208 protein-coding genes, 1 other RNA gene and 1 pseudogene (2 of these 210 only partly in view) are annotated in these 230,686 nt (G+C 51.3%); 128 read left to right on the top strand and 82 right to left on the bottom strand.

Translation table 11 applies throughout. From position 1 onward, the window contains the following. The 6 genes from QWY82_RS08735 to QWY82_RS08760 form a co-directional block, all read right to left on the bottom strand. On the bottom strand, window positions 1–724 hold the beginning of the coding sequence (locus QWY82_RS08735) for a TonB-dependent receptor (protein ID WP_290261430.1). 2,342 nt of this gene lie to the left of the window's left edge; 724 of the gene's 3,066 nt are visible here — the first part of the coding sequence; it begins with the start codon at window positions 722–724; the stop codon falls past the left edge of the window. Between the two features lie 601 nt (window positions 725–1,325). Next, complete coding sequence (locus QWY82_RS08740) at window positions 1,326–3,092, bottom strand: peptide MFS transporter (RefSeq protein WP_290261432.1); 1,767 nt, start codon at window positions 3,090–3,092, stop codon at window positions 1,326–1,328. A 366-nt stretch (window positions 3,093–3,458) separates the two neighbouring features. Further along, a complete protein-coding gene (locus QWY82_RS08745; RefSeq protein ID WP_290261434.1) occupies window positions 3,459–6,101 on the bottom strand; it encodes a TonB-dependent receptor plug domain-containing protein in 2,643 nt (880 codons plus the stop codon). Window positions 6,102–6,243: 142 nt separating this feature from the next. Beyond that, entirely contained in the window at window positions 6,244–9,204 is a 2,961-nt protein-coding gene (locus QWY82_RS08750; protein ID WP_290261436.1) for a TonB-dependent receptor domain-containing protein, read from the bottom strand. Window positions 9,205–9,349: 145 nt separating this feature from the next. Then, the gene (locus tag QWY82_RS08755; protein ID WP_290261438.1) at window positions 9,350–10,345 is read right to left on the bottom strand and encodes a FecR family protein; all 996 of its coding nucleotides are present in this window, start codon (window positions 10,343–10,345) and stop codon (window positions 9,350–9,352) included. 461 nt (window positions 10,346–10,806) lie between these two features. Beyond that, window positions 10,807–11,352: an RNA polymerase sigma factor gene (locus QWY82_RS08760; protein ID WP_290261441.1), complete on the bottom strand. Its 546-nt coding sequence runs from the start codon at window positions 11,350–11,352 to the stop codon at window positions 10,807–10,809. A gap of 195 nt (window positions 11,353–11,547) precedes the next feature. Between QWY82_RS08760 and QWY82_RS08765 the strand changes: the two genes are divergently transcribed. Next, window positions 11,548–12,348, top strand: a complete 801-nt coding sequence (locus QWY82_RS08765; protein ID WP_290261443.1) for a hypothetical protein — start codon at window positions 11,548–11,550, stop codon at window positions 12,346–12,348. On the opposite strand, the gene QWY82_RS08770 is transcribed toward QWY82_RS08765, so the two are convergent. Next, window positions 12,337–13,149 carry an HDOD domain-containing protein gene (locus QWY82_RS08770; protein WP_290261444.1) on the bottom strand — a complete coding sequence of 271 codons (813 nt, stop codon included), beginning with the start codon at window positions 13,147–13,149 and terminating at the stop codon, window positions 12,337–12,339. The two genes, QWY82_RS08765 and QWY82_RS08770, sit on opposite strands and share 12 nt — an antisense overlap. A 127-nt stretch (window positions 13,150–13,276) precedes the next feature. Between QWY82_RS08770 and QWY82_RS08775 the strand changes: the two genes are divergently transcribed. The 3 genes from QWY82_RS08775 to QWY82_RS08785 all read left to right on the top strand — a co-directional run bounded on the left by QWY82_RS08775 (window position 13,277) and on the right by QWY82_RS08785 (window position 17,975). Next, window positions 13,277–14,935, top strand: coding sequence for a diguanylate cyclase (locus QWY82_RS08775; RefSeq protein ID WP_290261446.1), 1,659 nt, complete (start codon window positions 13,277–13,279; stop codon window positions 14,933–14,935). A 337-nt stretch (window positions 14,936–15,272) separates the two neighbouring features. Then, window positions 15,273–16,619, top strand: coding sequence for an ATP-dependent RNA helicase RhlB (gene rhlB, locus QWY82_RS08780; protein ID WP_435431472.1), 1,347 nt, complete (start codon window positions 15,273–15,275; stop codon window positions 16,617–16,619). An 84-nt stretch (window positions 16,620–16,703) separates the two neighbouring features. Further along, entirely contained in the window at window positions 16,704–17,975 is a 1,272-nt protein-coding gene (locus QWY82_RS08785; RefSeq protein ID WP_290261449.1) for a diguanylate cyclase, read from the top strand. On the opposite strand, the gene cysZ is transcribed toward QWY82_RS08785, so the two are convergent. The 5 genes from cysZ to gatC are packed head-to-tail and all read right to left on the bottom strand — an operon-like array spanning window position 17,972 to window position 22,363. Continuing rightward, window positions 17,972–18,745: a sulfate transporter CysZ gene (gene cysZ / locus QWY82_RS08790; RefSeq protein ID WP_290261451.1), complete on the bottom strand. Its 774-nt coding sequence runs from the start codon at window positions 18,743–18,745 to the stop codon at window positions 17,972–17,974. The genes QWY82_RS08785 and cysZ overlap by 4 nt on opposite strands. Window positions 18,746–18,766: 21 nt before the next feature. Then, the gene (locus QWY82_RS08795; protein ID WP_290261453.1) at window positions 18,767–19,063 is read right to left on the bottom strand and encodes a PA4642 family protein; all 297 of its coding nucleotides are present in this window, start codon (window positions 19,061–19,063) and stop codon (window positions 18,767–18,769) included. A 58-nt stretch (window positions 19,064–19,121) separates the two neighbouring features. Continuing rightward, window positions 19,122–20,573 carry an Asp-tRNA(Asn)/Glu-tRNA(Gln) amidotransferase subunit GatB gene (gene gatB / locus QWY82_RS08800; RefSeq protein ID WP_290261455.1) on the bottom strand — a complete coding sequence of 484 codons (1,452 nt, stop codon included), beginning with the start codon at window positions 20,571–20,573 and terminating at the stop codon, window positions 19,122–19,124. Between the two features lie 25 nt (window positions 20,574–20,598). Continuing rightward, window positions 20,599–22,053 carry an Asp-tRNA(Asn)/Glu-tRNA(Gln) amidotransferase subunit GatA gene (gene gatA / locus QWY82_RS08805; RefSeq protein ID WP_290261457.1) on the bottom strand — a complete coding sequence of 485 codons (1,455 nt, stop codon included), beginning with the start codon at window positions 22,051–22,053 and terminating at the stop codon, window positions 20,599–20,601. Window positions 22,054–22,075: 22 nt separating this feature from the next. Beyond that, window positions 22,076–22,363, bottom strand: coding sequence for an Asp-tRNA(Asn)/Glu-tRNA(Gln) amidotransferase subunit GatC (gatC, locus tag QWY82_RS08810; protein WP_290261458.1), 288 nt, complete (start codon window positions 22,361–22,363; stop codon window positions 22,076–22,078). Window positions 22,364–22,698: 335 nt separating this feature from the next. On the opposite strand from gatC, the gene QWY82_RS08815 reads away from it, so the two are divergent. The 6 genes from QWY82_RS08815 to QWY82_RS08840 all read left to right on the top strand — a co-directional run bounded on the left by QWY82_RS08815 (window position 22,699) and on the right by QWY82_RS08840 (window position 31,527). Beyond that, the gene (locus QWY82_RS08815; protein ID WP_290261460.1) at window positions 22,699–23,733 is read left to right on the top strand and encodes a rod shape-determining protein; all 1,035 of its coding nucleotides are present in this window, start codon (window positions 22,699–22,701) and stop codon (window positions 23,731–23,733) included. Between the two features lie 23 nt (window positions 23,734–23,756). Then, the gene (mreC, locus tag QWY82_RS08820) at window positions 23,757–24,605 is read left to right on the top strand and encodes a rod shape-determining protein MreC (protein ID WP_380736339.1); all 849 of its coding nucleotides are present in this window, start codon (window positions 23,757–23,759) and stop codon (window positions 24,603–24,605) included. Beyond that, a complete protein-coding gene (gene mreD / locus QWY82_RS08825; RefSeq protein WP_290261462.1) occupies window positions 24,583–25,068 on the top strand; it encodes a rod shape-determining protein MreD in 486 nt (161 codons plus the stop codon). Before mreC ends, mreD begins: the two co-directional genes overlap by 23 nt. Window positions 25,069–25,166: 98 nt before the next feature. After that, window positions 25,167–25,778 carry a Maf family protein gene (locus QWY82_RS08830; protein ID WP_290261464.1) on the top strand — a complete coding sequence of 204 codons (612 nt, stop codon included), beginning with the start codon at window positions 25,167–25,169 and terminating at the stop codon, window positions 25,776–25,778. A gap of 3 nt (window positions 25,779–25,781) precedes the next feature. Further along, a complete protein-coding gene (rng, locus tag QWY82_RS08835) occupies window positions 25,782–27,260 on the top strand; it encodes a ribonuclease G (protein WP_290261466.1) in 1,479 nt (492 codons plus the stop codon). A 10-nt stretch (window positions 27,261–27,270) separates the two neighbouring features. Further along, window positions 27,271–31,527 carry a YhdP family phospholipid transporter gene (locus tag QWY82_RS08840; protein WP_290261468.1) on the top strand — a complete coding sequence of 1,419 codons (4,257 nt, stop codon included), beginning with the start codon at window positions 27,271–27,273 and terminating at the stop codon, window positions 31,525–31,527. A 340-nt stretch (window positions 31,528–31,867) separates the two neighbouring features. Here the strand turns inward: QWY82_RS08840 and QWY82_RS08845 are convergent, their stop codons facing one another. Continuing rightward, window positions 31,868–32,437 carry a peroxiredoxin family protein gene (locus tag QWY82_RS08845; RefSeq protein WP_290261470.1) on the bottom strand — a complete coding sequence of 190 codons (570 nt, stop codon included), beginning with the start codon at window positions 32,435–32,437 and terminating at the stop codon, window positions 31,868–31,870. A 237-nt stretch (window positions 32,438–32,674) separates the two neighbouring features. On the opposite strand from QWY82_RS08845, the gene msrB reads away from it, so the two are divergent. Then, window positions 32,675–33,178 (top strand): peptide-methionine (R)-S-oxide reductase MsrB, encoded by a 504-nt coding sequence (msrB, locus tag QWY82_RS08850; RefSeq protein WP_290263502.1) that lies wholly within the window; start codon window positions 32,675–32,677, stop codon window positions 33,176–33,178. On the opposite strand, the gene QWY82_RS08855 is transcribed toward msrB, so the two are convergent. The 12 genes from QWY82_RS08855 to QWY82_RS08910 all read right to left on the bottom strand — a co-directional run bounded on the left by QWY82_RS08855 (window position 33,179) and on the right by QWY82_RS08910 (window position 41,512). Beyond that, the gene (locus QWY82_RS08855) at window positions 33,179–33,790 is read right to left on the bottom strand and encodes a trimeric intracellular cation channel family protein (RefSeq protein WP_290261471.1); all 612 of its coding nucleotides are present in this window, start codon (window positions 33,788–33,790) and stop codon (window positions 33,179–33,181) included. Further along, window positions 33,783–34,316, bottom strand: coding sequence for a ribosome biogenesis factor YjgA (gene yjgA / locus QWY82_RS08860; protein ID WP_290261473.1), 534 nt, complete (start codon window positions 34,314–34,316; stop codon window positions 33,783–33,785). Before yjgA ends, QWY82_RS08855 begins: the two co-directional genes overlap by 8 nt. Before the next feature lie 95 nt (window positions 34,317–34,411). Further along, window positions 34,412–34,681: an HPr family phosphocarrier protein gene (locus QWY82_RS08865; RefSeq protein ID WP_290261474.1), complete on the bottom strand. Its 270-nt coding sequence runs from the start codon at window positions 34,679–34,681 to the stop codon at window positions 34,412–34,414. 7 nt (window positions 34,682–34,688) lie between these two features. Continuing rightward, a complete protein-coding gene (rapZ, locus tag QWY82_RS08870; RefSeq protein WP_290261476.1) occupies window positions 34,689–35,588 on the bottom strand; it encodes an RNase adapter RapZ in 900 nt (299 codons plus the stop codon). A gap of 15 nt (window positions 35,589–35,603) precedes the next feature. Beyond that, window positions 35,604–36,065, bottom strand: a complete 462-nt coding sequence (ptsN, locus tag QWY82_RS08875) for a PTS IIA-like nitrogen regulatory protein PtsN (RefSeq protein WP_290261479.1) — start codon at window positions 36,063–36,065, stop codon at window positions 35,604–35,606. Window positions 36,066–36,069: 4 nt separating this feature from the next. Continuing rightward, window positions 36,070–36,360, bottom strand: a complete 291-nt coding sequence (gene hpf, locus QWY82_RS08880; protein WP_290261481.1) for a ribosome hibernation-promoting factor, HPF/YfiA family — start codon at window positions 36,358–36,360, stop codon at window positions 36,070–36,072. 110 nt (window positions 36,361–36,470) lie between these two features. Continuing rightward, window positions 36,471–38,015 carry an RNA polymerase factor sigma-54 gene (locus QWY82_RS08885; protein WP_290261483.1) on the bottom strand — a complete coding sequence of 515 codons (1,545 nt, stop codon included), beginning with the start codon at window positions 38,013–38,015 and terminating at the stop codon, window positions 36,471–36,473. Window positions 38,016–38,152: 137 nt separating this feature from the next. Then, window positions 38,153–38,878 (bottom strand): LPS export ABC transporter ATP-binding protein, encoded by a 726-nt coding sequence (lptB, locus tag QWY82_RS08890; protein WP_290261485.1) that lies wholly within the window; start codon window positions 38,876–38,878, stop codon window positions 38,153–38,155. Window position 38,879: 1 nt separating this feature from the next. Continuing rightward, window positions 38,880–39,413 (bottom strand): lipopolysaccharide transport periplasmic protein LptA, encoded by a 534-nt coding sequence (gene lptA / locus QWY82_RS08895; protein WP_290261487.1) that lies wholly within the window; start codon window positions 39,411–39,413, stop codon window positions 38,880–38,882. Further along, entirely contained in the window at window positions 39,400–39,984 is a 585-nt protein-coding gene (lptC, locus tag QWY82_RS08900) for an LPS export ABC transporter periplasmic protein LptC (RefSeq protein ID WP_290261489.1), read from the bottom strand. Before lptC ends, lptA begins: the two co-directional genes overlap by 14 nt. 4 nt (window positions 39,985–39,988) lie before the next feature. Continuing rightward, on the bottom strand, window positions 39,989–40,519 hold the full coding sequence (locus tag QWY82_RS08905; RefSeq protein ID WP_290261491.1) for a KdsC family phosphatase: 531 nt from the start codon (window positions 40,517–40,519) through the stop codon (window positions 39,989–39,991). Between the two features lie 18 nt (window positions 40,520–40,537). Beyond that, the gene (locus QWY82_RS08910; RefSeq protein WP_290261493.1) at window positions 40,538–41,512 is read right to left on the bottom strand and encodes a KpsF/GutQ family sugar-phosphate isomerase; all 975 of its coding nucleotides are present in this window, start codon (window positions 41,510–41,512) and stop codon (window positions 40,538–40,540) included. A 178-nt stretch (window positions 41,513–41,690) separates the two neighbouring features. Between QWY82_RS08910 and QWY82_RS08915 the strand changes: the two genes are divergently transcribed. From QWY82_RS08915 to hisD, 5 genes are all read left to right on the top strand, one after another. Beyond that, complete coding sequence (locus QWY82_RS08915; protein WP_290261495.1) at window positions 41,691–42,314, top strand: MlaC/ttg2D family ABC transporter substrate-binding protein; 624 nt, start codon at window positions 41,691–41,693, stop codon at window positions 42,312–42,314. 126 nt (window positions 42,315–42,440) lie between these two features. Beyond that, the gene (locus QWY82_RS08920; protein ID WP_290261497.1) at window positions 42,441–42,671 is read left to right on the top strand and encodes a BolA family protein; all 231 of its coding nucleotides are present in this window, start codon (window positions 42,441–42,443) and stop codon (window positions 42,669–42,671) included. A 75-nt stretch (window positions 42,672–42,746) separates the two neighbouring features. Continuing rightward, a complete protein-coding gene (gene murA, locus QWY82_RS08925) occupies window positions 42,747–44,009 on the top strand; it encodes a UDP-N-acetylglucosamine 1-carboxyvinyltransferase (RefSeq protein ID WP_290261499.1) in 1,263 nt (420 codons plus the stop codon). Beyond that, the gene (hisG, locus tag QWY82_RS08930; protein WP_290261503.1) at window positions 44,009–44,638 is read left to right on the top strand and encodes an ATP phosphoribosyltransferase; all 630 of its coding nucleotides are present in this window, start codon (window positions 44,009–44,011) and stop codon (window positions 44,636–44,638) included. The genes murA and hisG overlap by 1 nt, the downstream gene beginning before the upstream one ends. A 19-nt stretch (window positions 44,639–44,657) precedes the next feature. After that, window positions 44,658–45,956: a histidinol dehydrogenase gene (hisD, locus tag QWY82_RS08935; RefSeq protein WP_290261505.1), complete on the top strand. Its 1,299-nt coding sequence runs from the start codon at window positions 44,658–44,660 to the stop codon at window positions 45,954–45,956. Window positions 45,957–45,971: 15 nt separating this feature from the next. Here hisD and QWY82_RS08940 read toward each other — a convergent pair whose 3' ends face one another. Together QWY82_RS08940 and QWY82_RS08945 are read right to left on the bottom strand one after the other, a co-directional pair. Next, window positions 45,972–47,105, bottom strand: a complete 1,134-nt coding sequence (locus tag QWY82_RS08940; RefSeq protein ID WP_290261506.1) for a trypsin-like peptidase domain-containing protein — start codon at window positions 47,103–47,105, stop codon at window positions 45,972–45,974. A 229-nt stretch (window positions 47,106–47,334) separates the two neighbouring features. Next, window positions 47,335–47,814 carry a Z-ring associated ZapG family protein gene (locus QWY82_RS08945; RefSeq protein WP_290261508.1) on the bottom strand — a complete coding sequence of 160 codons (480 nt, stop codon included), beginning with the start codon at window positions 47,812–47,814 and terminating at the stop codon, window positions 47,335–47,337. 202 nt (window positions 47,815–48,016) lie between these two features. On the opposite strand from QWY82_RS08945, the gene QWY82_RS08950 reads away from it, so the two are divergent. The 9 genes from QWY82_RS08950 to QWY82_RS08990 all read left to right on the top strand — a co-directional run bounded on the left by QWY82_RS08950 (window position 48,017) and on the right by QWY82_RS08990 (window position 55,816). After that, window positions 48,017–48,691, top strand: a complete 675-nt coding sequence (locus tag QWY82_RS08950) for an alpha/beta hydrolase (RefSeq protein WP_290261510.1) — start codon at window positions 48,017–48,019, stop codon at window positions 48,689–48,691. Continuing rightward, window positions 48,691–49,803 carry a cell division protein ZapE gene (zapE, locus tag QWY82_RS08955; protein WP_290261513.1) on the top strand — a complete coding sequence of 371 codons (1,113 nt, stop codon included), beginning with the start codon at window positions 48,691–48,693 and terminating at the stop codon, window positions 49,801–49,803. Before QWY82_RS08950 ends, zapE begins: the two co-directional genes overlap by 1 nt. 142 nt (window positions 49,804–49,945) lie before the next feature. After that, window positions 49,946–50,374 carry a 50S ribosomal protein L13 gene (gene rplM / locus QWY82_RS08960; RefSeq protein ID WP_290261515.1) on the top strand — a complete coding sequence of 143 codons (429 nt, stop codon included), beginning with the start codon at window positions 49,946–49,948 and terminating at the stop codon, window positions 50,372–50,374. A gap of 11 nt (window positions 50,375–50,385) precedes the next feature. Further along, window positions 50,386–50,778, top strand: a complete 393-nt coding sequence (gene rpsI / locus QWY82_RS08965; RefSeq protein WP_290261517.1) for a 30S ribosomal protein S9 — start codon at window positions 50,386–50,388, stop codon at window positions 50,776–50,778. A gap of 228 nt (window positions 50,779–51,006) precedes the next feature. Next, the gene (petA, locus tag QWY82_RS08970; RefSeq protein WP_290261520.1) at window positions 51,007–51,603 is read left to right on the top strand and encodes a ubiquinol-cytochrome c reductase iron-sulfur subunit; all 597 of its coding nucleotides are present in this window, start codon (window positions 51,007–51,009) and stop codon (window positions 51,601–51,603) included. Between the two features lie 3 nt (window positions 51,604–51,606). Beyond that, window positions 51,607–53,661, top strand: coding sequence for a ubiquinol-cytochrome c reductase (locus tag QWY82_RS08975; protein ID WP_290261523.1), 2,055 nt, complete (start codon window positions 51,607–51,609; stop codon window positions 53,659–53,661). Between the two features lie 83 nt (window positions 53,662–53,744). Further along, window positions 53,745–54,386 carry a glutathione S-transferase N-terminal domain-containing protein gene (locus QWY82_RS08980; protein WP_290261526.1) on the top strand — a complete coding sequence of 214 codons (642 nt, stop codon included), beginning with the start codon at window positions 53,745–53,747 and terminating at the stop codon, window positions 54,384–54,386. A 79-nt stretch (window positions 54,387–54,465) separates the two neighbouring features. Further along, entirely contained in the window at window positions 54,466–54,897 is a 432-nt protein-coding gene (locus tag QWY82_RS08985) for a ClpXP protease specificity-enhancing factor (protein WP_290261529.1), read from the top strand. A 91-nt stretch (window positions 54,898–54,988) separates the two neighbouring features. Then, a complete protein-coding gene (locus QWY82_RS08990) occupies window positions 54,989–55,816 on the top strand; it encodes a CvfB family protein (protein ID WP_290261532.1) in 828 nt (275 codons plus the stop codon). 152 nt (window positions 55,817–55,968) lie between these two features. Here the strand turns inward: QWY82_RS08990 and cysK are convergent, their stop codons facing one another. After that, a complete protein-coding gene (gene cysK / locus QWY82_RS08995; protein WP_290261534.1) occupies window positions 55,969–56,937 on the bottom strand; it encodes a cysteine synthase A in 969 nt (322 codons plus the stop codon). A gap of 224 nt (window positions 56,938–57,161) precedes the next feature. Here cysK and QWY82_RS09000 point away from each other — a divergent pair, with 224 nt between their 5' ends. After that, entirely contained in the window at window positions 57,162–57,779 is a 618-nt protein-coding gene (locus tag QWY82_RS09000; RefSeq protein WP_290261536.1) for a Yip1 family protein, read from the top strand. A 165-nt stretch (window positions 57,780–57,944) separates the two neighbouring features. Here the strand turns inward: QWY82_RS09000 and ilvC are convergent, their stop codons facing one another. The 3 genes from ilvC to QWY82_RS09015 are packed head-to-tail and all read right to left on the bottom strand — an operon-like array spanning window position 57,945 to window position 61,249. Beyond that, complete coding sequence (gene ilvC / locus QWY82_RS09005) at window positions 57,945–58,967, bottom strand: ketol-acid reductoisomerase (protein ID WP_290261538.1); 1,023 nt, start codon at window positions 58,965–58,967, stop codon at window positions 57,945–57,947. Between the two features lie 57 nt (window positions 58,968–59,024). Then, complete coding sequence (gene ilvN, locus QWY82_RS09010; protein WP_290261540.1) at window positions 59,025–59,516, bottom strand: acetolactate synthase small subunit; 492 nt, start codon at window positions 59,514–59,516, stop codon at window positions 59,025–59,027. Further along, window positions 59,516–61,249: an acetolactate synthase 3 large subunit gene (locus tag QWY82_RS09015; RefSeq protein WP_290261542.1), complete on the bottom strand. Its 1,734-nt coding sequence runs from the start codon at window positions 61,247–61,249 to the stop codon at window positions 59,516–59,518. The genes ilvN and QWY82_RS09015 overlap by 1 nt, the downstream gene beginning before the upstream one ends. A 416-nt stretch (window positions 61,250–61,665) precedes the next feature. Here QWY82_RS09015 and QWY82_RS09020 point away from each other — a divergent pair, with 416 nt between their 5' ends. Further along, window positions 61,666–62,121, top strand: a complete 456-nt coding sequence (locus QWY82_RS09020; protein ID WP_290261544.1) for a DUF4124 domain-containing protein — start codon at window positions 61,666–61,668, stop codon at window positions 62,119–62,121. A gap of 322 nt (window positions 62,122–62,443) precedes the next feature. Here QWY82_RS09020 and clpB read toward each other — a convergent pair whose 3' ends face one another. From clpB to rluD, 3 genes are all read right to left on the bottom strand, one after another. After that, a complete protein-coding gene (gene clpB, locus QWY82_RS09025) occupies window positions 62,444–65,032 on the bottom strand; it encodes an ATP-dependent chaperone ClpB (RefSeq protein ID WP_290261546.1) in 2,589 nt (862 codons plus the stop codon). Window positions 65,033–65,146: 114 nt separating this feature from the next. Further along, complete coding sequence (gene pgeF, locus QWY82_RS09030) at window positions 65,147–65,905, bottom strand: peptidoglycan editing factor PgeF (protein ID WP_290261548.1); 759 nt, start codon at window positions 65,903–65,905, stop codon at window positions 65,147–65,149. Beyond that, entirely contained in the window at window positions 65,895–66,866 is a 972-nt protein-coding gene (gene rluD, locus QWY82_RS09035; protein ID WP_290261549.1) for a 23S rRNA pseudouridine(1911/1915/1917) synthase RluD, read from the bottom strand. The genes pgeF and rluD overlap by 11 nt, the downstream gene beginning before the upstream one ends. A gap of 192 nt (window positions 66,867–67,058) precedes the next feature. On the opposite strand from rluD, the gene QWY82_RS09040 reads away from it, so the two are divergent. After that, window positions 67,059–67,967 (top strand): outer membrane protein assembly factor BamD, encoded by a 909-nt coding sequence (locus tag QWY82_RS09040; protein ID WP_290261550.1) that lies wholly within the window; start codon window positions 67,059–67,061, stop codon window positions 67,965–67,967. Window positions 67,968–68,035: 68 nt separating this feature from the next. On the opposite strand, the gene QWY82_RS09045 is transcribed toward QWY82_RS09040, so the two are convergent. Together QWY82_RS09045 and QWY82_RS09050 are read right to left on the bottom strand one after the other, a co-directional pair. Continuing rightward, a complete protein-coding gene (locus tag QWY82_RS09045; RefSeq protein ID WP_290261552.1) occupies window positions 68,036–69,991 on the bottom strand; it encodes a M48 family metallopeptidase in 1,956 nt (651 codons plus the stop codon). A 152-nt stretch (window positions 69,992–70,143) separates the two neighbouring features. After that, a complete protein-coding gene (locus tag QWY82_RS09050) occupies window positions 70,144–70,740 on the bottom strand; it encodes a LemA family protein (RefSeq protein WP_290261554.1) in 597 nt (198 codons plus the stop codon). 253 nt (window positions 70,741–70,993) lie between these two features. Between QWY82_RS09050 and QWY82_RS09055 the strand changes: the two genes are divergently transcribed. Continuing rightward, complete coding sequence (locus tag QWY82_RS09055; protein ID WP_290261555.1) at window positions 70,994–72,187, top strand: acetyl-CoA C-acyltransferase; 1,194 nt, start codon at window positions 70,994–70,996, stop codon at window positions 72,185–72,187. 97 nt (window positions 72,188–72,284) lie between these two features. Here QWY82_RS09055 and QWY82_RS09060 read toward each other — a convergent pair whose 3' ends face one another. The 4 genes from QWY82_RS09060 to QWY82_RS09075 are packed head-to-tail and all read right to left on the bottom strand — an operon-like array spanning window position 72,285 to window position 75,725. Then, entirely contained in the window at window positions 72,285–72,860 is a 576-nt protein-coding gene (locus tag QWY82_RS09060) for a BON domain-containing protein (protein ID WP_290261556.1), read from the bottom strand. Further along, window positions 72,860–73,447 carry an SIS domain-containing protein gene (locus tag QWY82_RS09065; protein WP_380736268.1) on the bottom strand — a complete coding sequence of 196 codons (588 nt, stop codon included), beginning with the start codon at window positions 73,445–73,447 and terminating at the stop codon, window positions 72,860–72,862. Before QWY82_RS09065 ends, QWY82_RS09060 begins: the two co-directional genes overlap by 1 nt. A 47-nt stretch (window positions 73,448–73,494) precedes the next feature. Next, window positions 73,495–73,836: a YraN family protein gene (locus QWY82_RS09070; RefSeq protein ID WP_290261559.1), complete on the bottom strand. Its 342-nt coding sequence runs from the start codon at window positions 73,834–73,836 to the stop codon at window positions 73,495–73,497. Next, entirely contained in the window at window positions 73,833–75,725 is a 1,893-nt protein-coding gene (locus tag QWY82_RS09075) for a penicillin-binding protein activator (RefSeq protein WP_290261560.1), read from the bottom strand. The genes QWY82_RS09070 and QWY82_RS09075 overlap by 4 nt, the downstream gene beginning before the upstream one ends. Before the next feature lie 50 nt (window positions 75,726–75,775). Between QWY82_RS09075 and rsmI the strand changes: the two genes are divergently transcribed. Next, window positions 75,776–76,612, top strand: a complete 837-nt coding sequence (rsmI, locus tag QWY82_RS09080; RefSeq protein WP_290261561.1) for a 16S rRNA (cytidine(1402)-2'-O)-methyltransferase — start codon at window positions 75,776–75,778, stop codon at window positions 76,610–76,612. 117 nt (window positions 76,613–76,729) lie between these two features. Beyond that, a complete protein-coding gene (locus tag QWY82_RS09085) occupies window positions 76,730–77,617 on the top strand; it encodes an LOG family protein (RefSeq protein WP_290261562.1) in 888 nt (295 codons plus the stop codon). 53 nt (window positions 77,618–77,670) lie between these two features. Here QWY82_RS09085 and QWY82_RS09090 read toward each other — a convergent pair whose 3' ends face one another. Then, on the bottom strand, window positions 77,671–80,055 hold the full coding sequence (locus QWY82_RS09090) for a TonB-dependent receptor (protein WP_290261564.1): 2,385 nt from the start codon (window positions 80,053–80,055) through the stop codon (window positions 77,671–77,673). A gap of 194 nt (window positions 80,056–80,249) precedes the next feature. Here QWY82_RS09090 and rnpB point away from each other — a divergent pair. The 21 genes from rnpB (at window position 80,250) to QWY82_RS09195 (ending at window position 105,462) form a co-directional block, all read left to right on the top strand. Then, window positions 80,250–80,592, top strand: an RNA gene (gene rnpB, locus QWY82_RS09095) — RNase P RNA component class A. Window positions 80,593–80,919: 327 nt separating this feature from the next. Then, the gene (gene mraZ / locus QWY82_RS09100) at window positions 80,920–81,363 is read left to right on the top strand and encodes a division/cell wall cluster transcriptional repressor MraZ (protein ID WP_290261566.1); all 444 of its coding nucleotides are present in this window, start codon (window positions 80,920–80,922) and stop codon (window positions 81,361–81,363) included. Window positions 81,364–81,372: 9 nt separating this feature from the next. Further along, complete coding sequence (gene rsmH, locus QWY82_RS09105; RefSeq protein ID WP_290261568.1) at window positions 81,373–82,293, top strand: 16S rRNA (cytosine(1402)-N(4))-methyltransferase RsmH; 921 nt, start codon at window positions 81,373–81,375, stop codon at window positions 82,291–82,293. 89 nt (window positions 82,294–82,382) lie between these two features. Next, window positions 82,383–82,685 (top strand): cell division protein FtsL, encoded by a 303-nt coding sequence (gene ftsL / locus QWY82_RS09110; protein ID WP_290261569.1) that lies wholly within the window; start codon window positions 82,383–82,385, stop codon window positions 82,683–82,685. Next, window positions 82,682–84,397, top strand: coding sequence for a peptidoglycan D,D-transpeptidase FtsI family protein (locus QWY82_RS09115; protein WP_290261571.1), 1,716 nt, complete (start codon window positions 82,682–82,684; stop codon window positions 84,395–84,397). Before ftsL ends, QWY82_RS09115 begins: the two co-directional genes overlap by 4 nt. After that, a complete protein-coding gene (locus tag QWY82_RS09120; RefSeq protein WP_290261572.1) occupies window positions 84,397–85,896 on the top strand; it encodes a UDP-N-acetylmuramoyl-L-alanyl-D-glutamate--2,6-diaminopimelate ligase in 1,500 nt (499 codons plus the stop codon). The genes QWY82_RS09115 and QWY82_RS09120 overlap by 1 nt, the downstream gene beginning before the upstream one ends. Further along, entirely contained in the window at window positions 85,893–87,293 is a 1,401-nt protein-coding gene (locus tag QWY82_RS09125) for a UDP-N-acetylmuramoyl-tripeptide--D-alanyl-D-alanine ligase (RefSeq protein ID WP_290261573.1), read from the top strand. Before QWY82_RS09120 ends, QWY82_RS09125 begins: the two co-directional genes overlap by 4 nt. Then, complete coding sequence (gene mraY, locus QWY82_RS09130) at window positions 87,293–88,375, top strand: phospho-N-acetylmuramoyl-pentapeptide-transferase (RefSeq protein WP_290261574.1); 1,083 nt, start codon at window positions 87,293–87,295, stop codon at window positions 88,373–88,375. Before QWY82_RS09125 ends, mraY begins: the two co-directional genes overlap by 1 nt. A 28-nt stretch (window positions 88,376–88,403) precedes the next feature. Beyond that, window positions 88,404–89,753 (top strand): UDP-N-acetylmuramoyl-L-alanine--D-glutamate ligase, encoded by a 1,350-nt coding sequence (gene murD, locus QWY82_RS09135; protein WP_290261576.1) that lies wholly within the window; start codon window positions 88,404–88,406, stop codon window positions 89,751–89,753. Further along, window positions 89,750–91,024 (top strand): putative lipid II flippase FtsW, encoded by a 1,275-nt coding sequence (gene ftsW, locus QWY82_RS09140; protein ID WP_290261577.1) that lies wholly within the window; start codon window positions 89,750–89,752, stop codon window positions 91,022–91,024. Before murD ends, ftsW begins: the two co-directional genes overlap by 4 nt. Continuing rightward, window positions 91,017–92,090, top strand: coding sequence for an undecaprenyldiphospho-muramoylpentapeptide beta-N-acetylglucosaminyltransferase (murG, locus tag QWY82_RS09145; RefSeq protein WP_290261578.1), 1,074 nt, complete (start codon window positions 91,017–91,019; stop codon window positions 92,088–92,090). The genes ftsW and murG overlap by 8 nt, the downstream gene beginning before the upstream one ends. 25 nt (window positions 92,091–92,115) lie before the next feature. Further along, window positions 92,116–93,507, top strand: coding sequence for a UDP-N-acetylmuramate--L-alanine ligase (gene murC, locus QWY82_RS09150; RefSeq protein ID WP_380736342.1), 1,392 nt, complete (start codon window positions 92,116–92,118; stop codon window positions 93,505–93,507). A 9-nt stretch (window positions 93,508–93,516) separates the two neighbouring features. Next, the gene (locus tag QWY82_RS09155; protein WP_290261582.1) at window positions 93,517–94,467 is read left to right on the top strand and encodes a D-alanine--D-alanine ligase; all 951 of its coding nucleotides are present in this window, start codon (window positions 93,517–93,519) and stop codon (window positions 94,465–94,467) included. Beyond that, window positions 94,464–95,216 (top strand): cell division protein FtsQ/DivIB, encoded by a 753-nt coding sequence (locus QWY82_RS09160; RefSeq protein WP_290261583.1) that lies wholly within the window; start codon window positions 94,464–94,466, stop codon window positions 95,214–95,216. Before QWY82_RS09155 ends, QWY82_RS09160 begins: the two co-directional genes overlap by 4 nt. Before the next feature lie 76 nt (window positions 95,217–95,292). Beyond that, on the top strand, window positions 95,293–96,525 hold the full coding sequence (gene ftsA / locus QWY82_RS09165) for a cell division protein FtsA (RefSeq protein ID WP_290261584.1): 1,233 nt from the start codon (window positions 95,293–95,295) through the stop codon (window positions 96,523–96,525). Window positions 96,526–96,592: 67 nt separating this feature from the next. Then, complete coding sequence (gene ftsZ, locus QWY82_RS09170) at window positions 96,593–97,762, top strand: cell division protein FtsZ (RefSeq protein ID WP_290261585.1); 1,170 nt, start codon at window positions 96,593–96,595, stop codon at window positions 97,760–97,762. Window positions 97,763–98,163: 401 nt separating this feature from the next. After that, the gene (gene lpxC, locus QWY82_RS09175) at window positions 98,164–99,075 is read left to right on the top strand and encodes a UDP-3-O-acyl-N-acetylglucosamine deacetylase (protein ID WP_290261586.1); all 912 of its coding nucleotides are present in this window, start codon (window positions 98,164–98,166) and stop codon (window positions 99,073–99,075) included. A 309-nt stretch (window positions 99,076–99,384) separates the two neighbouring features. Beyond that, complete coding sequence (locus tag QWY82_RS09180) at window positions 99,385–100,317, top strand: M23 family metallopeptidase (protein WP_290261587.1); 933 nt, start codon at window positions 99,385–99,387, stop codon at window positions 100,315–100,317. 100 nt (window positions 100,318–100,417) lie between these two features. Beyond that, the gene (gene secA / locus QWY82_RS09185) at window positions 100,418–103,114 is read left to right on the top strand and encodes a preprotein translocase subunit SecA (protein ID WP_290261588.1); all 2,697 of its coding nucleotides are present in this window, start codon (window positions 100,418–100,420) and stop codon (window positions 103,112–103,114) included. A gap of 159 nt (window positions 103,115–103,273) precedes the next feature. Further along, a complete protein-coding gene (argJ, locus tag QWY82_RS09190; protein ID WP_290261589.1) occupies window positions 103,274–104,494 on the top strand; it encodes a bifunctional glutamate N-acetyltransferase/amino-acid acetyltransferase ArgJ in 1,221 nt (406 codons plus the stop codon). 8 nt (window positions 104,495–104,502) lie between these two features. Beyond that, window positions 104,503–105,462, top strand: a complete 960-nt coding sequence (locus QWY82_RS09195) for a Nudix family hydrolase (protein ID WP_290261591.1) — start codon at window positions 104,503–104,505, stop codon at window positions 105,460–105,462. A gap of 4 nt (window positions 105,463–105,466) precedes the next feature. Here the strand turns inward: QWY82_RS09195 and yacG are convergent, their stop codons facing one another. Genes yacG through pilB form a run of 5 tightly spaced genes read right to left on the bottom strand, consistent with a single transcriptional unit; the run spans window position 105,467 to window position 110,162 of the window. After that, on the bottom strand, window positions 105,467–105,700 hold the full coding sequence (gene yacG, locus QWY82_RS09200) for a DNA gyrase inhibitor YacG (RefSeq protein WP_290261592.1): 234 nt from the start codon (window positions 105,698–105,700) through the stop codon (window positions 105,467–105,469). Beyond that, window positions 105,693–106,307, bottom strand: a complete 615-nt coding sequence (gene coaE, locus QWY82_RS09205; protein WP_290261593.1) for a dephospho-CoA kinase — start codon at window positions 106,305–106,307, stop codon at window positions 105,693–105,695. The genes yacG and coaE overlap by 8 nt, the downstream gene beginning before the upstream one ends. Window positions 106,308–106,312: 5 nt before the next feature. Then, entirely contained in the window at window positions 106,313–107,197 is an 885-nt protein-coding gene (locus tag QWY82_RS09210) for a prepilin peptidase (protein WP_290261594.1), read from the bottom strand. 2 nt (window positions 107,198–107,199) lie between these two features. After that, a complete protein-coding gene (locus QWY82_RS09215; protein ID WP_290261595.1) occupies window positions 107,200–108,426 on the bottom strand; it encodes a type II secretion system F family protein in 1,227 nt (408 codons plus the stop codon). Between the two features lie 5 nt (window positions 108,427–108,431). Then, entirely contained in the window at window positions 108,432–110,162 is a 1,731-nt protein-coding gene (gene pilB / locus QWY82_RS09220) for a type IV-A pilus assembly ATPase PilB (protein WP_290261596.1), read from the bottom strand. Window positions 110,163–110,498: 336 nt separating this feature from the next. Between pilB and QWY82_RS09225 the strand changes: the two genes are divergently transcribed. The 7 genes and pseudogenes from QWY82_RS09225 to QWY82_RS09250 all read left to right on the top strand — a co-directional run bounded on the left by QWY82_RS09225 (window position 110,499) and on the right by QWY82_RS09250 (window position 114,734). Next, window positions 110,499–111,002 carry a pilin gene (locus QWY82_RS09225; RefSeq protein ID WP_290261597.1) on the top strand — a complete coding sequence of 168 codons (504 nt, stop codon included), beginning with the start codon at window positions 110,499–110,501 and terminating at the stop codon, window positions 111,000–111,002. Between the two features lie 565 nt (window positions 111,003–111,567). Further along, the gene (locus tag QWY82_RS09230) at window positions 111,568–111,705 is read left to right on the top strand and encodes a hypothetical protein (protein WP_290261598.1); all 138 of its coding nucleotides are present in this window, start codon (window positions 111,568–111,570) and stop codon (window positions 111,703–111,705) included. Then, window positions 111,650–111,922 carry a transposase gene (locus QWY82_RS19930; protein ID WP_353958684.1) on the top strand — a complete coding sequence of 91 codons (273 nt, stop codon included), beginning with the start codon at window positions 111,650–111,652 and terminating at the stop codon, window positions 111,920–111,922. Before QWY82_RS09230 ends, QWY82_RS19930 begins: the two co-directional genes overlap by 56 nt. Before the next feature lie 33 nt (window positions 111,923–111,955). After that, window positions 111,956–112,210: a hypothetical protein gene (locus QWY82_RS09235; RefSeq protein WP_290261599.1), complete on the top strand. Its 255-nt coding sequence runs from the start codon at window positions 111,956–111,958 to the stop codon at window positions 112,208–112,210. 80 nt (window positions 112,211–112,290) lie between these two features. Continuing rightward, window positions 112,291–113,127: pseudogene (locus QWY82_RS09240) on the top strand (transposase). A 583-nt stretch (window positions 113,128–113,710) separates the two neighbouring features. Continuing rightward, complete coding sequence (locus QWY82_RS09245) at window positions 113,711–114,391, top strand: reverse transcriptase domain-containing protein (RefSeq protein ID WP_290261600.1); 681 nt, start codon at window positions 113,711–113,713, stop codon at window positions 114,389–114,391. Window positions 114,392–114,566: 175 nt separating this feature from the next. Then, window positions 114,567–114,734: a hypothetical protein gene (locus QWY82_RS09250; RefSeq protein WP_290261601.1), complete on the top strand. Its 168-nt coding sequence runs from the start codon at window positions 114,567–114,569 to the stop codon at window positions 114,732–114,734. On the opposite strand, the gene nadC is transcribed toward QWY82_RS09250, so the two are convergent. Next, the gene (gene nadC / locus QWY82_RS09255; protein WP_290261602.1) at window positions 114,731–115,594 is read right to left on the bottom strand and encodes a carboxylating nicotinate-nucleotide diphosphorylase; all 864 of its coding nucleotides are present in this window, start codon (window positions 115,592–115,594) and stop codon (window positions 114,731–114,733) included. The two genes, QWY82_RS09250 and nadC, sit on opposite strands and share 4 nt — an antisense overlap. A gap of 412 nt (window positions 115,595–116,006) precedes the next feature. Further along, entirely contained in the window at window positions 116,007–116,486 is a 480-nt protein-coding gene (locus QWY82_RS09260; protein WP_290261604.1) for a retropepsin-like aspartic protease family protein, read from the bottom strand. Window positions 116,487–116,755: 269 nt separating this feature from the next. Here QWY82_RS09260 and QWY82_RS09265 point away from each other — a divergent pair, with 269 nt between their 5' ends. The 3 genes from QWY82_RS09265 to QWY82_RS09275 are packed head-to-tail and all read left to right on the top strand — an operon-like array spanning window position 116,756 to window position 120,579. Further along, window positions 116,756–119,095, top strand: coding sequence for a DUF1631 domain-containing protein (locus QWY82_RS09265; RefSeq protein ID WP_290261605.1), 2,340 nt, complete (start codon window positions 116,756–116,758; stop codon window positions 119,093–119,095). 51 nt (window positions 119,096–119,146) lie between these two features. Then, window positions 119,147–119,713 (top strand): 1,6-anhydro-N-acetylmuramyl-L-alanine amidase AmpD, encoded by a 567-nt coding sequence (ampD, locus tag QWY82_RS09270; RefSeq protein ID WP_290261606.1) that lies wholly within the window; start codon window positions 119,147–119,149, stop codon window positions 119,711–119,713. A 2-nt stretch (window positions 119,714–119,715) separates the two neighbouring features. Beyond that, window positions 119,716–120,579, top strand: a complete 864-nt coding sequence (locus QWY82_RS09275; protein WP_290261607.1) for a hypothetical protein — start codon at window positions 119,716–119,718, stop codon at window positions 120,577–120,579. On the opposite strand, the gene QWY82_RS09280 is transcribed toward QWY82_RS09275, so the two are convergent. Further along, window positions 120,554–121,660, bottom strand: coding sequence for a hypothetical protein (locus tag QWY82_RS09280; protein ID WP_290261608.1), 1,107 nt, complete (start codon window positions 121,658–121,660; stop codon window positions 120,554–120,556). The two genes, QWY82_RS09275 and QWY82_RS09280, sit on opposite strands and share 26 nt — an antisense overlap. Window positions 121,661–121,789: 129 nt before the next feature. Here QWY82_RS09280 and QWY82_RS09285 point away from each other — a divergent pair, with 129 nt between their 5' ends. Beyond that, window positions 121,790–122,272 carry a YajQ family cyclic di-GMP-binding protein gene (locus QWY82_RS09285; protein WP_290261609.1) on the top strand — a complete coding sequence of 161 codons (483 nt, stop codon included), beginning with the start codon at window positions 121,790–121,792 and terminating at the stop codon, window positions 122,270–122,272. A 45-nt stretch (window positions 122,273–122,317) separates the two neighbouring features. Here QWY82_RS09285 and QWY82_RS09290 read toward each other — a convergent pair whose 3' ends face one another. Both QWY82_RS09290 and QWY82_RS09295 read right to left on the bottom strand, forming a co-directional pair. Continuing rightward, a complete protein-coding gene (locus QWY82_RS09290) occupies window positions 122,318–123,307 on the bottom strand; it encodes an ABC transporter permease (RefSeq protein ID WP_290261611.1) in 990 nt (329 codons plus the stop codon). Between the two features lie 12 nt (window positions 123,308–123,319). Next, on the bottom strand, window positions 123,320–124,201 hold the full coding sequence (locus QWY82_RS09295) for an ABC transporter ATP-binding protein (RefSeq protein WP_290261613.1): 882 nt from the start codon (window positions 124,199–124,201) through the stop codon (window positions 123,320–123,322). A gap of 105 nt (window positions 124,202–124,306) precedes the next feature. Between QWY82_RS09295 and QWY82_RS09300 the strand changes: the two genes are divergently transcribed. Next, complete coding sequence (locus tag QWY82_RS09300; RefSeq protein ID WP_290261614.1) at window positions 124,307–125,569, top strand: AmpG family muropeptide MFS transporter; 1,263 nt, start codon at window positions 124,307–124,309, stop codon at window positions 125,567–125,569. Here QWY82_RS09300 and QWY82_RS09305 read toward each other — a convergent pair. Then, window positions 125,544–125,855: an MGMT family protein gene (locus tag QWY82_RS09305; protein ID WP_290261615.1), complete on the bottom strand. Its 312-nt coding sequence runs from the start codon at window positions 125,853–125,855 to the stop codon at window positions 125,544–125,546. The two genes, QWY82_RS09300 and QWY82_RS09305, sit on opposite strands and share 26 nt — an antisense overlap. A 67-nt stretch (window positions 125,856–125,922) precedes the next feature. Here QWY82_RS09305 and QWY82_RS09310 point away from each other — a divergent pair, with 67 nt between their 5' ends. The 4 genes from QWY82_RS09310 to groL all read left to right on the top strand — a co-directional run bounded on the left by QWY82_RS09310 (window position 125,923) and on the right by groL (window position 129,713). Then, on the top strand, window positions 125,923–126,942 hold the full coding sequence (locus tag QWY82_RS09310) for a DUF481 domain-containing protein (RefSeq protein WP_290261616.1): 1,020 nt from the start codon (window positions 125,923–125,925) through the stop codon (window positions 126,940–126,942). Window positions 126,943–127,110: 168 nt separating this feature from the next. Then, window positions 127,111–127,554, top strand: a complete 444-nt coding sequence (locus QWY82_RS09315) for an FxsA family protein (protein ID WP_290261617.1) — start codon at window positions 127,111–127,113, stop codon at window positions 127,552–127,554. 178 nt (window positions 127,555–127,732) lie between these two features. Further along, window positions 127,733–128,026, top strand: a complete 294-nt coding sequence (locus QWY82_RS09320) for a co-chaperone GroES (RefSeq protein ID WP_290261618.1) — start codon at window positions 127,733–127,735, stop codon at window positions 128,024–128,026. 49 nt (window positions 128,027–128,075) lie between these two features. Next, on the top strand, window positions 128,076–129,713 hold the full coding sequence (gene groL, locus QWY82_RS09325; RefSeq protein ID WP_290261620.1) for a chaperonin GroEL: 1,638 nt from the start codon (window positions 128,076–128,078) through the stop codon (window positions 129,711–129,713). A gap of 88 nt (window positions 129,714–129,801) precedes the next feature. Here groL and QWY82_RS09330 read toward each other — a convergent pair whose 3' ends face one another. Next, on the bottom strand, window positions 129,802–130,479 hold the full coding sequence (locus QWY82_RS09330; protein ID WP_290261621.1) for an NUDIX hydrolase: 678 nt from the start codon (window positions 130,477–130,479) through the stop codon (window positions 129,802–129,804). A gap of 135 nt (window positions 130,480–130,614) precedes the next feature. On the opposite strand from QWY82_RS09330, the gene QWY82_RS09335 reads away from it, so the two are divergent. The 3 genes from QWY82_RS09335 to QWY82_RS09345 all read left to right on the top strand — a co-directional run bounded on the left by QWY82_RS09335 (window position 130,615) and on the right by QWY82_RS09345 (window position 134,682). Next, on the top strand, window positions 130,615–131,436 hold the full coding sequence (locus QWY82_RS09335) for a hypothetical protein (protein WP_290261623.1): 822 nt from the start codon (window positions 130,615–130,617) through the stop codon (window positions 131,434–131,436). A 62-nt stretch (window positions 131,437–131,498) separates the two neighbouring features. Beyond that, on the top strand, window positions 131,499–133,142 hold the full coding sequence (locus QWY82_RS09340; RefSeq protein WP_290261624.1) for a succinylglutamate desuccinylase/aspartoacylase domain-containing protein: 1,644 nt from the start codon (window positions 131,499–131,501) through the stop codon (window positions 133,140–133,142). Then, window positions 133,135–134,682 (top strand): alkaline phosphatase family protein, encoded by a 1,548-nt coding sequence (locus QWY82_RS09345; protein WP_290261625.1) that lies wholly within the window; start codon window positions 133,135–133,137, stop codon window positions 134,680–134,682. Before QWY82_RS09340 ends, QWY82_RS09345 begins: the two co-directional genes overlap by 8 nt. A 25-nt stretch (window positions 134,683–134,707) precedes the next feature. Here QWY82_RS09345 and QWY82_RS09350 read toward each other — a convergent pair whose 3' ends face one another. Next, the gene (locus QWY82_RS09350; protein ID WP_290261626.1) at window positions 134,708–135,433 is read right to left on the bottom strand and encodes a GGDEF domain-containing protein; all 726 of its coding nucleotides are present in this window, start codon (window positions 135,431–135,433) and stop codon (window positions 134,708–134,710) included. Between the two features lie 163 nt (window positions 135,434–135,596). Here QWY82_RS09350 and QWY82_RS09355 point away from each other — a divergent pair, with 163 nt between their 5' ends. Beyond that, a complete protein-coding gene (locus QWY82_RS09355; protein ID WP_290261628.1) occupies window positions 135,597–136,208 on the top strand; it encodes a hypothetical protein in 612 nt (203 codons plus the stop codon). Window positions 136,209–136,233: 25 nt separating this feature from the next. On the opposite strand, the gene QWY82_RS09360 is transcribed toward QWY82_RS09355, so the two are convergent. Beyond that, complete coding sequence (locus QWY82_RS09360) at window positions 136,234–137,037, bottom strand: pirin family protein (RefSeq protein WP_290261630.1); 804 nt, start codon at window positions 137,035–137,037, stop codon at window positions 136,234–136,236. A 35-nt stretch (window positions 137,038–137,072) separates the two neighbouring features. Next, entirely contained in the window at window positions 137,073–137,645 is a 573-nt protein-coding gene (locus QWY82_RS09365; RefSeq protein WP_290261632.1) for an FMN-dependent NADH-azoreductase, read from the bottom strand. Window positions 137,646–137,760: 115 nt separating this feature from the next. Between QWY82_RS09365 and QWY82_RS09370 the strand changes: the two genes are divergently transcribed. From QWY82_RS09370 to QWY82_RS09385, 4 genes are all read left to right on the top strand, one after another. After that, the gene (locus QWY82_RS09370; protein ID WP_290261633.1) at window positions 137,761–138,666 is read left to right on the top strand and encodes a LysR substrate-binding domain-containing protein; all 906 of its coding nucleotides are present in this window, start codon (window positions 137,761–137,763) and stop codon (window positions 138,664–138,666) included. Window positions 138,667–139,196: 530 nt separating this feature from the next. Further along, a complete protein-coding gene (locus QWY82_RS09375; protein WP_290261635.1) occupies window positions 139,197–139,922 on the top strand; it encodes a putative porin in 726 nt (241 codons plus the stop codon). A gap of 141 nt (window positions 139,923–140,063) precedes the next feature. Next, window positions 140,064–141,260, top strand: coding sequence for an alkane 1-monooxygenase (locus tag QWY82_RS09380; RefSeq protein WP_290261636.1), 1,197 nt, complete (start codon window positions 140,064–140,066; stop codon window positions 141,258–141,260). 24 nt (window positions 141,261–141,284) lie between these two features. Beyond that, a complete protein-coding gene (locus QWY82_RS09385) occupies window positions 141,285–141,782 on the top strand; it encodes a DUF4124 domain-containing protein (RefSeq protein WP_290261637.1) in 498 nt (165 codons plus the stop codon). A 72-nt stretch (window positions 141,783–141,854) separates the two neighbouring features. On the opposite strand, the gene QWY82_RS09390 is transcribed toward QWY82_RS09385, so the two are convergent. Next, window positions 141,855–142,694 carry a choice-of-anchor L family PEP-CTERM protein gene (locus QWY82_RS09390; protein ID WP_290261638.1) on the bottom strand — a complete coding sequence of 280 codons (840 nt, stop codon included), beginning with the start codon at window positions 142,692–142,694 and terminating at the stop codon, window positions 141,855–141,857. Between the two features lie 233 nt (window positions 142,695–142,927). Here QWY82_RS09390 and QWY82_RS09395 point away from each other — a divergent pair, with 233 nt between their 5' ends. Continuing rightward, window positions 142,928–143,341 carry a group II truncated hemoglobin gene (locus QWY82_RS09395; protein ID WP_290261640.1) on the top strand — a complete coding sequence of 138 codons (414 nt, stop codon included), beginning with the start codon at window positions 142,928–142,930 and terminating at the stop codon, window positions 143,339–143,341. A gap of 49 nt (window positions 143,342–143,390) precedes the next feature. On the opposite strand, the gene QWY82_RS09400 is transcribed toward QWY82_RS09395, so the two are convergent. From QWY82_RS09400 to QWY82_RS09410, 3 genes are read right to left on the bottom strand one after another with little or no spacing between them, the layout of a single operon-like run. Further along, on the bottom strand, window positions 143,391–144,665 hold the full coding sequence (locus QWY82_RS09400; RefSeq protein WP_290261642.1) for a DSD1 family PLP-dependent enzyme: 1,275 nt from the start codon (window positions 144,663–144,665) through the stop codon (window positions 143,391–143,393). Between the two features lie 28 nt (window positions 144,666–144,693). After that, window positions 144,694–146,049 carry a D-arabinono-1,4-lactone oxidase gene (locus QWY82_RS09405; RefSeq protein ID WP_290261644.1) on the bottom strand — a complete coding sequence of 452 codons (1,356 nt, stop codon included), beginning with the start codon at window positions 146,047–146,049 and terminating at the stop codon, window positions 144,694–144,696. Further along, window positions 146,046–146,429 carry a c-type cytochrome gene (locus QWY82_RS09410; RefSeq protein WP_290261646.1) on the bottom strand — a complete coding sequence of 128 codons (384 nt, stop codon included), beginning with the start codon at window positions 146,427–146,429 and terminating at the stop codon, window positions 146,046–146,048. Before QWY82_RS09410 ends, QWY82_RS09405 begins: the two co-directional genes overlap by 4 nt. Window positions 146,430–146,997: 568 nt before the next feature. On the opposite strand from QWY82_RS09410, the gene QWY82_RS09415 reads away from it, so the two are divergent. Next, window positions 146,998–147,693, top strand: coding sequence for a hypothetical protein (locus QWY82_RS09415; protein WP_290261649.1), 696 nt, complete (start codon window positions 146,998–147,000; stop codon window positions 147,691–147,693). Here QWY82_RS09415 and QWY82_RS09420 read toward each other — a convergent pair. The 9 genes from QWY82_RS09420 to QWY82_RS09460 form a co-directional block, all read right to left on the bottom strand. After that, window positions 147,690–148,328 (bottom strand): TetR/AcrR family transcriptional regulator, encoded by a 639-nt coding sequence (locus QWY82_RS09420; RefSeq protein WP_290261650.1) that lies wholly within the window; start codon window positions 148,326–148,328, stop codon window positions 147,690–147,692. The two genes, QWY82_RS09415 and QWY82_RS09420, sit on opposite strands and share 4 nt — an antisense overlap. Beyond that, window positions 148,318–149,226 carry an MOSC domain-containing protein gene (locus tag QWY82_RS09425; RefSeq protein ID WP_290261651.1) on the bottom strand — a complete coding sequence of 303 codons (909 nt, stop codon included), beginning with the start codon at window positions 149,224–149,226 and terminating at the stop codon, window positions 148,318–148,320. The genes QWY82_RS09420 and QWY82_RS09425 overlap by 11 nt, the downstream gene beginning before the upstream one ends. 43 nt (window positions 149,227–149,269) lie before the next feature. Then, window positions 149,270–149,578 carry a DUF1244 domain-containing protein gene (locus QWY82_RS09430; RefSeq protein ID WP_290261652.1) on the bottom strand — a complete coding sequence of 103 codons (309 nt, stop codon included), beginning with the start codon at window positions 149,576–149,578 and terminating at the stop codon, window positions 149,270–149,272. Further along, entirely contained in the window at window positions 149,575–150,795 is a 1,221-nt protein-coding gene (locus QWY82_RS09435) for a molybdopterin molybdotransferase MoeA (RefSeq protein WP_290261653.1), read from the bottom strand. Before QWY82_RS09435 ends, QWY82_RS09430 begins: the two co-directional genes overlap by 4 nt. Next, window positions 150,792–151,307, bottom strand: a complete 516-nt coding sequence (gene moaB, locus QWY82_RS09440) for a molybdenum cofactor biosynthesis protein B (RefSeq protein ID WP_290261654.1) — start codon at window positions 151,305–151,307, stop codon at window positions 150,792–150,794. Before moaB ends, QWY82_RS09435 begins: the two co-directional genes overlap by 4 nt. Further along, a complete protein-coding gene (mobB, locus tag QWY82_RS09445; protein ID WP_290261655.1) occupies window positions 151,304–151,819 on the bottom strand; it encodes a molybdopterin-guanine dinucleotide biosynthesis protein B in 516 nt (171 codons plus the stop codon). The genes moaB and mobB overlap by 4 nt, the downstream gene beginning before the upstream one ends. A 55-nt stretch (window positions 151,820–151,874) precedes the next feature. Then, the gene (locus QWY82_RS09450) at window positions 151,875–153,290 is read right to left on the bottom strand and encodes a cytochrome c3 family protein (RefSeq protein ID WP_290261656.1); all 1,416 of its coding nucleotides are present in this window, start codon (window positions 153,288–153,290) and stop codon (window positions 151,875–151,877) included. A gap of 134 nt (window positions 153,291–153,424) precedes the next feature. After that, entirely contained in the window at window positions 153,425–154,285 is an 861-nt protein-coding gene (locus tag QWY82_RS09455; protein ID WP_290261657.1) for a hypothetical protein, read from the bottom strand. Then, entirely contained in the window at window positions 154,282–156,561 is a 2,280-nt protein-coding gene (locus tag QWY82_RS09460) for an NAD(P)-binding domain-containing protein (protein WP_290261658.1), read from the bottom strand. The genes QWY82_RS09455 and QWY82_RS09460 overlap by 4 nt, the downstream gene beginning before the upstream one ends. Window positions 156,562–156,742: 181 nt before the next feature. On the opposite strand from QWY82_RS09460, the gene dnaX reads away from it, so the two are divergent. From dnaX to QWY82_RS09495, 7 genes are all read left to right on the top strand, one after another. Beyond that, complete coding sequence (dnaX, locus tag QWY82_RS09465) at window positions 156,743–158,938, top strand: DNA polymerase III subunit gamma/tau (protein ID WP_290261659.1); 2,196 nt, start codon at window positions 156,743–156,745, stop codon at window positions 158,936–158,938. A 51-nt stretch (window positions 158,939–158,989) separates the two neighbouring features. Further along, complete coding sequence (locus QWY82_RS09470) at window positions 158,990–159,313, top strand: YbaB/EbfC family nucleoid-associated protein (RefSeq protein ID WP_290261660.1); 324 nt, start codon at window positions 158,990–158,992, stop codon at window positions 159,311–159,313. Window positions 159,314–159,399: 86 nt separating this feature from the next. Then, window positions 159,400–159,993, top strand: a complete 594-nt coding sequence (gene recR, locus QWY82_RS09475) for a recombination mediator RecR (RefSeq protein WP_290261661.1) — start codon at window positions 159,400–159,402, stop codon at window positions 159,991–159,993. After that, window positions 159,993–161,150, top strand: a complete 1,158-nt coding sequence (gene rnd / locus QWY82_RS09480) for a ribonuclease D (protein ID WP_290261662.1) — start codon at window positions 159,993–159,995, stop codon at window positions 161,148–161,150. Before recR ends, rnd begins: the two co-directional genes overlap by 1 nt. Beyond that, on the top strand, window positions 161,147–161,443 hold the full coding sequence (locus QWY82_RS09485) for a YcgL domain-containing protein (protein WP_290261663.1): 297 nt from the start codon (window positions 161,147–161,149) through the stop codon (window positions 161,441–161,443). The genes rnd and QWY82_RS09485 overlap by 4 nt, the downstream gene beginning before the upstream one ends. A 3-nt stretch (window positions 161,444–161,446) precedes the next feature. Further along, a complete protein-coding gene (locus QWY82_RS09490; RefSeq protein ID WP_290261664.1) occupies window positions 161,447–161,896 on the top strand; it encodes a YcgN family cysteine cluster protein in 450 nt (149 codons plus the stop codon). Between the two features lie 23 nt (window positions 161,897–161,919). Further along, a complete protein-coding gene (locus QWY82_RS09495) occupies window positions 161,920–162,321 on the top strand; it encodes a hypothetical protein (RefSeq protein WP_290261666.1) in 402 nt (133 codons plus the stop codon). Between the two features lie 143 nt (window positions 162,322–162,464). On the opposite strand, the gene QWY82_RS09500 is transcribed toward QWY82_RS09495, so the two are convergent. Then, window positions 162,465–163,232: a polysaccharide deacetylase family protein gene (locus QWY82_RS09500; RefSeq protein ID WP_290261667.1), complete on the bottom strand. Its 768-nt coding sequence runs from the start codon at window positions 163,230–163,232 to the stop codon at window positions 162,465–162,467. 155 nt (window positions 163,233–163,387) lie between these two features. Between QWY82_RS09500 and QWY82_RS09505 the strand changes: the two genes are divergently transcribed. After that, window positions 163,388–164,413, top strand: coding sequence for a sodium-dependent bicarbonate transport family permease (locus tag QWY82_RS09505; RefSeq protein WP_290261668.1), 1,026 nt, complete (start codon window positions 163,388–163,390; stop codon window positions 164,411–164,413). Here the strand turns inward: QWY82_RS09505 and mobA are convergent. After that, window positions 164,400–165,032 carry a molybdenum cofactor guanylyltransferase MobA gene (gene mobA, locus QWY82_RS09510; protein ID WP_290261669.1) on the bottom strand — a complete coding sequence of 211 codons (633 nt, stop codon included), beginning with the start codon at window positions 165,030–165,032 and terminating at the stop codon, window positions 164,400–164,402. The two genes, QWY82_RS09505 and mobA, sit on opposite strands and share 14 nt — an antisense overlap. A 113-nt stretch (window positions 165,033–165,145) precedes the next feature. Between mobA and pdxH the strand changes: the two genes are divergently transcribed. Together pdxH and QWY82_RS09520 are read left to right on the top strand one after the other, a co-directional pair. Then, on the top strand, window positions 165,146–165,781 hold the full coding sequence (gene pdxH / locus QWY82_RS09515) for a pyridoxamine 5'-phosphate oxidase (RefSeq protein WP_290261670.1): 636 nt from the start codon (window positions 165,146–165,148) through the stop codon (window positions 165,779–165,781). 114 nt (window positions 165,782–165,895) lie between these two features. Further along, on the top strand, window positions 165,896–166,828 hold the full coding sequence (locus tag QWY82_RS09520; RefSeq protein WP_290261671.1) for a M14 family metallopeptidase: 933 nt from the start codon (window positions 165,896–165,898) through the stop codon (window positions 166,826–166,828). Here the strand turns inward: QWY82_RS09520 and QWY82_RS09525 are convergent. Then, window positions 166,812–168,077, bottom strand: a complete 1,266-nt coding sequence (locus QWY82_RS09525) for an RNA polymerase sigma factor (RefSeq protein ID WP_290261672.1) — start codon at window positions 168,075–168,077, stop codon at window positions 166,812–166,814. The genes QWY82_RS09520 and QWY82_RS09525 overlap by 17 nt on opposite strands. A 428-nt stretch (window positions 168,078–168,505) precedes the next feature. On the opposite strand from QWY82_RS09525, the gene QWY82_RS09530 reads away from it, so the two are divergent. The 5 genes from QWY82_RS09530 (at window position 168,506) to QWY82_RS09550 (ending at window position 173,732) form a co-directional block, all read left to right on the top strand. Continuing rightward, on the top strand, window positions 168,506–170,515 hold the full coding sequence (locus QWY82_RS09530) for an amidohydrolase family protein (protein ID WP_290261673.1): 2,010 nt from the start codon (window positions 168,506–168,508) through the stop codon (window positions 170,513–170,515). A 104-nt stretch (window positions 170,516–170,619) separates the two neighbouring features. Next, complete coding sequence (locus QWY82_RS09535) at window positions 170,620–171,621, top strand: NAD(P)H-quinone oxidoreductase (RefSeq protein ID WP_435431469.1); 1,002 nt, start codon at window positions 170,620–170,622, stop codon at window positions 171,619–171,621. Window positions 171,622–171,638: 17 nt separating this feature from the next. Beyond that, the gene (locus tag QWY82_RS09540; RefSeq protein WP_290261674.1) at window positions 171,639–172,127 is read left to right on the top strand and encodes a TIGR00645 family protein; all 489 of its coding nucleotides are present in this window, start codon (window positions 171,639–171,641) and stop codon (window positions 172,125–172,127) included. Beyond that, the gene (locus QWY82_RS09545; RefSeq protein ID WP_290261675.1) at window positions 172,127–172,501 is read left to right on the top strand and encodes a VOC family protein; all 375 of its coding nucleotides are present in this window, start codon (window positions 172,127–172,129) and stop codon (window positions 172,499–172,501) included. Before QWY82_RS09540 ends, QWY82_RS09545 begins: the two co-directional genes overlap by 1 nt. Window positions 172,502–172,538: 37 nt before the next feature. Then, entirely contained in the window at window positions 172,539–173,732 is a 1,194-nt protein-coding gene (locus tag QWY82_RS09550) for a CaiB/BaiF CoA transferase family protein (protein ID WP_290261676.1), read from the top strand. A 92-nt stretch (window positions 173,733–173,824) separates the two neighbouring features. Here the strand turns inward: QWY82_RS09550 and QWY82_RS09555 are convergent, their stop codons facing one another. Next, window positions 173,825–175,999 (bottom strand): M3 family metallopeptidase, encoded by a 2,175-nt coding sequence (locus tag QWY82_RS09555; protein WP_290261677.1) that lies wholly within the window; start codon window positions 175,997–175,999, stop codon window positions 173,825–173,827. 190 nt (window positions 176,000–176,189) lie between these two features. After that, window positions 176,190–177,275 (bottom strand): dipeptidase, encoded by a 1,086-nt coding sequence (locus QWY82_RS09560; RefSeq protein ID WP_290261678.1) that lies wholly within the window; start codon window positions 177,273–177,275, stop codon window positions 176,190–176,192. A 323-nt stretch (window positions 177,276–177,598) separates the two neighbouring features. Between QWY82_RS09560 and QWY82_RS09565 the strand changes: the two genes are divergently transcribed. From QWY82_RS09565 to QWY82_RS09580, 4 genes are read left to right on the top strand one after another with little or no spacing between them, the layout of a single operon-like run. Continuing rightward, complete coding sequence (locus QWY82_RS09565; protein WP_290261679.1) at window positions 177,599–178,141, top strand: GbsR/MarR family transcriptional regulator; 543 nt, start codon at window positions 177,599–177,601, stop codon at window positions 178,139–178,141. A gap of 25 nt (window positions 178,142–178,166) precedes the next feature. Beyond that, complete coding sequence (locus QWY82_RS09570; RefSeq protein ID WP_290261681.1) at window positions 178,167–179,543, top strand: cytochrome ubiquinol oxidase subunit I; 1,377 nt, start codon at window positions 178,167–178,169, stop codon at window positions 179,541–179,543. Beyond that, window positions 179,540–180,541 carry a cytochrome d ubiquinol oxidase subunit II gene (locus tag QWY82_RS09575; RefSeq protein WP_290261683.1) on the top strand — a complete coding sequence of 334 codons (1,002 nt, stop codon included), beginning with the start codon at window positions 179,540–179,542 and terminating at the stop codon, window positions 180,539–180,541. Before QWY82_RS09570 ends, QWY82_RS09575 begins: the two co-directional genes overlap by 4 nt. A 30-nt stretch (window positions 180,542–180,571) precedes the next feature. Continuing rightward, on the top strand, window positions 180,572–181,378 hold the full coding sequence (locus tag QWY82_RS09580) for a DUF2071 domain-containing protein (RefSeq protein WP_290261684.1): 807 nt from the start codon (window positions 180,572–180,574) through the stop codon (window positions 181,376–181,378). A gap of 459 nt (window positions 181,379–181,837) precedes the next feature. Here the strand turns inward: QWY82_RS09580 and ilvB are convergent, their stop codons facing one another. Further along, window positions 181,838–183,706: a biosynthetic-type acetolactate synthase large subunit gene (gene ilvB / locus QWY82_RS09585; protein WP_290261685.1), complete on the bottom strand. Its 1,869-nt coding sequence runs from the start codon at window positions 183,704–183,706 to the stop codon at window positions 181,838–181,840. 281 nt (window positions 183,707–183,987) lie between these two features. Between ilvB and QWY82_RS09590 the strand changes: the two genes are divergently transcribed. The 9 genes from QWY82_RS09590 (at window position 183,988) to QWY82_RS09630 (ending at window position 192,010) form a co-directional block, all read left to right on the top strand. Then, window positions 183,988–184,659 carry a YEATS-associated helix-containing protein gene (locus QWY82_RS09590; protein WP_290261687.1) on the top strand — a complete coding sequence of 224 codons (672 nt, stop codon included), beginning with the start codon at window positions 183,988–183,990 and terminating at the stop codon, window positions 184,657–184,659. 39 nt (window positions 184,660–184,698) lie between these two features. Then, window positions 184,699–186,732 carry a VWA domain-containing protein gene (locus QWY82_RS09595; RefSeq protein WP_290261688.1) on the top strand — a complete coding sequence of 678 codons (2,034 nt, stop codon included), beginning with the start codon at window positions 184,699–184,701 and terminating at the stop codon, window positions 186,730–186,732. Between the two features lie 165 nt (window positions 186,733–186,897). After that, window positions 186,898–187,413, top strand: a complete 516-nt coding sequence (locus tag QWY82_RS09600) for a protein tyrosine phosphatase family protein (protein WP_290261689.1) — start codon at window positions 186,898–186,900, stop codon at window positions 187,411–187,413. A gap of 3 nt (window positions 187,414–187,416) precedes the next feature. Next, window positions 187,417–187,722: an ArsR/SmtB family transcription factor gene (locus tag QWY82_RS09605; protein ID WP_290261690.1), complete on the top strand. Its 306-nt coding sequence runs from the start codon at window positions 187,417–187,419 to the stop codon at window positions 187,720–187,722. 30 nt (window positions 187,723–187,752) lie between these two features. Then, window positions 187,753–188,274, top strand: coding sequence for a rhodanese-like domain-containing protein (locus tag QWY82_RS09610; protein ID WP_290261691.1), 522 nt, complete (start codon window positions 187,753–187,755; stop codon window positions 188,272–188,274). Beyond that, the gene (locus QWY82_RS09615) at window positions 188,253–189,107 is read left to right on the top strand and encodes a sulfite exporter TauE/SafE family protein (RefSeq protein WP_290261692.1); all 855 of its coding nucleotides are present in this window, start codon (window positions 188,253–188,255) and stop codon (window positions 189,105–189,107) included. Before QWY82_RS09610 ends, QWY82_RS09615 begins: the two co-directional genes overlap by 22 nt. A 91-nt stretch (window positions 189,108–189,198) precedes the next feature. Continuing rightward, window positions 189,199–189,888 carry an MBL fold metallo-hydrolase gene (locus QWY82_RS09620; protein ID WP_290261693.1) on the top strand — a complete coding sequence of 230 codons (690 nt, stop codon included), beginning with the start codon at window positions 189,199–189,201 and terminating at the stop codon, window positions 189,886–189,888. A gap of 101 nt (window positions 189,889–189,989) precedes the next feature. Beyond that, the gene (locus QWY82_RS09625; protein ID WP_290261694.1) at window positions 189,990–190,835 is read left to right on the top strand and encodes an AAA family ATPase; all 846 of its coding nucleotides are present in this window, start codon (window positions 189,990–189,992) and stop codon (window positions 190,833–190,835) included. Continuing rightward, a complete protein-coding gene (locus tag QWY82_RS09630; protein WP_290261695.1) occupies window positions 190,835–192,010 on the top strand; it encodes a vWA domain-containing protein in 1,176 nt (391 codons plus the stop codon). Before QWY82_RS09625 ends, QWY82_RS09630 begins: the two co-directional genes overlap by 1 nt. Window positions 192,011–192,186: 176 nt before the next feature. On the opposite strand, the gene moeA is transcribed toward QWY82_RS09630, so the two are convergent. Both moeA and narL read right to left on the bottom strand, forming a co-directional pair. Then, entirely contained in the window at window positions 192,187–193,422 is a 1,236-nt protein-coding gene (gene moeA / locus QWY82_RS09635; protein ID WP_290261696.1) for a molybdopterin molybdotransferase MoeA, read from the bottom strand. A 140-nt stretch (window positions 193,423–193,562) separates the two neighbouring features. Further along, complete coding sequence (gene narL / locus QWY82_RS09640) at window positions 193,563–194,207, bottom strand: two-component system response regulator NarL (protein ID WP_290261697.1); 645 nt, start codon at window positions 194,205–194,207, stop codon at window positions 193,563–193,565. 333 nt (window positions 194,208–194,540) lie between these two features. Between narL and QWY82_RS09645 the strand changes: the two genes are divergently transcribed. Then, the gene (locus QWY82_RS09645; protein WP_290261698.1) at window positions 194,541–196,205 is read left to right on the top strand and encodes an MFS transporter; all 1,665 of its coding nucleotides are present in this window, start codon (window positions 194,541–194,543) and stop codon (window positions 196,203–196,205) included. 101 nt (window positions 196,206–196,306) lie between these two features. Continuing rightward, window positions 196,307–197,743, top strand: a complete 1,437-nt coding sequence (locus tag QWY82_RS09650) for a sensor domain-containing diguanylate cyclase (RefSeq protein WP_290261699.1) — start codon at window positions 196,307–196,309, stop codon at window positions 197,741–197,743. Between the two features lie 15 nt (window positions 197,744–197,758). On the opposite strand, the gene QWY82_RS09655 is transcribed toward QWY82_RS09650, so the two are convergent. After that, on the bottom strand, window positions 197,759–199,600 hold the full coding sequence (locus QWY82_RS09655) for a histidine kinase (protein ID WP_290261700.1): 1,842 nt from the start codon (window positions 199,598–199,600) through the stop codon (window positions 197,759–197,761). 258 nt (window positions 199,601–199,858) lie between these two features. Between QWY82_RS09655 and QWY82_RS09660 the strand changes: the two genes are divergently transcribed. The 15 genes from QWY82_RS09660 to QWY82_RS09730 all read left to right on the top strand — a co-directional run bounded on the left by QWY82_RS09660 (window position 199,859) and on the right by QWY82_RS09730 (window position 216,903). Continuing rightward, window positions 199,859–203,617 (top strand): nitrate reductase subunit alpha, encoded by a 3,759-nt coding sequence (locus tag QWY82_RS09660; protein WP_290261701.1) that lies wholly within the window; start codon window positions 199,859–199,861, stop codon window positions 203,615–203,617. A 4-nt stretch (window positions 203,618–203,621) separates the two neighbouring features. After that, complete coding sequence (gene narH / locus QWY82_RS09665; RefSeq protein ID WP_290261702.1) at window positions 203,622–205,163, top strand: nitrate reductase subunit beta; 1,542 nt, start codon at window positions 203,622–203,624, stop codon at window positions 205,161–205,163. After that, window positions 205,163–205,906 carry a nitrate reductase molybdenum cofactor assembly chaperone gene (gene narJ / locus QWY82_RS09670; RefSeq protein WP_290261703.1) on the top strand — a complete coding sequence of 248 codons (744 nt, stop codon included), beginning with the start codon at window positions 205,163–205,165 and terminating at the stop codon, window positions 205,904–205,906. Before narH ends, narJ begins: the two co-directional genes overlap by 1 nt. Continuing rightward, window positions 205,906–206,580, top strand: coding sequence for a respiratory nitrate reductase subunit gamma (gene narI / locus QWY82_RS09675; protein ID WP_290261704.1), 675 nt, complete (start codon window positions 205,906–205,908; stop codon window positions 206,578–206,580). The genes narJ and narI overlap by 1 nt, the downstream gene beginning before the upstream one ends. 1,213 nt (window positions 206,581–207,793) lie before the next feature. Beyond that, a complete protein-coding gene (locus QWY82_RS09680) occupies window positions 207,794–208,267 on the top strand; it encodes a hypothetical protein (protein ID WP_290261705.1) in 474 nt (157 codons plus the stop codon). Then, window positions 208,251–208,694, top strand: a complete 444-nt coding sequence (locus QWY82_RS09685; protein WP_290261706.1) for a hypothetical protein — start codon at window positions 208,251–208,253, stop codon at window positions 208,692–208,694. Before QWY82_RS09680 ends, QWY82_RS09685 begins: the two co-directional genes overlap by 17 nt. 95 nt (window positions 208,695–208,789) lie before the next feature. Continuing rightward, complete coding sequence (locus QWY82_RS09690) at window positions 208,790–209,476, top strand: FRG domain-containing protein (protein ID WP_290261707.1); 687 nt, start codon at window positions 208,790–208,792, stop codon at window positions 209,474–209,476. A 90-nt stretch (window positions 209,477–209,566) separates the two neighbouring features. Continuing rightward, window positions 209,567–210,049, top strand: coding sequence for a YegJ family protein (locus QWY82_RS09695; protein WP_290261708.1), 483 nt, complete (start codon window positions 209,567–209,569; stop codon window positions 210,047–210,049). 76 nt (window positions 210,050–210,125) lie between these two features. Then, entirely contained in the window at window positions 210,126–211,151 is a 1,026-nt protein-coding gene (locus QWY82_RS09700) for a hypothetical protein (RefSeq protein WP_290261709.1), read from the top strand. 110 nt (window positions 211,152–211,261) lie between these two features. Continuing rightward, complete coding sequence (locus QWY82_RS09705) at window positions 211,262–212,467, top strand: lysozyme inhibitor LprI family protein (protein ID WP_290261710.1); 1,206 nt, start codon at window positions 211,262–211,264, stop codon at window positions 212,465–212,467. 67 nt (window positions 212,468–212,534) lie between these two features. Then, complete coding sequence (locus QWY82_RS09710) at window positions 212,535–212,924, top strand: ankyrin repeat domain-containing protein (protein ID WP_290261711.1); 390 nt, start codon at window positions 212,535–212,537, stop codon at window positions 212,922–212,924. Window positions 212,925–213,000: 76 nt separating this feature from the next. Beyond that, window positions 213,001–213,501, top strand: coding sequence for a hypothetical protein (locus QWY82_RS09715; RefSeq protein WP_290261712.1), 501 nt, complete (start codon window positions 213,001–213,003; stop codon window positions 213,499–213,501). 411 nt (window positions 213,502–213,912) lie between these two features. Continuing rightward, the gene (locus QWY82_RS09720) at window positions 213,913–214,674 is read left to right on the top strand and encodes a peptidylprolyl isomerase (RefSeq protein WP_290261713.1); all 762 of its coding nucleotides are present in this window, start codon (window positions 213,913–213,915) and stop codon (window positions 214,672–214,674) included. A gap of 267 nt (window positions 214,675–214,941) precedes the next feature. Beyond that, window positions 214,942–215,589 (top strand): carbonate dehydratase, encoded by a 648-nt coding sequence (gene can, locus QWY82_RS09725; RefSeq protein WP_290261714.1) that lies wholly within the window; start codon window positions 214,942–214,944, stop codon window positions 215,587–215,589. 180 nt (window positions 215,590–215,769) lie between these two features. Then, window positions 215,770–216,903 (top strand): c-type cytochrome, encoded by a 1,134-nt coding sequence (locus QWY82_RS09730; RefSeq protein ID WP_290261716.1) that lies wholly within the window; start codon window positions 215,770–215,772, stop codon window positions 216,901–216,903. A 20-nt stretch (window positions 216,904–216,923) separates the two neighbouring features. Here QWY82_RS09730 and moaA read toward each other — a convergent pair whose 3' ends face one another. The 4 genes from moaA to QWY82_RS09750 form a co-directional block, all read right to left on the bottom strand. Next, on the bottom strand, window positions 216,924–217,904 hold the full coding sequence (gene moaA, locus QWY82_RS09735; RefSeq protein ID WP_290261718.1) for a GTP 3',8-cyclase MoaA: 981 nt from the start codon (window positions 217,902–217,904) through the stop codon (window positions 216,924–216,926). A gap of 148 nt (window positions 217,905–218,052) precedes the next feature. Then, window positions 218,053–218,445: a hypothetical protein gene (locus QWY82_RS09740; protein WP_290261720.1), complete on the bottom strand. Its 393-nt coding sequence runs from the start codon at window positions 218,443–218,445 to the stop codon at window positions 218,053–218,055. A 189-nt stretch (window positions 218,446–218,634) separates the two neighbouring features. Further along, on the bottom strand, window positions 218,635–220,644 hold the full coding sequence (locus QWY82_RS09745; RefSeq protein WP_290261722.1) for a DmsC/YnfH family molybdoenzyme membrane anchor subunit: 2,010 nt from the start codon (window positions 220,642–220,644) through the stop codon (window positions 218,635–218,637). A 57-nt stretch (window positions 220,645–220,701) separates the two neighbouring features. Further along, entirely contained in the window at window positions 220,702–222,951 is a 2,250-nt protein-coding gene (locus tag QWY82_RS09750) for a molybdopterin oxidoreductase family protein (RefSeq protein ID WP_290261724.1), read from the bottom strand. 549 nt (window positions 222,952–223,500) lie between these two features. Between QWY82_RS09750 and cobA the strand changes: the two genes are divergently transcribed. The 5 genes from cobA to QWY82_RS09775 all read left to right on the top strand — a co-directional run. Next, the gene (gene cobA / locus QWY82_RS09755; RefSeq protein ID WP_290261727.1) at window positions 223,501–224,421 is read left to right on the top strand and encodes a uroporphyrinogen-III C-methyltransferase; all 921 of its coding nucleotides are present in this window, start codon (window positions 223,501–223,503) and stop codon (window positions 224,419–224,421) included. 14 nt (window positions 224,422–224,435) lie between these two features. After that, window positions 224,436–226,979: a nitrite reductase large subunit NirB gene (gene nirB, locus QWY82_RS09760; protein ID WP_290261730.1), complete on the top strand. Its 2,544-nt coding sequence runs from the start codon at window positions 224,436–224,438 to the stop codon at window positions 226,977–226,979. 88 nt (window positions 226,980–227,067) lie between these two features. After that, window positions 227,068–227,394, top strand: a complete 327-nt coding sequence (gene nirD / locus QWY82_RS09765) for a nitrite reductase small subunit NirD (RefSeq protein ID WP_290261733.1) — start codon at window positions 227,068–227,070, stop codon at window positions 227,392–227,394. Between the two features lie 918 nt (window positions 227,395–228,312). Further along, on the top strand, window positions 228,313–229,782 hold the full coding sequence (locus QWY82_RS09770; protein WP_290261735.1) for a NarK family nitrate/nitrite MFS transporter: 1,470 nt from the start codon (window positions 228,313–228,315) through the stop codon (window positions 229,780–229,782). A 209-nt stretch (window positions 229,783–229,991) separates the two neighbouring features. Next, window positions 229,992–230,686: the start of a bifunctional protein-serine/threonine kinase/phosphatase gene (locus QWY82_RS09775; protein ID WP_290261738.1), read on the top strand. 1,078 nt of this gene lie beyond the right edge of the window; the window shows 695 of its 1,773 coding nt (coding positions 1–695); its start codon is at window positions 229,992–229,994; its stop codon lies beyond the right edge, outside the window.

Below are 230,686 nucleotides of genomic sequence, written 5' to 3' on the forward strand. Positions count from 1 at the left end.
CAATGGAGCGGCCATATTCAGCTTGGTAGCCACCGGTTTTAACTTCAATCTGATCATAAAACTCAAATGGAATGGTGGAGCCGCCGGTAAAGTTGCGGAAGTTGGTGACGTTTAGACCATTAATGTAATAGGCGTTTTCACCAACGGAGCCGCCAGAGAATGAGGCAAGGCTTCCATTTGAGCGACTGTTAAAGGCAGTGTCGCCTTCCTGTGTACCCGGGGCAAACAGGGCGACGTCGGTCAAGGATCGCGCCACAGGGTACTTGGACTGGAGTTCGCCCACGTCCACAGAAATACCTGATGTGGTGCTATTGAAGTCGTACTCGGCCTGCTTTGCGCCAACAACGTACACTTCTTCGATATCCCCGCTAAGCGGTTTCAGAGTAAAGGTGTATTTGCCTCCTGCTCCGATAGTTAGGTTGAGCTCCACATCCTCAACTCCATTGTAACCATCCGCAGACACTCTGGCCTTGTAGCTACCAATGGGAAGTTGCTGCATACGGAAACTGCCATCTGCGTCAACAGTTGCGGACCGCTTGATTCCCTTATCGGAGGTGATTTCGATAATTGCACCTGGAATCATATTGCCCGCACTGTCCCTAACCTGGCCGGCAATAGTGCTGGTGGTGTAGTCCTCTGCAAATGCGCTTGAGGTGACCAGTGATCCGGCGGCTGCAGAAGATATCGCAAGCGCCAAAAGACTTCGTTTTACTATCTTTTTCATATTGATCCTTACTTAATTATTAGTGTTATTGGCAAGACGTGAGCTCAATAGAGCTTTTTTTGAGACGAGCGGGCTTGAAAGTTCCTCAGAAGAAGATCTAGTTTAATGAATAGGGTGCCAATCATTTGAAGCGCTCTAGGCATTTCGAGTGCTTGTCTGGGTGTTTAGTGGCAAAATTTGTGCTGGCTATGCGGTATTCGCATCTGGTGTTTGATGGTCGTTCCAAGGTGATGATCCTCTTGAGCCCAGTGGTGGCGCTTTTCGATAGGCGCAATAAGTCATTTGCCCCCATTCCTTGTTGATGTGACCTAGAAAGGATTATTCCGTTGCAGCTCGAAATTTGACTAGAGAGCAGAAAAAAATCAGTAGTGCTGTTAGTAGGAGCAGTTGACAGGACAAACAGTTACAGGTGGCAAGGCCTATGGTGGCTTCCTGTAAACTGTGATTTCGGTGCGCTTGCTAATTGCATCTGAACGAGTTTTCGTTGTTGCTTTAGTCTTCCCTGACGCTGTTTGCGTTTTTTCCTGTCCTACCGAACAATAAAAAGCCCAGCAAATTTGCTGGGCTTTTTATTGTTCGATTGTGAACATCGTCTGTTAGCTTAACGAACCCCGTGCATTCCCTTCTTCAAGATAGGGGAAATAACGATCATGAAAATACCGACGCCAATACCAATCCACATTAAAAATTCGTACAGACTGGTGTAGGTAACAAGCAAGCTCGCCGCGTCAGCCGTTTCAGCGCCCGAGGTATCGATTGCTGCCATCTTGCCAATGCGGGTAGCGACAGTTTCCGAAAGTGCCGTGGCCAAAAACCAAGTGCCCATGGAGACGCCAACCACCTTGTTGATGGACAGTTTAGTGACTGCTGATAGCCCTACTGGTGATAAGCAAAGCTCGCCCGTGGTGTGCAGTAAATACGCTAATACCAGCCAAATGATGGCCACCTTGCCAGCATCATCGGCAAATTGCGCACCGATCACTAACGCGCCGAAACCGAGTCCGGCTTGCAGAATGCCTAAGCCAAACTTAACGGGGGTCGAAGGCTCCCAGCCGCGCTTGGCAAGCCAAATCCATAAGGCAGCAAATGGAATGGCAAGTAACATGATGAAACCGGCGTTTAGTGAACCAAACATGGATGCGCGAACTTCTGTGCCGCCAACCTCGCGGTCAAGTACACGATCCGCATAGAGGGTCATACTGCCGGCAGATTGTTCAAATAGCGACCAGAACACGATGGTGGATACAATCATCACCATGAGAACCACAGTGCGACCGTATTCAGCGCTATTGTGAGACTTGAAGCCATAGGTGATAAACGCAACCAGCGCTAACAGCATTAAGCCTAACCAAGTGTCATCACCTAAAAACGCCCACATGAGACCTAACACCATGGTTGCGATTGCGACGCCGATGGCGAGCCAGTCTTGGCCCTTTTCCGGCTGGTGCAGCATGGAGTAGAGAATGATGCCAACAATCGCAACGATCAGCAGGCTATTTTGCGCTACGTGCACAACCGGTTCGTGCTGAACCAAAAGCCAAACCACCGACAAAGATAAAATACCGCCTAGGTAGATTGCCCACTCCTTGTTGATGGGGCCTAGGAAGGTCTCTTTGAGCCGCGCCGGTTCAGCCGGTTCAGCATGGCCTTGTAGGGTGTGTTGGAACTTCAGGAAGGTAATCAGGCCCAGTAGCATGCCGATACCGGCAGCACCAAAGCCATAGCTCCAGCCGTAGGTTTCACCTAACCAGCCACACAAGAGAGTGGCGATGAATGAACCGATGTTGATGCCCATGTAAAAGATGGTGAAGCCCGAATCTCGACGTGGGTCATCCTGCGCATAGAGCTTGCCAACAATGGTAGAAATGTTGGGCTTCAAGAAGCCAACGCCGACGGTGATTAACGCCAGTGCAAAGAAGAACACCTTTAGCGCCACAACATCCTGAATGATGACGTCTTCTGCTAGCAGGGTGCCTGCAGCAATGACGGTGCCATCGTTAAGGGTGATGGATTCGGCCAGAGTTGTGCCCGCGGCGTAAGACAGCGCTTGAAAGCCTTCATAGGCCATAGTGGCGTGACCGGCGGTCAGCAGCAAAGCGCCGAAAACTACGGCCTTGCGCATACCTAGGTAGCGGTCGGCAATCAGCCCCCCGATGAGGGGTAGTGCATATACGAGGCCTGCGTAGGCGCCGAGCACGTCGTAGCCAGCCATGTCGGTAAACAGGTGGTATTTTGTCAAATACAATAGCAATAAGTACTTCATGCCGTAAAAAGAGAAGCGCTCCCACAGCTCGGTGGCAAAGCAAACGTAAAGGCCTTTCGGGTGCCCCAGGAATTCCCCAGGTGCTGAAACAGTGGCAGTAGTCATGCCAAATCCTCATTATGGTTATTTCACATCGTTATAAGGACGAGTGTGGCACTTAAGGCCTCAATGGTCGTTGGTTACGAATTACCCCAATTTAAGTTGGGGTCCGAGAGGTTCAAAATTTGAAGTGCCAATAACGTCGAGCTGGAGCTCTAGACCCGCTCCATATGTTGTGGTTTTTTTGAGTTTTCCAACTGTCTGTTTCGTTATTTGGCCCGCTAGGAAGCGGTTAATATAAAGTCAATATCACAGCCATGCTGTGTACATTGGTTATTCAGAGGCAATTCTTTAAATTGAAAATACACTTCAGCGTGGGCTAGGCACAAAAAAGCCCTAGCAAATGCCAGGGCTTTTTTACTCATGGTTTAATTAAAAGCGGTGACGGATGTTGCCGCTGTAAACACGACCGGAGATAGAGTACAAGCCCGTGCTCACGCTCTCGGTGTTAGTGTTCCAACCAGTGGCTGTTTCAATCGATGGATCTTCGTCTGTCAGGTTTTGAATGCCGAACGAGAACTCAGTACCGAAGGGCGCCGTGTACAAAAAGTTGAGGTCGTGGCTATCCCACTGCTCGAACTTACCGCCGTAATCAGATTCAGTTTCGTCAATCCAAGTGTAATTATAGACCACAGTAACCATGTCTAAACTATAGCGGACTCCGAAATTAAATCTGTTTTCTGGGAAGCCTTGAGTTCCTGCACGCTCAATCACACCAATGATTGGTAGCTCTTCGTCATACTTCTGTATGTTTGACAGGACAGCGTCAAAATCGAAGCTACCAATGCCAGTCTCTAGGCCGTAGTTGATCTTGAAATCTAGTCCCTGTACTTCGCGAGATGCGAGGTTTCCGTAAACGTTCACAATGCCACAGAAAGGTAGCGGTTGAGTGTTACCCTCGCAGCGCGTGATGTTGCCTGGAATGCCGTTTACCGTTGGGGTCCTGTTAACATACATACCTGGAGCCAATTGACCTTGGCGCTCGAGCTCCAATACATCATTGGTATCCAGTGTTTGCACTACGTCATCAATGGTGATGTTCCACAGATCAACGCTCATGCTCAAGCTGTCCAGAGGTTCGATTACAAAGCCAATATTGTAAGACTCGGTGGTCTCTGGTTGTAACTCAGGGTTGCCGCCGGTGTGTTGCTCCAGTTGTGAATTGGGGCAGGCGTTGTCAGCAATACCCTGTGCTCGGCAGCGGAGCAAGTCTGGGGCTTGTGGGAAGTCTTGAGCTAGTTCGGAATACATGGCAGTAAGGTTAGGTGCTTTAAAGCCCTCGCCCCATGAAGCGCGGATAGTCAGCCAGTCAGTGGGCTGGTAGCGTCCGGAAAGCATGGGTGAGAACTCGCTGCCTACATCGTCGTAATCATCGAAGCGAGCGGCAACGTTGATTGCTAAGTTGTCGAGAACAGGTAGTTCTACTTCGCCGAAGACGGCTTGGCGAGAGCGGCTACCGGATGAACTGTTACCAGCACTCCCTAAAACGTTACCTGCTTCGCGGTACGAGTCGTAGATATCTTGATAAGATTCGCGACCGTATTCCCAGCCGGCTGCCCAACCAATTGCGCCACCAGCTAATTGGACGCTGTCCATTGAGCCGTCAAGCGTGATTCCATACCCTTCGAATTGGGTGTTAATGTCTCGGCTCAGCGTTGCACTTGAGGCTGCGATCGCACCTGCATTATCTTCGTCGAAGGGGTTGAGGAAGTTGTATTCTCCAGAGGTAACTAAGTCCTCAATAACGCTGGTTAGAATGTAGTTGTAGCCAATTTCTGCCGCTTCAAAGCGGTAGTCGCGAGCGTAAACTTCATAATTGACTTCATCGTTAAACAGGTTACCGCTTAGGCCAATGGTGGTGTCCAATTCATTAGATGCACCTGAATCATCGCGAGTGCCATGTCCCACAAAGCGGTGATAAAGAATGAAGTCCTCGCCAAAGGTGTTTAGCGGTGCTGTCTCGTCTACTACGAAACCACCGATTGCGGGGGCAAAAACACCTAAGTCTTCTTTATTCATGTAGCGGTTTTCAAAGAAGATCTTATGGTCGTCATTGATGTTGTACTCGCCCGCTAAGAAGGTAGAGCGACGCTCGTAGCCACGAGTAATGGCTTTGAAGTCAGCGTAGGCGTAGCCACAGCCTGTACCTGGTACGCCAAAGGGGTCTGCAACGGGTGTTAGGCCTGAGTAATCACAAGTACCTACGGGCCCTAGAGCGCGTGAAAAGTCCATGGAGAACGCTGAGTTACCGCCCCCATTGATACCTTGTAAATCAGTACTGCCATCTACCGGCAATACTCCGGCAGGGGAATTGATCTTAACCTTGGAGAAGTCTCGGTCACGATCATAGATTGTGCCTTTCTTAGCGTATTCAGCCGAGAAAACGATACTGCCCTTGTCTGATGCAGTACCTGCTGTAAAGCTAAAGTTTTCTCCTTTGGCGTCATCGCGATCTGGTTGTGAGCCGCCGACACTGATTTCAACGCCTTCCCAGTTCTTTTTCATAATGACGTTTACAACGCCGCCGATAGCGTCTGCACCGTAAACTGCTGAGGCGCTGTCGGTCAGGATTTCAACGCGTTCAATAGCTGCCATCGGAATGGTGCTAATGTCTACCGCTGACGTGCCTGTCCAAGGGTTGCCCGGTACGCGACGACCGTTCACCAATACCGCAGTGCGGTCAGGGCCAAGACCTTTAAGGTCAACCAATGCTACTGAGCCGAAGCTGGAGCCGGATTGGTCGCGGTACGAGCCCAACGTGTTATATGTGCTATGACGCAAATATTCACCAACGGTATCGTAGCCGCTTAGTTGCATGTCTTCTAAGCTAACAGTAGTTACGGGGCGCGGAGTGTCAGATATCGCGGAGGCAATACGTGAACCCGTTACCATGACTTCCTCAATTGCGTTTATATCATCTTGAGCGAAGGTTGGAGTTGCAGACAGCATGGCTGCACCAGCAGCACCGAGTGCCGCCAGCTTGATTGCTGTAGCTAGTTTTGTGCGTTTAACCATTATGGCTTCCTCATTTATGTATTCTTATTGGAGGGTTGGGTTTAGTGGAGCAAACACCAACCTCAGCCCATTAGACGAAGCGGGATTGGGGTGCCTCAAATATTTTTTTAGATAAAACGAGATGTTTTAGCGACGGGATAGTCTAGAACTTCAGGCTAACCCGCCCGTACCAAAACCGACCTTTTAGGTCGTGGGTGCGGGAGTCCATGCTGTCGTTGAAGGCAGATGCTGCAAAGGGGGCGGCTTTATCGAGTAGATTGTCTGCCCCTAGGGTCAACTTTAACCCTTTTTTTACCGGTAACAGATAATTGAGCTGAACGTCGTGGGTAATCCAGCTGTTTATAGTGCGCTGTACGCCGGTTTTAGGCACTTCCTCGTCGAGTGGGCTGACGTAGTTAATGGTGTAGTGCAGATCTAGGCCGTCCTGTTGCCAGTGAATGCCGGTATTGGCTTTGAGTTTTGGTAGCGCGCCATTACCTTCGGATGCCTCGTCGGAAAAGCTGCCGGCCAGCTCTTCGGCGGCCGCGCTAGGGGCTAATTGATCCTTAAATGAATGTAGGTGAGAGGCATTAAGTGAGATTGAGGCTAACCCGGCATCGATAAGATGTTGGTATTTTAGGGTTAAGTCCGCGCCGTTAATCTCCCTGCGCCCAATGTTAATAAATGAGGCATCGATTTTTTCGATATCGCCCACAGCGTTGCGGGCTACCTTGTCTTGAAAAAGGCCTGTTTCGGCATTTTGGTCGACAATGTATTGCGCGGATGCGTCTACCACATCATTTTGCTCTATCCAGAAAAAATCTAACGCCGCGTAGAGCCCGGGTAGTTCAGCAGGAGTCCAGACAAGGCCTAAGGTGCTGTTGTTGGAGCTTTCTGGCTCCAGGTTGGTCGAGCCTGAAAATTCCGTTAAAAACTGATTTCGCGTGGGGTCGCTCTGTTGGCTGCAGCCGGGCAGCACGCCCACATTGTCTGTATTGGCACAGGGGTCATCTAGGAACGCTTGGGTGGTTTGGCCGCCTTTGTGCAGCTCATTCAGGCTTGGCGCTCGGAAACCTTTTGAGAAGGTTGTTCTGAGTAACAGATGAGCTGTCGGTTGATACCTTAATCCAGCCTTGGGTGTAACGGCGGTGCCGAAATCGCTGTAGTGTGAGATTCGGCTGGCAATCTCCAAATCCAAGTGATGTGCCCAGCCGGTGTTTTGTGCCAGCGGTATTTGAAGCTCGGCAAACATCTCCGAGATATTGCGCGAACCCTCGGTGGCGGTGTTTTCGCCGCCGCCAATATAAAAGTCGTCGCTCGCCAGCGTGTTGGGCTTTCTGCTGGTGGACTCCTGCCTGACCTCGAAGCCGCCTGCGGCCAACACTTCACCGCTGGCCAGCTCCGCCAATTGTGAGTCGATGCTGAAGGATAGCCCGATGAGTTGGCTGTTGCCACGCACCTTGTTGTCGATGCGAATGCTATCGGCCATGTCCTGGGTAAGGCTGCCGGCAGGGCCGAAAATGTTGAGCGGGACGCAAGCGGGGGTGGCGTTGCATATCGCTGAGTCTCCTAAGGCTTGTTGGGTTTTCAAGCCGCTTATTAGGTTGGTGCTATCGAGCTGGGCGTTGGTTCTGCTCCAGAACTGATTTAACTGCCAGCGCACGACGCCGTCATCGCCTTCTAAGCCAAAATTGAGACGATAGGCTTGCGCTTTATTGACCTGCTCCCTCGGCCCCAGCTCAACCAGCCGTTTTCGCACATCTTCTAGCGTTTGCCCGAAGGGGTTGAACATGTTGTTTTGGTCAACGTAGATAGGCTCTGCTTCAAACCCGGTAAAGAGTGGCGTAGGTGCTAAGGTGATGCTGGCTTCGGTGCCGGTATAGGAGGCATCAATAAAAACGCTGGTTGTATGGTTCAGTTCCAGTCTAGCGGTGGAAAACAGGCTGGCACGGGAGGATGGAGAGATTGAGCTGGTGAATTCAGGGTAATCAAACAGGTCTGTGGCTGAGGCCGCTTCGAAATCTGCACTCGAGCTGCCATCCTGACCTTTTATCAGTGTTAGTACTTGGTCATTGACGGTGATTCGCGCATCTGGTGTTGCGCTAGAACGTAAATCTGCTCCGCCCTTGGCTAGGTTGTTGGCGCTACGAGATATTTCCCTGTCGCGGCTCATGACGCCTTGCTGATTGAAGTAGGAGGCGGCAACCATCAGTGAGGCTGATTCAGATTGGCTGCCCCAGAGCAGGCTGGTTGTGGCCGTTTCTAGGTCGGATCGCGACGTTTCGCCGTAGAACTGCTCAACTTGAAAGCCCTCAAAGCTGTTTCTTAGGATGATATTGACGACCCCAGCAATGGCGTCTGAGCCATAGACCGCAGATGCGCCATCTTTGAGGATTTCGATCCGCTCAACGGCTGCCGGCGGAATAGAGTTTAAATCGATGGCATCCCCCGCAAGGCCTGAATAAGCGGTTCGCTGGCCGTTTAGCAGTACGAGGGTATTGTTGGCCGGCAGGCCGCGCAGCGTTACGGTTGCCGTGCCATCGCCGCCGTTACTGACGGCCGTAGAAGTGGAGTTTCCCGCCACTGTGGGTATGAATTTTAAAAACTCGCCCAATGATTGGGCGCCGCTCGCGGCAAGCTCGGGTTGGGATATGACATCTATGGGCGATGCCCCAGTTACATAACTTCGCCTAATCCGAGAGCCAGTAATGGGCTTGCCTTCAACGGCTACCTCTTCTAAATACAGATTCAAGTAGTATTCGTCGGGCTGCTCCGCCTCGGCAGCGGCCAGCGTGATAGCGATAACTTGACTGTTAATGATTTTGTAGCTTAAGCCAGAGTTAGCGAGCAGTAGGTTGAGCGTCTCTAAGGTTGAAAGCGTTGTTGCTTGTGGCGCGATGCTTGGCGTCAGCTTGCCTTTTAGCAGGCTGCTGGGGAAAACGATGCTGACATCACCCTCACGGCCCAGTTTAATCAGGCTGTCTGAGAGCGGAATTGGGGCGGTTTGGTGGTTATCGTTAGATAAGACAACTTGGCTATCGAGCGCTGCAAACGCTGAGCTCGACACCAAGGTGGCTGTTGCTAACCATGCCCGGGCCGCATTGCGGGGTTTTAGTTTGTGCATCTCTCTCGCATTTTTGGCTGCCACCTCTCTTAGCTGGAGGTTGGTCAGTCCTAAAAAGGTGCTTATTTTGGCTGAATTGGCCGAAATAGACAAAACCCACTCGAGGTGTGCCTCAAATGGATTCGTTTACTAGAGAGGTTATATATTATTCGCTACGAGCATACAAGCGAGCGCTGTCGCCGCTGGTGTCCTGCTGTAGGTCAAATGTGGTGATAAGAGCGGTCAGTGTGGACTCTGGCGTTTGCAAACTAAAGGTGCCAGAGACCCTCAGCTTAGCAAGTGATGGATCAGAGCTGTCCACGGGCTGCTTGAGATAGCGATTAAGTTCGCTCAGTGCCGCCGTCAGTGGTTGATTTTCGAGCACTAACAGCTTGTTTCTCCAGGCTAGCGCCTGATGAGCATTGGTCGCTTGAACGCTAGACAGCCCCTGCAGGTCAATTGAAAGCCCTTCATCGGCTTTGACCAATAATGATTCGGGTTTTATCTGCGGTTGGGTTTCTCTTTCTTTAACGCTGACTATACCTTCGATGACGGTGACTTTGATATTTGAGGCATCGCGATTAACGCCAAAGGCAGTGCCCACGGCTGTAACAGTGCCTTCGCCAACGTCAACAACAAAGGGTCTAGCTCGGTTCGAGGCGACTTTGAAAAAGGCTTCGCCGCCGTCTAATATCAGCCTGCGCTCAGAATCTGAATACTGAACGTGGATTTGCGAGTTGGTGTTTAGATTGATAGTCGAGCCATCGGGCAGGTTAATACTTTTTTGCTCGCCGACCTCGGTTGCGTAGTAAAGCGTATCGACATCGGCACTGGGTGCCGTTTTGAGTAGGCCAAGGCCGACGAATGCGGCAAGCACTATGGAGGCCAGAGCTGCAGACTGCCAGTTGAAAAACCATGTGCTAAAAGAGTGGCTTGACTGCTGGCTTGGCAGAAGCAGGGCTTGTGCTTGGCGTGAGTATTTTAGTGCGCTGGCGGTTTGCCAGTCGCTTAAGGCATTGTCAAACGCGAGCTCGTGGTTTGCATCGCGATTTAACCAGCTTGAAAATGCAGCTTTGTCGGCGTGAGTGGCAGCATCAGAGCGTAAGCGGGCTATCCAGCCGCTAGCTTCGAGTGATAATTGGTTTTGCTCTGCTGCGTTCACTTCTATTCCTGCGATGCATGTGCATCATTAACAACTGGGTTTTAGTTAAAGCTGGCGATATTGGAGTTTGCTCCCTTATGGCCTTCTACTTTCTTGCGCAAGCCTATCGAGTTGTGAGTAGGCTGGCTGGTCTTGGACACTGCCATAACCAAATAATTCATCGTCATCTTAACGCCGGCTATGACTAGTTTTACTCTAGTTATAGCAACCGTATTTTCGCTATCTTAGCGCGGTCTTTATAGCCTTCTCGTCGCTAAAAAGTTTTAATTCGTCGATTTTCACAGTGTTTGTAGCTATTTATTGCTGTCAAACGCTTGTTTTATCTCAAATATGTCCCGTGCAGGGCGCGCGATATTAGCACAGGGATAATTGAATTGGCACCCTTGTTGTGCCCTTTCAGTCATTTAGACGAACAGGGATTCAATGTGCGCAAGAAAAGATGTGGAAAAAGTGATCTAGCGCTAAATTTCGCTCGCGCCGACCCTTTCTAGTGCTTTTCTGCACGCTTTTAGTGCTTGCAGGATGTATTTTTCGACACTTGATACTGAAATTGCCATTTCTTGCGCAATTTCCGCATAGGAGAGGCCTTTTAGGCGGTGTAGCAGGAACGCTTGGCGGCACTTCAGGGGTAGCTTGCCGATAGCCTTTTCCATTTCGTTGAGTTGCTGTTTCGCGGCGAGTAATCGCTCTGGCGTGCAGTAATCCGGCATGGCGCCTGGAATTTCGTAGTCGGCTAGTTGCCTTGTAACCTCGCCTTGAAGGTAATTGCTGTGTAGCTTTTCTCGTCTGATTTGGTCGATCGCGAGATTGGATGCGGTTTGGTAAAGGTAGGCTTTCGGGTTTTCCAACTCGCCCGCTTCGGCCAGCTTTTGTATGCGGATGAAGGCGTTTTGTGCGATATCTTCAGCATCTTGCGCACTCTTCATCTTTCGAGTCAGGTAGCGCACCAATCCCGTAGCATGGCTGTCAAACAGTTGTTCGAGCATTGATTTTTTAGGTAATGCCATGTACCAAAGGTGTCTTTAGGTTGGATATTTTGTCGTTATGGGCGCTTTTCCCTAACTAGGGCGTATCGAGCGAGTGGCGTTTTATATCACAGGCGGAGTTTATAGGACAGCGCTTGCACTTCGCAACAGCAGGTTGCGACTCAGGCTTGCTGTCTCGGGTATGATGCACGGCTTTGGGACAAGGGATATCGAGTCATGATTAACGCGGTAATGCACCTACTATCGTGGGGTCTGGTCATTGTGTTGGTTTGGGGGCATCTCGGTGCTGCGCCGGCGCAGCAGAAGAGCGAGTTTCGCGGTGTGGCCGAGCTGGGGCAGGGCACCTACTTGGTGGCATCTGGGGCGGCCAATCAATTCGGTCTGCTGAAATACGATGACGCGGGCTTGGGTTTTCGCGCCATAAGAATTGACGATTGGGAAGGGTATTTGGCTGGGCAGCTGATCGGCCTTTGCGCGGTCAAAGGTTATGACGGCGAGGTTGTGGCCGCCATCGCTCAGCCAGATGGCCAGTCCGCACTCGTGCATATTCAAGTGCGAAATTGGTCGAAAACTCCAAGATCTGCCATCTTGGGGCGGGCCTTGTTACCACAATCACTGGCTTTAACGGCATTCAGTTGTGGCGAGGCATCACAAACGACCATGGCAGTATCGCTGTTTAGCCATGAGCAAAATCTTTCCGCCGATTACGTCTTCGAGGGCTATAAGCTCGCGAATCTAAAGCCTATCGATAGCTATCCGACGCTGCTTGAGCGCGATCTATCAGGCGCCTATGAGGATGCGCGCGGCCGGTGGTTGGCGGTTGCCGACGCGGGTGGGCCGGGCACGGTTATTTGGTCATTACCCTTTGACGCAGAGGCCTATCCGGCATTCCGTTTGGACGGGTTTAACGTGACCGGTATTGCCGTCGGCCCCAAGGGCTACGATATTAGCGTTGTTACCTCTGAGCCGGGCTTGGGCAGTGTTTGGCGCCCCTTGGGCGCAGCATTAGCCCAGTAGCGCGTCTAGGCCTGAGTCAAGGGTTTTGGTTTCGGCCAACTTATCCTTCATTTGCTCGACATTGATACCAATGGATTCTGCCAGCTGGTCTGGGAATTCTGCCTGCATCTGCTCGGGGTGTTTACTGGCGTTCATAGAGAGAATAAATATCGCCAGATAGACGAGCTTGGCGTAGGGCGCAGATTGACCTGGCGACAATTGAAAGCGCACAGCGTCAACGATGTCACTTGGGAAGCGCCAGTTTTGCGCCAGTTCTGCACCGGCATCGGTGAAGTCGAAGCCGAGTTGAAGGTCTTGTGTTTGTTTTCGGTCCAGCCCTTGGCTTACTGCGCCGTCAATTTCCGCGGCTTTATCGGGTGCTAGGGTGTGGATGAGTAGGCCGCCAATGTTGTGCATCATGCCGCAGGTAAAGGCGACTTCTGGGTCTAGCTTAGTAAATTTTGCCAGCCATTTACACAGTGCCGCACAGGTAAAGCTGTTGCGCCAGAATTGTTTGATATCGAAGCTTTCTGGCGTTTTAAACGCCGAGGTTAGACCCGACGCTAACACCAGTGTTCTCAGGGCGTTAAAACCCAAAATTACCACTGCGTCATTTACCGAGCCTATTTTACGATTGCCGCCATAGCGGGCAGAATTGGCCATGCGCAACACCTTGGCGGTGAGCACTTGGTCGGAGGCGATTTTTTTTGCAATGGCATCGGTGTTGACGTTATTGTCGCCAAAGCTTTCGATCAATTCTTGTACAATTTTCGGGATGTTGGGTAGTTGCTGAGCGTTGTTCATCATTGCTTTCAGTGGCATGGCGCGACCTCTATTTTCAATTTGTCGGCTCAAAGCATAGTGCAGAAACGGCCGACTGCTACCCTAGGCTAGCCAGCGTCTTACTAAGGTCTACACTGACCAGTGAGCCATCAAATTAGGGGTAGGTGTGCAGCGATTTACTTTTCAGCGGGGCTACTTGCTGCGCACGAGAGCCATGTGGTTGGGTTGCGTGGCCTTTATTTTTTTGTTGGTGGCGCAGTTGGGGGTTAGGTATTACGTCAATCTTCCCGTGATGTTGCAGTTAATTGAGGCGGCCGACAACAAGGATAGGTTAAGGGTGGATAACGCTTTGGCTCAGCGGCTGGCACTTTATCAGAGCCGCGTGGCGGATAATGCCTTGTGGAACGACGCCTTCGAATTTGTGACCCAGCCAAATGATGCATTTATCGAGAGTAATTTCGATCAGCGTACCTTGGTCGATAATGAATTAGATGGTGTTATATTTCTCGATACGCAGGGTAATGTGATTTGGCATTATGGTTTGCATATTCATTACGACGGGCATGGCGACGCACCATTATTGCAGCCGCCGGTTTCTAATGCGCAGCTGTTAGAGGCTTTTTATATTGAGCCGCAAAAACCAGTGCTGGGTAAATTTGAAACGCGCCAAGGTTATATTAAGGCGCGCGCAGGCGCCTTAATTTATTCAGCGTCTCCCATATTCCCAACCAATCTTGGTGGCGGTGCGTTAAATAGCCGCGGCACATTGGTCATGTGGGCCTGGCTGGACGATGAATATTTCGAGTCGCTGGCCGAACAGACTAAGTTAGATTTAACGGCTCAGTTTTTAGAGCGAGGCGGGGCAGCGTTAGAGAGTTCCTCGCGCCATCTTTTGTCCCAGCCCGAAAATGTTCGCAATACCGATAATCAACTAGCTTGGCTGTTAAAGGATATTGACGGCGAGCCTTTGTTTTTATTGAGTATTCAGTTTGAGGCGTTGGGGCCAGAGTATCGCTTGTTTTCCCAATCGATACTAATCGGCGTGATTGCAGCTTTGTTGCTGTTGGTGGGTTTGGCACTTGCAGTAAAGTTTTGGTTGGTGAGGCCTTTGACGGCTATGGGCCAGCAGATGGATGACATCACGGAGTCTGGCAGCTACGAAAACCGCCTAGCGATAAAAAGTTACGGTGAGTTGGAGCGATTGGCTGGTCAATTTAACTTGCTGCTTGACGAAGTTTGCCGGCAGCAGGATCTAGCGAGAAAAAAGCACGCTAAGTTACACTTGGCCTCCATATCTGATGGCTTAACGGGGTTGGCTAATCGGCGCTATCTCGATCAGTTTATGGATGAGTCTTGGGAAAAGGCTAAAGCTCAGCGCAGCACTTATAGCCTTATTCTGATCGATATCGACTTTTTCAAAAAATATAATGATAGCTATGGCCACGCCGCCGGCGATCGCGTCTTGAGTCAAGTGGGGCAGTTGCTGCAATCTTTTCAGCCCAACCTAGAGGCGCTTACGGCGCGTTATGGTGGTGAAGAGTTTTCGATGGTTTTAGTGGGCGCGAGTTGTGAGGCGGTTGAGGCCTTGTGTCAGTGTCTCTGCGCTGCGGTGCGCGAGCAGAAAATTACTCATGCGGGGTCATCGTTTGGCTACTTGACCATCAGCGTTGGCGCCGTGTCTATTTTCGCCGGCGAGCCGCTACCGGAATATTTATCTGGGCCAAACCCATTGCGGACCATTTTTAAAGCGGCCGATTCGGCGCTTTATCAGGTCAAAAATCAGGGCCGAAATAACTATAAAATGGGTGTAATTGACGAATCTTAGCTTAATTTAGTGCTTTGGTTGGTCAAAATACACGCAGTTAAGCCTGCCGTGTTATACTCCCGCGCCTTAATCCGGTGAGTATTCCACATTGATCGTCAAATTTATAAAAAACTTAGTGGGCGGCAAGCAGTCAGCGCCCAAGCCCAGTGAAGGCAGGCAAGAACCCAAGCAACATCGCAGTTCAGACACCAAAAAGGCGAGTCGAGCGCCTCGACCTGAGAAATCTGATACTCAGGGCGGTACGGATTCCCGCACGCGCCACAGCGCTAGCCGCCAAGGTAATCGCGGCCGAGGCGCAAAGCGCGAAGGCGCCACGGCAAAAGATGCCACTCAAGCCATCAAGGCCCCGGACAACTGGGATATCTCTGAATTTAAGGTAGCTAAGGTTGCCGATAAGACGCGCTTCCATGACTTAGATTTACCGCTACCGCTTATGCACGCCATTGCCGATCTCGGTTTTGAGTACGCATCGCCCATTCAGGCGCAGTCTTTACCCTACGCACTCAACGGCGACGACTTAGTTGGCAAGGCGCAAACCGGCACCGGTAAAACCGCCGCTTTTTTGATTGCCATCATCGACGAGTTGATGAATAACCCGATTAAAGGCGAGCGCTTCGCCGGTGAGGCGCGCGCGCTTATTATCGCCCCTACCCGTGAATTGGTTATTCAAATTGCCGACGATGCCAAGTTGCTGACCAAGTACACCGATTTAACCGTGCACACCCTCGTGGGCGGTATGGACTATGGCAAGCAGCAGCAGCGCCTACACGGCGAGCTGGTCGACATTCTGGTGGCTACACCGGGCCGGCTCATCGACTTCACTGGCAATCGCGATTGCTATTTAGACCATGTTGAAATTCTGGTGCTCGATGAAGCTGATCGCATGTTAGACATGGGTTTCATTCCACAGGTGCGCAGAATCATTCGCCAGACACCGCAGAAATCCCAGCGTCAAACCTTGCTGTTTTCGGCCACCTTTACCGATGATGTATTGAGCTTGGCTGAGCAGTGGACCGTCGACCCTGTACGCATTGAGATTGAGCCTGAATCTGTGGCGACAGATACCGTCGAGCAGTTTGTCTATCTTGCTAGCACCGAGGAGAAGTACACACTGCTGTACAATTTGTTGAATCAAGATAACGTCGAGAGTTTGATTGTATTTGCCAATCGGCGCGACGAGTGTCGACGCCTGCACGAGCAATTGCTTGCCCACGGTTTTAAAGCCGGTTTGTTATCGGGTGAAGTGGCACAAAATAAGCGCGTAAAAACACTGGATGATTTTAAATCCGGCAAATTGAAAGTGTTAGTAGCAACCGATGTGGCCGGGCGCGGTATTCATATTAGCGGCATCAGTCATGTGGTTAATTTTACCCTGCCTGAAGAGCCGGAAGATTATGTGCATCGCATTGGTCGCACAGGCCGAGCCGGTAGCCATGGCACGTCAGTAAGTTTTGCCTGTGAAGATGACGCCTTCCGCTTGATGCCTATCGGCGATTTGTTGGGCGCGCCGTTGAAATGTGAACAGCCGCCTGAAGTCTTGCTCGCACCTACGCCAGCCTTGCTGCCACCGGCCAAGCGCTCTCGAGGGCCTAGACCGTCTAGCGGCAGCCGCTCCGGCGGCTCGTCCCGAAGTGGTGGCCACCGATCGGGTGGTCAGCGCTCAGGCGGCCATAGATCACGCTAATTAACTAACCCGGCAAGCGCCGGGTTTTTTATTTCCGGTCTAGACTAATAGACATCTCAGCGAAAATGTTTAGGACGGCACGGCATGAAACGAATATTAGTGGTGGAAGACAGTCAGCTGGTCACTAAAGTCGTACGCCATGTTGTGAAGTTGGATGACGGCCTCGAGGCGGTGTACGCGTCTAGTTTGGCTGAGGCAAAAGAGCAGTTAGCACGCAATAGCGGGCAGTTATTCGCGGCTTTGGCAGATTTAAACTTGCCCGATGCGCCAGATGGCGAAGTGGTCGATCTTATCTTGGCGGAAGGCATACCTACCATCGTGCTCACCGGCAGTTACGACGAAGAGCGGCGCGAGAAAATACTGGCCAAAGGCATCGTTGATTATGTGGTTAAAGAGGGCCGTTACTCCTATGAATATGCGATCGGTGTGGTGCACCGGCTTGCGCACAATCAAGCCACCACGGTGCTGGTTGTTGATGATTCGGAGACCTCTCGACGCTATATATCCGAGCTGTTAAAGCGTCAGCAGTTTATTGTTTTAACCGCCTGTAATGGCGTTGAGGCGATCAAGTTATTACTGGCACATGAAGAGATTAAGCTGGTGATAACCGACTTTAATATGCCCATTATGGATGGCATTGAGCTGGTTAAAAATATTCGTTACAAATATGAAAAAAGTGACTTGGTGATTATCGGTTTATCTGGCCGCGGGGAAAAATCGCTGTCGGCGCAGTTCATTAAAAATGGTGCCAATGACTTCCTACACAAGCCGTTTAACTATGAGGAATTTACCTGTCGGGTCAGGCACAACGTGGAATCTTTGGAGCTGATCCAGCAAATTCGAGCGGCGGCTTCTAAAGACTATTTAACCGGGGCGTGGAATCGGCGTTACTTTTTCGAGCAGGCCGAGCCCCTTCACCAGGAGGCCTTGCAGAATCAAGCCCAACTTGCCGCTGTGCTCATCGATTTAGATCACTTTAAAAAAATTAATGACACCTACGGCCATGAAGCGGGTGATCGAGTGCTGGTCGAAGTGGCAAACCTGTTAAATGCTAAGCTCAAGCGCTTTCTCGTTGCCAGAGCCGGTGGCGCAGAGTTTTTTGTATTGTTGCCGGGGTTGGACAATGATCAAGCGCAATCTCTTATCTCACAATTGCGTCAAATGCTTGCCTCGCGGCCAGTGGTATTAGCCGACGGCACTGAACTTTATCTTGGCTTTAGTGCCGGTGTTACCAACCAGTTGTGTAGCTCCATGGATGAGCAGCTCGCCGTTGCCGATAAGTTTCTTTTCCGGGCCAAGGATGCCGGTCGAAACTTAGTGGTTGGCGACGACGATGAAGACGAAGATGAGGTTTAAGGCTTCAGCAACCTAGAGGGGTCTAATGGTTTGCCTTGAATATCCTTTAACCAAAACACCGTCGCACCGGCAACGGCGATGGGCATGACGAAAATATTCAATACTGGCACCATATTGCCGAGCATCACGAGGCCGCCAAAGCTATAGCTGCCGAGTGTTTGGCTGCCGAGTTGTTGGCGCAGGGATTTAAACGGCGTTTTATGGTTGTCGGATGCATAGTCTACATATTGAATAGACATGCACCAAGCACCCCACAGTACGCCAATGACCGGCGCCAGTAAGTTCACAAGGGGAATGAAGGCTAGCGCGAACATGAGCAGTAGCACCAAGAAACCGCGGGAGATGAAATACCACAATTTCAGCAATTCCCGTAGCAGCGTTCTCGGAATCATCTGCTGCAGCGGTTCGGCTGGGGGCGCAATGCCCGTTAATTTCTCTTCTATTTTTTCCGCGAGTATGCCGTTAAAGGGTGCGGCGATTAGGTTGGTGATAATGCTAAAGCTATAGCCGTAGACAAATATCACCAGAAAGGCCGCGAATAGCCACAGAATACTGCCTAAAAAACTAAGCCAGCCAGGAAGATAGCTCATCATGCCATCCATCAGCAGGCCGAATTCGCTTAATAGCCAAGCGGTTACCACAAAGAATAAAACCACGTTAATGATCATCGGCACTAAAATAAACAGCCGCAATTCTGGGTGCAGAATGAGCTTTAAGCCGAGCGAGAGCGAGGCTGGGCCTGAGGTTGGGTTGCCATTCAGTGCGAACATTTAAATCCCTTGTGGTAGTGCTTAGTGTGCGCCGGCGTCGGCCAGTATGGCTGCATACTCATCGCCTTGGCGATGTTGTTTGGCCAAGGTTAGCAGTGTGTGTCCGTCGGCGTTTGTGGCGTTGATATCCCTACCGGCTTCGAGGAAAAAACGCACAAAGGTTGCGAAATTTTCCGCTACCATGCCGCGGTAGGCTTTTTCTAGGCAGTGAAAATCGGCATCAATGCCGGCTGGTGGAGTGACATCTAAAAAGGTTTTTACTTGTTCATCGCTAAATACTTCGCCGAGAACTTTTTGTTTATCTTTCTTGAGTGACATATGGGTAAACCTGTTGCGATGCAGCCAGGGGCTGCACCAAGTCAATGGTAATGTAAATTTAAAGGAGTTCGTTCAGCTTCTTCAACAGAATGTCATTGATGGCTTGCGGGTTTGCCTGCCCCTTCGACGCTTTCATGATTTGGCCCACGAAGAAACCGAGCATTTTAGGTCGCTTGTCGGCGTCAGCTGCGCGATAGTTTTCTACCTGTTTCGGGCTAGCCGCGATGATCTCGTCGGCCATGGCTTCGAGGGCACCCGTATCGGATACCTGCTTGAGACCACGCGCTTCGATAATCGTATCGGCGTCGCCTTCGCCGGCCCAGAGACCATCGAACACGTCTTTGGCTTGCTTGCTGGAGATGGTGCCATCTTTAATGCGCGCAATCATGCCGCCTAATTGCTCGGCGCTTACAGGGCTGGCAGATAGACTTAAATCGTCGGTGTTTAAACGCGCCGCCAATTCGCCCATGATCCAGTTGGCCGATAGCTTCGCTTCGCCAGATGCCAGTACCGCTTTTTCGAAGAACTGGGCTGTTGTTAAATCGTCAGCCAATTGTGCTGCATCGTAATCGGATAGTTGGTAGCTCTCGATAAAGCGTGCACGACGGGCGTTTGGCAGTTCGGGCAGGCTGGCGCGCACCGCCTCGATGTACGCGTCGTCGAGGATAACGGGCAGTAGATCGGGGCAGGGGAAATAGCGGTAGTCGTTTGCCTCTTCCTTCGAGCGCATAGACCGGGCTTCTTTGCGTTCGCCGTTATACAGCCGGGTTTCTTGCCGTACGGTGCCGCCGTCTTCGATCAAATCGATTTGGCGCTCAACTTCTAATTTGATGGCCTCTTCCATGAAGCGGAAGGAGTTCAAGTTTTTCGTTTCGGTGCGGGTGCCGAGTTTTTCTTCGCCCATGGGGCGCACGGAAATGTTGACATCGAAACGCATGGAGCCCTGCGACATTTCGCCATCGCAAATGCCGAGCGACGTTACAATCGAGTGTAATTTTTTCGCAAACGCCACCGCCTCTTCGGCGTTGCGCATATCGGGTTCGGAGACAATTTCAATCAGCGGTGTGCCGGCGCGGTTCAAATCGATACCGCTCATGCCGTGGTAGTCTTCGTGCAGGGATTTACCCGCATCTTCCTCTAGGTGGGCATGGTGGATGCGCACCTGCTTTGTGCGTCCGCCGCTCAATTCGATCTCAACGATACCGGCGCCGACGATGGGGGCTTCCAGCTGTGTCGTTTGATAGCCCTTGGGCAGATCGGGGTAAAAATAATTTTTGCGCTCAAAAAAGGAGCGCTTGCCGATATCGGCATTGATTGCCAAGCCAAACATGGTGGCGTAGCGGTAGGCTTGCTCGTTGACCACGGGCAGTGTGCCCGGCATGGCGAGGTCGATGGCGCAGGCTTGTGTGTTGGGTTCAGCGCCAAAAGCCGTGCTGGCGCCGGAAAATATTTTGGTTGCTGTGGCCAGTTGCACGTGCACTTCTAGGCCGATTACCGTTTCCCATTGCATAGGGATGACTCCTTAATTATGTGGCCTATTCGATGCCTTGCGGCGCCAGTTGGTGGAAGTTGGTTGCCTGTTGGAATTTGTGCGCGGCGTTGAGCATGCGCGCCTCTTCAAAGTAATTGCCAATCAGTTGTAGGCCAACGGGCTTGCTGTCCACCAAACCACAGGGGATAGACATGCCCGGTAGGCCGGCTAGGTTGGTGGCGATGGTGTAGATATCTTCCAAGTACATGGCTATCGGGTCCGCACCCTTGGCGCCAAAGGCGAAGGCCGGTGACGGCGAGGTTGGCCCAACCACGAGATCTACTTCCTTAAAGGCCTCGACAAAATCTTGTTTGATCAAGCGGCGCACTTTTTGTGCCTTGCGGTAATAGGCATCGTAATAGCCGGCCGATAGGCAATAGGTGCCGATCAAAATGCGGCGCTGAACTTCTTCGCCGAAGGCTTCGCCGCGCGAGCGCTTGTACAGGTCGGATAAATCCGTTGGGTTTTCGCAGCGGTAACCGTAGCGAACGCCGTCAAAACGCGACAAGTTGGCCGAGCACTCGGCCGGTGCGATCACATAGTAAGCCGGTACCGCCAAGGCAGAGTGGGGCAAGCTAATCTCTTTAACCTTGGCGCCCATGGCTTGGTATTGTTTGATGGCGGCCTCGACGGCTTGTTGCGTACCGGCGTCTAAGCCTTCACCGAAATATTCCTTTGGTACGCCGAGGGTTAAGCCCTCGAGTGAGTCATTTAGATTGGCGCGGTAATCGGGTACGTCGCGGTCGATGTTGGTGGAGTCTTTGGCGTCGAAAGATGCCATGGCATTCATCATCAGCGCGGCGTCTTCGGCGGTGCGGGTCAATGGACCAGCTTGATCGAGGCTCGATGCGAAGGCAATCATGCCCCAGCGCGATACCCGGCCATAGGTGGGTTTTAAGCCGGTTAAACCACACAGTGCCGCCGGCTGACGGATTGAGCCGCCGGTATCGGTTGCTGTTGCCGCGGGTGCCAGGCGCGCCGCCACAGCCGCGGCTGAGCCACCGGACGAGCCACCGGGTACACAGTTAACATTCCAGGGGTTTTTTACCGGGCCGTAGAAGCTGGTTTCATTCGATGAGCCCATGGCGAATTCATCCATGTTGGTTTTGCCCAACATAACGGCGCCGGCCGCTTGATAATTTTCCACCACGGTGGCGTCGTAGGGGGCGATGAAGTTATCGAGCATTTTCGAGCCGCAGCTGGTGCGAATACCCTTGGTGCAAAAAATATCTTTGTGGGCAATGGGCACCCCGCATAGCGGGTTGGTATCGCCTTGGCCAAGTCTCGCATCGGCGGCTTTTGCCTGCGCCATAGCCACCTCTTCGGTGACGGTAATGAAGCTGTTGTAGTTGCCGTCTAGGCGTTTTATTCGCTCGAGAAAATGGCGTGTGAGCTCTTCGCTAGACCAAGCTTTTGATTGCAGGCCCGCACTCAGTTCGGCGATGGTTTTGTTGTGCATGTTGTTGTCCTTAATACGACGATCAGTCGATCACCTTGGGTACTAGGTAGAGGCCATCTTCTGTGGCGGGGGCTATTGCTTGGAAGGCGTCGCGCTGGTTGGGTTCGGTCACCAAGTCGGCGCGCAGGCGCTGAATGGCATCCATGGGGTGTGCCATGGGCGCAACATTGTCTGTGTCGGCTGCTTGTAATTGGTCCACTAGCGCCAGCACATTGGCTAAGCGGTTGGTGACTTCGTCGATTGTCGCTTCGCTGATTTCTAGCCGTGCGAGTTCGCCCAACTTTTCAATATCAGATCGATCCACTGCCATGGTAATTCTCCGTCGTCAGGATCTTGGTGTCGTACTTGAGCGCGCAAATTTTAAGCATTTGACCCTCTGGGTTCGGTCAAAGTTTGTCTAAGGGCACTGGTTTGTGAAAAAGGGCGCTAAACTTACCATATTTGCGCCTTGCTCAAAATCCCTACCGTTGTTAGAGTGCGTGGATTATGGACGAAGTGGCCATTAACCTGCGCGATTCCTGTCACACGGCGCCTGAAGTGTAATTTATAAGGTGAAAGCCCTATAAAAAGCGTCACGGTGGTTCACGCCAAGGCCCGACTCCTCAATAACAATTCAGTTTATCAGCAGTAAGGTGCGCCCCACCCATGTTTAAACGCCTGCGCGGTATGTTTTCTAACGACCTGTCCATCGACTTGGGCACGGCAAATACACTTATTTATGTACGTGAACGCGGTATCGTCCTCGATGAGCCGTCAGTGGTTGCTATTCGCCAGCACAACGGTTCCAAGATTGTGGAAGCTGTGGGCGTTGAGGCGAAGCGCATGTTGGGTCGAACCCCCGGTAACATCACCGCTATTCGACCGCTGAAAGACGGCGTGATTGCCGATTTCCAAGTCACCGAAAAAATGCTCCAGCACTTTATTCGCAAAGTGCATGAAAATAGCTGGTTTCAGCCATCGCCCAGAGTGCTGATTTGCGTCCCTTGTTTATCCACCGAAGTTGAGAAGCGGGCGATTCGCGAATCCGCTATCGGTGCTGGTGCGCGCGAAGTGCGCTTAATTGAAGAGCCCATGGCGGCCGCTATCGGTGCCGGATTGCGGGTTGAAGAAGCCACCGGTTCTATGGTGGTGGATATCGGCGGTGGCACCACGGAGATTGCCATTATCTCTTTGAATGGTGTGGTCTACTCAGATTCCGTGCGCATCGGCGGCGATCGTTTCGACGAAGCCATTGTTAACTATGTGCGCCGCAACTACGGTTCGGTGATCGGCGATGCCACGGCCGAGCGCATTAAACAAGAAATTGGTTGCGCCTTCCCCGGTAGCGAGGTGCGTGAAATTGATGTGCGCGGTCGCAACTTGGCTGAGGGTGTGCCGCGTAGCTTCACCCTAAACTCCGATGAAATTCTCGAGGCCTTACAAGAACCTTTGGCTGGCATAGTGCAAGCGGTAAAAAGTGCGCTTGAGCAGTCGCCGCCAGAATTGGCCTCAGACATCGCCGAGAGCGGTATTGTATTAACCGGCGGCGGCGCCTTGTTGCGCGATATCGACCGTTTACTGTCGGAAGAAACCGGCCTGCCGGTTATTGTTGCCGACGATCCATTGACCTGCGTCGCCCGCGGCGGTGGCAAGGCCATGGACTTAATGGATAAGCGAAATATCGATCTGTTGTCCTCTTAAACCTGTAAACAGGAGGCTTGACGATCAAACCGCTGTTTACCAAAGGGCCCTCCCCGGCATCGCGCGCCAGTGTGCTTATAGCGGCGATGTTGGCGTTGATTTTAATCAACCGCTATACCCCGTGGCTCGATCCCGCGCGCGAGCAGCTGGGCGTCATCGCCGCGCCATTCTATTGGCTGTCTAATGTACCTTCGCGGCTGGGCGAGTGGCTGGATGACAGCATGAACTCGCGCGAAGAACTCGAGCAACAAAATGCCGCGTTAAAAGGCGAAGTCTTGGTGCTCAAGCGCAAGACCCAACAGATGGCCTCTCTGGCCGCTGAAAACGTGCGCTTGCGCCAGCTATTAAATTCGGCAGATCTGATCGAAGACCGGGTGTTAGTAGCCGAGCTTATCGGTGTTTCACCCAATCCCCAATCCCATGTCGTCGTGGTCAATAAGGGCAGTGACGATGGCGTCTATGTCGGCCAGCCCTTGCTCGATGCCAATGGCTTAATGGGGCAGGTTATCGATATTACCGCCCTAACCAGTCGTGTCATGCTCATTACCGACCCCACCCACGCATTACCTGTACAAGTGAACCGCAACGGCGTGCGAGCCATTGCCGAGGGCGTGGGCGATTTGTATTCGCTAAAGTTACGCCATCTATCGAGCACGGTGGATATTCGAGCCGGTGATTTACTCGTCTCTTCCGGTTTGGGGCAGCGCTTCCCCGTTGGCTATCCGGTGGCCGAGGTAGTGTCTGTGACCATGGAGCCAGGCAAGCCTTTTGCCGATGTGATTGCCGTGCCCAAGGCACAGCTCAATCGCAGTCGCCATGTACTGTTGGTATTTGATAGCGAGACGAATCGTGCAGGCACCCAAGCCCAATAATCTGTGGGTCTTACCGCTAATGCTGGCCCTTGGCCTGCTATTGGCGGTTTGGCCCATGGGCAGTTGGAGCATCTATCGGCCCGCTTGGATCGTCTTGCTGTGCACCTATTGGGTGCTCGCTTTGCCTTATCGTGTTGGTCTTGTGTCGCTTTGTTTGGTCGGCTTACTGCAAGATATCGTCGAGGGTGGCATGCTGGGTTTTCATGCCCTATCGCTGGTGCTTATTGGCTATGTCTGTCTCCTGTCTTATCAGCGCCTACGCAACTACGCGCCTTGGCAGCAGGCCGGCTGGGTGTTTGTCTTGGTGGGCATGCAGCAGGTTATTGGCAATTGGGTCAACTCGCTGTCCGGACATGAATACACTGGCTTAGATTTCCTCTTGCCCGCGCTGACCAGCGCTTTGTGTTGGCCCGGCATTCATCGCTCGCAGCAGTGGTTGCGCCGGCGTTACAAGGTCACTTAGTTGGCAGTGTTAATCACGGATATGCCGCTGCAAAGGACTACTGAGCCTAGGTTAGGGATATAATGTGAGGATTCTGTTTTGATGGCCAAGGAAGATGTATGGTTAAGTCACCGCTGGTTTTAGCCTCTCAATCTCCTCGGCGCAAGGAAATCTTGCTGCAACTGGGCGTGAACTTTAAACAGATAGCCGTCGATGTTGAAGAAATTCCCCTCCCCCATGAATCGCCTGCCGCCTATGTGTGTCGCTTAGCCGAAGCAAAAGCGCGCGCCGGTTATGCCTGTCAAAACACGGCGGGTGCTGTGGTGCTGGGCGCTGACACAGTGGTGGTGTGCGACGAACAAATTTTAGAGAAGCCCGAATCCGAGGCGCACGCCAAATCCATGTGGCGGCGCCTATCCGGGCGCAGCCACGAGGTGTTAACCAGTGTTTGTATGTTCAACGGTCAAGTGGCGGAACTCGAGTTATCGGTAACCCAAGTTCAATTTACCCTGCTCACTGACCACATGATCGATAACTACTGGCTCACCGGGGAAGGACTTGATAAAGCGGGCGGATACGCAATTCAGGGTATGGGAGCTGCTTTTGTAAAAGCGATATCGGGCAGTTACTCTGGGGTGGTGGGCTTGCCGATCGAGAAGCTGATCCCACTGTTTGATCAGTTTGACATAGCCTATTGGTGTCAACCCGTAAAAAATCGAGCCTTGGATTAAGCCATGAGTGAAGAGCTGTTAATCAATGTGGCCCCCACTGAAACCCGCGTTGCGCTAGTGGAGAATGGTGTCCTACAGGAAGTCTATATCGAGCGCCCGCAGCGCAGGGGTTTGGTTGGCAATATTTACAAAGGCAAAGTTGTGCGCGTGCTGCCTGGTATGCAGGCGGCGTTTATCAATATTGGCCTCGAGCGCGCAGGTTTTATTCATGCGGCCGATATAGCACCCTTGGATGAAAACGGGATGGAGGCGCGGCAGGTCGAAGTGCCTGACATTCGAAGCCTCGTACACGAGGGCCAAACCTTAGTCGTGCAAGTGACCAAGGACGCTATAGGTACTAAGGGCGCGCGCTTAACCACGCACCTTTCGCTGTCCTCGCGCTACCTGGTTTACATGCCTAAAACTGAACACATTGGTATTTCCACTCGCATCGAAGAAGAGTCAGAACGGGAGCGGTTAAAGCTGTTGGTGGAGCGCGCCATCGCAGAAAATAACGGTGTCGGACGGGGTGGTTTTATTGTTCGAACCGTTGCCGAGCTTGCCACAGAAGCTGAAATTATGGCCGATGTGCCATTTCTTTATCGGCTGTGGGATAACTTGAGCGGTGCCATTTCCGCCGCCGCGGTACCCACGGTCTTGCATGAAGACCTGCCGCTATTTCTGCGCACGCTGCGCGATCTGGTGAAGCCCAATTTAGAGAAAATTCGGGTTGATTCGCGTGAAGTTTATGCCCGCATGAATGAATTTGCCCATCAGTACTCGCCGGAAATAGCGAGTTTGCTGGAGCATTACCCGGGCGAGCGTCCACTGTTTGATCTATACGGTGTCGAAGACGAAATTGAGCGCGCACTTGAAACTAAAGTGCCCTTGAAGTCAGGTGGCTATCTGTTGATCGAACAAACAGAAGCGATGACCACGGTGGATGTCAATACCGGCGCTTTCGTTGGCCATCGCAATTTAGAAGAAACGATATTTAAAACCAATCTTGAAGCAGCAACGATGATTGCTCGTCAGCTGCGCCTAAGAAATTTAGGTGGCATCATTATTCTTGATTTCATTGATATGCAAGATAAGGAACATCAGCGCCAAGTGTTGAGAACCCTTGAGAAGATGATGGAGCGCGATAACGCCAAGACAAGTATCACCGGCGTATCAGAGCTTGGTTTAGTGGAGATGACGCGCAAGCGCACGCGCGAATCTTTGGGGCAGGTTATGTGCGCACCCTGCCCAGTTTGCCAGGGTCGCGGTCAATTGAAGTCTGTGGAAACCGTGTGTTTTGAATTGTTTCGAGAAATTCTACGGGAAGCCCGTTCTTACGAAAACGAGAGTTTTTTGGTGCTTGGTGCGCAGGTTGTTATCGATCGGTTACTCGACGAAGAATCTGCCAACGTGGCTGATTTAGAGGAGTTTATTGGGCGGCCAGTAAAGTTTCAGGTGGAAACCCTTTATAGCCAAGAACAATACGACATCATCTTGGTTTGATTAACTTTTTATGAAAAAGCTTGGCTCCTTCCTCGCTATCACCATAGGCCACTTCTGGCGGCTCATCGCATTGTTGCTAATTCTATGCGCGTTGCTTGTGCAGCTGGGCCGAATGGCGACACCGATGGTCGCCGATTATCGCGAGCCCTTGATCGATTATCTGACCGATAAATTGGGAATGGCTGTAGCTATTCAATCGCTCGACGCGCGCTGGGAAAGTTTGCTGCCTGTGCTCGCCTTGGAAGGCTTGGTCATATCTACGCCCAATGGAAAAGTGGTATTGGAAGTAGAAAGTGCGCTGGCCGAGGTAGATTTAATTGATTCGGTGATAGACCGACAGCTACGTTTCTCTGATGTTGAATTTTTAGGTGTACGCAGTAACTTTGTCGAAAATGCGACAGGTGCTTTTAGTTTGGAAGGCCTTAGTACGAATACCAGTGCCGCGAAAGATTCTGCCGTTACTCCCTACACGCTTGATAACCTACGGGATGTTTTCCTAATTGGAAAACAAGTAAATTTAATTGATTTAAAAACCCGTATTCGCCTAGATAGCGGTCACGAACTTGAGGTGACAGTAAATCGCATATTGTTGGAACACGGCAATAATCGTCATCGCTTAAGTGCCACTATTCAATTGGAAGACAAGCCCGAAGCGATTTCATTAACGATGGAGGGCAGCGGTGACCCCTTCGATATTTCTGAATTCGGCTCCAAAGCCTACCTCCGGGTCGACAATTTTCCCACTGAAAAATTACTGGCCCTGGTGGCGCGGCGCTATTGGCAAAGCTTACCCGAAGGGCGGTGGCGCAGAGAAGGGCAGGCGAGTATTGAAGCCTGGTTGACATTGGCGCCAGATAAAGGTCTGAACTGGTTGGGGCGTGTCAGCTTGAGCGGGTTGCCCTTTGAGTTAAAGGGGCATCAGGTTCCCTTTCGTTCCATCGATGCAGAAATTGTTGGCGATGCTGACTTTGATGGAAATTGGTTGTTGCAGTTACAGAACATCAATATGCAATGGGGTGATACCGAGCACCCGCCGTTTACTATGCAAATTCAATCGAGCACCAACAAGCTGATGAGCATCAACGCCGATCGGTTGGTGTTGCAGCATTGGCACAAGTGGTTAAGTGATAGTCAGCTATTGGCGCCGGCTTTAGTTGACGTGTTCGACGAGTTAGCGCCAGCCGGCAGCCTTGAAAATGTACATCTGTCTTGGCCGCAACAGAACCCCTCAGATTTTTTATTGCAAACTAATTTGACTAAGGTATCGGCCCAAGCATGGCGCGGCGCACCTACCGTAACCGGTGTGGATGGCTATTTGGAAACCACGAAAAGCAGTGGCTTTGTCGATTTGGATAGTCGCCAGGGTTTCAGCATGCACTACACCACTGTGTATGAAAATGCGATGGCTTACGACAGCGCCAATGGCCAAGTAGCCTGGTGGCTTAGGCCCGAAGAGCAGACTCTTTATGTCAATAGTGGGCCTATTCGGTTGGCCGGTGACGACGGAAACGCAACCGGGTTCTTATATATCAATGCACCGATACAGCGTGAAGATCACACGCTGGAGCTGCTACTGCAAATAGGCATAGAGAATTCTGCGGCACAATACCACAAAAAATATGTACCCTTTGTGGTCTCGGAAAATTTGCGCCAGTGGCTGGATGTAGCGGTTCAAGAGGGCGATGTGCGTCAAGGCGGGTTTATTTTCCACGGCTTTATTGCCGGTGCCTTGGCGCGTATGCCGAGCGTACAACTTTGGCTGGATATTGAAAATGCAGCTCTCGATTATTCATCGCCATGGCCAGCGGTATCTGAGGTCAGTGCTGAATTGGTTTTAGATACTTCGCATCTGCTTGTGAATGCTAGCTCTGGGCGAATTTATGATTCTATTTTGCAGCAAGCCAAGGTTGAATTGATTACTCAGGAAAGCGGATCGTCGAACTTGCTGATTGATGGTCGGCTTGCGGGTCCTTTAGCGGATGGGCAGAAATTGTTGGCCGAGAGCCCTTTGGCCGATATCACCAACCACACCTTTGCCAATTGGCAAATGGCTGGCGATTTTGCAGCGAATCTAGCGCTTAATGTGCCCATGACTAAGAACAGTGATGAATTGGATTTCGATGTTCAGGTCGAAATCGGAAAGGGTGAGTTAGCACTGCCTTTTATTAATTTGTCTGCCAAAGATTTAACCGGTGGGATAAGGATATCGAGACAAAACGCCATCGCGATTAACTCGTTAAAGGGCACTTTGTGGAACCAACCGCTAAGTGTGCGCTCTGCCTTGAATGACAGTAAAAACTTTTTGGAAATTAGCTTGGCTGCTCGGGCGGATATTGCCGATCTCGTAACTTGGGCTGGCTTTTCGTCGGTGAAGCAAGTCTCTGGAATCTCGAACTATGCTGTCGCTATTGACGTTCCTTGGGGCGCGCAGCAAAACCTAAACACCCCGGTAAATATTGGCGTCAGCAGTGATCTTATCGGCCTTGCCGTAAATTTACCGACGCCTTTGAATAAAGCATCGGATCAAAAATTGCCGTTTGCATTAGATATTCCGCTCACACAAGAAAGTGTACGGGTGACTGCTCGCGCTGGTAACGTCGCTGATTCGATTCTGCTGTGGTCTAAGGTTGATCAGCGTTTTGCTTTTGATCGCGGCGCTGTACAGCTATTTGGTAAGGCGCGTTTACCCGAGCAACCCATGCTTCGGTTAGGCGCTGGTTTTGAGCGTTTTGATCTTAACGCTTGGCTAAGTGCTTTCGATGGTCAATGGAGCGGCATACGCAAACCGATTGAGGCCTCGTATAGTATCGACGATGGCAACGAAACTGCTGTAGATGAGCGTGCATCGGAGGTGGAGAACGAAGCATATTTGCCGCTTTATATCGTGCTTAATGCAGAGCAATTGGTCTTAGCTGGCGAGCACGAGATAGGGGAAACCCATTTAGAGGGAATAAAGAGCGCGGATCGCTGGGCGTTCAGTCTTCAGAATGAACGCTTGGCGGGCACCTTGGATTTGCCGCTTGCAGCGGACAGCTCGCTCGACCTTTCGTTAAAAGTTTTACGTTTACCGCTATGGGCGGCTCAGGAAGCACCGGTACAGGAAGGTGCTCCCGTTGTAGCGGTTGAATTATCGAGTGTTGATAAAGAAGCGTTAGCGCTAGAGCAGGCCGAGTTAGTGTGGCAGCGGGTAAAGTCGCTACCGAAGATTCATGCGGCAATTGCGAGCTTGTATGTTAAAGAAAAAAATATTGGTCAGTTAACTTTTGACTCTTACATCCAGCAGGATACTTGGCATATCGATAATATTACCGGTGCTCTATTTGGCTTGTCTGTTGCTGGCTGGCCGACCAATGAGGCTAGTGGCGCAAGTGAGGCAATTGGAACAACCGGCACAATAGGGACAGCAATGACAAGCGGTGCGAGTTTGTCGTGGAATCATGGCAATAACGAATCGGTATTTACCGGGCAGGTAAAGGCGGGTGACCTCGGTGCGGTGATGGAAGCCTTTGATACGAAAAAATTAATAGAAAGTAATCGCGCCACCTTCAACGCCAATCTTGCTTGGCGCGGTGATCCTTATGGGGTCAAGCTGGAAAGTTTGCGTGGTGACATTGATTTTCAAGTTAAAGACGGCCGCTTTATGCGCGCAGATGCCTCCGCCAGTAATGCGTTAATGCGGCTCATGGGAATATTTAACTTCGATACCTGGATTCGTCGTTTACAATTGGATTTTTCCGATGTTTACGCCAGCGGCATGGCCTACGACGAGGTCAAAGGGGCGTTGGAATTTGATCGAGGGCTGGTGCAATTTAATACACCTGTGTCGGTAAAAACGCCGTCGAGCAAAATGCAGATGGAAGGGCAGGTGAATTTGGTCGATAACACCATCGATACCAAGCTTACGGTTAACTTGCCCGTGTTAGATAACCTCACTTTTATTGCGGCGGTCTCAGCCGGTTTACCCGTGGCTGCGGGGGTATTTGTTGCCAGCCGGTTATTTGAAAAGCAATTCGATAAAATGACCAGTGTTAACTATCGGGTGGTTGGTGCGTTGGATAACCCAAGCATGCAGTTTAAACAAGTTGCAGACAACCCGAAGAAAGCCGGCAGCGCTCAAACAGAGTCCCCGCAAGAACCTGCTGTTGGTGACCCAACCACCGCTTTGGATTCATCTACAAGTTCGGAACAGTCAAGTTCAAGTCAACGATCCACTAACCAAGAAAACTTTGGTCATAGTGAAGAAGATAAACCTATCCTCGATAACTAGGGAACCTCTGAATAACTCTGGTACCGCTCTGCGTGACCTGTAGCGGTCAGCCGCAAGGCGAGTTTCGCAGCTAATGGCCCTAGCGCTTAGCAAGAAGCTCAACGCAACGGATGGGCGCTAAAGGCCTCGCCCTACGGGGCTTCCAGCAAATTCCGTGTGCGTTGTTGCGACTGCTCGACAGACCCCGGTATGCCTTCGAAGCCGCGCCTAGCCCACGAAATTTGCTGGAAGCCAGAGCTGCACCAGAGTTATTCAGAGGTTCCCTAGTGCGAGCTTAGATGCACAAGTGCTGCAGTTGCGCTACCGCAGTCGATTCCTCGGGTTGGGTTAATTTAACTGGCTAGGCGAATTTAGGTGTATGGCTTGAGGTCCTGCTCGCTGTGTCAATAAATGCCTGTACTTGTGCCAGTGGGATATGGTCGCTGGTGTCTCGGCCGTACCAGGCCTGTTGAATTGCCCCGTCTTCGTCAATGAGAAAATCTGCTGGCACCAACTTAACATGTGGGTTGTTACTGGGTTTAGCGCCGAGCATAAAACCCCTAATGATCCTAGGTAGTTTCAATACCAAGGCTTTGAGTAGAGCTGTGCCCGATTGCTCGACACCATAATGATTGTATAGCGCCAATTTGGGGTCGGCGAGCATAGTGAATGGCCGAGGGTGATTAGCAACAAAGCGGCGCACTTGCGCTGGGGTGTCGCTAAACACGGCAATTACTTCGAGGTTTTGATCTTGCCAGTGCTGATAATTTTGACTCAGCTCATACACCCGTAAGTGGCAGAAGGGGCAGGCTGCATCGCGGAAAAATGACAGCATAACGCGCTTGCCCCTGAAACTTTTCAAGCTGAAGGGTTTGCCGTAAATATCCTTGGTTGCGAAATTTAACCCTTGGTGCGGTGTGATTAGTCGCATGGCGTCAGCTCATGGTTATAGGATTTTAGTCGGTTACGAGCGAAATGGGATTTTGGATGACAAAAGCATTAAAAAACGAATTAGCGGCGATGCAACATAGGAAACTTGCGGCAATGCTCTGAGTTGGCTGGCTTCCCCTAGAGCTTAGAAAAGCGCGGGTGTAACAAATACATCTAGGCCGAGTCTAACCGATAACTAGACTCATTTGCCGTATATAGAGGTATCGCTGTGACAAAGATGATTGGTTGTATCTTGCTGCTGGTTTCGCTCTTCGCCTGTGCGGACAAGGCCCAAGTAGATAATGAAAAAATAGAACAAGCTAAAAAAATGATCGCTGATCAGCGAAATCTTGAATCGATCTCCAGAGATGTATGGGCCGAGTTATTAACGGCGCAACAATTTGATGTGATGTGGAATGGCGCCACCGAGAGAGCTTTTACAGGCGCTTTGTTAGAGACAAAAGGTGAGGGTACTTTTGTGACAGCCGGGTGTAAATTACCGGTATTTCGGTCTGAGCATAAGTATGAATCGGGCAGCGGCTGGCCCAGCTTTTGGGAGATGTTTAATGCCGACAATATCGTCCTTAAAAAAGATTACAGCTGGGGTATGCGCCGGGTAGAGGTATTATCCAAATGTGGTGAGCATCTTGGCCATGTGTTCGAAGATGGGCCAGAGCCCACTGGCTTACGCTATTGCATCAATTCGGCGGCGTTAGAATTTATTCCCGATCAACAGCAATAGTTAGTCTTGGTATTTTGGTAGCCTAAGGTCCCAAATAATCGCAGCACCGCGCAGACTGAAGGCGCCGATAAAGCCTAGGCAGATGCTTAATGACGAGTCTAGCTGCAGATGATTTGCGATGAGAAACACGAGCGAACCCGTCACGCTCGCCGAGACGTAAATTTCAGGTTCCAAAATAACCGGCATTTGGTCGAGCATAACGTCGCGAATCACACCGCCGAAGGAGGCGGTTATCATGGCCATGGCGATAGCGACTAGCCAGGAGTCGTTCCACGCGAGTGACGTGTGAGTTGCCATCACGCTAAACAGGGCCATACCGGCGGCGTCCATCCACACCAGCGCGCGGTGTTTTGACGCTATATAGTGGGCAATAAAGTAGGTGAGCGCCGAGGCGATCACGCACACATAAAGATAAATCGGTTCGGCTAACCAAAACACTTGAGGTTTATTGAGTATTAGATCTCTTATGGTGCCGCCACCAATGCCGGTGACTACACCCAGAAGGATAAAGCTCATGATATCTTGCTGTTTCTCTGCCGCCGCTAGGGCGCCAGAGATAGCAAAAACTGCGCAGCCTAAAATGCCGGTAAAAAAGATGATTTCACTAAACAAGGCTGCTAGACACGATGGTGTCGCGTATCGCACGAAAGACTTTGCGTGCAGCAGCAGGCGGCTTGCTGCGCTCGAGTTCGGACTTTGCCGTGCGCACTAGTTGCCTTAGTTGCTGTCGGTCAGCTTGAGGGTAGTCCAACATAAACTCGTTGATAGCGTCGTCGCCATCGGCAATAAACCGATCGCGCCAACGCTCGGCTAGGTGTTGTTGCAAAACGTGTTGTTCTGAAACTTGCATTAAGCCTTGGTAAGCTGCTGCGATGGCTTCGTGATCGGCTTCGCGCATCAGTCGCCCAATAAACTGCATGTGCCGGCGTTTTGCGCTGTTGGTTTTGATGCGACCCATTTCTACGATAGCCAGTTGCAACGTTTCCGGCAGCGGAATCTTGCTCAGCTGATCCTTATTGAGATCACATAGCTTAGCCCCAAGCTGCTGTAGCGCTGTGGCCTCGTTTTTGATTTGGGTTCGACTTTTTGGGAGTTCTTCGCCGTCGAGCAGGTCGTCAGCTGGGTCGTGATTTGCCATGATAATATCCAAAATTCTTGCTCGGCCCTTCCATCAGGTGCGGGCGGTTGCGTCTCGGCCCGCATGGTACCCAACTCGGGGTTAAAGCGACAGCGTTACTCGCCTTCGCCGAAGTAGTCGTTGATCAGAGCGGTGATGGCGTCCATGGCTTCCTGCTCATCGTCGCCGTCGGTTCTTAGGTTGAGCTGTGTGCCTTTGGCCGCGGCTAGCAGCATGAGCGACATAACACTTTTGCCGTCTACCATTCTCTCGCCGATGCCCGCTTGAATTTTGCAGCCAAAACGTGCGCACAAGGTCGCCATTTTTGCCGCCGCACGGGCGTGCAGGCCTAGCTTGTTGATAATCTCTATTTGGGTTTCAATCACGCTACGCCTAGCCCTTTGTGCCGGTTAATTCTCGATGCCTAAGTTGTAGTTTAGAGTTTTTTCCCGCCAGTGCTTTATAAAGTTCTTCGGCCATATAAACCGATCGGTGTTGGCCACCAGTGCAGCCAATAGCGATGGTCATGTAGCTGCGGTTGCTTTGTTCAAATTTTGGCAGCCAGCGCGTTAAGTGCGCCAGAATATCGCTGCGCATTAGGCGCGTGTCTTCTTGTTCTTCTAAAAAATCCGCCACCGGCTGATCTTGCCCCGTTAGGGCCCTCAAGTGGGGTTTCCAGTAAGGATTGGGTAGGCAGCGCACGTCAAATACGAAATCGGCGTCTACCGGCACCCCGCGCTTAAAGCCAAAGGACACCAGTTGCACGGACATACTGGTATCGGCGTTCAAGCTGACGCGGTTTTTGACCAGGTCGCGCAGTTGATGCAGGGTGAGGGTGGTTGTGTCGATGACTAGATCGGCTAAATCGACGATGGGTTGCAGTAGCTCGCGCTCTTTTACCGTCGCCTCTTTTAGGCTGACCCCTTCTTTACTAAGTGGGTGCTTGCGCCGCGTTTCGCTAAAGCGCTGAATCAGTACCGGTGATCGGGCATCTAAAAACATGACCTCGATCCGTATACCCTTGGCATTGGCGTCGGCCACCAATTGTGGAAACTTGGGCAGTTCCTGCCAAGCATTGCGAGCATCGACGCTGATCGCAAATAGAGAATTGGGTGTTGGATCTGATACTAATTGATGTACCAGCTCGGGTAGTAAGCGCAAAGGCAGATTATCGACACAGTTAAATCCTAAATCTTCGAGCACGTGCAGGGCGGTACTCTTGCCTGCTCCGGAGCGGCCACTGACGATAATTAAGCGCGGTGATTGTTTGACCGTACTTTTATCCGTATTCATGTTGACAGAATCCCTTTATTGCGTGGCAAGGTATGCGCTTACCCTACTATAGAGTAGATCGCTTGTCTCAGCCGTTCTCAGTGCCGCGCGGAATTCTTCCTGTTGAAATAATTCGGCCAGTTTTGCCAATGTTTGTAAGTGCTCGCTACTGGCTTCTTCCGGCACCATAAGGGTAAATATGACGTCGACCGGCGCACCGTCGATGGCATCGAAGTCGATCGGGCTGGAGAGCACAACCAAAGCGCCAATAGTGCTTTCACAGCTGGCGACTCGACAGTGTGGGATAGCAATTCCATGACCTAAGCCCGTGCTACCCAGTTTTTCACGCGCGATTAAGCTGCGAAATAGTGTATCGGCATCTAGGCTGGGTATATCAGTGGCGATGATGTTGGCGATCGTCTCAAGCACGCGCTTTTTACTGACGCCCTCTACACCGTGTTGTACACGGCGAGGGGCTAGAAGGGTTTCAAACTGCATAGGGTTATCGATGGCTTCGGAGTTTTTCTTTGTGTTTAATTAGTTGGCGATCTAGCTTATCAGAGAGCAGGTCTATGGCTGCATAGAGATCCTGAGACTCTGAATCAGCGAAAAATTCAGCGCCACTGACGTGTACTGTCGCTTCCGCCTTTTGCTGTAGTTTATCAACACTTAGTATGGTGTTGATACTGGTTATTCGGTCGTGGTGTCGCTCGAGCTTTTCCAGCTTTGCATGGACGTAATCTTTTATGGCGTCGGTCAGGTCTAGGTGGTGTCCGCTGATATTTATTTGCATTCGGCTGCTCCTTTGTGTCGCTGCTTTTGCTGTCAACTGCCCTTTTTTGGTGCAAACCCCAAAGCTGGGCGCCTAAAACTAGGGTGTAGCGGTGTTGCTTGATCTAGCGTTTAGATCAATCTCTTGCGTTCATTGGATGCTGCAATGCCCAATGACTCTCGGTATTTAGCGATAGTTCTGCGCGCTACCTGAATGCCTTGCTCTTCAAGCAGGGTGGTGATTTTACTGTCGCTTAAGGGTTTTTTCGGATTCTCAGCCGCCACCAGCTTCTTAATAATGGCGCGAATCGCGGTGGATGAGCACTCTCCACCCGCATCCGTGCTGACGTGGCTGGAGAAAAAGTATTTCAGCTCGAAGATGCCCCGCGGGGTGTGCATATACTTTTGTGTGGTAACGCGGGAGATGGTGGACTCGTGCATGCCAACTTCTTCTGCAATGTCGTGCAGTACCATAGGGCGCATGGCCTCGGGGCCGGATTCAAAAAAGCCCATTTGCTTTTCGACGATGCAACTGGCGACCTTGAGCAGGGTTTCGTTGCGGCTTTGCAGGCTCTTGAGGAACCAGCGCGCCTCTTGCAAATGGTCGCGCATGAAGTTGTTATCTGGGCTGGTATCTGCCCGTTTGACGAGCGAGGCGTAACCAGCGTTAATGCGTATTTTAGGCGCTATGTCTGGGTTAAGTTCCACTAACCAGCGATCCTGCTTCTTACTGACAAAGACATCTGGAACAACATATTCAGTATCGGCCTGTGCGATTTGTTCGCCGGGGCGCGGGTTTAGGGTTTGAATTAACCCGATTACCTCTGCCAGCTCAGCTTCTTTAAGTTTACAGCGCCGCATCAGTTGCTTGTAATCGCGATTGCCTAACAGCGCTAAATGATCCTTAACAATAAGCTTAGCAGCATCTAGGAAAGGTGTAGTAGTTGGCAGTGTTCGCAGTTGGATAAGTAGGCACTCGGCCAAGTCTTGGCCGGCGACACCGACCGGGTCAAACTGTTGAATGCGATGGAGAACCGCTAACACTTCGTCCAGTTCAACCGGGTCTTCGAGCATTTCCTGTTCTTGATTGAGGCCCTCGGCTATGTCGCCGATGGGGTTGCCCAGCATGCCGCTCGGTTCGATATCGTCGATGATCGATAGGGCGATGACTCTGTCCCTGTCGCTCATGGGGGTTAAATTGAGCTGCCACAGCAGGTGTTCCTGCAGGCTTTCGCCGGTGCTATCGCCGCGCTCGTAATCGCGGTCTTCGTCGCTGCCTGAACCGCTGCTGGCTGGGCCGGAGGTGTAGATGTCGTCCCAGTTGGTGTCGACCGGCAGGTCGTCGGGTATGTCGTTGTTCCAGTCACTATCCATCTCATTGGACTGGTTGTTATCGGGTGAAGTTTCCGGCGTGTTTAATTCTTGTAGGTTGGTTTCGGTAGATTCTTTGGCACTGTTAAATTCTGGGTCGCTAGGTTCGCTGACATCGCTACTGGCCTCTGTGTCCTGTGCCCCGTCTTCGCCCTCTGATATTTCGAGCATGGGGTTGGATTCTAGCGCCTCCTGAATTTCCGCTTGCAAATCCAAGGTGGACAACTGCAGCAGCCGGATGGCCTGCTGCAACTGCGGCGTCATGGTCAGTTGTTGACCTAGCTTGAGCTGTAGTGATGGCTTCATGGTTTGATGACTAACATCCTTTAAGGTAGTGCCTCGCAACTTCGCCGAGGTATGGTCTTAGTGTAGTCATCCGTCAGGGCTCAGGCAATATTGACAAGCAAGCTCCATGCCTTTATGAGCCGTAGGGTAAATTAAAATTAGAGAGTGAATTGATCACCTAAATAAACCTCGCGGACTCGCTGGTTGGCTAGCACAGTATTGGCGTCGCCTTCTGCGATGATATGCCCCTCGCTGACGATATAGGCTTTCTCGCAGATACTGAGAGTTTCGCGCACATTGTGATCGGTAATAAGCACGCCTATACCGCGTTCTTTGAGGTGTTTGATGATGTTTTTAATGTCGCCCACGGAAATTGGGTCTACCCCAGCAAAGGGCTCGTCCAGCAAAATAAACTGCGGCTCAGTGGCCAATGCCCGTGCAATTTCTACGCGTCGTCGCTCGCCGCCAGAAAGTGCCATGCCTAGGCTGTCTCGAATATGGGTGATGTGAAATTCTTCGAGCAATGCTTCCATGCGTGCGAGGCGTTGCTTGCGGTTGAGCTCCTTGCGCGTCTCCAGTATGGCGAGAATATTGTTGGCCACGGTGAGCTTGCGAAATACGGACGCTTCTTGGGGTAGATAGCCGATACCGGCGCGCGCGCGGCCGTGGATGGGCATGCCCGTCAGGTTTTTATCGTCGATTAATACGCGCCCGGCGTCATTTTCCACCAGGCCCGCAATCATGTAAAAACAGGTGGTTTTGCCTGCCCCATTGGGGCCGAGTAGGCCGACGATTTGACCGCTGTTGACCTCCATGGACACATCGATAACGACACGCCGACCCTTGTAACTTTTGGCCAAATTTAATGCACTTAATTTAGCCATGCTATTCCTTCGCGTCGCTGTTTTTTTTCTGGGGTTGAAGAATCATTTTTACCCGGGAATTATTACTGTCTCGGCTGCCGGCTTCCACCAGCGCGAGATGAATGTCGTAGTTAATAATATCGCCCGTCACGATGGAGCCGTCTTGTTCAACTTGCGCGTTTTCAGTGATGGTTAATTTATCTTCTACAACCTCGTACTTGAGCGTGTTGCCGCGCGCAATAATCACTTCTTTGTCGAGTGCCGGCTTTTGTTGAAAGTGCGCGGGCGCGCCGGTGGCAACAATGCGGTTAACTTTTTTCTCGGCGCTGTGGATGACAATTTTATCGGCAACAATATGAATGCTACCTTGATCCATTTGCACGTTGCCGGTGTAAACAGTGATGCCTTTATTTTGATCCTGCGTTGCTTTGTCGGCTTCGATCTGAATCGGTTGGTCGCGATCCTCGGGTAGGCCGTAACTTAAAACGCTGGTCAGCGCCAAGGCTAGGATGGTTGTATTTTTAACAGCACCTTTAACGGTATTAATAAGGGGCATGGGTTCCTCTTACCTTGTGTTTAAGCGTGAGTGTTTGGGCCTTCATGTCAGCGGTTAAACCCACTGCAGTGGTTGTGCCCGTCGGTGTAATGATTTTTACCGGCTGGTCGGTATCGGCTATTTGACGCTTAGTAAAATAGATCATTCGATCGGTAAAGAGTTCCGTTATGCCTTTGACTGGATCTTCCTGCCATAAATGCACGTTGCCAATCAGTTCAACTTGCTGGCCTTTTTCTGTCGCGCGCCCCTGATCGGCTGTGATGTGCCAAGGGCGGGTGTTGTGCGTGAAAATTTGGGCTTCTATGGTTTCTATTAGGGTGTAGTCTTGATCGCTCGCCTTGCCTTTGGGTTGGAAGTGATCGGCGCGCGCACCGGTGATGTGTTGGCTTAAGCTTCCGCTCACATCGTATTGTTTGCTAATAAAGTTGGTAATAAAAAAAGCCGGTGCCATTTGTTGGTCTTTAGCGCTGCCTTTATCGAACAGTCGGCTGGACGGGTTGTCGACACTAAACAGATAAACAACAACCATAATGGCGATAATTATTGGCAGTAATTTCTTTAGTATTGCCATGCTTTTAGTCTTTACCTAAATAGACATTGAGCAGGTCTTGGTGTGTACCTTGAGATTTCATTAGGTAGTCGCAAGCCTCGCGCACCGCGCCTTCGCCACCGTTGCGGCTACTTTGCCAGTGGGCTTGGGCTACCACATCCGGGTGGGCGTTTGCTGTTGTCATGGCGAGGCCCACTTTAACCATGCAGGTTAGGTCGGGGTGATCGTCGCCCATAAAAGCGATTTGTTCTAGCGCGATAGAGTGGCTGGCGAGTATTTCTTGTAGCGCGGTAAATTTATCTTCGCGCCCTTGAATTAAAATAGTAATGCCCAGATCTTTAGCTCGGCGCTCCACCAGTGCGCTGGTGCGGCCGGTGATGATGCCCACTTTAACCCCGGTTTTTTGCAGCAGTTTTATGCCGTGGCCATCTTGCGTGTTGAACGCTTTCATCTCGTTGCCGCTGTTATCGAAATACAGCTTGCCGTCGGTTAAAACGCCGTCCACATCGAGCAGCAGTAGGCGAATGGATTGGGCAATTTTTAAAACTTGTGTCATGGAGTTAACTCTTAAAAACTAAACGATTCCGGCACGCAATATGTCGTGCATGTGCAGCAAACCCACGGGATGATTGTTGTCATCCTCCACCACCAGGGCGGTAATCTTTCTTTGCTCCATGACGTTTAGCGCTTCGGCTGCTAAGAGCGATGCCTTGATAGCCTTGGGCTTTTTGTTCATGACTTGTGCCATGGTGGCGGTGGCAAGGTTAATACCCTGATCGACATTGCGGCGCAGGTCACCGTCGGTGAAAACGCCTATTAATTGATCGTTGCTGTCGACGATGGTAGTCATACCAAAACCGGTCCGAGTCATCTCCACCAACGCTGACGAGAGTAGGCTGTCGGGCGACACTTTTGGCAATTCGGTGCCGCTGTGCATCAGATCGCTGGCGCGAATAAGTAGGCGTCGACCCAAGGCACCGCCTGGGTGAGAGAAGGCGAACTCTTCTTTAGTAAACCCACGCGCCTCCAATAGCGCCACCGCGAGGGCATCGCCCATGACCAGGGTAACCGTGGTTGATGAGGTGGGGGCAAGATCGAGCGGACAGGCCTCTTCTTTAATACTGATATCTAAATTTACGTCGGCCGCTTGTGCGAGTGGCGAATTAGGGTTGCCGGTCATGCTAATGATGTTGATTTGCATGCGCTTAAATAGCGGTATCAGCGTTAACACTTCGGCCGAGCTGCCCGAGTTGGAGATGGCGATCACCACATCATTTTTTGTGACCATGCCTAAGTCGCCATGGCTGGCTTCGCCCGGGTGCACGAAGAAGGCGGGGGTGCCAGTGCTGGCAAAGGTGGCTGCCATCTTGCCACCTATGTGGCCGGATTTACCCATGCCGGTGACGATGACGCGCCCTTGACAGGCCAAGATGATTTCACAGGCTTTAACAAACTGTTGGTCGATGCGTGCTTGTAACGCGCTCACCGCTTGCGACTCTATAGCTACGGTTCGCTTTCCCGCCTCGATAAAGGCTGTTGTCTGACTCATGTGTCGGCTCGTCACAGATGGTGGGTAGTTTAGATTGGGTAATGGTATAGTGCTAACCGCGTAATGTCAGCAATGCCGTGTTAGCTGATGTGGGGATTGAGCCTGCAGGCTTTCACCGTTTAGTTGCTGATGTTTGTGGGCGAGCGAGAGAAACAAGTACTGATTTTGAGGAAGATGTATGTGGGGTTGGATTAAAAAGTTAGCGTTTGTGGGCAGTTTATTGGCTACGCAAGTGGGTTTTGCTGCATCTACTGTTGGCCCCCACGAGGTGGTCGTGAAAGTGGTCGATGATTTGCGGGTTGCCGTGCGCAAGCACAGCGATGCAACAGACCCAGAAGGGCTGGCCCTGATGCAGGAAATGCGCAGTATTTTAGAGCCAGTGGTCGACTTTGGTTTTATCGCAAAAGTCGTCATGGGCGATACTGCAAAATCAGCCACTAAAGATCAGGTTGGCCGATTTGAAGCGGTTTTTCGTGAAAGCTTGGTGTCTACCTATGCGAAAGGCATGAAGGGCTATGTAGAAGCGGAGATGAATATTCCCCCGCTTGGCCCAGAAGCGCAGGGGCAAAATCGCGTTGCTGTGCGTCAGGAGGTGACTACTACATCCGGTATTCAAGTCATTGATTACACCATGGCGAAAAACAGAAGCTCGGGCGAGTGGAAGTTGATCAACGTGGTTCTGAATGGTATTAACTTGGGTAAAACCTTTCGAAGCCAATTCGCCCAGGCTATTAAGCAGCACAACGGTGACGTTGATAAAGTTATCGAGCTTTGGGCTCAGGCGCCACAGGCTAAGTCTTAGGCGCGTTAGCCGTGCAATAGCCGGCGCAAACCAGTAAACTTGGCACCCCCTTTATTGGGGGTGTTTTTGTTTTTGGGCCTTTGATTTCGAGGTTCATGGTCGAAAAGTGAACAATTGAGGTGGTAAATGCAACCGAGTGAAATAAAAGCGCTGCTAGAGGCGAATATTGCGGGTAGCCAAGTCGAGGTGAGTTCGGACGGCAGTCACGTCACCGTTAAGGTTGTGAGTGCCGTTTTTGAAGGGCTGCGCCCAGTTCAAAAGCAGCAGTTAGTGTATAAAGTGTTGGCCGATCAAATTGCCAGCGGCGCTATTCACGCTGTGCACATGCAAACCTTGACGCCAGCAGAAGCGGGTTAGTACCCGTTATGCCCTGAGCCTTTGCCCTAGGCTGAGTCAATGTTTTCTTCGTTAGTTCCAATATAGAGATGTGTCATGGACAAATTGTTAATCAAAGGTGGCGCTCGCCTCAATGGCGAAATTCGTATTTCTGGCGCCAAGAACTCCGGCCTACCCATTCTTGCCGCGACTTTGCTGGCAAAGGGGCCTATGCATGTTTGCAATTTGCCGCACCTCAATGACATTACCACTATGTTGGCGTTACTGCGCTGCATGGGCGTCGACATTACGATCGACGAAAAAATGTGTGTGGAAACCAATACCGAGGGCATGACCGACTTTACCGCGCCCTATGAATTAGTGCGCACTATGCGCGCCTCGATTCTGGTGCTTGGGCCCATGTTGTCGCGCTTCGGCGAGGCCAATGTGTCCTTCCCTGGCGGCTGCGCTATCGGGAGTCGTCCGGTGGATATCCACCTGCGCGGCCTTGAGGCCATGGGTGCAACCATCGAGGTGGATGAAGGCTATATTCGCGCCCGCTGCGACGGTCGCTTGAAAGGCGCTCATTTCTTTATGGATACCGTCACCGTCGGCGGTACCGAAAACCTCGTCATGGCTGCAGCGCTGGCCGAGGGCCGCACGGTGCTGGAGAACTCGGCGCGCGAACCGGAAATTGTTGACCTGTGTCAGTGTTTGGTGGCCATGGGGGCTAAAATTTCTGGCATAGGCACGGCTACCTTGGTTATCGATGGTGTCGAAGAGTTGCACGGCTGTACTTACAAGGTAATGCCTGACCGTATCGAGACCGGCACCTATCTCGTGGCAGCAGCAGCCACGGGCGGAAAAGTAAAATTAAAAGATACTCGCGCCGATATTTTAGAGGCGGTTATTTTAAAGTTAGAGGAAGCTGGCGCAGAAATCACCTGCGGTGAGGATTGGATTGAGCTCGATATGAAGGGGCGTCGACCAAAAGCGGTAAATCTAAAAACCGCACCCTATCCCGCTTTCCCCACGGATATGCAGGCGCAGTTTACCGCCATGAACGCCATTGCTGAAGGCGTGGGTATGGTAACCGAGACCATTTTCGAAAACCGTTTGATTCAGGTGCACGAATTAAACCGGATGGGTGCCCATATTACCCTGGAGGGCAATATGGCAGTGATCAACGGTGTTGCACAGTTAAAGGCGGCGCCGGTGATGGCGTCTGATTTGCGCGCCTCGGCAAGCCTGGTTATCGCAGGCCTGGTGGCCCAGGGCGATACCTTGGTCGATCGCATTTATCACATCGATCGCGGTTATGAATGTATTGAAGAAAAATTAATGTCTTTAGGCGCGGATATTAGAAGGGTGCCCGGTTAATGAATAAATTAACGATAGCGCTAACCAAAGGGCGCATTCTCGAAGAGACCTTGCCCCTGTTGGCGGCCGCGGGTATCGAGCCCGAGGAAGATATCAGTAAATCTCGGAAGCTGATTTTCGGCACCAATCAAGCCGATATCAGTTTGGTGGTATTGCGCGGATCGGATGTGCCCACCTATGTGCAGTTTGGCGCTGCGGACATGGGCGTGTCGGGCAAAGATACCTTGCTGGAGAACGGCGCCGATGGTCTTTACGAGTTGCTGGATTTAAAAATTGCTAAGTGCAGTTTAATGACCGCGGCGATCAAAGGTGCGAAGGCTCCTGCAGGTCGTTTAAAAGTGGCAACCAAATACGTCAATGTGGCAAAGCGCTATTACGCTGCGCAGGGCCGGCAGGCGGATATCATCAAGTTATATGGTGGCATGGAGTTGGCGCCGCTGATGAATTTGGCAGATGAAATTGTCGACATCGTCGACACCGGCAACACTTTGAAGGCAAATGGTTTAGAGTCGCGCGATCACATTGCCGATATCAGTTCGCGTTTGATCGTGAACAAAGCCTCAATGAAGATGAAGCATGCGCGCATTCAGCGCATTATTGATGATATCGCTGCGGCGATCGTGGGTTAATTTTTAAAAGTTTATAAACATGATTTCCGAACTCTCCAGTCGCGATGCCAACTTTGATCAGCAGCTTGCGCAGTTACTCGCCTTTGAAACCGATACCGGTGAGCAGGTAGAGCAAACGGTAAAACAGATTTTGCAAGCGGTGCGCGCCGACGGCGATGCGGCGGTGCTGCGTTTTACAGCGCAGTTTGATCAACTCTCTGTGTCGGCGATGGCCGAGCTAGAAGTGAGTGCAGACCGATTGTTGGCGGCCTTTGACGGGCTGCACGCGGATAAGCGCGATGCACTCTTGTTGGCCGCCGAGCGGGTGCGGGTTTATCACCAGCGCCAGCTGCAGGCGAGCTGGCAGTATCAAGAAAGCAATGGCACGATTCTAGGTCAACAAATTACCGCTATGGAGCGGGTGGGTATTTATGTACCTGGCGGCAAGGCCGTGTATCCCTCGTCGGTGTTAATGAATGCGATTCCCGCCAAAGTGGCGGGTGTCGATGAAATTATCATGGTGGTGCCGGCGCCCAAGGGCGAAATAAATCCTCTCGTGCTAGCCGCGGCGCACATTGCCGGTGTCGATCGGGTATTTACCATTGGCGGTGCCCAGGCAGTGGCCGCCTTAGCCTACGGCACGGCGACCATCCCCAAGGTGGATAAAATCGTCGGCCCGGGCAATATTTTTGTGGCCACTGCTAAGCGCGCGGTATTTGGTGCCGTTGCCATCGATATGATCGCGGGCCCGTCCGAAATTCTGGTGATTTGCGATGGTCATACAGACCCGGATTGGATTGCCATGGACCTGTTTAGTCAGGCCGAGCACGACGAGCTGGCGCAGGCCATTTTAATTTCCCCCGACGCCGCTTTTCTGCAAGCTGTAAAGGCATCCATTGCGCGCTTATTGCCGACTTTGGATCGCCAAGCGATTGCTGCAAAGTCGCTGCACGGGCGCGGGGCGTTAATTCTGGTTGAGTCCCTAGAGCAGGCGATGGCCTTATCTAACCGAATTGCGCCAGAGCACTTGGAGTTGTCGGTTGATGAGCCAGAGCGTTGGCTGCCGAGTATTCGTCATGCTGGGGCGATATTTATGGGGCGTTACACGGCTGAGGCCTTAGGTGATTACTGCGCCGGTCCGAATCATGTTTTGCCAACCTCGGGTACGGCCCGATTTTCCTCGCCCTTGGGGGTGTACGATTTTCAAAAGCGCTCGAGCTTGATCTATTGCTCGCCCCAGGGCGCTAGCGAGCTGGGTAAGTGTGCCAGCGTGTTAGCGCGCGGCGAGTCCTTAGAGGCGCACGCGCGCTCGGCTGAATATCGAATCCTCGATAAGTAACGCTGGTAGAGGCGGTTAGCGACTCGGTTGCGCCGCCATCACAAGCTTCACCTCGGTTTTCTGCAGGCCGCGCTGTATGCCCAAGGTGATGCTGTCGCCGGGGCGGCTTTGTTCAATAAATTGCACCCCTTTACGGCCGTCGCCCAGCGCTATGCCATTCAGGTCGGTAATGATATCGCCAGGTCTTATCCCTACCTTGTAGGCGGGACTTTCTTTATACACCGCGGTAACTATGACGCCGAGGTTGATATCCAAGCCGAGGTTTCTGGCCAGTTGCGGCGTCATTTTTTGCGCTTCAACCCCAATCCAGCCGCGTATAACGTTGCCGTGTTCGGCGATGTCTTTCAGTGTTCGCAGCGCCATGTCGATGGGCACGGCGAAGCTAATACCCACGGAAAAGCCGGTTTTATCGAGAATCGCCGTGTTGATACCGATTAAATTTCCGCGCGCGTCAATTAATGCGCCACCGGAGTTGCCGGGGTTGATGGCGGCGTCGGTTTGGAGGTAGTTCTCGAAGGTGTTGATGCCTAAGCCGTAACGGCCAACAGCGCTAATAATGCCCTGTGTTACTGTTTGGCCAACGCCAAAAGGGTTGCCGATGGCCAGTACCACATCGCCCACTCGCGCCTTGCTAGGGTCGCCAATGGGAATGGCTTGGAGATTGTCTAGGTTAATTTTTAACACTGCCAGATCCGTATCTGGGTCTGTGCCAATAACGCGTGCCTGTGCCTCTCGGCCGTCGGTTAGCAGCGCCACTATTTGATCGGCGCCATTGATAACGTGGTGGTTGGTTAAGATGTAGCCCTCAGGATTCATGATAACGCCCGAACCCAGCGACGACTGCAGGCGCTCTTGCTGGGGGATGTTGGAATTGTTGTAGAAGTGGCGAAATAGCGGGTCGTTTACCAGCGGGTTGGTTTGGTTTGCCACTCGGCGCTGGGTAAAAATATTGACCACAGCGGGCGCCGTCTTTTTAACCGCATCGGCATAAGACACTGGCCCAGTACCAGGCAAATTATTCGTGACATTGGCGAGTGCTGGGCTTAGCAGGGGAGTGATCTGTTTTGAGAAAACCAGAAAAAAGAGGGCGATAAGTAGGCCGCAAGCAACTGGCCATGCCAAGTAATCGAATATTTTTTTCAAAGTCATGCCTGCATTTGCGGTTAAAGCGCTTCATTATAGAGTATTGCGTTAGTGAAAGGTTGTGCGCCGCAGTCAATAAAAGCCGTTTGGTTTTCGGTTTGCTGTGTGTATGCCGCTTACCTGTGCGCCATATACCTGCCGCGATTGGTGTGAGTTGTGGTACGGGTTTATTTTTCGCGGCTGCGAATGCCTACGCGGGTGTGTATAAAAAAGGGCACCTTAGTGCCCTCTCTGGTCATGCTCTGCTGTTTAATATCAGCTCTTCGTCTTCGGCGCTTGCGTCATCGTTTAAGCCAAATTCTTCGCTCAATATGCCATGTTTGCCAGGTTTTTTGGGCGCCCAGTCGGTAGGTGCTTTGTAATTGCCGTCAGCATCCAGATTGGCACTTTGCTCGAGTAATTTACCATCGGCTGCTTGCGCTATTTGTCGACTAATGTCGGCATTACCTAGCTTTAAGGCTGAAGATGCCAGATGTTCGTGCACGTCTCGGTAAGAGCGAGTCAGGTTGTTGATTAGTTGTGACGTGTCGACAAAGTGCTGCGTCACCTCGTGTTGGTAGTCTCGCAGCTTGGCTTCCGATTCTAAAAGCTGAGCTTCGAGCTCGCGATTAATTTTTTCTTGTGGGCGCAGTGCGAACATGAGAAACGCGCCCACCACGCCGCCACAGATTAAACAGGTCAAAACGGTCAGGATTAAAGTGCTAAGCGAAAACAAAGGGGCTCTCCTTCTGGGTGCCAAATTTACAACTTACGGCTTAAAGCGCGCGGTCCTCCATGCCATAATGCGCGCCGAATTGCTCTATCGAGCAATTCACGCCTACATTATATGCTGTTATTGATCTGAATGGATCACAATCTTAGAGCAAAATGTTCGTATATCGACAGTCACTTTAGAAATTTGCAGAAGGCTGACGCCCTTGTTTAACCTAAAAGAAACTACATTATTGATCGAAGGACCCGCGGGAGATGTCGAGCTACTCACCCAGAGGGGCGACGATGAAGGTGCTCTGCGCGGCGCCAATTATTTTGCCGTGATTGCGCACCCTCACCCAGTGCATGGCGGCAGTATGAGCAATAAGGTGGTGTCGACCTTGGCGCGGGCCTATCGGCAATTGGGCATAGATTCGGTGCGTTTTAATTTCAGGGGCGTTGGCCAAAGTCAGGGCGCCTTTGATCAGGGGCGTGGAGAGCTAGACGATCTGTTGGCGGTCTGTGGCTGGGCGCAAAAGCAGCTGCCGGCATCAACACTTTTGCTGGCCGGCTTTTCCTTTGGTTCTGCCATCGCCGCGGCGGCAAGTTTTGCGGTTCCAGCTGCGCACCTGATCTTGGTGGCGCCGCCAGTAGAGCGTTACGCCTATGATAAGAGTGGGGCTTTTTCTCAGCCCGTAGCTGTTGCCATTGGCGAGCAAGACGAGTTGGTTGATGTGGCGGGTATGAGGCGCTGGTTTGATGGCTTGAGTGGCGCAAAGCAGCTACTCGTTATCCCTGAAACGGGCCACTTTTTTCACGGCCGGCTTACCGAGTTGAAAGACTGGTTGGTACAGCAGCTAGCGGGGATTGGCCATGGTGCGTCTGCTGGTGGAGAGGCCTGATGATTAGAGACCTGACACCGCTACAGCGCTATGCCCACGATATCACTCACCTGGGCTTTAAACCCGACGCCGCGCAACAGCAGGCGATTGTGCTGTTGCAAGATTTATATGATCGCTTGGCAGCCCCAAAGCCCGCAGACTCTGTCTGGATGCGATTGACCCACTGGTTTGCTAAGCCGGATAAAACGCCAGAAAAGGGTTTGTATTTTTGGGGTGGCGTAGGGCGTGGCAAAACCTATTTGATGGATGTTTTTTACGACTCCTTGCCCTTCGATAATAAAATGCGGGTGCACTTCCACCGGTTTATGCGTCGAGTTCATCAGGAGTTAACGGCGTTGGAAGGGCAGGCGAATCCGCTTGATAAAGTGGCCGATCGGCTGGCTAGCGAAACCCGCATCGTCTGTTTCGATGAGTTCTTCGTCAGCGATATCACCGATGCCATGATTCTGGGCACCTTGCTCGAGGCGTTGTTTGCTCGCGGTGTGGCCTTGGTGGCGACCTCGAATATCGTTCCCGATGGCCTTTATAAAAACGGTTTACAGCGGGCCCGATTCCTGCCCGCCATTGCGTTGCTGAATCAGCACACGCTGGTGGTTAACGTCGATGGTGGGGTGGATTATCGCCTGCGGGCGTTGGAGCAGGCGGCGCTTTATCACTCGCCGCTTGGCGCGCCCGCAGAAGCCGCCATGCGCGAAAACTTTGAGGCCTTGGTGCCGGATATTGAGGAAATCGAGGCCGATGTGGCACTGGAGGTGGAGGGGCGTATCATACACGCGCGCTTCGAGGCTGAAGATGTGGCTTGGTTTGATTTTGATACCCTTTGCGACGGCCCTCGCTCGCAGAACGACTACATAGAGCTTGCGCGTATTTACCATGCGGTGCTGGTGACCAATGTGCCGGTTTTGGGTGGGCAGAAGGACGATCAAGCGCGGCGCTTCGTGAATATGGTGGATGAATTTTACGATCGTAGCGTAAAATTGGTGATATCGGCCGCCGTGCCGTTAACCGAGCTCTATGCCGGTGGTCGCTTGAGCTTCGAGTTCGAGCGCACCAGTAGCCGGTTGCTGGAGATGCAAAGCCGCGAATATCTAGCGCGGCCGCATAAGCCTTAACGGCATTGGCGCTATCCCTATGCCGTTAGGGTGGGCGTTATGATTCGCGATAAAAGCCAATCAAAGCGCTTGAATTACCGCGCGCTACTCTGTAGTATGCGCGCTCTTTTTGTGGGAAGACCCTCGTTCAAGGCTATATAACATGAAGACATACAGTGCTAAACCCGAAACAGTCCAGCGCGACTGGTTCATTGTCGATGCTGATGGCAAGACTCTAGGCCGCATGGCTACCGAGATCGCTAGTCGTTTGCGTGGCAAGCACAAGCCTGAGTACACCCCGCATGTGGACACTGGCGACTACATCGTTGTAGTCAACGCAGATAAAGTGCGTGTTACTGGAAACAAGACGACGGACAAGATGTATCACCGTCACACCGAGTTTCCTGGTGGTTTGAAGACAATGAGCTTTGAAAAGCTTCTTGCTCATGCCCCCGAGCGCATTATTCAGAGTGCTGTTAAGGGTATGTTACCCAAAGGCCCTCTGGGACGCGCCATGTTCCGCAAGCTGAAAGTGTACGCTGGTAGTGCTCACCCGCACACTGCACAGCAACCTAAAGAACTGAATATCTAAGGAAGCTGAAAATGGCAGATACTCAATATTACGGTACCGGTCGCCGCAAGACCTCAACTGCTCGCGTTTTCATTAAGGCTGGCAGTGGCAACATCACCATCAATGAGCGTACTTTGGACGCTTACTTTGGTCGTGAAGTGGCTCGTATGATTGTTCGTCAACCACTTGAGCTGACTGACAATGTTGCAAAGTTCGACGTCACCGTTACCGTAAAAGGTGGTGGTAGCTTCGGTCAAGCGGGTGCAATCCGTCACGGTTTAACCCGTGCGTTGATGGCCTATGACGAAGCCTTGCGTCCAAGCTTGCGTGAAGCGGGTTATGTAACTCGCGATTCGCGTGAAGTTGAACGTAAGAAAGTGGGCTTGCGTAAAGCACGTAAGAAGCCACAGTTCTCCAAGCGTTAATTCGCAGCCTTTTACAGGCGGACTCGAAAGGCGTGCCCTCAAAGGCGCGCCTTTTTTGTTTCAAAAGCACCCATTTTGTCCAAATCGAGGCATGAACTGTGGTTATCCTTGTCAGTTGTGGTCATTTTCATTAAGATTGTGCGACTTTTTGGGGTGCAGAAATTCTCGCTATTTCTTTTTATTTCAGTCATTTACTGGCTCTTGTAGCTGTGATGGGAGAGAAACGTCATGACCAATGACGGTGTAAACGAGGGGCGTCGTCGTTTTCTGACAGCAGCTACCTCCGTAGTAGGCGCTGTGGGCGCTGTAGGTGTAGCGGTACCGTTTGTAGGATCTTGGAACCCAAGTGCTAAAGCCAAAGCGGCCGGTGCACCTGTGCGGGCCAATGTCTCTAAATTAGAACCCGGCCAAATGATCGTGGTTGAGTGGCGCGGTAAGCCTGTGTATATCGTTCGCCGCACAGAGGAAACTCTGAGCTCGCTGGGTGCCATGGCTGATAGCCTGCGCGATCCCGACTCCGCAGAAGAAAAGCAGCAGCCGGCTTACGCAAAAAATGAATATCGCTCCATCAAGCCTGAATACCTCGTATTGCTAGGTCTGTGTACCCACCTGGGTTGTGCGCCTATGTATCGCCCAGACGTTGGCGCCCAAGATTTGGGCGGTAGCGAGTGGTTGGGTGGCTTCTTCTGTCCCTGTCACGGTTCTAAATTCGATTTGGCTGGTCGCGTATTCAAAGGCGTGCCTGCACCAATCAACTTGGAAGTTCCCCCTCACAGTTATGAGTCCGACGCCGTTATTTTGGTCGGCGTAGATCAGGAGGCATAAGGCATGACGAATTGGCTCACAGGTCTATTGGGTTGGGTTGACGCACGTCTACCGGTAACTCGCGCGTGGGATACCCACATGGCGAAGTACTATGCCCCTAAGAACTTCAACTTTTGGTATTTCTTCGGTGTTCTGTCGATTCTGGTTTTAGTTAACCAGTTGTTGACCGGCATTTGGTTGACCATGAGTTACACCCCTACCGCTGAAGGTGCATTCGCGTCGGTCGAGTACATCATGCGCGACGTGGACTTTGGTTGGATTATTCGCTACATGCACTCCACGGGTGCATCGGCGTTTTTCTTGGTGGTTTATCTGCACATGTTCCGCGGTCTTATGTACGGTTCGTACAAGGCACCCCGCGAGCTGGTGTGGATTTTCGGTATGACCATTTATGTTGCGCTAATGGCCGAAGCGTTCATGGGCTATGTGTTGCCTTGGGGCCAGATGTCCTATTGGGGTGCACAGGTTATTGTATCGCTGTTCGGTGCTATCCCCGTGGTTGGCGACGACTTGGTGCAGTGGATTCGCGGCGATTATTTGATCTCTGGTATCACCCTGAACCGCTTCTTCGCATTACACGTTGTGGCTCTGCCTATCGTGTTGCTGGCGCTGGTGGTGTTGCATATTTTGGCGTTGCACGAAGTGGGTTCTAACAACCCCGATGGCGTTGAGATTAAAAAGACCAAAGACGAAAACGGTATTCCACTGGATGGCGTGGCTTTCCACCCCTTCTATACCGTGCACGATTTGGTTGGTGTAACCGTCTTCTTGTTTGCCTTCTGTTTTGTGATTTTCTTCATGCCTGAAATGGGCGGCTTCTTTTTGGAGTACGCTAACTTTGAAGAAGCCAATAACCTGAAGACCCCGCCGCACATTGCGCCGGTCTGGTATTTCACGCCTTTCTACGCAATTTTACGCGCAGTGACCTTCGATATCGGCCCCTTGAGCTCTAAGTTTCTAGGCCTGATTGCCATGGGTGCTGCCATTGCGATTTTGTTTGTCTTGCCTTGGCTCGACAAGAGCCCCGTCAAGTCCATGCGTTACAAGGGCAACTTTAGCCGTGTTGCGCTAATGGTGTTTGCGGCATCTTTCGTTATCCTGGGTTACCTCGGCGTTAAGGCGCCAACCGAAGGTCGTACTATTCTGGCACAAGTTTGCACGGTGATTTACTTTGCCTACTTTATTGGCATGCCGTTCTGGACCAAGCGCGAGAAGTGCCTGCCTGAGCCGACGCGCACACAAGCCAAAGGCCTTGGCGCGGGTATGGTTTGGGGTGGCTTGCTGTTGTTCGTTGCGCTAACGGTTATTCCGATCAAAGCTGTCGGTGCTGAAACGGCCTATGCCTGTGGTGCCATTGAGTGCGATGTGATGGTGCCCGATCTCGAAAATAAAGAGTCGCTGCAGCGCGGTGCCATGTTGTTCACCAACTATTGCATGGGCTGTCACGCGGCAAGTTTTTCGCGCTTTGGTCGGGTTGCCGATGATCTAGGTATTCCACACGACGTGATGATGGATAACATGGTATTTGGCGATCGTCGTATTGGCGAACTGATGACTATTCCCATGGAGCCCGCCAAATCGAAAGCGTGGTTTGGTGCTACACCGCCAGACCTAACCTTGGTGGCGCGGGCGCGCAACCCAGAGTGGCTTTATACCTATTTGCGTAATTTCTACAAAGATGACACCCGTCCTACCGGTGTCAACAACCGCGTATTCGATAAAGTCGCTATGCCCCATGCCATGCTCGAGCTGCAAGGTTTGGCCGAATGTGCGCCTGGCCCGCATTTTGAAAATGGCCGCCCAGTGCGCGACCCTGTGACCGGTGCGGTGATTGCCGATGATCCGTGCGGAAGTTTAAAGGTAGGCGAGAACAAGGGCAGCATGAATGCTGAGGAGTTTGATCAGGCAATTTATGATCTGGTTAACTTTTTAGAGTATATTGCCGAGCCCTATGCGCTTGATCGCGAGCGCATTGGTATCTATGTATTGTTGTTTTTGTTAGTGCTGTTTGTTTTCACTTACTTGCTAAACCGTGAGTATTGGAAAGACATTCACTGATTGAATTGCATGTTCGGGCGGCCTGTGGCAACGCAGTGCCGCCTTTGTTTATTATTGATTAGACTAAAATTGAGGTGAAACCAATGGGTGCTGTCGCGAAGCGATCATCTATGACCTATTTTTCCGATGCTCGTGACCATTACAGTCACCGAGTGCGTATTGTGCTCGCGGAAAAGGGAGTAACCGTAGACGTAGAAGATATAGATCCAGAGGCAAAGCCCGCTGAATTGGCGGATTTGAACCCCTACAACTCGTTGCCCACCCTGGTGGATCGCGATCTTGCTCTGTATGAAACGAAAGTGATGATGGAGTATTTGGACGAGCGCTTCCCGCACCCGCCACTATTACCGGTTTATCCTGTTGCCCGGGCTCAAAGCCGCTTGTGGATGTACCGCATCGAGCGCGACTGGTGCCCTTTGATCGATACTATCTTAGAAAATAAAAACAAAGATGCGGTCACTAAAGCGCGCAAAGAGTTGCGTGAAAGCTTTACCGCTATCGCGCCAATATTTTCTGAAATGCCGTTTTTCATGAGTGAAGAATTCACCTTGGTCGACTGCTGTTTGGCACCGATTTTTTGGCGTTTAGATTCGTTAGAAATTAACATTCCGCAGACTAAGGCGACTAAACCTTTGTTTGACTATATGGATCGTTTATTTGTGCGCGAATCTTTCCGTGAAAGCTTAACCGAGCTTGAAAAGGAAATGCGTCCGTTCAAGAAGTGAGTCAGCCGGGTTAGATAGTTAGCATATCTAACCCGTTAATGTAGTATGTATCATTCAACCCGATAGGAGCTGCTGCCCCATGGCTATGACATCAAGCCGCCCTTACATGATTCGGGCCTTGTATGAGTGGATAGTGGATAATAACTGCACGCCGTATATTTTAGTTGATGCCCACGCCTCCGATGTGGAAGTGCCGCAACAGCACGTCAATAAAGAGGGGCAGATCGTATTAAATATCGCGCCCTCGGCTGTTATGGGGCTTAGTTTAGAAAACCAAGCCATTACATTTAACGCGCGCTTCGGCGGTATCCCCACAGATATCTATGTTCCGAGTCGCGCTGTGCTGGGGATTTATGCCCGCGAAAATGGCCAGGGCATGGTCTTTGAGCCGGAGCTAGAGCCCGAGCCGACGCCGCCTGAGCCCAGTAAGAAGCCTCAAGTGGTTAAACCCAAAGCGGCGAAACCGCCGACGCCGATTGCCGCCAGGCCCAGCCTAAGGGTGGTAAAATAATCCGGTAAAAAGGGGGCTTTAGCCCCTTTTTTTATGCTGTGGTTTTGTAAGGTGTAGCAAGGCTGTACCGATAATTTATTCGAGAGTAGATATGATTCAACTAGGTCAGTTTCACACCTTGCCGGTGCAGCGACTATCCGATTTTGGCGCCTTTTTGGGCGCAGGTGATTTAGGTGAAGTGCTGCTCCCTAGGCGCTACGTGACCGAGGGGCTAAAGGTTGGCGATTTCGTCCGCGTTTTTTTGCACATGGACTCGGAAGATCGCCCCGTGGCTACCACCGAAACACCTAAGGCTGTGGTGGGGCAGTTTGCCTGCTTAAAGGTCAATTCAATTACTAAGTTTGGCGCCTTTTTGGATTGGGGTTTGGGTAAGGATCTTCTCGTCCCCTTTGGCGAGCAGCAGCGGCCGATGGAGGAGGGCAAGTCTTATTTGGTGTATATCTACCTTAACCCGCACGACGGGCGATTAACGGCCAGTTCTAAAGTTGACAAGTTCCTCGATAAGAAACAGCCTTACTTCAAGGCTGGCCAGCCGGTGGATTTGATCATTGCCAACAGTACCGACCTCGGCTTTAAAGCGATTGTTAACCATAGCCATTGGGGGGTTTTGTTTAGCGACGAGGTGTTTCAGCGGCTCAGTTTTGGTCAGCCCATTAAAGGCTTCATTAAGCGGGTTAGGCCCGACGGTAAAATAGACTTGAGCTTGCGCAGCAGTCAGGAGCAGGGCGACAGTCACGCTCAGGTGATACTAAAATATCTAGACAGTAATAACGGCTTTGCTCCGCTGCACGATAAGTCCTCGCCGGAGCAAATAAAGCGCGCATTCGCGATGAGTAAAGCGTCTTTTAAGCGCACGATTGGCCATCTTTATAAGCAGGGCATCATCGATTTGGAAGACGGAGGTATTCGTCGAAAGTAGGGCACTCTTTGGGTGAAGCTACAAGCCGCAAGCCGCAAGCCGCAAGCTACAAGCTACAAGCTACAAGCCGGGCGCTGGTTCAGCATTTCGGTCCCCCACACCCCTACTTATAAAAACAGGGCGGCTTCGAGTGATTGAAGCCGCCTAAGTACCTATTGCTTCGTTTCTGCCTCGGTGAACATACCGGCAAATAATGCGCTCGATAAATAGCGCTCGCCTGAGTCGGGCAGTATTACCACAATGGTTTTGCCCGCATTTTCTGGCTGTTCAGCCACTTTGATAGCCGCGGCTACGGCGGCGCCCGAGGAAATGCCCGCGAGTATACCCTCTTCCTTCATTAGTCTGTGTGCCATCGCGATGGCGTCTTCGTTACTCACGAGTGCTGTGGCGTCCACCAAGCTTAAGTCTAAGTTGTCCGGGATAAAGCCAGCGCCAATACCTTGGATTTTGTGTGGCGCTGGGGCGAGGGTTTGACCGGCTCTGGCTTGGCTAATCACTGGCGAACTGGTCGGCTCTACGGCGATAGATTGGATAGCCTTACCTTGGGTGTGTTTGATGTAGCGCGAGATGCCACTAATGGTTCCGCCGGTACCGACGCCAGCGACCAAAATGTCGATGTCTCCGTCAGTATCCTGCCAAATCTCCGGCCCAGTGGTGGCTTCATGAATGGCGGGGTTAGCGGGGTTGGAAAACTGCTGTGGTGCGAAGTGGGCTACCGTGTCGGCGGCAACAATCTCCGCAGCCTTCTCTATCGCGCCTTTCATGCCTTTTTCACCTGGTGTCAGTACCAGCTCCGCACCCAAGGCTTTAATGAGCTGGCGCCGCTCTAAGCTCATGGTGTTGGGCATAGTCAGAATAAGTTTGTAGCCTCTCGCGGCGCAGACGTAGGCGAGGGCGATGCCGGTGTTGCCGCTGGTGGGTTCTACCACGGTCATGCCTGGTTTCAGTAGGCCCTGTTTTTCGGCCTCCCAAATCATGTTGGCGCCGATGCGGCACTTTACCGAGGCGGCAGGGTTGCGCGATTCTACTTTGGCCAAGATGTTATGGGGGCTCAGGTTATTGAGTTTAACTAGGGGGGTTTTGCCGATAGTTTGGGAGTTGTCTTGGTAAATATTCGACATTTTGACTGTCCTTGTATAGCGTGGATGGGGCTGCGTATTCAGTTGGTGGCTAATTTCTATATATCATCACAGCATTATAACGACTATTTACATAGCGAATTCTTATTGGTTTATCAACCTAGCCTCAATAATACTGAGGCTGCACACGGTTGCTGCCGTCGATAAATTCTCGGCTTAACTAAGCGCTCGGACGTGCAACCAAAATAATTATAGAAGGAGGCTTTATGGCCCTGTTGGAGCACACTTTAGGTATTTTGCTTCATCCCGATCAAGAGTGGAAAGCAATTCGAAACGAACGTCACTCATTTGCTCAGGTATTTTTTAGCCATGTGCCCATTTTGGCACTCATCCCGCCAGTGGCGGCATTTATCGGCGTCACCCAAGTAGGTTGGACCATTGGCGATGGCGATGTGGTGAAACTCACCGTTGAGTCCGCTTTGTCGCTGTGCATTATGACCTATATTGCCTTGATGGTAGGCGTTTATGTACTGGGCGAATTTATTAATTGGATGGCGAAAACTTACGGCGTGACAGATTCTGCCGAGAAGCGCCACTACGAAGGTACTGCCTTGGCCGTTTACATCACAACCCCGGTATTTCTGGCCGGTATAGCGGGTATCTACCCCGAGTTGTGGTTGAATGCGGTGGCGACTATCTTAGCCGGCTGTTATGCCGTTTATCTTGTCTATGAAGGCATCCCCATTCTGATGAATATCGATAAAGAGCGCGCATTTATGTACGCCACGTCGGTCGTGACTGTTGGGTTAGTGATGCTGGTGATTGTGCGCGTTGGCACAGTGATTGTTTGGGGCATGGGCATTGGTCCCGTTTACGTAGATTGACCTAACTTTTTAAATGTTTCAGACAAAAAATGCCCCGCAATTGCGGGGCATTTTTTTAAGCTTGCTTACAGCTTACAGCTTACAGCTTACAGCTTACAGCTTACAGCTTACAGCTTACAGCTTAAGGCGCGTTCGCTGTGCTTTTCCTGTTTACTGTCCACTGCTTTAATTATTCTCAGAACGGTCGATGATCTTGTTGGCTTTGATCCAAGGCATCATCGCGCGCAGTTTGCTACCTACTTGCTCGATACCATGCTCGCTAGAAATACGACGCTTGGCTTTCATCACTGGATAACCGGCTTGGCATTCCAGAATGAAGTCGCGAACAAAGCGACCTTCTTGAATGTCGGTCAGTACGCGCTTCATTTCAGCTTTAGTTTCTGCGGTAATGATGCGTGGGCCAGTCGCGTAATCGCCATATTCAGCTGTGTTGGAGATAGAGTAACGCATGTCGGCAATGCCGCCTTGGTACATCAGATCTACAATCAGTTTTAATTCGTGCAAACATTCGAAGTAAGCCATTTCTGGCGCGTAGCCCGCTTCAACTAAGGTTTCGAAACCGGCTTCAACCAGTGCTGATGCGCCACCACAAAGCACAGCCTGCTCACCGAACAAATCGGTTTCAGTTTCTTCGCGGAAGTTAGTTTCGATAATACCTGAGCGGCCGCCGCCATTGGCTGAGGCGTAAGACAGCGCTGTGTCTTTCGCCTTGCCGGTTGCATCTTGGTAAATCGCGATCAGGGTCGGAACACCGCCGCCTTCCATGTAAGTAGAGCGCACTGTGTGGCCAGGGCCCTTAGGCGCGATCATGATGACGTCGACATCGGCCGGCGGCTGAATCAACTGAAAGTGGATGTTCAAGCCGTGGGCGAATGCCAATGCCGAGCCAGACTTCAAATGCGGCGCGATATCCTTTGCGTAGATCGCGGCTTGGTGCTCGTCTGGGCACAGAATCATGGTGACGTCGGCATCTTTTACCGCGTCGGCAATTTCAGCAACCTTGAGACCGGCTTTTTCAGCTTTTTTCCAGTTCGCCGAGCCTTTACGCAGAGCCACTACTACGTTGGCAACGCCTGAATCTTTTAAGTTTTGTGCGTGCGCGTGACCTTGTGAGCCGTAACCCACGATGGCAACGTTTTTACCTTTGATGATAGAAAGGTCGCAATCTTTGTCGTAGTAAACTTGCATGATTAAATCCTATGTTTTCTGTTGCAATAAATGGGTTCGAATAGGTAATGCTTGAGCCTAGAGGCTCAGTATTTTTTCGCCGCGCGCGATACCGGAAACGCCAGTGCGTACTACTTCCAGAATCGAACTATCACCGACTGACTGCACAAATGCGTCTAGTTTGTCAGAGGTGCCGGCTACTTGAATGATGTAAACGCTGGGTGTTACATCGACTATTTGGCCTCGGAAAATGTCGACGCAGCGCTTAATTTCTTCGCGTTGACCGCCCACGGCCTTGACTTTGATGAGCATGAGCTCGCGCTCAATATGTGCACCTTCAGTCAGATCCACCAGTTTCACCACATCAATCAGCTTGTTGAGGTGTTTGGTGATTTGTTCAATTTTATGATCGTCGCCCAGCGTGGTTAGAGTTAACCGGCTGAGGGTGACATCCTCCGTGGGGGCGACAGTCAAGCTTTCGATATTGTAGCCACGCTGGGAGAAAAGGCCTACCACGCGCGACAGGGCGCCCGGTGCGTTTTCCATCAGTACAGAAATAATACGTCTCATTATGTGCGCTCCGTTTTGCTGAGCCACATATCGCGCATGGTGCCCGGCGCAATTTGCATAGGGTAAACATGCTCAGTTGGGTCCACATAAATGTCCATAAATACCACTCGATCGGTCATGGCAAAACAGGCTTTCATCTGTGCTTCAAGGTCTTCTTTTTTGTCCACTCTGATACCGACATGGCCGTAGGCCTCGGCAAGTTTTACGAAGTCGGGCAGCGAGTCCTCGTACAGAGATTCGGAGTAGCGACCGCTGTACTGCATGTCTTGCCATTGTTTCACCATGCCCAAGGCTTGGTTATTTAAACAAATGATTTTTACCGGCAGTTTGTATTGGGTGCAGGCCGACAGTTCTTGGATGCACATTTGAATCGAACCTTCACCGGTAACACAGGCGACCACCGCATCGCGATGGGCCATTTGCACGCCCATGGCTGCCGGTAAACCAAAGCCCATGGTGCCTAAGCCGCCGGAGTTGATCCAGCGCCGGGGCTTATCGAAACCGTAATACTGAGCCGCGAACATTTGATGTTGGCCAACGTCCGAGGTGACATAGGCGTCGCCTTTTGTAATCTTGTGCAGCATCTTAATCACGTCCTGCGGCATGATCATGTTGCTGTCGGTGTTGTAGCGCGACTGGGTATAAATACCGTGACGGGCGCGCCAGTCTTCAATTTGTTGCCACCAATCGCCGAGCATTTTGGCGTCTGGCCGCTCTTTAATTTCGGTTAAAAGCCCGAGCATATCTTTCATGACGCTGGCCACCGAGCCCACAATCGGAATATCTGCCGACACCGTTTTAGAGATAGACGCCGGGTCGATATCGATATGAATGATCTTCGCCTGTGGACAAAACTTGTTGGGCGTATTGGTAACCCGATCGTCAAAGCGCGCGCCCACGGCCAATATCACATCGGCGTGGTGCATAGCGGTATTGGCTTCAAAGGTGCCGTGCATGCCGAGCATGCCAAGCCACTGTTTGTCTGAAGCTGGAAAACCGCCGAGGCCCATTAAGGTATTGGTGACGGGAAAATTTAACTGCTTGGCAAATTTTGTCACCAGCTCCGAGGCGTTACCCTGAACGACGCCACCGCCAGCGTAAATAACGGGTCGGCGCGCGGTCATCAGTAGTTGCACCGCTTTGCGAATTTGACCGCTGTGGCCCTTTTCGATTGGCGTATAAGAGCGCAGCTTGATCTTTTTCGGATAGCTGTACTCGTACTTGTCGTGCGGGTTGGTAATGTCTTTTGGCAAGTCGACAACCACCGGACCCGGGCGACCAGTCGAGGCAATGTAATAAGCCTTTTTTATGATCTCTGGAATATCGGCGGTATTTTTCACCAAAAAGCTGTGTTTAACGATGGGCCGCGATACACCCACCATGTCGGTTTCTTGGAAGGCGTCTTCGCCAATTTTATCGGACGGCACTTGACCTGAGATCACCACCATCGGGATTGAGTCCATATAGGCCGTGGCAATGCCAGTAATGGCATTGGTGGCACCAGGGCCTGAGGTCACCAACACGGTACCGACTTTGCCGGTAGAGCGCGCGTAGGCGTCGGCGGCGTGGGTAGCCGCTTGTTCGTGACGAACCAGTATGTGTTGGACTTTTTGCTGCCGGAAAATTGCGTCGTATATATGCAACGCAGAGCCGCCAGGATAGCCGAAAATATGTTCTACGCCTTCATCTTGCAAAGCGCGAATGAGCATGTCGCCGCCGGAAAGCAGTTCCACCTTTATGTCCCCTTAAAGAATATGCATTAATCTACGCTAAATGCGCCTAAGGACACCTACCCATGCAGGTGCGCCCGATCTCAATGCTGAGTTAGCTTCGGATTAACCCGTTCCCTGCGCTTTTAACGCTCCGAGAACCGGACAAGATGGCGTCGGTGGACGCATCTTTGCAACTCTGGATGGTAAGGCGGGTGGTTGACCTGCCTGGGGTAGAAATGAACCGGGTTTACCGGTTGGTCTATAGCCATCTAGCGAATCGGTAATTCTGGCAATTTGGCAAGTAAAGTCAAGTACTTAGGTTAAAAAGTGGCAAACCTTCTGCAAGTTGGTCTATATGTGAGGTGCTTGGTAGGTTTTATTGCTACCAAGTAGTATAGTCTTATGCTGAACCACTAATCTGGAGTATGGATTTCGCCATGCGTAACTTGTTTCTGGCCACTATCGTCTTGGTTGGCGCTGTTTTTTCCGCACAATCTGATGCAAAAGAGTTTTATCGCTGGGTTGATGACGAGGGTGTGACCCATTACACCGTCACGGCGCCGAAGGATCGCCCCTCCACTTTGATTCGCACGCAAATAGGGGCTGGCAGCAAATCTAGCTCAGATGCAATTCCGGCAAGTCGAGTTTTACCTGGCGACGAGACGGGTTCTACGCCCAAACCTCAAACCGCCGCAGCTGATAGACCCGCTGAGACAATGACAGCGTTAGACCCCCAACGCTGCAGCGTTGCGAGGGCTAATGTTGAAACTCTAAATAACCACGCGCGCATTAAAGTCACCGGTGCCGATGGCAGTATTCGCTATCTTACCGACGATGAATTGAATGAGAAGCGCGCTGAAGCCGAAGCGGCTATTCGCGAAAGTTGCGAGTAGCCCAGTCGACAAAGCAATAAAAAAGGCGCCGCGGCGCCTTTTTTATTGCTAGGGAACCTCTGAATAACTCTGGTACCGCTCTGCGTAGCCTGTAGCGGTCAGCCGAAAGGCGAGTTTCGCAGCTAATGGCCGTAGCCCTTAGCAAGAAGCTCAACGCAGCGGATGGTCGCTAAAGGCCGCGCCCTACGGGGCTTCCAGCAAATTCCGTGTGCGTTGTTGCGACTTCTCGACAGACCCCGGTATGCCTTCGAAGCCGCGCCTAGCCCACGAAATTTGCTGGAAGCCAGAGCGGCACCAGAGTTATTCAGAGGTTCCCTAGAGTTTACGCCGTGGTAAATACAATTCGGTCCATCTCCAAGCCCGCCTGTATCTTGTCGCCCGGCACAAATCGCCCCTCCAGAATCGCCTGAGCCAATGGGTTCTCAACGATGTGCTGGATGGCTCTCTTGAGCGGCCTTGCGCCGTACACTGGGTCGTAGCCGGCCTCCAATAGCTTGTCCATCACGGCCTGCGAAAGCTCCAGACTAAGCTCTCTTTCACTTAACCGGCGGCTGAGCAGTTTCAATTGCAATTCGGCAATTCCCCTGATTTGTTCACGCCCTAAGGGGTGGAATACGACGGGCTCGTCAATGCGATTGACAAACTCGGGGCGAAAATGTTGCCCGACAACCTCCATCACCGAGCGCTTAATCTCGTCGTAATTAGCTTCGCCAGCATCATTAGCACTGAGCTGCTGAATGCGGTCTGAACCTAAGTTTGAGGTCATGACAATCACGGTGTTGCGAAAATCTACGGTTCTGCCTTGGCCGTCGGTTAAGCGTCCATCGTCTAGCACTTGTAACAAAATGTTAAACACGTCGGGATGGGCTTTTTCTATTTCATCGAGTAAAAGCACCGAATAGGGTTTACGCCGTACGGCTTCGGTTAAGTAGCCGCCTTCTTCGTAGCCCACATAGCCCGGAGGTGCACCGATGAGTCTGGCGACCGAGTGTTTTTCCATAAACTCAGACATGTCGATGCGCACCATGGCGTCGGCAGTATCAAATAAAAATTCCGCCAAGGCTTTACACAATTCAGTTTTGCCAACACCAGTTGGTCCGAGAAACAAAAACGAGCCGTTTGGTCTATGAGGGTCTGATAAACCGGCGCGCGAGCGGCGTACCGCATTGGCGACGGCAATGACGGCCTCGCTTTGGCCGATAACTTTTTTGTGCAGGGCCGGCTCCATTTGCAACAGTTTTTCTCTTTCGCCTTCCAGCATTTTCGACACGGGGATACCGGTCCATTTGGAAACCACTTCGGCAATTTCCTCTTCAGTGACCTTATTGCGCAGTAGATTCATCTCCATCATTTCCGCTTGACCGGCCATGTCGAGTTGTTTTTCCAGCTCGGGGATAATGCCGTACTGCAGCTCAGACATGCGTGCAAGGTCGCCGGCGCGGCGCGCCGATTCCATGTCTTGCCGCGCCTGCTCTAGGCTACTTTTAATATCCTGTGAGCCACTTAATGCGGCTTTTTCTGCGCGCCAAATTTCTTCCAGATCAGAAAACTCACGCTCGACTTTATCTATCTCGCCATCGAGCATCGAGAGCTGCTTCTTCGCACCTTCGGTTTCATCTTTTTTGACCGCTTCGCGCTCAATTTTTAGCTGTATCAAGCGGCGCTCTAGCTTGTCCATCACCTCCGGCTTGGAGTCTATTTCCATGCGAATACGGCTCGCCGCTTCGTCGATCAAATCGATGGCTTTATCGGGCAATTGCCGATCGGTGATATAGCGTTGCGAAAGCTTTGCCGCGGCAATAATGGCCGAGTCGGTAATGTCGACGCCGTGGTGCACCTCGTAGCGCTCTTTCAGGCCGCGCAAGATAGCGATGGTGTCTTCTTCGCTCGGCTCGTCGACCAAAACTTTTTGGAAGCGGCGCTCGAGGGCCGCATCTTTTTCGATGTATTGACGGTATTCGTCTAGTGTGGTGGCGCCCACGCAGTGCAATTCGCCCCGCGCTAGCGCTGGCTTTAACATATTGCCGGCATCGAGTGCGCCGTCGGCTTTGCCGGCGCCAACCATGGTGTGCAGTTCGTCGATAAAAAGAATAATTCTGCCTTCTTGTTTCGACAGTTCTTTGAGCAAATTCTTCAGTCGCTCTTCAAAGTCGCCGCGAAATTTTGCGCCCGCCAGCAGCGACCCTAGGTCGAGTGACAGCAGTCGTTTATTTTTCAGACCTTCCGGCACTTCGCCGTTGATAATGCGTTGGGCTAAGCCCTCGACAATGGCGGTTTTACCTACGCCTGGTTCGCCGATAAGCACGGGGTTGTTTTTGGTGCGGCGCTGTAACACTTGAATAGTGCGGCGAATTTCGTCGTCGCGGCCAATCACCGGGTCGAGCTTGCCGGCCTCGGCGCGAGCGGTTAAATCGATGGTGTATTTTTCCAGTGCTTGGCGGTTTTCTTCCGCATCTTGGGTTTCAACTTTTTCGCCGCCGCGCACACTTTCTACGGCTGATTTTAACCGCTGCACGTTGCCGAACTGCGCCAACATTTTGGCCAGGTCGCTATTGCCTTCCTCCATGGCGGCCAACAACAGCGTTTCGCTGGAGATAAATTTATCGCCAGATTTTTGTGCGTGTTTGTCGGCAAGGTTGAGCAGGCGACCGAGCTCCGGCGACATGTGCACATCGCCGTTGGGGTTTTGGATGCGGGCCAGTTGATCGAGTTTCTTGGCCAGCCCGTTGCGCAACCCAGTCACGTCAAACCCCGCTTGTGCCAGTAAAGGGCGCACGGTACCGGCTTGTTGGTCGAGTAGGGCGAGCAACAAATGGCTGGGCTCTAGCTGCGGGTGATCGCGGCCAACGGCCAGCGACTGAGCATCGGACAACGCCATTTGCAATTGGTTAGTTAAACGATCAATTCGCATCTCAACACCTCTGTTTGTTTTGCTGCACAGGCAGCTGCGTTATTACAGAAGTAAGGGTAGCAGGGGGAAAATTCAAGCAGAGGAGCGCAAAACCCTGTGCCTGCTTGATGTAAATCAATCGAGCCAGATGAGGCTGGCCATGCGCCCGGTTTGGCCATCGCGGCGGTAGGAGTAAAAGCGATTCGCGTCATCGAAGGTGCAATAGTCTCCGCCGTAGATTTGCTTAACACCGGATTGTGCCAACGCCAGCCGAGCCAGCGCATAGAGATCGGCGTGGAATTTTAACGGCTTCATGCTGGGCTGAAAGGCGCTGGCGATGGCATCTGCGGCGTCGCTATCGCCGGCCAATTCGAAAAACGCCTCGAGCACCTCAACGCCCACTTCAAAATGGGTCTTGCCAATGGCGGGGCCTAGGTAAGCGATGATGTGGTGAGGTTTACAGTTGAAATGCTTGATGGTTTCGGCAATAACGCCCTTGGCTAGGCCGCGCCAACCCGCGTGCACGGCGGCGACTTGGGTGCCAGCTTGGTCGCACAGAAGCAGGGGTAAGCAGTCGGCTGTCATGACACTGCAGGCGAGTTTCGTTTGCGCGGTGATGCAGGCATCGGCGGTGCGGGTGAGCCCATCGGCTTGGGCGCTGACCACATGGGTGCCGTGCACTTGCTCAAGCCATTGAATGTGATCGACACCTAGCTGGCGCTGCAGGGCATTGCGATTTTTGGCGACCAAGGCTGGGTCATCATCAACGTGCAGAGCCAAGTTGCCGGCCGCGTAAGCGCCTTGGCTCGCTCCCGTATTACGGCAGCTGATGGCGGCCTTTACATTTGCTGGCGCCGGCCATGGCGGGGTAATCAGTGTGAGCTTAGCGTGCAAGGCTATCTTCCTCGGCCATTAGCGCCAGCAGGGCTTTAAAGTCCTCTGGGCGTTCGCATTGCCAGTGCATGGCCTCGCCGCTGACTGGGTGGTTCAGGCCAAGTTGTGCCGCATGCAAGGCTTGGCGCGGGAAGGCAGCGAGGGCCTCCCTTAAGGTTAAGCTCAAGCCGGCGGCTAATTGGCGGCCACCGGCATAGGTTTGGTCGCCCACAAGCGGATGCTTCATCCACGCCATGTGCACCCGTATCTGGTGCGTGCGCCCGGTGGCGAGTTGGCAGCGCACGAGGGTGTAGTGCTTGTAGCGGCGCTGAATGGTGTAGTGGGTAATGGCTTCTTTGCCACCGTGTTCAACCACCGCCATTTTGGTGCGCTGGGTGGGGTGGCGACCCATGGGTTGATCGATTGTGCCGCCGCCAATGATGCGACCAAGCGCAAGTGCATCGTACTCGCGCTTGACGGTTCGGGCCTGCAGCTGGGCCACTAAATCATTCTGCGCGATCAGGGTTTTCGCCACCACCATGAGCCCGGTGGTGTCTTTATCTAGCCGGTGCACGATACCAGCACGGGGAATCAATTGTAGATCAGGGCAGTGATGCAGCAGTGCGTTTAGCAGTGTGCCATCGTGGTTGCCCGCGCCTGGGTGCACCACAAGGCCCGCAGGTTTGTTTAGCACGAGAATGTGTTCGTCTTCAAAAACCACATCTAAATCAATATCTTGGGCAACCCAATCACCAGCCGCTTCGAGCACGACATTGAGCGACAGGCGCTCGCCGCCATAACACTTGTCCTTGCTTCGGCAGGGCTTGCCGTCGAGCGTTAGTACGCCGTCTTTAATCCAGGTTTGCAGTCTGGCTCTTGAGTAGTCGGGAAACAGGCTGCTGGCCATGGCATCAATGCGCATACCGCCGGCGTTATTGGGTACTTTGGCGTCTAATTGGATTTGTTGGCTATCCGAGGGCATGGGGGTTTGGTATCTTCAACGGCTGTGTTTAAATGGCCGTCTAGTTTACGCGCTGTGGCCCAAGAACCCTAGTGCCTTATGGGTTTCGGCGGGATGACAACAGGGTTAAATACCGGTTTTTGTGTTGTTGTAGGCTTGGCCTTTCCGTCAGCCGTTCGTTTACGTCAATTTATTGTATTCAAGAGTAGTTACATGACCCTTCGCCAAATCCCCTTTATTGCATTGATCGCCGCATTGTTGCTGGTGGCAGGTTGTTCCAGTACTGATGACGAGCCAAAAGTAAGCACGGAGAAGGAGTTTTACGATGCGGCTCAGCGCCTGCTTAATAGCAGCCAATGGGAGCCAGCTATTAGAAATCTACAGCTGCTGGAAGAGAACTTCCCCTTCGGCGCCTACGCTGAGCAGGCGCAGCTGGAGTTAATTTACGGTTATTACAAAAGTAATCAGCCCGAGGCGGCGATTGCAGCAGCGGATCGCTTCATCCGTTTGCACCCACAGCACCGCAACGTCGATTATGCCTATTACATGAAGGGCTTAACCTCCTATACGCAAAATCAGGGCATATTTGAGCGTTTCATTCCGTCGGATTTAACCGATCGCGATCCAGGTGCTGCGCGCGAATCCTTCGCCCATTTCGCCCAGTTGATCGCGCGTTACCCCGATAGCCAGTATGCCGGCGATGCGCGCAAGCGAATGATCCATCTACGCAATATTTTGGCGCGTTACGAAATTCACGTGGCAAATTATTATTTCAAGCGTGGCGCCTACCTTGCCGCCGCTAACCGTGGTCGCTATGTGGTGGAAAACTTCCAGCTGACGCCAGCTGTGCCCGATGCTTTGGCGGTCATGGCGCAAGGCTACCATTTGTTAGAAATGAACGAGCTGGCCGATAGTGCCGTTGAAATTTTGAAGGCGAACTTTCCCGATTACCCTAACTTTGACAGCGACGGAAATTTCAATTTCCAATACAGTATCGATATCAATGATCGCAGCTGGCTGAATCTAATGAGCTTTGGTATGTTCGATAAGCAGGAATTGCGAGGCTTTGATACCCGCGCAATTTACAATCCTGCTGTTGCTACCTTTGATGCTGATCAGTAGTTCAGGTGATAATCAGCCCATAAAAAACCCGCTTTTGCGGGTTTTTTTATGGGTGAGATAAGTCTGTTCTAGTGCAGCAACGGCATAGGGCAATCTAGCCCATCGGCGATGACTCTTAGTAGCTCGTACTCTGCGATATCAATGACGCCATCTGTTTGTATTGACAGCATCAGCGCCTTGAGTAGCCGAGGTTTTTGCAGTGGTTTTAGTCGATTGAGTGTGGACAGTGATTTATCTAGCGTAGAAAAAGCTGCTTGTGCACCTAATTCGCGGGCCTCCATGTTGAGCGATGTTAGCGCATTGTTGTATGCCTTTTGCTGCGAGCTAGTCGAACTCTGCTGCGCCACAAGCGTTAAAATCTGGTCAATCTCTACATCACAGTCGGCGATATCGAGTGGCTTTCCTTGGGATTTTTTTCGCGTAAATAAGTAGTTTTGTAGAATGCGAAAAACACACCACTCGGCCAAGCTTAAATGGTTGTCGGCTTTAATTAATCCGATAATAACACCTCTAAATTGCGTTAGCTGTGGTTCAGAAAGTGCTTTTAACGAAGGCAGGCAAAGATCTATAACTGGTAGCCTTTGAGCGATGGGCAATGCCGCCACGGCGCCTAGGTAATGTTTGTAGAGGTTGAAAATGGGCTTGGGGGCGTGAATGCCGATGTAGGATTCTTGCTCGAGTTTTGCGGCCTCGGTAAACAGTAAACCATAAATAATCGCCATGGCACTAGCGGGGTTGTGGCAGGCCTCTCGAATGTTCGCATCAATGCTATCGAGAAGCTGACCGGCTGCGGCTATTGAGGTCTCGCTGGGGCTGCCTATTTCAGCGCTAATGTTTTGAGCAGATAAATGCTGGCCTTGGCTAGTTGATGCATGGGCAGGGTTTTGCTGTGTTTCTGATCTTGTTGTAGATGTTGAAGCTGTAGCGGCGAAGCCTGAAAAATTTGCACTTTGCTCAGTGTTTTGACTTGCTTGGGTGTTGCTGTTTAATTCTAGGTCGGCAGACTTTTGCGATAAAAAAGCACCTTTCCATCGGGGATCGATACGACGAATTCTGTCATCGAGCGGTGGGTGGGTGGAATACCAACCACTGGCCCAGTTGCGCAGCCCATTGGCAAAATAAAAATGGCTATATTCACTGGCGTTTTCCGCCTCAATACTCGATGACGCAGGGTAGCCACCGATACGCTGTAGCGCTTCGCTAATGCCCAATGGGTTTCGAGTGAATTGAACGGCAGACGCATCGGCCAAGTATTCCCGCTGCCGGCTAACCGCCGACTTAATCAAGTTGCCACAAAAAGTACCGGCAAAGCCGATGATTATCAGGCCCAAACCAAATAGCGCAATGCCGCCGCCGTTTTTGCGCGAGTGTCGACCCGAGCGCAGCAGCATGTGGCCGATTAGGCCTATTAATAAAATGCCGTGAAGAATACCAACTAAGCGCAAATTTAATCGCATGTCGCCGTGTAATATATGGCTATATTCATGCGCAATAACACCTTGTAATTGTTCTCTGTTTAATTGCTCAAGGCAGCCGCGCGTGACGCCGATGACCGCATCCTTTGGCTGATAGCCGGCGGCGAAGGCATTAATGCCGGTTTCGTCCAGCAGGTACACGGGCGGAACGGGTACACCGGCGGCAATGGCCATTTCCTCGACGATATTGAGCAGGCGTTTTTCCTTAAGATCGCAGTCCGCTGTGTTGAGCAACCGCCCGTTTAAGGATTCCGCCACCACCGCACCGCCTTGGCGCAGCTGGCTGATGCGGTAAAGGCTGCCGAGTAAGACAACCGCGAGAACGACGAAGGCAACACTGAGCAATAAATGCCAGTCCAGCAGGCTAAAGAAATTCTGCCAAAAGTTTTGTTGCGCGGTGCTGGGTAGTGCTGCGCCTTGGGAGTAGTGCAGCAGCAGGGCGACGAAGAGGGTGGTGATAATGATAAGCGCAAGTACGGCGAGAGCCAGAAGCAGTATGAGTTTTTTCGTTTGGCTCTTGGCCTGGTCTTGATGTTCAAAAAAATTCATTGCATGGGTTTCCCGATGGCGTGCGCCTGAGTGTTTTACCGCCAATATCCGAAGGCTAGAGGGCTATTCACCGGCTAGGGTTTGTTGTTATCTGTTGCTGCAATGCTGGGTGATAAGTTGCGAGACGCCGGTTGGGCGTCTCGCGACGTTCCTTAAAAGGCGATTTTTGGCGCTTCCTGAATAGCGGCGCTGTCGGCAAACTCGAGTAAAGTCGCATCTTTGCTGTGGCCAAATAAACTCGCGAAAAATACGGGCGGGAAGCTTTGTTTGTAACTGTTGTAAGCGGTAACCGCGTCGTTGAAGGCTTGGCGAGCGAAAGACACTTTATTCTCGGTTGAGGTTAACTCTTCCGAGAGCTGCATCATGTTTTGATTGGCTTTCAGGTCTGGGTAGGCTTCAACAACCACATTCAGCTTGCCAAGTGCTTGACTGAGCATGCCCTCTGCCTGATTTAACTTGGCTACACTGGCGGCGTCGCCAACTTGCCCCGCCATTTCCTTCAGCCCAGATAGCGCTTGATTACGGGCGGCAATCACGGCCTCTAGGGTTTCGCGCTCGTGCTTGATGTAGCCCTTAGCCGTTTCCACCAAGTTAGGGATCAGGTCATAGCGGCGTTTTAGTTGTACCTCTATTTGCGCAAATGCATTTTCAAATCGATTCTTTAGGGCAACCAATTGGTTAAAAATACCCACGACATAGAAAATAAATAGCGCAAGAATAACCAGTGTAACAATGGCAGATGTGCCCATAGTGAGTCCTCCATGATTGGAAGGCCATGTTAGCACGGCTGTTGCTTCTTGCTAAAGTGGCTGCGCTTAGTTGTGGTTTGGGCCCGATCAAGCGTCAGTTTGGCTTGAATAGGTGGGTTTATCGATTGAGGCCTAGGCTCTGGTATAATCCGACAGTTGGAAATTTTTAGAGGCGATAACAATTGCCCAGTTTGTGCGGATTGAAGGCCATTAGGCGCGCTCGGAATGAGCACACAACCGTGAGGAATGAGAGATGAATGATGTAAATGTAAGCGACCCGATTGTGATTGTGGGGATTGCTCGAACGCCAATGGGTGGCATGCAAGGAGCCCTAAGCAGTGTGAGCGCTCCGGAATTAGGTGCTAGCGCCATTAAAGGCGCCTTAGTCGATGCTGGCGTGGCTGCTGCGGATGTGGATGAAGTATTGATGGGCTGTGTCTTGCCCGCCGGCCTAGGGCAGGCGCCCGCGCGGCAGGCCGCGTTGAAGGCCGGCTTGCCGATTGGCGTACCTTGTACCACGGTGAATAAGGTCTGCGGTTCGGGCATGAAAACCGTCATGATGGCCGCCGATGCGTTGCGTGCGGGAAACATTGAGGTCGCTGTTGCTGGCGGTATGGAAAGCATGTCCAATGCGCCTTATCTGTTGGCTAAGGCGCGTGCCGGCTATCGTTTAGGCCATGGTGAATTGCTAGACCATATGTTCCTAGACGGTTTACAAGATGCCTATGAAGGCGGCCTGATGGGCAATTTTGCCGAAGTCTGTGCCAGCAAGTACAGCTTTAGCCGCGAGCAGCAAGATGCCTATGCCATAGAGTCGTTGGCGCGAGCCAATCGGGCCATTGCCGAAGGTCGTTTTGAGCGAGAGATTGTCCCGGTGGCCTTTTCGACGCGCAAGGGCGAAGAAACCGTCTCGGTGGATGAACAGCCCGGCAATGCACGGCCTGAAAAAATTCCGCAACTGAAGCCAGCGTTTAAAAAAGACGGCACGGTGACGGCCGCCAATGCCAGTTCAATTTCCGATGGTGCAGCCGCGCTGGTGTTAATGCGCGCGTCCACCGCGACGCAAAAAGGTTTGCAGCCGTTGGCGGTGATAAAGGGTTATAGCCAGTTTGCCCACGAGCCGGAGTGGTTTACCACCGCGCCCGTTACCGCCATGAAAAAGCTGCTCGATCAAGTTCAGTGGTCGGCGCAAGATGTGGATCTTTTTGAAATTAACGAGGCCTTCGCCGTGGTTGCCATGGCGGCGATGAGCGAACTTAATTTGTCGCACGAAAAGGTTAACATTAATGGCGGCGCCTGCGCTTTGGGGCACCCATTGGGAACGTCGGGCGCTCGGATCATCGTGACTTTATTGGCGGCACTTGAGCAGCAAGGTAAGCACAAAGGTGTGGCGAGCTTGTGTATCGGCGGTGGCGAGGCAACGGCGATTGCGATTGAGCGCTTGTAAATTGCTTTGTTACATTGACTAAATTTCGTCATTTGTAAGTGAAAAAAGGGCAGCCAATTGGCTGCCCTTTTTAATTTACGCGCTTTAATCGCAGTTTTTAATCGATGTATTCAACCACTTTCACAACTTTCTGTACGCCACCTGTAGTCCTAGCAATCTCTGCGGCGCGGTTCGCCTCTTTGCGGGTTAACAGGCCCATCAGGTAAACCACACCCGACTCGGTGACAATCTTGACCCGGCCGCTGTCGAGATTCATATCCGCCATCATTTTGGTTTTTACTTTTGAGGTTAACCAAGTGTCGCTCGTAGACGTTAATACGGACGAGTTACCTTGAATGGCGAGTTCGTTGTGAACTTCGCGTACTCGGTTTACTTTTCGCGTTTCTTCGCCGGCCAGTGCTTTCATGTCTGTTGCTTGAACTTGGCCAGTTAATAGCACTATGCCGTTGAAACTCGTAACAGAGATGTTGGCATTTTCGAGCAAGGGCGATGCCTTGCGTAAATTGACAAGGGTCGCAATTTCGATTTTTTCATCGTCAAGAGCCGCGCCAAGGCTGCGCTGCTTAGGGTCCTGTGCTATCGGTGTTTCAGATGCGGCGCCGACAATGTGGCTGCAGCCAGAGATGAACAATACGGAAGTCATTAACGTGGTGAGCAGTAGGGCGAAACGCATTAGGCGTAACCTCCAAAAAGTTGACGGTCAATTAGATCACACAGACAGAAAATGCTGAGTAAATGTACCTCATGTACCCGGGCAATAGATTCTGACGGCACCCGCAGTTCGATATCGTGGGCGTCTAAAACGGCGGCAATATCGGCGCTATTTTGCCCACTCAATACGATGATTTGCATGTTTTTATCGCGCGCAGCACTGATGGCTTGCACCAGAATACTGCTGTTACCGCTGCTGGCAAATACTACCAATATGTCACCGGCGTTGCCTAGCGCGCGGATTTGTTTTGCGTAAATTTCATTGTAATTGTGTTCGTTGGCTATCGCGCTGTTTACTGTGGCGTCAACGCCAATACTTATGGCCGGCAAGCTGGGCCGCTCTTGTTCGAACCGATTTACCAAAGATGCCGTGAGTAGTTGCGCATTGCTCGTACCTATGCCATTGCCACACACTAACAGCTTGCGCTCTTGCAGCAAGGCGTTGACGATGAGTTGGCTGGCGTCGGCAATCAATGGTGCAAATTGCTCGCCGGCGTTCATGGTTGCTTCAATGCTTTCGTGAAACAGTTGTATTACGCGCTGTTCCATAATGATTGGGGACCTATATTACACAGTTAGTTAGGTTTCGCACCTTCTTATTCGAAGGCCGCCTGTATCCATTCAGGCGTTTCTGATAAGCCGTTGTAGGCGATGACGTCGAAGCGGCAGGCCATTTGCGCGAGCTTTGGGTGTTCTTGTAAAAAGTGTTGCGCCGCTAATTTAAGCTTTTTTTGTTTTGCCAAGGTCACCGATTCTAAGGGGCTGGCAAACAGCCTATTGCTGCGCAGCCGAACCTCGACAAAAACTGTGCAGCGCTGGTGCTGCATAATCAAATCCAGCTCGCCGCCTTTACAGCGAAAATTTTTCCCGATCGGCCTTAAGCCTTGCGCGATGAGAAACTGTTCCGCCAATTGCTCAGCTTCGGCGCCAGTATTCATTCGTTTATCGTGTCGCTCGGGTTGATACTGACAAGTACGGGCATTGGCTTCGCAATGCCGCTTTTGATCTGTGCCCACATCTGCTCTCGCTCGATCTGACCGTTGCCGAGCAGCTGTAAATTACCCGTGGCGCCGAACAGCCGCGCGCTGGGTATTTCTTGCAGTTGCCTTAGCCTTGGGTAGAGATGAAAGGCGTCTACACCCATGGCGTATAAGCGATTAAAGGCCGGATCTTTGGAAAATCTTTCAATGGCTTTTTTCTCCTCACTTTGCGAGTCGAATACCCATGGCAAGGTGCTAAAGCGAATGCCATTGAGATCGCTATCGAGTTTCGCGTCGGCCTCCCCTGTGTAGATGTGGCTGGTGGCAAAAACCGGGATGTTGCTGGCTTGGTGGAATTTTAACGTTGGCTTTACTTGCCGAGCTTGGTTGGGCAGCGCGGTTAAGAAAATCATGTCGACGTCTTGGCGGCGCCTTGGTTCAAACTCCATGGAGCGGCCAAGAATATTTCTGATATTGTTGGCGCGGCTTTGGCTCTTATCAATCAGTAGCCCGCGCTGAATAACTTTCGAGTAGTCGGCTTTGCCGGTGAATTTTGTGTAATCCACGACCGTGCCGCCCAAACTATTCCACTCGCTGATAAACGCCACGGCGCTGCGGTCGGCCCAGCTTGCGTCTACCGCAATCACCATGGCCAGCCGGTGCCCTTCTAACCAAGCGCGACGAGCCGCTTGCCGCGCTTCGTCCTCCGCCGATAAACCAAATTGGATTAATTGCCGCGGCGGCATGAGCTGCCCAGGCTGCTCGACGCGGTTGAGCGCCAAGGTGGCCACTGGCAATTCGGGTAGAAGTGCCAGCTCAGCCACTTTATCCTTGTCGAGCGGGCCAATAATCATCTGGGCACCGGCATCAACTGCGCGTTGGTAATGGCTGGAAATATCGCCAACGTTGGTGTCGTACAGGGTGATGGTCGCGCTTGGGCTACCGGCTTGCAGGGATTGATAGTAGGCGGCGAAAAAGCCGTCGCGAATAGCACGGCCAGCACGGCCGAGTTTACCGCTAACGGGCAAGAGTAGCGCGATGTTTGACGGTTTCTCGGCAATGAGCTTTTGCAGTAACTGGAGGTCGTTTGGCAATCGGCTTGCGGCTGGGTGGCCGGGCCAGCGCATCATCCAGTCGTCGACGCCGCTTAATTGCGACTCTAATTGATGTTGATTGTGCTTGCTCAGCGCGGCCAGTTCGTACCAGCCTTTGGGTTCGAGTTCCCGGGTTTCCATCGCAAAGGCATGCAAATTTTGCCAGGGTTGCTCCATCAGGGTTTGCCATAGGGCTTCTTGGTTAGCCGCCTTGAGTTCTGGATCTAGGCTGGCGTGGTCGAGGGCAAGATATTCGGTCACGGCGAGTTCGGTTTCGCCCAGTTTTTGCAGCAGCTTGGCGCGCCGGCTGCGAATGTCCACGTAGACCTCTTTGGGCATCAACTCCCATTGCGCTACGAGCTTAGGGTTCATCAGCACTAAGCGAGCAATAAAATTGGCGTCTTGCTCGAGGGTGATGTCGCTATAGATTTGGGTATAGCTCCACAGGTCTGCGGGCGCGAGTGTATCGGCATCGATGGAACCAAGCAGGTTCCTTGCCCAGTCTTTGTCGCCTAGGTCGTAAAGGTAGGTTGCCGATTTGATCAATAACCGCTCTTTTTCTGGCGATTGCGCGGTTCGGGCTGCCAGCAATAGGGTTTGCACGGCTTCTTGCGTTACTTGTACCGTCGGTTCGGCGCTGTCTACGTCGGCTTTCTTAACCGGCGCCGAGCAGGCCGCCAATAGTAACACGGCGGCGATGCTCGCCAGTGTTAGGCCGTTAACACGCGGGTTCTGAGGGTTGCTTTGTATCATGGTATGATCCGGTCTCTTACCTTTACCTTTCATTGCACAAGCGTCGATTCATGACTGAACCTACTTTATATGTTGTTGCAACGCCTATCGGCAATTTGGGCGATATGGTACCGCGAGCGGTGGAAACTCTTCAAACGGTCCAGTTAATTGCTGCTGAGGATACACGTCACAGCGCTAAGCTGCTGGAACATTTTCACATCAAAACACCTTTGCTGGCCTACCACGATCACAGCGACAGCAAGCGCACCCAGTATTTGATCGAGAAATTACGCGCGGGTGAGAGTATTGCCTTGATATCTGATGCCGGCACCCCGCTGGTGTCTGACCCAGGCTATCAGTTGGTTGCCGCCGCGCAAGCCGCTGGTGTGCGGGTTGTGCCAATTCCCGGTGCCTGTGCCTTGATTGCGGCGCTGGCGGCCTCTGGTTTGGCGTCGGATAGATTCAGTTTCGAGGGCTTCTTACCGGCCAAGCAGGTAGCTCGGCAAAAGCGCTTGGCTGAGCTGGTGGGCAATACCGGCACCACGATTTTCTATGAGGCGCCGCACCGCATCCTTGAATCTTTGCAAGATGTCGTTGCCGTTTTTGGCGCCGAAAGGCCGGTGGTGGTGGCGCGCGAGTTAACCAAAACCTTCGAGACGTTTTTAACCGGCAGCGCGGCGGACGTGCTGGCACAGGTGGCAGCCGATTCAAATCAACAGCGCGGCGAAATTGTCTTATTAGTACAGGGCGCACCTAAGCCGGACGCCGCCGCGCTAGATTCGGAGGCCACTCGGATCATGGCACTGTTGGCCGCTGAATTGCCGCCCAAAAAAGCCAGCGCGCTCGCCGAGAACATTACCGGTGTGAAAAAAAAGCAACTGTACCAGTGGTATGTGGATCAAAAGTAAGTAATTACGCATAAATTTTTATGTACAGAAAGCGTTGTTTAATTAAAATTTAAGTGGATGTTTTAGGGCGCATATCAGCGCAGTAAATATATCCGTCGCGCCTAAAAAGGATGTTGTATGGCAAAATCGACGAGAAGTAAAAATCGGCTTTTTTATTCCGCTGCCGATGAAGTAGAACACGCAAAATACCCCGATGACGTCTTGTGCGGCAACCCTCAGTTGTGCTCCTCGGCCTATCGTTTGGCCTATACCGATCAAGATTTCATGTTGAGCGAAGAGCTTCGGCCGGTGCGTTTGATGTTGGAGCTTAGCAAACCCGAGGCGGTGTTACAGGCCTTGGGTGTTAATCAAACGGTGGTGATTTTCGGTAGCGCTCGAACGCCCGATCTCGAGACAGCGCAGAATCTTGTCGAACAGCTAACCGAGCAAGGTTGCCGCGATCAACAATTGCTTGCAAAGGCGCAAGTGAATTTACGCAATGCCCGTTTTTATGAGCAGGCCAGAGAGTTAGCAAGCTTGATAGCGCGCGAGTCACCAGCCAGTGCCAGCGGTGAGTTGCATGTTATTACCGGCGGTGGGCCAGGGGTGATGGAAGGCGCTAACAGGGGAGCATCTGAAGCTCAGGCTAAGTCGGTTGGTTTAAATATTGTATTGCCGCACGAGCAGTACCCGAACCCCTATATTTCACCGGAGCTGTGCTTCCGGTTTCACTACTTTGCCATGCGCAAAATGCATTTTTTGATGCGCGCCAAAGCGCTGGTGGTATTTCCCGGCGGTTTCGGTACCTTGGATGAGTTATTCGAGGCGCTAACTTTGGTGCAAACCGACAAAATTAAGCCGCTGCCTATTTTAATCTTTGGTCGAGAATTTTGGTCGCGGTTACTTAATTTTGAGGTGTTGGTGCAGGAGGGCATGATAAGCCCTGACGATGTTAACTTATTTCAGTTTGTTGATACGCCGGAGCAGGCCTGGCAGATTATTCAAGCCAGTTTGGCTCAGTTGTAGCCACGCATAAAAAACGGGAAGCTAGGCTTCCCGTTTTTTATGCGAGCGTGGTGTTAAAAACGCATGGTACCTTGAAGGGCGATGCTGCGGGGTCTTTCGTAGAAGCTGTAATAGGCGGTGCCGGTGCCACCGGTTAATGTGGTAGAAACGGGCAATTGATTACCGAAGGTAGCGATAGATTCATCGGTTAAGTTTTTGCCCACCAGTGCGACATCCCACATACCATCCTGAGAGCCAACCGCTAAGCGTAGGTTTAACTTGGCGTAGGCATCTTGTTTAAGGTTTGGGTCAAGGGTGGGTGAGGTGTAGTAAGCATCGCTAAAATTTACATCGCCGGTTATGCGCCACTCTAAATTATCACCCATGGGCTGACTGTAATCAGCTGACACGGTGCCCTGAAACTCGGGAGCGAACTCGCGTGACTCTCCTTTTAAGTCACACAGGCCTGGGTTGGTTGCGCTGTTTGAGGTTTGCCCAAAATAGCATTGGCTGTTGGGGAACTCGTCGTAGACAAAATCTAAATATCCAATGGAACCGCTAAGTGTTAGCCCCGTAGCGACCAGCCAGCGGCCATCGAGTTCTACACCTTGGGTAGTCGCCTCGCCGGCGTTGGTGACGTTGAAACCGAGAACACCATCGAACTGACTGGTTTGCATGTCGGTAATTTGGGTACGAAATGCGGCAATGTTAAGTTCTGCAGCGCCATCGGCGAGGGTCATTTTGCTGCCAATTTCAAAGCTCTTGGCTTGTTCTTCTTCGTATTCAAATACGCCAACCAAGTCTTCTGCCCCTCGGGTTGCGTTTACAACTGCAGGGTCTGGGTGAGCGTTTGAGCGAACATCGAAGCCTCCGGATTTAAAGCCTTCTGTGTATGTTGCGTAAAGCATTATGTCGTCTGTGATATCCCACTGTAATGTAATTAACGGTGTGAATTTACCTTCGGAGCGGTTATCGGCGATTGGTTGATATGGCTCTATTTTAAATAAGCCGTACAAAATATTGTAATAGTTTGGTGGTAGTGGAGTTCCTGTAGGCTGTTCCATGCCTCCAGCCACGTGATATTGGCGGCGTGTTGCATCTTTATCTTCGGTTGTGTAGCGACCGCCAGCGGTCAGCCGCCAGTCATCAGAAATATTCCACGTCACTTGGGCGAAAGCAGCCCAAAGTTCGGAGTCTTGTGTGAAGTCCCTTTGTGATGATGTGTTCGCTAAAAGTGGAGCGATCGCTTGCAATGAAGGTGGACTGCTTGGGCCAGCTAACGCAATGGGCAGAAGGCTGTTGCTTGGAATCCGAATGGCGTCGTCAAATGTCATTTCACTACTTTGATAAAAAAGGCCTCCAATATAATCTACAGTTTCACCGCCTGGTGAGGCTATACGGATTTCTTGGCTAAATTGTTTGAAATCCTCTCTGCTGTCTGCAGTGAAAATGGTTGCACCCGTAAAATCGCAATCGCAGTCTTCTTCGTAATCGTAAGCGTTGTAGCCTGATATAGCGGTTAAAGTATGCTCTCCAAGAGCATAGTCGATTGTTAACGTGGCATTTTCCGTGTTGTTATTGGAGTAGTCACCGTTAGACTGTCTTTTAAAGTCCTGCTCAGTGTCTAGGGCGTATTGACCGCCTATTAGAACTGAAAGAATTGCAGCGTAGGGTGTGCCGCCTGGTAGCTCGGTAGCGTTTATAGGCTCTAAGTTTCGCCCTTTGGTATCAAAAGAACCGGTCTCGAGCTTCAGGTTAACGGTTAGATCCTCTGAGGCATCCCATTTCAATTGACCGCGAATAACCTGCTCTTTATCGCCTGATTCATCACGGTCGAGCGTGGTGTTTTCGTAGTAACCATCCATGTCGCGCCCCATAAGGGATAAGCGGCCGGATAGCGTGTCGGTTAACGGCCCTGAGAGCACAACCCGCAAGTCCTTTTCACCGTGGCTAGGCTCATAGAGAGCAGTAACCTGACCTTCAAACTCTTCGGTGGGTTTGGCCGTTACCATGCTGATGGCGCCACCGATGGAGTTTTTACCGAATAAAATACTTTGCGGGCCGCGCAAGACTTCTACCCGTTCGAGATCCATAAAGGGTGCGCGCGCCAGCTGTGCGCGTCCGTAATAGACGCCATCCACATACTGGCCCACGGATTGTTCGAAACCTTGGTTAATACCCGAGCTGATACCGCGGATGGCAATAATAGTGCCGATACCTGTTTGGTTCATGGTCAGGTTGGGTACGTAGGCGGTCATGCCTTCGAGGTTGGTGATGCCAGCCTCCTCCATTTTTGCGCCCGAGACGGCGTTGACTGAAATCGGGACATCCTGCAGGCGCTCGACCCGCTTTTGTGCGGTAACGACGACTTCCTCGAGGACAAGGTCTTGTGCCGTCGCGGCGCTCGCAATGACCGCGCTAATAGCTAGGGGTAGAAAATTTTTGAGTGGTTTGATCATGCTGCTCTCCGGCGTTTTTTATATTATTTGAATGGTGTTTCAAGCATGTGCAGTTGGAGTATGCCGCTGGCGTTTGGGTTTGCCTATAGCATTGCGTCCAATTTACCCATTAAAAGATAGACTAAACCGGCGAAGTTGGTACATAGGCTGAAATTAGCAGTTGAATTGAGGTGCCAGCTTGATTATTGTGAGCGCGAGCCAGCTAGACAGTCGCTCCCGCAAGGGGGAGGAAAGTCCGGGCTCCACAGGGTAGAGTGCCAGGTAACGCCTGGGAGGCGCGAGCCTACGGAAAGTGCAACAGAAAATAAACCGCCTAAGCGCGCAAGCGCCGGTAAGGTTGAAATGGTGCGGTAAGAGCGCACCGCGCAGCTGGTAACAGTCTGTGGCTAGGTAAACCCCACTCGGAGCAAGATCAAATAGGCCTTCTATAGTGCGACCCGTGCTGAAGGCGGGTAGATTGCTTGAGGCAGATGGTGACATCTGTCCCAGATGAATGACTGTCCACGACAGAACCCGGCTTACCGGCTGGCTCAACGCTTTATTTGAGTGCTTGCGTCCTCAGGGCGCAAGCAGCTCATACTCTTTAGTTATATTCCTCATGTTTCTTAATACGAAAGGGTTGCACACTTAAAGTGATACATTAAGTGTTGCTGCTATCTCTCTGATTTTTAAAAGTTAAACCCTCCTGCAGTCTGTTGTTTGGTTGCATCTTCGTAACCTTTCCCTGCATTTTTCGCGACTTTACGGCCTAGTTCACGTCACTTTGCTTGACTTTAAAGTGCGCGGATTTATAGTGTGTGAATGTGGGAAAAAGTGGATAAAAGTGGAATTTAGTGGTTTGAAACGACTCTTAGGTGGGAAATAGTGTTTCTCGGCAGCCATACCATCAGCATGGACGCGAAAGGGCGTCTGGCGATTCCAGCGCGTATTCGCGAAACGCTGGTAGAAGTGTGTGGCGGTCGATTGGTGGTTACTGCTCACACCGAAGAGCGCTGTTTGTTGGTTTATCCCGAACCTCAGTGGTTAGAAATTCTGCCCAAAATTGAAGCTTTGCCCAGCTTTAACAAGATTGCGCGTCGCACACAGCGACTGTTGATCGGTTATGCCACGCCACTCGATGTCGACGCCAATGGCCGGGTGTTGCTGCCACCCACCCTGCGCGAGTATGCGCAGCTCGACAAGAAATTGATGTTGGTTGGGCAGGGTAAAAAATTAGAGCTTTGGAGCGAAGAAGGTTGGCAAAACTGGTTGGACGCCGATGCCGATGGCGGCGAGATGCCAGACGAAATGCAATCTTTATCCCTATAGCGAATGAATATGAAAAAGACCGCACATTACACCGTCTTGTTAAATGAAGCGGTAGAGGCGCTTGTTGGGCCTCTCGATGGTCTTTATATGGACGGCACCTTTGGCCGCGGTGGTCACAGCCGTCTGATATTGGAGCGCTTGGCGCCAACCGGCAAATTGATTGGGGTTGATAAAGACCCTCAGGCTATCGCTGAAGGCGAGGCCTTGGCGCAAATCGATACTCGATTTTCGATTAAGCACGGCAGCTTTGCTGATTTGTTGACCTGGGTGGAGCCAGCCAGCGTCGATGGTGTTCTGCTCGATCTGGGCGTGTCGTCTCCTCAGTTGGATCAAGCAGAGCGCGGTTTTAGTTTTATGCAGGATGGCCCGCTGGATATGCGCATGGATACGACGCGAGGCTTGAGTGCTGCAGATTGGATTGCCAGCGCGGATGCAGAAGAAATTGCGTTCGTGCTGAAAGAATTCGGCGAGGAGCGTTTTGCCAAGCGCATTGCCAACGCGATAGTGCGCGAGCAGGCGCTTGAGCCCATTGTAACCACTGGGCGTTTGTCAAAAATTGTTACCGAGGCCAACCCTGCGTGGGAAAAGCATAAGCACCCCGCAACGCGAGCCTTTCAAGGTATTCGAATTTTCATTAACAGCGAGCTGAAAGATTTAGAACAGGTTTTGACCGCTGCCCTTACGGCATTAAAGGTTGGCGGCCATTTGGTAGTGATTAGTTTTCATTCGCTAGAGGATCGACTGGTTAAGCGTTTCATTCGCGATCAGGAGCGTGGGCAGCAGTTGCCCAAAGGTTTGCCGGTTATGGATAGCCAGCTAAACAAAACAATGAAGAGCCTAGGCAAAGCCGTGAAAGCGGGCGCTGCCGAATTGGCCGAAAATCAGCGCTCACGAAGCGCTGTAATGCGTTGTGCGAAAAAATTAGCCTAGTTGTTGATTCGATTTATCGATTTAACAGCGCAGCAAAATAACAGACACGACAATAATTATTTGCTAACACAAAAAAACAGGGAAATTGGGTGCAAAATCCGATTGCAGTGAAAGACCAACCTAAGGCAGCCTTGGTACTCATAACAGTACTATTGTGGCTGCTTGTGGCTGCCTCTGCGCTATTGGTTGTGCGTTCAACACACGATGCCCGCATCGCTTTTTTTCAGCTTGAGTCTTTGCGTAGAGAGGCCGGTGAATTAGAAGTTCAGCGTGGTCAATACCTGCTTGAGCAGAGTACCTGGGCCGCCTACAGTCGGGTTGAAAAACTTGCGGTTGAAAAATTGCAGATGCGCCTACCCGATGCGGCATCGACCATCATGGTGCAACCATGAGTCGGGTTCAAAAACCATTTCAGCTGGCGCGCTGGCGCTTTGTTTTCGCTGTGGCCTTTCTGCTTGTGCTGGTGGTTGCCATCACCTGGCATTTGGCGCGCGTGCAGGTGTTGCCAGGCGAAGAAAAAGGTTTTGAATTTTTGCAGGGCCAAGGCGAAGCTCGCACCCTGCGGGAAGAGCGTATTGCCGCCTACCGGGGCGTTATTACCGATCGCAATGGCGAGCCTTTAGCCGTGAGTACGCCGGTCAAATCACTATGGGTAAATCCAAAATTATTACCAGCAGAAGATGTAGGGCGTCTGGCTGGTGCTTTGGGTGTGAGTAAAGCGAGTTTACAAAAGCGTTTAGCGGAAAATGCTAAACGCGAGTTTATGTATCTGAAGCGCCATCTGCCGCCTCAGGATGCCGATATCGTTTTGGCGCTGGGTATTGCCGGGGTGAGTTCTGAGCAAGAGTACCGCCGTTATTATCCAGCCGCTGAGGTTACCTCGCACATTGTTGGTTTTACCAATGTGGATGAACGGGGCCAAGAGGGCGTGGAGATGGCCTTCGATACTTGGTTGAGTGGTCAACAGGGTGTTAAGCAGGTGCTGCGAGATTTACGTGGCCGCAACATTAAAGAGGTCGGTTTGGTTCGCGCGGCAGAAGCGGGGAAAGATATTGCTTTGAGCATTGATTTGCGTTTGCAATATTTAGCCTATCGCGAACTTAAGGCTGCGGTTCAAGCGCATCAGGCCCGCGCCGGTTCGATCGTTGTGATCGATGTGCAAACCGGTGAAATTTTAGCGATGGCAAACCAACCCAGCTACAACCCAAATGACCGATCAAATCTAAAGCCCGCGGCCATGCGCAATCGCGCCATGACCGATCAGTTCGAGCCGGGATCGACGGTAAAGCCGTTAACCATCATGGCGGCACTTGAGGCTGGCAAGGTTCATCCCCACACCCCTATCGAGACATCGCCAGGCTACATTCGCGTGGGCAAGAAAACGTTACTCGACCCGGTAAATTACGGTTTGATTGATGTGACTAAGATCATTACAAAATCTTCCCAGGTGGGCTTAACCAAAGTCGCGCTAACGATGGAGCCAAAGCAGATACGCGATATGTATGTGCGCTTGGGCTTTGGTCAGGTTTCCAATACCGGTTTCCCTGGTGAAAGTGCTGGCCAGCTGCCCAATCACCAGCGCTGGCAGCCCATTGTGCAGGCCAACTACGCATTCGGATATGGCCTCACCGTGACTGCTCTGCAGCTGGCGCAAGCCTACGCAATTGTGGCTGGGGCGGGAATAAAGCACCCGGTGTCGCTATTAAAAAATGATACGCCACAGCAAGGCGAGCACATCGTTGACCACCGTTATACGGATCAGCTGATTAATATGTTGAAAACCGTAGTCGAGCCAGGCGGTACCGCTACACGGGCAAAGTTGGATAACTATACCGTTGCCGGCAAAACCGGTACTGCGCATAAAGTTGGCCCAAATGGTTATGAAGCTAGCCGCTATCGCTCGCTGTTTGCAGGCTTGGCGCCAGCTGATAATCCGCGCTTGGCAATTGTCGTCGTGGTCGATGAGCCGGGTGCCGGTAAGTATTTTGGCGGCGACGTAGCCGCGCCGGTATTTGCCCGAGTCACTGAAGGTGCGCTGCGTGCATTGCAGGTGCCGCCGGAGCCGGCGGTTACCCAACTGGTCAGTCGAGGAGGGCATCGTTGATGGGCGCTTTCTTACAGACCTTGCCATTGAAGTTATTGCTGCCTGAAATTCAGTTACCTGACGCCGTGGCCGAGCTGGTTATTTCGTCAATTACCTTAGATAGCCGAATGGCGACTGCAGGCAGTTTATTTTTCGCCGTTCAAGGTAGCCAAGCTAACGGCCAAGCCTTTATGGCGCAGGCATTTACTGCCGGCGCTCTGGTGGCTTTAACAGATGCTGAGGCAGGGGTTGTAACCTGTGAATTTGATCACGGCTGGATTATTGCCATTCCCAACCTAGCAGCAAACATAAGTGAGATTGCCGCGCGCTTTTACGGTTTACCGGGCCAAGAGTTAAAAGTTATCGGTGTCACGGGTACTAACGGCAAGACTACCTGCACGCAATTGTTGGGGCGCCTTTACCACGCGTTGGGCGAGCGTGTAGCGGTATTGGGCACGCTGGGTTATGGCGCTATAGGTAGTTCGCTAACGGATACTGGTATGACGACGCCAGATGCCGTGCAAACACAGAGAATTTTGCGCGACTTGCGTCAGCGCCATGTACGCCATTTGGCCATGGAGGTTTCTTCGCACGCGTTAGTGCAGCACCGTGTGACTGCTGTGCCGATGCAAACAGCCGTGTTTACTAACCTCACTCGCGATCACCTCGATTTTCATGGCGATATGGAAAGTTATGGCAATGCCAAGTTGAACCTATTCCGTCAGCTCGGCATCGTGCGCGGCGTGATCAACCTAGATGACCCTTTTGCCGTCACCATTCAAAACCAAATTACCAATATTCCGTTGATTACTTACGGCATTAAAAGCAGTGGTGCGGATGTGGTCGCGACTGAAGTGAATTACCACGATGCGGGTATTCAAGCGCTGATCAGTACACCTTGGGGCAAAGGTGAACTGCGTTCGCATTTGCTGGGTGAATTTAATCTTAGTAATTTACTGGCCGTTGTGGCCACCGCCTGTAGTGAAGGCTTCACGTTGGTCGAAGTGCTTGCCGCGGTGGCCACACTTGAACCTGTTCCCGGGCGCATGCAGCGCATTGATGTTAAAGCCGATGTGCAAGTTATCGTTGACTATGCTCATACCCCCGATGCATTGCGCGCGGTATTGAGTGCCGCTCGATTGCACTGCAAGGGCCGCTTGTGGTCGGTGTTTGGTTGCGGTGGTGATCGCGATTCGGGCAAACGAGCAGAGATGGCAAAAATATCGGCCGCTCTCGCCGATTGCAGTGTGGTTACTAGCGACAACCCGCGCACGGAAGATCCACAAGCAATTATTGAAAATATCCTAACCGGATTCAACCCGGGCGACACCTATTCGGCCAACCCAGATCGCAAGAGCGCTATTGGCCAAGTTATCGCTGAAGCGAAAACAAGTGACTTAATTGTGCTTGCCGGTAAAGGGCATGAAGATTATCAGATCATTGGTACAACTAAATATCCCTTTAGCGATATTGCCATAGCAAGAGCCGCGCTAGTGCAGCGAATGGGAGGTGGCACATGATTCGGCCGCTATCTCTTGGCGAACTAGAAAGAAAATTCGGCGGCGTTATTCTGGGTAATGCCAATGCTCAATTTAACAGTGTGTCTACCGACAGCCGTACCGTTGGTGCTGGCGAGCTATTTGTTGCCCTGATTGGCGATAAGTTTGATGGCCACGATTATGTGAGTGTTGTGCAGCAAAGTAATCCTGCAGCATGTGTTGTATCGAAGGCGTGGGCTGACATAAATAAGTCTGAATTAGGTTCGGGTAACTATTGGTGTGTGGACGACACGACCCTTGCATTGGGCCACATAGCTGTTCTTGCGCGCGAAGCCTTCGCGGGGCCTTTAATCGCGATCACGGGTAGTTGCGGCAAGACAACCGTTAAAGAAATGTTGCTATCTATAGCGAGTGCAGCTTTCGGAGAAAGCGCCGTACTGGCCACGCAGGGTAACTTCAACAACCATATCGGCGTGCCCAAAACGTTGTTTCGATTATTGCCCCAGCATCAATTTGCAATTATCGAAATGGGCGCCAGCGGGCCGGATGAAATAGCCTACCTTACACGCCTCGCCTCTCCATCTGTGGCCGTGGTGAATAACGTTATGCCTGCCCACGTCGAGGGCTTTGGCAGCGTTGAAGGAGTGGCACAAACGAAATCTGCGATCTATCAAGGCTTGGGTCAAGACGGCGTAGCCATTATTAATCTCGATGACAGCTTTGCCGGTATGTTTGTCGCACAAAATCAGTCGAGGCGTAGGGTTTCGGTTGCGATCAATCAGCTAGGTGCGGATTTACGTGCGGATAATATAACGCTACTGCCAGAGCAGTCAGTGTTCGACCTTTATGTTGATGGTAAACCTTTTCATGTCGCCTTGCCGGTGGCCGGCTTGCACAACGTGCGCAACGCCCTCGTTGCCGCTGCCTGTGCATTCGCGGCTGGAATAAGTGTTGAGCACCTATTGCAAGGGTTGAGCACATTTTCTGCGGTTAAAGGCCGTATGAATATCTCCAAGCCCTCGAGTGCGGTCACGTTAATTGATGATACCTATAACGCTAATCCCGGCTCGGTGAAGGCGGCTATTGATGCCTTGGTGCCGTTCGAAGGCGCGCGTTGGCTAGTTCTCGGTGACATGGGAGAGTTAGGTCGCGACGAGATACTGCATCATCAAGAGGTGGGTGAATATGCCAAAGCTGCGCAACTGAGTGGCTTGGTTTCCGTCGGTAAGCTGAGCCAATATGCCGCCGAAAGATTTGATTCAAATAATGCATTTGATTCGCAGCAAGAGGTTGTAACCTTTTTAAAGGATTTGATCGATAGCCAAGCAGGCCACATAACTATTTTAATTAAAGGGTCGAGAAGTGCGCGGATGGAATTGATCGTGCAGGCCATCACTGCCCTAGTGAGGACAAACTAATGTTGCTTTGGTTAGCGGATTATTTACAGCAGTACATGAATGCCTTTGGGGTTTTTCAATATCTTTCGGTTCGAGCCATTTTAGGTGTGTTAACCGCCCTTGGAATCTCGCTTTTGGTGGGGCCGTGGATGATTCGACGGCTAAATTATCTGCAGATTGGGCAGTCGGTCAGAAGCGATGGGCCGCAATCGCATTTAAGCAAATCCGGTACGCCCACCATGGGTGGCACTTTGATTTTGGCCGCCATTTTTACCAGCGCCTTGTTATGGTCAGATTTAAATAACCGATTTGTTTGGGTAGTGCTTGCCGTGACCTTTATTTTTGGCGCTGTTGGTTGGGTTGACGATTACCGTAAAGTTGTAGAGTCAAATTCAAAAGGCTTGCCAGCGAAGTGGAAATACTTCTGGCAATCAGTAGGTGGTATTGGCGCAGCAGTATTTTTGTATGTCACGGCTGTTGCGCCGGCAGAAACACAGTTGTTTATTCCGTTTTTTAAAGATGTCGCCATCTCTATGGGGCCGCTGTTCATTGTATTGACGTATTTTGTCATCGTAGGCTCGAGTAATGCTGTCAATTTGACCGATGGATTAGATGGCCTAGCGATTATGCCCTCGGTGATGGTGGGCGGCGCCTTAGGTATTATCGCCTACCTTGTTGGTCACGTTGAGTTCGCAAATTATCTGCACATCGGCTATGTGCCAGGTGCTGGTGAGCTTGTGGTGTTTTGCGGTGCGCTCGCCGGTGCAGGTCTAGGCTTTTTGTGGTTCAACACCTACCCAGCGCAAGTGTTTATGGGTGATGTTGGGGCTCTCGCTTTAGGTGCAGCCCTCGGTGTTATCGCCGTCATCATTCGCCATGAAATCGTATTTTTTATCATGGGCGGTGTATTCGTGATGGAGACCGTTTCGGTAATTTTGCAGGTGGGTTCCTTTAAATTGACCGGTCGTCGTATTTTCAGGATGGCACCCTTGCATCACCATTTTGAATTGAAGGGCTGGCCCGAACCGAGAGTCATCGTAAGGTTCTGGATTATAACGGTTATGTTGGTCTTGATTGGCCTGGCCACACTCAAGTTACGTTGATCCATAGCGGAAAATACAGGAAAAATTTGTGTCTGAATTAATCGCAAAAAGCACGATCACAGCAGTTGTTGGCCTAGGTGTCACCGGCTTATCTGTGGCTCGCTATTTGGCGCGAAAAAATTCAGCCTTTGCTATGTTCGATTCGCGTTTGGCGCCGGCTCAACTAAACGCCTTTCAGCGCGAATTTCCCAACGTTGAAGTGTTTTTAGGCGAGTTAAGCGCCGAAAAGCTTTGCCAGTTTGATGAGATTATACTCAGCCCAGGCTTATCGCTGAAGCTGCCTGCAATACAGGCAGCTAAAACTGCTGGCGTGAGTGTTATTGGCGATATCGCTTTGTTTGTGCGAGAGGCAAACGCGCCCATTGTCGGTATTACTGGCTCCAACGCAAAAAGTACTGTCACCACGTTGGTAGGCGAAATGGCGATAGAAGCCGGACTTAAGGTGGGTGTAGGTGGCAACCTAGGTACCGCGGCACTCGATCTATTGGCAGATGACGCTGAATTATATGTGTTGGAACTTTCTAGCTTTCAGCTGGAAACAACGCCCAAGTTGTCGGCGCGGGTCGCGTGTATATTGAATATGAGCGATGACCATCAAGATCGCTATGAAAATTTTTCCGCTTACCATGCGGCAAAACAGCGCGTTTATTATGGTGCTGCCGCCGTGGTGGTTAATCGCGCTGACGCGTTAACCCAGCCACCTATGTCCGCTGGTTTACAGCTAACAAGTTTTGGGCTCAATAAGCCAGACTTCAACCAATTTGGCCTAATTGAACAGGCCGATCAAATTTACTTGGCCTTTCAGTTTGAGCCGTTGATGCCCGTTAGTGAATTGAAAATTCAGGGTAAACACAATGTTGCCAATGCCTTAGCGGCGCTCGCCATTGGGCGCGCGGCGGGCTTACCGATGGCCAGTATGCTGGCAGCATTAAAGAAATTTAAAGGCCTTCCCCATCGCTGTGAGTGGGTCGCGGATGTGCGCGGTGTAAGTTACATCAATGACACCAAGGGCACGAATGTGGGTGCAACTTTGGCTGCAATTGAAGGCTTCGCCGGTGCGCAACATAAATTAGTGTTAATCGCCGGCGGCGATGGTAAGGGTGCTGATTTTTCACCTTTGAAACCCGCAATCAACCGTTTCGCGCGCGCCCTCGTTGTGATTGGTCGCGATGCCAAAGCCATTGCCGCACTCGCCGAAAATGATGTGCAGGTCGCTTTCGCCTCCGATATGTGTGATGCAGTCGCGCAGGCTCATCAGTTGGCGCGCTCCGGCGATAAAGTTCTATTGTCGCCTGCGTGTGCATCGTTGGATATGTTCAAGAATTATATTGATCGTGGCGAGCAATTCATTGCAGCGGTAAGAGGGCTCTCGGCATGAGTAGCTCCTTTGTTTTCAAGCCTTTGTTAAGCGCCGGCTTACAGCCCGATCTCTTTGCGCAATTGCGGCCAGATGTTTCGCGCTTATTAGCCACGCGCATGGTTTTTATATGGGCCGCGTTGTTGACCTTTGGTTTGATCATGGTTGCCTCTTCCAGTATCGCGTTTGCCGATTCAACCTTGGGCGATCCTTGGTATTTTACCCGTCGGCACCTGATTTTTTTAGCCATGGGGCTCACTGTCAGCGCGGCTGTTGCCATGGTGCCACTCGTGGTATGGCAAAAATATGCATGGGTTTTGTTGATGCTGGCCTTGGTATTACTTCTGGTTGTGTTGATACCGGGCATTGGGCGTAGAGTAAATGGCAGCCAGCGTTGGTTGGCCATTGGCTCTTTAACGTTGCAGGCATCTGAAGCGGTAAAATTTTGTGCCATCATCTTTTTTGCCAGTTATTTTACTAAGCGCGCAGTGAGCTTGAGTCGATATAACAAAGGCTTATTGCGGGCATTGGCGATTTTAGGCGTGCTCGTACTTTTACTGCTTGCCGAGCCAGATTTTGGCAGTTCCGTTGTTATCGTAGTCACGATAATGGCCATGCTATTTTTTGTTGGCGCGCGGCTTTGGGTCATGCTCAGTTTGATGTTAGTGGGCGGCGGGTTGTTTACCTCGGTAGCGCTGATGTCGCCCTATCGGCTGCAGCGCTTGGTGACCTACCTAGACCCTTGGGCTGACCAGTTTAATGCGGGTTATCAACTTACTCAGTCGCTCATTGCTTTTGGTAATGGCCAATGGCTTGGGCAGGGCTTGGGCAATAGTATCCAGAAAATGTTATATCTTCCTGAAGCCCACACAGACTTCGTGTTTGCTGTTATTGCCGAAGAGTTCGGTTTAATCGGTGGGCTTGTTGTCATTGCGCTATTCGGTGCGCTTATTTTTGAAATTTTACGCCGTTGTCGCAGCCGTATGTCACACGATGATTGCTTCCCCGCTTTGCTAGCGTTTGGCGTTGCAATTCTATTTGCCATGCAGGCTTTCATTAATATTGGCGTTGCGTCTGGGTTTTTACCTACAAAAGGTTTGACCTTACCCTTTATTAGTTACGGCGGTAGCAGCCTATTACTCTGCTGTGCGCTCATGGGGCTAATGCTAAGGATTGACTGGGAATCTGAAGTCCAGGTTGTGCGCGAAGCCAAGAAAGTCGTAAAAAAACGCGCAACCAAGGCTGTGGCAAAACCACGCAAAACACAGGTGGAGGGCACAGTTGATGACTAACCCTCGCGTGTTGATCATGGCCGGCGGCACCGGCGGGCATGTGTTTCCCGCGCTTGCGGTGGCAAGTGCACTTAAAGCGGGTAGCTGCGATGTGCAGTGGCTGGGAACTCAGCGTGGCATTGAGGCGCAGTTGGTACCGGCTGCCGGCATTTTACTCCATGTTATAAAAGTGGAAGGTTTGCGAGGCAAGGGTATCCGCAGTTTGTTGCTGGCGCCGGCAAAACTTCTTGTGTCGTTAGTTCAAGCGGCAAAAGTGCTGCGTCGCACTAAACCCAAGCTTGTGCTTGGGTTTGGCGGTTTCGCATCCGGGCCTGGTGGGTTAGTGGCTTGGCTTTTTGGTATTCCGCTTATTATCCACGAGCAAAATGCGAGGCTTGGTACAACCAATAAATTGCTGTCCAAAGTTGCACAGCGTCGCTTGCAAGCTTTTGAGTCAGGCATGAAAACTGCAGAAACTGTGGGAAACCCAGTGCGCCAGGAGATTTGCTCTCTGGCCGCGCCTGATGTGCGCTTCAATAGTCGCCAAGGCCCGCTAAAATTACTTGTGCTCGGCGGCAGTTTGGGTGCGCAGTTTATCAATGACCTGTTGCCGAAAACCGTGGCATTAATGCCCGCGGGTGCGGTCGAAGTTTATCATCAATCTGGCGCTAAACATTTTGATGTTTGCGCAAATGCCTATGCCTCGGCCGGGTTGAAACACGTGCGCTTGGTGGCTTTCATTGATGATATGGCAGACGCCTATGGTTGGGCTGATATGGTTATTTGCCGGTCTGGTGCTTTAACAGTATCAGAGATTTCTGTTGCTGGGTTGCCGGCGCTTTTCATTCCCTTCCCGTTTGCAATTGACGATCATCAAACGGCTAATGCTAATTGGTTGGTGAACCACAAGGCGGCGCTAGTAAAGCAACAGAGTGAATTGAACCCACAGGTATTGGCTGATGTGTTAACGCACCAGTTGGCCGATCGAAAAGTATTACTAGAGATGGCACTTAACGCTCGGGCACAGGCAAAGGCCGACGCTGCACAGGCTGTAGCTAAAATTTGTCAGGAGGTATTGCGTGATTAAGCCAAAAATTTATCAAATTCCAGAGATGCGTCGGATTCGTAGAATTCATTTTATCGGTGTTGGTGGCGCCGGTATGAGTGGAATTGCTGAAGTTCTATTGAATATGGGCTATGAAATTTCGGGTTCGGATATACGTGCATCCACTACGACTAAGCATCTGGAAGGCAAGGGCATAAAGGTCTTTATTGGTCATTCTGCCAGTAATGTTGAGGGTGTTGATGTTGTTGTCAACTCCACTGCCGTGAAAGCCGACAACCCAGAATTGCAGGCGGCGAAGCAGAATCGAATTCCGGTGGTTCGTCGAGCCGAAATGTTGGGTGAATTGATGCGCTACCGGCACGGTATCGCCATAGCAGGTACCCACGGAAAAACCACCACCACAAGTTTGATGGCATCGGTGTTGGCGGCGGATGGCTTAGATCCAACATTTGTTATTGGCGGTCTGTTAAATAGCGCGGGTAGTAACGCAAAGTTGGGCGAGAGCCGTTACTTTGTGGCCGAGGCTGATGAAAGTGATGCGACGTTTTTACATTTGCAGCCCATGGTCTCGGTGGTTACAAACATCGATGCGGATCATATGGACACCTATGGCGGTGATTTTTCCGTACTCAAGAAAACGTTTGTCGAGTTTCTACACAATCTGCCGTTTTATGGTGTTGCGGTTGTGTGCGGTGATGACCCAGTGGTGTGTGAATTGTTGCCGCAAATCTCACGCGCTGTTATCACCTACGGTCTGGGCGAGCAATGCGATGTGCGCGCCATAAATATTCGTCAAGAAAAAATGACTACGTCATTCGATGTTGTTCGCGCGGGCCAGGCTGTCAACCTTCCGGTGACAGTTAACATGCCAGGTGAGCACAATGTGTTAAATGCATTGGCAGTTATCGCAGTAGCCACCGATGAAGGCGTGAGCGATGGCGCCATACAGGAAGGTCTAGCTGGCTTTCAAGGTGTGGGTCGACGTTTTCAAGTGATCGGCGATGTGCCCGTGGGCGAAGGCGGTAGTGCAATGTTGGTGGATGATTACGGTCACCATCCACGGGAAGTCGCAGCAACGATCAAGGCGGTGCGAAGTGGTTGGCCGGATCGTCGCTTGGTAATGATTTATCAACCGCACCGTTACAGTAGAACGCGAGATCTTTATGAAGATTTCGTCGATGTGTTGAGTGGTGTGGATTCGTTAATTTTACTGGATGTTTATTCTGCTGGTGAAGACCCTATTGCTGGCGCGGATGGCCGAAGCTTGAGTAGAAGCATTCGCACTCGCGGTGTTGTCGACCCTGTATTTGTAGACCAGATCGACGGCGTTGCCGAGGCGCTAAAGCATATTATTAAGCCTAATGACATTGTAATTACCCAAGGTGCGGGAAATGTGGGTCAATTGTCGGCAGAGCTCTCTGTGCTGAAATGGTCTTGAGGTAATTTGATGAAGCACAACGAAGGTTTTACATTTGACGCAGCGACCTTAGCACAGTTAGGTAAGGTGGGTGTTCTCCTTGGCGGTAGTTCAGCAGAGCGCGCTGTTAGTTTGAAGTCGGGTAATGCGATTTTAACGGGCTTGAAGGCTCTAGGCGTGAATGTAGTTGCGATTGATACGCAAGACAATGCGGTAGAGAAGATTCAAAAATCCGGTATTGATCGAGCTTTTATCGCGTTGCACGGACCGGGTGGCGAAGACGGACGGATGCAAGCACTACTGGAATTTCTGGGTGTTCCCTATACAGGCAGCGGCGTTCAAGCATCAGCAATCGCTATGGATAAGTGGCGCACGAAACAAATTTGGCGCGGTGAGAATTTACCGACGCCTGAATATGTGGTGCTAACACCGGAGGCAGATCTTGCTCAGGTTTTGCACTCTTTAGGCGGGAGAGTCATGGTTAAACCGAGCCATGAAGGCTCGAGTATCGGTATGTCTAAGGTGCAAAACCTAGCCGAATTTGAAGTGGCGGTAAAAAAGGCACGAGCTTTGGATTCCAGTGTATTGGTTGAGCGCCTTATCGAAGGTGCTGAATATACGGTCGCCATTTTGGTCGACGAAGTGCTGCCGCCTATTCGCTTGGAGGCAGCAAATACTTTTTATGATTACGATGCAAAGTACATATCTAATGAGACGCGATACATCTGCCCGTGTGAACTGCCACCGGAAAAGGAGTCCGAGCTTAAAGCCTTGGCGCTAGCAGGTTTTAAAGCTGTCGGCTGTAAAGGTTGGGGGCGGGTTGATGTGATGGCAGACCGTGACGGCCAATTTTTTATGCTTGAGGTAAATACTGTACCGGGCATGACGGATCACAGTTTAGTGCCCATGGCGGCCAAACAAGCGGGTTTAAACTTTGATGCTTTGGTGGGCACGATTTTGCAGGATTCATTGGTTAAATGAAGGCTGAAGTGAAGCGGGCAATGCGGGAAAAATCGTCTGAGGCTAAGCCCGGCTTGGTTCGCAAAGTTTTATTAGCGTCAGCGTTACTCGCGGCGCTTGTTTGGTTGACGCCGCAGATTACCGAGCGTGCGCTCGCCATTTGGGATAGACCGGTGAACGGTGTTGCTATCGAAGGGCAATTTAGGCTCGTTGATAAAGATCATATTGCGATGCTACTTGAAAACAATATCGATACGGGTTTTTGGCAGTTAGATATTCAAGGCCTTCAAAGTGCGTTAGAGCGGGACCCTTGGATTGATTATGTGCTGATTCGTAGACGTTGGCCGGATCGGCTTATTGTTGAAGTTGTTGAGCAAACGCCCATTGCACGTTGGGCTGACAGGGGCTTTGTAAACAATAGAGCTGAATTAATCTTGGCGACGAACGTGGAGCGGCTAGCAAGCTTGCCAAGGTTGGACGCTGAAGACCGATCGCTGGGGAAATTAATGCAAAGCTATCAAACAATTGCAGCGCTAATGAGTGTAAGGAATTTGAATATAGCGCGTATTGAATTGGATAAAAGAGGGAGCTGGAAAGTTCAGTTGCAAGATGGTGTAAAAATTGCGTTCGGCCGCCACCAATTACAGGAAAGAATGCGTTTGTTTGGGAAGGTTTACGATGACCAGCTGGCCGGTCGGTGGGCTGAAGTGAGTAGTGTCGATGTACGTTACAACAACGGTGCGGCAGTGAGTTGGCGCAAGTCAACTTAACAGATGTTCAGGAAGAATGAATTACAACGGGCTGAAAGATGAATATTAAAGCTAATCATAAGACGGGGTTAACACAATGCCACCTGTAAATGAGAGTCGCATGATTGTTGGCCTAGATATAGGCACCTCTAAAGTCGTGGCAATTGTAGGCTCGGTGTCGAATGACGGCGAACTGGAAATTGTTGGCATTGGCTCGCATAAGTCTATCGGCCTGAAAAAAGGTGTGGTTGTTAATATTGAATCGACGGTTCACTCCATTCAGCGCGCTATAGAAGAGGCTGAGTTGATGGCGGGTTGCCAAATCGACTCTGTGTACGCAGGTATTGCGGGTAGCCATATTAGTAGTCTGAATTCGCACGGTATTGTTGCGATTAAAGATCGTGAAGTTTTTACCCAGGATGTTGATCGCGTTATTGATGCGGCTCAGGCCGTTGCGATTCCAGCGGATCAAAAGATTCTGCATATATTGCCGCAGGAATATTTGATCGATAACCAAGAGGGCGTACGTGAACCGCTTGGTATGTCAGGTGTGCGCCTGGAAGCAAAAGTCCACCTTGTAACTTGCGCGGTAAATGCCGCCCAGAATATCGAGAAATGCATCAAGCGCTGTGGTCTGGAAGTGGATGACATCATTCTCGAGCAGCTTGCTTCGAGTTACGCCGTACTAACGGATGATGAAAAAAGTTTAGGCGTTTGCCTGGTTGATGTTGGTGGTGGCACAACGGACATTGCAATTTTTACCGATGGCTCTATTCGTCACACTAAGTCAATTCCGATTGCCGGTGATCAGGTAACGAATGACATTGCTATGGCTTTGCGTACGCCAACTGCTCACGCGGAAGAAATTAAAATTAAGTATGCCTGTGCCTTGGCAAAGTTAACCGGTGCAGACGAGACAATTAAAGTACCGAGTGTTGGGGATCGAGAGCCCAGGGAGTTGTCGCGTCAAGCTTTAGCCGAAGTTGTTGAGCCACGTTACGATGAATTGTTCACCTTGGTGCAGGCAGAGTTGCGCCGTAGCGGTTACGAAGATTTGGTAGCCGCCGGTATTGTGTTGACTGGCGGAACCTCAAAAATGGAAGGCGTGGTTGAGCTGGCGGAAGAAATTTTTCATATGCCTGTGCGCTTAGGTGCGCCACAAAATGTTCGTGGCTTAAGTGACATAGTTAACAACCCCATTTATTCCACGGGGGTTGGGTTGTTGTTTTATGGCATGAAGCAGCTCGATGGTAGACCTAGCAGCACATCTCGGGACAACAAAAATAGTTGGTGGTCGCGCGCTAAGGCGTGGCTTGCAGAAAATTTTTAAGCAGTGATGAGTATTTATCGTTCACTTTTAATTGATTTGGAAATCGCTAAAACAGAGGGGATATACCATGTTTGAACTAGTAGATAGCGTGCCGCAGAATGCGGTGATTAAAGTTGTTGGTGTCGGTGGTGGTGGCGGCAACGCCGTTAAACACATGATTGCTAGCGACATTGAGGGCGTTGAATTTGTCTGCGCTAATACAGATGCACAGGCATTGAAAGATATCGATGCACGCACTGTGTTGCAGCTCGGCAATTCGATGACTAAAGGTTTGGGGGCAGGTGCCAATCCGGAGGTTGGGCGTCAAGCTGCCATGGAAGATCGCGAGCGAATCGCGGAAATTCTTGAAGGTGCCGATATGGTGTTTGTTACCGCCGGTATGGGTGGCGGTACGGGTACCGGTGGTGCGCCGGTCGTGGCTGAAGTCGCTCGCGAAATGGGCATTCTGACAGTAGCCGTTGTAACCAAGCCCTTCCCGTTTGAAGGTAAAAAGCGCATGGCTATTGCCGATGCGGGTATTCGCGAGCTGGCTGAGAGAGTCGACTCGTTAATTACTATTCCCAATGAGAAATTGCTGTCTGTGTTGGGCACAAAAACCACACTGCTCGATGCATTTAAAGCTGCCAACAACGTATTGTTAGGTGCGGTGCAAGGCATTGCGGATTTGATTATTCGGCCAGGCATGATCAACGTCGACTTTGCCGACGTGCGTACGGTGATGTCTGAAATGGGCATGGCTATGATGGGCACAGGTGTCGCGCGTGGTGAAAACCGTGCACGCGAGGCCGCAGAGGCAGCCATTCGCAGTCCTTTACTAGAAGACGTGGATCTACAAGGTGCGCGCGGTATTTTGGTTAATATCACCGCCGGTATCGATTTGTCTTTAGGTGAGTTCACCGAAGTGGGTGACACTATTGGCGAGTTCGCGTCGCCTGACGCAACCGTGGTAGTGGGCACGGTGATCGATCCAGAAATGAAGGATGAGTTGCGCGTCACCGTTGTAGCGACGGGTCTGGGTCCAATGATTAAACCGGAAGCGGTAAAGCCAAAGGCGTCGGTGGTGGTCGATAATACACCTAGACAAAAGTTCGGCAATCAACCGGAAGACTTCGATACCCCGACTTATCAGCGCCGTAAGCAGGCGGCATCGGGCGGTGGCAATACCGCGCTTGCCGCGCAGGAAAAAGATATGGAATTGTTCGATATACCAGCATTCTTACGTCGCCAAGCCGACTAAATTTGGTGCGCGTTGATAGTGACTAAATTATTAGGCTTGGAACTTAAGTGTTGGTTTCATGGTCTGAAATTTGATACTATTCGGCGCTTCCGACTCCTTTTTAGGTTGTTTGGCCAAGTTTTTGGCTGAATTAGACAGCCTGGAAGGTATAACCGGACCAAAAATTTAGTGATTTGTGGCACACCACTTGGTTTTTTGCTGAGTTGGTGGCCGCGGTTGCGCATATAGGCTGGAGTATCGAGGCCAGGGCTTAGGCCAGATTTGGCTCTCCTCCCCCTCTGTTTAAAGGAGAGCCTCGCTAACCTAGGCGGTATCCGCTAGGTTTAGTTTGTTCTTTTGGCATTGATTTTGGCAGATCTGCGTTAATCGCAGGCCACGACACATTGAAGATACGGTGACATATGATTAAGCAACGAACGCTGAAAAACCCCATTCGCGCCACCGGCGTGGGTTTGCATACAGGCGAAAAAGTTTACTTGTCGTTAAAGCCTGCACCGGTCGATACGGGCATTATTTTTCGTCGCACCGACCTCAACCCGATGGTCGAGATTGAGGCGAAGGCGGCGAATGTTGGCGATACCACGCTGTCGACCTCGTTGATTAAAGGCGATGTTCGCGTATCCACGGTTGAGCACTTATTGAGTGCCATGGCCGGTTTGGGTATTGATAATGCGATTGTCGAAGTCTCGGCACCTGAAGTGCCCATCATGGATGGCAGCGCTGGTCCCTTTGTGTTTCTCATTCAGTCGGCGGGTATCGAAGAGCAAAATGCGGCTAAAAAGTTTATCCGTATTAAGCGCCCTGTGGTGGTAAAAGATGGCGATAAGGAGGCTTCATTCCTGCCATTTGAAGGTTTTAAAGTGACCTTTAGCATCGATTTCGATCACCCGGTTTTCAATGGTCGGACACTGAATGCGAGCCTAGATTTTTCCAGCACGTCTTTTGTTAAAGAAGTAAGCCGTGCGCGTACTTTCGGCTTTATGCATGAAATTGAATACCTGCGCTCGAAGGGTTTAGCCAAAGGCGGCAGTGTTGATAACGCTATCGTTGTTGATGATTATCGCGTGGTAAACGAAGACGGCTTGCGCTACGAAGACGAATTCGTGAAGCATAAAGTGCTCGATGCGATTGGCGATCTTTACCTGCTCGGGAATAGTTTGATTGGTGAGTTTAAGGCTCACAAATCCGGCCATGCACTTAATAATAAATCATTGCGCCAGCTCATCGCACAAGAAGATGCGTGGGAAGTGGTGACATTTGAAGATGAAAAAACAGCACCAATTTCCTATATCAAGCCGATATTAGCCATGTAAATGGTTAATGTGTTTTGTGCATTGTCGTTGGTAATTCATTGATATCTATGCCATATTTTGTTCAAACTTGAACAAGGTATGGCTTTTCGCGTGTATTTTGGTACTTTACGCGTATAAATTGCCTAAGTTGTGATGCCTTTGGTGGAAGTCGAGCTAGCTCGCTTCTATGATGCGCTCGGTTTTTGGTTGGGTAAGGCGAGTCGAAACAGGCTCTCTAATGTGCTTAACTTAGAACCTAGGTAGCTTTAGTCATTAAGATTCGCGAGGCCTAAGGGCTTAAATATTCAATAACTTACACAAGTAGGTCTGATGAAAGTCATTCTTGTCAGTCAGCGCCATGGCAGTACGCGAAGTTTCACCCTCGGTGGGTGGACGCGCGCTGTGCTGTCGGCGTGTCTGATAGGCTTGCCTGCTGGTGTTGGTGTGGTCGCGGGGCTTGAGTGGGCTCGCGGTGATGGCGCTGATTTATTCACTGCCGATTCTGCCAAGAGCTGGAGCCAAGGGCTTGCTGCACAAAAAGACCAGCTTGAACAAACCCGCCAGCATGCACAACAACAACTCGCGGCTATTACACTGCGCATGGCGGAGCTCCAGGCGCGGCTAGTGCGGCTAGATGCATTGGGCGAGCGCCTTACGACCATCGCCAAGCTGGATCAAGGTGAGTTTGATTTTAGTCAGCCTCCCGCTTTAGGTGGCCCGGAAAGCGCGTCTCTTGGAGATGCTTACGCGGCGCCAGAGTTTATCGATGTTATCGATCAGCTAACAGCGCAGATCGAAAGCCGCGAACAGCAACTCGAAATCCTTCAAGATCTGCTCGCCAAGCGCAAGATTCAAAACGATGTATTCCTCGCCGGCCGGCCCGTTACCAAAGGCTGGATGTCGTCACGTTATGGCCGTAGAACGGACCCGTTTACCGGCCGCGTGGCATGGCATTCAGGCGTCGATTTCGCCGGTAAACTTGGCTCCGATGTTATTTCAGTAGCGGCCGGTGTTGTGACTTGGGCAACTAAGCGCCAAGGCTACGGCGATTTGGTAGAAATTAACCATGGCAATGGCTTTTCCACGCGTTATGCCCACAATTCAGAGTTGAAAGTCCAGGTTGGGGATATCGTCAAGAAAGGTCAAGTGATCGCTCTCATGGGAACCAGTGGCCGCTCCACCGGCCCTCATGTTCATTTTGAAGTTTATAAGCACGGCCGCCCGGTCGATCCTGCTGTTTATATTCACCGCGCAGCGCGCTGACCCGCTGTAGCTCTTGCGTTCAAGAGCTCCTTTCTATTTACTTGACACCCTTTCACCGCCTTGAAGGCGGCACAACCTGTATGTGACATTCGGAATTATCATGATAGGCAAGATGCTAAAGGCCATTTTCGGCACAAAAAACGACCGTGAACTCAAGCGCATGGGAAAAACTGTTAAATTAATTAACGGTTTTGAAGAAGGCCTTCAGGCGTTGAGCGACGAGCAGCTCGCCGCTAAGACCGCAGAATTTAGGCAGCGGTTTTCTGAAGGCGCAACATTGACGGATCTGTTACCGGAAGCCTTCGCTGTGTGCCGTGAGGCGTCTCGACGTGTGATGTCCATGCGCCACTTCGACGTGCAGTTAATTGGCGGTATGACATTGCAAGAAGGGCGTATCGCTGAGATGCGTACCGGTGAGGGTAAAACCTTGATGTCCACCCTAGCGGCCTATTTGAACGCTATTCCAGGCACCGGTGTGCACATCGTAACCGTGAACGATTATTTGGCTGCGCGGGATGCTGCTTGGATGGCACCGCTTTATAATTTTTTGGGTTTGAGTGTTGGTGTTATTCGCTCGATGCAAGACCCAGAGGAAAAGCGCGCGGCCTATCAAGCCGATATTACCTACGGCACTAATAACGAATTTGGGTTTGATTACCTGCGCGACAATATGGCACTGCGCAAAGAGGACCGGTTCCAGCGCGAGCTCAATTTTGCCGTGGTCGATGAAGTGGACTCCATTTTAATCGATGAGGCGCGTACGCCACTCATTATTTCCGGTGCCGCCGAAGATAGCTCGGAGCTTTACCGAGTTATTAATGGTTTGATTCCAAAGTTACAGAAGCCAACAGAAGAAGTGCCAGGCCATTACATTCTGGACGAGAAAGCGCGTCAGGTTGAACTCTCTGAAGAAGGCCATCAGGTTATCGAGGATCTGTTGATTGAAGCAGGCTTGCTACAGGGCGAAGAGAGTTTATACGCGGCCACAAATTTAAGTTTATTGCACCATGTGCATGCGGCTTTAAAAGCCCACACGCTGTTTCAGAAAAATGTTGATTACATTGTTCAGGACGGCCAAGTGATGCTCATTGACGAGCATACGGGGCGCTCCATGCCCGGTCGCCGTTTGTCTGAAGGTTTACACCAGGCGCTTGAAGCTAAAGAAGCGGTTAATATTCAGAACGAAAGCCAAACGCTGGCCTCAATTACTTTCCAGAATTACTTCAGGCTCTATAACGGTCTGTCGGGTATGACGGGTACTGCCGATACCGAAGCGTTTGAATTTAGGCAAATCTACGGCTTGGACGTCGTGGTTATTCCCACCAATAAGCCGATCCAGCGCCAAGATCTTAACGACCTCATTTTCCTCACTGTCGATGAAAAGTACGATGCAATTGTTGAAGATGTTAAGTCGTGTATAGAAAAGAAAGTGCCTGTTTTAGTGGGTACTGCATCCATTGAAACCTCTGAGATGATGTCGGCGCGGCTAAAGAAAGCCGGTATCAAGCATCAAGTGCTGAACGCTAAGTTCCATGAAAAAGAAGCTGAAATTATTTCCCAGGCGGGTCGCCCTAGCGCGGTAACTATCGCAACGAATATGGCCGGCCGCGGTACCGATATTGTCTTGGGCGGAAATTTTGAGGCTGAATTGGCAGCGCTGGATAATCCAACTGAAGAGCAAAAAGCGGCGCTAAAAGCTGACTGGCAACAGCGTCATGACCTCGTTATCGAGGCGGGTGGTTTGCACATCATCGGTACAGAGCGGCATGAATCCCGCCGTATCGATAATCAGCTTCGCGGTCGTGCTGGGCGTCAGGGTGACCCGGGTATGTCTCGTTTTTATCTGTCCCTTGAAGACAGTTTGATGCGTATCTTCGCCTCTGATCGCGTGCGCAACTTTATGAAAGCCCTAGGCATGGAGAAAGGCGAGGCCATCGAGCATCGGATGGTTACCAATGCCATTGAAAAGGCCCAGCGTAAAGTTGAAGGACGTAACTTTGATATTCGTAAGCAACTGCTTGAGTACGATGATATCGCCAATGATCAGCGTCAAATTGTCTACCATCAGCGCAATGATTTATTAGTCGCTGAGCATATTACGAGCACGATAAGTGCAATTCGTGAAGATGTGGTGAATGATATTATCTCGGCTGGTATTCCTCCGCAAAGCATGGAAGAGCAATGGGATGTACCCGGTTTAGAAAGTAGCTTGGAGGCAGAGTTAGGCCTTAAATTGCCAATTCAATCTTGGCTTGACGAAGATAAGAGTGTGACTGAGGCCACGGTGCGCGAGCGCGTATTGGCCGCGGCGCAACAAGCTTATGATGATAAATCTGAGCGCATTGGCACAGTTATAAAAGACATTGAACGCCAAGTGATGCTGCAAGTGCTCGACATGCAATGGAAGGAACACTTGGCGAGCATGGATCATTTGCGCCAAGGTATTGGCTTGCGCGCTTATGCGCAGAAAAATCCCAAGCAAGAATACAAGCGCGAAGCGTTTGAATTATTTCAGCGCATGCTAGATTCCATTAAATTCGAGGTCATCAAGATTTTGGCGCGGGTCGAACCCATCAGCCAAGAGCAAATGGCTGAAATGGAGCGCAAGCGGGCAGAGGCGCTAGCGCGTCAGAAAATGCAGTTGCAGCATGCTGAGATGTCCGCACTTGGTGAGCCAGAGGCGGCGGATGAAACTGCACAACCATTCGTGCGCACGGGCCAAAAAGTAGGACGCAATGATGTTTGTCCTTGCGGTTCTGGCAAGAAATTTAAGCAATGCCATGGCAAGCTGTCGTAAAAAGTTTTTTAGGGTTGATGAGGCTGCCGTAGGCAGCCTTTTTTGTGTGCCTTCCCGCCAAGTTAAGGTCAGTATTGTTAGGGTCTTGCTTCGAATATAATCAATAATTGCGTTAAACTGTTTAACTCACGCCAAACTTCGTAAAAAGGGAGCTCCATCATGGCCGTAGGTGAATTTCCGTTTCCAAATATGCATGCCATACCCGGTTTTAAATTGGGTATCGCGAGTGCTGGTATCAAGCGCCCAGGCCGAAAGGATGTAGTCGTAATGGAGGCTGTTGAAGGTTCTGAAGTGGTGGGTGTGTTTACCACGAACGCATTTTGCGCCGCGCCGGTGACCGTATGTAAGGAGCGTTTAGCGCAGGGCCAGCCTCGGGTTTTTATTACCAATACCGGTAACGCGAATGCCTGCACCGGTGAGTCGGGCTTAACGAATGCTAAAGCCGTGTGCGCAGAAGTTGCACGCATCATGTCGGTAAAAGAAAGCGACGTGTTGCCCTTTTCCACCGGTGTCATCGGTGAGCCGCTACCGGTCGCGAAAATCATGCCGGTACTGGCGGATGCGATCGCGAATTTAAATGAATCGAATTGGCTTGATGCAGGCATTGGCATTATGACAACCGATACCCGCCCTAAAGGCGCGACAGAAAGTTTTGTTCATCAGGGCGAAACCATTTATGTGTCTGGTATCGCCAAGGGTTCCGGCATGATTAAGCCGAATATGGCGACTATGTTGGGGTATGTTGCGACTAATGCGAAAGTGCAGCGCAGCGTGCTGCAGGGCCTGTTAATGGATGCGACGAATAAGTCCTTCAACAGAATCACGGTAGATGGTGATACATCAACAAATGATTCGGGTCTTTTAATTGCGACGGGTAAAACCAACTTACCGGAAATTACCGAGGCTCAGGGCGAGTATTTCGAAAAGCTAAGCGCTGCTGTTATTTCTGTGCACGAGCAATTGGCGAAGGCCATTGTGACTGACGGCGAGGGTGCCACTAAGTTTGTAACGGTTAATGTCACCGGCGGTGCTGATGCTGAGGAGCCATTGAAGGTTGCCTATGCTGTTGCCCACTCGCCATTAATTAAAACCGCGCTATTTGCCAGTGACCCAAATTGGGGGCGTATCGTTGCCGCCATTGGCTATGCCGGGATAAAAGATCTAGACGCAAGTCAGGTTCGTGTGCACTTAGGTGGCGTTTTAATCGTCGAAGAGGGCGGACGCGCCGCTTCTTATACGGAAGAGCAGGGGCAGGCCGTGATGAAGCAACCGTCAATAACGATCGATATTGATTTGGCGAGAGGCGAATTTGCTGATCGTGTTTGGACCACGGATCTATCTCATGATTATGTAACCATTAACGCCGATTACAGAAGTTAGATCTAACAATGGCAAAACGCGTACATGTTGTTGCTGCGGTAATTCGCGGTCGAGACCAGCGAGTTCTGATTGCCAAGCGCCCGGATCATGTGCACATGGGGGGGCTTTGGGAATTTCCTGGCGGCAAGGTTGAGCAAGGAGAAGCGCCCCTAGAGGCGCTCAAACGCGAGTTAAAAGAAGAGGTTGGCTTGGCTGTTGTGTCGGCTCAGCCGCTGATACAAATTACCCATGATTATCCCGATAAACAAGTTTACCTCGATGTTTGGGAGGTGATTGAGTTTACCGGGGTTGCTCGGGGTGTGGAGGGGCAGCAGATTGAATGGGTTCATGCTGCGGATTTGGCGGCCTATGAGTTTCCGGCAGCTAATCAGCCCATTGTCACGTCAACCTTATTACCCTCTACATGCTTGATTACCGGTCATGCTAATGCTGCAGATGTCTATTTGTCGGCCATCGAGGCGGCCTTAGATCGAGGCCATCGGCTCTTTATTTTACGCCCTTCTTGCCCTGATATAGATTTGGTTACAGTTATTAGTGCTTTAAAAAACATGGCGCATTTTGACGCGGCGCAATGGCAGTGGCACATTGATTGGGGTACTGCTGCGCCTGCCAATTTTATAACATTGGTTAGCGAGCATAAAAATTTCGGCGTGCATTTCTCTGCCCGTAAATTAGAGCACAATCTTGAACCCTTTCAAGATTCTCTTCTTAGCGCCTCGTGCCATGATCAATCGGAGCTAGCTGCCGCTCAGCAGCAGGGCATGGATTTCGTACTATTATCGCCCGTGTCGGCAACGAAGCATTACAGCAATGCCGAGTTGTTGGGCTGGGTTGGTTTTTCCGCTCTGGTAAAGCGCATTAACATACCGGTGTTTGCTTTGGGGGGGGTAACCTTAGATGATGTCCATAATGCCCGTCTTGCTGGCGGCCAAGGCGTTGCCTGTGTCCGCGCCTGGTGGCCGTCTTAGCTACTTAGTGTTTAATCGTTTGTTCTGCGATGTCTAATTCGCCAGACATGAGATCATCGATGCTTGGGTCGACAGGAATTTTGTGTGATTCTGATGCCCAATCACCTAGGTCGATTAACTTGCAACGCTTCGAGCAAAATGGCCGTTCAGGAAAGGCGTCGCTCCACTCGACATTTTTTTTGCAAATGGGGCAGCAGAGCTGTATGGGTCTTGAACTTGCGGGTTGGTCATTAGTCATTTTGTCTTGCCTTGGCTTGAACGATTGCGGCGAGTTGATGGTGAATATTTAGAACTTGTTCCTTTAGATCTCCGGCGCTGCCATTATTGTTGATGATGAAATCTGCTTGATTGAGTCGATGTTCCCTAGGCATTTGGCTATTAACAATCGCCGTAATTTCGTCTCTAGTAACGCCGTCGCGCAAGCTAGCTCTGTCAATTTGAGTCTGCTTATCTACATCAACGACGATAATTTTCTGCACTAAGTTGGCTTGATTGGTTTCTAGCAGCAAAGGTGATTCAAGTATTTGATAGGGCTTTAGGCGCTGCGATAGATGTGCTGTTATCTTGTCGCGAATAAGTGGGTGCAGTAAGTTCTCCAGCCATCTTTTTTCTTCCGGTGCGTTAAATATAATGGATCTAAGCTGTGCCCGATTTAGCGACTGATCTGGAAGTAGAATGTCGGGGCCGAAGTGCTGGCTGATTTGCTTCAAGGCGTCCGAGCCTATGCAGACTACATCTCTCGCGACTTTGTCGGCATCAAGGACATCGATACCGAGCTCCCTAAAAGCTGCGGCCGCAGCTGATTTTCCACTGCCGATGCCACCTGTTAAGCCAAATACACACATGAGCCTTAGCTATTAATGCCAGAAATACGCAGGTAATAACTTGTAATAGCCTCGCCCCACATCATGGCGATCCAGCCGGCAATGGCGAGATAAGGGCCGAAGGGAATGGGGGTTTGGTTATCTTGATTGCGAAACATGATGAGGCTGATGCCAATAACTGCACCAACCAGTGATGAAAGTAATATAACCAGCGGCAGTGATTGCCAGCCTAGCCAGGCGCCGATAGCGGCCAGTAGCTTAAAATCGCCATAGCCCATGCCATCCTTACCTGTCACAGCTTTGAATAGCCAAAATACCGCCCATAAGACGCCATAGCCCGCAACAGCGCCCCAAAACGCACTGTGGAAATCGGTTATTAGGCCAAAGCTATTGATGATTAACCCTGCCCACATAAGTGGCAGAGTGATATCGTCCGGCAATAGCATCGTATCGACATCGATCATTGTTAGGGCGATTAATGCCCAAGTAAAAAATAGCAGCGCTATAGTCTGCAAGCTTGCGCCAAAATTCCAAGCCAAAGCAAAGCAAAGTAGTCCAGACGCGAGCTCTACTATGGGATATCTAATGGATATAGACACTTTGCAAGCGTGGCACTTGCCGCCCAGTGCTAGGTAACTGAGAACGGGTATGTTGTGGTAAGCCTTGATGGGTGTGTTGCACTTTGGGCAGTGCGAGTTGGGGACGGCGAGATTAAACTCATCTCTATCCTTCTCCGCTTGCTCAATTTCAAGCAAGCTACAACATTCGTCTTTCCAGCCCCTTTGAAGAACTTTTGGCAGTCTATAAATAACCACATTTAAAAAACTGCCAACGGTTAAACCAAAAAGCGTGAGCGCAGTTAAATAAAACCACGGTTCCTGAATGGTTTGTTGAAATTCAGTTTCTACCATGGTTAAACAACCGCACCAAGCTGGAATATCGGCATGTACATGGCGATCATTAATCCGCCCACTAATACACCAAGAACAGACATGATCATAGGTTCTAGTAGTGCGGTTAAGTTATCGACCATGTTATCTACGGCATCCTCATAAAACTCTGCTACTTTATCCAACATGCTGTCCAGCGCACCAGATTCTTCACCAATGGCCGTCATTTGAACGAGCATTGAGGGGAACATTTTTGACGCGCGTATGGAAATGTTGAGTTGAATGCCTGTGGAGACTTCCTCCCTAATTCTAAGTACCGCATCTCTGTAAAGCATATTGCCGCAGGCGCCGGAGACAGAGGTAAGAGCATCAATCAGCGGCACACCCGCTGAGAAAGTGGTTGACAAGGTGCGAGCAAAACGCGCGACAACCGAGTTGTACAAAATTGGCCCCACAACCGGAAGTTTTAATGCGAGTTTATCCACTTGAAAGGCAAAAGTGCTGGACCTGGCTACCATCTCTTTAAACAAAAATACTGCGGCTACTATTCCAGCGAATATTATAAACCACCACTCTTGCGTGAATTCCGATAGTCCCAATACAAACAAGGTGAAAGCGGGGAGGTTCGCGCCAAAAGAGCTAAAGGTTTCGGCAAACTGCGGTACTACTTTAACCAATAAAATCCCTGTCACCACAATCGCGACCACAACAACCGAGATGGGGTAGGTCATGGCCTTTTTGATTTTAGCTTTAATTTTCTCGGTTTTTTCTTTGTAGGTGGCAATACGGTCAAGCATGGTTTCTAGCGCACCCGACTGTTCTCCAGCGTCCACTAAGTTACAAAACAGCTCATCGAAATATTTTGGGTGTTTAGTGAGCGCAACAGCAAAGCCGTTACCAGCCGCAACATCTTCGCGAATGGCTAAAACAAGCTCCCTGAGCCTAGGGTTCTCAAGTCCATCTGCCACTATCTCAAAGCTTTGTACTAGCGGTACTCCAGCTTTCATCATGGTCGCCATTTGGCGACTGAATATGGCGATATCTTGCGGGCCGATAGCCTTACCACCTCCACCGAATAAAGGCTTGGGCTTTTTTCTTACCGTACTGGCTCTAATGCCCTGCTTCATTAACTGGGCTTTTACGATTGCGGCGCTACTGCCGTCAATTTCCCCAGACATTTTATTGCCTTTTTTATCTACGCCTTTGTAGATAAATATCGTGGGTTTGGCGATTGCTTTTGCCGTGGCCATAGTCATTAATCCTTGGTGATGCGGTTCGCTTCTTCTAGGCTGGTCATGCCCCAAGCTGCTTTGCGAAGTGCTGAAATTCGGAGGTTGTTAAAGCCGGCTTCCTTCGCAGCTTTGGCGATATCGATGGCGTTACCGCCTTCCATTATAAGGCTTGATATCGTTGGCGTGATGCGAACTACTTCATATACGCCAACGCGACCTTTATAGCCTTTGTTGCATTGGTCGCAGCCAACGGGGTGGAACAGTTGGAATTCGGCGCGGGGAATGCCAATATCATCGAAGCCTTCTTCGGTCAAAATATCATCGGGAATATCAGTTGCAGGCTTCTTACAGTGAGTACAGAGCCTGCGGGCTAAACGTTGGGCGATGATAACGCTTACCGTAGTGGCCACGTTAAATGCCGGCACGCCCATGTTGAGTAAGCGGGTTAACGTCTCTGGGGCGCTATTGGTGTGAAGTGTAGAAAGTACAAGGTGACCGGTTTGTGCGGCCTTAATGCCAATTTCCGCCGTTTCAAGGTCACGAATTTCACCCACCATCACCACATCAGGGTCCTGGCGGAGGAAAGATCTGAGCGCCATTGCAAATGTGAGGCCCACTCTGGCGTTCATCTGAACCTGATTGATACCCTCTAAGTTGATCTCTACTGGATCCTCTGCGGTACTTATATTAACTTCAGGCGTATTGAGAATATTTAAACCAGTATAGAGTGATACGGTCTTACCCGAGCCGGTAGGTCCTGTAACTAGGATCATGCCTTGCGGTTGGGCGAGGGCATCCATAAAGATCTTTTTCTGGCTATCCTCATAGCCAAGTGCGTCAATGCCTAGCTTGGCTGAAGATGGATCTAATATCCGCAATACTACTTTTTCGCCGAAGAGTGTGGGCAGAGTATTCACACGGAAGTCGATGGCGCGAGTTTTAGAGATTTTCATCTTAATCCGGCCGTCTTGCGGTACCCGGCGCTCAGAAATGTCCATTTGTGACATCACCTTCAAGCGAGCGGCGAGTCTGGACGCCAAGTTAACAGGTGGCCTTGCTTTTTCTTCCAGAATGCCATCGGTACGGAAGCGAACTCGGTATGCCTTTTCATAGGGTTCAAAGTGAATATCGGAAGCGCCACCTTTAATTGCGTCGAGTAGTACTTTGTTGACGAACTTGACGATAGGGGCTTCGTCGGCTTCTTTGCCAGCATTGTCGTCGCCCTGCTTTTCGTCATCGACCGCTTGAATGTCTAAATCTTCTAGGCCTTCATCATCTAGCCCACCCAGCGAATCGCCAATAGATTCTTCTTGTGCTGTCAGAAACTTTTCAATGGCTTTGGTCAGCTTGTCGCCATGCACCAATATAACTTCTGAACTGCAGCCTGACTGGAACTTAATTTCATCCAGCGCATGCAGATTGGTAGGGTCGGCCATGGCCACAAACAGCCGATTGCCGCGCTTGTATAGCGGGAGTGCTTGGTGTTTGTGGATGAGCTTTCTATCGACAGTATCTGTCGGAATAGCGTCTGTATTTAAACTGCTTAGATCAAATAAGGGTGTGCCGAATTCCTCAGAAGCGGCATTGGCGATCGCATCAGCATTGACAGTACCGCTAGAGACAAGGAACTGAACAAACGGCTTCTTTTCTTTGGCTGCTTGGCCAATAGCGTTTTTCGCGGCGCTTTCATCTAAAAGCCCATCTTTCACTAGGCGCCTAGCTAGGCCGCTTAGTTGAGGTGTAGGTGCATTCATATCAAGTTTTCGCTGACTAAGTTAGCTAAATAAATACTTAACTCTGGCTTATAACCCACTGTAAAACAAGCTTATTTACGCTAGAAAATGCTAATGCCCACTATATATGTGGAACCGAGAGAAAGTTTAGCGGTAAATAGAGCGTTGCGAGTGACAATAATTGTCACATTCTACTGTATTGGGTATTTGGTTTTCCATTTTGGGCAACTCATGGGATTATTGAAGGCGACGTAAACCCAAGTTATAGTGAGCTCGGCAGTTTAGTTTGAAGTTGGCAAGGTTATTGCTTTTACCTAGATACCTAATTCCCTAATACACTGTCTGTGGAGACACCCTATGAAAAACGTACAAAAAGGTTTTACCTTGATTGAATTGATGATCGTTGTTGCGATCATCGGTATTTTGGCGGCGGTTGCGCTACCGGCTTACCAAGATTACACGATTCGCGCCAAGGTGTCCGAAGGTGCGATTGCTGCCAGCTCAATCAAGATCGGCGTAGCCGACTTGTTCGCCAATCGAGGCCTCGCAGGCGTAGCTGCCTACGCAACTGAAATTGCTGCTGATCAAGCCAATTTGCAAACCGATAAAATTGAAGCCGTAGCAGTTAACGCCGCTACGGGCGCAATCACGATTACCTACCTCACTACCGCTGCAGGTCAAAGGGAGGGTATTCCACAACTGGCAGCGCTGAATACGCTGGTTTATCTTCCTACTATTGGCGGTAATGCTATTACCGACGCTAACTCGACGGGTAGCATTGTATGGCGATGCAACCCAAACCAGTCGGGAACAACGATTCTGCCTAAATACCTACCAGCGGAATGTCGTAACGAAGCATAAAGCAAGTTAGTTAGTTTAATAGTAAAAAAACCACGTTCATCAAACGTGGTTTTTTTTGTGCTCAACGTAGGCGCATCCCTATGGATGAAAGTCCCGCCGCGAGCTGGCTAGCCAGATCAACAAAGACAGTCACAAGATACCCAAAATATTTTAGTAAATGTTAAGCGGCGGTAATTAGAGTTCATAGCATCTCTACATCGTCATTGAATGCTTGTTCGCACATCTTGATCTGTCAACACTTTACAGGGCGCTCAATTGCGCAACTTTCTGCATCGCTTCATTATATGCGGTTGAATAATATTGAGTAGGGTGAAGTTGTTACCGGAGCAGTTGGTGCTGGCCACACCTGAATGTCAGGTGGTGTTGTGGTTTGGGCCGAAACTGGTAGCGGCAAAGATGCCGAACGATATTGAGCAAAAGAACGCTATTACTATGGAGGTCTTATTTTCGGGCATTGATTTGCCTCAAAGGCCGGCGTTCAGGCTGTAGAAAATTAGCCTGAACTCGCACCATCACTAGCGTAATCCTGCAAAATCATCCCATTAACCGCTGATGGGTTGTGTGGATGTCAAATTACCTCGACGATAATTTAAATCAAGCGGTACTCCTCGATATCAATTACCTTGATGTTCTCGGAGAGAATACTTTTGAGTATTGCCTCTACACCCTGCTTACCCATACGCTCAATTTCGAAGAATTTTAGCGCCGTTATAAAGAATAAGAAAGTTGGCCGCAAGGCTTATCCGCCAGCATTGCTATTGCGCGTCATTTTCTATGCCTATTATTGCGGCATAACCTTCAGCCGATCCATTGAGCGAAGCTGTAAAACAGGCTTGAAGTTTATGGCGCTGGCAGCAGGCACCACACACCACACCACACTTTATGACGTTAGCGGATTTTGTAAGTACCAATTGCGATAAGATGAAATCACTCTTTCATAAGTTTCTCATGATTTGCTGCAAAGCGGCTTGGTAGGCAAGAAGCACATTGCAATTGATGGATTCAAGCTGCCTTCCGATGCATCCAAACAATGGAGCGGTACACATGCACAGCAGCAAAAGAAATCCAATAAGCTTAGATTAGCTGCTCAAAAGATTGTTGACCATCATCTTCTAAATGACGGTAAGGGTGGTAGTGGCGACAATGCCAAAGAACGACAGACCGTGGAAACACTATTAAAGAACGCAGAAAAATTGATGCCTTCTTAGCGGATAATGATAATCATTTAGGTAGTGGTAAACGAAAGCAGGAAGTGCAACGCAATATCACCGACAACGAATCCTGCAAAATGACCACATCAAAAGGCACGATACAAGGGGTTAACTGCCAAGCTGCGACCGATGAGCTGAATCAGATTATTGTTGCTTCTGAAGTTTATGGTGTTGGCCAAGATCAGTCTCTTCTGCAGCCAATGATAGAGAATCTTCGAGAAAGCTTGGGCGCGAATGTGTTTTCTAGTGGCGCGTTACTTACTGCGGACACGGGATACTCCAGCGAAGAGAATATGAAGTATATTTATGCGGAGAATATTGATGTCATTATTCCTGATACGCTTTTTAGCCAGCGAGACCCACGTATAGCAGGCTCTGAAACTGTTGCCAAACATAAGAAATATCGGCGGCGTACACGTCACGACCAACGAAAAAGCACCGTAAAAATCCCGACGTCAGAGTTTAGTTTTAATAAAGCTTCGTTGAACTGCGTATGCCCTGGTGGTTACGAGATGATGTACCACGGTGATCACTTCGAGATTAACAACAAGCGGTATCATCGCTTCAAGTCAATGCTGAAAAACTGTCGAGGGTGCCCGCTACAAAGTGAATGCATGAAGCGTCCCTTAATAGAGCACGGTCGACAGGTGTCTTTTGCTGTCGAGGGCGAAAGCAACAAAAACTACCTGGATCTAATGAACCAAAAGGTGGATCGCGACCGCGGGCGAAGGGATTTCGCACGACGCATGTGAGCGATTGAGCCCGTATTTGGAAACATCACCAGCAACAAAGGAATCAGTAAGCTGACGCTACGTGGCAAAGCCAAACTATCGTGTCAGTGGACGATATGCTGCGTCATGCATAACATCGAGAAGTTGTGGCGGTACGGGGATGTGGCAGCGTACGCCAAGTAGGCGAAGAAAGAGCGTATAAGCCCATATTTGGATGGTTATTAGGCAAATGGCGGATAAAGTCGACTGACATTAAAATATGACGCTGATAATATCGAATTTTAATTAATCAGGAAAAACTAAGCTGTTACGAATTTGGTTCGTGTTAAAGCCAATTTTTCTACAGCCTAGTTAGTGCGACAAGAAAGCTTGTCACAACTTGCAAGGTGAAAGTCCTTGTCGGGTAAGGTTTAGCCGGCCACCCGTATCGAGTGTTGCGCCTTTGGCGGAGTTGCATATTATTTGCAGCGAACAAAATAGGTGAAGCGTACACAGAGAATTGTATAGGCCATAGGGGCTGCCGTGTCCCTGAAGTGTTAGTATCGCTCCGAAAATAGCGAGTTCTAGTTGACGAGGCTTGTAACGTCGGAATGCTGGACCACGTCGAAGTTCATGCGAAGCAACCGATTATTTTTGGCAAGGTTGTAACGAACTAGCGGAGTTATTAAACCGTGGCATGTATAAAGAGTTGTGGTAGGAACTTGTGAGATCCAAAGCCGTTCCCAAGGGAGTGGGTAGGGTAGCTAAGCAGAAAGCAAGGTCAACGATGGCACTTTGGAAGCGGAGCGCCGCCCGGTCGATCAGCCCTGTACTGGCGAATATCTACCTTCACTATGCGTTGGACTTGTGGTTTGAGAGGAAGGTGAAGCCAAAGTTAAAAGGCCGTGCAATGCTCATACGTTATGCCGACGACTTTGTTGTGGCGTTTCAATACCGTGATGAAGCAATGGCGTTCTACCGTGAGCTACCTGCGCGATTGGAGAAATTCAATCTAACGGTAGCGCCTGAGAAAACGGCAATAAGGCGCTTCAGTCGTTTTCACCCAGGCCAAAACAGGTGTTTTGAATTCTTGGGATTCCAGTTCTATTGGTATGTCGATTTTAGTAGGGAACCTCGCTTAAGAAGACGCACCTCAACCAAGAAACATAAAGCGACTTTGAAAGAAATGACTACGTGGACCAAGGTTAATCGCCACGATCGCTTAAACCATTTTATGTGTCAATTGAAACGTAAAATAGATGGTTTCAGGAACTACTTTGCTCTACCGGATAACAGCTTGAGTGTAGGTCGTATTTATGACCATATACTTCATAGTTTGTTTAAATGGTTGAACCGTAGAAGTCAGCGTAGAAGTTTTAACTGGCATGGGTTGAAAGAGGTTTTAAAGTACTACCGGGTAGAACCGATGACTGTCAGGAAGCGACATATTACGGTTGACTGGTATTGAGGGGCTGTGTCTTTACGCGGGCAATGATATCAGTGAAGATCGGTGGTGCGGAATTCCGATGCGGTAATTCCGCAGGTGCGGATCTGTATGGGGGCGTCTGGGTAACTGGGCGTTCTACCATGACTTTGTACCCATTCAAACCATGCAGGCCGCCATAGGGTCTGTGCAAAAGCCTTTGTCTAAGCTTCGGGCCATGCACCCCGAGGCCAAAGTCGCGGCAGCGCTTACCCAGTGTGAGGGCGCCGATGCTTGGTTGCCGATGATGGCAAGCGTAGCGCCTAAGGTGGTGTTGCTAAAAAATAGTGCCTACTGCGCCATCGTCGATCTAGACCCTTGGCCTTAATACTGTCTTAGGCGCATCGATAGATCGATCGCCTGACAATGTTTGGTCAGCGCGCCGATTGAAATGTAATCGACGCCTGGCTGGCTTTTACTTTTCAAGTTATCTTGTTTAATATTGCCAGACACTTCAATTTTGGCCGCGATTGCGGCGGTTTTACTGTGCTGGATGGCAGCCCGCGTATCTGCATCGCTGAACTCATCGAGCATAATAATATCCGCACCCGCTTTCAGTGCGAGTTCAAACTCCGCTAAATTCTCAACCTCGACTTCAACGGGTTTTCCCGGCGCAATTTCATGGGCTGCTTTAATAGCCGCTTCAATGCCGCCGCAAGCCATAATATGGTTTTCTTTGATCAAAAAAGCGTCGTATAAACCGATGCGGTGGTTGTAGCAGCCGCCGCAGGTAACGGCGTATTTTTGGGCGCTTCTTAAGCCGGGGATGGTTTTTCGGGTATCTAAAAGCTTAACGCCGGTGCCTTCAACAAGGTCGGCATACTCGCGGCATTTGGTGGCCACGCCGGAGAGCAGCTGCAGGAAATTAAGGGCGGTGCGCTCGCCGGTCATGAGCGAGCGGGCGTTGCCTTCTAGTTCAAACAGCACGTCGTTTGCCAATGCCTTGGCGCCATCTTTCGTATGCCAAGTGACTTTCACCTTGGGATCTAGCTGTTGGAATACTTCGTCTACCCATTCGGTGCCGGCGATGATGCAGTTTTCGCGCGTGATGACGCGGGCGGTGGAATGCTGCTCGGCGGGAATGAGTTGGGCGGTGATGTCGCCGCTACCAATGTCTTCTGCCAGCGCTTGGCGCACGGCGATCACGCGATCGGCGGCAATGATTTCGGCAAGTTGTTCTGGAGTCATGTGTCTACATCGGAAGAGTGGTGGGCGGTATTGTAACAGCCAAGCTTGGATTCAAAACAGCATTTCTAAAAAGTTGGCAGTTGACAGCTTACCGTTGACAGGAAAAGCGTGGGGCGGAAGGCTGAAGCTACAAGCTACAAGCTACAAGCTACAAGCTACAAGCTACAAGCTACAAGGCGGGTGGTCTGGTCCGACGCCCCGTAAAGTAAGCCTTCATTCTAAAGAGGTTTTGCCCGCGCGTTGCGCCGCTTTTGACCTTCGCTTTCCTGTGAACTGTCAACTTCCTGCCCCAATTGCGCAGCTTCTTGGCTACATTCAGCCCTATAGCTTGTGGCCTGAGGCTTATAGCTTGAGACCTTCCTTTAAATGTCAGCTGTAAACTTTTTTGGATTAAAGCTTGTCTGGCCCCAATTTAATGATGCTGTATGAGTGTAAGTTGATCACCCAGCTGGCGAATCTCCAGCTGCTTTAGGGCACTCATGCCGAGAAGTATTTCATCGTCCTTCATGCCAGGGTTGATACTGCCTTTCAGGTTGTGAAGTGTTATGGCGCCTAGGTCGAGGCGGTTTATCTGGGTTGAATACACGGTCACCTTGCCATTGGCGGTGGTCGAGGTCATGGCCTGCCCGCGCGCTAAGCCGAGCTTTTGGGCTAAGTGGGCCGGTACCGATACATGAGTTGCGCCCGTATCCAGCAGGAAAGTGACCGGTTGATTGTTGATCTGGCCGTTGGCGAGGTAGTGGTGTTGCCGATTGGCCGTCAAGGTGACCTCGGTTGTACTGCCCAGCCTCTGGCTGTTGGGGCTTTGGTTGGGGTTAACTTGGTTGTCTTCCCAGCGGCCAAAAATAAGTGTTAACAGCCCTAGCGCACAGATCCATACAAGCGTTAGCATGCTTCTGCCCATTTTGTCTGTACTTGCGTGCGGTTTTGTTTCCATGGCCTTTTATTTACCTAGCTATACCTAAATAGGGCGAAAAAACGATTATGCCCAAATAAAGCGATCTTAAAATCATAAGTACTTATAACATGGTGTGATGTAATTCTCGATCTCAGCAGTTGCTTCTGGGTATGTGCGGGGGCTCGTTTATACTAGTAGGCGTTGGAACATCCATCGCGCTGTTTCAGTTATTCAGATAAACCGACCACAGGTGGAGTTCTACCATGTCGACAGGAAGCACAGGGGCCAAAGTAGTGCCTTTGAAGCCAGATGCGAAAATCGAAAGCCGGCGCATAGATCGCGCGCTGCTGGCTCGGTTGCCTGTGCCTGTGCAAGCTGTTCAACAAAAGGGTAAGCAGATACTCGCCGGTCTACTCCGCACCTTATTTGATAAAGCCGATGACTCCTTATTCGAATTGGCCGATAGGGCGGTGAATAACCAAGATCAAAACCTCTATTTCGAGTCTATGCGGGAAGTGCGCCTGAAGCGCCGAAACGTCGAAACCCAGTTTGCGGACCAAATCGACAGTGCCTTTGCGGTATTGGCCGGTGGAGAGCCGAAGGCCGAGAGTGGCGATGCATTGGACGAAGAATTTTCCATGGACAATTTGTCTCTGGTTCAGAATGATGAGCTGGAGGAGCTAGTCGCCACGGATTCCATGATTACCAAGGCCAACGAGCGCTTTGCGGAATCTATTCAACACCTCGCTTTACGCTTGGACAGCTTGGTACCCAACAAGGTCTATCAAAAGAACAATCCCCTAGGGCCAGATGTGCTGTGTGCCGGTTTCGTCGCGGCCAGTGGTTGTATGTCCTTGGATATCAAGGCGCGCCTGGTGCTCTTTAAGCTGTTTGATCGGCTGGTGGTGACCCAGCTGGGTAATTTATACGACGAAGCCAATAAAACCTTGGTGGAGCATAATATTCTGCCATCCTTGAAAGGGCAGCTGCGGCAGGATCGCAGAGCGGCAGTAGCCCAGCGAGCGCCAAGCCAACAAGGCGGTCAATCCGGTTATACCAATACCGGTGGCCAAGCGGGTGTTAATTCAAGCGTCGATAACGAAGTCTTGTCGACTTTGCAGCAGCTCTTGGCTGAGCAGCGTGGCGGTGTGGATGGTGATCAATTAACGCCTGAGTTTTCTGGCTCGCCCACCATTGGCACCACAGATGTCATGCGCTTGTTGTCGCAGCTTCAGCAGCGCGATTTGCCCAGTGGGCAGCGCAATATCAAGTCCGTACTCGATCACGTGCTGCGCGCGCGCGATGACGGCAAGAAGCTCGGTCAGCTCGATGACGACGTGATTAACCTCGTGAACATGATGTTCGAGTTTATTCTCGACGATCGTAACTTAGCCTCGCCAATGAAGGCCTTGCTAGGCCGTTTACAAATTCCTTTACTGAAAGTTGCCATTGCCGATAAGTCTTTCTTCGGCAAAGGCGGCCACCCGGCGCGGCGCTTGTTAAACGAGTTGGCCACGGCGGCGCTCGGCTGGCAGGGTGATGGCGGAGAGAAAGATGCATTGTTCAAGAAAATATCGAGCATTGTGCAAACCCTGATTACGGACTTTGACAGCGACGTCTCTATTTTCTCGGATATGTTGGCAGACTTTGTCTCTTTTACTGAAAAAGAAAAACGTCGGGCGTCGATTTTAGAGCAGCGCACGCTCGATGCCGAAGACGGCAAGGCTAAGTCTGAACAGGCGCGTGCCTTGGTTAACCAGAGCGTCAATGCGCTCATTGGTGGTCGTAATTTACCTGAGCCGGTGCTCAAGTTATTGCACGAGGCGTGGGGCAATGTGTTGTTTCTGACCTGCCTAAAGCACGATACCCAAAGCGATGAATGGAAGGATGTGCTGCAAACGGCGGCCGATCTTGTCTGGAGTGTAAGTGCCACCCTCGATAAAGAAAGCCGCGCCAAGATGTTACAACTGGTACCTGATTTGTTGAAGCGTTTGCGTGCCGGCTTGGAGAGTGTTTCCTACAACCCGTTCGAGATGACTCAGCTGTTTAAGCAGTTACAAAACGTCCATCTCGCGCGCTTGAAGGCGCCTTTGACGCCGGTAAAAGCGCCTGCTCCTGCACAACCCCAATCGGTAGCAGCACAACCTTTAACGACAGAAAAACGTGACACTACAGCGCACAAAGCTGCGGTTGAGGTCAAAGCGGCTGCAGAGGTTAAAGAGGTTGCCGTTGACCAGACACCACAGGCGATGGTTGAATCGGTGATTGCCGCTTTACCGGCCGCTGAGCCTGAAGTTCAAGCAAAGCTCGAGCAAGATCCGAATGATCCATTGCTCATGCAGGTGGCGAGAATGTCGCCGGGTAGTTGGTTTGAATACAACGATGGCTCCCAGCAATACCGCTGCCGTTTGGCCGCGATTATTAAGGCCACTGGGAAGTATATTTTCGTCAACCGCGCGGGCATGAAAGTGGCGGAAAAAACGGCGCCCGAGTTTGCCCAAGCGTTGCGCGATGGTCAATTGCAGTCGCTCGATGATGGCATGTTGTTTGATCGTGCCTTAGAAGCAGTTATCGGCAATCTGCGATCAACCCGCGGTCGTTAAGCCCCGCATTTTTCTTATATACTGGCCTCCGCTCATTGACGAGGCTAGTTCGTGTCTGTTGAAAACTCCCCACCTCATGACCAAGATCAGTGGCTCGATGCTGCTCGCCGTCTGGCATCGCCTAACTTTAATGATCGACCGCAAGGCGTAGAGCCCAGCTTATTAGTGATCCACAATATCAGCTTGCCACCTGATAATTTCGGCGGCACGGATGTTGAGGCGTTATTTCTAAATAAGCTCGATTGGGCGGCACATCCCTACTATCGTGAAATAGAAGGCCTGCAGGTCTCAGCGCATTTCTATATCAAGCGCTCGGGTCAGTTATTGCAGTTTGTGCCGTTAAATCGCCGTGCTTGGCATGCTGGGCAATCGGTATTTGAAGGGGTTGCCAATTGCAACGACTATTCTATTGGTGTTGAGCTGGAAGGCTCTGACCATGTACCTTTCACCGATGTTCAATACGACCAGCTTGGGCAATTGACCCAGGCCATTCGAGCGCTCTACCCGAACATCACGCGGGCGAGAATAACCGGGCATTCCGCTATATCACCCGGGCGCAAAACCGACCCAGGGCCACATTTTGACTGGCCGCGTTACCTATCGCTGATTGGAGAATAATAATGGGATTTGTCAGCTTACTTGTGGTTTTAGCCTTGGTTCAATGGTGGGGCTCCGGTGGGCCTTTGCATCGGGACGCGTGGTATTTGGGTTTAATCGATCGGGTACACCGGCAAATATCCGGCGTTGCCTCGCGGCTATTTGTGTTGGTTGGCTTACCTGTCTTGCTACTTCTCGCGCTGTGTTTAGCCTTACTGTACGGCTTGTCTGCTAAGTGGATCATTGTCATTAATGTGCCGGTTTTGCTGTTTGCACTTGGGCGTGGGCGGCTGGATCTACTGGTGCAAAACTACCGCTCGGCTTGGTTAGATCAAGCCAATGCTGATGCCTGTGAAGCGGTCAATGCGCTGCGCTTGGATGGCGAGCTCTCCTGCCAGACCGACGGCGAGTGGCAAGGGGTGCACGCCGAAGCCTTTCAAGCCATTAGTTACCGGGGCTTTGAGCGCATGTTTGTGGTGTTATTTTGGTTTGCTATTTTAGGTGCTCCCGGCGCGCTACTGTATCGGCTAAGTGCTATATATGCGCGCCAACCTGACCCAGATACTGCTCTGTCACAGCGTTTGCTTTGGATTTTGGAGTGGCCCGCGGCCCGGGTTTACTATTTGTCGGTGGCGATGGTGGGTAATTTTGTTGCTTGCGCCGAGCGTTGGCGAGTGCTCGGCTTGTGCATGGCCAGTCCTACGCCCATGGTCATCGAGGCGTTTAATCGTGGCGCACTGGGTTTAGATGGCGCCTTGGTGCGCGAGATATCGCCAGGCGACACCGAGGCCTTGCGTGAAATTGATAATCTGGTCGGGCTTATGTCCCGCGCGCTGATTCTGTGGGTTTGCGCCGCGGCGCTTATTGCCTTGCTACTAGGCGGATAGCGGGTAGGTCTAGGGTCAGATCGTCTTCTACTGAATAATCCAGTTCTAAATCAATATCATCCGGGCTGGTGTGGAAACTGTGCTCGTCTAAGTCATTTTCCTTGGCGTTGCTATCCTGCAATGCAGTCCAGGCACCAGCGGGAGCTTCATCCTTGGTGATTGGAGCAGGGCTGATGACCCCGGTAAGACTGTTCCGGATTTCAGGTTGTGTTTGGTAGGCGGCAGAGGGGGCGCTGAGCTTGCTGGCGCTGGTGATAATGTATTGGCTGGCCTCGCGGCTCGCCAATCGCGCTAAGCCTATTAACTCTTCTGCGGAGCAATCAAACAGTTCGCTCAATGCCGTGTGTTTCTCATCGAAAATAGCTAGGTATTGGCACAGTGCGCAGCTGAGCCCGGCTAAATATTGCTTGCGTCTATTGGAGCGGTGGTGGGTTAGGTGCGTCCATTGGGTTTGGTGCTCGCTCAACACAAATTCGGCAACGCCCCGCTCGGTGAGTGCTTCACTTGGGTTAATTGCGCTCTCAATCTGCCCTAATCTGCGTTGACCTTGCGCAGGCAGCAGCGGCTGAGACTGCACTCGGCTAGATTGCTCAAGTAAATGTAAGTAAGCCCTAACACGATTGGATTGGCGCGGTGTAACTTGGTGCCACAGGGCTTCTGTATCTAGCCAGCTGGGTGCAAGGTTCGGTTGGGCGAAGGCTTGATGGCTACTCCAAGGGTATATATCGGCCTTGCTGCATAGACCGAGACTACAGGGCAGCAGATGTATCTGTGCGAGCCGTTGCGGTAGCTGCTTGCGCTCTATCTGCTTGAAGGTCCAATGTCGGCTTAGCGGGTGCTCTGGGTTGCCCGTTAGTGCGTCCAGCAGGGCTTGAGAAAGCGCGCGCCCCTGTTCGGCATCGGCAAGGGCAATAAGGTGAACTTCCTGCTCGAGCAGGCAAAAAGCGCCAATGGCTGTGTGGCTTTGCGATAAGCCGGCCAGCACATCAAGCGTGGCTCGGTAGTCTTCCGGGCCGCTAAACAGTACGTCTTGACTGGGGTTACGTAGGCGTAAATAGGTAAAGCAAACATGATTGTGCATAGCGATTTCCCGACTCATCCCTTAAAAATAGTTGAGTTTGAGCCTTTGGCAAGGCAGGCCCCGATGGTGGCTGACTATTCGGTGCGGTAGATCTGCTATTATCGCGCCATTGTTTAGGAGAGATTGATTATGCCCACCTTTGATATTGTTTCTGAAGTCGATAAGCAAGTGCTGACCAACTGTGTGGATCAGTCTACACGAATTATCACCACGCGCTTTGACTTCAAGGGTGTCGATGCCAGTTTTGAACGCAAGGATTATGTGGTGACGCTGATTGCCGAGGTGGAGTTTCAGGTGCGCCAGATGCTCGATATCTTTCAAGGCGCCTTGCACAAGGCGGGTATTGATATCGCCTGTTTGGAGGTGGCTGAACCGGTTATGAGCGGTAAGCTGACGCGCATGGCGGTGACCGTGCGCACCGGCTTAGATGCCGACTTGTGTCGCAAAATTGTCAAGATGATTAAGGATAAAAAGCTGAAAGTGCAGTCGCAAGTGCAGGGCGATCAGGTGCGCGTGACCGGCAAAAAGCGCGACGACCTACAAGAGGTTATCGCCATGTTGCGGGCGTCAGATATTGAGATGCCGCTGCAGTTTGATAACTTCCGCGATTAACTGTTCAATGCTTTTAACCGCGTCAGCGATTAAGCGGCGCCTTGGCTATTTCTCCTGCCAGCGAAATAGCCAAGCGCTTAGCCCGATCAGGAGCGTCGTAATCAGCACCAACGCCGCTAAGTGATCGCTGACTTGGCCTAGGCTGGCGCCGTCTACCATCACCGCGCGCGCGGCTTTTACCATGTGGGTTAGAGGGCTGAGGTTGGCGATAGCGTTGAGCCAGGCCGGTGCGCCGTCGAGCGAGAACCAAACTTCCGACACCATTAGCATGGGGAAACTTACAAAGTTGAGCAAGCCGTTGGCGAACTCTTCGCTGGCACTTCGCGCCGCCACCAATAGGCCGAGCGATAGCACGCTCAAGTTGCCCAGGATGGCGATAAGCAGTAAATCCCAGTAGCTGCCTAGCATGAGAAAATCTAGGAATAAGTCACAGCTTAGATACACGATGCTGGACACCATCAGCATGATAATCATGCGCGATGCGATTTGTGCGCCGATAAACTCTACCGGGTGAACCGGTGTGGCTTGTAAGCGTTTTAGCACGCCGTTTTTTCGGTACCGCACTATCACATAGCCGATGCCCCACAAGCCCGAAAACATTAAATTCATACCCAGAATGCCGGGGACCACCCAGTCCACATAGCGCACGGCCTGGCCGCTTATTTCTTGCCGTTGCCAGTTACCTTTTTGTGCAATTAGGGCCTCCAACACGCGACCTTTTTCACTACTCGGGTTTAACCAATATTGCTGGGTTGTTTGGTCAACTAACAGATCCAATTGATGATGGGCGATGCGCTGCTGGCCATAGTCGAGCTCGGTCACTGGCACGAAGCGGGTAAAGGCGGGGTCGAATAAGGTGACGGCAGTTTCGCTGTCGAGCACGCCCACTTTGAACAACTTTTGGCCACCATTGTTAAAGGCCAGTGCCACCAAGCCAATGATCAGTGGCGGCATGACAAAAGACCAAATCAGCGAGCTCTTGTCCCGGTAGTACTCTTTGTTGCGCGCCATAAATAAGGCGAAAAGGCGTTTCATAGCATCATTCCATTAATCGCGCAGCGTGTGACCGGTGAGCTTTAAAAATAAATCGTCTAATGTCGGCGTGCGAATTTGTAAGCTGGTGAGCGCAACATTGTGGGCGAGTAATTGGTTTAGGGTGGTTTCCACCTGATTGGCGGCAATTTGCCATTGATCCCGATGGCGTTCGGCACCGAGCGTTTTGGCTTGCTGCTCTGACAGGGCTGCTACTTCGAGGCATACAAACACCTGATGAAAATGCTCGGCTAACAAGGCCTCGGGGCTGCCTTGGGCGATGATGTTGCCCCGGTCCATAATCACCAGCTGATCACACAGGTACTGCGCCTCATCCATATAGTGGGTGGTAAGCACAATGGTTTTGCCTTGGGCTTTAATGCGCTCCACCAGATCCCAGAAATTTCGCCGCGATTGCGGGTCCAGACCGGTGGTTGGTTCATCTAAGAATACGATGGCGGGGTCATTAATCAGCGCTAACGCCAGCAACAACCGCTGGCGTTGGCCGCCGGAGAGTTTGGCTGCGTCGCGATTAAGGTATTCGCCCAATTGGCATTGCTGCACTAGGTCTGCTATGGCCGTGTGCTGCGGGTAAAGCCCAGCGAACAGGGCCAGTACTTCGGCAACAGTCAAGTGATCCATCAGCGCGGTGGATTGAAATTGAATACCCACCTCGTTTTTAAAGCGCTGATCTTGCTTAGTACCTTTATATAAAATTTCGCCCTCTGAAATGGGGGTGATGCCCTCTATCATCTCAATGGTGGTGGTTTTGCCGGCGCCATTGGGGCCGAGTAAACCGAAGCAATGGCCTTGCTGAATAGAAAACGTGATGCCATTAACAGCGGCGGCTTCGCCATAGCGCTTGGTTAAGTTTTTTACGTCGAGTAGATTGCTCACAACATTAAGTCTTCGATTAGGCTTGGGCTTTTGAGGCTCAGCAGTATAACAACTGGCGGCCAGCGCGGGGATTCTGTTACCGTGCCGGTTGGAAATGGGGGTTATATGGATTGGGCATTTTACCGCAGGTCAATTTTTAACCGGCGTATGTTGGTGTGTGTGGCCACGGGCTTTGCCTCGGGCATGCCGCTGTATGTATTGATCCAGCTTGTGCCAGCATGGCTGCGCACAGAAGGCGTGGGTCTCGCCGAAATCGGCTTATTTGCGTTAATCGGTTTCCCCTATACGTGGAAGTTTCTCTGGGCGCCGTTGCTCGATCGCTACAGCTTGCCGCTCTTGGGGCGCCGGCGCGGCTGGATGCTGGCCACGCAATTGAGCTTACTCGCCTCTATCGCCGCTTTAGGTTTTATCGACCCCAAAAGCTCGCTCATGCTAGTGGCCACACTCAGTGCGCTGGTGGCTTTTTTTAGTGCCACCCAAGACATCGTGCTGGACGCTTTTCGGCGCGAAATATTGCCCGATGCCGAGCTGGGTATTGGCTTGTCGATTAATGTGCAGGCTTACCGTTTGTCGAGCTTAATTCCGGGTTCATTAGCCTTGATTCTCGCGGATCACCTCGCTTGGTCGTGGGTGTTTAGCATCGTTGCCGGATTTATGTTGGTCGCGATTGCGGCAACGTTTTGGTTTGTTGAGCCCAAACAGCTCGAGTTGCGGCAGCGTACGTTTTTCAGTTCGGTGGTGGCGCCGTTCAAAGAGTTTATCGGGCGCAAGGGCTTGTTGGGGGCGGCTTTGCTGTTGCTCTTTATGTTGCTCTATAAATTAGGTGACAACATGGCCACGGCACTTTCATCGCCATTTTATATAGACCTCGGTTACAGCTTGAGTGACATAGGCTTAGTGGCTAAGAATGCGGCGCTTTGGCCGGCGATTGTGGGTGGGCTTTTGGGCGGTTTGTTAATGTTGCGCTGGGGCATAAACCGCGCCCTGTGGATATTTGGCGTGGTGCAATTAACCACTATCTTGGGCTTTGCTTGGCTCGCGCTGCAGGAGCCAAATAATACTTATCTAGCCTTGGTTATCGCCGCCGAGTATTTAGGCGTTGGTTTGGGAACGGCGGCTTTCACGGCCTTTCAAGCGCGGGAAACCAGCCCGCTATTCGCCGCCACCCAGTTGGCGCTGTTTACCGCGTTGGCGTCAATTCCACGCACTTTCGTTAACGCCAGTACGGGCTGGTTAGTGGAAGTATTGGGCTGGTATCCGTTCTTCATGTTGTGCGCGCTGGTGGCCATTCCCGGCATGCTGTTGTTATTTTTAGTGGCGCCCTGGGGCGCTAGTGCTGAGCTTAGGGGCACCACAAATAGCGCTTGATCGGGACTTTGCCTTGCTCGAAAACCACGCCTTCGGCTTCGAGTAAGCGCCGTTGACGTTTATAGCTGGCTGAGTCGAGGGCGAAGGCTAGCCGCCCAGTGGAGGTGGTCACCCTAAACCAGGGTAGTTTGCCGCCTTGGGGTAAGTCTTTCAGAATTTTCCCTACCATACGCGACCGTTTAGGAAAGCCGGCCATAGCCGCCAGTCGTCCATAGCTGGTTACCTTGCCCGCCGGAATGCCATACAGCAGCTGATAAATGTGGGTTTGAAATTCTTTATCTGTCATTTTTGGACTAAATTCGTTTAAAATTCGCGAAATTGTTTAACTCGCGCGAAAGTGTAATGGAGATGTCATGAAATGGTTTCTGAGCTTGCTGGTGCTCATACTGGCGCAGTCGGCATTTGCTGGCAAATTAGAATTTAAGAACGGCGATATATTGGCCGGTGAAATCAAGAGTATGGATGCCGATAATCTGGTTTGGCTATCCGAATCCTTGGGCGAAATTACCGTGCCAAAATCCGCCATCGATAACTTGGAAAGCAGTGAGTTGGTCAAGATCGATGGCCACGAGGAACCCTGTGCACTCGTGGGTATGGATGGCCCCAAGGTGTTATTTAGCTGCTCCGGTGGTACCACGGGCGACACGCCGCTGTTAACCATCAACAAGGTTGAGCCCTATGAAGATTATTTGATGGGGTCCTCCACTTACACCGGTAAAATCAGTGTGACTGGCTTTCAAGATCGCGGTAACAAGATTGAAGATACTTGGGTATTGGATGCTTACAACGTCTATCGACGGGGCGATTATCGCCATGGTGGCATACTGCAGTTCGACTCCAAGGAAAAAGATCCAGACCCCAAGCAGGAGCGCGGTTTGGCGGAGTATCAATTTGACTGGTTTTTTGCAGAGCGCTGGTTCTGGACCAACACCTTGGCCTATAGCTTTGATGACGCTAAAGCTATTGAATCGAAAACCCGCGCCGGTACCGGTTTGGGTTATCAGTTTTGGGAAAATGACATCACCGCCTTGAGTTTGCGTTTGGGAGCGTCCTGGGTAGATGAGTATTTTGTAACGCCGGAAGTGCCCGAGCCGGATTTTGAGAGCCAAGATAAGCGCGCCGCTTGGACCGCGGGCCTGAATTACCGCTACAAGTTTGATTTTGGCGGGGAATTTTTCCACATTAGCAACTACTCGGTCTCTAACGAAAACAACGACAATTGGCAGTTCGATGCCGATACCGGCTTTTTGATGCCTATCTTTGGTGGCATCTTCGGCGAGATAAAGCATGAGTACGATTACGATAATCAGCCTCAGCAAGACACCAAAAGCTTAGATACGCGCATTACCGTCGGTGTGGGTTACCAGTGGTAGTCATAGGCCGGTAGGAAAGCCCAGCCTCGGCTGGGTTTTTTTATGGCTGAAGCCCAGCATTCGGCACCCGTGGCGCTTTTTGTATCTTTAAAAGGGTTGGATTCAGCGCACGATGGGTTGAATTTGGTTAAATCGTAACCATCTAGGGAATTAGGAAAGGAGCTATCTATGCCGTTGTTACTGTTGTTCATTGTCTTACCCATGGCCGAATTGTGGCTATTGATCAAGGTCGGTAGTGCCATTGGGCCACTGACGACGGTATTGATGGTGATATTGACCGCACTCTTGGGCGTGACTTTATTGCGCATACAGGGTTTTAGCGCACTCCTGCGCGCCCAGCAAAAAATGGCAGCGGGGGAGTTGCCGGCCGAAGAGTTAGTACAGGGCGTATTCCTAGCCGCCGGTGGTCTACTGCTGTTGGTGCCCGGTTTCATCACCGATGCCGTAGGTTTCCTGTGTTTGACACCCGGTATTCGGTCAATGCTGGTGGGTGGTTTGCTCAAGCGTAGTCGGGGCAGGGTATTTATGGCCGGTGGTTTCGCCGCCAACGATGCCACGCGCAAGGCGCCTAGGCCCGATGTTATCGAAGGTGAATACCGCCGCGAGCCATAATTATTTTGTTGTGGGTGTTGAAATCCTCCATCGCCCCCCCCATTTAGACTTCACGAAATTTGAAACCCCTTTTTGTTTCGAGCGCTTGAAAAATGCCAATTCGGCTTTATTTCAAGGTTCGGACCGAAAGGTCAGTCTTAATCAGTGTTAAACAAACGCTAGTACTGGAGAGAAATCCATGAAAATTCGTCCATTAAATGACCGCATTGTGGTTCGCCGCAAAGAAGAAGAAGCCAAATCAGCGGGTGGCATCGTGCTGGCCGGCTCTGCAAAAGAAAAACCTAACCAAGGTGAAGTGGTTGCAGTAGGCGCTGGTCGCGTATTGGATAACGGCGATGTTCGCGCCTGCACCGTGAAGGTTGGCGATAAAGTTGTGTTCGGCCGTTACGCCGACAGCAACACGCTAAAGATCGACGGCGAAGAGCTGATCATCATGAGCGAAAGTGAAATTTACGGCGTGTTGGAAGACTAATCATTAGATTCAACACCCCCCCACGTAAACTGAATTTGAGGAATTAAACATGGCTGCAAAAGACGTAAAATTTGGCAATGACGCTCGCCAGAAAATGCTGAAAGGCGTGAACATTTTAGCCGACGCGGTAAAAATCACTCTGGGTCCAAAAGGCCGCAACGTTGTACTCGAGAAATCTTTTGGCGCACCAACCGTAACCAAAGACGGTGTATCGGTGGCAAAAGATATCAGTCTAGAAGACAAGTTTGAAAACATGGGTGCACAAATGGTGAAGGAAGTGGCTTCTAAAGCTTCTGACGACGCCGGTGATGGCACCACCACCGCAACCGTATTGGCACAATCCATCGTTAACGAAGGTTTGAAAGCTGTTGCCGCTGGCATGAATCCAATGGATTTAAAACGCGGTATCGACAAAGCTGTTATCGCAGCGGTTGCACACATTAAATCTATCGCGCAGCCTTGCACAGACAACAAAGCTATCGCTCAGGTTGGTACTATTTCTGCCAACTCCGATGAATCTATCGGTGGCATCATTGCCGAAGCCATGGATAAAGTTGGTAAAGAAGGCGTTATCACCGTTGAGGAAGGCAATAGCTTAGAGAACGAATTGGATATCGTTGAAGGTATGCAGTTCGACCGCGGTTATTTGTCACCTTACTTCATTAACAACCAAGACAATATGATTGCTGAACACGACAGCCCCTATCTTTTGTTGGTTGATAAGAAGGTATCTAACATTCGCGAATTATTGCCCGTGTTGGAAGCCGTCGCTAAATCTGGCAAGCCACTGATCATTGTTGCCGAAGACGTTGAAGGCGAAGCTTTGGCGACTTTAGTTGTCAACAACATGCGCGGCATCGTGAAAGTTGCCGCGTGTAAGGCGCCAGGTTTCGGCGATCGCCGTAAAGCCATGCTGCAAGATATTGCGGTGTTGACCGGTGCGACTGTTATTTCTGAAGAAATCGGTTTGGACCTAGAAAGCACCACACTCGAGCATTTAGGTAGCGCCAAGCGCGTAACCTTGAGCAAAGAAAATACCATCATCGTTGATGGTGCTGGTAATGCTGCCGACATTCAGGCGCGCGTTGCACAAATTCGGGTTCAAATCGAAGACACCTCTTCTGATTACGATCGTGAGAAACTGCAAGAGCGCGTGGCTAAACTAGCCGGCGGTGTTGCGGTGATCAAAGTTGGCGCGGCCACCGAAGTTGAAATGAAAGAGAAAAAGGCGCGCGTTGAAGATGCCTTGCACGCAACCCGTGCAGCAGTTGAAGAAGGCGTTGTGCCTGGCGGTGGTACTGCATTGATTCGCGCTGTTGCTGCCATCAAAGATTTGGTTGGCGACAACGAAGATCAAACTGCGGGTATTAATCTTGCCCGTCGTGCGATGGAATCGCCACTGCGTCAAATCGTGACCAACGCTGGTGAAGAAGCGTCAGTTGTGGCCGACAAGGTGAAAAATGGCACTGGTAACTTCGGTTACAACGCCGGTAACAGCACCTACGGCGACATGCTGGAAATGGGTATTCTCGATCCAGCCAAGGTAACCCGTACTGCGCTGCAGGCAGCGGCTTCTATCGCTGGCTTGATGCTCACCACTGAAGCTATGGTTGCTGATTTACCTGAAGAAAAAGGCCCAGCAATGCCTGATATGGGCGGCATGGGTGGCATGGGCGGCATGATGTAACTGCGCGCCTACGCGCCATAAAAAAACCGCCGAAAGGCGGTTTTTTTATGGCGATCTTTTTAATTTAAGACGCGATAGCCGTTGTAACTTACACCACGAAGACGAAACCTTGCTCCATTAAGCTCTCGTAAACTGCCGGATCGAAGCGGTACAAGGTGGCGGCGCGATGGGCCACGCCTTGTTGTTTTTCATTGCAGGAAACCAACAGATTCATCTTGGTCATCTTGCGACGGAAATTGGGTTTGTCGAGGCTAACATCTAATATGCCCTCGTATAATTCCTGCAGTTGCAGCAGGGTAAACTTTTCTGGCAGCAGGTTAAAGCCAATGGGTTCGTGGCGAATCTTGTGGCGTAGAAAGGCGAGGCCAAAATCGAGAATTTCGCGGTGGTCAAATATCAGGCGGGGAACATCTTTGATATCAAACCAAGCGACGGCCTCGGCGCTCTCGCCCGGTGCTATAGCGCAGCTATCAGGTCTAACCAGTGCGTAGTAGGCGATAGTTAATACCCGTTCGCGGGCGCGATCTACCTTGCCAAAGGCTCTAAATTGCTCTAGATAGAGGTCGCGCGCACCGGTTAAGTGGTAGAGCGCGGCAGCGGCGGCTGCATCTATGTCTTGGTTTATGCCAATGCGGCCACCGGGGAGACCCCACGAGCCCTTACTTTCCCCAACGGCATGTTTCACCAGCAATATCTGAAGTTTGTTCCCGTCTAAACCAAAGATGACGTTATCAATGGTGACTTCTTTTAATACGGCAGTTTGCACGACTTGCCATTCTCCTCGGATACGGGCTTTTTAGCCTCTGAATTATTTGAACTCACGCCGGCCTAGATTAACCGGTTATGTGGCAAATTGGGAGCTAAGGCATGAACTTCTATTTTTCACGTCTGTCCAACTGCCATGAATTTAGGCCGGGATGAGACTTTAGAAAAGCTAGATGCTGACCTTGGCGATAGGCTGGCGGCTTTGAGCTTTGCCGATGATTTAGGCGGTGTGCAGCTGCTGACGGCGGCTGAGTGCGCCCATGTGGCCGCGCTGGATGTCTCTGCATTCACCTCTTCATTTCCCCGGCGGGAATGCATTGAGCCTAGGCGAGTTAGCTTGGAGCGACTGTTATTACATGGGCTTGGTGGCCTTATTGTGTTTTTGTTACTGCTCCTGCCCTTGAGCCGCCCCGTGCCAGAGCCTATCGGTGTATTAAAGCTGAACTTACAAGCCACTGAGGCCCGGCCGGAGAGTCTGAGAGAAGCGAGCCCTGAGGTAAAAATGGGAGCTGAGGCAATAATAGCTAGAGCAGAGAGTGTCGCGGCGCCAGCGGTAGCAGACGTTGTTGCAGACAAGCGTCAGCCCGATAGTCAGCCCAGTGTGAGACCCTTGATGTCGATATCTCAGTCGAAAGCCGAGGCATTGCAGGCCTGGTCCGAAACCTATGGTGATCGAGAGGCTTCTCAGTCGGGTCGGCATCAGGGCTCAGGCACTGTATTTGATTCCGCGCTAAATACACGCCTTAGCGATATTGCACCGGGGCGGCTAGTGTCTGGCGCTGCGGCGAATACGCTAGCCGATGTTAATGGCGTTCAAGAGGTGGTGTTAGGCGACCAGTGTTTTCACGTATCTAAGCTCGACGATCAAGCCATGCGGGGAATGGGTGTGTGGACTCGCGGGCATTGCACGGCGCCGGACGCCTATCAGGAAAAAATTAAAATTGGTGTGCTGCCATAGTTTGCAGTTTTCACTGCGGGCTATCACAATGTCACCTGATAAATTAGCAGCCCCCTGGATATATGGCCATTCATCGTTTCCGCTTTGTCGCAGTTACCTGCCTCGTTGTTTTTAGCCTTGCGGTTTGGAGCCAAACGTCCGACTTGCCTTCCGAAGAGGCTGCGGCACCGCGGCTCGATCAGGCTGAACCAGCGGCAGCGCAGAGTGAGAGGCTGCTAGAATCTGAGCAGCCTTTAGAGGCCAAAGCACCCGATTCTAACATTGCCATCGAGCCGAGTGAGGCGGCCACGCCGCCGCGTGACGATCGAGTGGTGCCGGCCGAGCCCGGGCCAAAGCCGGAGTTAGAGCCAAAACCTACGCCTGAACCAGAGCCAGAACCAGAACCAGAACCAGAACATCAGGCTGTTGAGTCTGCGGCGCCATCGGCAAGTGCCGGCGAAAGCCCAATGGCGGCCAATATCGATCTCAATGAAGTGATTGCACCAGCACCCGGACAGGCCGTTTTCCCCGAAGACCTGGCGGCGCAGCCAAGTGCGGAAAACCGCTCAGCCGAGCCGTTGCCTGCGGTAGAGACGGCACTGTTGAGCACAGAGAATGTGGGCCAAAAGCCTAACAGTGTGCGTCGACTTTTGGGTGTTGATGTACCGCCGGCGACCACCACTCGGCTCGATTGGACGCCGTCAAAGTCTTTTGCTGGCATGGCGGTCGACACGCCGGTGTTAGTGGCTAATGGCGCTCACGATGGCCCCACCTTATGTTTAACCGCTGCTATTCACGGCGACGAGTTAAACGGTATCGAAATGGTGCGGCGCGTCCTTTACGACATCGATCCGAAGAAGTTGCACGGAATGGTCGTTGGCGTTCCGATCGTTAACTTGTTGGGCTTTTCCCGCAATTCCCGCTACCTACCCGATCGTCGCGATTTGAATCGCTATTTCCCGGGCAATGATCGCGGCAGTGTTGCCTCGCGCCTTGCGTACGCATTTTTTACCGACGTGATTAAACACTGCAACGCCTTGGTTGATTTGCACACAGGCTCCTTTTACCGCACTAATATCACCCAGTTGCGCGCCGACATGAGCAAACCTGCCGTGGCTGAGTTTGCCGATTTATTTGGCGATATTCCCGTGCTTAATACCAGTGGCAACGGCAGTTCCTTGCGCGCTGCCGCGGTGCGGGCGGGTATTCCCGCCGTTACCTTGGAAGCTGGCGAGCCCATGCGCATGCAAGTTGAAGTGGTGGAAGAGGGTGTTAAAGCCATTAACACTCTGCTGGAAAAAAACGGCATGTACCCAAGCTTTAGTTTGTGGGCAAAGCCCTCGCCGGCATTTTATCGCTCGGCATGGGTGCGGGCCAATTCATCGGGCATATTATTCAGCACCGTAAAATTGGGCGGCAAAGTTAAAAAAGGCGATGTATTGGGGCAGGTGATTAACCCCATCAGCAACGAGAAACGCGACATTATTTCACCACACGAAGGGCGCGTATTGGGCATGGCGCTGGATCAATTTGTGTTGCCAGGTTTCGCGGCCTACCACATTGGTATTTTGCAACCTAGGCGCCAGAAGAAGGTGGTGATGGAAGCGGCCGACATGAACGGCGAAGATGACGATGAAGACGGTATGCTCGATCGAGAATTAAGGCCCGCCACACTAGAAGCACCTAAGCCGATGACGCCAGAGGAAGAAGGATTTGACGATGAATAAATTGAGCCGATGTGCTTTGCTATGCTTGGCGTTTCCATTGTCTGCAATGGCATTAGCTGAAACCCCTGAATCTTGGTACGCCGAGGGCGAAGCGGCAATAGCTAAAGCACTTGCGCTTAAACCAAACCAGGCGAAAGCAAAGAATATTATTTTATTTGTCGGCGATGGCATGGGCATCTCCACTATCACGGCCACGCGCATTTACGACGGTCAAAGCCGTGGCGGAAAGGGTGAGGAGAACACCCTTGCTTGGGATAAGTTGCCTTATACAGCACTGTCGAAAACCTATAATACCAACCTCCAAACGCCAGATTCAGCCGGCACCATGAGTGCAATGATGACTGGTATTAAAACCGGCCACGGTTTGATTTCCGTCAACCAAAAGGTAGCGTTGGGTCACTGCGCCAGCAGTAGAGGCAATCAAACCGAAACCTTTTTAGAGCAAGCTGAGCAGCGCGATATGGCCACGGGTATTGTGACTACCGCGCGCATTACCCACGCAACACCCGCCGCTACTTATGCCCACGCAGCCGACCGCGATTGGGAAAATGATGCAGACTTGACCCATGAAGCGCGGGAAAATGGTTGCAAAGATATCGCGCAACAGCTGGTTGAATTTTCCGTCGGTGATGGCATAGAGGTGGTGTTGGGGGGCGGCCGAAGAAATTTCTTGCCGACCAGTGCGCAAGACCCGGAACATGCAGAGTCAAAGGGAAAGCGCACCGATGGGCGCAACTTGATTGACGAATGGCAGGCAAAGACCAAAGGTGAATTTGTTTGGAATGGCGAGCAGCTATCTGCATTGGAAAAGACTAAAAGCCAGGCAAACCTTCTAGGTTTGTTTAGTCCGTCGCACATGGCTTACGATCTCGATCGCGCGCAAGAACAATATTCAGAACCTTCGCTTGCGGACATGACCCGGGTGGCCATTAATCGCTTAAAGTCCCATAAAAACGGCTTCTTTTTAATGGTTGAAGGTGGCCGTATTGATCACGCCCATCACGCCAGCAATGCCGCGCGGGCGCTGGGCGATGGCAAGGCCTTGAGCGATGCCGTGGCACAGGCCTTGGCACTGGTAGATTTACAGGATACTTTGGTTATTGTCACCGCCGACCACAGCCATGTGTTTACCATGGGTGGCTATCCCGCACGTGGCAATCCCATTCTTGGCTTGGTGCACAGTCCCGACCAGAAAGGTGTACGCACCACAGAGCCAACACTGGCCGCCGATGGTAAACCTTATACCACCTTGGGTTATATTAATGGCCCAGGCTACGCCGAGCAGGCGAGTTTAGCTGCACGCGAAGTTGCAAAGCCTAACCCCGGGCGACATTTACATCAAAAAGTCGATACCCAGCAGAAAGGTTTTTTTCAGGAGTCGTTAGTGCCCTTGTCTTCGGAAACCCATGGAGGTGAAGACGTGGCGATATTTGCGGGTGGCCCTTGGGCGCATTTATTTCACGGCACCCACGAGCAACATTATATTTACCATGTGATGCGTTATGCGGCGGGTTTTGATTCGCCGGCGAGTAAAAAATAACCGTCTGTTTAGCGAAAGCAGGTGGTTATTTTTTAGGTGTTTTCTTGGCTTCTTTGTTTGCCTTTTTTTCGGTTTCTTGCTGAGCGTCGCTCGCTAGGCTAAATGCAGCAGCCAAGGCGTCTTTTTCATCCTGATTGATTTGCGCCAGGGCGTCGAAGTTTGTGGTGCCGTGCACCACTTTGTTGCGTCCAGTTTGTTTAGCTTTGTAGAGCAGGGCATCGGTACTCGCGATAAAGTCATCGGCGCTTGCCGTGCTGTCGGCCCGGTAGGTATCTAATCCGATACTCGCGGTTAGGTTGAGTGTGCCGTCCTTCAGTTGCACGGGCGAGGTTTGAATGCGCATGCGAATTCGCTCTGCCACATAGCGGCCAGTGAACAAATCCGTGCCGGGCAAAATAACCACAAACTCTTCGCCGCCATAGCGGCAGGCAATGTCTAAACGTCGTAGATTATCAATTAATAATTTTGCGACATGTTTGAGCGCGAGATTACCCACTTCGTGGCCATGTTTATCATTTACTGATTTAAAAAAATCTAAATCGACAAACATTAAACTCGTTGGGTTGTGCGAGCGTTGCGTACGCTCCATTTCTTGCTTTAGCGCGTCGCGGAAGTGACGTTGGTTAAACAGCTCAGTAAGGCCGTCGGTGCGCGCCAGCTCTCTCAGTTCAATGAGCTCGGCGATGATTGGGCACTGAGCCTCGCCTACAGGGCAGCTGGGGGTGGTGCAATTAATGGTGCCGTCGCTCATGCGCTTGCTACTAAGTCCAGAATCAGTTGGCCTAAGTGTAGGCCGAATGAGACCTTAGTGGAAATAATAGCGTGTGAAGGGACGCACTTTTGTCCGATATCTTTTTCTGGGGCTTGAGGTCAGAATACCGCCTTTGGGTTACTAATTTGTTAAGGATGAAATAATGAAAACCTATTTTTTTGCGTTGCTGGTATTGATTAGTCAAATAAGCTTTGCCGATTCGAAGCTGACTAAAGCAGATCTAGAGGCCTATGTGGGCGCGATGACGGGCTTTGATCAGTTGTCTGAGAAGTACCCAGAGGAGGTGGAAGCCATTGAGGCCGAGAGTAAGACCTTTCAAATTACCGATGGTGGTGTTTCTTGGGCCAAAGCTATGCGTAGCGCGCCCGCATCCATGATGGGTGAAATTAACGCCGTGCTGTCTGCCAATGGCTACAGTGATATCGAGCAGTTTACCGCCAAGGCTTCGCGCATCATGACGGCAATGGTCGCCGTGCAAATGGATGATATGGAAGTTGAAATGCGGGCTGCGGCTAAAGAGATGGAAGGCTATGTTGCCCAAATGCGCCAACAGGGCTTGAGCGAAGAAATGATCGCTCAAATTCAGGGTGGTATGGCTGAAGCTAAAGGAGCCATGGCTGAAGCAGAGAAAGCACAAAAAATCGCTTCAGCTGAAGATAAGGCGCTAATTAAAGCAAACTCTGCTTGGTTGGAAGCGCAAATGGAGAGTTTTTCGGAGTCTGATGAAGGCAGTGATATGTACGACGCGGAATAAATCGTTAGCGTCTCAGGGGGCGGCCCTAGCCTAGCCGCCCATGTTGGTAATCTTCGAAGGCTTCATATAACTCCTCTCGGCTGTTCATCACAAAGGGCCCGTGCCGAGCGATAGGCTCATTCAGTGGCTCAGCTGCAAATATCATGGCGTTGCCTTGGCCGCCCAACACCAAAGTTTGTTCCTCCGTTAGCAAGGCTAGATGTTGTGCATCAATGCGTTTGTCGCCGACGGTTACATAGCCCTCGTATACGTACACCAAGGCTCTTTTTGGCAGCACTAGGCTAATATCGCCACGCACCTGCGCGTCTAATAGCTGCGGTTTCGAGACGATATCGATAATTGGCCCGGTGATGCCCTGCTGTTGACCGGCCATCACTCGCACCGTTGAATTACCGAGCTTAAGGCTGGGGATTTCGCTGGCGCGAATATCTTGATAGCGCGGTGCCATCATTTTATGTTGCGCTGGCAGGTTTACCCACAGTTGAAAGCCCCACAGGCGGCCCTGCTCTTGTTCCGGCATTTCCGAGTGAATGATGCCGCTACCCGCTGTCATCCACTGCACGCCACCAGGCTCAATTACGCCCTCGTTACCGCGGCTATCCTTGTGGCGCATGCTGCCGGTTAGCATGATGGTTACGGTTTCAAAGCCACGGTGCGGGTGGCTCGGAAAGCCGGCAAGATAATCTTTGGCCTCATCCGAGCGAATCTCGTCCAGCATCAGAAAGGGGTTGGCATCTGGCAGCAAATGGGTTCCCAGCGATCTAAATAGATTGACGCCGGCGCCATCGCTGGTGGGTTGGGCGGCAATCACCTTAATGACTTTTTTCACGATTCATCCTACCTCTAGGCGTTTGAGTTGCTAGCTCAGGCTGCGCTTAATTGGGCTTGCGCGGTCGCTAGAGCCTCAGGTCTTTTTTCGCTGGAAGCTAAAGTCTCGGCATAGACAAATGAAACATCATTCAGGCCGATGAAAGCAAGGAACTGTTTGACAAAGGGCACTTGGCTGTCGTGTGCGGTATTGGCATAGGCGCCACCACGGGTGGCAATCACCGTTACGGGTTTGTTTTCTAACAGGCCTTGCGGGCCATTGGCTGTGTATTGAAAGGTGCGGCCGGCGCGTGCTAAGTGATCCATCCAAGCTTTTACCTGCGACGGCACGCCAAAGTTGTACATAGGTAGCCCAATGACTATCTCATCAGCCGCTTCAATTTCGCCAATCAGCTGGTCAGACAGCGCTTGTATAGGCGCTTGTTGGTTATCGGGGCTTGCCGCGTTAATGGCACCAAAGCGCTCGGCATCTAGATGGGGTATGGGTGAACTAACGAGATTGCGCTCGGTGACTTGGCTCGGCTTGTGGTTTGCCAGCCAGTGATCAATCAACTGGTTTGAACTGGAATTCTCGCCCAAGATGCTGGTTCTGATGATGAGTGCGTGCATAATAGTATCTCGATTCAGGTTTTTTGAATGTTGAACTACTGTAATCACTGAGCTTGTTAATTTAAAACGGTATATTTTGAGTTTAATCATCAAATTTTTTGAATGAAGGTGGAAGATGCTGACATTAGAGGCGTTGTTAGTGCTCGATGCTATAGACCGGAAGGGCAGTTTTGCGGCTGCGGCCCTTGAGCTGCATAAGGTGCCCTCGGCGTTGTCCTATACCGTTAAACAATTGGAGTCTTACTTATCTTTATCGTTGTTTGATCGCTCGGGGCAAAAGGCCGTGCTCACCGACGAGGGCCGCATGGTGTTAAAGCAGGGGCGCGAGCTGCTTCAGGGCGCGGAGCTGTTAACGAACAAAGCCCGTCAAGTGGCGACAGGCTGGGAGCCGAGTCTTCGCATCGCGGTGGACTCTATTCTACCGATGGCGCCGCTTTGGCCTTTGGTCAGTACCTTGTCACAGCTAAATCCCTCCATGGAAATAGAGGTGCGGGAGGAGGCACTTACCGGTTGTTGGGAGGCCTTGGCCGACCGGCGCGTCGATTTGCTGGTGGGTGTTTCAGATACCGAGCTCGCAGGTTTGAAAATTGCCAAAAGATCCTTGGGTGACTTGGCATTTCAATTGGTTTGCGGCGCCGATCATCCGCTCGCAACGCAATATGCCGATGGCGTATTGGAGGCAGATTTGAAGTGTTACGCGCAAATAGTCTTGCGCGACAGTGCGCGGCATTTGGCACCGCGCTCGGTGGGCTTGTATCAAGTAAGGCGGCAAATTCTGGTGGATCATTATTACGCCAAAGAACAGGCCATCCTAGCCGGCCTCGGCTTTGGCTTTTTACCGAAACAGCGTATTAATCACTTTCTTGAGGATGGGCGCTTGGTTGCTTTGTCGGCCATCAAGCCCGAGTTTACCTCACCATTGTTTATAGCGTGGCGCGCAAATCACACCGGCAAGGGTGTTAGTTGGTTGGTTGAGCATTTGATGAGTGAGCGCGCTTATCAGGATTATTTGGTTGGTTAGCAAGTAGGACATGTTCATACGTACTTTGTTGATTTTGATCGTAAATGCGACGAATAAGATATAAAAAATCACCTTCTTATTGAACGTGTTTAATGCATTGCTGTCCTAGAAAAACGACGTGATCATCGTTAGATATTAGGCCTCACAATAGATTCGACCTCTTCGGCGTATACTTAGGCATGAGTTTGGTGCCAGCACTAACGACACGACGTGAATACGTATATGTAGTCTCAACACCCGCCCTTCGGGATCGGCCCACAATGACACGTTGTGGGCGTTGCTATCCCTGCAAAGCATGCATTGCCTATTAGCGATATCAACCCTGCGGGTACCGTTGCAAGTACGGGCACAAAACTCTCCTGCGACATAATTGTGGGACAGTAGTGTGTTCAATGTGTACTTTGGTTCTGATTTGTTGCTGAAAAAATTGATTTTTATGCCATAAAACTAAAGCATCTTCTCTTCTAATAAAAACTCGATTACCATCCCGCCCGTCCAACAATGGCGATTTATTTAAAAGGAGTTTTTCAATGCGTATTCTTCGCAAGTTACTGCCGCTGGTGTGTGTTGCTGTCTTACCGACAATGGCGATGGCTCAAGATTATCAGTGGGAGGTTTCGGGTTCCTATGAAGCTGATGATGATGCTGATCTAGATGTGTTCAGCGCTATAGGTACCTATCATTGGCAGAAAGTCTCCACCCAGGGGCATCCGTTGGCCGAAGCCGCCTTTTTGGAGAATGTGGGTGGCTTGTCGCTGAATTATGAGCTTAGTGATTCAGGCGATAGTGATAAAGATGCGTGGCAAGTGTCGGCAGATTATTACTTTGACAGTGGCCTATATTTAGCGGGTCGCTATAACACTCCTGATGAGGGCGACGATACTTTTGGCGCCTCAATTGGCTTTAAGCCGGTCAATGGTTTGTTGTTGGCTCTAGACGCCGATGACAATGGCGATGATATCGATTACGCCGGTCGCGTTAAATATGTTGCGAAATTAGCCGGTGACTCAGCACTCGGTCTAGATGCTGTGATTGCAGAAGAGACTTATACTCTGGGCGGTGATTACTACTTCAACTCTGCTTTCAGTCTTGGCGCCGATGTAATTATCAATGACGAAGCTGATTCCAGCGTGCTGACCTTTGAGGCCAAGTACTTCTTCGCACCGAACGTTTGGGCTTCTGCAAACTACGGCACAGATGTTTCTGGCGATGCCGACGTATCTCTCTGGGGCTTGGCCGCAGGCGTGCGTTTCTAATGTTTTAAAGCTGTCTCCTCATTTCAGGCCGGACATGTTCCGGCCTTTTTTATGGCATAACATGATGCCTGCTAAACCCAAGTTGCCTTAATACCCGATTTAACCGATGATCTGGGTATCATGGAGAGCGAGGGTGTGACAGTGAATTGGCTAAATCCAACCTATTCAGCGGTGGATGCGCAAGGCGAAAACGTGACTTACCGCGACGGTAAGCGCTTGGCTTGGGCTTGGTCCGTTATCAATCCATTTTTTGCCTGGATTGGTATTGGTTTGTACACGCTAACCGATCAGGTTTGGCTGCTGTGGTTTCCCATCCTTCAAGGCTATGTATTGTTTCCCCTGCTAGACATGATTATTGGTGAAGATACCAATAACCCGCCGGAAATATTAGTGCCGCAATTGGAAGCCGATCGCTATTACCGCTGGCTCACCTATCTTGTGGTGCCCATGCATTACATAGTGTTTATTGGCGCCGCGGTTTGGCTGGCGCGTGCCGACTTACCCTGGCACGGTTATTTGGCCGTAAGCATTACCTTGGGCTTGGCCGCAGGTCTGGGTATAAACACCGGCCACGAGTTGGGTCACAAACCGCGCAAGCTCGATAGATGGTTAGCTAAATTTGTCTTGGCTGTGCCTTTTTACGGCCACTTCTGGATTGAGCATAATCGCGGCCATCACCGGCAAGTGTCGACGCCGGATGACGTTGCCTCCTCGCGCATGGGCGAAAATATCTACCGTTTTGCGCTGCGCGAAATTCCGGGCGCCTGCAAGCGCGCTTGGCTGTTGGAGAAGGGGCGCTTAGAGCGGCGGGGTAAGTCTGTGTGGAGTCGGGATAATGAAATTCTTCACTCTTATGCCATATCGATAATATTGCAGGGCGGCATACTGATTGCGCTAGGTTGGCAGATGCTACCTTTCCTGGTCATCCATAATTTTTTGGCCTGGTGGCAGTTAACCAGCGCCAATTATATCGAGCACTATGGATTGCTGCGGGACAAGTTACCCAACGGCAAGTACGAGCCCTGTGCACCTTATCACTCGTGGAATTCCAACCATAAATTAACCAATCAAATTCTATTTCATCTGCAGCGTCACAGTGATCATCACGCCAATATGTCGCGCGCCTATCAGTCGCTGCGCGATTTTCCCGACCTGCCACGCCTGCCCAATGGTTATTACGGTATGTTCTTGGTGGCTTATGTGCCGCCCTTATGGTTTCGCGTCATGGATAAAAGATTGTTGGCGTTAAAGCATATTCAAGGCGACCTGACAAAGGTCAACATTGACCCCGAAAAACGCGCCGCCATTGAATTAAAATATGGCGCAAGTCACGGCTAGGCGTGAGGGGGTAAGGTTGTGTTAATGGCCAAGTGGCTGCTAAAAAGTTTAATCAGCATGGTGTTAATATTTTGTGTGAGCGGCTATTTACTCTATGTAACCACCGGGCAGGCGCCTTGGACTTTGTTGGGCCATCCAACGGCGGGCAGCTTTTTCTATTCGCTCTTGCCCGAGATTAACGTCGACGCCGCTCAGCAGTCTATGCGGCAGGGCTTGGGCAAGGTTGAGCGCACCGTTACCCAGTTTGTTCCGAGCGAGACTTGGGGTGAAGAGCAAGGTACAAGCATGAAACCTTCGACCGAAGTTTACCGCTGGGTCGATGACGAGGGCGTGACCCATTTCAGTGAGACACCACCACTTGATCGAGAAAGCGATAAGCTTGAATTGGCGCCACTGGCGAATATCCTACCAGCACAGGCGCCGGTGGATAATTCGTTCGAACGTGAAAATACGTTGCAGTCGTTGCGCGAGGATATGGAGCGCCAAGAAGCTGAAAAAGCGCGAATATTAAATGAATTGTAGGCGCTAGCAGTGAGATGGTAAAAGTACCTAGCGCAAGGCTAGGTACTTTTTCTAACGCATTTATCTAATGAGCTACTCTGCTTTGTTGGTATGACGTCTCGCCATCCCTAAGCCGATTAAACCAAAAGAGAGCAGTAGCAACGAGCCTGGTTCTGGCACATCAACCGGCGTGGTGGAAAACGATGACGCCTGAATGAAAATGCCTGAATCTAGAATGTAGTCACTGCCATCGGCTATGGCGAACTTCATGGAGTGCACGCCGCTAGACATGCCTTTCAAAGCAACGTTGAAAGCGTTGGTGAAGCCATCGTATTGCAAGTTGTAGGTGCCGGACTCATTGTCATTGTAATAGCCGGCATTGCTGCCGTTATTGACATTATTGATGGCAATGGGTGTTAGGTCGGGTAGCAAGGCCACGTTGACGCCATCGACATAGAGCGCGAATATGTCGTTGAATTCTGAGTTCACATATTCGTTGTATTCTTCCGAGGCGAAGATGAAGTTGAAATACAGATCGCCACCGAGGCCGCCATCAAATTCAAAATCAAAACTCAGCGTCGTCGCGTCGAAAGTCGAGTAACCCGAAAGTGCAGATAAATCGGCATCGCCCGACAATCCGTTATTTGAACCAAAGTCAGTGGCCGTGTTCGGACCCGCTGCACCCGCCGCGTTACCCGTTGTGAGTAGTACGCCGGTATCAAACCCTAGGCCAGAGCTCAGCCCGTCTGTAAAAAAACCCGACGCGCCATTTGCACCGACATAGTTAATGTTGGAAACAGAAATTCCGCTGCCGACAATATCGCCCGCGAGCATTGCACCATCGTTTTGAGGCGTGACAACCAGCGCGCTGGCGGTGTGGCAGAAAAAGGCGGTGGAGGTTAAGCCGAGTGCGAGTAGAGCATTCCTTCTCATATCAAATTCCTTATCAAATGTATTTTTCCAAGCAGCCCTAAGGCGATACGTTTTGAGCAAGTCTTGTGCCATAAAATTTTTTGCGACATAGGTAAATTTTATTGGCAACAGCTTTACCTTAGGTTGATAAACTAATCTAACTTAGTGCTAAAGAGTGACGAATTTTTGTTGCCTTGCTTGGCTCATAATCCCAACGTATGATGCACGCCCTGCTTTCTAAAAAGGTGTGCTTGGTGGTTACAGCGAAAAAGCCCTATGGGCTCATGGATAACTCGTTTATTTCGGCTGGAGGCTATGAAGGTGTGAAGCAACTTGTCGGAATTTTTTACGACATCATGGGAAGTCTTTCCGAAGCGCAAGATATTCACGCGATGCACACAGATGAGCAGCTGGTAAGACGCGATAAGCTGACCCGTTTTCTGTGTGGCTGGTTGGGTGGCCCGCGGTTGTTCTCGGAGACTTATGGTCCCATCAACATCCCCAAAGTGCACAGCCATTTGCGCGTGACGGAAGTCGAGCGCGACGCTTGGTTATTGTGCATGGAGAAAGCCTTGGCGCAAATGCCCTATGAGCCAGACTTCAAGGTGTATTTACTCGATCAGTTGCGCATACCCGCCGAAAGAATTAGGCAAACCGCTCAGGGCTAAGGTCAGTATTTAATTTTTGTGGTTATTGCCGTCGATGCAAGTATGTAGCCTAGCCGTTGGCAAAAACTGGCCAACGCTGGCTAATTGTCTCGCCGTCGTAAAGGGCAATATCGCCAAACTGTAAGAATACAAACTCGCTTTGATTGGGGCGCAGAAAAATCCAATCATCGGGCGCCAATGAAATTGAGGTCGAGCCGTTGAGTAATTCTTGATTGGTGGAGCGGCCGTAGAGGCCATTGTTGCTCAGGCCTTTGGGCGATAGGGGCGTGGCCTTCCAGTAGCCGCCGTAGATAAAAAAACTTTGCGCTTTGTTGGGGTCCCACAGCGCATGCGCAGTGCCGAGATCAATGCCGGGAATTTGCGTAGATTGTGCCTGCTTGAGCAGAGGCGTGGCGATATAGCTGGCCGGGTTGTGATCGGCAAGACTGGCTAAATCAAAGTCTTGTGGCTTGACTAAGCACGAGCCGGCGCTGAGTTCGTTAAAGGGAAAATTGCCCTTGCTGTAGAGTTGGTAGGTGGGGCTGCCGCCGCAATTGAGTGTCAGCGCGGCCACTCGTTCTGCGCCTAATTTGGCAACCAGTAAATCAACGGCCGCTAGGTAGCGCTGCATGGCTTGGTCTTGCCAATAGCTAACGCTGCCAGGCAATTTTGCAATATGCGGTTCATAGCCCATTAAACCACCTAAGGCCAGGAGTGGATCGGTTTCTATTTGATCGATCATTGCCGACAAGGTGTTCTCGTCCGTTACGCCGCCGCGATGTAAGCCCACGTCTATTTCAATATTGATGCGCATGACTTGGTTGTTACTGTGTGCGAGCGCTTGGTATTGATTCAGCCTAGCTGGCGTATCGATTAACCATTGCAGTTGTAAGCTTGGATCAAAGGTGTTGGCGGTTTGATCCTGTTGGCGATAAAAGTTTTTCGCCGCTTGCACCGGCATGGGCTTGCCCATTAAGACATCAGCATCGGGAAAAGAGGTTGTAATTTGATTGAGGAAAGGTTGGTTGAACACCATCAACCGCCGAGTCTTGGTGGCCTGCATAATGTAACTTAACAAGGGAATAGACGGCAGGGATTTTGCCACTATACGGTACTGGTGCTGGGCTTGAATGTGACGCTTTAAGGTCGCGATATTGGCATCGAGTTTTTGCTGGTCGATAATCAGCGTCGGGGTTGCAATCTGTGCCGCGCTTAAGGCTGCGCCAAGCTGTTTGAAATAAGGCGTATGGTTCTCGCCCTTATCGCTTGGGCGCAGCAACCAAAGCGCACCAGCGCCGGCAAGTGAGCCTAACAGCAAATGACGACGCGACAGTTGTTGGCTCATGGATCATTCCTCGGCAGGGCACTCGGTGTTAACTAAACACTTTTTGTAAGTAGGGGTTGAGGAATTTTCCCTCTGGGTCGAGCGCTTGCCTGACCTGTAAAAAGGCTTGCCACTGCGGGTAAAGCGCCTGCAAGTCTTGGCCGTTTAGGGTATTGATTTTGCCCCAGTGCGGGCGACCACCGTACTTTTTAAATATGGGCTCGATGGCGGCGAAATAGGGCTGATAGTCTTCGTTAAAGTAGCGATGTACTGCGATTGAAATGGTGTCTCGTTGGTAAAAGGGGCTGAGCCAAATATCGTCGCCTTTAACGAAGCGAACCTCGATGGGAAAAAACACCTCAGAGAAGTTTTTCTCCAGCACTTGCCGTATCTCAGCGACGGCCTTCAAGCCCTCGCTGCGCGGTAGATGGTATTCCATTTCGTTAAATCGAACATTGCGCTCAAGGGTATAGTTTTCCCAGCTAGCCGCGATGCTCACTTCTTTGTCGATGGTTTTCATGTAGCTGGACAGTACCAACTCGCGTATTTTTGGACTGAAGCCGAGCCAGTCGCGGATATCTTTTAAGGTTTCTGCGCCGTCGTTTTGATCTATTTTTTCCGTGCTACTCACCGGTTCGTCGGTGAAATTATGTACATCGGTAAAACCCATTCCAGAGAAGGGAATGTAATAAAATTCCATATTGCGGTTGTGGTCGGCCAAGTGTTCGGCGCTTTCCAAAATGTCTTCAATGGGCAGCCATTCGGTTTCGCGCTTGAGTTTATAGGGCTTAACGTTGGCCAGTGTTAGTTCGGTGACCACACCTAGGGCGCCTAAATTGACCCGCGCGGCATTAAACAACTCGGTATTGGTGTTGGCATTACAGCGCATCAGTTCGCCGTTGGCGCAAACCAATTGCAGCTCGGTGATAAAGCTGGATAGGCAGCCTATTTGCGCGCCGGTGCCGTGGGTGGCGGTGGCGAGAGCCCCGGCCAAGCTTTGCTCGTCGATATCGGGCATGTTGATCAAGGCTTGGTTAGCCTTGGCTAAGGCCTCGCCTAAATCACCTAAGCGGGTTCCCGCTGCGATAGTGGCGCGATGATCTTCGGTACTTAGCACGCCCGTGAGCCTAGATAAGGAAATGAGTGTGTCATCGGTGGGCACTAGGGCCGAAAAAGAGTGGCCTGAGCCTACCGGGCGCACGGTGCCGGTGGCGGTTTTCACTAGGGTTTGCAACTCCGCAACCGATGCTGGTGCAAAGCGCTGTTTAGGTAGGCAGCTTTGCGAGCCAGACCAATTGCGCCAGGGAATTGGACGGCTGGCGGCTAGTAGCGGCATGGGCAGGGCCGAGAGCGTGGCAAGTTGTACCATTTGCGTGAGTAGCGAGCGACGCTTGACTGGCCTCATGGTTGCGCGTCCTCGGCTGGTGTTGCCATAAAGTGAATCAGCGCTTCGAAGTCTTCGGCACTGCAATCCATGCACATGCCGAGCGGCGGCATGCCGCCAAAACCGTCGATAACATGGTTTAACAGCTGGTCCATGCCCTGTTCCAGTCTCGGCTGCCAAGCTTTAGCATCGCCGGTGAGCGGCGCCCGGCTGCCGGCATTCACGTGGCAGGCGTAGCAGCTGCGCTGATAGAGAGCCGCTAAATCGGCATTTTCTGGCATCATCGAACGTGGATTTGGTGTACCGGATGAGTTTGGCTCGCCGCAGCCCAGCAACAGTAAACTCGTGCAAAAGAGTGTCAGTAAATTACATTTAACCGTGTGGTATTGGTTCAGGGGCATAGGGGTATTATCCGTTGCTGGCCGTCGGCGCTTAACACTAAAGCATTAAAGTTAGCTACTACTAGCTTTTAAGGTTAAGTGATGGCGTGAGGTTGGTCAAGCAGGATTTGTTGCGCATGGGTTTCGATCCAATTTATCCCGTTTGCGCAGGTGTCCGGCGACGGGCTCAGTACCGGCATTGGAGGAAACCAAGTACCGCTGTCTCAGGCTTACTAACTAAGGTCGAGCTGCCGGCTTTCGAATGGCGCGGGTAAATTAAAGCCAAAGGCCGATTGCGCGGCATGAATGGCGCAACTCTGGCAGGTTAACGGCTGTTACGCCTCGATATTTGGCGCCGTTTAGTTGGGGACTGTAGGAGCTATAGCGGCAGACGCCTGCGGTAACCTACAACTTGATCCAGCCAGGCCGGGTGTTTTGGTCTATGGGGTTGTCGAATCAGTTGCCGAAGCATTGGCCCTTAACCTCCATACACCGTTTCACGCCGCTGCAGTAACGCATTGTTACGATTTCGTCTCTGGCCACGCCCAAGGTATAGTGTGGCCTCTGTCGATGTTGCCTCGAGAAAATTATGACCAGTGCCTTTCCGCTTTTGCTAGATGCATGGCGTTTTTTTAAGCAGCACCTGTGGGCCATTAGTTTATTAATTATCCCCGTGGTTATTCCTCTGGAGTTAGTTAAGTCGCTGCTTGGCCTACGCGTACAGAGTTCGGAAATTAACGACGGCAATCTGTGGGCCGGGTTGGTGCTGGGGCTGTTATTTGCGCCGCTATACCAAGGCGCATTGATTCACTATATTGCCGCGCAGTTGCGTGGAATCGACACCGGCTTGTCTGAGTGCTTTGCCCTTGGCTTGCGCTACTGGCTGCCCCTGGCGCTGCTCTATCTAGTGACCGGTTTACTCAGCATTGTGGGTTTTTTACTGCTTATTTTTCCTGGTTTTTTCTTGATGAGTCGCTTTGCCTATGCCGATTTGTATTGCGTCTTGCACGGTATGGGGCCGCAGCAGGCGGTGCTAAAAAGCTGGCACGACAGTCGCGCCGACTTCGCTCTGTTGTTGACCGGCTTAGTGGTTATCTATAGCGCGGTTTTTCTGGCGAGCTTTGGCGTGAGTTCGTTTTTACAATCGCTGAATACGGCGCAAGGGCTATCGTTGGTGCTGACTAGTGCCATCGAAGCGGTGCTTTCAGCGATGTTTACGCTGTTCGCTTTTCGAGTGTTTAGCCAGTCTGCCGAGCGCTTTAATAGTGAAGATAAACTGCACTAAAGTAGAATTTTGCGCCAATACATTTGCAGCATGTCGGTGGCTTCGTTTAGGGCGAAGTCGATAGGCATGTCTGGATCTTCCAGCGCCAACTCAATAGCGCTGGTGCCCATCTGAAGAATTAAACGCATGCGGCGCAGGTTGTCTGGGTCGGTATCGAGCTTTAGCGGCTGTGCCCAGTTTTCGGTGGCCCATTGACTCATGGCGTAATGGGATTCGAGTAGCACGTCTTGCATCACCGGCAGCGCCCGCAAAGCGCGTAGCAAGGCTAGCCCGGCTGGCCCGTTCAAGGTGACCTCCAATGTCTCTTGCAATAATTCTCTTAAATTATCGATTAAGGCATTGGCGTCATCCGGCGCAAAATAGCGGTTCGACCAAGCCACCAAAACTTGGTTTTGCTTGTCCATCAGGCGTGCACCTAGGGTGTAGAGCACGGCGTATTTATTGGGGAAATAACGGTACAGCGCCGGCACAGTAATCGCCGCGCGCTCGGCGATGTTGTTGGTGGAGATGGAGTCGACACCGCGCTCCTCTAACAGCTCTGCCGCCGCGCGCAAAATACGCTCGTAGGTCTCTATGGCGCGCGCTTGCTGGGGCTTATTTTTTTCCAACAAGGGTTTGGGCAGTTCACGACTCATCGTGTAATACCTGAAATGTGTCGCCCACTAACAGGAGGCTGGATTGCGCGTGTGCTAGGTAAGCATTTTCGCCGAAAGCTGCCGCTTTGGGGTTGGCGGGTTTGGCATACTCGCCCTTGCCGTAGGCGGGCATGCTGTTGATGTCGCGCAGGGTGATATAAGGTTCCATGGTGGGGTGCTTGGCAGCCGTCATTTGATCGATACTTGGCATCACGCAGCGCTCACAGGGGTAGCCGAACCGAATCTGGTAGCCTTGGCCAGCTAATCCGGCAAGCCGATGTTCCGCGAAGGCGGCGAGACCTGTGATAACTAAATTCGGGCGAAAGCGGTTCATCGGCACCGGCGTTTCACCCTTGGCCACGAGCGCGCTGTTTAACGCATCGAGGCTGGCTTGGTTGGCAATTAACAAAGGCGCCATATCGGCGAAAACTGTGTGTGTTTGCGCACCTAAATACTGCGGTTTAGACATGGGTCTCGGCTGATTTGCTAGGCGCACCAAGCGCCACTTTTTTTGCTTCGCTAGGTTTGGCTCATTTGCGTGCAGCCCATCTAAGGCGTCGCTGAGCCAGGCGCTAACAGCGTCGCCCTCATCGAGTACTTGTACTTCATCGTTCCAAATAGTGGCGCTAAAGGGCGTGCCGGTGCCGGCATATTGGCGCGCGATGGCGCATTCGCCCTGGCTGCTTTTTAGAATTAAGTGGCTCTCGGTTAATTGGGTTTGAATCAGCGCCATGGCAGGCAAGCGGCGCTGGGTGACGAATTTATTCTTGTCGTCGATGATCATCCAGCGGCGGTCGTCCTCCAGGCCGCGAATGTCCAGCTGGGCCCGCTCTAGGCGGATACCGCGTAAACTTTTGACTGGGTAAATAAACAAATCTGTGACACGAATACTCATCATCGGCCCTGCCTTGGCTATGGATGTCTATTAATGTGTGCGGGTCTCAGTCGTGCTTTTTAGCAAAGGTGGCAAGTTGCTCCGCGCTCGCCGTTTGTTGGTACTTATCTTTCCATTCGCTGTAGGGCATCCCGTAAATGCGCTCGCGCGCCTCTTCGTAATCGATGCTCAAATTTTTCTCGTCGGCGGCGCTCACATACCATTTACTTAAACAGTTGCGACAAAAACCGGCGAGGTTCATTAAGTCGATATTTTGCGTATCTTTGCGCGAATCTAAATGGGCGAGCAGGCGCCGAAAGGCCGCCGCTTCCAATTCGATTTGTGTTTGCGCATCTAATTCTGAAATTTTGGTCACGAGAGTAGCTCACTGAATAAAAGAGTGGGAAGAAAATCGCCTTCGCTGACGCTGGTGTGTGGTGCAACCAGCGCTAAGGCATTGGCCCAGACGGTGGAGGATAACACACCCGAGTTTTGGTCTGGGTAGGCGTCTAGGCTGGCGTTATCTTGTACTTTAACGCGCAAGTATTCCTGCCGTACCTGAGATTTCTGACGGGTAAAATTGGCGCGCATGGGCACAATTAACGGCCGGCCATTTGCACCTTGCAAGGTTTTAATGAACGGCCGCACGAACAGTAAAAAGGTCACGAATACGGCCACCGGGTTGCCGGGTAAGCCAAAAAACGGTGTCTGCCCGAGCCGGCCAAAGGCCAGCGGCTTGCCGGGTTTGAGCGCCAGTTTCCAGACGTCGAGCTGGCCTAGCTGTTCGACACAGGCTTTTACGTGGTCCTCTTCGCCCACCGACACACCGCCGGTGCTGATGACGAGGTCGGCACTTGCCGCCGCCTGTTGCAGTGCGGCGAGAGTGGCTGCATGGCTATCTTCAACCACAGCGCAGTAACTAATTTCGGCGCCCAATTTGGTTAACAGCGCGCGCAACATGGGTTGATTGGAGTTGTAAATTTTACCCGCACTCAGGGCTTGGCCTGGTTCAATTAATTCGTCGCCGGTGGCTAAAATGGCAACCTTAATGGACGCGACCACGTTTACCGATTGCACGCCAATGGCGGCCAGTAAGCCGAGATCTTGCGGTGCCAGGTGATGGCCCTTGGCTAGGATGCGGCTACCCTTGGCGATATCCGAACCGGCTAGGCGAATGTTGTTGTTTAGCGCTAGCTGGGCGGGAAATTTTATTTTTTCATTGATGCGTTCGCACACCTCCTGCATGGCCACGGCATTGGCGCCCGCTGGAATGGGGGCGCCGGTGAAAATGCGCGCGCAGCTGCCGGCTTTTAGTGGCGCGGCGGCTTGGCCAGCGGCGATGCGTTGGCTAATGGCGAGGCCATGGGCTTGCAGGTCTTTGTTGGCTAAGTCGTCAATATTGACGGCGTAGCCATCCATGGCGCTGTTATTGTCCGAGGGCACATCGATGCTGGAAAAAACATCCTGCGCCAAAATTTTTGCCAAGGCCTGGTCGAGTGCCACAGGTTCAACTTTTTGTACCGGTACAGCCTGTTGAAGAATGGCCGCTAGGGCATCATCGATGCTGGTGAGCGCGGGCTGGTGCTTATTCATGGCTGCTGTTTTTGTTGTAGCAGCGCGACGAAATTGCACGGTTTATGGCGCGCGTCCAATTGCTCTTGCAGCACTTTCCAGCCGGTGTTGCAGGCGTTGGTGGAGCCGGGCAAACAAAAAATTACGGTGTAGTTGGCAAGCCCGCCCAGTGCCCGCGATTGCATGGTGGAGCTGCCGATATCTTGGTAAGACACCTGGCGAAACAATTCGCCAAAGCCGGTAATTTCTTTGTCGAGTAGGGGCGTGATGGCTTCGGGGGTGGAGTCGCGGCCAGAAAAACCGGTGCCGCCGGTTACTAAAATCGCGTGCACATGGGCATCGGCAATCCAGTTCGAGCAGGCGGCGCGAATTTGGTAGATGTCATCTTTTACGATGCGCTTTTGCACCAGCTTATGGCCCGCTTCCGTTAGGCGATCGATTAACGCTTGGCCCGAGCTGTCAGTGGCGTCGGTGCGGGTATCGGAAACGGTGAGTACGGCAATATTAAGGGCAACAAATGCAGTTGAGGTCATGCAGTTAATCCTGTGTGTGCAATGACAAAATTGGCAATGGCGTCGATATCATTGATGTCTAAACGCGGGCCAGCGCAGCCGTAGTCGGCCGGGTTAAGCTCGGCGCTATCGGTGGCGATGGCGAGTAAGTTTTCCACGGCATCGGGCAGCGAGGAGCGGTTATTTTGCGTGCGAATCACTTGAATTTTCGGGTGCTTGGCCAGTTTAAAGCCTTCGATGATAACGATGTCCACCGGGCTTAAGTGCGGCAGTAAATCGTCTAACTCGGGTTCCGCTTCATCTCTCAGTTCATGCATCAAGGCCCAGCGTTTTCCCGAGGCCAATAAGACTTCACTGGCGCCGGCTTCGCGGTGTTTAAAGCTGTCCCGTCCGGGTTGATCGATATCGCAACTGTGGTGCGCGTGCTTGATGGTGGATACCCGAAAACCGCGCGCGCACAACGCAGCCACGAGCTGTGTAACCAAGGTGGTCTTGCCGCTATTTTTCCAGCCGGTGATACCAAAAACTTTCATTGCCCAGATCGTCAGTTAAAGATTAGGTCGATAGTGAGGCTGGAATCTTACCAGATTATTGCCACGGCACATGGTGGAACTGGTGGCAAGTTGCGCACTGTTGCAGTGGCTCTGCAGCGCTGCGATGGTGACAGCTGGTGCATTGAGAGCGCTCGGGTAGCAGTAGCTCGTCGGCCTGAGTGGAACTCGCTGCGGCGTGGCAGGATTGGCACCCGAGGGTGCCCTCGTGTTTTTTGTGGGAGAAGCGCGCGCCAAGGCTGGAGCGCTGCAACTGCCAAGGGCCTTGATCGGCTAAGTGGCTTAACGTTGCGCCTTTCAGTGTCGCGCTGTGGCAGTTTTGGCAAAGGTTTGAGTTAATCACCGCCAGCGCCTCTTGCTGCGGTTGCGCTGCGCCTAAATTGACGGCGTGGGCAACCATCGCGGCGAGATTGCCGTGCGGCCAAGGCGGCTCCTGCTCAGTCGCTTTTAGCTTGTGGCAACTGGCGCAGGCTTGATCAAATTGAATGGCTTGTGGTTCGCCGGCTTTGCGTTCATGACAGCTGTTGCAGGTCAATGACGCGGTGTCTCCTTGCTGCTCAAGCGCTAGGTGTTGTTGATGATTAAACTTGAGTGGGCTGGGCGTTACCCTGCGGTTAAATTCTGGGTGCTGGCCATCAAAATGTTCGAACGCCGTGAGCCCGTGTTCGCTGCCGGGGGTCAGGACGGCGCTGACGCTGCTGAGATCGGCGTGGCATTGGCTGCACAGGCGGTTGTCTGGGTTGATTAAGTTGGCCGGTTCGTTGTGCTCAAGGTGGCAGCTCACGCAGTTTGGGTGTACGCCGGTTTTTTCGCGGCTAAAGTGCCGCTCCATGGTATGGCACTGAAAGCAGGCTTGATTGGGTACTTGCGCATGCTCGGCGATATGGCAGCTGGCGCAGGCCACCTTTTCGTGCGCTGGGTGCAGTGGTCCCGTGGCCAACCAGCGCTCGAGTGGGTGTTGACTGGCACCAATGCTAGGCGGCGCTTCAGGGTTGTGCGGGGCTTGTGGTAATTCGCCAAATTGCGGTAACCAAAAGGGGATGGAGATGAGCGCGATTAGCAACAGGGGCAAGCCCCAGGTCAACACCTGGCGCCCGCGCTTGGTCGCTGGGTCGCGGCGCTGCGGCAATGAAGCGAGATTATTCAGCCAGGAAAATTGAAATTGCTGGTCTTTGGCTTGGCCGAGGTAGGTCAGCTCAACGCCCTTGCTGGGGCGCACCACATCGCCTGGGTTGAGTCGGTGCCGGGCGGCGCGCACACTGTTGACGGCAAGCGGGCAGGGCGCGTCAAGTAAAGGCTCGCCGCTGTCGTTGAGCCAAATACTGAATTCGAAACCGAGGGGGGCCCACAGGTGAGCATTGAGTGATTCGCCTAAGACGAGGCGATCGGTTTGCAGTACTAGGTCGTGCGAGCCCTCTGGCAGGCGTAATTCGATGTGGCAGCTGCCCGGCATGTGCGTGTCCAATGAATAGGCGGTCTAATGCGTAATACAGTTCTGCCCGCTATAGGGTTCTATCAAGGGTTCTATCAGCGGTGCTGTTCTGTCTGTCATACCGCCCAACCGGCGTTTCGGTGGCGGGTCGAGAATTAATACATCAGCACCACGGCTATATGCACTAGGAGCAGGCACATAAACGCCAGCGATAACAACAAGTGTAGCTGTAGCCAGTGTCCGAGCAAGCTTTCTACAATGAGTGCTTTGCGGCTGCGCCGAAGTAGTTCTTGCCGGGTTTGGCACAAGGCTAATATTTGGTCTGTGCGTGGACTCGAGTCCTCGGCCTGTTGATGTCGCAACCAATTGAGTAAGGCTTGCTGGTCTGGGTTGACGCGCAGGCTATAGCTGCTGCCGTCTGGAAGTAGCAGGGTGGAGTTGTCACTGCTGAATAGCGCTTGGCGCAAATTAGTCGGCAGTGCCGTGCGCTGCAGTGCCGAAAGGGTGGTGCGGTAAATGCTGGGGTCGGTACTTTTTGCCAGTTCAATCAGCCTTTGATCTAGGTGTTGAAGGGCTTGGCGCAACTTGCCGTAACCGCCGCCCTCGCTTAAGGCGCGCAGTTTTTGCGGGTGGCTGCTGTAGGCGTAAATGCCGTAGCAACCCGAAGCCACATCGGCTACTAACAGGATAAACAGCGCTAGGTGTAAGCCGTTGCCAATTTGAAATCCGGTGTGTAACAGCGTCAGCGGCAGCAGTGAGAAACCTAGATAAAAATGCACAGCCAGCCAAGCCTGCTGTGAGCCGAGCCAAGAGATCCACCAACGGCGTTTGGCCCCCAAGCCTAGAAGTACGAGGACTAGACCGGCCGCCACACAGCCCAGCAGATACCCCATAAGGGTGTCGCCATTGCGCGGCCCCACGGGGTAATAAAGCAGGTAGCCGAATAGCGCCAGCAGCAAACCGAGCGCCGAGAGTTTTAAATAGCGGTAGCCGCCGTATTGCCAAATAGTGTTCATGCGACGTTAATCAAGGGGATGAGTTGATCGGCGCTCATGCGTTGTGCCGCGCCGGTCGGGCAGGCTTGTACGCAGGCAGGGCCATCGATTCGAGATTGGCACAGGTCGCATTTAACCGCTTTCGTGGGGCCGAGTTTAGGCGCGCTAAAGGGGTTTAATTTGTCCAACCAGTGGTCGTCGTTGGTGCGCGCCATAGCGATGGCGCCAAAGGGGCAAAAGCTGGCGCAATTGCCGCAGCCGATGCAGGTGTCGGCAATTTGGATGCTGCCATCTTCGGCCCGACTAATGGCGTCGGCCGGGCAATCTTTCATGCAATAAGCCTGCTGGCAGTGGCGGCAGGAGCCGGGCAGGTGGGCATTGGCGAAGACGTCACCCTGAGCGCGGTTGACCCGAGAAATACCTTGGTGGGTGGCGGCGCAAGCGGTTTCACAATTGTCGCAACCGACGCACTTATCTTTGTCGATAACTAAAATATTGTTGGCGTTAGCCAGTTGTTCTGTTTCAAAAAATTCAACCACGGACGTTTTGACTTGTTGGTGTGTTTGACTTTCCTGTTGCGCCAGTTGGCGCAGTTGTTGATGGTTGCCGGCCAGTAGTGCAAGCAATTCATCGGCCGGCAGGCAGTAGAGTTGCAGCTGGCTGCTGGCGCTTTTAAAGCCTACCTCAGGTTGCTCACCCAGAGCTTGTTCAATACCGATAAAATTGCCGGCAGGCACCAGAGTTTGGCCTGTGGCGCAATCAAATTGTGCTGCGCCACTGACAATAAAGCCGACTTGATTGGCGAGGCTGAAGCTGTCGTCGCGGCTAACATTTTTAATCTGCCCGCGTTGAAATAGCAGCTGAAATAATTTGTCGGGTATGAGCTGGTCGAGCTTGCGCTGAATGATACGGGACAAATAAATTTGCACCAGCAGGCGCCAAAAAGCCGGCTCTTCAGACCAGGCCGCTTCCAACTGAAAGCGTGGAAAGCTGATGACCGCGAGTTGATTCAGCGCGGTAATATCGTCGCTCACCGGGCGCCTGGAAAGCAGTGAAAACTCGCCAAACATTTGCCCCGCCTGCAGGCCTTTGGCTTCGGCCGAGGGCTTGCCAATTTGAGCGCTGCCTTGCAGCACGAGCGACAGTGACTCGGCGTACTGGCCTTTTTTAAGCACCACTTGACCGACCGAATAACGCCGCACACTCACCTTTTCTAGCAGCCGAATAAGGATGCGCGTGGGTAGGTTTTTAAAGCCTTTTTGCTGCCTTAACCAAGTTAATAAGTGCGCCGGTTTTAGGCTAACGCCTGCGCTAAAGAGCTTGTGTTGCAGCGCCTCGAAGGCGATGGGGCTGGCTGGCTCACCGCACAGGTGTTGCACCACGTTATAGCCTTGGTTAATGCCGGGTTTGATCAGGGCTTCACCGCTTAGGGCGCCGATTACGTACAGGCCTTTGCGATTGGATTGGTTGTGCTCGTCCAGCATCGGGTATTGGCTAGTACCGCTAAAGTTTAAGCCCCATTGTTCTAAGGCAATACGGGGTGACTGGCTGCCGATCCGCACCAGCAGTTGATCGGCCACTAAGCGCCGCGCTTGGCCATCGCAGCTGATGTGCAGGCGAAGGCTCTCGCCTTTTTTATCTAGCCGTTCTATGCGTACGTGATCCAGCTGGCGCAGCCGGTTGTTATCGACCGCCTGTTGGAATCTCTCGCGGTTGGCCGGTTTTGCTTTGGGGAAGCCTTGGCCTCGGTTGAGTAACAAAACCTGATTGTGCTGGCTCAGGAGCAGTGCATCTTCTAAGGCGGAGTCGCCAGCACCCACCAGCAAAATTCGTTGGCCCTGCCAGCCTTGGGACGGCACTTGGTAGTGAATGTCTACTGTGTCGGCACCGGCTGCCGCTAGGGTGTTGGGGTTGCCGCGGGTGCCAAAAGCCAGCACTAGATGTTCGGCGTGGTAGTGTTCACCGGTTTGGGTTTGCAGGCTAAAGCTGGGGTGCTCGCCTTCAAGGTGCACGACAGACTGGTTGCAGCGTAACTCGAGCGCGGCGTCGCGCGCGGCGGCCTCCCAGTCGGCGAGCAGGGCTTCGCGTTTCGCCGCTTCGAAGGGCAGCGGGCTGCGCAGTGCCAGTTTACTGGGTTCCGACATAACCCACTTACCCGCGGTAAAACCGCGGATGGTGCCGGCAACGGCGGCCGAAGATTCCAGCACTAAGCAGCTCAAGCCCTTGCGCGCAGCCTGTAGGCCGGCACTGAGGCCGGCCGGCCCAGCGCCTACGACGATGACTTGATAGCGTTGCATAACCTTGGCTCGCATAAATAAGATGACGTCCAGTGTACGGATCTGCAGCGCCCTGCCTATTGGCCTGATGTCTCAACAATGGTCTAAGCCAGATGGACTAGCGCCGCCGTCGGCCTGAGTCGTGTTTCTTTGGGTCAGCTGAGATATACTGCAACGCTCGAATAATCAGACACTTAGACTCATGAGCTATCAGGTACTCGCCCGAAAATGGCGGCCGCGCATATTCCGTGAAATGGTGGGGCAAGAGCATGTGCTGCAGGCGCTAATCAACGCGCTCGACCACAATCGCCTGCATCACGCCTACCTCTTCACCGGTACCCGCGGCGTGGGTAAAACCACCATCGCGCGCATTTTGGCCAAGTGCTTGAATTGCGAAACCGGCGTTAGCTCTGAGCCCTGCGGAAAATGCGGCGCCTGTACCGAGATTGCCGAAGGTCGCTTCGTCGATTTGATTGAAGTGGATGCTGCCAGCCGCACCAAAGTGGAAGATACCCGCGAGCTGCTGGAAAACGTTCAGTACGCGCCGTCGCGCGGCCGCTACAAGGTGTACCTGATCGATGAAGTACACATGCTCTCTACCAGCAGCTTTAATGCTCTGCTGAAAACCCTGGAAGAGCCGCCACCGCACGTGAAGTTTCTGCTCGCCACCACCGATCCGCAAAAGTTGCCGGTGACGGTGTTGTCGCGCTGCTTGCAGTTCAACCTAAAAAACATGAACCCCGAGCGCATCGTTGGCCACTTGGCCTTCGTGTTGGAAAAAGAGCTGGTGCCCTTTGAAGATGCGGCGCTATGGCAACTGGGGCGCGCCGCCGATGGCAGTATGCGCGATGCCCTGTCGCTCACCGATCAAGCCATCGCCTTCGGCAACGGCAAAGTCACCGAAGCCGATGTGCGGGCGATGCTCGGCACCATCGATCAGCAGTTTGTGTACGCCATTTTGCAGGCCATGGCCAAGGCCGACGGTCAGGCCATTTTCAACGCCGTGAATCAATTAGCCGAGCAGGCGCCGGATTACCAAGGTGCACTGGCCGAGCTGCTGTCGGTGCTGCACCGCATCGCCATCGCCCAAGCCCTGCCCGATGCTATCGACAACAGCTTTGGCGACCGCGACCAGGTGTTGGATTTAGCCGGGCAAATTCCTGCGGAAGATATTCAGTTGTTTTATCAAACGGCGCTGCTCGGGCGCAGAGATTTGCCCTTGGCGCCCGACCCGCGCTCCGGTTTCGACATGGTGCTGTTGCGCATGTTGGCGTTTAAACCACAGGGCGTAGCCGATTTACCGAAGGCCGCACTCACCGCGCCGGCGCCGGGAACGCCCGCTGCTGTAACGGCCGCGCCGACGCCAGCCACAGCGGTGGTGACCGCCACCGCAGCAACCGCAGAAACGTCGGCCGCGCCTGCCCCCAATACTGTTAAAGCACCCGAGCCGGCAAAACCGGCTGCACCTGCGCAGGCTATGGCACCTGCGGCGAATAGTGCGGCAAAGGCAACGGATGCGAATTCATCGAATATAAATGCCGCGGTGGCGAATCCAGCGCCAGCTCAGCCCGTCAGTTCAGCGCCTAGTGCCCGCGCTGCAGTGGATAGCCCGCCTTGGGATGACGAAGATCAAGACGCATCCAGCCTCTATGCCGACGAAGATCAGGGGCCGGAACCCGTGCCTTCGCCGCAAACGCCTGCAGCATCGGAGCCTAGCCCAGCGCCGGCTGCTGCCGTTGATCGCCCAATAGTTGAAACGGCAATGGTTGAAGCGCCGGTGGCCAAAGCCGCACCGGCAGCTCCCACGCCCAGTGCGGTCGAGGTAAATAAGGCGCCATCACCTAGCCCAGTTGCGCCAGCCAATACCCCGCCAGTTACGGCTCCAAGCTCAGCCGCTCCGGTTCAGCAAAACACTATTCAGCCCAGTCATATTCAGTCGAGCAATGTTCAGTTGAGCAGCGCTCAGAAGGTGGAAAACGAACCGGCCGACGCCGCTCACAGCTACCACCTTGTGACACTTAAGCCCAGCGATTGGTTAGGGTTATATCTGGAATTAAAAATTGGCGGGGTGTTGCAGAGCACCGCGGCGAACAGTCAGTTAGTTGCAGTTGAAGGTAATTGTTTACGTTTTGTGCTGGACCAAGCCAACGCTAATTTATTTGATGTGGGCCACCAATCGCGCTTGGCCGATCACCTAACTGCCTACTTTAACGAACCGGTACAGGTTCAGATTAGCCCTGGCGATTTAACTGCTGAAACGCCAGCAGCAACGGCGGTGCGGTTAAAAGCCGAGCGCGCGGCGAGCGCGTTAAACAGTTTGCAAACCGATCCGCTACTGCAAAAACTGGAGCGGGAATTTCAAGCCAGTTTAGATATCAATACGGTAGAGCCTTTGTAGGCATAGGCACAGGTTTAGCCAGCTGGCTATTGGTCAATTTGAGAGGTAGATATGTTTGGAAATATGGGCGACCTGATGAAGCAGGCGCAGCAGATGCAAGAAAAAATGCAAAAAATGCAGGAAGATCTTGCCAATGCCGAAGTCACCGGCGCGGCCGGTGCTGGTCTTGTGACGGTGTTGATGAATGGCCGTCACGATGTGCGCAAAGTTAGCATTGACGATGCGCTGATGTCGGAAGACAAAGAAATGCTCGAAGATCTATTGGCCGCAGCGGTGAATGACGCGGTGCGCAAAGTGGAAGAAAAAAATAAAGAGATGATGGGCAGTCTCACCGGCGGCATGCAAATGCCACCGGGATTTAAAATGCCTTTTTAAGTTTAAAACGTGCACATTTAAAAGCCCCATGGGCGAGCAGGCTGCTAGTCAATTCTAGCCTTCGATGACTTTAACCGCGGTACAACATGTTTAGTCCCCTGATTGATGAGTTAATGAGTTCACTGCGCTGCCTACCCGGCGTGGGGCCTAAATCTGCTCAGCGCATGGCGCTGCATTTACTCGAGCGCGACCGAGAGGGCGCGTCTCGGTTGGCGAAAGCGCTGGCCGAATCCGTTGAAGGTGTAAGCGAATGCAGTCGCTGCCGCACCTTAACGGAAGAAGAGTTTTGCACCATTTGCAATAACCATCGGCGCTTGAAATCTTTGCTGTGTGTGGTGGAAACCCCGGCCGATGTGCTGGCCATCGAGCAAGCGGGAACTTATAAAGGCACCTATTTTGTATTGCATGGGCATTTGTCGCCCATCGATGGCATAGGCCCAAGCGACTTAGGCCTCGATCAATTACAGCAATTGCTGAGCACCGGCGAAATTGAAGAAGTCATTATGGCAACCAACCCCACTATCGAGGGCGAGGCCACCTGCCATTATATTTCTGAGCGCGCCAAAAAATTACAGGTGACTGTTTCGCGCATTGCCCATGGCGTGCCTCTGGGCGGCGAGTTGGAATACATTGATGGCGGCACCTTGGCGCACGCTTTCTCCAGCAGGCAGAAAATTTAATGACTATTCCTATCGAACCTATTTGGGTAGACGATAAAGCCACGCTGGATACTTTGTGTGCCGCGTGGATGCAACAAGCGGCCATCGCCATCGATACCGAATTTATGCGCAGCTCCACCTATTACCCGCACGCCGGTCTAATTCAGGTGGGCGATGGTAAAGGCTGTTACTTAATTGATCCGCTGGCGATAAAAGACTTGTCGTCCCTGGCAAACTTGATGACCCACCCCGATACCGTAAAAGTTATTCACTCCTGCTCGGAAGATTTGGAAGTGTTTCGCTTTTTGCTCGGCGTTGTGCCCTCACCATTGATGGATACGCAAATTGCGGCGGCCTACGCCAACATGGGGTTTTCCTTAGGTTACGCCGCGCTTATTAGCGATCAGCTGGGCATTGCCTTAGACAAGGGCGAAACCCGCTCCGACTGGATGCAGCGGCCGCTAAGTCAATCGCAATTGCATTACGCCGCGTTAGATGTCGCCTACTTGTTAATTGTATACGGCAAAATTCTGGTGGCGCTGAAAACCTTGGGCCGGCTCGATTGGGTAAAGGAAGAGTGTGCCAACCTCGTGGCTGCGGCCAATGCCGAGGATGATTACACTGAGGCTTACACAAAAATTAAATTGGCTTGGAAATTGTTTCCCGACCAGTTGGTGATTCTGCAGCAGTTGTGTATCTGGCGTGAAACTCAAGCGCGTTTATCGGACGTGCCGCGCAACCGGCTGATGAAAGAAAATGCAGCTTGGGATGTGGCGCGTAAAAAGCCGACCAGCACAAAGCAGTTGGCAGCGATAGACGGCATGGGCCACCGCACCCTCAAAGATCACAGCGATGAGGTGCTGGCGTTGGTGGCAAAAGCCGCAGCCTCACCCGCCGAGTCGCATCCACCGCGCTTGCCTAAACCCTTAACACCGGCGCAAGGGGATATTTTAAAGGCGTTAAAAAGTATCGCCCTCGATGTGGCCCAAGCGCAAGCTATTACCTCAGAAATTATCGTTCGGAAAAAAGATTTGGAGCAACTCACGCGCAGCGTTTTGGCTGGCGAGGTGGTTCTACCTGCAAGTTTACAAGGCTGGCGCTACGACGTTGTTGGCCGGCTTATGGAAGCGAAGGCCCAGGAATTGGCTGCTCAATCAGACCGCGAGAATCCAATATGACTGAAGCCCTAAAAAGTTTGTGTGAAGTGTATAAAAGCCCGAAAGACAGCGACATGTTTTTATATGTGCGCAAGCTCGATGGTTTATCTCGGGTGCCAGCGGCGCTACTGGAAAAATTTGGCAAGCCGATTTTGGCCATGACCCTGTTGCTTAAAGACGGTCGAAAACTGGCGCGGGTTGATGTGGATAAAGTGAAGTTGGCACTGGATGCCAACGGCTTTTTTCTGCAGCTGCCGCCGCCAAAAGACGACTATATGACCGACGTCAACAAGCATAATTCGAAGCTGGTTTAAGCGATGGCCTGGGCTCGAGATTACTGGCGAGAAACGCCGCTGGCAGACATGACCGCCTACCAATGGGAAGCGCTGTGCGACGGCTGTGCCAAATGCTGCTTGCAAAAGTTGGAGGACGAAGACGATGGTGAAGTTTACTACACCCGTCTGGCTTGTCAGTTGCTGGATCTAGATACTTGCCAGTGCACCGATTACCCAAACCGTTTACAGCGGGTGCCCAATTGCTTGCAGTTAAGTGCCGATAAATTGGAAGACTTTCACTGGTTGCCGGTAACCTGCGCCTACCGCTTAGTGGCAGAAGGCAAAGACCTACCGGACTGGCACCCGTTAATTACCGGCAACCGCGAGTCGGTTCACGTCAGCAAAATTTCTGTGCGTGGTCGCGCTAAATCTGAATTGAGTGTGCCCGAAGCAGATTGGCAAGACGAAGTCATTCGCTGGGTAGATTTATAACATGACATTTTTGGAACAAACAAATGGAAGATCCTAATACCCCTTTTATGTGGTACACCTACCTTGCCGGTGTTGTTGGTTTAATGGTGGCGACTTGGTGGATGTTTCGCCGCCGTGGTGAATTAGCTCAGTTTATGACAGTAACCGTAGCGGCTTGGTTGTTGACGCCCGTGGCGCTGACGCCGGAGCTGCCCAATATGGCACCGGCATTTTTTATTTTGGTGCTGGATGGTCTGTTCACTGATCAATCGGTCATGCGCGTGGTGTGGCCCATGGCCTTCGTTTGGGTTGCGGCGCTGATGTTGAGTTTAATCGCCCGACTGATTTGGCAAAAATATCGCGCCGGTAAAAAAAATAATGCCGCCGCCACAGCCACCGCTGGGCGAGCAGAGCCCAGCCTAAAACCCATAGAAGAATCGCCGTAAGCGATATTCGCGAAACGCTAGTCGTTAAAAAATACTTGCCAAAAGTTTCAATTACGATTGGCTATTTCTTGCAGCTTGCAGCTTGCAGCTTGCAGCTTGCAGCTTGCAGCTTGCAGCTTGCAGCTTGCAGCTTATAGCGCTTTTTATTCATCCAACTTCCCGACAATATTAATATAACTATCCACGTAATACTGATCTTGGTGCGCGGCTAAATAATCGACTAGCTGCCGGTGCGCCGCCGTGCTAACGGCTAGGTGATCGCCGCCCACACCGTGAAAGGTAAAGCTCACAAAGCCACCCCGTTGGGTGTTTTCTTTTAACTGCGCTATGAGTGCGTCGCCGCTGATGTCGCTGGGCATATACCAGGTTGAGCCTATTTCTAGTCGCTTATCATCGCCTTTAATAGAGGTGAATTGGGTGCGAATAGCGGTTAAATAGTTTTCGCCACTGGCCAATTTATCGAAGCAGGGCGGGGTAAAAGTGCGCGCCGTTTTACCGTCCAGCGCGTGTAAAAAGGTGTTCGCGGTTTGCACCTCTCTGCTCATGTGCGCGACGCTCAAGGTGTCTAAATTATTTTCTGGGTCAACCCAGTCTCGGTTCGGTAGTGACGCGCGGCAGGGGTGGAATAAGGTGTGATTACCGAGTTCGTGACCTTGCTCGGCCAGCGCTTGCCACTCGCTCATGCGACTGGCCAATACCGGCGATGATAAAACCACATAAAAAGACGCTTTCAATTGGTGGCGATTGAGATCGGGCAGGGCGTGATCGAGCTGGCTCGCCAAGGCGTCGTCATAGGCCAGGCTAACCGCAATGCGCCCGTCGGCGGGCCAGTCGGCTTGTGCGCTGGCGATGCATAACAGGGGCAATAACATCAGGCGAAACATTCGGAGGATAGATTGAAATTTACTCAATGTGCACACCTGTTGTTGCTCCTTACCAGTTCGATTGTGATTAAGGTCAATATGGATATTTTGAATGCGATTCAGCGGCCGAGTGTCGATATCTACCGCTGCTGATCATTATTTATCAGCCAGTGTGCCGATCTGGCTGCTGCGTCGCAAGTATTGTGAGCGTGGGTATTGGTGCTGTGGGGCGTTTACCTTTGCAGGGCTATCTCAGTTACAATGCGCACCAACGTCTCTTGGGGTTAGGTTTCATGCCAGATATCGTCGTCATGTTTTTCCTGCTGGGCTTAGTGGCCGGTGTGGTTCGCTCCGATCTCAAAATTCCAAAAGCCGCCTATGACACCTTAAGCTTGCTGCTCATGCTCACCATCGGCTTGAAGGGCGGCATGGCGCTGTACGGCAATTTAGATGCAAGTTTATTGCCGGCTCTATTGACCTTTATGGCCATTGGTGGCTGTATTCCGCTCCTGCTGTTTCCGATCTTGCGTAAATTGGTCGGCTTAAATTTAGAAGACAGTGCCAGTATCGCCGCGCATTATGGTTCGGTCAGCGCCGGTACCTTCGCCGTGGCCTTGGCCTATGTGGAAGCGCGCGAATTAGCCTTCGCGCCAGAGGTGACCCTGTATCTCGTGGCCATGGAGCTACCGGCCATTATTGTCGGCCTGTTGCTGTATCGTCGCTTTCAAGTGTCTGGGCCAGTGCAGCCCACCATGGCGCAACTCTGGCACGAGGCCTTCACCAACCGCGGCGTTATTCTATTGCTCGGCGGCGTGATTATTGGCGTTATGTACGGCCCTATTCAGGGCGCTGCGGTCACCGATCTATACACAGGCGCCTTTAAGGCGGTGTTGGCGTTATTTTTATTGGAAATGGGTTTGGTGGCGGCGGAAACTCTGCGGCCTTTTCCTTGGCAGCAGTGGCGCTTGCTCGCGTTTGCGTTATTGGCGCCACCGGTATTGGCCATCGCCGGTATTGTGGCGGGCAAGCTGTTGGGCTTGTCGGAAGGCACCACGGTAATCCTTGCCAGTTTAACGGCAAGTGCCTCTTATATTGCGGCGCCAGCCGCCATCAAGGGCGCGATTCCCTCGGCCAATATTGGTTTGGCCATGCTGGCGTCCTTAGGTCTTACCTTTCCGCTCAATGTTATTTTCGGTATTGGTTTTTACCACACGCTCATTTTGCTGTAAGCGCATGTTGCGCTTGTGCGCGGGCCCAATCCTCTGGCGTGTTGATATTAAAAAACGCCTCGGGCCCGCAGCCGCTAAAATCCACTTGTATGCCGCCTAACTCATTGATCAATTGTTGCAATCGGCATTGATCTTGCGCCAGCGCTTGCTGTAACCGCGGTAAAAGATCTTTATGCCAAAGCCCGAATAGCGGGTGCATGCCGTGGCTATCGCTGGCCACGGCCAAGGGTGTTTTCACGCCCAAGCCTTGGCTGAGGCGGGTTACTAAATCTAGCGGGAAGAAGGGGGTGTCGGCGGCAATAGTCACTAGCCACTGCTCCGGCTGCTGCTGTAACCAGGTGAGGCCGGCGATGATACCGCTAATGGGCCCAGCGCTGGGCGGCATATCGGGCAGCATGGGCATGAGTGCTAGTGTTTTAAGCGCGTCGTTGAAGCGATCGAGTTGACCGTTGGCGTTTAGCGCCAGGACATTGACCTGTGGGCTGAGTCGATCCACGCAGCACTGTAGCAAGGTTTTGTTATCGAGGTTAAGCAAGCATTTGTCCGTTTTACCCATGCGCAGGCCTTGGCCACCGGCAACAATTAGCCCTGCGATGTTTTCTTTTTTCAGTGCCTTCATACCTACTTGTCTGCTCTGGCTGTTTTTCGCGCTTGATGGTTTTCGAGTGTCGGTCGTTTAACGACGGGTATCGTTCTATAATAGCGTTAAATGTTGCCGAGGCCGAGTGTCCTATGAATCTGGAAGATTTACGTCGAGATTATTTAATGGGCGGGCTAGATGAGAAAGATCTTGCTGCAAACCCCATTGCGCAATTTGAACTGTGGCTGCAGCAGGCCATCGAGCTGCAACTAAAAGACCCCACTGCGATGACTGTCGCTACGGTAGATGCGTCGGGTCAGCCGTCGCAGCGTATCGTTTTGCTCAAACATGTAGATGATGCAGGGTTTGTTTTTTTCACCAACTATGGCTCGCGCAAGGCCCGTGAATTAGCCGGTAACCACAAAATCAGTTTGCACTTTCCCTGGCATGACATCGAGCGGCAAGTGAAGGTGTGCGGTGTGGCAGAAAAAATAAGTGCCGTTGAATCGGCTAAATATTTTTTATCGCGGCCCAAGGAAAGCCAGTTGGCCGCTTGGGCCTCGCATCAAAGTCACCCTGTATCCACCCGTCAGATATTGATGCAGCAAGTGGCGCGTATGAAAGAAAAATTTGCCCACGGCGACATTCCAGCGCCGGATTTTTGGGGTGGTTTTCGCGTTGCGCCACATGAAATCGAATTTTGGCAGGGCGGAGCAAATCGGCTACACGATCGCTTTAGCTATCGGCGCACGGGCGAGCACTGGGTTATCGATCGCTTGGCGCCTTAGCGCCTCGACAATATTTTGTTCAAGCGCCTGCTCCATTAATGGGCGATGGTTGGGTTGCGCCAATGCTGACGTCCAAGTAACAAATGCTATTTCTATTACCAGTTGTGAGAGATCATGCAAGATAATCCCGTTTACCCTATCGGCCAGCCCCATCAGCCTTGGACAGAGGCAGAAAAAACACATTGGCGCGCGCAGCAACACAAGCGTCGTTCCTATCATGACGACGTTGTGACTCGCGTCGAAGCACTGGGCCAAGGTGTTCAGGTTGAACAGTATGGTCAGCTCGCGTACGAGGCAAACTCCTACCCCTTGTTAGCGTTAAAAATCGGTGTCTGGCGCGCTGAAAAACCAACCTGTTTGGTTACCGGCGGCGTGCACGGCTACGAGACCAGCGGGGTCTTGGGTGCACTGTATTTTGCCGAGCAGATTGCAGAGCAATACAGCGACAGTATTAATCTGTTGGTATTGCCCTGTATTAGCCCTTGGGGTTACGAAACCATTAACCGTTGGAACCCAATGGCAATTGACCCCAATCGCTCCTTTTTACCGAGCCGCTTAGCGGCTGAGTCGAATGCGGTGATGGATTATATCGCGGCAATGCCATGGCCCATTGCCCTGCATATCGATCTGCATGAAACCACAGATTCAGACAACGAAGAATTTCGCCCGGCGCTGGCCGCGCGCGACGGTGTGGTGAATAAGAATTGGAATATTCCCGATGGTTTTTACTTGGTGGCTTGCACCGATCGCCCACAACCGGCGTTTCAACAGGCTATCATTGCCGCAGTCGAGAAGGTGACCCATATTGCCGAAGCCGATGCAGAAAATAAATTGATTGGTGCGCCGCTGGAGCAGCGAGGTGTTATCAACTATGCGGCGAAAAAATTGGGTTTGTGCATGGGGCTAACGGATGCGCCTTTGGTAACAACCACCGAAGTCTATCCCGATAGCCCGCGCGCCACCGGTGAAAATTGTGTGCTCGCGCAAGTGGCGGCGGTTCGCGCCAGTTTGGATTATTTACTCGCGACTGCTAAGGCGTCAGGCTAGGTGGTTGGCTTGGTAGCAGATTCGGTAATTGGGGCTTGGCGATAGGCGTCGCCTCGACGTTGGGTGATTGCACCAACACCATGAGCACGCCTTTCTCCTCCCAAAGCGTTATCGTACAGCCCTTGGCGTAGCGCAGCACCGGTTGTTCATCCACATTAATGTTGCCGAGTTTGGCGAAGTCATCTGCTGTAAAGGCCGCCTGATACAAGCTCGTCAGCAAGCCACTGTCATCCTGTAAATACAATTGCGCGGCAGTCACACCCTGAATAGAGCTGTAGCGCCCGCCGAGCAGTTGGCGGTTTAGGCTCGGGAGTTGAATGCTGTTAACTAGGGTGAAATCTAATTCGCTAAATTGCTGATCTAGCTGCGCGAGATCTGGAGCTTGAAATTCGAGGGGGCGCTGCTGGATATGGTTGTCAACCGCTTCTTGGGCAATGGCAATAAACAGTTTTTCTTTTTGCCACGCTTGCCATTGGCTGTAGGCCATCAATGCCAACCCTAAAGCTAACATCAAGCTTGCGGCTATGGCTATATTCGACCAAGGCTTCCGGTTTGAAACTGGTGGGTAGAATTGCCCGTTGAGCGAGTCAACTTGCGCGGGTGTTAAATTCGGTTCGGCAATTTTTCCGCGCACGAGATCTTTTAACGTTTTTTTGATGTTGGGCTCTTTCATCTTGCTGCTCGCGCTATTTTCTTCTGTGCTGTTTTTTACGGTGCTGTTTTTCACGGCGCTGGGATCTGCGATGAGTGTTTGCTTTAATCGATGAATTTTTGCCAGCAGTGTGCCCTTGGGTATATTGAGTTCGTCGGCCGCTTCTTGCGCGCTAAAGCCTAGCCATGCCCATAAGTACAAAATATCTTTTTGCTCAGTGTTTAATGCCGGCCAAATGTTTGCAAAATCATCGGGTAACAGAGCCGTGTTTTCTAAACTGCTTTCATCCAGGCTGATAATATCGAGCTCGCTGTTTGCCGCCTTGTTTTGCTCGCCTTGTAGCAGTTCAGCTTGCGCGAGTTGACTCGGTTTCGGCTGGTTGGGCTCAAGCGTCTGCTTGTTTTTACCTGAACGATCGCATTGCAGGTTGCGCATTACTGTGCGCAGGTAAGCCACGGGTTCGACGATGCCCCTGCGCTTTATGCGCAGAAAGCGCTCTACTGATGCGTGTAAAAGCTCGAATGCATCGTTCCCATCGCCACACAGGGCTAGGCCATAGCGATAGAGTGATTGCCACTGTTCGTGAGTCAGGTTCAAGGGCTAATTCCGTTGTATTGTCTTTCGATGACAAACGCTGAGTGCTTACCCGTGGCATTGATGCACGGCCTTGGATGCACAGCGTAGGATCGACGGGATTGGTGTCATCTAGCTGGTAGTGGCGATACTTTGAGTGAAAACCGCACTTGGGTCAATGGCCAGTAAATGCGCTCAGAGTCGTAGATTGTTGCTTGACGCGGCATAATATTGGCATCGCTAAAGCGCGGGCAGCGCGCTATACCGTTTTCGCGCTTGTACTCATTGTTGTGTACTTTCTATCGCCTCTCTGTCCCTTTCCCTCCTTTCCATGTTGTACATCAGTGCTACACTGCTTGCGTTATGTTTTTTCTAAACTAAGACGGCTGTGATGAGTCTGGGATAATGCGCTCTAGCTTGGCCTTCACAGCATCGATAAAAGGAATCTTGGGATGACACAATTAAAGTCTTTGTTAGTTGGCTTATTAGCCGCAAGTTTTTCGGTCCTAGTACTCGCCGCAGATGATGTGACTAACCTTTGGTACAGCGAAAAGGGTTTGGCCGGGAAACAAGTGTTTCATAAAACCGGCGAGAACAGTTACGAAGGCCTGTTGGAAGTGGGTTGGAACAATCGCCGCTACAAAGTCGAAGAGCAGTTAAGCACCGATGACGACGACTACCTCGTCGCTTATAAGGCCAGCGGCACCACGGCCTTTGGTTCGAAAATTGAAGAAACCTTTGAGTGGACTGGCTCCCTCGCGCGCTGGAATAGCACCAAAGATGAAGGTGAAATGCTCGGCACACAAAAGCGTTTCTATGTGCCGGCCGATGGTTCGGCCAGTTTCAATATGATGGTGCGTGCCTTGTTGGCGGCACCGGAAAAAAGTATCGACCTACTACCCTCTGGCACTGCACACATCAGTAAATTACGCAGCGTTACGGTGAAAAACGGTAAAAAATCCCAACAGGTGCATTTATACGCTATCTCCGGTTTAGATTTTACCCCGAGCCTTAGTTGGCACGACGACGAGGGCATGTTCTTCGCGAAAGATTACAGCGGTTTTATGCGGGTGATTCGCGATGGCTACAGTTTGGATAATTTTAAGCAACTGGCGGACATTCAAACGCAAGCTGAAAGCGAGTACCTCGAAAAAATTGCCCAGCAATATGGCCATGTCACACCGCGACTTTTGATTAAGTCGGTCAATATCGCCGATGTGGAAAATAAAAAGCAGCTCAAGGGTATGGACGTGCTCGTTGAGCAAGGCGTTATCGCCGACATTGGCAAGAATTTAAAGGTGAGTGGCAGTTATAAAACCCTCTCGGGCAAAGGTAAAACCTTGATTCCTGGCCTGTGGGATATGCATGGCCACCTGTCGAAAAATGACGGCCTGTTAAATATCGCCGCAGGCGTTACCAGTGTGCGCGACATCGGCAATAATCACGACAACATCATGGCGCTGGATAAATTGTTTAGCAATGGCGGCTTGATCGGCCCAACGGTGTACCGCGCCGGTTTTATGGATCAGGAGAGTGAGTACTCGGCGGGCCTGTCGGTTAAATCGCTGGAGGAAGCGCTAGAAAAAGTGAATTGGTTTGCCGATAACGGCTACCTACAAGTAAAGCTATACAGTTCTATAGACCCGAACTGGGTTAAGCCTATCAGTGACAGTGCACACAACCGCGGTTTGCGTGTGAGTGGCCATATTCCGGCCTTTATGACAGCGGAGCAGGCGGTGAATAATGGCTATGATGAAATTCAGCACATCAATATGCTGTTCTTGAATTTTCTCGCTGGCACTGAAGTCGACACTCGGCAGCGCCTGCGCTTTTCGTTGGTGGGCGAAAAAGCCCATAGCTTGGATTTAAAAAGCCCGGAAGTGCGCGCATTTATCGACCTACTGAAAAGCAAGCAGGTGGTGGTCGATCCGACCGTGTCCACTTTTCGCAGCCTATTAGTGCGCGAAGATAAAAAAATTGATGCGGAGTTTTTACCGGTGGCCGAGCACTTACCGCCGGCGGTGGTGCGCTCGTTAAAAGGTGCGGAGATGCCGGTGCCGGCCGACCAGTGGGATGACTACCAAGCCAGCTCGGCGGCTATGCTAAAAATGGTCAAGCTGCTCTACGACAATGGTATAGGCATTGTGCCGGGCACGGACAATATTGCCGGCTTTACCTTGCAGCGCGAGTTGGAACTCTATGTGCAAGCGGGCATTCCCAGCATCGATGTTTTGCGCATCGCCAGCCTCGAGTGCGCCCGCTTAGTGGGTGCGGCCCATAAAACCGGTTCGGTTAGCGTGGGTAAACAGGCCGATATGTTATTAATTGAAGGCGACCCAATAAAGAACATCGCCGATATTCGCAAGGTGGCGCTGGTTATTAAAGGCCAGCAGATGTTTAAACCGAGCGAGCTGTATGGCGTTTTGGGGGTAAAGCCCTTTACCCCCTCGGTGACACTTTAGCGGCAAGGTGTTAAAAGGCCTGCGGGCCTTTTTTTATGGCCGCTAATTTTGAAACCTGTTGGGGCTTAGGATAGGCTGCCGGTTCAGACTAACAGGAGCGTGCCATGACCACCCAGATCAACAATATGCAAGGCATTGATTTACCCGCCTTTGGCGATGCCGACGCGATGGTGTTGGGCGAGCTAGCCGCGCCCGAGCTTCGCCCCGGCGAGGTTTTGATTAGCGTCCAGGCCGCGGGTGTGAATCGCCCAGACATAGTACAACGCGCAGGCTTTTATCCCGCGCCCGCAGGGCACTCGCCCATTCTCGGTTTGGAGGTGGCGGGGCGCGTGATTGGCGTGGGCGAGGGTGTTCAGGGTTGGTCCCTTGGCGACGAGGTGTGTGCATTAACTAACGGTGGCGGCTATGCCGAACAGGTGAGTGTGCCGGCCGGGCAATGCCTACCCAAGCCCAAAAACTTGAGCTTTGCCGAAGCGGGGGCCCTACCGGAAACCTTGTTTACCGTGTGGGGCAATCTGTTCCAGCGCGCCGGGCTTAAGGCCGGAGAAACCTTACTGATACACGGCGGCAGCAGCGGCATCGGCACCACCGCCATTCAGTTAGCCAAGGCGCGCGGGGTTCGCGTGTTTGTTACTGCTGGCTCCCAGACCAAGTGCGAGGCCTGCAGTGCCTTGGGTGCCGAGCAGGCGATAAATTATCGCGAGCAAGATTTTGTTGCAGAAATCTTAAGCGCCACCGAGGGGCGTGGGGTAGATGTGATTTTAGATATGGTGGGCGGCGATTATGTGGCGAAAAATATTAAACTGGCGGCGCTCGAAGGTCGTATTGTGAACATCGCTTTTTTGCAGGGTGCTCAGGTTGATATAAACCTGTTGCCGGTGATGCTTAAGCGCCTAACGTTAACCGGCTCGACCTTGCGCGCCCAGTCGAATGAGGCCAAAGCAGAGATTGCCCGCGCCTTGCTGTCAGAGGTGTGGCCGCTGCTCGAGTCAGGTAGAATTGCGCCGCAGATGGCGGCAACATTTCCCTTGGCTAAGGTGGCAGATGCCCATCGGCTAATGGAATCGAGCGCCCATATTGGTAAAATTGTTTTAACACTTAATTAAATCTATTGAGGTTGTTTGTGGAAAAGTTTATTGAAACGATGATGTACCGTTCGCGCTGGCTCTTGGCACCTATTTATTTGGGTTTAAGCCTCGCCTTGTTCGCACTTTGTATTATGTTTTTCCGCGAAATGTTTCACCTTTTGTGGGATATCGGCACCATAAAAGAAACCGATATGGTGTTGTTGATTTTGGGTCTGATCGACCTGGCCATGGTGGGTGGCTTGTTAGTGATGGTGATGATGAGTGGTTACGAAAATTTTGTGTCGCAATTGGATATTGCCGAAGACGAAGAGAAGTTGGGCTGGCTCGGCAAGATGGACTCATCCTCGCTAAAGGCAAAAATTGCCGCCAGTATCGTGGCTATTTCGTCCATTCATTTGTTAAAGATATTCATGGGCGCAACCAATTACAGCAATGACCATTTGATGTGGTATGTGATTATTCACATGACCTTCGTGGTGTCGGCCTTCGCTATGGGCTACCTCGATAAACTCACCAAGCACTGATGCTGAGTTTCAATCACTTTAACCTTCGGGTGCCTGTGCATCGGTTAGATGCGGTGCTGAATTTTTATGGCCAAGTGTTCGATTGGCGCGAGGGCTTTCGGCCGCTGTCCAATTCCGACGGACGTTGGCTGTATCAAGGCGACCTGCCACTCGTTCACCTGTCGATTGTTAGCGAGGCGGAGGCCGAACAGCTGGCCGCGCGCGGCAGTGGCTATTTAGATCACCTCGCCTTTCACACAGATACTATGGCGGCGTTAAAAGCTCGGCTCGATAAATTCAGTATCGAATATTCCGAGGTTAAACTCGAGCGCACTGGGCTCACGCAAGTGTTTTTTTTCGACCCCATGGGTTTACGCTTGGAAGTTAACGGCTAATCGAATACGAACGGAAAACGATTAATAGGAAGGTGGCATGGCTAAACCCTTGGACGGTGTTCGGGTAATAGAAATGGGGCAGCTACTCGCTGGCCCATTTACCGGTTGCCTGTTGGCCTATTTCGGCGCGGAGGTGATAAAAATCGAGCCACCGGAAGGTGGCGATCCGCTGCGCGGTTGGCGCCAGTTGGATGACACTGGAACTTCCTTTTGGTGGCGCTCGCTCGGGCGCAATAAAAAATCTGTCACCCTCGATTTACGTCAAACAGCGGGCCAGGTATTGGCGGCGCGATTAATTGATGGCGCCGATGTATTGGTAGAAAATTTTCGCCCCGGGGTGATGGAAAAGTGGGGCCTAAGCCCGGACGCGGTGAAAGCGCGCAATCCCAAGTTGGTGTACGCGCGCATTTCCGGCTTCGGTCAAACCGGCCCCTATGCGCATAAACCCGGTTTTGCCTCCGTGTGCGAGGGCATGAGTGGCTTTCGCTATGTTAATGGTTTTCCCGATCAAGCGCCGGTGCGGCCCAATCTTTCCATTGGCGATACCATTGCCGGCCTGCATGCCGCTTTCGGTATTGCCCTGGCCTTACTGGCGCAAAAGCAAACCGGCGTTGGTCAGGTGGTGGATGTGTCGTTAATCGAGTCCATGTTTAATTTAATGGAGGGCATAGTGCCGGAGTTTTCCGGTGCCGGTGTGATTCGCGAGCCGGCCGGCACTACGGTCACCGGTATTGTGCCCACCAATACCTACCGCTGTCACAACGGCAAATATGTTGTGATTGGTGGCAATGGCGACTCTATTTTTAAACGCTTAATGACCGCCATTGGTCGCGCCGATATGGCCAATAATGCGGCCATGGCCAATAACGCTGGCCGCGTTGTGCATCAAGTCGAGATTGATAACGCTATCGCCGCTTGGTGTTTAGCACAGAGTTCGGATCAAGTGATTGCGCAACTCGAAGCTGAGCGAGTGCCGGTTGGGCCTATCTACAGTGTGGCCGACCAATTTGCCGATCCGCATTTTCAAGCGCGCGGATTATTCGAGCGAGTTGAGATTAATGGCAAGCCCTTAGACATTCCCGCTCTGATGCCAAAGTTGACGCAAACGCCGGGTTCGACAGAGTGGCCGGGTGGAGCAGTGGGTAGTCATAATCAAGCCGTGTTGGGTGAGCTTTTAGGTTTGTCTGAGGGGCAACTAGCCACCTTAAAAGCCGATGGCGTTATTGCTTAACGGGCGACTTACCGTTTTTGCCAAACATTATGTTGACCATAAAAAAACCGGGTAAATTAGCCCGGTTTTTCTATGTTATTTATACGCTTGGCTTAGTTCAAACCGCGACGCTCAAGCAGTGGTGCAATATTTGGCTCGGCGCCACGGAAGGTTTTGAATATGCTCATGGCATCTTCACTGCCGCCGCGAGACAGCAAGGTGGCGCGGAAGTGGTCGCCATTCGCGCGCGTGAGGCCGCCATTTTCGTTAAACCATTTCACCGTGTCGGCATCCAAGACTTCACTCCAAATATAGGCGTAATAGCCGGCTGCATAGCCGCCCATAATGTGTGAGAAGTAAGTCGAACGATAGCGCGGTGGCACGGTATCCATTTTCGCTCCGGCCTTGGTCAGCGCCTTGGCTTCGAAGTCGAGGACTTTGTCGGCCGCGGGCACTTGCTCGGGCGTTAGTTGATGCCAAGCTTGATCTAATAATGACGCCGCAAGGTATTCAGTGGTAGCAAAGCCCTGATTGAATTTATCAGCCGCTAATACCTTGTCGAGCAATTCTTTGGGCATGGCTTCGCCAGTTTGATAATGCTTGGCATAATTGGCCAATACTTCAGGCCAGGTGGCCCACATTTCGTTCACCTGTGACGGATACTCAACGAAATCGCGCGGCACTGAGGTGCCGGCGAAGTAGGGGTAGTTCACGTTAGAGAACATGCCGTGCAGCGCATGACCAAATTCATGGAACATGGTGTTGGCTTCGTCAAAGGTCAACAGGGTGGGTTCGCCGGCCGGTGGTTTTGGAATATTCTGATGATTGGCAACCACGGGCTTGGCGTTGGTTAGTTTGTTTTGCGCAACATAGGCGTTCATCCAGGCACCACCGCGCTTAGAGGCGCGCGAATAGGGGTCGAAGATAAACAGCGCTAAGGTATCGCCGTTGGCTTCAAACACTTCGAAAATGCGTACATCTTCGTGATAAGTGGGCAGGTCTTTGCGCTCTTTAAAGGTGATGCCGTAAAGCTTTTCAGCGGCGAAAAACACACCTTTCTGCAATACGTTGTCAATTTCGAAGTAGGGCTTTAGCTGATCGGCGTCGAAATTGTAGCGCTCTGCACGCACTTTTTCTGAGTAGAAAGCCCAGTCCCAAGAGGCAATCTGAAACTTGCCGCCCTCGGCATTGGCCTTCTTCTGTAAGTCCGCTTGTTCGCGCTGGGCGTTGGCAACGGCTTTTGGCGTTAAGGTGGCTAAGCGCTTGTTAACTGCTTCGGTGGTGAGTGCGGTTTGGTTTTCGAGGCTGTAGGCCGCGTGATTGGCGTAGCCCAAAAGCTGAGCGCGTTGGGCGCGCAGTTTTGCCACGTTGGCAAGCACGGCGCGGTTATCGAATTCGCCGCCATGGCTGCCGCGAGCCAATGATGCTGTATGAATACGCTCGCGTAGGTCGCGGTTAGTCAGCGACGATAAGGTGGGTTGACCGCTGGTGTTTTGCAAGGCAATAACATATTTACCTTCCATGCCACGGGCTTTAGCTTCTTCCGCTGCACCGGCAATGACGTTGTCCGATAAGCCTGCAAGTTCGTCTTTTGATTCCACCACGATAGCCGAGGCGTTCACCTCTTTTAATACGTTTTGGCTGAACTGAGTTTGCAGGCTTGCCAATTCCGCGTTAAAGGCTTTGAGTTTTTCTTTATCCTCGGCGCTGAGGTTGGCACCGGCGCGCACGAAGTCACGGTAGTAAATTTCAACTAAACGCAGGGATTCTGGATCGAGGTTTAAGTCAGCGCGCTGTTGGTAAATGGCTTTTACCCGCTGAAACAATTTCTCGTTCAACAGAATGGCATCTTGGTGCGCCGATAATTTTGGCGCCATGTCGCTGCGGATGGCTTCCAAAGTATCGTTGGTGTTGGCCGAGGTCATGGCGAAAAATACATTGGCGACGCGGGTTAAAATGTCGCCAGTTTTTTCCATCGCCACGAAAGTGTTTTCAAAGCTAGGCGCTTCTGGGTTGTTGGCGATGGCATCCATTTCGGCTAACTGATCGGCCATGCCGCGTTCGAATGCCGGTGCGTAATCGCTATCTTTGATTTTATCGAAGGGAGGCAATTTGAAATATAAATTACTCTCTGCGAAAAACGGGTTGCTGGTTTGAGTTTCGGCCGCAGACGCGGTGGTCTCAGGCTTCGTCATTGTCTGTTCTGCCTGTTTGGCGTCGTCGTTGCTGCAAGCGGTGCTGAGCAGGGCCAGGGTAATAGCCATGACGAGAGGTGATCGGGAAAGCATGGTTGGAGTCCTCTTTCTATTTATGTCTTATTGGTTTTAGGTAAAGCTTGTGTCTGCCTATGGGTGCTATGCCTACCAATGGCTGAGTCTCTATCTAAATAGCCGAGCCAGTAGAGCCTATTAACAGACGACTGGTAGCGCACAAACCGCATTCGTTTCACCGGCCGCAGGCCTCTACTGGTCGAATAGATCACAAACTGGGCAAATGTTTGGCAAAAAAGCGCGCTTGATTGCCGCCCATGACCTTGGCGATGGTGCTTTCGCTCATGCCGAGGTCGACCAGCGCCTGGGTCAACTCTAGCAGTTGACTGCTGTCGAAGCCGGTGGTGACCGAGCCATCGTAGTCTGAACCCAGTGCCACCGCGTCTTCGCCGACAAGGTTAACGGCGGCTTGAATGGCGTTAGCAACGCCCTTGGGCGAGTCGTCACACACGGCGCCGCGCCAAAAGCCGATGCCAATCAGGCCGCCCTTTGCGGCGATACTTTGCATCAGGGTGTCGGGAATATTGCGCTCATTCGGGCAGTGGCTATAGATTCCTGTGTGGCTCACGATTAGCGCCTGGGTGTTCAGTGCGAGCACATCGCGCACTACCTGTTCAGACGAGTGGGCCACGTCGATCATGATGCCGAGGCGGGTCATTTCTTGCACCGCGGCGCGGCCAAATTCGGTTAAGCCCGCATGACTGACGCCGTGCAGGGAGCCGCCTAATTGGTTGTCGAAAAAATGCTGCAAACTCATCATCCGAAAGCCGGCTTGATACAGCCGCTCAATATTGGCGAGCTCGCCGTCCAGTGCGTGCGAGCCCTCGGTGCCCAAAATCGCACCCATGGGTTTAGTTTTTGTGGCCGCAGCGCGATCGGCCTGCAGTGCCGCTAAATCGGCCTGATTCTTTATGATGCGCACTGTGTCGGGCGCTCGCTCGGCGAATTTGTGTAATCGGTCGCTCTGGTGCAGTGCGCGGGCGGTCAGGCTGCCCCAGGTGTTCATGGGCCAGCCCTGTATTAGCGCCAGCAGGGTAATGTTGTCGCGGCTGTGGGCGCTATTTTCATGGTAATTCAGGCCTGCCGGTGACTTGGTCACGGTGGTAAACATTTGCAGTGCCACATTGCCCTCCTGCATACGTGGGAAGTCCACCTGACCGTAATCGCTTCTGATCAAAAGGTCTCTGTGCCAAAGCAAGGAGTCGGCGTGTAAATCGGCGATAAAAAGCGATGCGTGCAAGGCTTTGGTGGCGTCGGATATCCCTTGTGCGGGGGCGTGCTTAACTTGATTCATGCGCCTTTCCGCCAATTCTGGGCCAAAAAGACGCAGTAGGACTGCTGCCGCAAGGACGAGCAGGATAAGCGTGGCTAGGGAAATTTTGAGTATTTTTAGCACTGTGTCGGTCCTCGGTTGGGCGGCGTCGATGCGATTATTGCTTTTATCGGCGCCGCTCGGCGCTGGCGCTGAACGCACCATAGCCTTGAACGGGCGCTTGGCTCAAGTGTTCTCGCTTGAGCTTCATTCGGCTCAGCACAGTTTGTTAAACCAGTGCTTGATTCACATCATATAAGCTTCTAAACTTTCAGAAATTATTGAAACTTTAGAAGTTAATGCCTATGAATGACCCACAAATGCGCGACGTGGTGCTGCACTTTGGCGAAATGGCCAGTCGCTGGGGCTTTAACCGCTCGGTCGGCCAAGTGCTGGCCGCCATCGTCTTTACCGAACAGCCCTTAAGTGCCGATGAGATTAGCGATCAGCTGGGCATCTCGCGCGGCAACGTCAGTATGGCGGCGAAAGAGCTGCAAAGTTGGCGGCTGATTCGCGTACACAGAGAACCTGGTGATCGCAAAGATTACTACTGTCCCAATGGCAGCTTGTGGGACATGGCTCAGCAGGTGCTAAGCGAGCGGCGCAAGCGCGAAGTGGACCCAACCCTGAGTGTATTGCGTGCGCAGTTAATGCAGCGCGATGGCCAGCAAGTCGATTATGCCGGTACAAAAATGCAGGAAATTCACGATTTGCTCGAGCTGTTCACCCATTGGATGGACGATGTACAGCGCATGAACCCCGAACATTTAATGGCGCTGTTAAAACTCGGCGCCGGTGTTGGCAAGGTATTGGAGATGAAAGACAAGCTGCTCAATAAATCCCGTTGAACGCGTTAACGTTGCAGAGGTAGCCATGCAAGAAGTAGTAGATTCAACCCTCATGTTGTCGCGCATGCAGTTTGCGCTCAATATCAGTTTTCACATCTTGTTCCCGTCCATCACCATCGCGCTGGCCTGGTTACTGTTTTATTTCAAACTGCAATTTCAACGCACAAACCACCCGGTGTGGATGCGCGTCTACCGCTTCTGGGTAAAAATTTTCGCGCTCACCTTCGCCATAGGCGTTGTTACCGGCATTACCATGAGCTTCCAGTTTGGCACTAACTGGCCCTTGTTCATGGAGCGTGTGGGTAATATTGCCGGGCCTTTGTTGGGTTACGAAGTGCTTACAGCGTTTTTTCTAGAGGCGACTTTTTTAGGCATCATGTTATTCGGCATTAATCGCGTGCCGGTTTGGATGCACACGCTGGCGACCTTTCTTGTAGCCTTCGGCACCAGCATGTCGGCCTTTTGGATTATTGCACTGAATTCCTGGATGCAAACGCCCGCGGGCTTTGTGATGGAAAACGGCGTCGCCATGCCGGAGAGTTGGTTGGCGATTATTTTTAACCCGTCTATGCCTTACCGCTTAACCCATGTGCTACTGGCATCGTTTTTAACCGCCAGTTTTTTCGTCGCCGGAATTTCGGCCTATCGATTGCTTAAAGGCGATACCAAAAAAGCACCTAAGCTGGCGTTGAAAACGGCGTTGGTATTGGCCGCTATCGTGGCGCCTTTGCAAATGTTGGTGGGCGATTTACACGGGCTTAATACCCTTGAGCATCAGCCACAAAAAATAGCCGCCATGGAAGGGGTGTGGGAAACTGAAAAAGCGGTACCGCTGCTGTTGTTTGCCTGGCCCGATGAAGACAGCCGCTCCAATAAATTTGAGTTAGGCATCCCTTCACTGGCGAGCCTGATTCTCACCCACGACAGCCAAGGGGAAATTAAGGGCTTGAATGAATTTTCAGAACACCCACCAGTAAAGCCGCTATTTTTTGGTTTCCGCATTATGGTGGCAGTGGGCGTGTTGATGTTAGCTACTGCATGGCTAGGCGTGTATTACCTAGTGCGGAAAAAACAATTTCCCAAGTGGTTTTTACAAGGCTTGTTTGCCCTGACCTTTTCCGGCTGGGTGGCAACCTTGGCCGGTTGGTATGTGACAGAAATGGGCCGTCAGCCGTGGTTAGTGAGTGGATTACTTAAAACCGCCGATGCCGTAACCCTACAGCCGGCAGCTAACGTCGCCTTGTCGTTAAGCCTCTATATATTGGTGTACGCGCTATTAATGTGGGCCTATTTACACACCATTTTTTACATGGCAAAAAAATCGGTGCAAGTTGAAGAGTTCGAAACCCACAGCTTGCAGGAAATGGAACAAAACCCCGCACTCGTGGAGGTCGCGCAATGAATTTATCCGCTGATACCTTGGCCTATATTTTTTTAGGATTGCTGGGTTTAACTGTGCTTATTTATGCCGTACTGGATGGTTACGATCTTGGCGTTGGTATTTTACTGCCCATGGAAAACCTTGAGCAGCGCAACCAAATGATCGCCTCCATTGGCCCATTTTGGGATGCCAATGAAACCTGGTTGGTATTGGCGGTAGGCATACTGCTTATCGCCTTTCCCAAAGCGCATAGTTTGGTGCTATTTGAGTTGTACTTACCGGCGGTGATGTTACTGATTGGCTTGATTCTGCGCGGCGTTGCCTTCGATTTACGTGCCAAGGCCATTACCAATCACCAGCGCGCCTGGGACTGGGCATTTAAATTGGGTTCACTCACGGCGGCGCTAGCGCAGGGTTATATGTTAGGGCGCTATGTCACTGGCTTTGAACCCGGCTGGGCGGCGCTAGGGTTTGCCGCCTTGAGTGCTGTGTGTGTGGCGGCCGCCTATGTGTATATTGGCAGCGCTTGGTTAATTATGAAAACTGAAGACGCATTACAAGTGCGTGCACTGGGTTGGATTCGCCTCGCTGGTGCGTTGACGTTGTTGGGTTTACTGTTTGTGTCGTTGATTAACCTAACCTCTAATCGCGAAGTGGTCGCGCGTTGGTTTTCTTTCCCAGGTTGGTGCTTGTTACTGGCTATTCCCGCCTTGGGTTGGCTCTGTCTCTATTGGATCGAGCGCTCAGTCAAGCAACTTTACGACGGCGACGACAGCAAAGCGCGCCGGCCTTTTTTTGGTGTAGTGACACTATTTCTACTCAGCTTCCTAGCCTTAGGTTTTAGCTATTTCCCCTACGTGGTGCCCGGCCAGCTGTTGGCCACAGAGGCCGCCAGCGCCAAAGCATCGTTGGAATTTATCTTGGTGGGCGTGGTGATTGTGTTGCCTGTGATTATTGGCTACACCATTTTTTCTTATCGGGTTTTTTGGGGTAAGTCGACGGATTTGCATTATTACTAGTGTTGAGAGTAGCAATTTAAGGTTTAGGGCATGAGAGGGAATCGGCTAGTGCAGGAAGTGCGAAAGTTCTGTGATTACGTGCACGACCGACCGGCCCCTAGCGGCGTCGATGTGCATTGCGGGCTTAAGCATTTTGCCATTATTACTTACGCTGTACCCGCCTGTCGTTTCGATGGGCTTTTTCCAGAAAGATTTAAATTGGATAGGGTCGAGTTAGGTGGTGAAGCGATGGGGTTAATCTCTGTTGTACCGTTTATCGATGTCGACTTCACCTCCGCAGTATTGCCTTTTCCAAAATTCACCATGGGGCAAACCAATTACCGCATTTACATTATCGATCAACAAACTGGCGAGCGCTGCGTTTGGTTCTTGGGCACCACGCTAGATTCATGGGCGTTAATGGTGCCACGGTATCTGTGGAATCTCCCATGGCACGCAGGCGAGGTGCAGTTTGATTGCGACTTCGAGGCGGCGACGCAGCGCTACAAGCGCTATAACATGCAGACAAAATCCAGTTGGGCGAGCGCCTCAGTGGAGTTGAGCCAATCCGCATCGGATAGGTTTAGCTTTCCTGGTTTCCCCGATACAGAGAGTGCCTTAGTGTACCTAACCCATCCGCTGGCCGGCTTTTATTTTCGTCGCGATGGTAAGTTAGGTACCTATCGCGTATGGCATAAGCGCTTAGACGTTAAACCAGCGGCATTAGTGTCGGCACGGTTTAATTTATTGGATGAGCTAGGTATTGTGCCTTTTTCTGAGCAAGCTAAAGCTTATAGTGTGCTTATTGAACCGTTAAATGAGTTTACGATTTATTTACCGCCGAAAATTATTGGTTGATAGCCTAGGGAACCTCTGAATAACTCTGGTACCGCTCTGCGTGAACTGTAGCGGTCAGCCGCAAGGCGAGTTTCGCAGCTAATGGCCGTAGCCCTTAGCAAGAAGCCAGAGCGGCACCAGAGTTATTCAGAGGTTCCCTAGGTTTATGTGGCTTCTAACTCGGCTGGATGCAAACAGGACCCAGTAATATCTGGAGCCGCAGTTTCCGTCGAGGAAAAGTTAATCATACGCGCGGGTCGGAAGTTGGGCCGAAACGGGTGCCGATAGTTGGGGAGTCATTATTAAGATAAAAATCAATGGCTGCCATGGACGTAAAAAGGTAAATCCGTACACTGTTGATGGGGAAACAGGAAACAGGAAACAGAAAGCACTAGCGCTTTCCCTGTAAGTGTCTGTGGCGCATTAGGCAGCCTTAATCCTGCTGTTAGCTGGGGGCTGCCATCTGCTTAGCGATTAGCGTTAAATATTACTGCCCTGTTGCTCTCGCTTAATTTTTTTCACATCCTCATCGCCCATCAAAATATCTTGGTAGCTGCCGCCGGCGGGAATCATCGGGTAGACGTTTTCTTCGCGCGCCACAATGACATCCAACAAATAAGGTTCATCGGGGTTGGCCAGCATGCGTGCGAAAGCCGTCGCCAAATCTTCTTTACGCACCACGCGTTCATTCTTCACGCGGTAGCCGTCGGCGATGGCGAGGAAATTTGGGTAGATGTCCACGTCATCCTCGGCTTTTACTTGCGTTAAGGGGTCGGAGAGCGACGAGCCGGCGCGGTGTTTGTTGTAAATCATGTCTTGCCATTGGCGCACCATGCCGAGCCATTGGTTATTGATAATTACCACTTTCACACCGAGTTTAAAGCGGTGGCAGGTAGCGAGTTCGTGCACAGTCATGTTGAGCGAGCCGTCGCCGTCTATGTCGATCACCGTGCGCTCGGGGAAGGCCGCTTTCGCGCCGATCGCAGCGGGTAAGCCATAACCCATGGTGCCGAAACCCGAGCTGCTTAAAAACGCTTTCGGTTGGCTCGATTGGTAGTGTTGCATGGCCCACATCTGGTGCTGGCCAACGCCGAGGCTAACGATGGCCTCGCCCTTAGTGATGTCAGACAGTAAGCCGATGGCGAACTGTGACGTGATGGTGTTGCGCTCGGGCGCGGGGTAGGGCCACTGCTGTTTCCACAGGCTGATTTGTTCCGTCCAAGGTCTATGGCTAACTGCTTGGCAATTGGCCAATAGCTGTTCCAGCGCGAGTTTGATATCGGCGCACACGGGCAGGGTGACGTCTTTGTTCTTGTTCAGTTCGTCGCGATCGATATCGATGTGAATGATGCGCCCGTGCTTAATAAACTCGCTCACCTTGCCGGTCACGCGGTCGTCGAAACGCACGCCGGCGGCGATGACTAAATCTGCCTCATTGATCGCCACGTTGGCGTATTTACTGCCGTGCATACCCAAGGTGTGTAATGCCAGTGGGTGCGCGGGCGGAAAGCCGCCGTGGCCCATGAGCGTGGTGGTGACCGGAATCTGGGCTTTTTCGGCCAGTTGTAATAATAGATTGTGGGCATTGGCGGAGATGACGCCGCCGCCGGCGTAAATTATCGGGCGCTCGGCTTCGCTTAACAGCCGCAGCGCTTGCTCCAGTTGGTTGTCGGTCATACCGGTGGCGGCCGCTTCCGGCGGCTCAATCACCGCCGGGATTCTCGGCGGCGTGTAATTACCCTCTGGGTCGCGCGGAAAATGCTGCTGAATATCCTTGGGTATGTCGATCAGCACCGGCCCCGGCCTGCGCCCGCCGGCGAGCAGGAAACTCTCGCGCACAATTTCGGGGATGTCGGTGACCCGGCTGACCAGGTAATTCTTTTTGGTGATGGGCCTGGTCACCGCCACGATATCCACTTCCTGAAACGCGTTTTTGCCCAGCAAATGGCTGGGCACATTGCCGGTGATGCAGACGATGGCGACCGAGTCGCTCATGGCGTCGGCAATGCCGGTGACTAAATTGGTGGCGCCTGGGCCAGAGGTGGCGAGGCACACGCCGACTTTACCGGTTACCCGGGCGTAGCCTTGGGCGGCGTGCACGGCGCCTTGTTCGTGCTCGGTGCGAATACAGCGAATGCCGAACTCAGATAGCACATCAAAAATTTCTAAGTTGGCGCCGCCCGGGTAGCCAAACAGCAAGTCCACACCCTCGGCCTGCAGTGCCTTGGCCAGCAGTTGCGCACCGCGCAAGGCGCCAGGGCGCTGGCTCTCGATAATGTCGGTAATCGCGCCCCCGGTTACGGTTCCTTTATTGGCGTAAGTGACATTATCGACGGGGTGGTTACTCATGACCGAATCTCCTTGATGGGGTCTGGCTTTAAACGCAGCGTTTGCTGGCAGTAGCATACAACGTCTCGGGCGCCGAACCCCACAAAGGCATTTTGGTCATCTGGGTGGGTGGAGTATGAAGTGTTATTTCAGTCATAAGAATCGCGACTATTATGCAGATTCACTTTCTCTGAGCTATACCTAGTAGACCCATACATAAGTCTAAGGTGGCTAGGTGCCGGCTATTAGATACAAACCAAATCATAGGGGGTGTATGGGCCACTTAATTCAGGGAGAGCGCCATGGCTAACCATATTTTTATTCTGGCATCTGTGATGCTAATCGCCGGTGTGTTCGGCGGGCTTATTAATTTCTATCAAATGAACCAAGGCGACAGCGACCCGGCAAGTCTGCCGCGCTGCATTGTCATGGGTGTAGGCGCTGCCTTCCTCGTGCCGGTGGTCTTGAACTTGGTCAACAGCGATTTGGTGCTGGAGATACAGGGCGACCCATCGCGGCTGTTGATTTACACCGGTTACTGTTTGATTGCCGCGGTGGCCTCACGGCTCGTGATTGTGAATATGGGCGAGCGCATTTTGCGCGAGGCCACACAAGCGCGCATTTTGTCCGATAACGTGCACCACGACCTGCGCATGATGCAGGAAGAGTTGCTGCCTTTGATCGCCACAGAAACTGAGCAAGACCCTGAATCCGATGGCAACCAAGGCCCCTTGGAAATGGAGGGCGAGTTGGATGTGACCTCAGCCAAGGTATTGAAAACCTTGGGCCGTGGTCGCTATATATTCCGCTCTATCGCCGGTCTTTGCCACGAAGCCAGCGCCGATGAAACCACTATGTCGAAAACCTTAAATGTGCTGGTTGCGCGCAACCTCGCCGGTAAAGTCAGCGGTGCTAAAGGTGTGCGTTGGTACGTTACGGAAAAAGGCCGCCGTGTCATGGATATGATTGCCTAAACCCGTGTTTACAGCCTTAGGTCTTAAGAGTTTACTGCTATGAAATTATCGGTGCTGGTTGCCGCATTTATGTTCTTCTCTGTTGCTGCGGATTGGGCGCAGGCGCAATCCGATGTGGCGACGGAGAAGGCTGATGTGCGGGTGATCATCGATATTTCTGGCAGTATGAAACAAAACGACCCAGACAATTTGCGCCGCCCGGCGCTAGATTTATTGGTCAAGTTAATTCCCGAAGGCAGTAGGGCCGGTGTTTGGACCTTCGGCCAGTACGTCAATATGCTTGTGCCGCTAAATGAAGTGGATGGCGCCTGGCGCCAAGAGGCTGCTAAAAAAGTGGAAGAGGTTAACTCCGTTGGCCTGTTTACCAATATCGGCGGCGCCCTTGAACGCGCGGCGAAAGATGGCGGCAAACCGCAGCCAGGTTACCGCACCAGCATTATTTTACTCACCGATGGCATGGTGGATATTTCCCGCGAGCCAGACGATAACGCCAAAGAGTGGCGGCGCATTGTCGATAAGGTTCTGCCCTCACTAAAAGGCGAGAACTACAAAATTCACACGGTGGCGCTGTCGGCTAATGCCGATACGGAGTTGATGAACGCGCTGTCGCTGGGTACCGACGGCATAGTTGCCGTTGCCAACAGCGCCGAACAGTTGCCGAAAATATTTTTACGCATGCTGGAGCAGTCGGCGCCCGCCGACGAGGTGCCGTTATCTGAAAATAAGTTTTTAGTCGACTCGAGTATCGAAGAGTTTACTGCGCTTATTTTTAGAGCTGTGCCCGAGCAGCAAACCCAATTACTTTCACCCGATAAAAAATATTATCAAGCCGACACTAAAGATAAATATTTAACCTGGTATCGCGCCGCCGATCACGATCTCGTCACGATTAAGCACCCGATCGAGGGCGAGTGGTTGGTGCGGGCGGATTTAGACCCGGAAAGCAAAATCACCATCGTTACCGATTTAAAAATACTCGTTAAACCTATGCCAAACAATTTGTTTGAAGGCGAGGCGGCAACTTTGCAATTTTTGCTGCAAGACAAGGGCAAAACCTTAAGCGATGCGCGCTTTCTGCGCTTGCTCAATATCAACGCCGAACTTTTACAGGGCGATAAGCTTATTTGGTCGGAAAAAATATCCGATCAATTGCCGCCGGGCGATGGTATCTATCGGCGCGAGATAACCCAGTTTGCCGGCGAAGGCGATTACCAGTTGCGCGTACAATTGGACGGCAAGAGTTTTAGCCGGGAAATATCGCATCGCATCGCCGTGCGCGCGCCCTTTGCCGTGGAGTTGCTCAGCCCCAGTAGTAGCGAGCGACTAGTGCGGGTGCGCGCTAATGGCCAGAGTTTAGACCGGGCTAAAACCGTGGTGGTGGCTAAGGTCAAAGAGCCCAGTGGCCGGTCGAGCATTCAGCCGCTGCAACTCAGCCAATCCGATAGTTGGGAATTATTACTAGCGCCCGACCAAGACGGAACTTATGTGATCGACCTGCGCATAAGTGCGGTGGACACAAAAAATCAAAGTTTTGAACACCAGCCAGAAGCCATTAGCTTCACCTATCCAGATGGGGCTAGCCCCTTTGTAGAGCCTGAAATTGCAAAGGTCGAGCCGCAGGCAGCAGCACCAGAGCCTGAGCCGGACAAGGTTGAGGTATCCGCAGGTGAGCCAGAGGTTGAGCCTGAAACCCCTCCGAAAGCGGAGTCGACCAACTGGCTACTTTACGGCGCCCTAGGTTTCGGCAATCTGTTGATTTTAGCGCTTGCCTATTTCGCCTACCGGACCCTAATGGGCGGCAAAAAGGTGGCACCAGAGGACCTGGACTTAGAAGCAGAATCCGATACCGAGCCAGAACTTGATGCCTCTGCAACCGATACTGATGCAAATCCGCCACTGGAAGATTTAGGTGGTATGGAAGATTTAGGCGGTATGGATGACGTGGATGAGGCCATGGCCGCTATCGATATCGAAAGTGATGACGCGGCTGATGAGCTTGCCGATACCGACGACACCCCAGAGTTCTCCCTCGACGATCTTGCGCCGAGCAAGGATGACGACGATACCAAGTAGCCCGCTTGCGTATGCCCCTTATTAATATTAGAATATTCTAAATTAATATTTCCTAATGACAGCTGATGGCCTCAGCTGTCATGTCTCGTGATGCATGACTCGCATCGCAATCGTTAATATGAATATGTTTAGCTAAACCATAGGTTTAATACAGAGGTGGCGTCTATGAAAGCGGTAATGTCCATAAAGCAAGCCTGGCAGAGCGGGTTCGGTGCGTTAGTGTTGCTAGTTGCCTGTATTACAGCGCTGCCGCTACAAGCGCAGTCGGTTGAGGGCGTGGCAAATTTTCATCAACACAGCGATCAAATCGCCACCGGCGGCTTGGTAACTGGCGATGCGTTGGTCGTGCTAAAAGCGCAGGGTTACGAGCAAATTATTGATTTACGCAGCGCGGCGGAGACGCCAGAAGAAGAGGGTGAGGCAGCCAAGCAGTTAGGGCTGACTTGGTTCAATTTTCCCATGACCGGCGAGCTTCCAAGCGCCGAGCAAATTCAGCAGTTTGGTGCGGCATTGGGCGATAAAAAAACCTTGGTGCATTGTCGCTCGGGCAACCGAGCCGGTATGGCTTGGTCGCTTTGGCAAATCTCCCAAGGGGTCGAGCTGGAGCAGGCCTTAGCGGAGGGGCGAGCCATGGGTATGAAAGACGGTTTTGAGCAGGCTATTCGCGCGCAACAGAGGTAAAGCATGAGCACCCAAGAAGATTATTCGGCACTGGCCGAACACGCCGGTAGCGCCGCGGCTTTGCTGAAGCAGTTGGCCAATCCGCATCGTTTAATGTTGCTGTGTACCCTGATTGATGGCGAGCTTTCTGTGGGCGAATTAAATGCGCGGGTGCCGCTCAGTCAATCCGCCCTATCGCAACATTTAGCTGGTTTGCGCGAAGCCAATTTGGTGTCGACGCGCAAAGATCGGCAGCAGGTTTTTTATCGGTTAGAGGGCACGGAGGCGGTCAGCGTTATTCGTGTCTTAAAGCAGTTGTACTGCGGTTAAATCTCATTTTATCTAGTGGAGACGTTGTAAATGATCCGGATCAGTGCCCAAGAATTGGCGAAAAAAGTCGCGGCAAATGAGCCTTTATGTATTGTTGATGTGCGCACACCGGCCGAATACGCCGCTGTGAATTTGCCGAACAGTGTCAACTTTCCCTTGGGCAGCGTTACTCCGCATGCAGTTGTGGCGGCTGCGGGTGAACGGGCGCAAGTGTATTTAATGTGTCGCACCCAGCGTCGCGCTGAAATGGTTCACCAAGAATTAGCCGGTAAGTTGGCGTGTGAATTAGTGGTGGTCGACGGCGGTATTGAAAAAATGCCCGAGCAACTTTTGGTGCGCGGAAAGCGCACGGCTATTCCCCTTGATCGCCAAGTGCGCATTGCTGCTGGTTTATTAGTTTTTATTGGTGTGCTAGGCGGCTTTTTTGTTAACCCAGGTTTGTTTTGGTTAAGTGGTTTCGTTGGCGCCGGGTTAGTTTTTTCGGGTGTTACCGACACCTGCCCAATGGCCATGGCCATTGCGCGCATGCCTTGGAATCAAGTTCGGCCGTGATCGACATCGCTCTTGCGGCACTGGTGATTGGCGCTCTGGTTGGCCTTGTTTTAGGCCTGACCGGAGCTGGCGGCTCTTTGTTTGCTGTGCCGCTGTTAATGTTGGGCTTGGCTGTTAATGCCAATCAAGCTACGGGGCTAGCGTTGGCAGCTGTCTCCGCTAGCGCCCTGTGGGGCGTGGTTGTGCGTTTGCCAAGGGGCGAAGTGGTTTGGTTGCCGGCCATCGTGTTGGCCATTAGCGGAGCAGCAATGGCACCCATCGGGCGCTGGTTGGCGGCAAAAATTCCTGAGCCCGCTTTATTGATTGGCTTTGCAATCTTGGTGGTATTGGTGGCTCTGCGTATGTGGCGCCAAAGCAATGATGCGCCGGAAAGTGCCAAGGTTACCCGCGCCAGTCAAGGCAAGGGCGGCTCTGAAAAAGAAACTGCGCTGTGTCGCTTTAGCCCGTCCGGGCAATTAGAGCTTAAACCTCGCTGTTTGATGGGGGTGGTATTGGGCGGTTTCGGTGCAGGTATTTTATCGGGCTTGTTCGGTGTCGGCGGTGGTTTCGTCATTGTTCCACTGTTGGTATTGCTTACCGGTTTAACCATCACAGCCGCCGTTGCAACATCATTGGCGGTTATCGCCGTTATCAGCAGTGCCGGCTTTGCCAGTTTTATATGGTTGGGCGGTAGCGTCGATTTCGCTTTGCTGGCGTGGCTTATTTTAGGTGGCGTACTTGGCATGTTGCTGGGCTCGCTGGTGGCGAGTCGACTCGCTGGGCCGCTGCTGCAAAAAGGTTTTGTTATCGCCATGTTGTCGCTCACTGCGGCTACTCTCGTCGGACAACTTTAACGCACTTAGTTCCAGCGGTAGGCTCGCGATAGACGCGTGCATTGAAACGCCTCTGTTCGCCGGCGCTAGGAATTTTGAGGAGTAAATCACCATGATATTTCGCCAGCTATTCGATCGTGAGAGCTCAACCTACACCTATTTACTGGCCGATATCACCAACCGGCAAGCGCTGCTTATCGATCCTGTGCTGGAGCAATGTGACGCTTATCTTGCGCTCCTATCTCAGTTGGATTTACAGCTGATCTACGCGCTTGATACCCATGTTCATGCCGATCACGTGACGGCCTTGGGTAGGTTGCGCGAGGTCACGGGCTGTAAATCTCTCATGGGTAAGCAAAGCGAGGTGGCTTGTGCCAGCGGCTGGTTTGCCGATCAGGACCAACTAAACTTGGGCGCGCTGCAGTTACAAGTGCTCTATACGCCGGGTCACACCGATGACTCCTACTGCTTTTATCTGCCCGAACAGGCGTTATTATTCACTGGCGATACCCTGTTGATTCGAGGCACGGGTCGAACCGACTTTCAAAATGGCGATGCCCGTGCCCAGTACCAAAGCCTCCAGCGTCTGTTGGCGTTACCGCCGCAAACGCGGGTCTACCCAGCACACGACTACAAAGGTTGGACCTCAACTTCACTCGAGGAGGAGCGTCGTCACAACCCGCGCCTTCAAGTCCCGGACGTAGATGCTTATGCAGAATTGATGGCCAATCTAAAACTACCTAACCCGCATATGATGGATGTGGCGGTACCCGCTAATAAAGCCTGCGGTCGCGCCGATTAAATCAGGTTTGCCCCTGTGACCGACCGGACACGCCTCGTCGTACCCAGCGGCTAGTGTGGTTGCTACAATGGCGTTTTGTACAAAACGGCGTGGAGCAACTCATGGCTTTTCAGGGTACTGATAAATACGTAGCAACCGATGATTTACGCATGGCGGTTGATGCCGCCGTGGTATTGCAGCGGCCTCTGTTGATCAAGGGTGAGCCTGGTACAGGTAAAACCATGTTGGCCGAGGAAGTTGCGCAGAGTTTGGGCTTGCGCTTAATTCAGTGGCATATCAAATCCACCACTAAGGCACAACAGGGCTTGTATGAATACGATGCCGTGTCGCGTCTTCGGGACTCGCAGCTGGGCGATGATCGCGTACACGACATCAAAAACTATTTGAAAAAAGGCAAGCTCTGGGAAGCGTTTGAATCCGATGAGCAGTTGGTGTTATTGATTGATGAAATCGATAAAGCCGATATTGAATTTCCCAATGACCTATTGGTTGAAATCGACAAAATGGAATTCTTTGTTTACGAAACCGGTGAAACCATTAAGGCCAAACATCGCCCTATTGTTATTATCACCAGTAACAACGAAAAAGAATTACCCGATGCTTTTTTGCGTCGCTGCTTTTTCCACTATATTAATTTTCCCGATCGCGACACCATGCAAAAAATCGTGGATGTGCATTTCCCAGACATTAAACAAGCGTTAGTTAAAGATGCCTTAGATATCTTTTTTGATGTGCGCAAGGTGCCAGGCTTAAAGAAAAAGCCGTCCACTAGCGAGCTGGTAGATTGGTTGAAGTTATTGTTGGCCGACGATATCCCCGATGAAATTCTAAAAAACCGCGATACCACTAAAGCTATCCCGCCATTGTATGGTGCGCTGCTGAAGAATGAGCAAGATGTGCATATGCTCGAGCGTTTGGCCTTCATGACGCGTCGTGAGAATCGCTAATGTTGTTGAACTTTTTCAGTGGCCTGCGCGCCCATAAAGTACCCGTCTCGATCAAAGAGCTATTGGTACTGCTGGAAGCTATGGAGCACCGTTTAGCCTTCGGCTCAATTGATGACTTCTACCTGCTGGCGCGCACGGTGCTGATTAAGGATGAGAAGTATTACGACCGCTTTGATAAAGCCTTTGGCGCTTATTTTAAGGGCCTAGAAAGTATTGAGGATATTTTCCAAGCCTTAATTCCCGACGATTGGATTCGCAGCGAGTTTTTGAAGCAGTTAAGCGATGAAGAAAAGGCCAAAATCGAATCTATGGGCGGCTTAGAAAAGCTCATTGAAGAATTTAAGAAGCGCCTGGATGAACAGCAAAAGCGCCATCAAGGCGGCAATCGTTGGATTGGCACAGGCGGCACCTCGCCCTTCGGCAACAGCGGCTACAACCCCGAAGGCATTCGCGTTGGCGGCGAGTCGCGCAATAAAAGTGCGGTGAAGGTGTGGGATAAACGCGAGTTTAAAAATCTGGATGACGACGTAGAGCTCGGTACGCGCAACATCAAAATGGCACTGCGCAAATTGCGTAAATTTGCCCGAACCGGCGCCGCTGACCAATTAGATTTACCCGACACCATTAGCTCAACCGCGCGCAACGCCGGTTTTCTCGATATAAAAATGGTGCCCGAGCGCCACAACGCCGTAAAGGTGTTACTGTTTCTCGATGTGGGCGGTTCTATGGACCCCTATATTCGCCTCTGCGAAGAATTATTCTCCGCCTGCAAAACCGAATTTAAACATCTGGAATATTTCTATTTCCATAATTTCATTTACGAGCGCGTGTGGAAAGACAATGCCCGTCGGCATCAGGAAACCACGCAGCTGTTCGATGTGTTGCACAAGTACTCGAGTGACTACCGGGTTATTTTTATCGGTGATGCCTCCATGGCGCCCTATGAAATAGCCAGCCAGTACGGCAGTGTCGAGCACATGAACGAGGAACCTGGCTACAAGTGGATGGAGCGGGTGACGGAAACCTACGATAAGGTGATCTGGCTAAATCCGGTGAGCGAGAAATATTGGGATTACACCCAATCGATAAAAATGACCCACGAATTAGTTGATGGCCACATGTACCCTTTAACCCTAGAAGGCTTGGATAAGGGTATTAAATATTTGACAAAATAGCCGCAAGCCGCAAGCCGCAAGCCGCAAGCCGCAAGCCGCAAGCCGCAAGCCGCAAGCCGCAAGCCGCAAGCGCACGGTGCGAGGGTTATGCTTTTTGTAGCTTGTAGGGGGCGGCCCCCGCCTTGTAGCTTGTAGCGGCGCTCTTCCTGTCCACTGTAAACGGTCAGCGGCTCTTCCTAACCAATCCAGCGGTCGAAAGGAATAACCTCTACGCGCTCGCCTTTGTCTTGGTCACAGGCAAATTGATCCAATTTGATGTAGCAATTTGCTGAGGTATAGGAACTGAGTACGCCCGAACTTTGATCTGAGTCGGCGCTCACCTCTAAACCCGATGGGGTTGCGCTTAAGTAAGCCCGTTGAAAATCTGTGCGACCGGGCCGTTTGCGTAGCTTATTTTTGACGCTAGCATGTAAGCGAATCGGTTCAATGGCTTTTTCGCCAGCCAGTAATTGTAGCGCCGGTAGTGCCACCTGGTGAAAGGTGAGTGTGGCAGATACAGGGTTGCCCGGCAGGCCAAAAAAGTAAGCCTTACCTAGCTTGCCAAAGGCCAAGGGTTTGCCGGGTTTAATCGCGATCTTCCAAAACGCTATGTCACCCATGCGCTCTAAAATTTCTCGGGTGTAGTCTGCTTCTCCAACCGATACACCACCAGAGCTGAAAATTAAATCGGCCTGTTCTGCCGCGATAGTGAAGGCCTCTTCAAGGGCTGAGGGCTGGTCTGGCACTATACCCAAATCCATAATCTCAACATTAAGTCGCTCAAGCATGGCGTGCAGCACATAGCGATTACTGTCGTATATTTGGCCTCGTTCTAGCCCTTGGCCAGGTGTTTTCAATTCGCTGCCAGTGGAAAGAATGGCGACTTTTAAGCGTCGAATGAGTGGGATTTTGGACAAACCTAAGGATGCCAGTAAGCCAATATCTGTCGGACCGAGACGCTTGCCTTTCGTTAATACGATGTGTCCGGTGAGTATGTCGGCGCCTTGTGTACGAACATGTTGCCCAAGTTTAACGCTGGCGGGGTGTAACAACTTGATCATCTTGCCTTGCGTCTGAATATCTTCCTGCATGACCACTGTGTCAGCACCAGCTGGTATTGGCGCGCCGGTCATAATGCGCACGCATTTGCCTTTGCCAACGCGGCCGTCAAATGCCTCACCGGCAAATGCTTTGCCTATGCGTTCGAATTCGTGATTGGTCGCTATGTCATTGAATCGCAGCGCGTAACCGTCCATCGCTGAATTATCGTAACCGGGTACGTCAATGGGTGCCTTGATGTCTTGAGCAAGAATGCGATCCAACGCTAAATCAAGCGTTACCGTCTCTTGCTCTGTTATGGCTTCAAGTTGTTGGTGCAATATCGCGATAGCTTCATCGAGAGGCATTAGATTAGGGGCGTCACAACAGCCCATGTTTAACTCCTAAAGTAGTCTCTAGGGGCCGGCCATCCTTTTTCTTGAGGCAGGCCATCCTGTTGTTTGCTGCGGAACATCATTGGTTTGGTGTTGGCTTGTGTATTTTCTAGGTACTAGAAACTGACCACGCTAGCAACTCAATGGCTCTGATTAACCATCCACACGGCGGCTTCGACGCGTGAGCGCAGCCCCAATTTTTTCAGTACGTGCTTCACATGTACCTTTACAGTGCCATCGGAAATATCTAAATCGCGGGCGATAAGTTTATTCGATAAGCCTTTGGCGATGAGCTTTAAAATTTCGTGTTCGCGGCTGGTCAATTTCGCCAACAGGCTGGTTTTATTGTTGTCGCCTTTGCGGATGGCTTTGGCGAGCACGTGGGTGAGTTTGTCGGATATCACCATCTTGCCGTGCGCGGCCTCAATCAGTTGCGCCAAGATATCCTCAGGGTCCATATCTTTGAGCAGATAGCCGTCGGCGCCATAGGTGATGGCGCAAACAACGTCTTCGTCGTTGTCTGACACAGTTAACATGACGATGCGCGAGGTGATACCGGCCTCGCGCATGGCGCGCAGGGTTTCTAGGCCGTCCATACCTTGCATGTTCAAATCCAGCACGATCAAATCAGGGTCTGTTTCCCCCGCTAAGCGCAGTGCATCCAAGCCGTTACTGGCCTCGCCAACCAGCGCCAGCTCGTCCTCCAACTCGATCAGCTGCACTAAGCCTTTGCGTAGAAGAGGGTGATCATCAACTAATAAGATGCTGGTAACGTGTTGATCCATAGCGCTAAAAACTTTTCAGTGAACAGAACCTTTACATTCGCTAATTCCTTAATGTGTTGCAACTGTAAAAAGACGATCCCTTGATGTAGGTCATGTAGATGAACGCTGGCAATAACCTTTGAGAGTTAGGGGAGTACTCAACTTGGCTAGTTGGGGCGCAAGTTCAAGGGCTGGCGCTCGAGTCGGGGCGCGGCTTGGGCGGGACTGCTACTCCAATAGAGGTAATCTCCATCTGCCGATGGTTCGGCTAATGCTACTCCCTTCTGTTGATTGAGCACCTAGCGTGGGGGCGCCATAGTGAGGCTGAAACATTCTGTTCAACGGGAGCGCGCAATGGCGACATCAACTACGAATAAGGCGGCAGACCTCACTGGCTACCGGCCAGGCGATAATATTAAAAACTGGAATCCAGAGGATGAAAACTTTTGGGAATCCACGGGTAAAAAAGTTGCCAATAGAAACCTTTGGATCTCTATCCCTAGTTTACTGTGCGGTTTCGCGGTGTGGCTTTACTGGGGCATTATCACCGTGCAAATGCTTAACCTTGGCTTTGACTTTGCCAAGGCGGATTTATTTAGCCTAATGGCCATTGCCGGTTTGACCGGCGCAACCTTACGTATTCCCAGTAGTTTTTTCATTCGCTTATGCGGCGGCCGCTATACCATTTTCTTTACCACTGCATTGCTAATGATTCCCGCGCTCGGTACAGGATTAGCGTTACAGGACACCAACACACCGCTGTTGGTGTTTCAGCTCTTAGCGCTGTTATCGGGCATTGGCGGCGGTAACTTTGCTGCGTCTATGTCGAACATCAATTTCTTTTTCCCGAAGAAAAGCCAAGGCTTGGCCTTAGGCTTGAACGCCGGTTTGGGTAATTTTGGTGTCACCACCATGCAAATACTGGTGCCTTTGGTGATGACCTTTGCACTCTTTGGTGCCATGGGTGGCGATTCAATGGTATTGCAAAGTACCTCTGGCACCTTGATTGGTAAAATTGCGGCAGGCACAGAAACCTACATTCAGAATGCCGGTTTTGTGTGGTTGTTATTGCTAATTCCGCTGGCCTTCGCGGGCTGGTTCGGCATGAACAATATCAATACTTCGGAAGTGACCCCGGCTCAGCCAGGCGCACTCACCGCCTTCGGAATCATGGCCGGTATGTTGGCCATTGGTTTTGTTACCGCAGTCCTTGGGCTTTGGCTAATTCTACCCGAAGCCGCTAATGGCTCTGGTTTTGGTGTACCTAAGGAAATTGTCTTGCTGCTGATTATGGTGGCGACATTATTTCTGTTGAAATTAATTCCTGGCCAAGTAAAAACAAGCTTGGATCGTCAATTTAAAATATTTAGCAATAAACACACTTGGGTAATGAGTGTTATCTACACCATGACCTTCGGTTCATTCATCGGTTTTGCGGCGGCCTTCCCTCTGTCTATTAAAGTGATCTTTGGCTATCAGCATGTTGTTGTGGACGGTGTCATGACCCATAACATTGTTAATGATAATGGCCCAAGTGCCTTGATGTTCGCCTGGATGGGGCCTTTCATCGGTGCTTTAATACGCCCCCTGGGTGGTTGGATTTCGGATAAATGGGGCGGTGCACTGGTCACTCAAATTTGCTCCATCGCGATGGTGCTGGGTGCTTTGAGCGCGGCTTACTACATGCGTGAAGCTTATAGTTCTGCCGCGCCAGAGGAATTTTTTGTCCCATTTTTCATCTCCTTCATGGTGTTATTTGCCTCCAGCGGCATTGGCAATGGCTCCACTTTCCGCACCATTGCCATGGTGTTTTCTAAAGAGCAGGCAGGCCCGGTATTGGGCTGGACCTCTGCGGTGGCTGCTTATGGCGCTTTCTACATTCCTCAAGTCATTGGCGAGCAGATTAACGCTGCCACGCCCGAGGTCGCCTTGGTTGGCTTTGCGGCATTCTATGCGGTTTGTGTGGTGGTTAACTGGTTTTACTATCTGCGTAAAAGTGGCGAGTTCTATAATCCTTAGGGTTCGCTCTCGGCCCTAAAAGTGCCCGCGCTGTGCGGGCATTTTTATTGCTGCGCTAGGTGGTCTATCCTTTATTCGTGTTGCATGGCGCCCTTAGTGCTGTGTCTAAACGGATCATTGGTAGCGGCATCGTTATGGTGGATAAACAGGGAAATAGCGATATTTCGAGCGATCAGGAAGGCTTGGGATCATCTCATCACGGCTTTAAAGGCGAAGCCCTAGCCCGTACGCAGGCGGAGCTAAATAATGCCTTGAGCGGCCTATCAGACATCCTGTATCAAACCGATGAGGCCGGAACCATTATGATGGTGTCGGGCGCCTGTGAAGCCGTATTGGGTTATCAAATAGCCGAAATTATTGGCCGGCCAATGGCGAGTTTTTATTGCGATCAAGATGAGCGCTCCCGCTTACTCAATGACATGTTAAATGATGGCGTGCGAGATAGAGAGATTATTGCCGCCCTAAGGCACAAGCAGGGGCATGAAGTCTGGGTGGCAACCAATGTCCATTTAGTATTTGACGCGCAGGGGAAGTTCCTAGGTTCGCAGGGCATAGCCAGAGACTATTCAGAGCGCAAGCGTCAGCAGCAAATGCTCGAAGCCTCCGAATTGCAATATCGCACGCTCTATGAAATGACCAGTGATGCGGTCATGCTGCTCGATGATACCGGCTTCTTCGATTGCAATATGGCGACAGTCAATTTATTCGGTTGCGCTTCTATTGCCGAATTTTGTACCAAGCACCCAGCAGATTTGTCACCCGAGTATCAACCCGACAACAGCCTTTCCACTGAGCTTTCTATGCAGCGAATTGAGCATGCCATGGTTCAAGGTAGCAATCGCTTCGAATGGCTGCATAAACGCGCAGATAACAATGAGACTTTTCATGCCGATGTACAGCTCAACAGCATGAATGTGAACGGCCGCGTCATTATACAGGCCGTTGTACGCGATATTAGCCGCTTAAAAGAAGAGGAAGAAAAGGCGCAGCAGCTCGCCTTTTACGACCCGTTGACTGGCCTAGCGAACCGACGCTTGATGGACATAAAGCTCGATCAAGCACTGGCCGAATGCAAGCGCAATAAATGTTGGGGAGCGCTGATTTTTATGGATTTGGATTATTTTAAAAAGCTTAATGACGAGCATGGCCATGCCGCCGGTGATCATCTACTTGTGCAGGTAGCGGAACGGCTTAAACATCAATTACGCGAAGTGGATACACTGGTTCGCTATGGCGGCGATGAATACATTGTGATTCTAAGCCAAATTGGGGAGACTGCAAAGCAAGCTAATGCGCAAGCGATGCTAGTGGCCGAAAAATTGCGTGCGGAAATGGCTAACCCCTTTTTCATCCAGACCTCTGAAAGAAAGTCAGATGCAGAGGTGATCGAGTTTGAAAGCGGTGCGAGTTTTGGCGTTCAATTATTTGGTGGCGATCAGTTAGACCCCAGCACCATTCTAAATTTAGCTGATCACGCTATGTATCAGGCAAAACGCGCGGGCAGAAATTACGTCTCTTTTGGTGTGCAAGGTAAGTAGGTTGCAGTGGCTAGCTTAGCTGGCCTGTAAAAGATTGATGTAGTCGGGTTTGAACTTAAAGGTAATTTTTGTACCTTTTCCGTCACCCTTACCTATGTGGAATTCCCCGTTCAAACTGCGGCTGCGCTCTTTCATAATGGCTAAACCATAGTGATTCAGTTTTTCTGGTGCGCTAGGTAGCCCAACGCCGTCGTCGCTCACCATTAATAGAATATGGTCGTCGATTAAATGCACCAAATCAATGACGAGCTCAGTGCCCTTGGAGTGGTGTAGGGCATTTTGCGCTGCCTCGCGCACGATTTGCATAAGGTGAATTTCCTCTGCCGGCGTGAGGGGGATGTCGGTGAGTTTATAGTTCAAAGATATGTTCATGGTCGAGCGCTCGCGCAATTGATTAACGGTTTGGACTAACGCACCTTCGAGCCCGGTGCTGTCGAGCTTTAATCTGAATGTGGTTAATAATTCCCGCAGCTGCCGGTAGGCGCTAGATAAACCCTCTCGCAATTCGTTAACAATGGGCTGTTGTTTGTCATACTCTTTTCTATCGCAGGTTTTCTGGAGTCGAACCACTTGTATCTTTAAATACGACAGTGCTTGGGCGAGTGAGTCGTGTAGCTCGCGTGCAATAACGGTGCGCTCGTCGAGGGTGGCGACTTTTCTGTCTAAGGCTTTTTGATCGGCAAGTGAGAGTGCCAAGGCCAGTTGATCGGCAGTAGAGGTAATGAGTTGGTCGGCCCAATGACCGTGCTCTAATTTGAGCGGTTCGCGCACACTTAGAATACCGTACTGGCGCTCGTCTCGACCGATATTGTATTGGTATTCCTGCTCGTCTTTATAGCAGCCAGGTTTCACTTCATCTTTGCATTCTGAACAGCTTTTTGCACTGCAGTCGGGTGTGCCATTGTTGCCTACATGGTAGTAAGGTTGGCTACCTTCTTGGGTGAAAAGACAAACGTCTATTTGTGCATGATTAATAAGCTTGGCCAGCTCGCTAATGATGGCTTTATGGTCCACGGGTTGATGGTAGGCGCTCATGATTTGGCGCGAAGTGCTGAGTAAAAATTCCAGTGCCTTGGTTTGGCGCTGCAGATCTGCGGTGCGTTTTTCCACGCGCGCTTCCAATTCGGCATAGTGGGCCTGAAGAGACTCACCCATAAGATTGAAAATTTCTGCCAGCAGCGCGAATTCGTCTCGCCCCTCCAAATGCAGGCGGTGGCTCAATTCGCCCTGCCGGTATTTGTCCGCCGCCGAGGTTAATTCCTTGAGCGGTTTTTCGATGCGCTCTCGGGTGAAATAGAAGGCTAAACTACCGACGCAAACAATGGTAAAAAATCCCACAATTTGAATCAGCCTAAGCCGGATAATGCGCTGCTCGGCATTCTGTTGGAATTCGCTAACCAGAGCGTTGGTAAGCGCAATTTGCTTGTCCAATGCTGGAATGAGTTGGGTGATGGCGGGGCGGATTTGTTCATAGCGCAGCTGTAGCGCGTGCGCCAATTGCGGTTCAATGATGGTTTGCCAGTGTTGGCTGGCTTCTGCATAGCGATTCGACACAGCGTCGGACACATAGGCATCTTTTAGGTGCATCAATAAGGGAAAGCGCCAGGTTTGTCGAAGCTCTTCAATTTGTTGTAGGGCGGCCTGATCGTTGTCTTGGCTGATGCTCAGCGCGATCCGATAGGTTTGCATGCGCAGGGTGCCAGATAAGTTAATGGCCTGGGCATCTTTGTCACCGAGTTCGGTAATCCAGTAGGTGGTAAAAATCGATAGTAGAGACACCGCCATAATGGCCGCGAGCGACAGCGTGATGGTGTTCATTACGCTCTGACCAAATTGGCGCTTTAAGCCATCAATCATCATCTACCCCTAAATTTTCGCATTGCGCCTGTTGGCCCGGCTTTTTGCAGCGTTTCGCTGCTTGCTCAATGAAATCAAGGGGCTTGCACGCGTGGTAACTACCACCTTGGTGGTAGTTAGCTTATTTAACACCTAGAGCCGTGGTTTATGTCTTGATCTGAGTCAACAACCGCGCAGACCGCGGTATTTACAGTGGCTACATCTGGGCCTTCCTTCCAGTAGCAATTAGCGACCAGCCAAATGGTGAGGAAATAAATAATGAGTCAATTTTTAGATAAGCTGCGTTTTTTCCAGGCGAAGAAGCAGGCTTTTAGCGGCGATCACGGCGTAACTACCGAAGAGAATCGCGATTGGGAAGACGGCTATCGTCGTCGTTGGCAGCACGATAAGATTGTGCGCTCCACCCATGGCGTGAACTGCACCGGTTCCTGTAGCTGGAAGATTTACGTGAAAGATGGTTTGGTAACCTGGGAAACCCAGCAAACCGACTACCCGCGTACCCGCCCAGACCTACCCAACCACGAGCCACGCGGCTGCCCACGGGGCGCCAGCTACTCTTGGTATATCTATTCTGCCAACCGTCTAAAGTACCCCAAGGTACGCAAGGCGTTGTTGAAATTATGGCGCGATGCCCGCGCTAGCTATTCAGATCCCGTTAAAGCGTGGGAGTCGATCGTTAACGATCCCGTGAAGGCCAAGAGCTACAAAACCAAGCGCGGTATGGGCGGCTTGGTGCGCTCTGATTGGCGCGAAGTGAATGAAATGATCGCGGCGGCCAACGTTTACACGGCGAAAAAATATGGCCCAGACCGCATCAGTGGCTTCTCGCCCATTCCCGCCATGTCCATGGTGTCTTACGCTGCGGGTTCGCGTTATTTAAGCTTGATTGGCGGCAACTGCTTGTCTTTCTACGATTGGTATTGCGATCTACCACCGGCCTCGCCACAAATTTGGGGCGAGCAAACCGACGTGCCGGAATCGGCCGACTGGTACAACTCCGGTTACATCATTGCCTGGGGTTCTAACGTTCCGCAAACCCGCACCCCCGATGCCCACTTCTTCACCGAAGTACGCTACAAGGGCACGAAAACGGTTGCTATTACGCCTGATTATTCGGAAGTGGCGAAGCTCACCGACGAGTGGGTTCCGGCCAAACAGGGCACCGATGCGGCTGTTGCCATGTCTATGGGTCACGTAATTTTGCGTGAATTCCACGTGGATAAGCCAAGCGAATATTTTAAAGACTATGTGCGCTCCACCACCGATTTCCCTTACCTAGTGAAACTCGAAGCCTGTGAAAACGGCCTGCAGCAGGGCGCCTTCTTGCGTGCTTCAGATTTAGCTGGCAACCACGGCCAAGACAATAACCCCGAGTGGAAAACCATTGCGTTAAATGAAACCAATGGCGAGCTGGTATCGCCTAATGGTTCTATCGGCTATCGCTGGGGCGAGCCCTCGGCGAAGGAAGGCAAGGGCAAGTGGAACATCGAGCAGAAAGACGGCAAGTCTGGCGCCGAGGTTAAGCTCACCCTGTCGTTAAAAGAAACCGCCGACCAAGTTGTGGATGTGGCTTTCCCATACTTCGGTTCCGCGGAGCACGAGTACAAGTATTTCGACCACACAGATCACGACCCCATTCAGCAGCGTAAAGTGCCCGTTAAAAAGGTTACCTTAGCCGATGGTTCCGAAGTGTTGGTGGCCACTGTGTACGATTTAACCTTGGCCAACTACGGCGTGGATAACGGCTATGACTGCCCGAATTCCGCCAAAACTTTCGACGACAATATTCCCTACACACCAGCCTGGCAGGAAAAAATTACCGGTGTACCGCGTGCGCAAATTATCAAAATTGCGCGCGAGTTTGCCGATAACGCGCATAAAACCCGTGGCCGCTCCATGATTATTATCGGTGCAGCAATGAACCACTGGTACAACATGGACATGAACTACCGCGGCGTCATCAATATGTTGATGATGTGTGGTTGTATCGGCCAGTCTGGTGGTGGTTGGGCGCACTATGTGGGGCAAGAAAAGCTGCGCCCACAGTGCGGCTGGTTGCCCTTGGCCTTCGGGCTAGATTGGCAGCGGCCACCGCGCCAAATGAACGGCACTTCATTTTTCTATAATCACGCCGACCAATGGCGCTATGAAAAATTAGACATGGCCGAAGTCATTTCGCCCTTGGCTAACAAAGAAAAGTGGACCGGTTCCATCATCGATTTCAACACCCGCGCCGAGCGCATGGGTTGGTTGCCGTCGGCACCGCAGCTGGGTATGAACCCGCTGGAATTGTGCAAGCGCGCCGAAGCCATGGGTATGGACCCGAAAGATTACGCGGTAAAAATGTTGAAAGAGGGCGAGCTGAAATTTTCCTGTGAAGACCCGGATAATCCGCAGAACTTCCCGCGCAATATGTTTATTTGGCGTTCCAACTTGCTCGGTTCTTCCGGCAAGGGCCACGAATATATGTTGCGCCATTTGCTCGGCACCAAGCATGGTTTGATGGGCAAAGACCTCGGCGAGTCGGGCGAGAAGAAACCACAAGACGTAACCTGGCACGACGATGCGCCGGAAGGCAAAATCGACCTGTTGGTAACATTGGATTTCCGCATGTCTACCACTTGCTTGTATTCAGATATCGTTTTGCCAACCGCTACTTGGTATGAAAAAGACGACATGAATACCTCGGATATGCATCCGTTTATTCACCCGCTGTCTAAAGCTGTTGATCCCGTGTGGGAATCGCGTTCCGATTGGGACATCTTTAAAGGCATCGCCAAGCGCTTCAGTGAATTAACTGACGGTCACTTAGGTGTGGAAAAAGATCTTGTCACCATTCCCATGCAACACGATACCCCCGGTGAATTAGCCCAGCCTAATGGCGTAAAAGCTTGGTGGAAAAATGAGTGCGAACTCATTCCCGGCAAAACCGCACCTAACATGGTGGTGGTAGAAAGGGATTACCCCAATACCTACAAGCGCTTTACCTCGCTTGGCCCCTTGCTAGAAAAATTAGGCAATGGCGGCAAGGGTATTAATTGGAATACCGACGCCGAAGTGAAATTCCTCGGTGAGCTGAACTATGTGCACACCGAAGAAGGCGCGCACAAAGGCCGGCCAAAAATTGAATCCGCCATTGATGCCGCCGAAGTGATTTTGTCGCTGGCACCAGAAACCAACGGTCAAGTGGCGGTGAAAGCATGGCAAGCACTGGGTGCGATTACCGGTCGCGATCACACCCACTTGGCCAAGCCAAAAGAAGACGAAAAAATTCGCTTCCGCGATATTCAAGCGCAGCCGCGCAAGATTATTAGCTCGCCCACTTGGTCGGGCTTGGAAGATGAGCACGTGTCTTATAACGCCGGTTACACCAACGTACACGAGTTAATTCCATGGCGCACCGTCACCGGCCGCCAGCAGTTTTATCAAGATCACGAGTGGATGTGTGATTTCGGCGAGCAGCATTGCACCTACAAGCCGCCCATTAACACCAAGACGATCGAGCCGCTACTGGGCAAAAAGTCGAATGGCAATCACGAGTTGGTATTGAACTGGATTACACCACACCAGAAGTGGGGCATTCACTCAACTTACTCCGATAACCTGTTGATGCTTACCCTGTCGCGCGGTGGCCCCATTGTGTGGCTGAGCGAAGTGGATGCGAAGAAGGCCGATATTGTCGACAACGACTGGATCGAAATCTTCAACGTCAACGGTGCCATCAGTGCCCGTGCTGTTGTTTCGCAGCGTGTACCAGAAGGCATGAGCATGATGTACCACGCACAAGAGCGCATTGTGAACGTGCCCGGTGCTGAAACCACCAAAACCCGTGGCGGTATTCACAACTCGGTAACCCGAGCGGTGATGAAACCCACCCACATGATTGGTGGTTATGCGCAGCAGTCTTACGGTTTTAACTACTACGGTACCGTGGGCTGTAATCGAGATGAATTTGTGATCGTTCGCAAGATGGACAAGGTCGATTGGCTGGACGAGCCCCAAGCAGGTGGAGTGTAAGCAAATGAAAATACGTGCACAGATAGGCATGGTGTTAAATTTAGACAAGTGTATTGGTTGTCATACTTGCTCCATTACGTGTAAAAATGTGTGGACCAGTCGCGATGGTATGGAATACGCCTGGTTCAATAACGTAGAAACCAAACCCGGTATTGGCTTCCCGAAAGAGTGGGAAAACCAAGACAAGTGGAACGGCGGTTGGGTGCGCAACAAAAATGGCAAGCTCACGCCTAAACAAGGTGGCAAGCTGCGCTTGTTGGCGAACATTTTTGCCAACCCAGATTTGCCAGAAATCGACGACTACTACGAGCCCTTTGATTTTGACTACGAGCATCTACACAACGCGCCCGAGTCAAAGCATCAACCCGTAGCGCGTCCGCGCTCGCTGATCACTGGCCAGCGCATGGAGAAAATTAATTGGGGCCCGAACTGGGAAGAAATTCTCGGCACCGAATTCGCCAAGCGTAAAGCCGATGTGAACTTCAACGACGTGGTGCAAAAAGACATCTACGGTCAATTCGAAAAGACCTTCATGATGTACTTACCACGGTTGTGTGAACACTGCTTAAACCCCGCCTGTGTGGCCAGCTGCCCAAGTGGCGCTATCTACAAGCGCGAAGAAGACGGCATTGTATTGATCGATCAAGACAAGTGCCGCGGTTGGCGCATGTGTGTGTCGGGTTGCCCGTACAAGAAAATTTACTACAACTGGAAAACCGGAAAATCTGAAAAATGTATTTTCTGCTATCCACGTATCGAAGCCGGCCAGCCCACCGTTTGTTCGGAAACTTGCGTAGGCCGTATTCGCTACCTAGGCGTGTTGCTCTATGACGCCGATAAAATTGAAGCGGCGGCGAGCGTCGAGCTGGAAAAAGATTTGTACCAAGCGCAATTGGATTTGTTCCTCGATCCCAATGATCCAGCGGTACAAGCCGCAGCGCGCGCCGAGGGTATTCCAGAGGCATGGCTAGAGGCGGCGCAAAACTCGCCCGTGTACAAAATGGCCGTGGATTGGAAAGTGGCACTGCCATTACACCCCGAGTATCGGACTCTACCCATGGTTTGGTATGTGCCACCTTTGTCGCCCATTCAAAATGCGGCCGAAGCCGGTCACATCGGTATGGATGGCGTGATTCCCGATTTGAAATCGCTGCGCATTCCGGTTCGCTACTTGGCTAACTTGTTAACCGCAGGCGATGAAGTGCCAGTACTTAATGCCCTAGAGCGCATGTTGGCCATGCGCGCCTTCAAGCGTTCGCAGCAAGTGGAAGGCGAAGTGGATATGGCGGTATTGCAAAAAGTTGGCTTGTCCGCGTCGGAAGTGGAAGACATGTATCGCTATATGGCTATTGCCAACTACGAAGATCGCTTCGTGATTCCAACCAGCCATAAAGCGTATGCAGAAGATGCCTACGACATGAAGTCGACCTGTGGCTTTAGCTTTGGCAACGGCTGCAGTGATGGCAATAACGAGGTCAATATCTTCGGCGGTAAAAAGCAAACCAATCGCGACATCATCGCGGTAAGTACCTGGGAGGCCGAGTAATGGAAATTTTACGCATTCTCTCAAGACTGCTGGATTACCCAACCGCTGACATTGGTAACTATCAGGCCGAGGTGCTCGGCCTGATTGAAAGCGCGCCGATGCAAGACAAACTGCGTCAGAAAGTGATGCAGTTTGTAAAAGATAGAACCGCTATGGACTTGTTAGATTGGCAAGCGGAATACGACGGCATGTTTGAACGCGGTCGTTCATTGGGCTTGTGGTTGTTTGAGCATGTACACGGCGAGTCGCGCGATCGCGGCCAAGCGATGGTGGATTTAGTAGGTCTCTATCGTCAAGCCGGTTTAGAAATAAGCCAGCACGAACTGCCCGATTACATTCCGTTGTTTTTAGAGTTTTTGGCAACCCAGGGTGATGACAACGCCAAGGGTTGGATAGTCGACATGGAACACATTCTCGCATTGCTACAAGTTCGCTTGGAAAAGCGCGAGAGCGACTATGCCGTGCTATTCGAAGCCTTATTGGATATTGCCCACAGTAAGGTCAATCTCAAGGAAGTGCGCGAGCGCATTGCCTCAGAAAAGCGCGACGACACTAAAGCCGCTATCGATAAAGAGTGGGAAGAAGAGGAGGTCACCTTTGGCGCCGAATCTTTGGAGAAGAGTTGCGACAGCGCCGCAAGACGCCCCAGCGAATCTCAGCGCCGCGATTTAGATGTGCCATTGAATTGGGTAGGTTTTAACGATGCAACTGAAAAACCGGCATCTGCCTTAGAGAGGAATTAATGATGAATCATTTCTTGTTTGGTGTTTATCCCTACATCGCGTTTGCCATATTCCTGCTCGGTAGTTTGGCGCGCTACGATCGCGATCAATACACGTGGAAAACCGGCTCCAGTCAGCTGTTAGAAAGTAAGCAGTTGCGCAAAGGGTCGATCGCTTTTCACGTGGGCATTATCGCCATTTTGTGTGGTCACTTTGTTGGCTTGTTGACGCCCAATGCGGTGTGGCATGCCCTTGGCGTATCGGCCAGTTTTAAACAAATGGTTGCCATGGGTGTAGGTGGTTTCTTTGGCCTAATCTGTCTTTACGGCATGGTTATTCTCATCAAGCGCCGCCTAACCAATGATCGGGTTCGCGCCACCACAACCACAATGGATCTCACTATCTTACTGTTGCTGTTCGCGCAGCTTGTGCTCGGTTTACTGTCAATCTTCGTGTCATCTGGTCACATGGACGGCGCTGAAATGTTAAAGCTGATGGCCTGGGCGCAAAATATCGTGATACTTGATCCGGTATATGCGGCGGAGCAAATGGTGAACGTGCACTGGATTTTTAAAATGCATATCACCTTGGGTATGACACTGTTTGTGCTGTTTCCCTTCTCGCGGTTGGTGCATGTTTGGAGTGTGCCGGTGAAGTACTTTACCCGGAACTACCAAATAGTCCGCGCCAAATAGAAGGACCCTTGTCTTTTTCCTCAGGGCGGCGTCGGTGCTGTGCTCGGTCGGTCACATACTAGGTGTATGCTCCCTCCCTGTGCGCAGTACCTCCTAACCCTGAGAAAAAATCCAAAGGTCCTTCGCGGACCTTCGTCTTTTACGCTAGGGCGGCGTTGGATCAGTGCTTATGTTCAGGATGAACGGTATGTCACGGTTGCAGGGAAGCAAATGAGTGACCAGAGAGGCAGATTTTTTGCTCCTGCAAAATCTGCACTTCCGCCATCCATGGCGGTCGTACACTCCCTCACTGCGCGCTGATCCGCCTTGCCCTAACGCAAAATCCAAAGGTCCTTATCGGGCCTTTTTTGTTTTTAAGAGCGGGAATCAGTGCTTATGTTCAGGACCTCGGTGCCCCTTGAGGGTATGAACGGTATGTCACGGTTGCAGGGAAGCAAATGAGTGACCAGAGAGGCAGATTTTTGCTCCTGCAAAATCTGCACTTCCGCCATCCATGGCGGTCGTACGCTCCCTCACTGCGCGCTGATCCGCCTTGCCTTAACGCAAAATCCAAAGGTCCTTATCGGGCCTTTTTGCTTTTTAGGGGAGGCGTGACGCGCAGGGACCTCGGTGCCCCATGAGGGTACGCACTAATGTCGCGGTGGCATGGACCTCGGTGCCCCTTGAGGGTATGCCAAAGAACGACCGGTGCTGTGCTTATGTTCAGGACCTGGGTGCCCCCTGAGGGTATGCACTAATGTCGCGGTGGCATGGACCTCGGTGCCCCTTGAGCGGTCCGACGATTCGGGTATGCCAATGAGCGACCAGAGGCAGATTTTTGCTCCTGCAAAATCTGCACTTCCGCCATCCATGGCGGTCGTATGCTCCCTCCCTGTACGCAGTACCTCCTGACCCTGAGAATAAATCCTAAGGTCCTTCGTGTCCTATTTATAGGGACTGCTACTACTCAGCGCAAATGGTGTCCCGTAAGTCTGTATAAACACAGATTTCACCCCTGAATAGCCTTTCTAGCAGTATTTTTTCAACGCCGCGGGATATATGCCTCCGGGGCGTATTATTTTGCGCCCCATTCTGAAAATTGTGATAACTTCCTGAAATTAAAGGGAGAGTTGGAGCTGGTACCATAGCTCCGCTCTGGATATATGCCTCGGAGGCACTGAATAAGGCTGTTAGCCATCTTTTCGAGGATTGGAGTAATTTATGAGAATGATGAATGAAAAATGGTGACCGAATACTGCCAATAATAATGGTGATTGCGGCATTCGTATTTGTTGCTCTTTCAGTATTTATATCTAGTCAAAGAGCATTAACGAGCTTGGAGAATACTCTCTTGCAAGCTTTTGGTCTTGGGCTGGGGTTGATAGGCTCATTTATGTTTGGAAAGCAGTCCGCCAAAGAAGCAGCGAAAGAGATAATCAAGCCTCATGCTCGATCAGCTTTTCGCAGGCTTATCTCGCTATATGAAAGTCTTTCCAGAGTCGGGTTTGCTATAGAAAATTGTCATTCTAGCCCCGAAAGTCAATCTCAAACTATGGCAAAGCTAGAAGCAATTGTTATTGAGCAGCTATCTACAGCCGATGATGCTTTAGAAGATTGGAATGATATCGTTCCCGAGGAAGTATCTGAGTTAAAGGCTAGATTGGAACGTTCAAGAATTAATGGGAGAAATAATGAGCAAGCCAATTAAAGCAAAGGTTGCCCGAATCTTAAATTCGCGAGAAATTGTCATAACAGCGGGCACTGAGGACGGTGTGGCTGTAGATATGTATTTTGATGTAATGGACCCAAATGGTGAAGATATTAAGGACCCAGATACAGGTGAGATATTAGGTTCAATTCAACGACCGAAGGTCAGGGTAAAAGTGACACAAGCGCATGAGAAACTCTCTGTTGCTATGACTTACAAAAAGAAAGAAGTTAATGTTGGCGGTTCAAGCTCTGCCTTTGATATAGGTTTGTTGTCGAGAACGTTGATGCCACCAAAGTATGTAACAAAATACGAAACTTTAAAAACTACCGAAAAAACATGGGAAGATTTGAGCGAAGAAGAAAGCTATGTAAAAACTGGAGATCCGGTTATTCAAGTACTTAAACCGCTGCCGGAGGAAGAATAATAGCTAACAAAGCAAGGCAGCAAGCCCCTTCGGGGTGGGACCTCCTTTCAGTCGGCCCCTGCTTGCGGCGTTAGTATTCATCATGGGATCTGATTTTGATAAAAATTGTCCAAGCTTCTTATTTGTTGAAAATCGCTGAGGACCTTCCTTCTGATGATTATGTGGGAGGATGGTTTTATCGCGGGCAATCAAATAAGGATTGGGGGCTGGAACCTAAAGCTTTTCGATCACCATATTTGGAAGGCGACGGTTTTGATTTTAAATTCAAGATGTGGCTTAAGCATTCCCATAACTATTCAGGAATGGATTATTCTAACGAAATCGAAGCTATGGCTATCGCGCAGCATCATGGCTTCGCTACAAAACTCTTGGATTGGACTTCTAATATATTAATTGCAGCATTTTTCGCTTGTAGTGATAATTTCGAAAGTGATGCCAAGATAATTGCCTACTTCCCAACACAATATATTTATCTTGATGATGAAATGGCCCCAGTAGAAATTGAGAACGCGGTAGGATTTCAACCAAAAGCAGTAGCTGCTAGGCTAAAATCTCAGTCAGGTTGCTTTACATATCATAAGGAAGAAGCTTTTAAAATTGAAAACAAATACTTTGGGCCGGGACAACATGACACGCTTTATGAGTGGATTATTCCACGTGAACATAAAATAGAAATTCTTAAGACGCTAGATCGTCTATCAATTAATTATCGTACGTTATTTCCAGATCTCGATGGGCTGTCTAAGCACTTCTGTTTACAAGATGAAATACGTCAATACTAACAAGGCTGTCAACCATCGCCACTACGTCGCTGGACAGCCCAAAGCGCGCTTCGCGCACGGTTTCCTTTTATGGCGACATTAGGATAAGAAATGAAAAAAATACTATTTACAATTTTGTGCCTTTTTTCGATTAGTGTATTTTCAGAAGAAAAAATAGGTGATCAGATACGCTATGCCGATGAATCTGATCGCGAGATGAATGAAGCAATAAGTAGGGCTAGGAGTGAGTTATCAGAATTCTTCAAGGTTGCTGAGAGCCCACCAAATGACGCTGATGAATTTAAATTGAAAGTAATGGTTTCAGACGAGTCAGGTGTCGAGCATCTTTGGTTTTCCCCTTTCAAGAAAATAGAAGGAGGATACGCTGGAGTGTTGGTAAACCAACCCGGAGTTGTTCAGTCAATGGCGTATGGCGAGGTCTACGCTTTCAAAAAAGATCAAATAACCGACTGGGGTTACGTTTTTAACGGGAAGCAAGTGGGTAGTTATACCATTTGTGTTCTTTTTAAAACCATGCCAGTAAACGTTGTTGAACAATATAAAAATGATCATGGCTTCGATTGTAAATCCTAACAATCGCAACCAAAACGGGCTATCGCCCTCGACTCGCTACGCTCGCGTTTGTTGCGTTATGCAATCTGAGGTGTGTATGGATTCTACGCCGCAATATTCAGGAAAGCCGACACTATACTTAGATCAAAACATCCTCGATCTTTTCGTTAAGAATAGCGTGGGTAGCTTAGGGCGAGAGCTAATGGACAAGTTTCAGATTGTTTATTCTGACGAAACTCTTAAAGAGATAAGACGATCTTCCGGCTATGAAATCGACTTTCTTAATGTTCTAAAAGACCTTGATTCATATCATTTAAAAATCGTTGTCGAGCAACCTGGATTCATCGTCACTGACAAAGCGACCATCACTAGTAGAGACGTATTTGAAGCGTTCGAAGAACACTGTAGCAATGATAATGAATATGGAAACATTGAGAATTCAATGAGCCAGTGGCTGTTCAAGTTCTCTGGCGGAAGATCGGGTGATAGCATTTCTGATATTCATGAGGAACAATTGGCTGCTTTTACACAGCTTATGGATGGTATGCTCGAAAACGCTGATGAACTTCCTGTTGAAATGAGGACGCAGATTAAAGAGTATTCCGAATTAATGAAGGAGCAATATGAATCTACGCTTCATGAGCTTGAAAATACCATGTCAAGAGACATTCCAGATACAAAGGAGTGGAATGGAATAAAGTCCTACAGAGAGTCAGTGGGTATAGGTCCAAAAGAACTAAATAATATAGAGCCTCCGAAAGTGATCGAAAAAATATGGAATGCTTTTAAAGTTAAGCTTCCAAAAAACGATCACATCAATAGCTTAGAAGATTTTTTCCAGACCCGCATAAACCCTATCTACCCTGACAGACCTTACCATCTACACCAAAAGGTGACCGGTATGTATAACATGCTTAATACTCTTGGCTACTTCCCCGACTCCAAAGTACATAAGGAAAAGCGATTTATTGCCGCTATGAGCGACAATAGCCACGCATCAATGGCCTCATTCTGTAATTTATTACTATCAAGAGATGAGAGCTTTGTAAAAAAGGTACGGGCGGTGTATGAGTACCTCGGAGTGCAAACAGAAGTAAGGCTGGTTACGGTAAGCAATGCATAGCAAGGTCATCAAATTGATGGCTTTTCCGTCGTTTGTTTTGTGGTATTACGCTACCACAAAACAACCAACTACAAAGCCGCAATTTATGGCGGCGCTAGGCAAAAAGGCATATGATGTACTTACTAATATTAATATCTGAATTTTCAATAAATTCTTATGGAGCAAGTTTTGATTGCTCTAGGGCTACAACAAAAATCGAGAAGTCAATATGCTTAAACAATAAATTAAGCAAGCTTGATGACGATCATTCTGAATCTTTTTCTAAGTTAAAGAACAAGCTTGAAAAAAGTGAATTTCAAATACTTTTAAGAGAGCAAAGAAAATGGATAAGGGAAAGAAATGAATTGTGTAAAAATAGCTCAAGAGCGGATAGTTGCCTAATTTACGCCTATGAAAATAGGCTTAATACATTAGCTGTATTTTCCAAAAACATTTTGCCATCTTTATCTGATCTAGAAGCCGTTTGTTCCGGGAGCGCTAAAATAAACCCTATCAATAACGAACTATTCGATGTGAACAACGATGGCATAGATGAAGTAGCGGAGACGTGCGTGGGCGGAACAATGAATGTGCCTTGTGTGAATTTCAAAACACAAAATGGAGATGAAGTTTATCTCAAAACGGTTGGCTTTGAATGGAAAACATATTGGACCTTCTCCTCTAGTTATTTTGAATATAATGGTAACGTTTATAACTTACAGGGTACAGAGAAAGGTCCTTCTCACATAAGATATGCCACGCCAGATAACAATAGTTATGTGGTATGTGAATTTGAAAATATAGAGTCAGAAAAATTCAGTCCTACAAATGAATCTAAAACGAGTGCTGATATATGTAATTTGGCTGGCGAAAATAAGCTGCAGTATATCGTTCTAAAAGACAAGCCTGTGATAACTCGTGAGCAGGTCAGAGAGTCAGGTAGGTATGAAACAGGAATACTGAGGCAAGGATATCTGGATATTAATAACGATGGAAATAAAGAGCTTATAGCCCAAGTAGAATATGCGAGCGGTGCTGGTAGAGGATGTGATTTCTTATATTATGATGAGCTTAATATTGAAAGCGGCACCTTTGAAAACGACAAGGGACAAACCCCCTTATTAAAAATGCAAGGGGTAAATTTGGACTCTAGGCATCCAAACTGCGGCGGAATGAATAATAGAATATTTGAGTATAGTGGGAAAGTTTACTATGAGATTAATACATCCAGAGAGCATCGTATATCCATATTAGTCAATGATGAAGCCAAAGATGTCTGTAATGTCAAAAGATCGATTGAAAAAAATGTCAAATATATGGGGCCGCCTAACAAGTAAAGGCACAGCTGTCTGAACTCACTAACGCTCGCCTTTGTCATCTGCGTTAAGCAGCAAGAGATAAATAATGCTCACGAAACTTGAAGTGATTGATAGGCTGGAGTATCCAGAAGCTTATCCAGACATTAAAGAGTCATTAGATCAATATTTCATGAACGCAATATATTCTAAGGACTATGAATATATTAAGGTTCTACTTGAAGCTGGCGTCAGTCCAAACGTTAAAGATGAGTGCTTATTGCAACATTATTTGCATGAATACATGGTTGAAAAAACCATACGCGGTGAATTGATACGAGACATTATTGTCCTTTTGCTTAATCACGGAATAGATCCAGATGTAGAGTCTATGAATGGAATTCGTGCATATGACTACGCGGTGCACTGGAAGGTAATACCTATAGCAGAGCTGTTAAAACAGCATGTAAAAGATACGGCGGTCAAGGAGCCAATATAGTGGGTAACAAACAGAACAGTCTATCGCCCTCTACACGCTACACTCGTGTTTGTTGCGGGCGTTCAGGGGGGAGTTAGTGCGTAGAATTGCAATATGGATGTTGTTGTTTTTCCCGGTTGTGGCACATGCGAATGCTGTATGGCCGGCGCTGTACCTAGAAACTCGGCTATTTTCGTGGTGGGCAATTTCTGTAGGCCTAGTTGTAGAGTATTTGTTTGTCCGTAAACTGTTCCAAGTCACACCTAAAAAAGCAATTTTCGTAACAATTACCGCCAATGCAGCCTCAGCCCTTCTCGGAATACTACTTATTCCATTGGCTGGTATAGCTTGGGAAGTGTTCCCCGGTCTGTTGTTTTATCATGTCCTTAACATCGGTACTTTTAATCCAATAACCTGGTGCGCAACATTTATTATCGCCTGTGCTGTTAACGTTGCTTTGGAAGGCTTGGTTTATAAAAAAACTTTTAGGTTAAACTTTTTGTTCAAAAGCAAAATGTTCCTTTGGTTTCTGTTAGCCAATGCTGTCAGTGTCGGCGTAGCAGCGGTCAGTTTATATATTATTCCGGTGCAGCCATGAAAGTATCAAATGACTGTGGTGTGATTAGTTCAAAAATCAACTGTGAGACAACCCCGATTATCTCGCGCCATCGTGAATACAAGGGTTCAGCGCCTAACTAAAGCAAGCCCCTGTCTTTACCGGTGATAGTCTGTATGACCCCTGTCATTGTGGATGAAGGATGCTCAGGATCGCATTTTCAGCCAAAACGCCTGCACGAGCTAGATTGTAAGCCGGTCTGATAATGGCCGCTCCCACGCAGGCTTTTAACCCCAACCCCCACCTTAGTTGATCTAACTCAAAACCTTGTAATAAGGCCAGCTTTACAATGCCTTATCGACTCAAGCTTCGCGTAATTGGCGTTGGTTTTGTCATAGATGCTCGAATTGCACCAGCCCAAGGGCTTAGGCCGGTCTGTTTAGGAGAAAGTTGATGATTATTGTGAATAACGTGGAGATTACAGAGCCCGCCATTTTGGCGGAGATGCAGTACCACAAGGCCGAAAGTCAGCGCGATGCCATGATTAAGGCTAGCGAGGCGTTGATTATTGCCGAGCTGGTAAAAGCCCGCGCTGCGGAGCTTGGTATCGTTATAAAAGATGACGCGAGCGAAGCTCAGGCGCTGGAGCAGCTACTAGACGCAGACGTCCCCATGCCGCTGGCCAGCGAGGAAGATTGTCGCCGCTACTACGAGGCCAACCTCGAGAAATTTCAGAGCACGCCTTTGCTGGCGGTGCGCCATATTCTTTTGGCGGCAGATCCAGAGGATGACGATGCTCGCATCAAGGCTGCAGATCAGGCTATTGTGCTGCTGGCGAAATTGAACGCCGATATTGGGCAGTTTGACGCTTTGGCGGCGGAGTTTTCCGGCTGCCCTTCGGCAAAACTTGGCGGTAACCTAGGGCAGTTGACTAAAGGCCAAACCGTGCCCGAGTTCGAGCGTCAATTGTTTAACTTAAGTTTAGGTCTTGCCAAGCGACCCATTGAAAGCCGGTACGGTTTACATTTGGTTTTGGTTGAACACCGCGTAGAAGGCCGGCAATTACCCTTCAACGCAGTAGAGCAACGCATTGCCGATTACCTCAATGAAAAAGTAAGGCGTAAATCCATCGCCCAGTATGTTGAAACGTTAATTTCGCAAGCGAAAATTGAGGGTTTTGATTTTTCAGTGAGCGATTCGCCGTTGATGCAATGATTTTTAGGCTACAGGCTACAGGCTACAGGCTACAGGCTACAGGCTACAGGCTACAGGCCGGCTTCTAGTGGCAACAGTTTTTAGTTGACAGGAAAAGCTGCGCCCAAAAAAATCAGCTTGCAGCTTGCAGCTTGCAGCTTGCAGCTTGCAGCTTGCAGCTTGCAGCTTGCAGCTTGCAGCTTGCAGGGGGCGGCCCCCGCCTTGCAGCTTGCAGGGTCCGGCCATCCAGCTTGCAGCTGTCGTCATTTTTTCTACCGAGTCTCAAACATGTGCGAAAAGTGTAGTCCGAGCGAGTTGTTGGAACGCAATAAAAGCTGGGCAGCGGCTTATCAGGAAAAAGACCCGACGTTTTTCTCGCGATTGGCGGCGCAGCAAACGCCGAATTATTTATGGATAGGCTGCTCCGACGCGCGTGTGCCTGCTAACGACATTGTCGGTATGGAGCCGGGCGAGTTATTTGTGCATCGCAATATCGCCAATCAAGTTATTCACACGGATTTCAATGGCTTATCCGTGGTGCAATTCGCCTTGGATATTTTGAAGGTAGAAAATATCATTGTTTGCGGTCATTACGGCTGTGGCGGTGTGCGCGCAGCGTTGGCGCACGAAGAATTGGGTATTGTGGATAATTGGCTTAGGCATATTAAAGATATTTACTGCCGTCATAAAATTGAGTTGCAGGCTTTAAGTTCTACCGACGACGAAGTGAATCGCTTGTGCGAACTGAATGTGATGGCGCAGGTGGAAAATCTATCCAAAACGAAGGTGGTACAGCGCGCTTGGCGCAACGGCCGAAAGCTCTCTATTCGCGGTTGGATTTACGGCTTGAATGACGGCCTTATTAAAGACTTAGCCGTGACTGCGAGTGCGCCAGATGGCGTAGACGATATCTACCGTATGGCGCCGAAAGGTTAAGTTAACCCGTGTCTTAAGGTCTTAGGCCACACACTAGAGGATTGACGGCGCCGGGCGTTTCAAACTGGCGAACATCATCTAGCGAGTATCATCTGCCTATTGGTGCTTGGGCATGACGGTGGTGTATTCATCTCATCTGTTCTATATTGCGGCATAAATTGTTAGCAAGGAAGAGCGAAAATGGCGTGCCCATTACCACTATCTAGACTGCATAAACTTATGATTCTGGTTGGTTTGAGCGGTATTTTGCTGTCCTTGCCAACGCTCGCGACGGAACAAGACGATAAAGGTTTACCGCCCATTCGCACGCTAACTGCCGAACAAAGTGAGCGCGCTGCCGCCAACTACCAAAAATATTGTGTGCTGTGCCACGGCGAAAACCGGCAGGGCCATGTCAATGATCACGCGCCATCGTTGCGCAGCCGCAGTTTATTTGAGTCTGGTGTGCCGCACGCAATTTTGCGGCCGCTATCCTATGGTCGCCAAGGCACTGCAATGGGCGGCTATCTCGATGAAGTGGGTGGCCCACTCACGCTGGATGAAACCTGGGACCTTACCTATTGGCTGTTTGAGCAATCTGGGGTTGAGCGCGTGGCGATGAGCACGCAGCCGGTGTTGGGCGACATACAAAGAGGTGAAAAAATATACCAGCGCGATTGCGCCGTGTGTCACGGTAAGGCGGGCGAGGGCATCACCGCGCCGGCGTTGGGTAATGCGTCTGCCCTGGCCCACAATAGCGATGAATTTATCCGCTACGCCATACAGCAGGGGCGGCAAGATACGCCAATGCCTGCTTTCTCCGGCCGATTAACTGAGCCCGATATCGACAATGTGACGGCATTTTTACGCAGTCGCGCTAGCGGCTGGCAAGATATCAAACCAGTGTTGCAAGCCTTACCAACGCCCGATCAATATGTGGTTAACCCACAGGGCGAGCAGCCAGACTTTGCATTGGCGCAAGGGCGCTATGTGTCGTCGGCAGATTTATATGCCGCTTTGGTGGCAAAGAAGAAAATGGTCTTATTGGATACGCGCGTCACCTCGGTGTGGCAAACCGCGCATATCGAGGGCTCTTTCCCGGCGCCTTATTATTCAGATTTTAAAACCATTGCGAAAGATATCCCGCGCGATGTGCTGATTGTGGCCTATTGTTCCTGCCCAAGAGCCGCGGCCGATTATGTGATTGATCAACTTAAAGATTTAGGCTTTAACCATACGGCGGTGTTGTACGAAGGTATTTTTGGCTGGATGCATGAAGGCTATCCGGTGGCGCGCCGGGCGATTGCAACGCCCGATGATGGCAGCTCAAACTAGTACTGGGTTTTCTTTGAGCACTAGCCGCCGGTGCTACTCATAAAGCGAACAATCTGCGGTTCGCTGTTGAGGTCGAAGTGGTGGCGTTCAGGCTTGATCGTAATGGCTTGAACGATGGTGGCCTTAAGGCGCTCGCGATCACCCGGGTGGGCGCGCAGTATGGCTTTTAAATCTGCCGCGTGCTCGTTGCCCAGGCAGAGCAGCAATTTTCCTTCCGCGCTTACGCGCACGCGATTGCAACTGGCACAAAAGTTTTCTGAGTGGGGTGAGATAAACCCGATGCGCGAGTGGTAGCCTGGCACCTGCCAATAACGCGAGGGGCCGGCGGTTTGCGCTTGCAATGGCTCTAGCTTAAATTTCGGGCCGATGATGTCGCGCAAGTCTGCGCTCGAACAAAACTCTAAGGCACGGCTGTGTTCGACAATACTACCGAGCGGCATTTCTTCAATAAAACTGATGTCTAAGTGATTATCTAATACAAACTGCACTAGCTCTGGCACTTCCACTGCATTGCGATTTTTCAAGATAACCGCATTGAGTTTTATCCGCTCAAAGCCCACGTCTTGCGCCGCTTTTATGCCGTCCAGTACTTGTTGCAGTTCACCGGTGCGGGTGAGCTCGCGAAACTTGGCTGGGTTCAAGGTGTCTAGGCTAATGTTGATGCGCTTAACACCGGCGGCTTTAAGTTCGGCCGCGTATTTAGGTAGTTGTGAGCCGTTGGTGGTGAGGGTGAGTTCTTTTAACGGTAGTTTGCCTAATTGTTTGAAAACTTGCGTTACGCCTTTGCGCACCAGCGGCTCGCCGCCGGTCACGCGAATCTTGCTAACCCCCAGCTCGACAAATGCGGTGCCTATCTCGGTGAGTTCCTCCAAGGTGAGTACTTGCGCCCTGGGCATGAAGGTCATGTCTTCGCTCATGCAATAGACACAGCGAAAATCACAGCGGTCGGTCACTGACAGGCGGATATAGTCGATTTTTCTGTCGAACGCATCAATGAGCATCTATTGCGTCTATTACCTAGGGCTGGGGTTTAGGTTAACTATCGAGAGTGCTCGGTTATTCTAGCGCAAATACAGGGCTAATTCGCCCTTTGACGCCGCCTCGGCCTCTGGCCTGGTGTTAGCGGCTTGGCGTGCAAGATGGTTTGCGTTAGTGCGGTTTGCCAGGGCCTTGGCCCACACTCGGCGCCTGTACATTGGGTACCCAATCCCACCATTCGTGCTGGCCATCGGTGCGGGTTTCTTGGGTGCGGTGGATATCCCAAGTGACTAGATAATCGGGGTTTTCGATATCGACGCCACTGGGCGCGTGGCTAAAGCGACCGGCCGGCGCCTTAAACCAAGCCGCCAAGTTTGGCGGCAGGATAAAGTCGGCCTGCTGTACCTTTGGGTCTGTGTGCTGCAGTTGCACCGTTATACCCAGCTCATCGTCCACCTTAATCACCCGCCCGCAACACTGCGACTGCTTAAGCAGCGTGCCGTCGGTTTCGAAGTAAGAAAGACCGATGAGGCAAGTTTTGTTAATTAAATCGGATAGCTTCATGGTAAATAATTCTGCCGTAATTATTAAGCTTCAAGCTTCAAGCTTCAAGCTTCAAGCTTCAAGCTTCAAGCTTCAAGCAATAAGCAACAAGCAACAAGGCGGGGGGACTGGTCCGACACTTCGGCCCCCTACAAGCTAAAAGCAATACTTCTCTGCGGCTTGCGGCTTGCGGCTTGCGGCTTGTAACTATCAATGGTTTAAAGGCGCCACACCCACCTGCGGCATATTGGCCAGGCCTATATCGCGCGCGTGTTCTTCGAAGCCTTTGTTTTTCCAGAAGAAGGCACCGGGCATAGTGGTGGGTATCACCAACACATAAAATAATGCGCGCCCCACTATCGAGGTGGCAATCAATAAGCCTCCGGCGAAACACCAGGCGAGCAGTGCATACAGATTGTCTAGGTTCCAGACCGCTAAGGCGATTAACAAGCCGGTGACCAAACACAGATTAGCCGCCAGCAGTAAGTTGCGGGCTAAAAAGGTTTTACCAAAGGTGGTGGACTGAATGTAGTAAGACGCACCGCCTTCGTGCTCGGCGCTTGCCATGGCTTTGCTGTGGGCGAGGTGGCCGATGGCCTCAACTAATAACCCCAGCGCCATCAAGCCGCCACACACTAATAACGCCACGCTAAAATCGACGCCAGAAAATGCCAAAGTCGGAACGATAACTGCGCCCGCCACTAAACCGCCTAAGGACAGCATGTTGCCAAAAAACGCGCTACCCACCTGCCAGTGGTTCCAGAAGGGGCGCGCTTCGATGCGATAACAGCGGTTCATGTAGTACAAACCCGCGAGGCTTGCCGGGATGGCAAAATAACCGAACGCCGCGGCCCAACTTTGTGCGGTTGCCGGGCCAATGAGCGCACTGATATCTGAACCCAAGAGCCAAGTGTAAAGGTTTTGGAAAATACGATTGCCGGGCAGGCTGAATAGAATATGCAAACCTAAGCCAGCCATAAATAAAGCGATACCTAAACCTTCGCGGCACACAGGTGAATGGCGCAAATTATTAAAGCCGCGATAGAAGCGGTGTGGCTTGCCCAAGTGCATGGTGGACATAAACAAACCAAAGCCTACTAATAAAAAGCTTAGTATGGCGAGCGGTGCGTAGAGCGCCGATTGTTGAAAGCTGACCAATGCTGCAATGCCCGCTTGCGCGCCTAGAAAGCTCAAGGCGAAGGCGCCGATGGAGGCCTGTGAGCACAGGGTAAACAGCACCAGAGGATTCTCGCGCGAACTTAACCGCGCCAAATTCCAATGTTTGGATTTACCTTTTTTCTGATCGATGGTGGGCTTGTAGCGGCCGTTCTCATCTTTGTGGTATTTCAGCGGCATGGAATCGGTGCGCTTCATTTCATCGGGTAGCTGATTGATCTGCTGAAAGCGCACGTTGGGGTGAGTAATTTCGGAGTTGGGAAAACCAGGGATATCGGTGAGTGCCTGCTCGCGATTGTCTGGCACGTTTTCAATAACACCGAAATCCAAGGCGTTGCCAACACAGGCGGAAACGCAAGCCGGTTTCAAACCGACTTCAAGACGATCCACACACATGTTGCACTTAGACACTTGGCCCTTAACCGGGTCTAGCTGGGGCGCGTTGTAGGGACAAACCCAAGTGCAATAGCCGCAGCCAAAACAGGTTTCTGGATCTTGCAGCACCGCGCCGTACTCCACGTGTTTGGTGTAGGCGCGCGTTGGGCAGCCTTTCAAACACACGGGGTTGTCGCAATGGTTACAGGCCATGGAAATATTCATGCGCTTGTAGTCTGGGAAGCTGCCGCCCTCCACATAGCCTACCGAGCGAAAGGCAAAATGCGCAGGTGTTTCATTTTTTTCTGCGCAAGCTGCTTCGCAGGCGTGGCAGCCAATGCAGTTGTCGGCGGTAAAGTAAAAACCGTGCTGCTTATTGCGGTTGGGGTTGGTGCCCACCGCCGGGTTTTCGTTAATGTAGAGCGAGCGGCCTACGGGCAGCTTGTGCTCGGTTAAATCGATCAGGTCGATTTTTTGGCCGTAGCGGTTTGACTCTTCAATTTTTTTATCGGATAGAAAGGCGTAGGGTTGCTCTTCGGTGCGAATTTCCCAAATCATTGCGCCCGCTGTGCCAGCGCTTTCACTGCCTTTCACCGGCGTGTGACTGCTGCCCGAAAGGCCGCTGCCGGCTATTTTTTCCAACTGATTTTGTTTGCTATCTTTTAACATATCTGTGCCTAAGCTTGGGTTCAGATTTTACTGTTTATGCGGTCTTCTTTAGCGCAATTAAAAGGTTCGGCGCTCTAGGTTCAGGCGACCGGCCTCTTTTTGGTCGACCTTTTCCACTCGCACAGCATTTTGCTTAAAGGCGGGCTGGCGCGAATAGGGGTCGAGTAAACCGAGGGTCAAGCGGTTTACGCAGTCGTGAAAATGAAACGGGATAAACAACATGTCGCGGCCAACCCGGTGGGTGAGCTGCACCATCACCACGGCATCGCCGCGCCGGCTCACCAAGCGCACGTAAGATTGATGTTCGATGCCCAGCTCCGCTGCGGCATCGGGGTTCATTTCCATGTAGGGCGTGGGGCTGAACTTATTCAAGTTGCCGATCTTTCCGGTGCGGGTGCGGGTGTGAAAATGCTCTACCACGCGGCCCGAGTTGAGCCAGAAGGGATAGTCGTCATCTGGGCACTCGTTGTTGTTAACGAAATCAACGCAAATTAAATTGGCGCGGCCCGAGGGGGTTTGAAAAACGCCGTCTGTGTACAAGCGCTGGTTGCCTTTGAACTCCACCCGGCTCTTGTTATCGATGGCTATCACTTTGCCTAAGCGCGCTTCATCGGCGCTTGCGTCGGCTTCGGTGTAGGGCCATTGAATACCGCGCGCGGCTTCGATTTTATCCCAGGTCATACCAGAAATATCGAGCGTGCGGCCTTCGCCTTTAGACAGCTCGCGCATTTCGTTAAAGGCGGCTTCGGCGTTTTCGGGGAAATTTACTTTATTGCGGTCTTCAAAGCGCTTGGACATTTCCTTGAAGATCCAGAAGTCGGGCTTTGACTCTTTATAGGCCGGCAACACATTGCGGGTTAAGTTAACACGGCGCTCGGTATTGGTGTGGCAGCCTTCCTTTTCCGCCCACACGGCAGCCGGTAAAAACACATGCGAGTGTTTATTGGTTTCCACATCCTCATAAATGTCTTGCACCACTAAGAACTCCAATTTTTCCATCGCCTTGCGAATGCGCGGTTGATTGGGCATGGAGGTCATGGGATTGGTTGCCACTAACCACAAACCTTTTATTTGGCCGGACTCGATCGCCGGGAATATATCCGTTTGCGCCAAACCGCGCTTGGGTGGGAAAAAAGATTCATCTACGCCCCAGAAGTCGGCGATGTGTTGGCGATCTTCGGGTTTTTCCAAATAGCGGTAGCCGGGCAGGCCAGAACAGGACGACCACTCGCGCGTGCCCATAGCGTTGCACTGGCCGGTTATCGATAAACTCGTGCCACCCAATTTGCCGATATTGCCGGTGATTAAATTTAAGTTGTTGATGTTGGCAACGCCGTCTGAGCCGTGGGTGGATTGATTAATGCCCATGGTCCAAATGCTCATGGCGCTGCTAGCGTTGGCGTAAACCCGGGCCACATGGCGGATACGATCTTCGTCGATACCGCAAATATGTTGCGCCTGCTTTGGATCGTATTTGCTCTGTACTAGTTCGCGTAAATCGTCGATGCCTTGAGTGTGCTTGGCAATATAGTCTTCGTCGGCCAAGCCCTCTTTAAAAATAACGTGCATCATCGCGTTGATTAACACGGTGTCGGTGCCGGGTGTAATGGGCAGGTGAATATCGGCAAACTGCGCCAGCATGGTGACCCGTGGGTCTACCACAATGAGCGGGAAGTGGCGCTTCTCGCGCGCCTCTTTTAAACGCCAATAAATAATTGGATGCTGTTCCGGTAAGTTTGACCCGAACGCCATCAAGCAGCCGGTGTGTTCGAAATCCTCATAACAACCCGGTGGGCCGTCGGAACCGAAGGAGCGCTTGTAACCCGAAACCGCCGAGGCCATGCACAGGGTGGTGTTGCCGTCGTAATTATTGGTGCCTATTTGGCCGCGCACCAATTTGCCCAGGGCGTAAAATTCTTCCGTTAATAATTGCCCGGTGGATACGATGGCGAAGCTATCGCGGCCGTATTTGGCTTGAATGTCTTTAATTTTTTCCGCGGTTTTATCCAGTGCCGCGTCCCAGGTCGTGGGCGCGAAGGGCTGATGGGCCTTTTCGCGCATGAGCGGTACTGTGCCGCGCCCGGGTGAGTTAAACAGGTCGTGTTCGAGCAGGCCCTTTATGCAGAGTTTGCCTCGGTTGACATCGGCGCCGGCATGGCCGCGGCTGGTGATTACCTTGCCTTCCGCACTCACCCCAAGCTCGATGGAGCAGCCGGTGGAGCAATAGTTACAGGTGGCGTACTTCCACTCTTTAACAGGCTTGGCGGGGATGCTAATAGGCTTACGCTTTTTACGACCGAATATCATGCTGCTTCCTAGAGGTTGGTGCTACTCATTAAGGAGTAGAAAATTCGAACTCATAGGCATAAAGCAATTAGTGAACCAACTTGGCTAGGGGGCGAAAGTTTTGTGAATCTGGGTGATTTAGGTGGGTTTACTGCGCCATATTTCGTGCTATGCCCCTGTAGACGCTGAAAAACTGTGCATTTTTACCTTGTAGGCCGTCGCGGAGGTGCTTTCGGCGAGGACTTGCGGCACCAATTGTGTGCGATTAGCCTTTTATTGGTGCGGCTTCGAGTTTGCGTTCGCCTCTTTGTTGTGCGCGCTGCACGTTATGGGTGCGACGAGGGCGGTGAGTAGGTGGCTTTGTTGGTGCGTCGCGTTAGGTTTTTAACGAATTGCACTCTTGTTTCTATATAGGCGTGAAGAAAATTAACCAACGGCGTGATTTTTTAAAAAAAATTAACGAATAATTTTAATTGGCATTGTCTTTGCTCTACTCAGTGCATTAGCGCAGTTCACTAGAACATAAGTTATTCAAGACTTAGCGCAACACACTGAGTGGAGTCAGCCAATATGCCAGCCAGCCCAGCCACAAGAACCCATTTTCTCGCCCGGTTAAAGCCGCGTAATAGCGCTGCAGCTGGGCGCGTGTCCCTGGTGGGCGCAGGGCCTGGCGATGCAGATTTACTCACGGTAAAAGCCTTGCGCACACTGCAGCAAGCCGATGTTATTTTTTATGATCGCTTGGTTAGCGAAGATATTCGTGCCTTATTTCCGAGCAGTACGCCTGCTATTTATGTGGGCAAAGCAAAAGATCGTCATTCCATTCCCCAGCAGGATTTAAATTCTCTTCTGGTAGAAACCGCACAGCTCGGTTTACACGTTTGTCGGCTGAAAGGCGGTGATGCCTTTGTGTTTGGCCGGGGCGGCGAAGAGATGTTGGAACTTAAGCAGGCCGGCATTGCCGTCGACGTGGTGCCCGGCATCACCGCTGGCGCTGGCGCAACGGCCTACGCAGGCATCCCGTTAACCCATCGCGGTATCGCCCAGGGGGTGAGTTTTGTCACCGCGCACGGCGAGAAGGAGTTGCATATCAATTGGTCGTCGCTGGCGCACAGCGGACACACCTTGGTGTTCTACATGGGCTTGGGATCTGCAGCCACTATCGCCCGCGAGTTGCAAAGCGCTGGCCTTAGCGCCAATACACCCGCGGCCATTATCGAAAAAGGTTGCTCGGCTCAGCAGCGTGTATTTACCGAGAGCCTTGCGCACTTGCCCGACTTGGTCGAGCGTCATCAGATTGAATCGCCGGCCTTAATTGTTGTTGGCGAGGTGGTGCGCCTGCGCGAACAGCTGCAGTGGCTAGAGCAAATTGCCAGCCCAGAACAGCAAGATATTTACGCCGAAGTGGCAACGCCTGTTGCAGGCAATGCGCTGGCGAGTGTTTCAAATTCTATTAATAAAAATTCCCCTTGGGAAAAATTGTCAGCCTGACGTGAGGAAAGAATATGAGTAAGCAACGCATCGTAGTCGTTGGCAACGGTATGGTCGGCCACAAGTTTATTGATAATGTGGTGACCTCTGATCACGCCAACAACTATCAAGTTATCACGTTTTCCGAAGAGCCTAGGCTGGCCTACGATCGGGTGCAATTGTCCAAGTATTTTTCCGGTTCAAGCGCCGAGGATTTGGCCTTAACCACGGAATCTTATTATCAAGATAAGGGCGTGAACTATGTTCTATCCGATAAGGTGGTTGATCTCGACTTTGACAATAAAGAAGTCATCACCGCCAGTGGTCGGCGCGAAGCCTACGATCAATTAGTACTGGCAACCGGCTCTTTCCCCTTCGTGCCACCTATTCCCGGTAATGATCAACCACACTGTTTGGTTTATCGCACCATCGAAGATTTGGAGGCCATTACCGCGTCGGCCCAGCAATCGAAGGTGGGTGTTGTGGTGGGCGGTGGGCTCTTGGGTTTGGAGGCCGCGAATGCGCTCAAGCAAGCCGGGCTGGAAACTCACGTGGTGGAGTTTGCGCCGCGCTTGATGGCGGTGCAGTTGGACGAGGGCGGCGGCAAGTTACTGCGCAATAAAATTGAAGGTTTAGGTGTGCGCGTGCACACCCAAAAAGCGACCACGGCGATTGTTGCCGGCGAAGAGTGTCGCTATCGCATGAATTTTGCCGATGGTAGCCACCTTGAAACCGACATGATTTTATTCTCCGCCGGTATTCGGCCGCAGGATGAGTTGGCGCGCAAGTGCGGTATCGATTTAGGTGAGCGCGGCGGCATTGTGGTAGATAACCATTGCCAAACCTCGGTTAAAAATGTCTATGCCATTGGCGAGTGCGCGCTGTGGAGCGGTCGTATTTATGGCTTAGTAGCGCCTGGTTATGAAATGGCCAAGGTTGCGCTTTCGCATATCACCGGCGGCGATCAACAGTTTACCGGCGCCGATATGAGCACCAAATTAAAATTGCTTGGTGTCGATGTGGCATCGGTGGGCGATGCCCACGGCAATACCCCCGGTTGTAAAAGTTATACCTACAGCAATGATGTGGACGAGGTGTACAAGCGCATCATCGTGTCGGCCGATAACACCCGCTTGCTCGGTGCTGTGTTAGTGGGTGATGCCGACGGCTACGGCATTTTGCAGCAACTTTGCGTTAATGAAATGGATTTGCCAGACGACCCCAATGCATTGATTTTACCCTCGGTGGATGGCGCCGGTGCGGTAATGGGTGTGGACTCGCTACCCGACAGCGCACAAATTTGTTCCTGTATGGACGTCTCCAAGGGCGCCATCTGTTGCGCCGTACAAAATGGCGCGCAAACTATGGCCGATGTGAAGGCCGAGACTTTAGCGTCTACCAGTTGTGGTGGCTGTACAGCGCTGGTTAAGCAAGTGCTGGATGCCGAGCTAACCAAGCTGGGCGTTGAAGTGAAAAACGATATTTGTGAACACTTCGCCTATTCCCGTCAGCAGTTGGCTGATATCGTGCGCGCCACCAAAGTGCGCAGTTTTGACGCATTGTTAGAGAGTCACGGCAAGGGCCACGGCTGTGAAATTTGTAAACCCACCGTCGGCTCCATATTGGCGTCTTTCTGGAATGATTACATTTTGGAAGATGCGCACATTGGCCTGCAAGATACCAATGATATTTTCTTGGGCAATTTACAAAAAGATGGCACTTACTCGGTAGTGCCGCGCGTTGCGGCGGGAGAAATTACCCCGGAGAAATTAATCGTATTGGGCGAAGTGGCGAAGCAATTTAATCTGTACACCAAGGTCACCGGCGGTCAGCGCATCGATTTGTTCGGCGCACAATTGAACGATTTACCGCAGATCTGGCGCATTCTGGTTGACGCTGGTTTTGAAACTGGCCATGCCTATGGTAAATCAGTGCGCACGGTAAAATCCTGTGTGGGTTCGACCTGGTGTCGCTACGGCGTTGACGACTCCGTTGGCTTGGCTATCGAAATTGAAGATAGATACAAGGGTTTGCGCTCGCCCCATAAACTGAAGTTCGCCGTTTCCGGCTGTACCCGCGAGTGCGCCGAAGCGCAGAGCAAGGATGTGGGTATTATTGCCACGGAAAAAGGTTGGAACCTCTATGTTTGTGGCAACGGCGGCATGCGCCCGCGCCACGCGGATTTATTCGCTACAGGGCTCGACAATGAAACCCTGATTAAATATGTGGATCGCTTCCTGATGTTTTATGTGCGCACCGCCGATCGCTTACAGCGCACCTCGGTTTGGCTGGAAAATTTGGAGGGCGGTTTGGACTACTTGAAGAAAGTGGTGATCGACGATGCCCTCGCGATTGGTGCGGAACTCGAAGCCGACATGGCGCACAACATAAGCAACTACCAGTGCGAGTGGAAAACCACGATAGAAAGCCCTGAAAAATTAAAGCGTTTCAGTCACTTCATAAATACTGATAGCCGCGATAGCAATTTGGCCTACGTGGTAGAGCGCAAGCAAATTCGCCCCGCCAATGAACAAGAGCGTATTGCAGCGGTAGAAGTGGTCGAGCCAGAAATGGCTTAACGCGAAATGGCTTAATGCTTAGTAGCTATCAACTGAAATTTGAGCTGTGTCTAGCGCGGCATGGCTCGCACCAAACGAGAAAGGTATCATGACAGAACAATGGCAAGCCGTGTGTAAGGTAGAAGATGTGATTCCGGGTACTGGTGTGTGTGCACTGGTTGCGGGAAAGCAGGTGGCTATTTTTCGCACCCTGAAAGAAAAGAAATTATTTGCGTTAGATAACTTTGACCCCTTCGGCAAGGCCAATGTGCTTTCCCGCGGTATTCAAGGTTCCATAGGCGAAGATCTCGTCGTTGCATCGCCCCTCTATAAGCAGCACTTTGTCTTGGCAACGGGAAAGTGTTTGGAAGAGGATGTCAGCATTCCTGTTTACGCCGTCCGCGAAGTGGATGGCCAGGTTCAGGTTTCGGTTTGATTTTCTAGCTTCAAATGACAGTTAACAGTTGACAGTTGACAGGCCAGAGCAAAAGCGACGTCGGTGTCGTATCGCTAAGTCTGTTGATAAAGTTTGCACCTTTGCAGGCGAGGGGAGTTTTGCAAGCGACGCTAAGCATTGCTCGCAAAACTCCCCAAACCTGCTTTTTTGCCTACAGGATGTAGGTACACCTGGGAGGGCAGGAGCCCGGGAAGGTGTTGCTCAAGTTCACTGCCGAGAATTAACAAAGCCACGCCATGGATGGCGGGTCGGCTCTTTACGCTGGCACAATCCCATTTTGTACACCTGGGAGGGCAGAAGTCCGGGAAGGTGGGCGGGATTAGCCACAAGCCACAAGCTACAAGCTACAAGCCACAAGCCACAAGCCACAAGCCACAAGCCACAAGCCGCAAGCTACAAGCCGCAAGCCGCAAGCCGCAAGCCGGATGGTCTGGTCCGACATTTCGGGACCCCGCAAACCGCCCTTTGGCTTCATCTACCAGTTTTAAGATAAATTACCTTTCCCGCCACGCGTTAGCCCTTTTTAGTCATAAAAGCTTGCATCTTAATCTGATCCAAACAGAAACTCTTTTTGCAGCTTGCAGCTTGCAGCTTGCAGCTTGCAGCTTGCAGCTTGCAGCTTGCAGCTTGCAGCTTGCAGCTTGCAGCTTGCAGCTTGCTTGCGCACCCAACAAGTGCGCTTCGCCCCATGTCTGTGCGTAAATCGCCGCGTATTGCTGACCAAAAACTGGCGCCTTGTGCTATTCGAGTGCACAGGGCAGCCAAATCGCTATTTTTTCTCGATAATCTCGCCTTAACGCCACTATTTAAGCCAATGTTTCAAACTAGGCATGGCCTTTGCTCATACACCTTTAACAAATTTTAAACTCTTACTTTTAACTGTTTCAGGGAGTAGACATGAGCAGCACCCGGTCTTTTAACCTGTTTTCCTTTTCGGGCAAAATGAAAATATTGCACCTGAGTTGGATGGCATTTTTCATCACCTTCGTGGTGTGGTTTAACTTTGCACCCCTGCTGCAAGCGGTTGCGGTGTCGCTCGGTTTGGATAAGTCTCAGATCAAAACCTTGTTGATTTTGAACGTGGCGCTCACCATTCCCGCGCGGGTTGTGATTGGCATGCTCACCGACCGCTTCGGGCCTAAAATGGTTTACTCGGGATTGTTGGCCTTGTGCTCCATTCCCTGTTTTATGTTCGCCTTGGCCGATAGCTTTTTACAGGCGGCCATTGCGCGCTTTGCACTGGGTTTCATCGGCGCTGGTTTTGTCATCGGTATTCGTTTAGTCAGCGAGTGGTTTCCTGCCAATGAGCTGGGCACGGCGGAAGGTATCTACGGCGGCTGGGGTAATTTTGGTTCCGCGGCGGCGGCTTTCACCCTGCCAACCATTGCTGTGCTGTTTGGTGGCGACGACGGTTGGCGCTATGCCATTGGCATCACTGGCCTCATGAGTTTGCTGTTTTCAGTGGTGTTTTATCTGAACGTTAGCGATACCCCCAAGGGCTCAACTTATTTTAAGCCGAAAAATGTTGGTGCCATTGAAGTCACCAGTAAAGGCGATTTCTTCCTGCTGATTTTGATGAAAATTCCGATGTACGCCGCTCTCGCGCTGTTAACCTGGAAGTTGTCGCCCGCCGGCGTGTCCATGTTGTCAGAAACTGTGTCGGTGATTTGCTATGTGGGCTTGGTGCTGTTGTTTATCTACGAGCTGAGCCACGTATGGAAGGTGAACAAAAATATTTTTGTTGAGCCGGTACCGGAAATGCATCGCTATAAATTTAAGCAAGTGGCAGTGTTGAATGTTTTGTACTTTGCTACCTTTGGCTCCGAGCTCGCGGTTATTTCTATGCTGCCGTTGTTCTTTGCCGATACCTTCGCCTTAACCCCTGTGATGGCGGGTATGGTTGCCTCGGCTTACGCCTTTATGAATTTAATGTCGCGTCCTGGTGGCGGTTGGCTTTCAGATCGCTTTGGGCGCAAGTCAACCCTGTTGATTTTAACCGCAGGATTAGCTATTGGTTACGCGGTAATGGGTATGGTCGATTCAGGTTGGCCCTTGGTCATGGCAGTTATTGCAGCCATGGCGTGTTCCTTCTTCGTGCAAGCGGGCGAGGGTGCCGTGTTTGCCGTGGTGCCGTTAATCAAGCGCCGTTTAACTGGCCAAATAGCCGGTATGACCGGCGCCTATGGCAATGTTGGCGCGGTGGTGTATTTAACGGTGTTGAGTTTCGTTGACTACTCAACGTTCTTCTACGTGATTGCCTGTACCGCTGTGGTTGGCTTTATTACCTTGCTGTTTATGGAAGAGCCCAAGGGCCATATCACGGAAGTGCGCGAAGATGGCTCAGTGGAGTTAATTACCGTTAGCTAATTTTCAGGCGGGGTTAGCCCCGCTGTTATTTAATCTGTCGGGAATTTGTAACCTGTCATTGGCGCAGAGCCAGCGTTGAGTTTAGGTTTCCGGGTAGATGTCTGGTTAGCATTAGTTGTAGGTTTTATAGTAGGTTTCATTTAAGGTGCAAGTTTAGGTATAAACCTAGATTTAGGCGGTTGGACTAAGTGTCCAAAGGTGAGAAACGATTGTCCATAAATAGCCACGGGGTTGATCTTGAAGATAGCGCATTGGCGGGCAAGAAAGCGCTGAAACTGCGTTTTGGCGGCAGTTCGCGCGCTGGCCTAAAAGCGGAAAATCAAGATGCTTTTGCGGCGCATCTTCCCACCGGGTCTGCACGCTTTCTCAAAGGCGGTATAGCCTGCATAGCCGACGGCGTGAGCTGCAGTGAAAACGCGCAACAGGCAAGCTCCACCAGTGTCACCTTGTTTATTGAAGATTATTTTTCTACGCCCGATACTTGGCCGGTCAAGATGGCAGCGGCGCGGGTTTTGTCGTCGTTGAATTCCTGGCTTTATCATCACGGCCAGCAGAGCAATGCGCGCCATAACGGATTAGTGACGACCTTTAGTGGCGTAATTTTCAAATCCAATACCGCACACTTTTTTCACGCCGGCGACAGTCGGATTTACGCTTTAAGGCAGGGTGCTTTACAGCAGATTACCCGCGACCACTGTCATCAACAAGCGGGGCGAAAAACCTTTCTAACTCGAGCGCTCGGTATGGATTCGCGCTTAGAGGTGGATTACCAAACTGAAGAGATTGCGCTGGGCGATACCTTTTTGCTAACCACTGATGGCATCCACGAGTGGTTAACCGAGCGCGAGATGGTCGATATTATTGACGCCCACCAAGGTCAGCTCGAGCAAGCGGCAGCGGCGCT

This window comes from Simiduia curdlanivorans, from assembly GCF_030409605.1.
GTDB lineage: Bacteria > Pseudomonadota > Gammaproteobacteria > Pseudomonadales > Cellvibrionaceae > Simiduia > Simiduia curdlanivorans.

What these genes read in the sequence shown, in the direction of transcription:
- QWY82_RS08740 (WP_290261432.1), bottom strand. Translation starts at nt 3,092, where the DNA reads ATGACTACTGCCACTGTTTCAGCACCTGGGGAATTCCTGGGGCACCCG.
- QWY82_RS08745 (WP_290261434.1), bottom strand. Translation starts at nt 6,101, where the DNA reads ATGGTTAAACGCACAAAACTAGCTACAGCAATCAAGCTGGCGGCACTC.
- QWY82_RS08750 (WP_290261436.1), bottom strand. Translation starts at nt 9,204, where the DNA reads ATGCACAAACTAAAACCCCGCAATGCGGCCCGGGCATGGTTAGCAACA.
- QWY82_RS08760 (WP_290261441.1), bottom strand. Translation starts at nt 11,352, where the DNA reads ATGGCATTACCTAAAAAATCAATGCTCGAACAACTGTTTGACAGCCAT.
- QWY82_RS08765 (WP_290261443.1), top strand. Translation starts at nt 11,548, where the DNA reads ATGATTAACGCGGTAATGCACCTACTATCGTGGGGTCTGGTCATTGTG.
- QWY82_RS08770 (WP_290261444.1), bottom strand. Translation starts at nt 13,149, where the DNA reads ATGCCACTGAAAGCAATGATGAACAACGCTCAGCAACTACCCAACATC.
- QWY82_RS08785 (WP_290261449.1), top strand. Translation starts at nt 16,704, where the DNA reads ATGAAACGAATATTAGTGGTGGAAGACAGTCAGCTGGTCACTAAAGTC.
- cysZ (WP_290261451.1), bottom strand. Translation starts at nt 18,745, where the DNA reads ATGTTCGCACTGAATGGCAACCCAACCTCAGGCCCAGCCTCGCTCTCG.
- QWY82_RS08795 (WP_290261453.1), bottom strand. Translation starts at nt 19,063, where the DNA reads ATGTCACTCAAGAAAGATAAACAAAAAGTTCTCGGCGAAGTATTTAGC.
- gatB (WP_290261455.1), bottom strand. Translation starts at nt 20,573, where the DNA reads ATGCAATGGGAAACGGTAATCGGCCTAGAAGTGCACGTGCAACTGGCC.
- gatA (WP_290261457.1), bottom strand. Translation starts at nt 22,053, where the DNA reads ATGCACAACAAAACCATCGCCGAACTGAGTGCGGGCCTGCAATCAAAA.
- gatC (WP_290261458.1), bottom strand. Translation starts at nt 22,363, where the DNA reads ATGGCAGTGGATCGATCTGATATTGAAAAGTTGGGCGAACTCGCACGG.
- QWY82_RS08815 (WP_290261460.1), top strand. Translation starts at nt 22,699, where the DNA reads ATGTTTAAACGCCTGCGCGGTATGTTTTCTAACGACCTGTCCATCGAC.
- QWY82_RS08830 (WP_290261464.1), top strand. Translation starts at nt 25,167, where the DNA reads ATGGTTAAGTCACCGCTGGTTTTAGCCTCTCAATCTCCTCGGCGCAAG.
- rng (WP_290261466.1), top strand. Translation starts at nt 25,782, where the DNA reads ATGAGTGAAGAGCTGTTAATCAATGTGGCCCCCACTGAAACCCGCGTT.
- QWY82_RS08840 (WP_290261468.1), top strand. Translation starts at nt 27,271, where the DNA reads ATGAAAAAGCTTGGCTCCTTCCTCGCTATCACCATAGGCCACTTCTGG.
- QWY82_RS08845 (WP_290261470.1), bottom strand. Translation starts at nt 32,437, where the DNA reads ATGCGACTAATCACACCGCACCAAGGGTTAAATTTCGCAACCAAGGAT.
- msrB (WP_290263502.1), top strand. Translation starts at nt 32,675, where the DNA reads ATGATTGGTTGTATCTTGCTGCTGGTTTCGCTCTTCGCCTGTGCGGAC.
- yjgA (WP_290261473.1), bottom strand. Translation starts at nt 34,316, where the DNA reads ATGGCAAATCACGACCCAGCTGACGACCTGCTCGACGGCGAAGAACTC.
- rapZ (WP_290261476.1), bottom strand. Translation starts at nt 35,588, where the DNA reads ATGAATACGGATAAAAGTACGGTCAAACAATCACCGCGCTTAATTATC.
- ptsN (WP_290261479.1), bottom strand. Translation starts at nt 36,065, where the DNA reads ATGCAGTTTGAAACCCTTCTAGCCCCTCGCCGTGTACAACACGGTGTA.
- hpf (WP_290261481.1), bottom strand. Translation starts at nt 36,360, where the DNA reads ATGCAAATAAATATCAGCGGACACCACCTAGACCTGACCGACGCCATA.
- QWY82_RS08885 (WP_290261483.1), bottom strand. Translation starts at nt 38,015, where the DNA reads ATGAAGCCATCACTACAGCTCAAGCTAGGTCAACAACTGACCATGACG.
- lptB (WP_290261485.1), bottom strand. Translation starts at nt 38,878, where the DNA reads ATGGCTAAATTAAGTGCATTAAATTTGGCCAAAAGTTACAAGGGTCGG.
- lptA (WP_290261487.1), bottom strand. Translation starts at nt 39,413, where the DNA reads ATGCCCCTTATTAATACCGTTAAAGGTGCTGTTAAAAATACAACCATC.
- lptC (WP_290261489.1), bottom strand. Translation starts at nt 39,984, where the DNA reads ATGGCAATACTAAAGAAATTACTGCCAATAATTATCGCCATTATGGTT.
- QWY82_RS08905 (WP_290261491.1), bottom strand. Translation starts at nt 40,519, where the DNA reads ATGACACAAGTTTTAAAAATTGCCCAATCCATTCGCCTACTGCTGCTC.
- QWY82_RS08910 (WP_290261493.1), bottom strand. Translation starts at nt 41,512, where the DNA reads ATGAGTCAGACAACAGCCTTTATCGAGGCGGGAAAGCGAACCGTAGCT.
- QWY82_RS08915 (WP_290261495.1), top strand. Translation starts at nt 41,691, where the DNA reads ATGTGGGGTTGGATTAAAAAGTTAGCGTTTGTGGGCAGTTTATTGGCT.
- QWY82_RS08920 (WP_290261497.1), top strand. Translation starts at nt 42,441, where the DNA reads ATGCAACCGAGTGAAATAAAAGCGCTGCTAGAGGCGAATATTGCGGGT.
- murA (WP_290261499.1), top strand. Translation starts at nt 42,747, where the DNA reads ATGGACAAATTGTTAATCAAAGGTGGCGCTCGCCTCAATGGCGAAATT.
- hisG (WP_290261503.1), top strand. Translation starts at nt 44,009, where the DNA reads ATGAATAAATTAACGATAGCGCTAACCAAAGGGCGCATTCTCGAAGAG.
- hisD (WP_290261505.1), top strand. Translation starts at nt 44,658, where the DNA reads ATGATTTCCGAACTCTCCAGTCGCGATGCCAACTTTGATCAGCAGCTT.
- QWY82_RS08940 (WP_290261506.1), bottom strand. Translation starts at nt 47,105, where the DNA reads ATGACTTTGAAAAAAATATTCGATTACTTGGCATGGCCAGTTGCTTGC.
- zapE (WP_290261513.1), top strand. Translation starts at nt 48,691, where the DNA reads ATGATTAGAGACCTGACACCGCTACAGCGCTATGCCCACGATATCACT.
- rplM (WP_290261515.1), top strand. Translation starts at nt 49,946, where the DNA reads ATGAAGACATACAGTGCTAAACCCGAAACAGTCCAGCGCGACTGGTTC.
- rpsI (WP_290261517.1), top strand. Translation starts at nt 50,386, where the DNA reads ATGGCAGATACTCAATATTACGGTACCGGTCGCCGCAAGACCTCAACT.
- petA (WP_290261520.1), top strand. Translation starts at nt 51,007, where the DNA reads ATGACCAATGACGGTGTAAACGAGGGGCGTCGTCGTTTTCTGACAGCA.
- QWY82_RS08975 (WP_290261523.1), top strand. Translation starts at nt 51,607, where the DNA reads ATGACGAATTGGCTCACAGGTCTATTGGGTTGGGTTGACGCACGTCTA.
- QWY82_RS08980 (WP_290261526.1), top strand. Translation starts at nt 53,745, where the DNA reads ATGGGTGCTGTCGCGAAGCGATCATCTATGACCTATTTTTCCGATGCT.
- QWY82_RS08985 (WP_290261529.1), top strand. Translation starts at nt 54,466, where the DNA reads ATGGCTATGACATCAAGCCGCCCTTACATGATTCGGGCCTTGTATGAG.
- QWY82_RS08990 (WP_290261532.1), top strand. Translation starts at nt 54,989, where the DNA reads ATGATTCAACTAGGTCAGTTTCACACCTTGCCGGTGCAGCGACTATCC.
- cysK (WP_290261534.1), bottom strand. Translation starts at nt 56,937, where the DNA reads ATGTCGAATATTTACCAAGACAACTCCCAAACTATCGGCAAAACCCCC.
- QWY82_RS09000 (WP_290261536.1), top strand. Translation starts at nt 57,162, where the DNA reads ATGGCCCTGTTGGAGCACACTTTAGGTATTTTGCTTCATCCCGATCAA.
- ilvC (WP_290261538.1), bottom strand. Translation starts at nt 58,967, where the DNA reads ATGCAAGTTTACTACGACAAAGATTGCGACCTTTCTATCATCAAAGGT.
- ilvN (WP_290261540.1), bottom strand. Translation starts at nt 59,516, where the DNA reads ATGAGACGTATTATTTCTGTACTGATGGAAAACGCACCGGGCGCCCTG.
- QWY82_RS09020 (WP_290261544.1), top strand. Translation starts at nt 61,666, where the DNA reads ATGCGTAACTTGTTTCTGGCCACTATCGTCTTGGTTGGCGCTGTTTTT.
- clpB (WP_290261546.1), bottom strand. Translation starts at nt 65,032, where the DNA reads ATGCGAATTGATCGTTTAACTAACCAATTGCAAATGGCGTTGTCCGAT.
- rluD (WP_290261549.1), bottom strand. Translation starts at nt 66,866, where the DNA reads ATGCCCTCGGATAGCCAACAAATCCAATTAGACGCCAAAGTACCCAAT.
- QWY82_RS09040 (WP_290261550.1), top strand. Translation starts at nt 67,059, where the DNA reads ATGACCCTTCGCCAAATCCCCTTTATTGCATTGATCGCCGCATTGTTG.
- QWY82_RS09045 (WP_290261552.1), bottom strand. Translation starts at nt 69,991, where the DNA reads ATGAATTTTTTTGAACATCAAGACCAGGCCAAGAGCCAAACGAAAAAA.
- QWY82_RS09050 (WP_290261554.1), bottom strand. Translation starts at nt 70,740, where the DNA reads ATGGGCACATCTGCCATTGTTACACTGGTTATTCTTGCGCTATTTATT.
- QWY82_RS09055 (WP_290261555.1), top strand. Translation starts at nt 70,994, where the DNA reads ATGAATGATGTAAATGTAAGCGACCCGATTGTGATTGTGGGGATTGCT.
- QWY82_RS09060 (WP_290261556.1), bottom strand. Translation starts at nt 72,860, where the DNA reads ATGCGTTTCGCCCTACTGCTCACCACGTTAATGACTTCCGTATTGTTC.
- QWY82_RS09065 (WP_380736268.1), bottom strand. Translation starts at nt 73,447, where the DNA reads ATGGAACAGCGCGTAATACAACTGTTTCACGAAAGCATTGAAGCAACC.
- QWY82_RS09070 (WP_290261559.1), bottom strand. Translation starts at nt 73,836, where the DNA reads ATGAATACTGGCGCCGAAGCTGAGCAATTGGCGGAACAGTTTCTCATC.
- QWY82_RS09075 (WP_290261560.1), bottom strand. Translation starts at nt 75,725, where the DNA reads ATGATACAAAGCAACCCTCAGAACCCGCGTGTTAACGGCCTAACACTG.
- rsmI (WP_290261561.1), top strand. Translation starts at nt 75,776, where the DNA reads ATGACTGAACCTACTTTATATGTTGTTGCAACGCCTATCGGCAATTTG.
- QWY82_RS09085 (WP_290261562.1), top strand. Translation starts at nt 76,730, where the DNA reads ATGGCAAAATCGACGAGAAGTAAAAATCGGCTTTTTTATTCCGCTGCC.
- QWY82_RS09090 (WP_290261564.1), bottom strand. Translation starts at nt 80,055, where the DNA reads ATGATCAAACCACTCAAAAATTTTCTACCCCTAGCTATTAGCGCGGTC.
- rsmH (WP_290261568.1), top strand. Translation starts at nt 81,373, where the DNA reads ATGAAAAAGACCGCACATTACACCGTCTTGTTAAATGAAGCGGTAGAG.
- QWY82_RS09115 (WP_290261571.1), top strand. Translation starts at nt 82,682, where the DNA reads ATGAGTCGGGTTCAAAAACCATTTCAGCTGGCGCGCTGGCGCTTTGTT.
- QWY82_RS09120 (WP_290261572.1), top strand. Translation starts at nt 84,397, where the DNA reads ATGGGCGCTTTCTTACAGACCTTGCCATTGAAGTTATTGCTGCCTGAA.
- QWY82_RS09125 (WP_290261573.1), top strand. Translation starts at nt 85,893, where the DNA reads ATGATTCGGCCGCTATCTCTTGGCGAACTAGAAAGAAAATTCGGCGGC.
- mraY (WP_290261574.1), top strand. Translation starts at nt 87,293, where the DNA reads ATGTTGCTTTGGTTAGCGGATTATTTACAGCAGTACATGAATGCCTTT.
- ftsW (WP_290261577.1), top strand. Translation starts at nt 89,750, where the DNA reads ATGAGTAGCTCCTTTGTTTTCAAGCCTTTGTTAAGCGCCGGCTTACAG.
- murG (WP_290261578.1), top strand. Translation starts at nt 91,017, where the DNA reads ATGACTAACCCTCGCGTGTTGATCATGGCCGGCGGCACCGGCGGGCAT.
- murC (WP_380736342.1), top strand. Translation starts at nt 92,116, where the DNA reads ATGCGTCGGATTCGTAGAATTCATTTTATCGGTGTTGGTGGCGCCGGT.
- QWY82_RS09155 (WP_290261582.1), top strand. Translation starts at nt 93,517, where the DNA reads ATGAAGCACAACGAAGGTTTTACATTTGACGCAGCGACCTTAGCACAG.
- QWY82_RS09160 (WP_290261583.1), top strand. Translation starts at nt 94,464, where the DNA reads ATGAAGGCTGAAGTGAAGCGGGCAATGCGGGAAAAATCGTCTGAGGCT.
- ftsA (WP_290261584.1), top strand. Translation starts at nt 95,293, where the DNA reads ATGCCACCTGTAAATGAGAGTCGCATGATTGTTGGCCTAGATATAGGC.
- ftsZ (WP_290261585.1), top strand. Translation starts at nt 96,593, where the DNA reads ATGTTTGAACTAGTAGATAGCGTGCCGCAGAATGCGGTGATTAAAGTT.
- lpxC (WP_290261586.1), top strand. Translation starts at nt 98,164, where the DNA reads ATGATTAAGCAACGAACGCTGAAAAACCCCATTCGCGCCACCGGCGTG.
- QWY82_RS09180 (WP_290261587.1), top strand. Translation starts at nt 99,385, where the DNA reads ATGAAAGTCATTCTTGTCAGTCAGCGCCATGGCAGTACGCGAAGTTTC.
- secA (WP_290261588.1), top strand. Translation starts at nt 100,418, where the DNA reads ATGATAGGCAAGATGCTAAAGGCCATTTTCGGCACAAAAAACGACCGT.
- argJ (WP_290261589.1), top strand. Translation starts at nt 103,274, where the DNA reads ATGGCCGTAGGTGAATTTCCGTTTCCAAATATGCATGCCATACCCGGT.
- QWY82_RS09195 (WP_290261591.1), top strand. Translation starts at nt 104,503, where the DNA reads ATGGCAAAACGCGTACATGTTGTTGCTGCGGTAATTCGCGGTCGAGAC.
- yacG (WP_290261592.1), bottom strand. Translation starts at nt 105,700, where the DNA reads ATGACTAATGACCAACCCGCAAGTTCAAGACCCATACAGCTCTGCTGC.
- coaE (WP_290261593.1), bottom strand. Translation starts at nt 106,307, where the DNA reads ATGTGTGTATTTGGCTTAACAGGTGGCATCGGCAGTGGAAAATCAGCT.
- QWY82_RS09210 (WP_290261594.1), bottom strand. Translation starts at nt 107,197, where the DNA reads ATGGTAGAAACTGAATTTCAACAAACCATTCAGGAACCGTGGTTTTAT.
- QWY82_RS09215 (WP_290261595.1), bottom strand. Translation starts at nt 108,426, where the DNA reads ATGGCCACGGCAAAAGCAATCGCCAAACCCACGATATTTATCTACAAA.
- pilB (WP_290261596.1), bottom strand. Translation starts at nt 110,162, where the DNA reads ATGAATGCACCTACACCTCAACTAAGCGGCCTAGCTAGGCGCCTAGTG.
- QWY82_RS09225 (WP_290261597.1), top strand. Translation starts at nt 110,499, where the DNA reads ATGAAAAACGTACAAAAAGGTTTTACCTTGATTGAATTGATGATCGTT.
- QWY82_RS09230 (WP_290261598.1), top strand. Translation starts at nt 111,568, where the DNA reads ATGTCAAATTACCTCGACGATAATTTAAATCAAGCGGTACTCCTCGAT.
- QWY82_RS09245 (WP_290261600.1), top strand. Translation starts at nt 113,711, where the DNA reads ATGGCACTTTGGAAGCGGAGCGCCGCCCGGTCGATCAGCCCTGTACTG.
- nadC (WP_290261602.1), bottom strand. Translation starts at nt 115,594, where the DNA reads ATGACTCCAGAACAACTTGCCGAAATCATTGCCGCCGATCGCGTGATC.
- QWY82_RS09260 (WP_290261604.1), bottom strand. Translation starts at nt 116,486, where the DNA reads ATGCTAACGCTTGTATGGATCTGTGCGCTAGGGCTGTTAACACTTATT.
- QWY82_RS09265 (WP_290261605.1), top strand. Translation starts at nt 116,756, where the DNA reads ATGTCGACAGGAAGCACAGGGGCCAAAGTAGTGCCTTTGAAGCCAGAT.
- QWY82_RS09275 (WP_290261607.1), top strand. Translation starts at nt 119,716, where the DNA reads ATGGGATTTGTCAGCTTACTTGTGGTTTTAGCCTTGGTTCAATGGTGG.
- QWY82_RS09280 (WP_290261608.1), bottom strand. Translation starts at nt 121,660, where the DNA reads ATGCACAATCATGTTTGCTTTACCTATTTACGCCTACGTAACCCCAGT.
- QWY82_RS09285 (WP_290261609.1), top strand. Translation starts at nt 121,790, where the DNA reads ATGCCCACCTTTGATATTGTTTCTGAAGTCGATAAGCAAGTGCTGACC.
- QWY82_RS09290 (WP_290261611.1), bottom strand. Translation starts at nt 123,307, where the DNA reads ATGAAACGCCTTTTCGCCTTATTTATGGCGCGCAACAAAGAGTACTAC.
- QWY82_RS09300 (WP_290261614.1), top strand. Translation starts at nt 124,307, where the DNA reads ATGGATTGGGCATTTTACCGCAGGTCAATTTTTAACCGGCGTATGTTG.
- QWY82_RS09305 (WP_290261615.1), bottom strand. Translation starts at nt 125,855, where the DNA reads ATGACAGATAAAGAATTTCAAACCCACATTTATCAGCTGCTGTATGGC.
- QWY82_RS09310 (WP_290261616.1), top strand. Translation starts at nt 125,923, where the DNA reads ATGAAATGGTTTCTGAGCTTGCTGGTGCTCATACTGGCGCAGTCGGCA.
- QWY82_RS09315 (WP_290261617.1), top strand. Translation starts at nt 127,111, where the DNA reads ATGCCGTTGTTACTGTTGTTCATTGTCTTACCCATGGCCGAATTGTGG.
- QWY82_RS09320 (WP_290261618.1), top strand. Translation starts at nt 127,733, where the DNA reads ATGAAAATTCGTCCATTAAATGACCGCATTGTGGTTCGCCGCAAAGAA.
- groL (WP_290261620.1), top strand. Translation starts at nt 128,076, where the DNA reads ATGGCTGCAAAAGACGTAAAATTTGGCAATGACGCTCGCCAGAAAATG.
- QWY82_RS09335 (WP_290261623.1), top strand. Translation starts at nt 130,615, where the DNA reads ATGAATTTAGGCCGGGATGAGACTTTAGAAAAGCTAGATGCTGACCTT.
- QWY82_RS09340 (WP_290261624.1), top strand. Translation starts at nt 131,499, where the DNA reads ATGGCCATTCATCGTTTCCGCTTTGTCGCAGTTACCTGCCTCGTTGTT.
- QWY82_RS09345 (WP_290261625.1), top strand. Translation starts at nt 133,135, where the DNA reads ATGAATAAATTGAGCCGATGTGCTTTGCTATGCTTGGCGTTTCCATTG.
- QWY82_RS09350 (WP_290261626.1), bottom strand. Translation starts at nt 135,433, where the DNA reads ATGAGCGACGGCACCATTAATTGCACCACCCCCAGCTGCCCTGTAGGC.
- QWY82_RS09355 (WP_290261628.1), top strand. Translation starts at nt 135,597, where the DNA reads ATGAAAACCTATTTTTTTGCGTTGCTGGTATTGATTAGTCAAATAAGC.
- QWY82_RS09365 (WP_290261632.1), bottom strand. Translation starts at nt 137,645, where the DNA reads ATGCACGCACTCATCATCAGAACCAGCATCTTGGGCGAGAATTCCAGT.
- QWY82_RS09370 (WP_290261633.1), top strand. Translation starts at nt 137,761, where the DNA reads ATGCTGACATTAGAGGCGTTGTTAGTGCTCGATGCTATAGACCGGAAG.
- QWY82_RS09375 (WP_290261635.1), top strand. Translation starts at nt 139,197, where the DNA reads ATGCGTATTCTTCGCAAGTTACTGCCGCTGGTGTGTGTTGCTGTCTTA.
- QWY82_RS09385 (WP_290261637.1), top strand. Translation starts at nt 141,285, where the DNA reads ATGGCCAAGTGGCTGCTAAAAAGTTTAATCAGCATGGTGTTAATATTT.
- QWY82_RS09390 (WP_290261638.1), bottom strand. Translation starts at nt 142,694, where the DNA reads ATGAGAAGGAATGCTCTACTCGCACTCGGCTTAACCTCCACCGCCTTT.
- QWY82_RS09400 (WP_290261642.1), bottom strand. Translation starts at nt 144,665, where the DNA reads ATGAGCCAACAACTGTCGCGTCGTCATTTGCTGTTAGGCTCACTTGCC.
- QWY82_RS09405 (WP_290261644.1), bottom strand. Translation starts at nt 146,049, where the DNA reads ATGAGGCCAGTCAAGCGTCGCTCGCTACTCACGCAAATGGTACAACTT.
- QWY82_RS09410 (WP_290261646.1), bottom strand. Translation starts at nt 146,429, where the DNA reads ATGCCCCTGAACCAATACCACACGGTTAAATGTAATTTACTGACACTC.
- QWY82_RS09415 (WP_290261649.1), top strand. Translation starts at nt 146,998, where the DNA reads ATGACCAGTGCCTTTCCGCTTTTGCTAGATGCATGGCGTTTTTTTAAG.
- QWY82_RS09420 (WP_290261650.1), bottom strand. Translation starts at nt 148,328, where the DNA reads ATGAGTCGTGAACTGCCCAAACCCTTGTTGGAAAAAAATAAGCCCCAG.
- QWY82_RS09425 (WP_290261651.1), bottom strand. Translation starts at nt 149,226, where the DNA reads ATGATGAGTATTCGTGTCACAGATTTGTTTATTTACCCAGTCAAAAGT.
- QWY82_RS09435 (WP_290261653.1), bottom strand. Translation starts at nt 150,795, where the DNA reads ATGAATAAGCACCAGCCCGCGCTCACCAGCATCGATGATGCCCTAGCG.
- moaB (WP_290261654.1), bottom strand. Translation starts at nt 151,307, where the DNA reads ATGACCTCAACTGCATTTGTTGCCCTTAATATTGCCGTACTCACCGTT.
- mobB (WP_290261655.1), bottom strand. Translation starts at nt 151,819, where the DNA reads ATGAAAGTTTTTGGTATCACCGGCTGGAAAAATAGCGGCAAGACCACC.
- QWY82_RS09450 (WP_290261656.1), bottom strand. Translation starts at nt 153,290, where the DNA reads ATGCCGGGCAGCTGCCACATCGAATTACGCCTGCCAGAGGGCTCGCAC.
- QWY82_RS09455 (WP_290261657.1), bottom strand. Translation starts at nt 154,285, where the DNA reads ATGAACACTATTTGGCAATACGGCGGCTACCGCTATTTAAAACTCTCG.
- QWY82_RS09460 (WP_290261658.1), bottom strand. Translation starts at nt 156,561, where the DNA reads ATGCAACGCTATCAAGTCATCGTCGTAGGCGCTGGGCCGGCCGGCCTC.
- dnaX (WP_290261659.1), top strand. Translation starts at nt 156,743, where the DNA reads ATGAGCTATCAGGTACTCGCCCGAAAATGGCGGCCGCGCATATTCCGT.
- QWY82_RS09470 (WP_290261660.1), top strand. Translation starts at nt 158,990, where the DNA reads ATGTTTGGAAATATGGGCGACCTGATGAAGCAGGCGCAGCAGATGCAA.
- recR (WP_290261661.1), top strand. Translation starts at nt 159,400, where the DNA reads ATGTTTAGTCCCCTGATTGATGAGTTAATGAGTTCACTGCGCTGCCTA.
- rnd (WP_290261662.1), top strand. Translation starts at nt 159,993, where the DNA reads ATGACTATTCCTATCGAACCTATTTGGGTAGACGATAAAGCCACGCTG.
- QWY82_RS09485 (WP_290261663.1), top strand. Translation starts at nt 161,147, where the DNA reads ATGACTGAAGCCCTAAAAAGTTTGTGTGAAGTGTATAAAAGCCCGAAA.
- QWY82_RS09490 (WP_290261664.1), top strand. Translation starts at nt 161,447, where the DNA reads ATGGCCTGGGCTCGAGATTACTGGCGAGAAACGCCGCTGGCAGACATG.
- QWY82_RS09495 (WP_290261666.1), top strand. Translation starts at nt 161,920, where the DNA reads ATGGAAGATCCTAATACCCCTTTTATGTGGTACACCTACCTTGCCGGT.
- mobA (WP_290261669.1), bottom strand. Translation starts at nt 165,032, where the DNA reads ATGAAGGCACTGAAAAAAGAAAACATCGCAGGGCTAATTGTTGCCGGT.
- pdxH (WP_290261670.1), top strand. Translation starts at nt 165,146, where the DNA reads ATGAATCTGGAAGATTTACGTCGAGATTATTTAATGGGCGGGCTAGAT.
- QWY82_RS09520 (WP_290261671.1), top strand. Translation starts at nt 165,896, where the DNA reads ATGCAAGATAATCCCGTTTACCCTATCGGCCAGCCCCATCAGCCTTGG.
- QWY82_RS09530 (WP_290261673.1), top strand. Translation starts at nt 168,506, where the DNA reads ATGACACAATTAAAGTCTTTGTTAGTTGGCTTATTAGCCGCAAGTTTT.
- QWY82_RS09535 (WP_435431469.1), top strand. Translation starts at nt 170,620, where the DNA reads ATGACCACCCAGATCAACAATATGCAAGGCATTGATTTACCCGCCTTT.
- QWY82_RS09545 (WP_290261675.1), top strand. Translation starts at nt 172,127, where the DNA reads ATGCTGAGTTTCAATCACTTTAACCTTCGGGTGCCTGTGCATCGGTTA.
- QWY82_RS09550 (WP_290261676.1), top strand. Translation starts at nt 172,539, where the DNA reads ATGGCTAAACCCTTGGACGGTGTTCGGGTAATAGAAATGGGGCAGCTA.
- QWY82_RS09555 (WP_290261677.1), bottom strand. Translation starts at nt 175,999, where the DNA reads ATGCTTTCCCGATCACCTCTCGTCATGGCTATTACCCTGGCCCTGCTC.
- QWY82_RS09560 (WP_290261678.1), bottom strand. Translation starts at nt 177,275, where the DNA reads ATGAATCAAGTTAAGCACGCCCCCGCACAAGGGATATCCGACGCCACC.
- QWY82_RS09565 (WP_290261679.1), top strand. Translation starts at nt 177,599, where the DNA reads ATGAATGACCCACAAATGCGCGACGTGGTGCTGCACTTTGGCGAAATG.
- QWY82_RS09570 (WP_290261681.1), top strand. Translation starts at nt 178,167, where the DNA reads ATGCAAGAAGTAGTAGATTCAACCCTCATGTTGTCGCGCATGCAGTTT.
- QWY82_RS09575 (WP_290261683.1), top strand. Translation starts at nt 179,540, where the DNA reads ATGAATTTATCCGCTGATACCTTGGCCTATATTTTTTTAGGATTGCTG.
- QWY82_RS09580 (WP_290261684.1), top strand. Translation starts at nt 180,572, where the DNA reads ATGAGAGGGAATCGGCTAGTGCAGGAAGTGCGAAAGTTCTGTGATTAC.
- ilvB (WP_290261685.1), bottom strand. Translation starts at nt 183,706, where the DNA reads ATGAGTAACCACCCCGTCGATAATGTCACTTACGCCAATAAAGGAACC.
- QWY82_RS09590 (WP_290261687.1), top strand. Translation starts at nt 183,988, where the DNA reads ATGGCTAACCATATTTTTATTCTGGCATCTGTGATGCTAATCGCCGGT.
- QWY82_RS09595 (WP_290261688.1), top strand. Translation starts at nt 184,699, where the DNA reads ATGAAATTATCGGTGCTGGTTGCCGCATTTATGTTCTTCTCTGTTGCT.
- QWY82_RS09600 (WP_290261689.1), top strand. Translation starts at nt 186,898, where the DNA reads ATGAAAGCGGTAATGTCCATAAAGCAAGCCTGGCAGAGCGGGTTCGGT.
- QWY82_RS09605 (WP_290261690.1), top strand. Translation starts at nt 187,417, where the DNA reads ATGAGCACCCAAGAAGATTATTCGGCACTGGCCGAACACGCCGGTAGC.
- QWY82_RS09610 (WP_290261691.1), top strand. Translation starts at nt 187,753, where the DNA reads ATGATCCGGATCAGTGCCCAAGAATTGGCGAAAAAAGTCGCGGCAAAT.
- QWY82_RS09620 (WP_290261693.1), top strand. Translation starts at nt 189,199, where the DNA reads ATGATATTTCGCCAGCTATTCGATCGTGAGAGCTCAACCTACACCTAT.
- QWY82_RS09625 (WP_290261694.1), top strand. Translation starts at nt 189,990, where the DNA reads ATGGCTTTTCAGGGTACTGATAAATACGTAGCAACCGATGATTTACGC.
- QWY82_RS09630 (WP_290261695.1), top strand. Translation starts at nt 190,835, where the DNA reads ATGTTGTTGAACTTTTTCAGTGGCCTGCGCGCCCATAAAGTACCCGTC.
- moeA (WP_290261696.1), bottom strand. Translation starts at nt 193,422, where the DNA reads ATGGGCTGTTGTGACGCCCCTAATCTAATGCCTCTCGATGAAGCTATC.
- narL (WP_290261697.1), bottom strand. Translation starts at nt 194,207, where the DNA reads ATGGATCAACACGTTACCAGCATCTTATTAGTTGATGATCACCCTCTT.
- QWY82_RS09645 (WP_290261698.1), top strand. Translation starts at nt 194,541, where the DNA reads ATGGCGACATCAACTACGAATAAGGCGGCAGACCTCACTGGCTACCGG.
- QWY82_RS09655 (WP_290261700.1), bottom strand. Translation starts at nt 199,600, where the DNA reads ATGATTGATGGCTTAAAGCGCCAATTTGGTCAGAGCGTAATGAACACC.
- QWY82_RS09660 (WP_290261701.1), top strand. Translation starts at nt 199,859, where the DNA reads ATGAGTCAATTTTTAGATAAGCTGCGTTTTTTCCAGGCGAAGAAGCAG.
- narH (WP_290261702.1), top strand. Translation starts at nt 203,622, where the DNA reads ATGAAAATACGTGCACAGATAGGCATGGTGTTAAATTTAGACAAGTGT.
- narJ (WP_290261703.1), top strand. Translation starts at nt 205,163, where the DNA reads ATGGAAATTTTACGCATTCTCTCAAGACTGCTGGATTACCCAACCGCT.
- narI (WP_290261704.1), top strand. Translation starts at nt 205,906, where the DNA reads ATGATGAATCATTTCTTGTTTGGTGTTTATCCCTACATCGCGTTTGCC.
- QWY82_RS09680 (WP_290261705.1), top strand. Translation starts at nt 207,794, where the DNA reads ATGAAAAATGGTGACCGAATACTGCCAATAATAATGGTGATTGCGGCA.
- QWY82_RS09685 (WP_290261706.1), top strand. Translation starts at nt 208,251, where the DNA reads ATGAGCAAGCCAATTAAAGCAAAGGTTGCCCGAATCTTAAATTCGCGA.
- QWY82_RS09695 (WP_290261708.1), top strand. Translation starts at nt 209,567, where the DNA reads ATGAAAAAAATACTATTTACAATTTTGTGCCTTTTTTCGATTAGTGTA.
- QWY82_RS09700 (WP_290261709.1), top strand. Translation starts at nt 210,126, where the DNA reads ATGGATTCTACGCCGCAATATTCAGGAAAGCCGACACTATACTTAGAT.
- QWY82_RS09705 (WP_290261710.1), top strand. Translation starts at nt 211,262, where the DNA reads ATGATGTACTTACTAATATTAATATCTGAATTTTCAATAAATTCTTAT.
- QWY82_RS09710 (WP_290261711.1), top strand. Translation starts at nt 212,535, where the DNA reads ATGCTCACGAAACTTGAAGTGATTGATAGGCTGGAGTATCCAGAAGCT.
- QWY82_RS09720 (WP_290261713.1), top strand. Translation starts at nt 213,913, where the DNA reads ATGATTATTGTGAATAACGTGGAGATTACAGAGCCCGCCATTTTGGCG.
- can (WP_290261714.1), top strand. Translation starts at nt 214,942, where the DNA reads ATGTGCGAAAAGTGTAGTCCGAGCGAGTTGTTGGAACGCAATAAAAGC.
- QWY82_RS09730 (WP_290261716.1), top strand. Translation starts at nt 215,770, where the DNA reads ATGGCGTGCCCATTACCACTATCTAGACTGCATAAACTTATGATTCTG.
- moaA (WP_290261718.1), bottom strand. Translation starts at nt 217,904, where the DNA reads ATGCTCATTGATGCGTTCGACAGAAAAATCGACTATATCCGCCTGTCA.
- QWY82_RS09740 (WP_290261720.1), bottom strand. Translation starts at nt 218,445, where the DNA reads ATGAAGCTATCCGATTTAATTAACAAAACTTGCCTCATCGGTCTTTCT.
- QWY82_RS09745 (WP_290261722.1), bottom strand. Translation starts at nt 220,644, where the DNA reads ATGTTAAAAGATAGCAAACAAAATCAGTTGGAAAAAATAGCCGGCAGC.
- QWY82_RS09750 (WP_290261724.1), bottom strand. Translation starts at nt 222,951, where the DNA reads ATGATATTCGGTCGTAAAAAGCGTAAGCCTATTAGCATCCCCGCCAAG.
- cobA (WP_290261727.1), top strand. Translation starts at nt 223,501, where the DNA reads ATGCCAGCCAGCCCAGCCACAAGAACCCATTTTCTCGCCCGGTTAAAG.
- nirB (WP_290261730.1), top strand. Translation starts at nt 224,436, where the DNA reads ATGAGTAAGCAACGCATCGTAGTCGTTGGCAACGGTATGGTCGGCCAC.
- nirD (WP_290261733.1), top strand. Translation starts at nt 227,068, where the DNA reads ATGACAGAACAATGGCAAGCCGTGTGTAAGGTAGAAGATGTGATTCCG.
- QWY82_RS09770 (WP_290261735.1), top strand. Translation starts at nt 228,313, where the DNA reads ATGAGCAGCACCCGGTCTTTTAACCTGTTTTCCTTTTCGGGCAAAATG.